Source organism: Streptomyces sp. NPDC005803, assembly GCF_040630435.1.
GTDB lineage: Bacteria > Actinomycetota > Actinomycetes > Streptomycetales > Streptomycetaceae > Streptomyces.
Genome location: NZ_JBEXXO010000011.1, coordinates 56,240 through 263,976, shown reverse-complemented (window position 1 = coordinate 263,976; position 207,737 = coordinate 56,240). Strand labels below are relative to the sequence as shown.

177 protein-coding genes and 1 pseudogene (1 of these 178 cut by a window edge) are annotated in these 207,737 nt (G+C 71.6%); 96 read left to right on the top strand and 82 right to left on the bottom strand.

Annotation, left to right across the window (positions count from 1 at the left end):
• Both ABZ454_RS18195 and ABZ454_RS18190 read right to left on the bottom strand, forming a co-directional pair.
• Positions 1–348 (bottom strand): maleylpyruvate isomerase N-terminal domain-containing protein (locus ABZ454_RS18195; protein ID WP_359539083.1); only part of this gene is annotated, 348 nt, incomplete at its 3' end.
• 11 nt (positions 349–359) lie between these two features.
• Positions 360–1,691 (bottom strand): HEAT repeat domain-containing protein, encoded by a 1,332-nt coding sequence (locus ABZ454_RS18190; protein ID WP_359539080.1) that lies wholly within the window; start codon positions 1,689–1,691, stop codon positions 360–362.
• 401 nt (positions 1,692–2,092) lie between these two features.
• On the opposite strand from ABZ454_RS18190, the gene ABZ454_RS18185 reads away from it, so the two are divergent.
• Both ABZ454_RS18185 and ABZ454_RS18180 read left to right on the top strand, forming a co-directional pair.
• Positions 2,093–4,792: a cellulose binding domain-containing protein gene (locus tag ABZ454_RS18185; protein ID WP_359539078.1), complete on the top strand. Its 2,700-nt coding sequence runs from the start codon at positions 2,093–2,095 to the stop codon at positions 4,790–4,792.
• A gap of 139 nt (positions 4,793–4,931) precedes the next feature.
• The gene (locus ABZ454_RS18180) at positions 4,932–5,492 is read left to right on the top strand and encodes a hypothetical protein (RefSeq protein WP_356320599.1); all 561 of its coding nucleotides are present in this window, start codon (positions 4,932–4,934) and stop codon (positions 5,490–5,492) included.
• Positions 5,493–5,610: 118 nt separating this feature from the next.
• On the opposite strand, the gene ABZ454_RS18175 is transcribed toward ABZ454_RS18180, so the two are convergent.
• Positions 5,611–6,525, bottom strand: coding sequence for an acyl-CoA thioester hydrolase/BAAT C-terminal domain-containing protein (locus ABZ454_RS18175; RefSeq protein WP_359539075.1), 915 nt, complete (start codon positions 6,523–6,525; stop codon positions 5,611–5,613).
• Positions 6,526–6,544: 19 nt separating this feature from the next.
• The gene (locus ABZ454_RS18170; protein ID WP_359539072.1) at positions 6,545–7,429 is read right to left on the bottom strand and encodes an SIS domain-containing protein; all 885 of its coding nucleotides are present in this window, start codon (positions 7,427–7,429) and stop codon (positions 6,545–6,547) included.
• Positions 7,430–7,613: 184 nt separating this feature from the next.
• Between ABZ454_RS18170 and ABZ454_RS18165 the strand changes: the two genes are divergently transcribed.
• A complete protein-coding gene (locus tag ABZ454_RS18165) occupies positions 7,614–8,414 on the top strand; it encodes a DeoR/GlpR family DNA-binding transcription regulator (RefSeq protein WP_356320605.1) in 801 nt (266 codons plus the stop codon).
• 141 nt (positions 8,415–8,555) lie between these two features.
• On the opposite strand, the gene ABZ454_RS18160 is transcribed toward ABZ454_RS18165, so the two are convergent.
• Entirely contained in the window at positions 8,556–9,785 is a 1,230-nt protein-coding gene (locus tag ABZ454_RS18160; RefSeq protein ID WP_359539068.1) for a ricin-type beta-trefoil lectin domain protein, read from the bottom strand.
• Positions 9,786–10,174: 389 nt separating this feature from the next.
• Here ABZ454_RS18160 and ABZ454_RS18155 point away from each other — a divergent pair, with 389 nt between their 5' ends.
• The 21 genes from ABZ454_RS18155 (at position 10,175) to ABZ454_RS18055 (ending at position 33,940) form a co-directional block, all read left to right on the top strand.
• A complete protein-coding gene (locus ABZ454_RS18155; protein WP_356320609.1) occupies positions 10,175–11,185 on the top strand; it encodes an ABC transporter permease subunit in 1,011 nt (336 codons plus the stop codon).
• A complete protein-coding gene (locus ABZ454_RS18150; RefSeq protein WP_356320611.1) occupies positions 11,182–12,141 on the top strand; it encodes a carbohydrate ABC transporter permease in 960 nt (319 codons plus the stop codon). Before ABZ454_RS18155 ends, ABZ454_RS18150 begins: the two co-directional genes overlap by 4 nt.
• A gap of 55 nt (positions 12,142–12,196) precedes the next feature.
• The gene (locus ABZ454_RS18145) at positions 12,197–13,837 is read left to right on the top strand and encodes a hypothetical protein (RefSeq protein WP_359539065.1); all 1,641 of its coding nucleotides are present in this window, start codon (positions 12,197–12,199) and stop codon (positions 13,835–13,837) included.
• A gap of 41 nt (positions 13,838–13,878) precedes the next feature.
• Positions 13,879–15,054: a Gfo/Idh/MocA family oxidoreductase gene (locus tag ABZ454_RS18140; protein ID WP_359539063.1), complete on the top strand. Its 1,176-nt coding sequence runs from the start codon at positions 13,879–13,881 to the stop codon at positions 15,052–15,054.
• A 129-nt stretch (positions 15,055–15,183) separates the two neighbouring features.
• Positions 15,184–16,359 (top strand): ricin-type beta-trefoil lectin domain protein, encoded by a 1,176-nt coding sequence (locus tag ABZ454_RS18135; RefSeq protein WP_359539061.1) that lies wholly within the window; start codon positions 15,184–15,186, stop codon positions 16,357–16,359.
• Positions 16,360–16,681: 322 nt separating this feature from the next.
• The gene (locus ABZ454_RS18130; protein ID WP_359539059.1) at positions 16,682–17,680 is read left to right on the top strand and encodes an MBL fold metallo-hydrolase; all 999 of its coding nucleotides are present in this window, start codon (positions 16,682–16,684) and stop codon (positions 17,678–17,680) included.
• Between the two features lie 62 nt (positions 17,681–17,742).
• Positions 17,743–19,104: an ATP-binding protein gene (locus ABZ454_RS18125; RefSeq protein WP_359539058.1), complete on the top strand. Its 1,362-nt coding sequence runs from the start codon at positions 17,743–17,745 to the stop codon at positions 19,102–19,104.
• Positions 19,101–19,526: a roadblock/LC7 domain-containing protein gene (locus tag ABZ454_RS18120; protein WP_356320623.1), complete on the top strand. Its 426-nt coding sequence runs from the start codon at positions 19,101–19,103 to the stop codon at positions 19,524–19,526. The genes ABZ454_RS18125 and ABZ454_RS18120 overlap by 4 nt, the downstream gene beginning before the upstream one ends.
• A complete protein-coding gene (locus tag ABZ454_RS18115; RefSeq protein WP_359539056.1) occupies positions 19,523–19,876 on the top strand; it encodes a DUF742 domain-containing protein in 354 nt (117 codons plus the stop codon). Before ABZ454_RS18120 ends, ABZ454_RS18115 begins: the two co-directional genes overlap by 4 nt.
• A complete protein-coding gene (locus ABZ454_RS18110) occupies positions 19,854–20,483 on the top strand; it encodes an ATP/GTP-binding protein (protein ID WP_359539054.1) in 630 nt (209 codons plus the stop codon). Before ABZ454_RS18115 ends, ABZ454_RS18110 begins: the two co-directional genes overlap by 23 nt.
• Positions 20,480–21,742, top strand: a complete 1,263-nt coding sequence (locus ABZ454_RS18105) for a cytochrome P450 (protein WP_356320628.1) — start codon at positions 20,480–20,482, stop codon at positions 21,740–21,742. Before ABZ454_RS18110 ends, ABZ454_RS18105 begins: the two co-directional genes overlap by 4 nt.
• Before the next feature lie 104 nt (positions 21,743–21,846).
• Positions 21,847–22,245 carry a cell division protein SepF gene (gene sepF, locus ABZ454_RS18100; RefSeq protein ID WP_359539053.1) on the top strand — a complete coding sequence of 133 codons (399 nt, stop codon included), beginning with the start codon at positions 21,847–21,849 and terminating at the stop codon, positions 22,243–22,245.
• A gap of 217 nt (positions 22,246–22,462) precedes the next feature.
• Positions 22,463–22,822 carry a nucleotide pyrophosphohydrolase gene (locus ABZ454_RS18095; protein WP_356320632.1) on the top strand — a complete coding sequence of 120 codons (360 nt, stop codon included), beginning with the start codon at positions 22,463–22,465 and terminating at the stop codon, positions 22,820–22,822.
• 125 nt (positions 22,823–22,947) lie between these two features.
• Positions 22,948–23,484 (top strand): DUF6099 family protein, encoded by a 537-nt coding sequence (locus ABZ454_RS18090; protein WP_356320634.1) that lies wholly within the window; start codon positions 22,948–22,950, stop codon positions 23,482–23,484.
• Between the two features lie 89 nt (positions 23,485–23,573).
• On the top strand, positions 23,574–24,497 hold the full coding sequence (locus tag ABZ454_RS18085) for an LLM class F420-dependent oxidoreductase (protein WP_356320635.1): 924 nt from the start codon (positions 23,574–23,576) through the stop codon (positions 24,495–24,497).
• 65 nt (positions 24,498–24,562) lie between these two features.
• On the top strand, positions 24,563–25,537 hold the full coding sequence (gene mmuM / locus ABZ454_RS18080) for a homocysteine S-methyltransferase (protein ID WP_359539050.1): 975 nt from the start codon (positions 24,563–24,565) through the stop codon (positions 25,535–25,537).
• Between the two features lie 43 nt (positions 25,538–25,580).
• Complete coding sequence (locus ABZ454_RS18075; protein ID WP_359539048.1) at positions 25,581–27,146, top strand: 3' terminal RNA ribose 2'-O-methyltransferase Hen1; 1,566 nt, start codon at positions 25,581–25,583, stop codon at positions 27,144–27,146.
• Positions 27,143–29,713, top strand: a complete 2,571-nt coding sequence (locus ABZ454_RS18070) for a polynucleotide kinase-phosphatase (RefSeq protein WP_359539046.1) — start codon at positions 27,143–27,145, stop codon at positions 29,711–29,713. Before ABZ454_RS18075 ends, ABZ454_RS18070 begins: the two co-directional genes overlap by 4 nt.
• Before the next feature lie 238 nt (positions 29,714–29,951).
• The gene (locus ABZ454_RS18065; RefSeq protein ID WP_359539044.1) at positions 29,952–31,184 is read left to right on the top strand and encodes an arginine deiminase; all 1,233 of its coding nucleotides are present in this window, start codon (positions 29,952–29,954) and stop codon (positions 31,182–31,184) included.
• Positions 31,185–31,324: 140 nt separating this feature from the next.
• Positions 31,325–32,329 (top strand): ornithine carbamoyltransferase, encoded by a 1,005-nt coding sequence (gene argF, locus ABZ454_RS18060; protein WP_356320644.1) that lies wholly within the window; start codon positions 31,325–31,327, stop codon positions 32,327–32,329.
• A gap of 183 nt (positions 32,330–32,512) precedes the next feature.
• Positions 32,513–33,940, top strand: a complete 1,428-nt coding sequence (locus ABZ454_RS18055; protein WP_359539043.1) for an amino acid permease — start codon at positions 32,513–32,515, stop codon at positions 33,938–33,940.
• 13 nt (positions 33,941–33,953) lie between these two features.
• Here ABZ454_RS18055 and ABZ454_RS18050 read toward each other — a convergent pair whose 3' ends face one another.
• Entirely contained in the window at positions 33,954–34,388 is a 435-nt protein-coding gene (locus ABZ454_RS18050) for an ATP-binding protein (RefSeq protein WP_356320648.1), read from the bottom strand.
• 318 nt (positions 34,389–34,706) lie between these two features.
• Between ABZ454_RS18050 and ABZ454_RS18045 the strand changes: the two genes are divergently transcribed.
• Together ABZ454_RS18045 and ABZ454_RS18040 are read left to right on the top strand one after the other, a co-directional pair.
• On the top strand, positions 34,707–35,534 hold the full coding sequence (locus tag ABZ454_RS18045; RefSeq protein WP_356320650.1) for an enoyl-CoA hydratase family protein: 828 nt from the start codon (positions 34,707–34,709) through the stop codon (positions 35,532–35,534).
• On the top strand, positions 35,519–37,894 hold the full coding sequence (locus ABZ454_RS18040) for a bifunctional salicylyl-CoA 5-hydroxylase/oxidoreductase (protein ID WP_359539042.1): 2,376 nt from the start codon (positions 35,519–35,521) through the stop codon (positions 37,892–37,894). Before ABZ454_RS18045 ends, ABZ454_RS18040 begins: the two co-directional genes overlap by 16 nt.
• On the opposite strand, the gene ABZ454_RS18035 is transcribed toward ABZ454_RS18040, so the two are convergent.
• From ABZ454_RS18035 to ABZ454_RS18020, 4 genes are read right to left on the bottom strand one after another with little or no spacing between them, the layout of a single operon-like run.
• Positions 37,881–38,312 carry a hypothetical protein gene (locus tag ABZ454_RS18035; RefSeq protein WP_359539039.1) on the bottom strand — a complete coding sequence of 144 codons (432 nt, stop codon included), beginning with the start codon at positions 38,310–38,312 and terminating at the stop codon, positions 37,881–37,883. The genes ABZ454_RS18040 and ABZ454_RS18035 overlap by 14 nt on opposite strands.
• Positions 38,305–39,141: a GNAT family N-acetyltransferase gene (locus ABZ454_RS18030; RefSeq protein ID WP_359539037.1), complete on the bottom strand. Its 837-nt coding sequence runs from the start codon at positions 39,139–39,141 to the stop codon at positions 38,305–38,307. The genes ABZ454_RS18035 and ABZ454_RS18030 overlap by 8 nt, the downstream gene beginning before the upstream one ends.
• Before the next feature lie 43 nt (positions 39,142–39,184).
• Positions 39,185–40,000 carry a PaaX family transcriptional regulator C-terminal domain-containing protein gene (locus ABZ454_RS18025; RefSeq protein WP_359539034.1) on the bottom strand — a complete coding sequence of 272 codons (816 nt, stop codon included), beginning with the start codon at positions 39,998–40,000 and terminating at the stop codon, positions 39,185–39,187.
• 4 nt (positions 40,001–40,004) lie between these two features.
• A complete protein-coding gene (locus tag ABZ454_RS18020) occupies positions 40,005–41,642 on the bottom strand; it encodes an AMP-binding protein (protein WP_359539032.1) in 1,638 nt (545 codons plus the stop codon).
• A gap of 145 nt (positions 41,643–41,787) precedes the next feature.
• On the opposite strand from ABZ454_RS18020, the gene ABZ454_RS18015 reads away from it, so the two are divergent.
• Positions 41,788–42,915 (top strand): acyl-CoA dehydrogenase family protein, encoded by a 1,128-nt coding sequence (locus ABZ454_RS18015; RefSeq protein ID WP_359539031.1) that lies wholly within the window; start codon positions 41,788–41,790, stop codon positions 42,913–42,915.
• On the top strand, positions 42,912–43,313 hold the full coding sequence (locus ABZ454_RS18010) for a RidA family protein (protein WP_359539029.1): 402 nt from the start codon (positions 42,912–42,914) through the stop codon (positions 43,311–43,313). Before ABZ454_RS18015 ends, ABZ454_RS18010 begins: the two co-directional genes overlap by 4 nt.
• A gap of 80 nt (positions 43,314–43,393) precedes the next feature.
• On the opposite strand, the gene ABZ454_RS18005 is transcribed toward ABZ454_RS18010, so the two are convergent.
• The 5 genes from ABZ454_RS18005 to ABZ454_RS17985 are packed head-to-tail and all read right to left on the bottom strand — an operon-like array spanning position 43,394 to position 48,865.
• Positions 43,394–44,527 (bottom strand): FAD-dependent monooxygenase, encoded by a 1,134-nt coding sequence (locus ABZ454_RS18005; RefSeq protein WP_359539026.1) that lies wholly within the window; start codon positions 44,525–44,527, stop codon positions 43,394–43,396.
• Between the two features lie 50 nt (positions 44,528–44,577).
• On the bottom strand, positions 44,578–45,147 hold the full coding sequence (locus tag ABZ454_RS18000) for an ATP/GTP-binding protein (protein ID WP_356320667.1): 570 nt from the start codon (positions 45,145–45,147) through the stop codon (positions 44,578–44,580).
• 6 nt (positions 45,148–45,153) lie between these two features.
• A complete protein-coding gene (locus tag ABZ454_RS17995; protein WP_359539105.1) occupies positions 45,154–45,510 on the bottom strand; it encodes a DUF742 domain-containing protein in 357 nt (118 codons plus the stop codon).
• A 56-nt stretch (positions 45,511–45,566) separates the two neighbouring features.
• Positions 45,567–46,004 carry a roadblock/LC7 domain-containing protein gene (locus ABZ454_RS17990; protein WP_359539024.1) on the bottom strand — a complete coding sequence of 146 codons (438 nt, stop codon included), beginning with the start codon at positions 46,002–46,004 and terminating at the stop codon, positions 45,567–45,569.
• A complete protein-coding gene (locus ABZ454_RS17985; protein WP_359539023.1) occupies positions 46,001–48,865 on the bottom strand; it encodes a nitrate- and nitrite sensing domain-containing protein in 2,865 nt (954 codons plus the stop codon). Before ABZ454_RS17985 ends, ABZ454_RS17990 begins: the two co-directional genes overlap by 4 nt.
• Positions 48,866–49,479: 614 nt before the next feature.
• Here ABZ454_RS17985 and ABZ454_RS17980 point away from each other — a divergent pair.
• The 6 genes from ABZ454_RS17980 to mnhG are packed head-to-tail and all read left to right on the top strand — an operon-like array spanning position 49,480 to position 56,077.
• Positions 49,480–52,407, top strand: coding sequence for a Na+/H+ antiporter subunit A (locus tag ABZ454_RS17980; RefSeq protein WP_359539021.1), 2,928 nt, complete (start codon positions 49,480–49,482; stop codon positions 52,405–52,407).
• Entirely contained in the window at positions 52,404–53,108 is a 705-nt protein-coding gene (locus tag ABZ454_RS17975; RefSeq protein ID WP_359539020.1) for a Na(+)/H(+) antiporter subunit C, read from the top strand. Before ABZ454_RS17980 ends, ABZ454_RS17975 begins: the two co-directional genes overlap by 4 nt.
• Positions 53,105–54,757 carry a Na+/H+ antiporter subunit D gene (locus ABZ454_RS17970; protein ID WP_359539017.1) on the top strand — a complete coding sequence of 551 codons (1,653 nt, stop codon included), beginning with the start codon at positions 53,105–53,107 and terminating at the stop codon, positions 54,755–54,757. Before ABZ454_RS17975 ends, ABZ454_RS17970 begins: the two co-directional genes overlap by 4 nt.
• Positions 54,754–55,395, top strand: coding sequence for a Na+/H+ antiporter subunit E (locus tag ABZ454_RS17965; RefSeq protein ID WP_359539016.1), 642 nt, complete (start codon positions 54,754–54,756; stop codon positions 55,393–55,395). Before ABZ454_RS17970 ends, ABZ454_RS17965 begins: the two co-directional genes overlap by 4 nt.
• Positions 55,392–55,727 carry a monovalent cation/H+ antiporter complex subunit F gene (locus ABZ454_RS17960; protein ID WP_359539014.1) on the top strand — a complete coding sequence of 112 codons (336 nt, stop codon included), beginning with the start codon at positions 55,392–55,394 and terminating at the stop codon, positions 55,725–55,727. Before ABZ454_RS17965 ends, ABZ454_RS17960 begins: the two co-directional genes overlap by 4 nt.
• The gene (gene mnhG, locus ABZ454_RS17955) at positions 55,724–56,077 is read left to right on the top strand and encodes a monovalent cation/H(+) antiporter subunit G (protein ID WP_359539012.1); all 354 of its coding nucleotides are present in this window, start codon (positions 55,724–55,726) and stop codon (positions 56,075–56,077) included. The genes ABZ454_RS17960 and mnhG overlap by 4 nt, the downstream gene beginning before the upstream one ends.
• Positions 56,078–56,239: 162 nt before the next feature.
• Here mnhG and ABZ454_RS17950 read toward each other — a convergent pair whose 3' ends face one another.
• From ABZ454_RS17950 to ABZ454_RS17925, 6 genes are all read right to left on the bottom strand, one after another.
• Positions 56,240–57,031 (bottom strand): ABC transporter permease, encoded by a 792-nt coding sequence (locus tag ABZ454_RS17950; RefSeq protein WP_359539011.1) that lies wholly within the window; start codon positions 57,029–57,031, stop codon positions 56,240–56,242.
• Entirely contained in the window at positions 57,028–58,020 is a 993-nt protein-coding gene (locus ABZ454_RS17945) for an ATP-binding cassette domain-containing protein (RefSeq protein ID WP_359539010.1), read from the bottom strand. The genes ABZ454_RS17950 and ABZ454_RS17945 overlap by 4 nt, the downstream gene beginning before the upstream one ends.
• A gap of 101 nt (positions 58,021–58,121) precedes the next feature.
• Positions 58,122–58,967 carry a DUF4097 family beta strand repeat-containing protein gene (locus tag ABZ454_RS17940; protein ID WP_359539009.1) on the bottom strand — a complete coding sequence of 282 codons (846 nt, stop codon included), beginning with the start codon at positions 58,965–58,967 and terminating at the stop codon, positions 58,122–58,124.
• 110 nt (positions 58,968–59,077) lie between these two features.
• Positions 59,078–59,599 (bottom strand): toxin-antitoxin system HicB family antitoxin, encoded by a 522-nt coding sequence (locus tag ABZ454_RS17935; protein WP_356320690.1) that lies wholly within the window; start codon positions 59,597–59,599, stop codon positions 59,078–59,080.
• 744 nt (positions 59,600–60,343) lie between these two features.
• Complete coding sequence (gene araA, locus ABZ454_RS17930) at positions 60,344–61,855, bottom strand: L-arabinose isomerase (RefSeq protein ID WP_359539008.1); 1,512 nt, start codon at positions 61,853–61,855, stop codon at positions 60,344–60,346.
• A gap of 72 nt (positions 61,856–61,927) precedes the next feature.
• A complete protein-coding gene (locus ABZ454_RS17925) occupies positions 61,928–63,586 on the bottom strand; it encodes a ribulokinase (RefSeq protein ID WP_359539006.1) in 1,659 nt (552 codons plus the stop codon).
• 672 nt (positions 63,587–64,258) lie between these two features.
• Here ABZ454_RS17925 and ABZ454_RS17920 point away from each other — a divergent pair.
• The 5 genes from ABZ454_RS17920 to ABZ454_RS17900 all read left to right on the top strand — a co-directional run bounded on the left by ABZ454_RS17920 (position 64,259) and on the right by ABZ454_RS17900 (position 70,232).
• Positions 64,259–65,257, top strand: a complete 999-nt coding sequence (locus tag ABZ454_RS17920; protein ID WP_359539004.1) for an ABC transporter substrate-binding protein — start codon at positions 64,259–64,261, stop codon at positions 65,255–65,257.
• 72 nt (positions 65,258–65,329) lie between these two features.
• Positions 65,330–66,889 (top strand): sugar ABC transporter ATP-binding protein, encoded by a 1,560-nt coding sequence (locus tag ABZ454_RS17915; RefSeq protein ID WP_359539002.1) that lies wholly within the window; start codon positions 65,330–65,332, stop codon positions 66,887–66,889.
• Entirely contained in the window at positions 66,886–67,986 is a 1,101-nt protein-coding gene (locus ABZ454_RS17910; RefSeq protein ID WP_359539000.1) for an ABC transporter permease, read from the top strand. Before ABZ454_RS17915 ends, ABZ454_RS17910 begins: the two co-directional genes overlap by 4 nt.
• A complete protein-coding gene (gene yjfF / locus ABZ454_RS17905; RefSeq protein ID WP_356320702.1) occupies positions 67,983–69,008 on the top strand; it encodes a galactofuranose ABC transporter, permease protein YjfF in 1,026 nt (341 codons plus the stop codon). Before ABZ454_RS17910 ends, yjfF begins: the two co-directional genes overlap by 4 nt.
• A 108-nt stretch (positions 69,009–69,116) precedes the next feature.
• On the top strand, positions 69,117–70,232 hold the full coding sequence (locus tag ABZ454_RS17900) for an aldose epimerase family protein (RefSeq protein ID WP_359538997.1): 1,116 nt from the start codon (positions 69,117–69,119) through the stop codon (positions 70,230–70,232).
• A 414-nt stretch (positions 70,233–70,646) separates the two neighbouring features.
• On the opposite strand, the gene ABZ454_RS17895 is transcribed toward ABZ454_RS17900, so the two are convergent.
• Positions 70,647–71,663: a LacI family DNA-binding transcriptional regulator gene (locus ABZ454_RS17895; protein WP_356320714.1), complete on the bottom strand. Its 1,017-nt coding sequence runs from the start codon at positions 71,661–71,663 to the stop codon at positions 70,647–70,649.
• 370 nt (positions 71,664–72,033) lie between these two features.
• Here ABZ454_RS17895 and araD point away from each other — a divergent pair, with 370 nt between their 5' ends.
• Positions 72,034–72,762 (top strand): L-ribulose-5-phosphate 4-epimerase AraD, encoded by a 729-nt coding sequence (gene araD, locus ABZ454_RS17890; RefSeq protein ID WP_359538995.1) that lies wholly within the window; start codon positions 72,034–72,036, stop codon positions 72,760–72,762.
• A gap of 102 nt (positions 72,763–72,864) precedes the next feature.
• On the opposite strand, the gene ABZ454_RS17885 is transcribed toward araD, so the two are convergent.
• Together ABZ454_RS17885 and ABZ454_RS17880 are read right to left on the bottom strand one after the other, a co-directional pair.
• Positions 72,865–74,394, bottom strand: a complete 1,530-nt coding sequence (locus tag ABZ454_RS17885) for a UDP-N-acetylglucosamine 1-carboxyvinyltransferase (RefSeq protein ID WP_356312074.1) — start codon at positions 74,392–74,394, stop codon at positions 72,865–72,867.
• Positions 74,395–74,848: 454 nt separating this feature from the next.
• Positions 74,849–75,283: a VOC family protein gene (locus ABZ454_RS17880; RefSeq protein ID WP_359538993.1), complete on the bottom strand. Its 435-nt coding sequence runs from the start codon at positions 75,281–75,283 to the stop codon at positions 74,849–74,851.
• 557 nt (positions 75,284–75,840) lie between these two features.
• Between ABZ454_RS17880 and acnA the strand changes: the two genes are divergently transcribed.
• Complete coding sequence (gene acnA, locus ABZ454_RS17875; RefSeq protein ID WP_359538991.1) at positions 75,841–78,573, top strand: aconitate hydratase AcnA; 2,733 nt, start codon at positions 75,841–75,843, stop codon at positions 78,571–78,573.
• Positions 78,574–78,657: 84 nt separating this feature from the next.
• Here the strand turns inward: acnA and ABZ454_RS17870 are convergent, their stop codons facing one another.
• The 5 genes from ABZ454_RS17870 to ABZ454_RS17850 form a co-directional block, all read right to left on the bottom strand.
• A complete protein-coding gene (locus tag ABZ454_RS17870) occupies positions 78,658–79,569 on the bottom strand; it encodes a VCBS repeat-containing protein (RefSeq protein ID WP_356312081.1) in 912 nt (303 codons plus the stop codon).
• Between the two features lie 114 nt (positions 79,570–79,683).
• Positions 79,684–80,535: a VCBS repeat-containing protein gene (locus ABZ454_RS17865; RefSeq protein WP_359538988.1), complete on the bottom strand. Its 852-nt coding sequence runs from the start codon at positions 80,533–80,535 to the stop codon at positions 79,684–79,686.
• Positions 80,536–80,708: 173 nt separating this feature from the next.
• The gene (locus ABZ454_RS17860; RefSeq protein WP_359538987.1) at positions 80,709–82,805 is read right to left on the bottom strand and encodes an FUSC family protein; all 2,097 of its coding nucleotides are present in this window, start codon (positions 82,803–82,805) and stop codon (positions 80,709–80,711) included.
• A gap of 273 nt (positions 82,806–83,078) precedes the next feature.
• Positions 83,079–83,465: a nuclear transport factor 2 family protein gene (locus ABZ454_RS17855; protein ID WP_359538986.1), complete on the bottom strand. Its 387-nt coding sequence runs from the start codon at positions 83,463–83,465 to the stop codon at positions 83,079–83,081.
• The gene (locus ABZ454_RS17850; protein WP_359538985.1) at positions 83,462–84,817 is read right to left on the bottom strand and encodes an MFS transporter; all 1,356 of its coding nucleotides are present in this window, start codon (positions 84,815–84,817) and stop codon (positions 83,462–83,464) included. The genes ABZ454_RS17855 and ABZ454_RS17850 overlap by 4 nt, the downstream gene beginning before the upstream one ends.
• Before the next feature lie 155 nt (positions 84,818–84,972).
• Here ABZ454_RS17850 and ABZ454_RS17845 point away from each other — a divergent pair, with 155 nt between their 5' ends.
• Positions 84,973–85,542: a TetR family transcriptional regulator gene (locus tag ABZ454_RS17845; protein WP_359538983.1), complete on the top strand. Its 570-nt coding sequence runs from the start codon at positions 84,973–84,975 to the stop codon at positions 85,540–85,542.
• Between the two features lie 108 nt (positions 85,543–85,650).
• A complete protein-coding gene (locus tag ABZ454_RS17840) occupies positions 85,651–86,883 on the top strand; it encodes an ROK family transcriptional regulator (RefSeq protein WP_359538982.1) in 1,233 nt (410 codons plus the stop codon).
• A 75-nt stretch (positions 86,884–86,958) separates the two neighbouring features.
• On the opposite strand, the gene ABZ454_RS17835 is transcribed toward ABZ454_RS17840, so the two are convergent.
• The 5 genes from ABZ454_RS17835 to xylA all read right to left on the bottom strand — a co-directional run bounded on the left by ABZ454_RS17835 (position 86,959) and on the right by xylA (position 92,776).
• Positions 86,959–88,338 carry a GH1 family beta-glucosidase gene (locus tag ABZ454_RS17835; RefSeq protein ID WP_359538979.1) on the bottom strand — a complete coding sequence of 460 codons (1,380 nt, stop codon included), beginning with the start codon at positions 88,336–88,338 and terminating at the stop codon, positions 86,959–86,961.
• A 13-nt stretch (positions 88,339–88,351) separates the two neighbouring features.
• On the bottom strand, positions 88,352–89,209 hold the full coding sequence (locus tag ABZ454_RS17830) for a carbohydrate ABC transporter permease (RefSeq protein ID WP_356312102.1): 858 nt from the start codon (positions 89,207–89,209) through the stop codon (positions 88,352–88,354).
• A gap of 5 nt (positions 89,210–89,214) precedes the next feature.
• Positions 89,215–90,186: a sugar ABC transporter permease gene (locus ABZ454_RS17825; RefSeq protein WP_359538977.1), complete on the bottom strand. Its 972-nt coding sequence runs from the start codon at positions 90,184–90,186 to the stop codon at positions 89,215–89,217.
• An 11-nt stretch (positions 90,187–90,197) separates the two neighbouring features.
• Positions 90,198–91,460: a sugar ABC transporter substrate-binding protein gene (locus ABZ454_RS17820; protein WP_359538975.1), complete on the bottom strand. Its 1,263-nt coding sequence runs from the start codon at positions 91,458–91,460 to the stop codon at positions 90,198–90,200.
• Between the two features lie 146 nt (positions 91,461–91,606).
• Positions 91,607–92,776 carry a xylose isomerase gene (gene xylA / locus ABZ454_RS17815; RefSeq protein WP_356312109.1) on the bottom strand — a complete coding sequence of 390 codons (1,170 nt, stop codon included), beginning with the start codon at positions 92,774–92,776 and terminating at the stop codon, positions 91,607–91,609.
• A 269-nt stretch (positions 92,777–93,045) separates the two neighbouring features.
• On the opposite strand from xylA, the gene xylB reads away from it, so the two are divergent.
• The 4 genes from xylB to ABZ454_RS17795 all read left to right on the top strand — a co-directional run bounded on the left by xylB (position 93,046) and on the right by ABZ454_RS17795 (position 98,791).
• Entirely contained in the window at positions 93,046–94,539 is a 1,494-nt protein-coding gene (gene xylB / locus ABZ454_RS17810; protein WP_359538971.1) for a xylulokinase, read from the top strand.
• Positions 94,540–94,596: 57 nt separating this feature from the next.
• On the top strand, positions 94,597–96,852 hold the full coding sequence (yicI, locus tag ABZ454_RS17805) for an alpha-xylosidase (protein ID WP_359538968.1): 2,256 nt from the start codon (positions 94,597–94,599) through the stop codon (positions 96,850–96,852).
• A gap of 268 nt (positions 96,853–97,120) precedes the next feature.
• Positions 97,121–98,011 carry an aminoglycoside phosphotransferase family protein gene (locus ABZ454_RS17800; protein ID WP_359538967.1) on the top strand — a complete coding sequence of 297 codons (891 nt, stop codon included), beginning with the start codon at positions 97,121–97,123 and terminating at the stop codon, positions 98,009–98,011.
• A gap of 135 nt (positions 98,012–98,146) precedes the next feature.
• Entirely contained in the window at positions 98,147–98,791 is a 645-nt protein-coding gene (locus ABZ454_RS17795) for a histidine phosphatase family protein (protein ID WP_356312124.1), read from the top strand.
• Positions 98,792–98,877: 86 nt separating this feature from the next.
• On the opposite strand, the gene ABZ454_RS17790 is transcribed toward ABZ454_RS17795, so the two are convergent.
• Positions 98,878–102,723, bottom strand: a complete 3,846-nt coding sequence (locus ABZ454_RS17790; RefSeq protein ID WP_356312126.1) for a GH92 family glycosyl hydrolase — start codon at positions 102,721–102,723, stop codon at positions 98,878–98,880.
• A gap of 499 nt (positions 102,724–103,222) precedes the next feature.
• Between ABZ454_RS17790 and ngcE the strand changes: the two genes are divergently transcribed.
• The 12 genes from ngcE (at position 103,223) to ABZ454_RS17730 (ending at position 118,710) form a co-directional block, all read left to right on the top strand.
• Positions 103,223–104,665 (top strand): N-acetylglucosamine/diacetylchitobiose ABC transporter substrate-binding protein, encoded by a 1,443-nt coding sequence (gene ngcE, locus ABZ454_RS17785; RefSeq protein WP_356312128.1) that lies wholly within the window; start codon positions 103,223–103,225, stop codon positions 104,663–104,665.
• A gap of 53 nt (positions 104,666–104,718) precedes the next feature.
• Positions 104,719–105,642: a sugar ABC transporter permease gene (locus ABZ454_RS17780; RefSeq protein ID WP_356312132.1), complete on the top strand. Its 924-nt coding sequence runs from the start codon at positions 104,719–104,721 to the stop codon at positions 105,640–105,642.
• Between the two features lie 142 nt (positions 105,643–105,784).
• Entirely contained in the window at positions 105,785–106,654 is an 870-nt protein-coding gene (locus ABZ454_RS17775; RefSeq protein ID WP_356312745.1) for a carbohydrate ABC transporter permease, read from the top strand.
• A 212-nt stretch (positions 106,655–106,866) separates the two neighbouring features.
• Positions 106,867–108,066 carry an ROK family transcriptional regulator gene (locus ABZ454_RS17770; RefSeq protein ID WP_356312134.1) on the top strand — a complete coding sequence of 400 codons (1,200 nt, stop codon included), beginning with the start codon at positions 106,867–106,869 and terminating at the stop codon, positions 108,064–108,066.
• Between the two features lie 132 nt (positions 108,067–108,198).
• Positions 108,199–109,257, top strand: a complete 1,059-nt coding sequence (locus ABZ454_RS17765; RefSeq protein WP_359539101.1) for a substrate-binding domain-containing protein — start codon at positions 108,199–108,201, stop codon at positions 109,255–109,257.
• Positions 109,258–109,487: 230 nt separating this feature from the next.
• A complete protein-coding gene (locus ABZ454_RS17760; RefSeq protein ID WP_030979331.1) occupies positions 109,488–110,276 on the top strand; it encodes an ATP-binding cassette domain-containing protein in 789 nt (262 codons plus the stop codon).
• The gene (locus tag ABZ454_RS17755) at positions 110,273–111,571 is read left to right on the top strand and encodes a sugar ABC transporter permease (protein ID WP_359538962.1); all 1,299 of its coding nucleotides are present in this window, start codon (positions 110,273–110,275) and stop codon (positions 111,569–111,571) included. Before ABZ454_RS17760 ends, ABZ454_RS17755 begins: the two co-directional genes overlap by 4 nt.
• Positions 111,572–111,850: 279 nt before the next feature.
• Positions 111,851–113,773, top strand: coding sequence for a 1-deoxy-D-xylulose-5-phosphate synthase (dxs, locus tag ABZ454_RS17750; RefSeq protein ID WP_356312751.1), 1,923 nt, complete (start codon positions 111,851–111,853; stop codon positions 113,771–113,773).
• Positions 113,774–113,934: 161 nt separating this feature from the next.
• Positions 113,935–115,440: an amino acid permease gene (locus ABZ454_RS17745; RefSeq protein ID WP_359538960.1), complete on the top strand. Its 1,506-nt coding sequence runs from the start codon at positions 113,935–113,937 to the stop codon at positions 115,438–115,440.
• A gap of 344 nt (positions 115,441–115,784) precedes the next feature.
• Complete coding sequence (locus ABZ454_RS17740; RefSeq protein ID WP_356312141.1) at positions 115,785–116,201, top strand: peptidase inhibitor family I36 protein; 417 nt, start codon at positions 115,785–115,787, stop codon at positions 116,199–116,201.
• A 150-nt stretch (positions 116,202–116,351) separates the two neighbouring features.
• On the top strand, positions 116,352–117,284 hold the full coding sequence (locus tag ABZ454_RS17735; protein ID WP_359538958.1) for a hypothetical protein: 933 nt from the start codon (positions 116,352–116,354) through the stop codon (positions 117,282–117,284).
• Between the two features lie 409 nt (positions 117,285–117,693).
• Positions 117,694–118,710: a hypothetical protein gene (locus tag ABZ454_RS17730; protein ID WP_359538955.1), complete on the top strand. Its 1,017-nt coding sequence runs from the start codon at positions 117,694–117,696 to the stop codon at positions 118,708–118,710.
• A gap of 156 nt (positions 118,711–118,866) precedes the next feature.
• Here ABZ454_RS17730 and ABZ454_RS17725 read toward each other — a convergent pair whose 3' ends face one another.
• The 6 genes from ABZ454_RS17725 to ABZ454_RS17700 form a co-directional block, all read right to left on the bottom strand.
• Positions 118,867–119,214 carry an NTP pyrophosphohydrolase gene (locus ABZ454_RS17725; RefSeq protein WP_359538953.1) on the bottom strand — a complete coding sequence of 116 codons (348 nt, stop codon included), beginning with the start codon at positions 119,212–119,214 and terminating at the stop codon, positions 118,867–118,869.
• Positions 119,215–119,374: 160 nt separating this feature from the next.
• Positions 119,375–121,504: a 3-hydroxyacyl-CoA dehydrogenase NAD-binding domain-containing protein gene (locus tag ABZ454_RS17720; protein ID WP_359538951.1), complete on the bottom strand. Its 2,130-nt coding sequence runs from the start codon at positions 121,502–121,504 to the stop codon at positions 119,375–119,377.
• Entirely contained in the window at positions 121,501–122,727 is a 1,227-nt protein-coding gene (locus tag ABZ454_RS17715) for an acetyl-CoA C-acyltransferase (protein WP_356312155.1), read from the bottom strand. The genes ABZ454_RS17720 and ABZ454_RS17715 overlap by 4 nt, the downstream gene beginning before the upstream one ends.
• Before the next feature lie 244 nt (positions 122,728–122,971).
• The gene (locus ABZ454_RS17710; protein WP_359538949.1) at positions 122,972–124,246 is read right to left on the bottom strand and encodes a ribonuclease D; all 1,275 of its coding nucleotides are present in this window, start codon (positions 124,244–124,246) and stop codon (positions 122,972–122,974) included.
• Between the two features lie 115 nt (positions 124,247–124,361).
• Positions 124,362–125,024 (bottom strand): response regulator transcription factor, encoded by a 663-nt coding sequence (locus tag ABZ454_RS17705; RefSeq protein ID WP_093899280.1) that lies wholly within the window; start codon positions 125,022–125,024, stop codon positions 124,362–124,364.
• 357 nt (positions 125,025–125,381) lie between these two features.
• On the bottom strand, positions 125,382–126,041 hold the full coding sequence (locus ABZ454_RS17700) for a DUF3000 domain-containing protein (RefSeq protein WP_356312161.1): 660 nt from the start codon (positions 126,039–126,041) through the stop codon (positions 125,382–125,384).
• Between the two features lie 92 nt (positions 126,042–126,133).
• Between ABZ454_RS17700 and hemE the strand changes: the two genes are divergently transcribed.
• Positions 126,134–127,207, top strand: coding sequence for a uroporphyrinogen decarboxylase (hemE, locus tag ABZ454_RS17695; RefSeq protein WP_356312163.1), 1,074 nt, complete (start codon positions 126,134–126,136; stop codon positions 127,205–127,207).
• Between the two features lie 24 nt (positions 127,208–127,231).
• On the opposite strand, the gene ABZ454_RS17690 is transcribed toward hemE, so the two are convergent.
• Positions 127,232–128,614, bottom strand: a complete 1,383-nt coding sequence (locus tag ABZ454_RS17690) for an FAD-dependent oxidoreductase (protein WP_356312166.1) — start codon at positions 128,612–128,614, stop codon at positions 127,232–127,234.
• A gap of 82 nt (positions 128,615–128,696) precedes the next feature.
• On the bottom strand, positions 128,697–129,644 hold the full coding sequence (locus ABZ454_RS17685) for a DUF4349 domain-containing protein (RefSeq protein ID WP_359538947.1): 948 nt from the start codon (positions 129,642–129,644) through the stop codon (positions 128,697–128,699).
• Between the two features lie 127 nt (positions 129,645–129,771).
• Here ABZ454_RS17685 and hemG point away from each other — a divergent pair, with 127 nt between their 5' ends.
• Positions 129,772–131,283 (top strand): protoporphyrinogen oxidase, encoded by a 1,512-nt coding sequence (gene hemG / locus ABZ454_RS17680; protein WP_359538945.1) that lies wholly within the window; start codon positions 129,772–129,774, stop codon positions 131,281–131,283.
• A 4-nt stretch (positions 131,284–131,287) separates the two neighbouring features.
• Complete coding sequence (hemQ, locus tag ABZ454_RS17675; protein ID WP_359538944.1) at positions 131,288–132,022, top strand: hydrogen peroxide-dependent heme synthase; 735 nt, start codon at positions 131,288–131,290, stop codon at positions 132,020–132,022.
• 134 nt (positions 132,023–132,156) lie between these two features.
• Here the strand turns inward: hemQ and ABZ454_RS17670 are convergent, their stop codons facing one another.
• From ABZ454_RS17670 to ABZ454_RS17645, 6 genes and pseudogenes are all read right to left on the bottom strand, one after another.
• Entirely contained in the window at positions 132,157–132,960 is an 804-nt protein-coding gene (locus ABZ454_RS17670; RefSeq protein WP_359538942.1) for a TIGR04222 domain-containing membrane protein, read from the bottom strand.
• Positions 132,961–133,024: 64 nt separating this feature from the next.
• Entirely contained in the window at positions 133,025–134,044 is a 1,020-nt protein-coding gene (locus ABZ454_RS17665) for a TIGR04222 domain-containing membrane protein (RefSeq protein ID WP_359538941.1), read from the bottom strand.
• Between the two features lie 5 nt (positions 134,045–134,049).
• On the bottom strand, positions 134,050–135,381 hold the full coding sequence (locus ABZ454_RS17660; protein WP_359538939.1) for a DUF692 domain-containing protein: 1,332 nt from the start codon (positions 135,379–135,381) through the stop codon (positions 134,050–134,052).
• A 119-nt stretch (positions 135,382–135,500) separates the two neighbouring features.
• Positions 135,501–136,238, bottom strand: a complete 738-nt coding sequence (locus tag ABZ454_RS17655; RefSeq protein ID WP_356312181.1) for a DUF4142 domain-containing protein — start codon at positions 136,236–136,238, stop codon at positions 135,501–135,503.
• A 206-nt stretch (positions 136,239–136,444) separates the two neighbouring features.
• A pseudogene (locus tag ABZ454_RS17650) lies at positions 136,445–136,715 on the bottom strand (alpha/beta fold hydrolase); the annotation flags it as partial.
• A 71-nt stretch (positions 136,716–136,786) separates the two neighbouring features.
• Positions 136,787–137,554: a peptidyl-tRNA hydrolase gene (locus ABZ454_RS17645; protein WP_359538938.1), complete on the bottom strand. Its 768-nt coding sequence runs from the start codon at positions 137,552–137,554 to the stop codon at positions 136,787–136,789.
• Between the two features lie 71 nt (positions 137,555–137,625).
• Between ABZ454_RS17645 and ABZ454_RS17640 the strand changes: the two genes are divergently transcribed.
• From ABZ454_RS17640 to ABZ454_RS17625, 4 genes are read left to right on the top strand one after another with little or no spacing between them, the layout of a single operon-like run.
• Positions 137,626–138,303, top strand: a complete 678-nt coding sequence (locus ABZ454_RS17640; protein WP_359538937.1) for an AIM24 family protein — start codon at positions 137,626–137,628, stop codon at positions 138,301–138,303.
• An 11-nt stretch (positions 138,304–138,314) separates the two neighbouring features.
• A complete protein-coding gene (locus ABZ454_RS17635; RefSeq protein ID WP_359539097.1) occupies positions 138,315–139,172 on the top strand; it encodes an ATP-binding cassette domain-containing protein in 858 nt (285 codons plus the stop codon).
• Positions 139,169–139,840, top strand: coding sequence for an ABC transporter (locus ABZ454_RS17630; RefSeq protein ID WP_359538935.1), 672 nt, complete (start codon positions 139,169–139,171; stop codon positions 139,838–139,840). The genes ABZ454_RS17635 and ABZ454_RS17630 overlap by 4 nt, the downstream gene beginning before the upstream one ends.
• Positions 139,841–139,854: 14 nt before the next feature.
• Entirely contained in the window at positions 139,855–140,058 is a 204-nt protein-coding gene (locus ABZ454_RS17625) for a hypothetical protein (protein WP_356312194.1), read from the top strand.
• Positions 140,059–140,070: 12 nt separating this feature from the next.
• Here the strand turns inward: ABZ454_RS17625 and ABZ454_RS17620 are convergent, their stop codons facing one another.
• The 4 genes from ABZ454_RS17620 to zapE form a co-directional block, all read right to left on the bottom strand.
• Entirely contained in the window at positions 140,071–140,925 is an 855-nt protein-coding gene (locus ABZ454_RS17620; protein ID WP_359538932.1) for a polysaccharide deacetylase family protein, read from the bottom strand.
• Positions 140,926–141,116: 191 nt separating this feature from the next.
• Positions 141,117–142,493, bottom strand: coding sequence for an alkaline phosphatase PhoX (locus tag ABZ454_RS17615; protein ID WP_359538930.1), 1,377 nt, complete (start codon positions 142,491–142,493; stop codon positions 141,117–141,119).
• Positions 142,494–142,768: 275 nt separating this feature from the next.
• Positions 142,769–143,194: an OsmC family protein gene (locus tag ABZ454_RS17610; protein ID WP_073734893.1), complete on the bottom strand. Its 426-nt coding sequence runs from the start codon at positions 143,192–143,194 to the stop codon at positions 142,769–142,771.
• A gap of 84 nt (positions 143,195–143,278) precedes the next feature.
• A complete protein-coding gene (gene zapE, locus ABZ454_RS17605; RefSeq protein ID WP_359538928.1) occupies positions 143,279–144,373 on the bottom strand; it encodes a cell division protein ZapE in 1,095 nt (364 codons plus the stop codon).
• A gap of 36 nt (positions 144,374–144,409) precedes the next feature.
• On the opposite strand from zapE, the gene ABZ454_RS17600 reads away from it, so the two are divergent.
• The 4 genes from ABZ454_RS17600 (at position 144,410) to msrB (ending at position 147,626) form a co-directional block, all read left to right on the top strand.
• On the top strand, positions 144,410–145,180 hold the full coding sequence (locus ABZ454_RS17600; protein ID WP_359538926.1) for a pyrimidine reductase family protein: 771 nt from the start codon (positions 144,410–144,412) through the stop codon (positions 145,178–145,180).
• Between the two features lie 143 nt (positions 145,181–145,323).
• A complete protein-coding gene (locus ABZ454_RS17595) occupies positions 145,324–145,776 on the top strand; it encodes an indole-3-glycerol phosphate synthase (RefSeq protein WP_356312757.1) in 453 nt (150 codons plus the stop codon).
• Between the two features lie 40 nt (positions 145,777–145,816).
• Positions 145,817–147,211 carry a UDP-N-acetylmuramate--L-alanine ligase gene (gene murC / locus ABZ454_RS17590; protein WP_359538923.1) on the top strand — a complete coding sequence of 465 codons (1,395 nt, stop codon included), beginning with the start codon at positions 145,817–145,819 and terminating at the stop codon, positions 147,209–147,211.
• A gap of 10 nt (positions 147,212–147,221) precedes the next feature.
• Positions 147,222–147,626: a peptide-methionine (R)-S-oxide reductase MsrB gene (gene msrB / locus ABZ454_RS17585; RefSeq protein ID WP_356312210.1), complete on the top strand. Its 405-nt coding sequence runs from the start codon at positions 147,222–147,224 to the stop codon at positions 147,624–147,626.
• 31 nt (positions 147,627–147,657) lie between these two features.
• On the opposite strand, the gene ABZ454_RS17580 is transcribed toward msrB, so the two are convergent.
• Together ABZ454_RS17580 and ABZ454_RS17575 are read right to left on the bottom strand one after the other, a co-directional pair.
• Positions 147,658–148,119 (bottom strand): hypothetical protein, encoded by a 462-nt coding sequence (locus ABZ454_RS17580; protein ID WP_359538921.1) that lies wholly within the window; start codon positions 148,117–148,119, stop codon positions 147,658–147,660.
• Between the two features lie 99 nt (positions 148,120–148,218).
• A complete protein-coding gene (locus tag ABZ454_RS17575) occupies positions 148,219–150,669 on the bottom strand; it encodes a GTPase-associated protein 1-related protein (RefSeq protein ID WP_359538917.1) in 2,451 nt (816 codons plus the stop codon).
• 371 nt (positions 150,670–151,040) lie between these two features.
• Here ABZ454_RS17575 and ABZ454_RS17570 point away from each other — a divergent pair, with 371 nt between their 5' ends.
• On the top strand, positions 151,041–152,960 hold the full coding sequence (locus ABZ454_RS17570) for a protein kinase (protein ID WP_359538915.1): 1,920 nt from the start codon (positions 151,041–151,043) through the stop codon (positions 152,958–152,960).
• 283 nt (positions 152,961–153,243) lie between these two features.
• Here ABZ454_RS17570 and ABZ454_RS17565 read toward each other — a convergent pair whose 3' ends face one another.
• Positions 153,244–153,864 carry an L-threonylcarbamoyladenylate synthase gene (locus ABZ454_RS17565; protein WP_356312220.1) on the bottom strand — a complete coding sequence of 207 codons (621 nt, stop codon included), beginning with the start codon at positions 153,862–153,864 and terminating at the stop codon, positions 153,244–153,246.
• Between the two features lie 119 nt (positions 153,865–153,983).
• The gene (locus tag ABZ454_RS17560; RefSeq protein WP_359538913.1) at positions 153,984–155,453 is read right to left on the bottom strand and encodes an MFS transporter; all 1,470 of its coding nucleotides are present in this window, start codon (positions 155,451–155,453) and stop codon (positions 153,984–153,986) included.
• 181 nt (positions 155,454–155,634) lie between these two features.
• On the opposite strand from ABZ454_RS17560, the gene ABZ454_RS17555 reads away from it, so the two are divergent.
• The 6 genes from ABZ454_RS17555 to ABZ454_RS17530 all read left to right on the top strand — a co-directional run bounded on the left by ABZ454_RS17555 (position 155,635) and on the right by ABZ454_RS17530 (position 161,300).
• A complete protein-coding gene (locus tag ABZ454_RS17555; protein WP_356312226.1) occupies positions 155,635–156,078 on the top strand; it encodes a MarR family winged helix-turn-helix transcriptional regulator in 444 nt (147 codons plus the stop codon).
• Positions 156,079–156,296: 218 nt separating this feature from the next.
• Positions 156,297–157,133: an alpha/beta hydrolase gene (locus tag ABZ454_RS17550; RefSeq protein ID WP_359538911.1), complete on the top strand. Its 837-nt coding sequence runs from the start codon at positions 156,297–156,299 to the stop codon at positions 157,131–157,133.
• Positions 157,134–157,407: 274 nt separating this feature from the next.
• On the top strand, positions 157,408–158,436 hold the full coding sequence (gene tdh, locus ABZ454_RS17545) for an L-threonine 3-dehydrogenase (RefSeq protein WP_359538909.1): 1,029 nt from the start codon (positions 157,408–157,410) through the stop codon (positions 158,434–158,436).
• Between the two features lie 52 nt (positions 158,437–158,488).
• Positions 158,489–159,682 carry a glycine C-acetyltransferase gene (locus tag ABZ454_RS17540; protein ID WP_356312231.1) on the top strand — a complete coding sequence of 398 codons (1,194 nt, stop codon included), beginning with the start codon at positions 158,489–158,491 and terminating at the stop codon, positions 159,680–159,682.
• A 40-nt stretch (positions 159,683–159,722) separates the two neighbouring features.
• Positions 159,723–160,643: a LysR family transcriptional regulator gene (locus tag ABZ454_RS17535; protein ID WP_359538907.1), complete on the top strand. Its 921-nt coding sequence runs from the start codon at positions 159,723–159,725 to the stop codon at positions 160,641–160,643.
• A 93-nt stretch (positions 160,644–160,736) separates the two neighbouring features.
• On the top strand, positions 160,737–161,300 hold the full coding sequence (locus ABZ454_RS17530; RefSeq protein ID WP_359538905.1) for a cysteine hydrolase: 564 nt from the start codon (positions 160,737–160,739) through the stop codon (positions 161,298–161,300).
• Between the two features lie 13 nt (positions 161,301–161,313).
• Here ABZ454_RS17530 and ABZ454_RS17525 read toward each other — a convergent pair whose 3' ends face one another.
• Together ABZ454_RS17525 and ABZ454_RS17520 are read right to left on the bottom strand one after the other, a co-directional pair.
• Positions 161,314–163,902 (bottom strand): ABC transporter permease, encoded by a 2,589-nt coding sequence (locus ABZ454_RS17525; protein WP_359538904.1) that lies wholly within the window; start codon positions 163,900–163,902, stop codon positions 161,314–161,316.
• The gene (locus tag ABZ454_RS17520) at positions 163,899–164,648 is read right to left on the bottom strand and encodes an ABC transporter ATP-binding protein (protein WP_359538902.1); all 750 of its coding nucleotides are present in this window, start codon (positions 164,646–164,648) and stop codon (positions 163,899–163,901) included. The genes ABZ454_RS17525 and ABZ454_RS17520 overlap by 4 nt, the downstream gene beginning before the upstream one ends.
• A gap of 129 nt (positions 164,649–164,777) precedes the next feature.
• Between ABZ454_RS17520 and ABZ454_RS17515 the strand changes: the two genes are divergently transcribed.
• Positions 164,778–166,007, top strand: a complete 1,230-nt coding sequence (locus ABZ454_RS17515) for a sensor histidine kinase (RefSeq protein WP_359538900.1) — start codon at positions 164,778–164,780, stop codon at positions 166,005–166,007.
• On the top strand, positions 165,995–166,654 hold the full coding sequence (locus tag ABZ454_RS17510; protein ID WP_356312246.1) for a response regulator transcription factor: 660 nt from the start codon (positions 165,995–165,997) through the stop codon (positions 166,652–166,654). The genes ABZ454_RS17515 and ABZ454_RS17510 overlap by 13 nt, the downstream gene beginning before the upstream one ends.
• Before the next feature lie 18 nt (positions 166,655–166,672).
• Here ABZ454_RS17510 and ABZ454_RS17505 read toward each other — a convergent pair whose 3' ends face one another.
• Positions 166,673–167,059, bottom strand: a complete 387-nt coding sequence (locus tag ABZ454_RS17505; RefSeq protein ID WP_359538898.1) for a VOC family protein — start codon at positions 167,057–167,059, stop codon at positions 166,673–166,675.
• 67 nt (positions 167,060–167,126) lie between these two features.
• On the opposite strand from ABZ454_RS17505, the gene ABZ454_RS17500 reads away from it, so the two are divergent.
• Entirely contained in the window at positions 167,127–167,768 is a 642-nt protein-coding gene (locus ABZ454_RS17500) for a nucleoside/nucleotide kinase family protein (RefSeq protein ID WP_356312252.1), read from the top strand.
• 68 nt (positions 167,769–167,836) lie between these two features.
• A complete protein-coding gene (locus ABZ454_RS17495; RefSeq protein WP_359538896.1) occupies positions 167,837–168,967 on the top strand; it encodes an aminopeptidase P family protein in 1,131 nt (376 codons plus the stop codon).
• A gap of 19 nt (positions 168,968–168,986) precedes the next feature.
• Here the strand turns inward: ABZ454_RS17495 and treZ are convergent, their stop codons facing one another.
• Positions 168,987–170,747, bottom strand: a complete 1,761-nt coding sequence (gene treZ, locus ABZ454_RS17490; RefSeq protein WP_359538895.1) for a malto-oligosyltrehalose trehalohydrolase — start codon at positions 170,745–170,747, stop codon at positions 168,987–168,989.
• Positions 170,748–170,913: 166 nt separating this feature from the next.
• Between treZ and ABZ454_RS17485 the strand changes: the two genes are divergently transcribed.
• The gene (locus tag ABZ454_RS17485) at positions 170,914–172,269 is read left to right on the top strand and encodes a GH1 family beta-glucosidase (RefSeq protein WP_359538894.1); all 1,356 of its coding nucleotides are present in this window, start codon (positions 170,914–170,916) and stop codon (positions 172,267–172,269) included.
• Between the two features lie 193 nt (positions 172,270–172,462).
• Here ABZ454_RS17485 and ABZ454_RS17480 read toward each other — a convergent pair whose 3' ends face one another.
• Together ABZ454_RS17480 and ABZ454_RS17475 are read right to left on the bottom strand one after the other, a co-directional pair.
• Positions 172,463–173,374 (bottom strand): GNAT family N-acetyltransferase, encoded by a 912-nt coding sequence (locus ABZ454_RS17480; protein ID WP_359538892.1) that lies wholly within the window; start codon positions 173,372–173,374, stop codon positions 172,463–172,465.
• 234 nt (positions 173,375–173,608) lie between these two features.
• A complete protein-coding gene (locus ABZ454_RS17475) occupies positions 173,609–174,565 on the bottom strand; it encodes a GNAT family N-acetyltransferase (RefSeq protein WP_359538890.1) in 957 nt (318 codons plus the stop codon).
• A gap of 167 nt (positions 174,566–174,732) precedes the next feature.
• Between ABZ454_RS17475 and ABZ454_RS17470 the strand changes: the two genes are divergently transcribed.
• Positions 174,733–175,299 carry a DUF1707 and FHA domain-containing protein gene (locus ABZ454_RS17470; protein WP_356312266.1) on the top strand — a complete coding sequence of 189 codons (567 nt, stop codon included), beginning with the start codon at positions 174,733–174,735 and terminating at the stop codon, positions 175,297–175,299.
• A 151-nt stretch (positions 175,300–175,450) separates the two neighbouring features.
• Here the strand turns inward: ABZ454_RS17470 and lpdA are convergent, their stop codons facing one another.
• Positions 175,451–176,941 carry a dihydrolipoyl dehydrogenase gene (lpdA, locus tag ABZ454_RS17465; RefSeq protein ID WP_359538889.1) on the bottom strand — a complete coding sequence of 497 codons (1,491 nt, stop codon included), beginning with the start codon at positions 176,939–176,941 and terminating at the stop codon, positions 175,451–175,453.
• Positions 176,942–177,038: 97 nt separating this feature from the next.
• Here lpdA and ABZ454_RS17460 point away from each other — a divergent pair, with 97 nt between their 5' ends.
• Positions 177,039–177,947, top strand: a complete 909-nt coding sequence (locus tag ABZ454_RS17460) for a LysR family transcriptional regulator (protein WP_359538887.1) — start codon at positions 177,039–177,041, stop codon at positions 177,945–177,947.
• Between the two features lie 185 nt (positions 177,948–178,132).
• Entirely contained in the window at positions 178,133–179,149 is a 1,017-nt protein-coding gene (locus ABZ454_RS17455) for a cytochrome P450 (RefSeq protein WP_359538884.1), read from the top strand.
• Here ABZ454_RS17455 and treY read toward each other — a convergent pair.
• Entirely contained in the window at positions 179,109–181,502 is a 2,394-nt protein-coding gene (treY, locus tag ABZ454_RS17450) for a malto-oligosyltrehalose synthase (RefSeq protein WP_359538882.1), read from the bottom strand. The genes ABZ454_RS17455 and treY overlap by 41 nt on opposite strands.
• A gap of 78 nt (positions 181,503–181,580) precedes the next feature.
• Positions 181,581–183,761 carry a glycogen debranching protein GlgX gene (gene glgX, locus ABZ454_RS17445; RefSeq protein ID WP_359538880.1) on the bottom strand — a complete coding sequence of 727 codons (2,181 nt, stop codon included), beginning with the start codon at positions 183,759–183,761 and terminating at the stop codon, positions 181,581–181,583.
• Between the two features lie 512 nt (positions 183,762–184,273).
• On the opposite strand from glgX, the gene ABZ454_RS17440 reads away from it, so the two are divergent.
• Together ABZ454_RS17440 and ABZ454_RS17435 are read left to right on the top strand one after the other, a co-directional pair.
• A complete protein-coding gene (locus tag ABZ454_RS17440) occupies positions 184,274–185,506 on the top strand; it encodes an SAV2148 family HEPN domain-containing protein (protein WP_359538878.1) in 1,233 nt (410 codons plus the stop codon).
• Positions 185,507–185,590: 84 nt separating this feature from the next.
• Complete coding sequence (locus tag ABZ454_RS17435) at positions 185,591–186,337, top strand: 3'-5' exonuclease (RefSeq protein WP_356312284.1); 747 nt, start codon at positions 185,591–185,593, stop codon at positions 186,335–186,337.
• A 35-nt stretch (positions 186,338–186,372) separates the two neighbouring features.
• Here the strand turns inward: ABZ454_RS17435 and ABZ454_RS17430 are convergent, their stop codons facing one another.
• Entirely contained in the window at positions 186,373–187,239 is an 867-nt protein-coding gene (locus tag ABZ454_RS17430) for an aminoglycoside phosphotransferase family protein (protein ID WP_359538875.1), read from the bottom strand.
• 125 nt (positions 187,240–187,364) lie between these two features.
• On the opposite strand from ABZ454_RS17430, the gene ABZ454_RS17425 reads away from it, so the two are divergent.
• The 7 genes from ABZ454_RS17425 to ABZ454_RS17395 all read left to right on the top strand — a co-directional run bounded on the left by ABZ454_RS17425 (position 187,365) and on the right by ABZ454_RS17395 (position 194,150).
• A complete protein-coding gene (locus ABZ454_RS17425; RefSeq protein WP_359538873.1) occupies positions 187,365–188,315 on the top strand; it encodes a sugar ABC transporter permease in 951 nt (316 codons plus the stop codon).
• Positions 188,312–189,151, top strand: coding sequence for a carbohydrate ABC transporter permease (locus ABZ454_RS17420; RefSeq protein ID WP_359538871.1), 840 nt, complete (start codon positions 188,312–188,314; stop codon positions 189,149–189,151). Before ABZ454_RS17425 ends, ABZ454_RS17420 begins: the two co-directional genes overlap by 4 nt.
• A complete protein-coding gene (locus ABZ454_RS17415) occupies positions 189,151–190,443 on the top strand; it encodes a sugar ABC transporter substrate-binding protein (RefSeq protein WP_359538869.1) in 1,293 nt (430 codons plus the stop codon). The genes ABZ454_RS17420 and ABZ454_RS17415 overlap by 1 nt, the downstream gene beginning before the upstream one ends.
• A gap of 374 nt (positions 190,444–190,817) precedes the next feature.
• Positions 190,818–190,943 (top strand): tryptorubin family RiPP precursor, encoded by a 126-nt coding sequence (locus ABZ454_RS17410; RefSeq protein WP_359538868.1) that lies wholly within the window; start codon positions 190,818–190,820, stop codon positions 190,941–190,943.
• 113 nt (positions 190,944–191,056) lie between these two features.
• A complete protein-coding gene (locus ABZ454_RS17405) occupies positions 191,057–192,103 on the top strand; it encodes a cytochrome P450 (protein ID WP_359538865.1) in 1,047 nt (348 codons plus the stop codon).
• A 284-nt stretch (positions 192,104–192,387) separates the two neighbouring features.
• Complete coding sequence (locus ABZ454_RS17400; protein ID WP_359538863.1) at positions 192,388–193,590, top strand: S8 family peptidase; 1,203 nt, start codon at positions 192,388–192,390, stop codon at positions 193,588–193,590.
• Between the two features lie 194 nt (positions 193,591–193,784).
• Entirely contained in the window at positions 193,785–194,150 is a 366-nt protein-coding gene (locus ABZ454_RS17395) for a nuclear transport factor 2 family protein (protein WP_359538861.1), read from the top strand.
• 24 nt (positions 194,151–194,174) lie between these two features.
• On the opposite strand, the gene ABZ454_RS17390 is transcribed toward ABZ454_RS17395, so the two are convergent.
• Together ABZ454_RS17390 and ABZ454_RS17385 are read right to left on the bottom strand one after the other, a co-directional pair.
• Entirely contained in the window at positions 194,175–195,008 is an 834-nt protein-coding gene (locus ABZ454_RS17390) for an ATP-binding cassette domain-containing protein (RefSeq protein ID WP_359538859.1), read from the bottom strand.
• The gene (locus tag ABZ454_RS17385; RefSeq protein ID WP_359538856.1) at positions 195,005–195,892 is read right to left on the bottom strand and encodes an aldo/keto reductase; all 888 of its coding nucleotides are present in this window, start codon (positions 195,890–195,892) and stop codon (positions 195,005–195,007) included. The genes ABZ454_RS17390 and ABZ454_RS17385 overlap by 4 nt, the downstream gene beginning before the upstream one ends.
• A 96-nt stretch (positions 195,893–195,988) precedes the next feature.
• Between ABZ454_RS17385 and ABZ454_RS17380 the strand changes: the two genes are divergently transcribed.
• Both ABZ454_RS17380 and ABZ454_RS17375 read left to right on the top strand, forming a co-directional pair.
• The gene (locus ABZ454_RS17380) at positions 195,989–196,573 is read left to right on the top strand and encodes a TIGR03086 family metal-binding protein (protein ID WP_359538854.1); all 585 of its coding nucleotides are present in this window, start codon (positions 195,989–195,991) and stop codon (positions 196,571–196,573) included.
• A 68-nt stretch (positions 196,574–196,641) separates the two neighbouring features.
• Positions 196,642–197,268, top strand: coding sequence for a DsbA family protein (locus ABZ454_RS17375; protein WP_359538852.1), 627 nt, complete (start codon positions 196,642–196,644; stop codon positions 197,266–197,268).
• Positions 197,269–197,299: 31 nt separating this feature from the next.
• Here ABZ454_RS17375 and ABZ454_RS17370 read toward each other — a convergent pair whose 3' ends face one another.
• From ABZ454_RS17370 to ABZ454_RS17310, 13 genes are all read right to left on the bottom strand, one after another.
• Positions 197,300–198,061 carry a sirohydrochlorin chelatase gene (locus ABZ454_RS17370; RefSeq protein WP_359538850.1) on the bottom strand — a complete coding sequence of 254 codons (762 nt, stop codon included), beginning with the start codon at positions 198,059–198,061 and terminating at the stop codon, positions 197,300–197,302.
• 8 nt (positions 198,062–198,069) lie between these two features.
• Complete coding sequence (locus ABZ454_RS17365; protein ID WP_359538848.1) at positions 198,070–198,993, bottom strand: ABC transporter permease; 924 nt, start codon at positions 198,991–198,993, stop codon at positions 198,070–198,072.
• Positions 198,980–199,768, bottom strand: coding sequence for an ABC transporter ATP-binding protein (locus ABZ454_RS17360; RefSeq protein WP_356312322.1), 789 nt, complete (start codon positions 199,766–199,768; stop codon positions 198,980–198,982). The genes ABZ454_RS17365 and ABZ454_RS17360 overlap by 14 nt, the downstream gene beginning before the upstream one ends.
• A 33-nt stretch (positions 199,769–199,801) precedes the next feature.
• A complete protein-coding gene (locus ABZ454_RS17355; protein WP_359538845.1) occupies positions 199,802–200,917 on the bottom strand; it encodes an aliphatic sulfonate ABC transporter substrate-binding protein in 1,116 nt (371 codons plus the stop codon).
• 243 nt (positions 200,918–201,160) lie between these two features.
• Complete coding sequence (locus ABZ454_RS17350; protein ID WP_359538843.1) at positions 201,161–202,504, bottom strand: GTP-binding protein; 1,344 nt, start codon at positions 202,502–202,504, stop codon at positions 201,161–201,163.
• A 1-nt stretch (position 202,505) separates the two neighbouring features.
• A complete protein-coding gene (cysD, locus tag ABZ454_RS17345) occupies positions 202,506–203,441 on the bottom strand; it encodes a sulfate adenylyltransferase subunit CysD (RefSeq protein WP_356312331.1) in 936 nt (311 codons plus the stop codon).
• Positions 203,438–204,007, bottom strand: coding sequence for an adenylyl-sulfate kinase (gene cysC / locus ABZ454_RS17340; RefSeq protein ID WP_356312334.1), 570 nt, complete (start codon positions 204,005–204,007; stop codon positions 203,438–203,440). Before cysC ends, cysD begins: the two co-directional genes overlap by 4 nt.
• On the bottom strand, positions 204,007–204,723 hold the full coding sequence (locus ABZ454_RS17335) for a phosphoadenylyl-sulfate reductase (RefSeq protein ID WP_359538839.1): 717 nt from the start codon (positions 204,721–204,723) through the stop codon (positions 204,007–204,009). Before ABZ454_RS17335 ends, cysC begins: the two co-directional genes overlap by 1 nt.
• Positions 204,720–204,899: a hypothetical protein gene (locus ABZ454_RS17330; protein WP_359538837.1), complete on the bottom strand. Its 180-nt coding sequence runs from the start codon at positions 204,897–204,899 to the stop codon at positions 204,720–204,722. The genes ABZ454_RS17335 and ABZ454_RS17330 overlap by 4 nt, the downstream gene beginning before the upstream one ends.
• Positions 204,896–206,593, bottom strand: a complete 1,698-nt coding sequence (locus ABZ454_RS17325; RefSeq protein ID WP_359538835.1) for a nitrite/sulfite reductase — start codon at positions 206,591–206,593, stop codon at positions 204,896–204,898. The genes ABZ454_RS17330 and ABZ454_RS17325 overlap by 4 nt, the downstream gene beginning before the upstream one ends.
• A 113-nt stretch (positions 206,594–206,706) precedes the next feature.
• Positions 206,707–206,790, bottom strand: coding sequence for a putative leader peptide (locus ABZ454_RS17320; protein WP_309486338.1), 84 nt, complete (start codon positions 206,788–206,790; stop codon positions 206,707–206,709).
• A 160-nt stretch (positions 206,791–206,950) separates the two neighbouring features.
• Positions 206,951–207,556: a GNAT family N-acetyltransferase gene (locus ABZ454_RS17315; RefSeq protein WP_356312346.1), complete on the bottom strand. Its 606-nt coding sequence runs from the start codon at positions 207,554–207,556 to the stop codon at positions 206,951–206,953.
• An 80-nt stretch (positions 207,557–207,636) separates the two neighbouring features.
• Positions 207,637–207,737, bottom strand: partial view of a GAF domain-containing protein gene (locus tag ABZ454_RS17310; protein WP_359539095.1) — the 3' portion only. The gene runs 1,159 nt beyond the window's last position; 101 of the gene's 1,260 nt are visible here — the last part of the coding sequence; its start codon lies beyond the right edge, outside the window; its stop codon occupies positions 207,637–207,639.

Here is a 207,737-nt window from a genome sequence, read left to right as displayed (position 1 = left end):
CTCCAGCGCACGGCGTCGCTGCCAGAAGCCCACCGTGTGCGGCGGATGAAACGTCCAGGCGCTCGTACTCGGGTCTGTGCGCAGGGCCGTGAGCAAGGTCGCTGAACTCTCCTCGAACCACCGCAGAAACACTTCGGGATCGCGCGGAGCCGGGGCGGCCTCGTGCTTGCCGTGTTGTTCGGTGACTGCGGCTGCCGCCCATAGATTCGAACTGCCCAGGTGCTCGGCCAGATCACGGAGCGTCCAGTCGCCACAGTGCTCGACGGGTACAGACAGATCACCGTCGAGGCATGCGCGGAAGGCGTCGAGTTCGTCACTCAGGTGCTGCAGCAGTGATTCCGGGTCCATGACCAGCGAACCTAACCCTGCCCACCGACATCGCGCCCCGGACCCGACCCGCCGGACAGACCCGAGGCGGTTCGGGGTCCGTCGGATCTCGCTCCGCTGCCCATCCGCCACCGATAGCGCCGGCCGGCCCCCACGATGTGGTTGTCGGGCCAGGACCGCCAGTCGACCGGCCCCTCGTGCTCGTTGCCCTCCAGGCATCGGGGGTCGTCGCGTTCGGCCAGCCCGTAGACGGCCCAGATGCGCACCATCTGGTCCTCGTCGCCGAGGCGTTCGGCCAGTACGTCCGCGATCTCCCGGGTGTGGCCCTGGTGGCCGGCAAGAAGTGAACACGCGTGTGCCCGTACGTCGTCGTCGGCATCGCGCGTGAGGACGGTCAGTGCCCGCAGCGCCGCGGGGGAGTACGAGCCCTCGGATCGGAGGAGGAGCGAGGTCGCCTCGCGCCGCACCTCCGCGTCCGGGTGGGTGACGTAGGAGAGTCCCACCGCCTCGACTCGGGGATCCGGGGAGTCCGACTCGGACAGGGCACGCAGTACGAGACGGAGGACGGCGGGATCCGTCTCCTCGACGGCCCAGGGGAGGAACATCTCCGGTGCCCGCGGTTCGAAGACGACCGGCCGCGTACCGGCCGACGCCTCCCGCAGAACGATGCCGCGCAGGACGTCCGCGGCGAACAGCCGGTGCAGGGGGTCGGGGTGGGACCGCAGACCCGCGGCGGCCGCCCAGGTCTCCTCGTCGTTCCGGCCGGCGAGAACGTCCACGGCCTCGGACCAGTCGGCGTGGTCCGGATCGGGATGCGCGAGGGCGCGTGCGAGCAGTTCGTCGACGGACTGACGCCGCCCGAACCACTGTTCGAGATTGCTGAGGACCGCGGCGTGCCCGTCGCGCACGGTCAGCCCGCCGAGCGTGACCTCGTCGTAGTCGGTCCACCAGCCGCTGTCCCGCACACGGACCCGGCAGGGCGGCCCCAGGTCGCCCGTTCTGCGCCGCAACTCGGCTACCACACCTGTCTCGTGCCAGTGCCGCGCGCGTGCCAGCAGTTCCGCCCGCACCGTCTCGGTGAGGTGCTCCCCGAGGCCGGGCAGCACCGCGAGAACGACCGAGACCGTGCCGCAGTCGACGGCCCGGAGGAGGGGGGTGGTTCCGTCGGGGAGCGGCCGTTGCGGATCGGCGCCTCCCTCGGTCAGGGCGGAGGCGACCGCTTCGTCGAACGCGGCGATGGCCAGGCAGAGCGCCGGGACGCCCTGCGCGTCGGCCGATTCCGGGTCGGCGCCCGCCTCCAGGAGCCTGCTCACGGCGCCCGCGTCCCCGCTCCGCACCGCATCGATCAATGTGACCTCAGCCATCCACACCCCCCCAGTCGCCCACATGCACGCGGAGGCACCCTAGCCGTCCCTGCCGTACACCCCCGGAGTGAGGACCGGCCGGGCCGGCGGCGACGCCGAAGCGGGGGCGGCCAGGCCGACTTCGCTCGGGGGTAGCCGACATCCTCAACACCGTTGGTCCGTACATCTGTTGGAGGGGGCGTGTCCTCGTCCGTGGCTTCGGGCACGGTGTGACGGGTGAATTGCCTGACGCTGCCGCAATGGTCTCTCGTGAGTCGCGAAGTCATCCGATGAACCCCCTCCCTCACCCTTCTCCCGGCGGGTTCGCGCCGCTACCATCGGGTCGCGAATGGGAGCGCTCCCACATCCATACCCGCCCCGTACCGCCGCTGTCGGCGGTCTCGTTCGGAGAGGACGTTTCCGTGCGCTCAAGCGCCAGACCCCTTGCCGCCCTCCTGGCAGCACTCACTCTCACCGCCGGGCTGTTCGCCGCCGGCGCTCCGGCGTCGGCACGAACCGGTGATGTCGCCCCCGCCACCCAGGCATCCGATGTGTCCCTGGCCGCAGACCCGTACGACTGGAAGAACGTCCGGATCGACGGCGGCGGATTCGTCCCCGGCATCGTCTTCAACCGGTCGGAGAAGAACCTCGCCTACGCCCGTACCGACATCGGCGGCGCCTACCGCTGGGACCAGGCGGGCAAGCGGTGGACTCCGCTGCTCGACTGGGTGGACTGGGACCACTGGGGCTGGTCCGGCGTGGTGAGTCTCGCCTCCGACTCGGCCGACCCGGACAATGTGTACGCCGCCGTGGGCACGTACACCAACGGCTGGGACCCGACCAACGGCGCGGTCCTGCGCTCCTCGGACCGGGGCGCCAGCTGGAAGGCCGCCACCCTGCCCTTCAAGCTCGGCGGGAACATGCCGGGCCGCGGCATGGGTGAGCGCCTCGCGGTCGACCCGAACAAGAACTCCGTGCTGTACCTGGGCGCGCCCAGCGGCAAGGGCCTGTGGCGCTCCACCGACTCCGGAGTGACCTGGTCGCAGGTGACGGCCTTTCCGAACCCGGGCAACTACGCCCAGGACCCGGCCGACTCCAGCGGCTACGGCAGCGACAACCAGGGCATCGTCTGGGTGACCTTCGACGAACGCACCGGGAGCGCGGGCAGCGCGACCAAGGACATCTACGTCGGCGTCGCCGACAAGGCGAACACCGTCTACCGCTCCACGGACGGCGGTGCCACCTGGTCGAGGATCGCCGGACAGCCGACCGGATACCTGGCCCACAAGGGCGTACTGGACTCCGCGAACGGCTACCTGTACCTGTCGCTGAGCGACACCGGCGGCCCGTACGACGGAGGCAAGGGACGGATCTGGCGCTACACCACCGCGACCGGTGCGTGGAAGGACGTCAGCCCGGTCGCCGAGGCGGACACCTACTACGGGTTCAGCGGACTGACCGTGGACCGGCAGCACCCCGGCACCCTGATGGCGACCGCGTACAGCTCCTGGTGGCCGGACACCCAGATCTTCCGCTCCACGGACAGCGGGGCGACCTGGACCCAGGCCTGGGACTACAGCAGCTACCCGAACCGCACCAACCGCTTCACCCAGGACGTCTCCTCCGTGCCCTGGCTGACCTGGGGCGCCAACCCGACGCCGCCGGAGACCTCGCCCAAGCTGGGCTGGATGACGGAGGCGCTGGAGATCGACCCGTTCGACTCGAACCGCATGATGTACGGCACCGGCGCCACGGTCTACGGCACCGAGAACCTCAAGAACTGGGACTCCGGCAGCCAGTTCAAGATCACCCCCATGGTGAAGGGACTTGAGGAGACGGCCGTCAACGACCTGGCGAGCCCGCCGTCCGGCGCCCCCCTGCTCAGCGCGCTCGGCGACATCGGGGGCTTCCGGCACACCGATCTCGACGCCGTGCCGGGCATGATGTTCACCTCGCCCAACCTCACCTCGACCACCAGCCTCGACTTCGCGGAGAGCAGCCCCAGCACGGTCGTACGGGTCGGAAGCGCCGACGCCGCCCCGCACATCGGGTTCTCCACGGACAACGGGTCCAACTGGTTCCAGGGCTCCGAGCCCTCCGGAGTCACGGGTGGCGGCACGGTCGCCGCGGCGGCCGACGGCAGCGGATTCGTGTGGAGCCCGGAGGGTGCGGGCGTGCACCGCACCACCGGGTACGGGAGTTCGTGGTCGGCCTCCACCGGCATTCCGGCCGGGGCGACCGTCGAGTCGGACCGTAAGAACCCGAAGAAGTTCTACGGGTACAAGGCGGGCACCTTCTACGTCTCGACGGACGGCGGCGCCACCTTCGCCGCGATGGCGTCGAGCGGTCTGCCCACCGAGGGCAACGTGCGGTTCAAGGCGGTGCCGGGCGCCGAGGGCGATGTGTGGCTCGCGGGCGGCAGCGCGACCGGCGCCTACGGGCTCTGGCACTCCGCCGACTCGGGCGCCACGTTCACCAAGCTGTCCGGGATCGAGCAGGCGGACTCGGTCGGCTTCGGCAAGGCGGCCGCGGGGGCCTCGTACCAGACGCTGTTCGTCACCGCGAAGATCGGCGGCGTGCGCGGGGTCTTCCGTTCCACGGACGCGGGTACGACCTGGACCCGGATCAACGACGACGCGCACCAGTGGGGCTGGATCGGCGCCTCGATCACCGGTGACCCGAGGGTCTACGGGCGGGTGTACCTCTCGACCAACGGGCGCGGCATCATGTACGGCGACGCCCCGGACGGCACCGACCCCGGCACGGACCCCGGCACCGACCCGGGGAACCCGCCCGGGGACGCGGCCTGTTCGGTGACGTACAAGGTCACCAACCAGTGGTCCGGCGGTTTCCAGGCCGATGTGACGCTGACCAACACCGGGACCGCCGCCCTGGACGGCTGGAAGGTGGGCTGGACCTTCGCGGACGGACAGAAGGTCAGTCAGATGTGGAACGCGACCCCCGCGCAGGACGGGGCGAAGGTGACGGCCGCCAGCATTTCCTGGAACGGCAAGGTGGCGCCGGGCGCCTCGGTGGGCTTCGGCTTCACCGGCACCCTGACGGGCGGTAACACCGTACCGGCGGCGTTCACGCTGGGCGACGAGGCCTGCTCCACCGGCTGACCGACGGGCGCAGGGGGGACGGGGGAGGGGCGGGCCGAGTGGGTCGGCCCGCCCCGTGCCGTGTTCCGGCCCGGCAGGCGGCGGTGGCCGACACGCGCCTCACTGGCCCCGTACAGGTTCGTCGGCCATACTGCCCGCCGTGGAGCAGCGCATAGATCCGAACACTCAGCCCGCGTACGCCGCAGGGACAGACCCGGCGTACATCCCTGGTCTCACGGCCCCCCGAACCGCCGCGAAGGCGGACGGGGGACCGGAGCGGACCGAGGAGCCCGCACCCGAGGGTGACGCGCCCGACGACGCCGCCGTGGAGGCCGCACCCGGGGATGCCGCGCCCGAAGGCGAGCCGGCCGCCCGGACGGTGGCGGACGACGAGGAGGACGAGAACGAGAACGAGGACGGGACCGGGGAAGGGGTCGCGGGTGGCCCGTCGTTCGAGGTGAGCGACCGACGCGGGTCGATCTCCGCGGACCGCACGGGCATCCGGTTCACCCTGGACGACCAGGAGGCCGACTTCCACTGGGACGAGATCGGCGCCGTCGAACTGAAGCCGGCCCGGTTCGGCCGCCGGTTCACGGTCACGGTCCACATGTCGAGCCGCCGCTGGTTCAACGCCGAGGTCGAGGCGCCCGCCAGGAGCAGCCTCAAGGAGTGGACGGAGGGCTTCGACGCGGTCCTGGACGCCTACTTCGAGGAGTCCTGAGGCAGCGGGGGCCGGCAGGCCGGACCGGGGCCCTGGAGCGGCCAGGAGGCCGGGGTCCGTACGCCGGGCCGGGGCCGTGGGCCCGGTGGCACGGCCGCCGTGCCCGGGACCTCGGCCCTCACGCGTGCGTGTCGTGACCGGGCGGCCGTCCGCAACCGCCGGTGCCGAGCAGCGCTTCGAGCAGGTGCGGCCACGCCTGCGCGCCGAGCGCGGCGTCGGCGGCGGGTGAACCTCCGTACCGGAAGCGGTCGGACGGGGCGGCAGGCCCCTCGCCGGGCAACCGGGGCCGGTGTCCCGCGTCGGCGCGCGTGATCAGACGTACGGGAAGGCCGGCCGCCCTGCGGCGGGCGGCCAGTTCCCCGGCGAACCGCAGGGACGGCCACATCAGGTCGTCGCCCCCCGCGACCAGCACGACCTCGGTGCCGGGCCCGCCCACCGGGACCGACGCGGCCGGGACGCGGTCGGCGGAGGTCCCCAGGCTCTGCTCGTACCAGCCGAGAACCGAGACGGGCGCGCCGTCCGGTTCGGCGGGCGTCCAGGCGTCGTCGTAGGGCACGAACGGCAGGGGCTCGCCCCGCCAGGTCCAGGAGGACCGGTGCGGTCGCGTTCGGCCGTCGCGGCCCGGTCCCACGTTCGCCCAGGTCACCGAGGTGGGCGAGAGGGCTACGACGGCGTCGACGCCGTCGTGGAGACCGGCCAGGTGCAGGGCCGCCTCGGCGCCCTTGGAGGCGCCCAGGACGCCGATGCGCCGCGCGCCCGCCGTGCGCAGCCACTCGATCGCGGACACGAGGGTCTCCAGGGGGACTTCGCAGATGCCCGGTGGCTGCCCCGGGCCGCCGAACCAGCGCACCGACAGGGCGGTCACGCCTTCCCGGGCCAGCAGCCGGCACCGCTCGTCCTCGATCCGGCCACTGGACCCGGCCAGGACGAGCACGCCTGCGCTGCCGCCGTCCACGGGAGCGGCGAGGAAGCCGGTCCAGGCGTCCGCGCCGGCACCCGGTCCGGCCCGCACGGTGCGTTCCGCGATATCCATGTGCGGGTCAGTATCCGGCTCAGGCTTCCGCCAGGACCACCGAACGGGTCAGGTGGCGCGGGCTGTCCGGGTCCAGGCCGCGGGCGGCGGCGCGGGCGATGGCCAGGCGCTGGACCCGGACCAGTTCGGCCAGCGGGTCCAGGCCGCTCTCGACCCACCGGGCGCCGGTGGCGAGGACCTGCTCGCGCAGGCCCTCGGGGGCGGCGCCGAACGTCCACGTCGCGGTGCCGGTGGTGGCGATGCTGATGGGGCCGTGGCGGTACTCCATCGCGGCGTACGCCTCCGTCCAGGACAGCGAGGCCTCCTTCATCTTCAGTGCGGCCTCGTTGGCGAGACCGGCCGTCCAGCCGCGGCCGAGGAAGGTGAACTGGGTGCAGTCCAGCAGTCCTTCGGGCAGCGGCTCGGCCAGCGCCGTCTCCGCGTCCCGGACCACGGCGTCGGTGTGCAGACCGAGATGGGCGCGGAGCAGTGTCAGCAGCGTGGTGGCGAACCGGGTCTGCACGACGGAGCGCTCGTCCGCGAAGTCGAGGACCACGACGGCGTCGGCGGACGTCATCACCGGGGTGTCCGGGTCGGCGGTGACGGCCACGGTGGGGGTGGTCCCGCGCAGCCGGTCGAGCAGTTCGAGCACCTCCGTGGTGGTGCCGGAGCGGGTGAGGGCGACGACGCGGTCGTAGCGGCGGCGGGAGGGGAACTCCGAGGCGGCGAAGGCGTCGGACTCGCCCTGCCCGGACTCCTCACGGAGCGATGCGTATGCCTGAGCCATGTAGAACGAGGTGCCGCAGCCGACCACGGCGATGCGCTCCCCGGGGGCCGGCAGTGCGGCGGCATGACTCGCGGCGAGGTCCGCGGCGCGACGCCAGCAGTCCGGCTGACTGGCTGTCTCGATCTCGACGAATGACATTCTGCACTCCGTACGGGTGAGGGGATGCTCGTTTACGCACGTTATACGGGAGGTGCAAGCATTATCAAGCATAAATCTTGCAGAAGGCTTGACTCGGTGGAGCCTTGTGCGACGCTTGCGCGAGTCCGGTGACCGTACCCAAGGGGATGGGTACACGCAGCCCGGACCTGTAAGGAGAGTTCTCTTGTCCAGGGATGCCAGGTGGAACGCACTGCTGGAACTCGTGGGTAAGCACGGCCGGGTGGACGTCGAGGACGCCGCCAGGACGCTGGACGTCTCGGCCGCCACCATCCGCCGGGATCTGGACCAGCTTGCCGAGCAGCACCTGCTCACCCGCACGCGTGGCGGCGCCGTCGCGCACGGTGTCAGCTACGAGCTGGCGCTGCGCTACAAGACGGGGCGCAACGCGCCGGAGAAGCAGGCCATCGGCCGCGCCGTCGCCGAACTGGTCGCGGTCGGCGAAGTGGTGGGGCTGACCGGCGGCACCACCATCACGGAGGTGGCCCGGTCGCTCGCCGTGCGCTCGGACCTCGTGGGGGACGGCGTGACGGGAGCGGGCGGCCAGCCGACGCTGACGGTGGTCACCAATGCCCTCAACATCGCCAACGAGCTGGTGATCCGGCCGCAGATCAAGATCGTGGTGACCGGCGGTGTGGCCAGGCCCCAGTCGTACGAGCTGACGGGCCCGCTGGCCAGTGGCGTACTCGGCGAGATAACGCTGGACGTCGCCGTCCTGGGCGTCAACGCCATCGACACCGAACGCGGCGCCTACGTCCACCACGAGGGGGAGGCCAGCATCAATCGGCTGCTCGCCCAGCAGGCGCAGCGCGTGGTGGTGGCGGCCGACTCCTCGAAGATCGGCAAGCGTGCCTTCGCCCGTGTCTGCGACCTCGGGGCGGTCGACTTCCTGGTCACGGACAAGGGGATCACGTCCGAGGCGGCCGCCCGGTTCGCGGAGGCCGGCGTCACCGTCATCACCGTCTGACCCGGCCCGGCCGGGCCGAGGCCGGGCAGGGCGAGCGCGGCAGAGCGGTGCGGGCGGCGGGCGAGCCGGGTGCCCGGATCCGCGCACGGTCCGCGAAGGGCGGGCCGCCGCAGCGTGGGCGGCCCGCCCTTCGTTCGCGTGTCAGCCGCGCGGTGCGGTCCACGCCTGGTCGGCCTTGCCGGTGCAGTCGCGGAGTTCGACGCGGTGTCCGGTCTCCTGCCCGCCCGGGGCGTACAGGCACTGGCCGGTCGCGTCGTTCACGAGCGAGCCGCCGCTCCCGTACGTCCAGGTCGTCAGCGGGCCCGGCGTACCCGCACAGGTGGTGATGGTGACCGGGACCTTCTTGCCGTCCCCGGCCTCGTCCGGTGCGGCGGTCAGGCAGAAGTTGTTCACCAGGCGCAGCGTCCGGTCCGCGCCGTGCACCCAGCCCTGGTCGGTGCGCCGGTGGCAGGACTCCACGACCGCGGGACGGTTCTCGTCGGCGGCCAGATCCGTGTCCTCGGCCCATTCGAGCTGGGCGAAGTCCACGCCCCGCACGTCCAGGCAGTTGCCCGCCCGGTTGGTCACCGCTTCCCGGGGGGAGTTGCCGATGCCCAGCACCTGCTCGCCGCCCCGGGGGCCGATCGTGCTGGTGACGTTGGCGCAGTCGCCGTTGTCCTCGGGGCGTGTGGCGGTGGCGGTGACCTGGGCGCCGTCCAGGGCCGTGGCCGTGGGGAGGCCGAACGTGGACGCGCTGTAGGGCTGCTGCAGGCAGGTGGAGCGGGTCATGCTCCACTCGTAGTACTCGACCCAGTCGACCATGCCGGCCGTCTTGACGCCGGTCGCCGGAGTCAGGATGCTGCCCAGCTTGAACGACGTGTGGGACGTGGTGTCCTCGACGGTGGCGCCGAACCAGCCCCCGCCCTCCGAGGCCACGGTGAACGCGTAGGTGTGGCCGGCCTTCCACGGCACGTTCATCCGGCAGCTGTAGCCGGTGCCCTCACCGCCGAAGTCCTGGCACCAGCTGCCCTCGGTGCCGGGTCTGGCCTGGTTCACGTCCCATACGGAGAAGAGGAACAACTGGTCCTCGCCCCCGTTGTCCTGCATGCCGATGTAGCCGCCGTTCCCCTGGTTGAAGCCGAACTGGTGCGACCAGAAGGTGTGCGAGGTGAAGCCGGGGTCGGCTGTGACCGTGGTGCTCCACGTCACGGACGACAGGTCCGGGGTACCGGCGGGGAAGGTGTAGTGCGTGTACGTGCCGGGGGTGTCTCCCCAGCCGTCCTCGTTGGCGACTGCCGTGTCCGCCGTGGACATGCCTAGGCCAACTGCCAGTGCCAGCGCCGTCACGGCGCTGCCGACGACGCGGCCGAGGGTGGTCGTACGAAAGCGCATCCGGGCTTACCCACCTCTGATTGCGAATGTTGATAGATGTGCTCGATCGTGCAAGGCCGAGCACGCGGATGCATCCTGGACCTGTCGTGAACCTGCTGGCAAGAGGTTCCGTGACCCCGGTTGGAGCGCTCCGGTGCCCCGAACACGCCTGGACGAGCCCGCCTTCGGGGCATCAATATGCTCAAAGCGGACTATTCTCATGGCTTTTCTATGTCTATAGATGTTCGTTACCTCTGCGAAATGAACAACTCTTGCCATCGCGGTGCACCGTCGTGAACTATGTGGCCTGTCGCCGCGAAGGAGCAGTGGCCGAGCCCACCGGGCTGCGCGCCACCTCCACGTATGCGGGACGCTCTCTCGCTCCACCAGCTCTGGAGGTGCCTGTGACGATGGCAGATGTGCCGGTCACAGCGGTGCGGTCGCCCGCGCCGCAGCCCCGCGACCCCGACGACGCGGACCGCTCCGCCGGGAGCAAGGGCAGGAAGAAGCGAATACGGCCTCCGCTCCGGTCCCGCCTGAGACGGGACCGGTCACTCCTGCTTCTCTGCCTGCCGGGCGTGCTGTACTTCGCGCTCTTCTTCTACCTGCCGCTCGCGGGCAACGTCATCGCCTTCCAGGACTACCAGCCGTTCCTGGGCTTCAAGCAGAGCCCGTTCGTCGGCCTCGCGAACTTCACCGCACTGCTCGCCGAACCGGAGTTCTGGAGCGCGGTCTCCAACACGCTCCAGATCACGGCGATCCAGCTGCTGCTCTACTTCCCGGCACCCATCGCCCTGGCGCTGCTGCTCAACTCGCTCATCAGCGAGAAGGTCAAGCGGTTCATCCAGACCGTCGTGTACCTCCCGCACTTCCTGTCCTGGGTCGTCGTCGTCGCGATGTTCAAGCAGGTGCTCGGCGGGGCGGGTTCGGTCACCACGCTGCTGATGGAGCACGGGGTGAGCATCGGCAACGTGATGACGGACCCCGGCACCTTCAAGCTGCTGATCACCGCCCAGTCCATCTGGAAGGACTGCGGCTGGGGCACGATCATCTTCCTGGCGGCCATCGCCTCGATCGACGTGGGCCAGTACGAGTCCGCCGCGATGGACGGCGCGGGCTGGCTCCGCCGGATCTGGCACGTCACCCTGCCGGGCATCCGGCCGGTGATCCTGATGCTGCTGATCCTCCGGCTCGGCGACATCCTCTCGGTCGGCTTCGAGCAGATCATCCTGCAGCGCGACGCCGTCGGTCCGGACGCCTCCGAAGTCATGGACACCTACGTCTACTTCCACGGCGTCGTCGACGGCGACTGGGGCATGAGCACCGCCGCCGGTCTGATGAAGGGCGTCATCGGATTCGCCCTCATCCTCGCCGCCAACAAGCTGGCCCACCGCTTCGGCGAGCAGGGAGTCTACCGATGAGTCAGCAGTCCGTCGCGACCCGGCTGCGCCGCGCGCGGTTCGGCCCCGGGGGCGGCACGCGCCCCCGCGCCTCCCACGGCAGACCGCCGTGGATGGAGCGGCCCCACTGGTACGGACAGGGTGCGAAGGCAGCGGCTCTGGTCGCCCTCACCGTGATCGTGCTCTACCCGTTCGTCCTCGCCATCGGCACCAGCCTGGCCGGCCGCGAGGAGCTCAACGCCAACGGCGGTTACGTGCTGCTGCCGCACCACCCGACGCTGGAGGCCTACCGGGTCATCCTCTCCGGCGGGATCGTCACCCAGGCGGCGCTGGTCTCCATCTTCATCACGCTGATCGGCACCGCGCTCAGCCTGGCGTGCACCGTGATGATCGCCTACGGCACCTCGCGGCCCGGCACGGTCCTCGGCAAGCCGATCCTGCTGCTGGTGCTGGGCACGTTCCTCTTCGCCCCCGGCATCATCCCGACGTATCTGGCGGTCCAGCAGTTCAAGATGCTGGACACGTATGCCTCACTGATCCTTCCGGTGCTGCTCAACGCGTTCAACATCGTGGTCGTCCGCTCCTTCTTCCAGAGCATCCCCGAGGAGCTGTACGACGCCGCGCGGATCGACGGCGCCGGTGAGGTCACGGTCCTCTTCCGGATCGTCCTCCCGCTGTCCAAGGCGGTCCTCGCGGTGGTCGGCCTGTTCTACGCGGTCGGGTACTGGAACAGCTTCTTCAACGCGGTGCTCTACCTCAACGACTCCAGCAAGTTCCCCATCCAGGTGATCCTGCGCAGTTACGTGCTGAACGGGCAGAGCATCAACGCCTCGGCCATGGGCGTCCACGCGGTGCCGCCCGCGACCTCCCTGCAGATGGCCGTGCTGATCATCGCCATCGTGCCCATCTTCTGCGTCTATCCCTTCCTGCAGAAGTTCTTCGTCAAGGGCGTCCTCACCGGGGCGATCAAGGGCTGATCCGCCCACCCCCGGCTCGCCACGCCCACGCACCTCACACACTTCAAGGAGCCCCATGTCCACCCACATGTCCCGGCGCGGTTTCATGGGCGCCGCGGGAATCGCCGGTCTGACCGTGGCGGGTCTCTCGACCCTGAGCGCCTGCGGCAGCGGTGCCACGGTCAGCAAGGGCGGCGCCAAGGCGTCGGCCAAGCTCAAGCTCCCGACGTACGTGGCCGCGCAGACCGCCCCCGCGGACCTGGCCGGCAACGCCGCGGGTCTGGACGCCACATACCTGCGCTACCCCAAGGCCCTCACCAGGTCGGTGGCCAAGGCGCCCGGTGACGGCAGCCGCATCACGGCCCTCACCGAGACCTTCACGACCCCCGCTCCGCCGCAGGCCAAGAACGCCTACTGGCAGGAGCTGAACAAGCGCCTCGGCGCGCAGTTCGACATGACGATCGTCGTGGACCAGGGCGTCGACGCCTACCTCACCAAGTTCAACGCGATGATGGCCGGCGGCGACATACCCGACCTGGTCTGGTTCCCGCCGAACCAGGGCATCCAGCGCGTGCCCGAGCTGCTGGACGCCAAGTTCCACGACCTCACTCCGTACCTCTCGGGCGACGCGGTGAAGGCGTACCCCAACCTGGCCAACCTGCCGACCACCGCCTGGAAGACCGCGGTGGTCAACGGCAAGATCCGCGGGGTCACCGTGGCCTACGGCTCCATGGGCCAGGTCTACGTCGTCAACCAGGACTTCTGGAAGCCGGTCGGCGGCGCCGAGTTCAGCAGCGCCGAGGACTTCCTCGCCAAGGGCAAGGAGCTCCTGGACGCCAAGCGCAACAAGTACGTCCTGGAGCCGGCGTACGTGAACCACATCGGCATGTTCGGCCAGTGGTTCGGCGCGCCCAGCGGCTGGCGGCTGGAGGGCGGCAAGCTGACGCACATGTACGAGACGGAGGAGTACCAGGAGGCACTGGCGTTCGGCGTCAAGGTGGCGAAGGCCGGTCTCTTCTGGCCCGACCCCAACCTCAGCACCACGATGGAGAAGATGGCGCAGGGCTCCCTCGGCGCCTATGTGCAGTCCTTCCCGAGCTTCCTGGTGGACGCCAAGACGTACGACTTCCCGTTCGGCGTCATCGTGCCCTTCGCCGCGAAGGCCGGCGCGCAGCCGAGGTACAACATGGGCTACGGCTCGGTCGGTTACACCGCCATCAACAAGAAGGCGGACGCGAAGCGCGTCAAGATGCTGCTGGGCGTCATGGACTACCTGGCCGCCCCGTTCGGCACCGAGGAGCGGCTCTTCCTCGACAACGGCATCGAGGGCAAGCACTTCACCCGCACGGCGAACGGCGACGTCAAGCTCACGGCCAAGGGGAACTCCGAGGCGGTGACCACGGCCATGCCGCTGGCCTTCCTCGCCGCGGGCCCCGAGTACGTCTACCTGCCGGGCAAGTCGGAGCTGGCCGGAAACATTCACGGCTGGCAGCAGGAGCTCCTCAAGATCAGCCAGACGAACCCGACGAGCGGCCACTTCTCCGACACGAACACCAGCAAGAGCCCTTCGCTCACCACCGCCATGAGCGACTGCCAGAAGGACATCATCGCGGGCCGCAAGCCGCTCTCCGCCTACAAGGAGGAGCTGCGGAAGTGGCGCTCCGGGGGCGGCGACAAGATCCGCGCCGAGTTCGAGGCCTCGCTCGCCGGTAAGTAGTCTCCGCCCGCACGACAGCACCCCCAGAGAAAGGGACTCCCGTGTCAGACCTGCGACTCGGTGTCATCGGACTCGGCCTGCGCCGTTCCATCGCGATGTCCGCCCACCACCCCGGACAGGGATCGGCGATCACCGCCGTCTGCGACCTCGACCCCGAGGTGCGCCGGCGCGAGGCCGAGCGCTTCGCCACCGATGTCGCGGTCGAGGACTACAAGCTGCTCCTCGACCGGGACGACCTCGACGCGATCATCATCGCCACCCCGGACGACACCCACGAGGCCATCGCGATCGACGCCCTCCGCGCCGGCAAGGCGGTCTTCGTGGAGAAGCCGCTGGGCATCACCGTGGAGAGCTGCGACAACGTCCTGCGCGCCGCCTACGAGACCGGGACCCGGCTCTACGTCGGCCACAACATGCGGCACATGGGCGTCGTGCGGCTGATGCGCGACATCATCGCCCGCGGCGACATCGGTGAGCCCAAGGCCGTCTGGGTGCGGCACTTCGTCGGCTACGGCGGCGACTACTACTTTAAGGACTGGCACGCCGACCGGACCCGGACCACCGGTCTGCTCCTCCAGAAGGCCGCGCACGACATCGACGTGCTGCACTGGCTGGCCGGCGGCTACACACGGCGCGTCAACGCGCTGGGCGACCTGCTCGTCTACGGCGGCCTGCCGCGCCGGGAGGCGGACACCCCGCGCCCGGACAACTGGCTGCGCGAGTTCGACTGGCCGCCGACCGCCCGCAAGGACCTGCACCACATCGTCGACGTCGAGGACGTCTCGGTGATGAACATGCAGCTCGACAACGGCGTCGTGGCCGCCTACCAGCAGTGCCACTTCACCCCCGACTACTGGCGCAACTACACCGTCATCGGCACCGAGGGGCGGCTGGAGAACTTCGGCGACGGCCCCGGTGACGAGGTCAAGGTCTGGAACACCGGACCCAGCGGGTACCGCGCCGACGCCGACATTACCTACCGGGTGCCGGAAGCCGGCGGTTCGCACGGCGGAGGCGACACCCGGATCATGGAGGAGTTCTGCCGGTTCGTGCGCGACGGGGGCGTCACCGACACCTCGCCGGTCGCCGCCCGGATGAGCGTCGCCGCCGGTGTCCTCGCGACCCGCTCCCTGCGCGAGGGCGGTGCGCCGTACGACGTGCCCGCGCTCGACCCCGAGCTGGTCGCGTACTTCGAGCGCGGGCAGGTCCGCTCCTAGAGGGATCTGACCGGGAAAGGCCGGACGGGGCCACGGCCCTGTCCGGCGGGTTTCACCGCAAGGAATGCACTGATCCCGGTGCATGCAAGGCAATGATCCCCATCCCCCCATCGGAATCAGGTGCAACGCATGACTCTGCGCCACTTGTTCGCAGCCATCACCGCCACCGCCGCGGCAGCCGCCCTGGCCCTGCTCGGCACGGCCGCCCCCACGCAGGCAGCGGGTATCGGGACGACTCCCGGCACCTACACCAACTACTCCTTCTCCGGTGCTCCGAAGCTGACCGACGTCACCTGGTCCACCACCGTCCTGCACGATCCCGGATACCAGGCGAACGTCTTCTGGAGCCATCAGTTCGGCTTCGACCAGGGCAACGGCGCGTACATAGGGATGCAGTCCAACGGAGGCAAGAGCCGCGTGCTCCTCTTCTCCGTCTGGGACGTCTCCGAGGCCAAGGCCGGCTCCACCGGCAGCTGGTGCGAGGGCTTCGGCGGCGAGGGCGAAGGCATGAGCTGCCGGATGAACCTCGCCTGGACTGCGGGCCACCGTTACACCTTCAAGGTCGCGGCCGAGGGCGACGGCTGGTTCGGCGCCACCGTCGCGGACACCACCACGGGCGCCTCGTACAAGCTCGGCACCATCAAGACCCCGGCCACCGCCATCTCGCCCACCGGGATGGTCGACTGGACCGAGTACTTCGAATGGAACGACTCCCGCGCCACCTGCTACGACCAGCCGTTCAGCGACGTCCGCTTCGGGACGCCCACCGGCAACGGCTCCTCCGTCACCGGCGCGGTCTCGGGCACGTCCAACAGCGGCAACGCGTGCGCGTCCATGACGCGGACCGATGTCGCCGCCGGCTCCACGGTGCAGAACCTCGCGATCGGCAACTCGGCGCGCGGCCCGGTGACGGGTCTGGGCGGGAAGTGCGCGGACGCCCTGGGAGGCGTCTCGAACGGTACGGTCGCCGACCTCTACACCTGTTCGGGCGGCGCCAACCAGGCATGGGTGAGAGCGGCCGACGGCACGCTGCGGCTGCCGTCCGACTACTGCCTCACCGCGGACGGCACGGCCAACGGCGCGGCCGTACGGGTACGTGACTGCGCGGGAACGGGCACGGGCGGAGCCGTCACCGACCCGGCCAGGCAGTGGACGTACAACAGCTCCACACACGCCCTCGTCAACAAGGCGTCGGGCCGGTGCCTGGACGTCCCGGGCAGCGCCACCACGGACGGGACCGCACTCGGCGTGTGGGACTGCCACGGCGGCGCGAACCAGCAGTGGAACGTGCCCGCGACCCCGTAGTACGTGAGCCACCAGCCCCCGGCGGCCGTCTCCAGCGGCCCCGCCGGGGGTTTTCGTCGTCTATTTTCAGCCATGCGCGGTGGGTAATCGACGTCCGCCGGTTTGACGAGGGGTCGCTCCGCATCGGTAAGGAGGGGAAGTGTTTCCGGATGATTTTCGCCGAGAAATCCCGATCATCACCCGCGACACCTGGCTCGATCGCTCTCGTACGGTCACCGGTCGGCCGCCGTCGGCGTGGGAGACAGTCGATTTCACGCCAACAGTGTGGCCCCTTGGCCGGGTTCGAACGCGCGGCCGGATCGCGGTCGGCATAATCGCGTCCATGTCGATCACGGGTGGAGACGTCGTTGACCTGGGCCGGGGCCTGTACGCGTGGCTCCCGCCGAAGCGGGGCTGGGGCCTGGCCAACTGCGGCCTGCTCGTCTCGCCCCGTGGCGCGCTCTGGATCGACACCCCGTACGACACGGCGCTGGCGGGACAGTTCCTGGCCGAGAGCACGAAGCTGCTGCCCGACGGCGTGTCCATCGACCGCGTGATCGTCACGCACGCCAACGGGGACCACTTCTGGGGCGCCGGCGTGCTCCCGGACGCGGAGATCATCGCGACCCGCGAGGCCCGGGAGCACATCCACTACGAGCCCACACCGCAGCAGCAGCACGCCCTGGTCAACGGCAGCGATCCGGCCACCGCGCTCGGCGACTACCTGGGGCGCCACTTCGGCGCCTTCGACTGGTCGCAGACCGACCCGGTCCGGCCGACGACCTACTTCACCGGGGAACTCGAACTGACCTTGGGGGACTACCCCGTCCGGATCACGTCCCTGCCGCCCGCCCACACCACGGGCGACCTCGTGGTGCACCTGGCCGCCCAGGGCGTCGTGTTCAGCGGCGACATCATCTTCTCCTCGTCCCCTCAGCAGCCGGGCGACCACCCGATCCACTGGGCCGGCCCGCTCAGCAATGTGATCGCGGCCTGCGAACAGGTCCTGGCCACCGGCGCCGACACCGTCGTCCCGGGCCACGGACCGGTACTGGACCGGGCCGGCGTACGCGACCACATCGGCTACCTGGAGTACGTACGGGAGCGGGCCCACGCCCTCCACGCCGCCGGCGTGCCCGCCCTGGAGGCGGCCCGCCGACTGATCGCGGAGGGGCGCCACCCCGAACTGGGCCTGCCCGAGCGCCTGGTGGTCACCATCGGCAGCGAGTACCGGGAGCTCGACGGCTCCGCACTCCCCAGCGTGCTCCAGGTCATGACCGACGTGGCCACGGTCGCGAGAGAAGTGGAGCGGGGCCGTGAGACGGCAGGCCCGGCGGACTGACCGCCCGGTCCTTCGCCACCCCGGCCGCAGGACCGACCCGACGACAGAAACGCGGTAACGGCATGGCATGGATCGTGGCGATGATCGCCGTCATAGCCGCCGTGGCGGCGACGGCGCGTTCCTACCGGGCCGCCCGCTCGGAACAGCTGGCCGTGGCCCGCGCCGAACTGGCCGAACGCCAGGCGAAGGCGGCCGAGGTCCGCACCGCGGCCCTCGTCGACGAGATCCGGCAGCTGGCGCGCAAGCGGATCCCGGCCGTCGCGCTGGCCCTCTCCCACCCCAGCGCCCGCGTGCCCGGGCTGCGGGAGGCGGCCGAGGTCGACGGCGGCGCCGCCCGCCTGCTCACCGAGGCCGTGCAGGCGGCCAGGACCGCGGTCATGGAGGAGCGACAGCGCGTCGACGCGGCCGCCCGCGCGGCGATGCGCGGCACCTCAGCCAAGATCCAGTCGCTGCTCAACCAGTCCCAGCAACTGCTGCACGAGCTGCAACACGAGTACGACGACCCGCGCATCCTGCAGCTGGACTTCCGCAACGAACTCGCGCTGCGCCGCACCCAGTCCACCGCCGTGCTCTGCGACGCGTGGCCGGGCCTGGCCCGGCAGAACTCCCCCCTCGTCGAGATCGTTCTCGGCGCACAGTCGCGGGTCGCCGGCTACGAGCGGATCAAGGTGGCCAACCACCTGCGCGACGAGCGGCTCGCGCTCGCCGCCCGTGCCGCCGAACCCCTCGCGATCGCCCTCGCCGAACTGCTCGCCAACGCCACCGCCTACTCGCACCCCGACACCGATGTCCAGGTGACGGTCCAGCAGAGCGGCGGCCGGGGCGCGTTCCTGGTGGTCGACGACGCGGGCATCGGCATGGACGACGACGCGCTGGACCGGGCCCGGGCCCTGCTGGCAGGACCCTCCGAGGTCCTCCTGACCGAGCTGGGCGACCCACCCCAGACCGGCTTCGCCGTCGTCGGCCGGCTGGTCGTGCAGTACGGCTTCCACTGCCACATCGAGGCCTCGCCGTTCGGCGGCATGCGCACGATCCTGCGGGTCCCCGCCCATCTGCTGACCGTGCTGGAGGACGACCACAGCCTGTCCGCGCTGGCCCCCGCGCCCGTGTCGGCGGCCCCCGCCCCGGACCGGTCCGCCGCCCCCTCGCACTCCCGGCCGCAGGAACCGCCGCCCGCCGCGGCGCCTTCCGGGCTCCCCAGCAGACGCCGGCGCGCGCCGCGCCCCGCTCCGGCCGCCACGGCCCCCGCCGCCCCGGCCGCCGGAACGGTGTCCCGTACACCCGAACAGGCCGGGTCTTCCTGGGCGGCCCTCCAGCAGGGCACCCTGATCGGCAGGAGCGTCGCCGGGCGGGCCCCCGCACCGGATTCCGACGGCCACGACCACCTGGGCGACCAGGACGAGCAAGGAGACGACGAGAAGTGAGCACCCCCCGCCCCACCACCGGTGACCTCGCGTGGGTGCTGACCCCGCTGCTGGAACTGCCCGGAGTCCAGCACGCCGTGGTCGCCACCGGCGACGGCCTCGTCGAGGGCGCCTCGCCCGGCCTGGACCGGGCCTCCGGCGAACGGGTCGCCGCGATGACGGCCACCCTGCACGCCGCCGCCCGTGCCTTCACGACCGCGTTCACCAACGCGGAGACCCCGCAACTGGCCCAGACGGTCGTCGAGTCGGACCTCGGCTTCGCCATCGTCGTACCGGCGGGCAAGAACACCACGCTCGCGCTGTTCGCCGAACCCGGTGCCAAACTCGGCGACATCGCCTACCAGATGCAGGTGCAGGTCACCGCGCTGACGCGGGCGATGCACGCGCCGGCCCGCCAACCGGACACCACCGCCCGGCCATGACCGCCGGCCCAGGACGCCGTCTGATCCCCGCCTACCTCGTGACCGCGGGCCGGTCCCGGCCCGCCGGTCCCGCACTCGACCGGCTCGCCGTGCTGGTGCGCACCGAGGAGGCCCTGCCGCAGGACACCGGCTCGGAGCAGCGCAGGCTGTGCGCCCTGCTGGAGCCGGGCGCCCTCACCGTGGTCGAGTGCGCGGCCCATCTGGACCTGCCGGTCAGCGCCACCGTATTCCTGGCCGCGGACCTCGCGGCCGCCGGACTTCTGCTCATGCGACCGCCGATACCCAGTGCCGGGGAGATCGACCGGTCGCTCGTCGAGAGGCTGCTCGTTGGACTCCGCTCCCTCCACTGACCGGACGGACGTCGGCTATCTGCCGGCTGCCGCCCGGACCCTGATGAAGCTCGTCGTCACGGGTCCCTTCGGCGTGGGCAAGACGACCCTGATCCGCACCCTCTCGGAGATCCCCACGCTCCACACCGAAGAGGCGATGACCCAGTCCAGCACCCTGCTCGACGACACGGCCGGACTCCCCGAAAAGACCACGACCACGGTCGCCATCGACTTCGGACGCCTCACCGTCCTGGACGACCTCGTGCTGTACATGTTCGGCACCCCCGGCCAGGAGCGGTTCCTGCCGCTGTGGGAGGACATCGCGCGGGGTGCGCTGGGCGCGCTCGTCCTGGTGGACACCCGCCGGCTCGCGGACTCCTTCGCCGTCATGGACATGGTCGAGGAACAGGGACTGCCGTACGCCGTCGCGGTCAACCGCTTCCCCGACGCGCCCGCCCACAGCGACGAGGTCCTGCGCACCCACCTCGACCTCGCCGCCGGGACGCCGCTGATCCAGTGCGACGCGAGGGAGCGACGCGGCAGCATCGACGCCTTGATCGCGCTGGCCGAGCACGTGCTGAACCGACTGCCGCAGCCCGAGGACCCGCAGCCCGAGGACCCGTCATGACACCGCACCCGCAGCCGCCGCAGCCCCTGGCGCTGTACGGCCCCGACTTCGCGGCCGACCCGCACGGCGCCTACCGCAGCCTGCGGGAACACGGTCCGATCGCGCCGGTCCGGATCGCCCCCGGTGTCGAGGCGATGCTCGTCACCGACTACCAGGCGGCCGTCGACCTGCTGCGCGACACCCACACGTTCAGCAAGGACCCCCGCGCCTGGCAGGCGACGATTCCCGCCGACTCCCCGGTGCTGCCCGTGCTCGGACACCGTCCCACCGCGCTGTTCAGCGACGGCGCGCAGCACGCGCGGTACCGCGAGGCCATCAACGACACCCTCGCCCTGATCGAACCGCACCTCCTGCGGGCCGAGGTGGCCAGGGTCGCGCAACAGCTCATCGGGGCGTTCGCCGCCACCGGCAGCGGCGACCTCATCGCCCAGTACGCCCGGCGGCTCCCCCTGCACGTCTTCGTCACCTGGTTCGGGGTCGATCCGGCCGACGGCGAACGGATCGTCGACGGCATCGGCGGCATGATGAACTCGGCCCAGGGCGCCGCCGCCGCTTATGCCGACCTCGTCGAGGTCGTCACCCGTCTCGTCGAGGACCGGCGCGCCCGTCCGCGCCGCGACCTCACCTCGTACTTCCTGGCGCATCCGGCCAACCTGGACAATGACGAGACTGTGCGGCAGATCACGTTGCTGATGAGCGCGGGCCACGACCCGACGACCAATCTGATCGGCAACGCGATCCTGCACATGCTGACCCACGAGCGGTACGCGGGTTCGCTGCACGGGGGTGCGATGACCGCCCACGAGGCGATCGACGAGGTCCTGTGGCAGGACCCGCCGCTCGCCAATCTGGCGGCGCACTACCCGCGCCACGACACCGAGTTCCACGGGGTCAGGCTGCGCGCCGGACAACTAGTCCTGGTCTCCTTCGGGGCGGCCAACACCCATGCGGAACCGTCCACTTCGGACCCGGGCGTGCGGTCCGGAGGAGGCGCCCATCTGGCCTGGTCGGCCGGTCCCCACCGGTGCCCCGCGAAGCAGCCGGCCCTGCTCATCGCGATGACCGCGATCGAGCAGTTCACCAGTCAGCTGTGCGATGCGGAACTTGCTGTTCCGGTGAACGAACTGCTGTGGCGGCCGGGGCCGTTCCACCGCGCGCTGGTGCATCTTCCGGTACGTTTCACCCCGCTGGACACCAGCGTGTCCGCAGGACCGGAGCGAGAGCCCACAGGGCAGCCGGCGGTTCCGGTCGGTTCCTGACCCGTGTCGCTGGTAGGCCGAACGGGTGAGGGGCGAGAGAATTGCCCGATGAACAGTGAGCGCAGCCGGCGCAACGCCAACCGATGCACAGACGGGGTGGTCCGGTGAGCAGGTACGACAGGTATGACGTCACGGACGAGCAGTGGGAGGGGCTGGCCCAGGTCGTACCTCTGCGCAGTCGCAACGAGTGGCCTTCCCGGGTGGACCACCGCACGGTCCCGGACGAGCGGGAGAGCGCCGAGCAGCGGCGCATGGTGGTGCTCCGGGTCCAGGTCTTCGCGGACGCCCGCGAGGTCGCCGAGTACCTCGTCGCGCAGATTCCGGTACTCCTCGACCTGACCAGCGCGGAGGCCGATGTGGCCAAGCGGATCCTGGACTTCACCAGCGGGGTCGTCTTCGGGCTGAACAGTGGGATGCACCGCGTCGACCGGAACGTCTTCCTGCTGTCGCCCATGGGCATGGAGGTCGAGGGCGTGACGGCGGCTGGCGTACCGGGGGCGTAGCAGGGGTCCCGGCGGGGCCGCCGCGCACCCGCTGCGCCGGGACCGGGTGCGGCCCCGGTACGCCGCCTGCCCGCCGGGCGCCTGACGGGTGGCGGGCCAGGTCCGCCGGCCCCGGGCCACCGGGCCACCGGCCTGCCGGCCCCCATTCGACCGGCCCCCCGGCCTACCGGCCCCCGGGCCCACCGGAGCGGCAGGGCGACGGTGGTAGACCTGAGCCGTGACAGAACTCGATGTACGCACACTCCAGCGACGGCTCACCGCGTTCGCGGCCGCACGCGACTGGGAGCAGTACCACACCCCGAAGAACCTCGCGTCGGCGCTGAGCGTCGAGGCCGCCGAACTGATGGAGATCTTCCAGTGGCTGACGCCGGAACAGTCGGCGCGGGTGATGGAGGACCCCGGCACGGCGCCCAGGGTGGCGGACGAGGTGGCGGACGTTCTCGCCTACCTGCTGCAGTTCTGCGAAGTGCTGGGCATCGATGTGCTGGCGGCGCTGGCGGCCAAGATCGAGCGGAACGAGAAGCGCTTTCCCGTTCCGGAGTCCACCGGACCCGCCGTCCGTCACTCTTCGGAGTGATCGACTTGTGCACAGTTGATTGAGTATCCACAGATTTCCGAAATCCCCTGGCCTTTCGGTACCGCTGCCCTCACTGTGGGTAATGGAAGAGATGAGCGGGTTTTCTCATCGAACGGGGGCAAGGGATGGAAGCGGAGCGGCTTGTAGCAGTCATCCGGAGGGCGCTGGCGCAGAGCCGGGGCACGCCGGACATCATCGCGGAGGCGTGGCAGGCCCAGGCGCTGGCACAGGCGATCGGCAGCCGGCTGGCTGCGGGTGGCCCCAAGGAGTTACGGGGCGAGGCGAGCGGGCTCAGCGAGATCGGCGGACGGAGCAACGGGGCACTGGACCACCCGGCCGCCCGGGCCGGTGTGGCCCGGGCGGCGCAGCTCTCCGAGGTCGCCGACCCGCGAGCAGCCCTGACCGGCCTCGGCGCACTGCTGGGGGAGGTGGGGATAGCCCTGGTCGGGGTGGCGTGCGAGACCGACGAGCAGGGCCTGTACTGGCAGTGCATGGAGGCGATCGACGCCGCCGACGAGTCGACGGACCGGGTGCACGGAATGCTCCGGCTGCTCGACGAGCGTGATCGGGAGCACCAGCAGGACCTGGAGCGCGGCCGGGAGCGGGACGGCCCGCACGGCGTGCTGCACGGACCGGTGGGCCCGGCCGCCGACATCGGCTGAGCGTCCGGCATCCGGGACGCACGGGTGCGGCGGCGTGGGGAGGACCACCTGAGAGGGGTGCGCGGCGTCAGGAGGTGCAGGATGGATGCATGGATCTTCGAATCTTCACCGAGCCCCAGCAAGGGGCCGACTACGACACACTGCTCACCGTCGCGAAGGCGGCCGAAGACCTCGGTTTCGATGCCTTCTACCGGTCCGACCACTATCTGCGCATGGGCCAGGGTGACGGCCTCCCCGGTCCGACGGACGCATGGATCACCCTGGCAGGCCTGGCGCGCGAGACCAAGCGGATCCGCCTCGGCACCCTGATGACGGCGGGGACGTTCCGGCTCCCCGGCGTGCTCGCCATCCAGGTGGCGCAGGTCGACCAGATGTCCGGCGGCCGTGTCGAGCTGGGCCTGGGGGCCGGGTGGTTCGAGCAGGAGCACAAGGCCTACGGCATCCCCTTCCCGAAGGAGAAGTTCGGCCGGCTGGAGGAGCAGCTGGCGATCGTGACCGGTCTGTGGGCCACCGAGGTCGGCAAGACGTTCAGTTACGACGGCACGTACTACCAGCTCACCGACTCGCCCGCGCTGCCCAAGCCCGCGCAGGCCAAGGTGCCCGTGCTCATCGGCGGCCACGGCGCGAAGCGGACGCCACGGCTGGCCGCGCAGTACGCCGACGAGTTCAACATCCCCTTCGCGTCCCTGGAGGACAGCGAGGCACAGTTCGGCCGGGTCAGGGCGGCGGCGGCGGAGGCGGGCCGCGGGCCCGACGAGCTGGTGTACTCCAACGCCCTGGTCGTCTGTGTCGGCAAGGACGACGCGGAGGTGGCGCGCCGCGCCGCCGTCATCGGTCGGGACGTGGCGGAACTGAAGGCGAACGGCCTGGCCGGCTCGCCCGCCGAGGTGGTCGACAAGATCGGCCGGTTCGGCGACATCGGGGCCTCGCGCATCTACCTCCAGGTGCTGGACCTCGACGACCTGGAACACCTGGAGCTGATCTCGTCGCAGGTCCAGTCCCAGCTCACCTGAGACCGGTCCCGCCCCGGCCCGCCCCGGGACGGGGCGGGACCCGCTCACCTGAGAGAGGAGTGTGCGTGTCGCCCGTCCATGATTCCCCCGGATCCGGCCGGCCCGCCGGCCCCCCGTCGCGTTCCCTGGCCGGGGCGCTCGATGCCGGGACCGTTCTGCTCGACGGCGGGCTCTCCAACCAACTGGAGGCGCAGGGCTGCGACCTGTCCGACGCCCTGTGGTCCGCACGGCTGCTGTCCGACGGGCCGGAGCAGATCGAGGCTGCGCACACGGCGTACGTGAGGGCGGGCGCGCAGGTGCTCATCACGGCGAGCTATCAGGCGAGTTTCGAAGGGTTCCGCCGGCACGGGTTCGGGCGGGCGGAGGCGGCCGGGCTCTTCGCCCGCAGCGTGGAACTGGCCCGGCGGGCGGCCGGGGCGGTGGAGCGGGACGTCTGGGTCGCCGCCTCGGTCGGCCCGTACGGGGCGGTGACGGCGGACGGGGCGGAGTACCGGGGCCGCTACGGGCTCACGGTCCGGGAACTGGAGCGCTTCCACCGCCCCCGGATCGAGGCGCTGGCCGCCGCCGGCCCCGATGTGCTGGCGCTGGAGACGGTGCCGGACCTGGATGAGGCGCAGGCGCTGCTGCGGGTAGCGGGGGAGTCCGGGCTGCCCGTCTGGCTCTCCTACACCGTGGCCGGTGACCGGACCAGGGCGGGGCAGCGGCTGGAGGAGGCGTTCTCCCTCGTGCGGGGAAACGAACAGGTGGTGGCGGCCGGGGCGAACTGCTTCGATCCGGACGACGTGGTCGGGGCGGTCCGGGTTTCGGCGGAGGTGACGGGGAAGCCGGTCGTGGTCTATCCGAACAGCGGGGAACGCTGGGATGCGAAGGGGAGGACGTGGGCCGGGGGTGCCACGTTCGATCCCGGACAGGTCCGGGCCTGGCAGGACACCGGCGCGCGGCTGGTCGGCGGCTGCTGCCGGGTCGGCCCGCCCGTCATCGCGGAACTGGCCGCACTGCTCGGCAAAGGAGGGAGGACAACCGAGCCGGTGGAGGGATGAAAATGCCTGGTGAGGGCGAGTGAACGGGACCATACTCGGACGCGTGTTCCTGACGATCAGTACCACCGGCTCCCCGGAGCGTCCCGCCACCGACCTCGGATTCCTGCTGCACAAGCATCCCGAGAAGGCGCAGACGTTCTCCACCTCGCACGGCACCGCGCACGTCTTCTATCCCGAGGCGTCAGCGGAGCGGTGCACGGCAGCGCTGCTGCTGGAGGTGGATCCCGTGGCGCTGGTGCGGCGCGGCAAGGGGAAGGGCCGGGGAGGCGCCCCGGACGCGGCGCTCGCGCAGTACGTCAACGACCGCCCCTACGCCGCGTCCTCGCTGCTCTCCGTCGCGATGAGCACCGTCTTCAAGTCCGCGCTGAGCGGCACGTGCAAGGCGATGCCCGAGCGGGCGGCGGAGCCGATGCCGTTGCGGATCGAGGTGCCCGCCCTGCCGGCCCGTGGTGGTGCCGAGCTGGTGAGCAAGCTCTTCGGCCCGCTCGGCTGGTCGAGTGTGGACGCGGTGGCCGTACCGCTGGACGAGCAGTTCCCCGAGTGGGGCGACTCGCGCTATGTACGGCTGGTGCTGGAGGGCGAGTTGAGGCTCGCCGACGCACTGCGTCAGCTGTACGTCCTGCTGCCGGTGCTCGACGACGCCAAGCACTACTGGGTGGCGCCGGACGAGGTGGACAAGCTGCTGCGGGCCGGTGAGGGCTGGCTGGCCGACCACCCCGAGCAGAAGCTGATCACCAGCCGGTACCTGTCCCGGCGCTGGGGGCTGACCCGGCAGGCGATGCAGCGGCTGGAGCTGGTGCGGCTCGCCGAGTCCGACGACCTGGACGTCGAGAGCATCGACAACGCCGTCGACGAGACGGCCGACACGGAGGAGCGGCCGGTACCGCTCGCCGAGCAGCGCAGGGCCGCGATCCTGGCGGCGCTGACCGGTGCCGGGGCGAGCCGGGTGCTCGACCTGGGCTGCGGGCAGGGGCAGTTGGTGCAGGCGCTGCTGAAGGACGTGCGTTTCACCGAGATCGTCGGCGTCGATGTCTCGATGCGCGCCCTGACCATCGCCTCGCGCCGGTTGAAGCTGGACCGGATGGGGGAGCGCCAGGCCGCCCGGGTGACGCTCCGGCAGGGATCGCTCACCTACACGGACAAGCAGCTCAAGGGGTACGACGCGGCGGTCCTGAGCGAGGTCGTCGAGCACCTCGACCTGCCACGGCTGCCGGCCCTGGAGTACGCGGTGTTCGGTGTGGCCCGCCCCCGCACCGTGCTCGTGACCACGCCGAACGTCGAGTACAACGTCCGCTGGGAGACCCTCCCGGCCGGCCACGTCCGGCACGGCGACCATCGCTTCGAATGGACCCGGGCGGAATTCCGGGACTGGGCGGGCGACGTGGCTCGCCGGCACGGGTACGGAGTGGAGTTCGTGCCGGTGGGCCCCGACGACCCCGAGGTGGGGCCGCCCACCCAGCTGGCCGTGTTCACGATGACCGCGGCCGACGGGGCCGAGAAGCCCGACGCGGCGGAAAAGCCTGACGCGGCAACGAAGCCCGACGCGGCGGAGAAGCCCGCCGCGACCGACAAGCCCGGCAGAACCGAGAAGGAGGCGAAAGCCGCATGAGCACTACCAGCGACGGCACCAGGCGCGTCCTGCCGGTGACCGACCTCTCCCTCGTCGTCCTCATCGGGGCGAGCGGCTCGGGCAAGTCCACCTTCGCCCGCAAGCACTTCAAGCCGACCGAGATCATCTCCTCCGACTTCTGCCGGGGCCTGGTCGCCGACGACGAGAACGACCAGAGCGCCAGCCGGGACGCCTTCGACGTCCTGCACTACATCGCGGGCAAGCGCCTGGCCGCGGGACGGCTGACCGTCGTCGACGCGACCAGCGTCCAGCCCGAGAGCCGCCGTCAGCTGGTGCGGCTGGCCCGGGAGCACGACGTGCTGCCCATCGCGATCGTCCTCGACCTGCCCGAAGAGGTCTGCCTCGCGCGCAACGCCGGCCGCCCCGACCGCGCCGGCATGCCCCGTCACGTCATCCAGCGCCACCGCCGCGAGCTGCGCCGCTCGCTGCGGGGCCTGGAGCGCGAGGGGTTCCGCAAGGTCCACATCCTGCGCTCGGAGGAGGAGGCCGAGCACGCCGAAGTGGTTCTGGAGCGCCGCTACAACGACCTCCGCCACCTCACCGGCCCCTTCGACATCATCGGTGACATCCACGGATGCAGTTCCGAGCTGGAGACCCTGCTCGGCAAGCTCGGCTACGTGAACGGCTCGCACCCCGACGGGCGTACGGCGGTGTTCGTCGGCGACCTGGTCGACCGCGGGCCCGACAGCCCCGGCGTGTTGCGCCGCGTCATGTCCATGGTCGCGGACGGCGACGCGCTCTGCGTCCCCGGCAACCACGAGAACAAGCTCGGCCGTTACCTCAAGGGCCGCAAGGTCCAGCAGACCCACGGGCTCGCCGAGACCATCGAGCAGCTGGAGCGGGAGGACGCCAGGGACCCGGAGTTCCGGGAGCGGGTCAGGGAGTTCATCGACGGGCTCGTCAGCCACTACGTGCTGGACGACGGCAAGCTCGTCGTCTGCCACGCCGGTCTGCCCGAGAAGTACCACGGGCGTACCTCCGGCCGGGTCCGCTCGCACGCGCTCTACGGCGAGACGACCGGGGAGACCGACGCGTTCGGACTGCCGGTGCGCTACCCGTGGGCGGAGGACTACCGGGGCCGTGCCGCCGTGGTCTACGGTCACACGCCCGTCCCCACGACCTCCTGGATCAACAACACCATCTGCCTGGACACCGGGGCCGTGTTCGGCGGCAGGATGACCGCGCTGCGCTGGCCGGAGCGTGAGCTCGTCGACGTGCCGGCGGAGCAGGTCTGGTACGAGCCCGTGCAGCCGCTGAGCACCGAGGCCCCGGGGGGCCGGGAGGGCCGGCCGCTGGACCTCGCCGACGTGCAGGGCCGGCGGGTCGTGGAGACCCGCCACATGGGCCGCATCGCGGTGCGCGAGGAGAACGCGGCGGCCGCGCTGGAGGTCATGAGCCGGTTCGCCGTCGACCCACGGCTGCTCGCCTACCTTCCGCCGACCATGGCGCCGACCGCCACCTCGCGGGAGGAGGGCTATCTGGAGCACCCGGCCGAGGCGTTCGCGCAGTACAGGGCGGACGGCGTGGCCGAGGTCGTGTGCGAGGAGAAGCACATGGGCTCCCGTGCGGTGGCCCTGGTCTGCCGGGACGCCGACGCGGCACGGGAGCGCTTCGGTACCGGCGACCTCGGCAAGGGCAGCCCGACGGGTGCGCTGCACACCCGCACCGGACGGCCGTTCCTGGACGATCCCGCGCTCACCGAGGCCGTGCTGGACCGGCTGCGCGCGGCCGTCACCGCCGCCGGGCTCTGGGAGGAGTGGGACACCGACTGGGTGCTGCTCGACGCCGAGCTGATGCCCTGGTCCCTGAAGGCGGCCGGACTTCTGCGCTCGCAGTACGCGGCGGTCGGCGCCGCGTCGGGGGCCGTCTTCCCCGCGGCCACCGGGGCGCTCGCGGCGGCGGCGGCACGCGGGATCGACGTCGGCGCGCTCGCGGACCGGCAGCGGGGGCGGGCCGAGGACGCGGCCGCGTTCACCGAGGCCTACCGCCGCTACTGCTGGAGCACGGAGGGGCTGGACGGGGTGCGCCTGGCGCCCTTCCAGATCCTCGCCGTGCAGGGCCGCTCGCTCGCCTCCGTACCCCACGACGAGCAACTGGCGTGGCTGGACCGGCTGGTGGAGCACGACCCCACCGGTCTGCTCCAGGTCACCCGGCGGCTCGTCGTCGACACCGCCGACGAGGCGTCGGTCCGCGCCGGCATCGACTGGTGGCTGGAGATGACCGGTCGCGGCGGCGAGGGCATGGTCGTCAAGCCGCTCGGCGCGCTCGTCAGGGACGGCAAGGACCGTCTCGTGCAGCCCGGGATCAAGGTGCGTGGCCGGGAGTACCTCCGGATCATCTACGGCCCCGAGTACACCCGCCCGGAGAATCTGGACCGCCTGCGCGGACGCTTCCTCGGCCACAAGCGGTCGCTCGCCCTGCGGGAGTACGCCCTGGGCCTGGAGGCCCTGGACCGGCTGGCCGACGGGGAGCCGCTGTGGCGGGTCCACGAGGCGGTGTTCGCGGTCCTGGCGCTGGAGTCGGAGCCGGTCGACCCGCGGTTGTGAAGCCGCACCGGCGGGCCGGGACCACGACCGTTCCTGGCCCGCCGGAGCGACAGGCCAGGCGGTTCGTTCCCGGCCCGCCGGAGAAGCGGCCGGCCGTCCGTTCCCGGCCCGCCGGAGAAGCGGCCGGCCATCCGTCCCGCCCGTCGGAGGAACCGTCCGGCCACCGCGTCCGGACGGCCGGAAGAACCGGCTGGCGATTCGCCGGGTGAACCGCGTCCCGCGCGGTGAGGATGAGGGCATGGGATTCCATGTCGACTCCGAGGCCGGGCGGCTGCGCCGCGTCATCCTGCACCGCCCCGATCTGGAACTGAAACGGCTCACACCCGGCAACAAGGACGCGCTCCTCTTCGACGACGTCCTCTGGGTGCGCCGGGCCCGCGAGGAGCACGACGGCTTCGCGGACGTGCTGCGCGAGCGCGGGGTCGAGGTGCACCTCTTCGGCGACCTGCTCCGGGAGTCGCTGGAGATCCCCGTGGCCCGACGGCTGGTGCTGGACCGGGTCTTCGAGGAGAAGGAGTACGGACCGCTGGCCACCGAGCACCTGCGCGCCGCCTTCGAGGAGTTGTCCACCGCGGACCTCTGCGAGGCGCTCGTCGGCGGGATGACCAAACGGGAGTTCCTGGAGCGTTACCGCGAGCCGACCTCCGTGCGCTTCCACGTCATGGACCTGGACGACTTCCTGCTCGAGCCGCTGCCCAACCACCTCTTCACCCGCGACACCTCGGCCTGGATCTACGACGGTGTCTCCATCAACGCCATGCGGTGGCCGGCCCGGCAGCGCGAAACCGTCCACTTCGAGGCGATCTACCGTCACCACCCGCTCTTCACGGGCTCCGAGGCCGGAGCCTTCCACCACTGGTCGGAGGGCCAGGACGACTATCCCTCCACCATCGAGGGCGGCGACGTCCTCGTCATCGGCCGGGGGGCCGTGCTCATCGGGATGAGCGAACGCACCACCCCGCAGGCGGTGGAGATGCTGGCCCGCGGCCTCTTCGACGCCGGTTCCGCCCGGACGATCGTGGCCCTCGACATGCCCAAGAGCCGTGCCTTCATGCACCTCGACACGGTGATGACGATGGTCGACGGGGACACCTTCACCAAGTACGCGGGCCTGGGCATGCTCCGCTCGTACACCATCGAGCCCGGGGACGGTCCGCGCGATCTCAAGGTCACCGACCATCCGCCCGAGCACATGCACCGCGCCATCGCCGAGGCGCTCGGACTGGACTCGATCCGGGTCCTGACCGCGACCCAGGACGTGCACGCGGCCGCGCGCGAGCAGTGGGACGACGGCTGCAACGTCCTGGCCGTCGAACCGGGCGTCGTCGTCGCCTACGAGCGCAACGTCACCACCAACACCCATCTGCGCAAGGAGGGCATCGAGGTCATCGAGATCCGGGGCAGCGAACTGGGCCGGGGCCGGGGCGGCCCCCGCTGCATGAGCTGCCCGGTCGTCCGGGACCCGGTGTAGGCGGGGCGCGTGCGAGGGCGCGAGGGGCCCGGGAGACGCTCAGAACGATCGCACTGTATACCGATGCAATGTTTCGTATAGACTTCCAGGGTTACGGTATGCGTCCCCTTCCGCCCTCGTCCGACCCAGGAGCAGTCATCATGGCCATAGACCTCGCAGGCCGCCACTTCCTCAAGGAGCTGGACTTCACGGCCGAGGAGTTCCGCGGCCTGATCGGCCTGGCCGCGGAACTCAAGGCGGCGAAGAAGTCGGGGACCGAGGTCCAGCAGCTGCGCGGCAGGAACATCGCGCTGATCTTCGAGAAGACCTCGACCCGCACGCGCTGCGCGTTCGAGGTGGCCGCCGCCGACCAGGGTGCCTCCACCACCTACCTCGACCCCTCCGGCTCGCAGATGGGACACAAGGAGTCGGTGAAGGACACCGCCCGTGTCCTCGGCCGGATGTTCGACGGGATCGAGTACCGCGGCGACAGTCAGGAGGCCGTGGAGGAGCTGGCGGCCCACGGCGGAGTGCCCGTCTACAACGGCCTCACCGACGACTGGCACCCCACCCAGATGCTCGCCGACGTCCTCACGATGACCGAGCACAGCGAGAAGCCGCTGGAGCGCATCGCCTTCGCCTACCTCGGCGACGCCCGGTTCAACATGGGCAACTCCTACCTCGTCACCGGCGCCCTGCTGGGCATGGACGTGCGGATCGTCGCGCCGAAGGCCTACTGGCCCGCCGACGCGGTCGTCGCGCAGGCCCACGAGCTCGCGGCGGCCAGCGGGGCGAGGGTCACGCTGACCGAGGACATCGCCGAAGGCGTACGCGGCGCCGACTTCGTCGCCACCGACGTCTGGGTCTCGATGGGCGAGCCCAAGGAGGTCTGGGACGAGCGCATCGCCGCCCTCGCGCCGTACGCCGTCACCATGGACGTCCTGCGGGCCAGCGCCAACCCCGACGTGAAGTTCCTGCACTGCCTCCCGGCCTTCCACGACCTCGGCACCAAGGTGGGGCGGGAGATCCACGCCCGGCACGGCCTGACGGAGCTGGAAGTGAGCGACGAGGTCTTCGAGTCCGCGCACTCCGTCGTCTTCGACGAGGCGGAGAACCGGATGCACACGATCAAGGCCGTGCTGGTGGCGACACTGGCCGCCCGCTGACCCGGTCGTCCCGCATGTTCATGCACCCGATGGGGTGAACATACGCGCGGGTGTCTATTATGGTCCGCGTTGGTGGGGTTCGAGCTCGCACGCTCGAACCCCATTTTTCGTGTGCGGCGCCCGGCCCCCACTGCCGTCGCCGCACCGCCCCCCACCTGCGCCACCAGAGATGAGACCACCGCCGTGAGCCCCCTGCGCCTGCCCGGCCCGCCGCACCGCGTCAAGGATCCGCACCAGCTGATCGCCGAGTCCGGCGCCGACCTGGAGGGTCACGGGCTCAAGCGCACCATGGGACTCTTCCAGCTGGTGTGCTTCGGGGTCGGCGCCGTCGTCGGCACCGGCATCTTCGTCGGCCTGTCCGACAGCGTGGCCGAGGCCGGCCCCGCGGTCGTGCTGTCGTTCGTCCTCGCGGCTGTCACCTGTATCTTCACCGCGTTCTCGTTCGCCGAGCTGGGCAGCGCGATCCCGGTCTCGGGCAGCTCGTACTCCTTCGCCTACGCCACCCTCGGTGAGCGCACGGCCTTCCTCGTCGGCTGGTGCCTGCTCCTGGAGTACGGCGTGTCGGTCTCGGCCGTGGCGGTGGGCTGGAGCCAGTACGTCAACGAACTGCTCGACAGTCTCTTCGGGTGGCAGCTTCCGGCCGCGCTCTCCGCCGGCCCCGGTGACGGCGGCGTGATCAACCTGCCCGCCGTGCTCGTGGTGATGATGGCCGCGACGCTGCTGGTGCGCGGCGTCCGGGAGAGCGCGGGGGCCACCGCCGCGATGGCCGTCCTCAAGATCACCATCCTGTTGATGTTCTGCGTCATCGCCTTCACCGCCTTCGAGCACGGCAACCTCACGCCGTTCCTGGCCCACGGCCCGGGCGGCGTCACCGCGGGTGCGTCGCTGGCGTTCTTCTCGTACATCGGGTTCGACGCCATCACCACCGCGGGCGAGGAGGTCAAGAACCCCCGGCGCAACATCCCGATCGCGATCATGATCTGCATCGGCCTGGTCACGTTGCTCTACTGCGCGGTCGCCCTCGCCGCGATCGGCGCCCTCGGCCCGGACGCCGTCTCCGACAAGCCGGCCGCCCTGTCCCTGATCGTCGACCAGGTCACCGGTTCGAGTGTCGGCGGCGGGATCATCGCGTTCGGCGCGATCGTCGCCATCGCCTCGGTCGTCCTCGCGGTGATGTACGGACAGACCCGCATCCTGATGTCCATGTCACGCGACGGGCTCGTCCCGCGGGTCTTCGAGCGGGTCTCGCCGCGCACCGCGACGCCCGTCGCCAACACCTGGATCGTCGCCGTCGTCTTCGCCGTTCCGGCGGCCTTCTCCTCGCTCGACGTGGTGGTGAACCTGACCACCATCGGGACGCTGGCCACCATGGTCGCCGTCAACGTCGCCGTGATCGTGCTGCGCCGCCGCAATCCGGAGGTGAGGGGCTCGTTCCGGGTCCCGCTCTACCCGCTCAGCCCGCTCCTCGGCGTCGCCTTCTGCGTGTATCTGATGTACGGGACCGGCTGGTCGACGTGGGTGCAGTTCGCGGTGTTCCTGGCCGTCGGTGCGGGGGTGTACGCCGCCTACGGACGCAGTCGCTCGCGGCTGGCGGGCCGGGCCGGGGCCTGAGCGGGCGGCCCGGTCAGGGCGTCGGCTCGGCGGGCGACGGCAGGGTGAACCACACCGCTTTGCCGCGCTCGGTCGTGCGGTGACCGCAGGACGAGCTGAGGGTGCGGATGAGCAGCAGCCCCCGGCCGTGCTCCTGCCAGGGGTCGGGCGTCCAGCCCGGCTCCGGTGTGGAGAGATCGCCCGGCAGGGCCGGGTAGCCGTCGTGCACCTCCACCTGGCAGCCGGTCGGCAGGAGCTGCACCACCAGCTCGACCGGTTCGTCGCCGGGGGTGTGCTCCACGGCGTTGGCGACGAGTTCCGCGGTCAGCAGTTCGGCGGTGTCACTGTCCGCGGGGGCGTCGAGGTCCGCCAGGACCGTACGGATCAGGGCGCGGGCGATCGGCACGGCGGCCGCGGAATGCGGCAGTGAGATACGCCAGGTGAGGGGTGCGGGAGCATCGGACGGCACGACGGACCTTCCGATCGGGGAGGGGTGGGAACAGCCCCGGCCTCAACAGTCCCGGAGCTCGAGAATTCTTCTCTTCAACCTTACGAAGCCAGACGACACGGGCAAGGGGCTGTCGACCGGTACGAACGGGACCTTCGTCACTCCGCTCTCACGCCCCGCTTATCGCGTACTCGTGACGGAAGTCACGTACGAGTGATAAATTCGGGCGGAGGCCGACCGGCACGTGCGGGGCGGCATCGCGTGCCGGCCCCGCGATGCCGCCCCGGACACGCCGGCCGGCCCCAGGCAGCAGCCCGCCGGCTGAAGGGGCCACCCTCGATGAGTCCGTTTCCCAGCTCCGCCTCCCGTACGCAGGACTGGCGCCATCTGCGGGTCACGACGCGGGACGGCGTCGCCACCGTCACCCTCGCCCGGCCCGAGAAACTCAACGCGCTGACCTTCGGGGCCTACGCGGATCTGCGCGACCTGCTGGCCGAGCTGTCGCGGGAGCGTGCGGTGCGGGCCCTGGTGCTGGCCGGCGAGGGGCGCGGCTTCTGCTCGGGCGGCGATGTGGACGAGATCATCGGCGCCACACTCGCGATGGACACCGCCCAGCTGCTGGACTTCAACCGGATGACCGGGCAGGTCGTCCGCGCCCTGCGGGAATGCCCGTTCCCCGTCGTGGCGGCCGTCCACGGGGTCGCCGCCGGAGCGGGCGCCGTCCTGGCGCTGGCCGCCGACTTCCGGGTCGCCGACCCGTCGGCCAGATTCGCCTTTCTCTTCACCCGTGTCGGGCTCTCCGGCGGGGACATGGGCGCGGCCTACCTGCTGCCCCGGGTCGTCGGTCTCGGCCACGCCACCCGGCTGCTGATGCTGGGCGACCCCGTCCGCGCCCCCGAGGCCGAACGGATCGGGCTGATCAGCGAACTGGCCGAGGAGGGCGCGGCCGACGAGCGGGCCGCGGCGCTCGCCCGCCGCCTCGCGGACGGACCCGCGCTCGCCCTCGCCCAGACCAAGGCGCTGCTCACCGCCGAACTCGACATGCCGCTGGCGGCCGCCGTGGAGATGGACGCCGCCACCCAGGCCCTGCTGATGCACGGCGAGGACTACGCCGAGTTCCACGCCTCCTTCACCGAGAAACGGCCGCCGGCGTGGCGGGGCCGGTGATCCAGGTGACGCCGCCCGGCGAAGTGCCGTGGCCGCTGCGCCGGATCGCCGTGATCGGCGGCGGACCCGGCGGGCTCTATGCCGCGGCGCTGCTCAAGCGGCTCGGCCCGGAGCGCGAGATCACCCTGTGGGAGCGCAACGCACCCGACGACACGTTCGGCTTCGGCGTCGTCCTCTCCGACGAGACCCTCGGCGGCATCGAGCACGCCGACCCCGTCGTCCACGCCGCCCTCCAGCGCGAGTTCGTCCGCTGGGACGACATCGACATCGTCCACCGGGGCCATACCCAGACCTCCGGCGGCCACGGCTTCGCCGCGCTCGGCCGCCGCCGGCTCCTGGAGATCCTGCACGAGCGCTGCGCCGATCTCGGGGTGCGCCTCCGCTTCCGCACCGAGGCCCCGCCCGCCGCCGAACTGGCCGCCTCCCATGATCTGGTGATCGCTGCCGACGGCGTGCACAGCCGGACCCGCGACGCGCACGCGGAGAGCTTCGGGCCCCGCGTCACCGGCCACCGCTGCCGCTACATCTGGCTCGCCGCCGACTTCGCCCTGGACGCCTTCCGCTTCGAGACGGCCGAGACCGCCTACGGCGTGATGCAGCTGCACGCCTACCCCTTCTCCCGCCCGGCGCCCGTCCGCCACCCGTCGACGAGGCCCTTCGGTCCGCCGGACGAGGCCGGCGCCTCGACCGTCATCGTGGAGATGCGGGAAGAGGTCTGGCGCGCTGCCGGGTTCGACACCTGCGACACCGCCGAGTCGACCCGGCACTGCGCCAAGATCTTCGCCGAAGCCCTCGGCCACCGGCCGCTGCGTTCCCACCACTCCTCCTGGCTCACGTTCCGCACCGTCGTCAACGAACGCTGGTCGCACGGGAACACGGTCCTCATCGGCGACGCGGCGCACACCGCGCACTTCTCCATCGGGTCCGGCACCAAACTCGCCATGGAGGACGCCCTCGCGCTCGCCGCCTGCATCGAGGAACAGCCACGGCTGCCCGCCGCCCTCGCCGCGTACGAGAGCGAGCGCCGGCCTGTCGTCGAATCCACCCAGCGCGCCGCCGCGGCCAGCCTGCGCTGGTTCGAGGAGCTGGGCGCGTACGTCGACCAGCCGCCCCGGCAGTTCGCCTTCAACCTCCTCACCCGCAGCCGCCGCGTCACCCACGACAACCTGCGGCTGCGCGACGCCTCGTTCACCGCTGCGGTCGAGGACGAGTTCGGCTGTGTACCGGGGACCCCGCCGATGTTCACCCCGCTGCGGCTGCGGGGCCTGGAACTGCGCAACCGCGTCGTCGTCTCGCCCATGGACATGTACTCGGCCACCGACGGAGTCCCCGGCGACTTCCACCTCGTCCACCTCGGGGCGCGGGCGCTCGGCGGCGCCGGGCTGGTCATGACGGAGATGGTCTGCGTGAGCGCCGAGGGCCGCATCACCCCGGGCTGCACCGGCCTCTACACCGACGAGCAGGCGGCCGCCTGGACCAGGATCACCGACTTCGTGCACGCCGGATCGCCCGGCACCGCGATCGGGATCCAGCTCGGCCACTCCGGCCGCAAGGGCTCCACCAAGCTCATGTGGGAGGGCATGGACCAGCCGCTCGACGAGGGCAACTGGCAGCTGACCGCCGCCTCCCCGATTCCGTACGCGCCGGGCGTCAACCAGACCCCGCACGCCCTGGACCGCGCAGGGCTGGAAGCCGTCCGCGAGCGGTTCGCCTCCGCGGCCGAGCGCGCCGACCGGTGCGGATTCGATCTCCTCGAACTCCACTGCGCGCACGGCTACCTGCTCTCGGGCTTCCTCTCCCCGCTCACCAACCACCGCACCGACGCCTACGGCGGCACGCTGACGAACCGGCTCCGCTTCCCGCTGGAGGTCTTCGACGCGGTCCGTGAACGCTGGCCGGACGACCGGCCGATGACCGTCCGGATCTCCGCGACGGACTGGGCCGAGGGCGGGACGACGGGCGAGGACGCGGTCGAGATCGCCCGCGCCTTCGTCGCGCACGGCGCCGACGCCATCGACGTCTCCACCGGCCAGGTCGTCCCCTTCGAACGGCCCGAGTACGGGCGCTCGTACCAGACCCCGTACGCCGACCGGATCCGCAACACCCTCTGCGTGCCCGTCATCGCCGTCGGCGCCCTCTCCTCCTGGGACGACGTCAACTCGCTGCTGCTCGCGGGCCGCGCCGACCTCTGCGCCCTGGCCCGCCCGCACCTGTACGACCCCCACTGGACACTCCACGCGGCAGCCGAGCAGGGCTACACGGGCCCGGGCGCGCCCTGGCCGCTCCCGTACCGCGCGGGCAGCCGCACCCCGCCGACCGGCCGCACGGACGCGCCGAAACCGCGGCTCACTCTGGACTGACCGGCAGGCACGCGTGACAGAGGCAGGGGTCGGGGTGCGGAGCCGCGTGATGCGTGTGCCGCCCCCGACGCGCGACGTCCTCCAGCCGCTTCGCCAGTTCCGTCGCCTCCTCCCGCGTCCGCGCGGGCACGCCGGCGCACCGCCGGAGGACGGCCGGGGAGTACACCGGCCGGGCCCGGAAGGTGTGCAGATGCCGGATCCCGGTGTCGACGGTGATCCAGCGTCCGGTGTGCCGGCCGTGGCCGACCGCGGTCAGCTGCTCGTTCCCCGTCCCCGGGTAGGTGTCCAGCACGTAGACCTTCGCCCCGCCCCGGAACGCCTTCGTGCCGGGCCGGAACTCCTGCCCCCGCTCCCCGTACCGCCGCCACCGCACGACGTTCGCCGCGACCAGCCAGAGCGGGCCGGGCACCTCACTCATCGCTCTCCCGCGCGCTGATCAGCAGCCGGTCCGAGACGGGCCGGTAGCCGATGCGCGTGTACACCCCGTTGCTCGTCGGGTTCGCCAGGTCCGTGAAGAGCAGCACCTCGTCCGCTCCCGCGTCCCGGGCCGCCCGGCTCACCTCGGCGGTCACCGCCGCCGCGTAACCCCGGCCGCGGTGCTCCGGCGGGGTGTAGACGGGAGCGACGCGTGCGGCGCCCGCGATCCGCGGCGAGACGCCCGCCATCGACACGGGGAGACCGCCGTCCTCCCAGAGCGTCAGCCGGCCCTCCGCGGTCCGCTCGTCCACCGCCCTCGCATGCCGGGCGGGCGACCCGCCCGGCCCGCCTGCCTCGGCGGAGAACGCGGCGAACCAGTCCAGCAGCAGCTCCCGGTCCGCGGGGGTCGCGGCCCTCGCCCGGCCGCCGGGAGCCGGCGACGGCGGGACCAGCTCGCCCAGCCGGTAGAGCCGCTGCTCCTCCTCCACGCGGTGCCCCGGCCAGTGGGCCGCCACCGCCCGAGCCGTGGCCGGGTCCGCGTTGACGTGAGTGAGGTGGAGGGCGGCCATCAGCGGACCCACCGCCTCCGGGACGAGCGCGTTCAGCGTGGCGGGGTGGGGCGGCGTCCGGAGCACGGTGCCCGCCACCTCGCCGTCGGCGCCGCGCCACCAGCCCAGCACCGGGGCGTGGTCGCCGAAGGCGTGCGGGCCGTGGCGCCGCAGGGTCGCGGTGACGGTCAGGACGACCGTGTTCTCGGCCGGACGGGCGGCCAGCGACGCGCCGGCCGCGTCGAGGAAGGTGTCGACGTCATCGGTGAAGGTCCAGGTCATGCCGACGCATTCTGCCGGGCGGACCGCCGTCGGGGGTACCGGATTACCGGCGCACGAACAGTGCCCCTGCGTCCCGCAGCCGCTCGTGCAGCCGCCCGAACACCTCGGCCGACCTGCCGCCCGGCCACGTCGGCGGAAGCAGCTCCTTCGGCAGCCCCGGATCCGCGTACGGCACCTGCCGCCAGGAGTCCAGCGCCATCAGGTAGTCCCGGTACGCGGCCTCCGGAGCCGGCGGCTCGTCCGGGCGGGCTTCCCAGGACCGCAGCACCGGCTCGTGCCGCGTCAGGAACCCTTCGTGCAGCCGGGCCACGGCGTCCAGGTCCCACCACCGGCCCACCGACTCCCCGGTGGCCGCGAAACCCAGATGGTCGCCGCGGAACAGCTCCACGTACGGGGCGAGCCCGAGGCGCTCCAGGGTGTGCCGGGTCTCGTCGTACAGCGCGGCCGGTGCGATCCACACGCCCGGTGCGGCCGTGCCGAAGCCGAGTCCCGACAGCCGGGAGCGCAGCAGATGCCGCTTGTGGCGTTCGGTCTCCGGTACGGAGAACACCGCGAGCACCCAGCCGTCCTCGAGGCGCGGGTCCGGATGCCGGTAGATCCGCCGGTCCCCGTCGTCGAGCAGCTGGCGGGCGTCGGCCGAGAGCGCGTAGCCGGCCGCCCCGCCCGGCGTCCGGGCCGCGACGAGCAGGCCGCGCCGCTTCAGCCGGGAGACGGAGGAACGCACGGCGGGGGCTTCCACACCGACGGCGCCGAGCAGCCGGACGAGTTCCGCCACCGGCATCGGGGCGTCGCCCGGGGTGCGGCCGTACGCACCGAAGAGGGTGACGATCAGCGAACGGGGGGTGTGCGGTTCGACCATGTGATCATTCTCGGCCCGGTGCGCCGGTGCCCGCAGCGGGGTCGTCCTCACGGAGTCGGAACCGTTGCAGTTTGCCGGTCGCGGTACGGGGGAGCGCGGGCAGGAACGTGATGAGGCGGGGGCATTTGTGCGGGGCCAGTTCGGCCCGCATGAAGGCGCGCAGCGCGTCGGCCGTGAGGGCGGAGTCCTCCCTGCGCACCACGTACGCCGCGACGATCCGGCCGCGCAGCTCGTCCGCGCGGCCCACCACCGCGGCCTCCGCCACCTCCGGGTGACGCAGCAGGGCGTCCTCGACCTCGGGGCCGGCGATGTTGTAGCCGGAGGAGATGATCATGTCGTCGGCGCGGGCCACGTAACGGAAGTAGCCGTCCGCGTCGCGCACATAGGTGTCTCCGGTGAGGTTCCAGCCGTGCCGCACGTACTCCCGCTGACGCTCGTCGGCGAGGTAGCGGCAGCCGACCGGTCCGCGTACGGCGAGCAGTCCCGGTTCGCCGTCCTCCACCGGTTCGCCGTCCCGGTCCACCACCCTGGCCTGCCAGCCGGGGACCGGGATGCCGGTGGTGCCGGGGCGGATCGCCTCGTCGGCGGCGGAGACGAAGATGTGCAGCAGCTCGGTGGCGCCGATGCCGTTGATGATCCGCAGACCGGTCCGCTCGTACCAGGCGTGCCAGGTGGCGACCGGCAGGTTCTCACCCGCGGACACACAGCGCCGCAGCGCGGAGAGGTCGTGCCCGTCCAGCTGGTCGAGCATCACCCGGTAGGCGGTCGGGGCGGTGAACAGCACCGAGACGCGGTGCGCGGCCAGGGCGGGCAGCAACTGCTTGGGGCCCGCCTGTTCCAGCAGCAGCGCCGACGCACCGGCCCGCAGCGGGAAGACGACCAGGCCGCCGAGCCCGAAGGTGAAGCCGAGCGGCGGACTGCCGGCGAAGACGTCGTCGGGGGCGGGCCGCAGGACGTGCCGGGAGAAGGTGTCCGCGATGGCGAGCACATCGCGGTGCAGATGCATGCAGCCCTTGGGGCGGCCGGTGGTTCCCGAGGTGAACGCGATCAGTGCCACGTCGTCCGCCGCGGTGTCCACGGCCCGGTAGGGGCCGGGCCGGCCGGCGGCCAGCCGCAGCAGGTCGTCGGGGGCGTCGCCGCCGTACGCCGTGATCCGCAGCCCCGGTACCTCCGCCCTGACCAGGTCGTCGACCGACCGGACGTCGCACAGCGCATGGCTGATCCGGGCGATCGAGCAGATCGTGGCGAGCTCGGCCGCCCGCTGCTGGGCCAGTACGGTGACGGCGATCGCGCCGGCCTTCAGCACCGCGAGCCAGCAGGCGGCGAGGCGGGGCGTGGTGGGGCCGCGCAACAGCACGCGGTTGCCGGGCACGACCCCCAGCTCCGAGGTGAGGACATGGGCGATCGAGTCGACCAGCTCCCCCAGCTCCCCGTAGCTCAGCACCCCGCCGTCGGGCGTACGGAACGCCGGCCGGCCGGGTCCGAAGCGCTCGGTCGTACGGTCCAGGAGCTCGGCGGCGCAGTTGAGGCGCTCCGGATAGTGCAGCTCGGGCAGGTCGAAGACCAGTTCCGGCCACTGGTCGGCGGGTGGCAGGTGCTCCCTGGCGAAGCTGTCGATGTGCGCTGAGGTGTTCGGGTCCATGAAGGATCGCCCCCTTGTCGCCCTTGGAGCGTATCGTTTGGGTGACGGTAGTCAACGGTCCGCGATAAAAGGGGCGGTCCCCGGGAGGGACGGCACCCGCACACGCACAGCTTCCGACGGGACTTTCGACAGGAGAGGCGCCGGTATGACGGCATTCTCGCTCGATCCGGCACAGACCGCCTGGTGCGAGGAGCTGCGCACCCTGGCGGAGGAGCGGCTGCGCCCCCTCGCGGAGAAGGGTGAGCCGGGACACGTCAACCGCCCCCTGGTCGCCGCGCTCGGCGAGCTGGGTCTGCTCGACCGGCTGCTCGGCTCCGGAGCCCTCGACCTGTGTCTGCTGCGCGAATCGCTCGCCCGTGGCTGCACGGAGGCCGAGACCGCCCTGGCGCTCCAGGGCCTCGGGACGTACCCCGTCGTGCAGGCGGGTAGCCCGGCCCACCGCGAGCGCTGGCTCCCCGAGGTCCGCGCGGGGCGCGCCGTCGCCGCGTTCGCACTCAGCGAGCCGGGGGCCGGCTCCGACGCGGCGGCCCTGGCACTCGACGCCGTACCCGCGCCCGGCGGCTGGCGGCTGACCGGCGAGAAGTGCTGGATCTCCAACGCCCCGGAGGCCGACTTCTACACCGTCTTCGCCCGGACGACGCGGGACGCCGGAGCGCGCGGCGTCACCGCGTTCCTGGTGCCCGCCGACCGCCCCGGCCTGACCGGCACCGCACTGGACATGCTCTCCCCGCACCCGATCGGCGCGCTCCACTTCGACGGTGTGCCGGTCGCCGCCGACGACGTGCTCGGCGAACCGGACCGTGGCTTCCGGGTCGCCATGAACACCCTCAACCTCTTCCGGCCCAGCGTCGGCGCCTTCGCCCTCGGCATGGCCCGCGCCGCGCTCGACGCCACCGTGGAACACACCGCGACCCGCACCGCGTTCGGCGGACCGCTGGGCGACCTCCAGGCCGTCTCCCACCAGGTCGCCGAGATGGCCACCCGCACCGAGGCCGCCCGGCTGCTGGTGTACGCGGCCGCCGCCGCGTACGACGCGGGGGAGCCCGGCGTCCCGCGACGGGCCGCCATGGCGAAGCTGTACGCCACCGAGACCGCGCAGTACGTCGTGGACACCGCCGTCCAGCTGCACGGCGCCCGCGCCCTGCGCCGCGGCCATCTGCTCGAACACCTCTACCGCGAGGTCCGCGCACCCCGCATCTACGAGGGCGCGAGCGAGGTCCAGCGCACCATCATCGCCAAGGAGCTGTACGCGAACCGGGAGCCGTCCGCATGAGCCCGAACCACCGGATCAACCCCGCCGAACTCTCACCGCCCACGGGCTTCTCGCACGCCGTCACCGCCACCGGGAGCCACCTGGTCTTCCTGGCCGGGCAGACGGCCCTGGACCACCGGGGCGACATCAGCGGGAGCACCCTGCCCGAGCAGTTCACCACCGCCCTCACCAACCTGCTCACCGCCCTGCGCGCGGCGGGGGGCTCCCCGGCGGATCTGGCCCGGGTCACGGTCTACGCCACGGACGTCGCCGACTACCGGGCGAACGCCGCCGAACTGGGCCGTATCTGGCGCCGGCTGGCGGGCCGCGACTACCCGGCGATGGCCGTCATCGGGGTGGCGCGGCTCTGGGACGAACAGGCACTGGTCGAGATCGACGGGACGGCGGTCCTGCCCTGACACCCGGCCCCGGACACCGCGAACGCCCCGTGCGAGCCCGCGGTCCGGGCCCGCACGGGGCGTTCAGGGCGATCAGCGCGTCAGTACGGCTGCACCAGCACGTGCGCCGCGCCCGGGATGCCCACCTTCAGCAGCTCGTCCTCCTCGGGCGTCGTCTCCCCGCCCGTCTCCTGCTTGAGCACGGCGCGCGACATCGCCTGCACCCACATGGCACGGGGGCGGCGGCGGGCCTCCCAGGTGTCGAGCGCGGCCGCGACGTCCGCCTCGGCGTCCAGCGACTGGGCGAGCACCAGCGCGTCCTCCACCGCCATCGCCGCACCCTGCGCGATGTGCGGGGTGCTCGCGTGCGCGGCGTCACCGGCCAGGACCACGCGGCCGACGTGCCACGGCTCCTCGACGGTCACCTGGGAGATCCGCGAGTACACCACCGCTTCCGGTCCGGTGACCGCGGCGAGCGCCTCGGCGACCGGGCCGGTGAACATCGGCAGCCGCTCCTTGAGCTGCTCGTGCGCCTTCTCCGCGTCGGGCCGGAAGTCCTCGTGCTCGGCGAACACCGTGCCCAGGTACATCAGCTCGTCCGTGATCGGGGTGAGCAGCGCCTTGGCGGCCTGGCCCGCGGTGCCCATCACGACGCCCCGGACGTGCTCCTGACGGGGCACGGTGACACGCCAGTTGGCGAAGCCGGTGTACTGGGGGGTGTAGCGGTCGCCGTACAGCAGGGTGCGCAGCGGCGAGCCGATGCCGTCGAAGCCGACGACGAGGTCCCAGCGCGCGGCCGAACCGTCGGACAGGGTGACGTCCACGCCCTCGCCGTCGTCGGTGAGCTCCGAGACGGTCGCGCCGAAACGGATCGTGGCCCCGGCCGCCGTGGCCGCGGCGCCGAGTATCCGGGCGAGCGCGGGGCGCGGGATGCCGTTGTTGGACGGGGCGTCGTCCATGCGGGGCTGCGGGATCTCGGCCAGCGTGTTGCCGGCCGGGTCGGCGATGGTCAGGACCTCCCACTCGAAGCCCGCCTTGAGGCAGTCGTCGAGGACGCCGATCTCCCGCATGACGTGCAGGGCGTTGGACGGCTGGATGATGCCGACGCCCAGGGCCTCCAGCTGGTCGCGGAGTTCGACGACCTCGACGGTGTGGCCGCGCCGGGCCAGGGCGGTGGCGAGCGTCAGGCCGCCGATGCCGCCACCGTGGATCAGGACGCGCAGAGGTGTTGCCATAGGGGAACTCTCCATTGCGGGAAGGTGCGAAGTGCCGGGGGAAGGGGTGATCAGCCGGCCGCGACGGGCAGGCTCATCAGGTGGTCCACGAGGGCCAGCAGCACGTCACGGCCGAAGGGCCTCTCCCGTACGTCGCCGAGCAGCAGGGGGACGTGCGGGTCGAGGTCGAGAGCGGCCCTGACCTCGTCCGGCGTCCGGGTGTTGTGGCCGTGGAAGCAGTTGATCGCCACGACGAACGGGATGTCCCGGCTCTCGAAGAAGTCGATCGACGCGAAGCTGGTCTCCAGCCGCCGGGTGTCGGCGATCACGACACCGCCGAGGGCACCGTTGACCAGGTCGTTCCACATGAACCAGAAGCGTTCCTGGCCCGGGGTGCCGAACAGGTAGACGACGAGCTCCTGGCTGACCGTGATCCGGCCGAAGTCCAGGGCCACGGTGGTCGTGTCCTTCTGCCCCACACCGGCCAGGTCGTCGACGCCGATGCTGGCCTTGGTCAGGAACTCCTCGGTGTGCAGGGGCGCGACCTCGCTGACGGCGCCCACGAGGGTGGTCTTACCGACGCCGAAGCCGCCGGCGACGAGGATTTTCACGGCGGCGGGAGCCGCCTGACTGATGGTCATCTTGGCTCAGAGTCTCCCGAGTCCGTCGCGAAGGGCTGCCAGCATTCCCCTGTCGGCGCCGCCGGCCGCCCGGGCCACCGACAGGGGCGCGCGGGCGAGCAGCAGGCCCTGGGCGACCAGGTCCGCCAGCAGGATCTTGGTCACCGAGACCGGGAGGTTGAGATCCGCTGCGACCTCGGCGACCGCGGCGGGACGCAGACAGCGCTCCAGGATCATCCGGTGCTCCGGCTGGAGCCTGCCCGGACGGACGGCCGCCCCGTGCTCGTCCCGCGGGTCGTGCGCGGTCGTCAGCACGGTGATGAGGCTGAAGTCGTCCCGCTCGGGGGCGGTCCGGCCACGGGTGATGGTGTACGGGCGCACCATGGTGCCCGCCCCGTCCTCCCCGTCGGCGTAGGGGTCCTCGTCCTCCCAGGGCGGGGTCACGCGCGCGGCCCGTCCCCGCCGCCGAAGGCGTCGAAGTCGCTCCGCACGGGAGTGCTGAGCTTCTGCCCGACCTGCTGGACGAGGTTGTGCATGGCGAGCGACATGATCTCGGCGTCCACCTCCTGGGAGGCGACGACGGCCAGGTGCGTCCCCTGGGCCGCCGAGATGATGAAGAGCCACAGATCCGACAGCTCGACGATCACCTGGTGCACGCCGCCGCCGTTGAAGAGCTGGCCCACCCCGCGGGCCAGGCTCTGCTGCCCGGTGCAGATGGCGGCCAGCCGCTCGGCGTCGGCCCGCTCGACGGTGCGCGAATGGCTCACCACGAGGCCGTCGTCGGAGAGCAGCACGGCGTTCCGGGTCTCGGCCACCGAGTCCACGAGACCGTCGAGCAGCCAGTCGAGATCCTGGTGAGTGGCGGTTGTACGTGTCATGACCGTTCTTCTCTCGAGGGGAGGGGTGCGGGAGGGGCGGGCCGCGCAGGCGGCTCGTCAGTCGCGCGGGCGGCGCGGGACCGCCGCTGGAAGGCTCCGATGGCGGCGCCGGCGCGGCGCGGGGCCGGACGGGGCAGCGGGTCGGCCGGACGGCTCGGCGGCGAGGAGGCGGCAGGCCCGGAGGCCGGGTCGATCCGCAGTTCGTCCGCGAGGCTGGCCTGTCGTACCCGGCGCGGCAACGGGGGTTCCGCGGCGGGCGCCCCCGGCAGCGCGGGCCGCCCCGGCCAGCCCTCCCGGCCGGTCGTGCCCGCCGCCGGGGGAGCCGGATGGTCGGGCTCCGCCACCGGCAGCTGCCCGGGGCGCCGGGCGGCCGGTTCCGGCTGCCGGGGCCCGGGGACCGGGAAGCCGCTCAGGTCGGGGACGCCCGCCGCGTACGGTCCCGGGTAGGACTGGGGCGCAGGCACGTACGGCTCCTCGGGCGCCGGGTAGGGCTGGTGCGGCACGGGGTACTGGCCCTCGGCCTTCATGTACGGCTGCTCGGCATCGGCGTACGTGTCCTGGGGGGAGCCGCCGTACGTCGTGTCGTTCCGCTCGCCGTACGCGTCGCGGTCCGCGTCGCCGTAAGGGGAGGCGGGTGCGGCGTGGCCGTACGCCCCGGCCGGGGTGTTGTCGGTGTACGGCGTGTACGGATGCTCCGCACCGGCGAACGGCGTGTCGGCGGGGTCCGGCCCCGGCTGCTCCTCCCGGTCGGGGAAGGGCTCGTCCGCCACCGTGTAGGGCGCGCCGCTGGTCTCGAACGGTGCGCCCGAGGCGTGCAGTGCCGTGACTCCGGCGAGGGCCTGGCCGCGGCCCCGGCTGGGCAGCGCGTCGGCGTCGGGGGTCGCGGCGGGGACCGGGGCCGGCATGGCGCCCGTCTCCTCGGGTGCGGGCACGGCCACCGGACCGGAGTGCGGGCCGGGGACGGTGAGCGCGTCGGGGACGAGCAGGACGACCCGGGTGCCGCCGAAGGCCGACTGGCGGAACTCCACCCGCAGGCCGTGCTGGTCGGCGAGGCGCGCGATCACGTACAGACCGAGCCGGATGTCGTCGGCGTGCGCCAGCACGTCCATCCGGGGCGGCCTGCTCATCAGCTCGTTGGCCTCGGCGAGCTGCTGCTCGTCCATGCCGAGCCCGCGGTCCTCGACCTCGATGGCCAGGCCCCGGCTGACCCGGGCCGCCCTGACCTCGACGGGGCTGGGCGGCTTGGAGAAGGTGAGGGCGTTCTCGATCAGTTCCGCCAGCACGTGGGAGACCGGCCCGACGGCCCGCTCCGAGAGCCACGGGGCACCGTCCAGATCCAGCACCACGCGCCGGTAGTCCTGCACCTCGCCCTGGGCGGAGCGCATGACGTCCAGCAGCGGTACGGGCTTGCGCCAGCGCCGGTGCGGGGAGCCGCCCGCCAGGATCACGAGGTTCTCCTCGTAGCGCCGGAGGCGGGCGGTGAGGTGGTCGAGGTCGAAGAGGCCGTCCAGCACCTCGGGGTCCTCGTGCTTGCGCTCCAGCTCGTCCAGCTTCTTCAGCTGCTGGCCGATCAACTGCTGGGTGCGGCGCGCGATGCGCTGCAGCAGCCGCTCGAAGCCGCGGTGCTGGTCGGCCTGTCTGACGGCCGCCTGCAGGGCACTCGTGCGGGCCAGGTCGAGCGCGTTGCCGAGCTGGGTCAGCTCGTCGGCCTTGCCGCCGTCCTTGCGGTCGTGTCCGATGGCGCGGGCCTCGGTCTCGACATCGATGCGTTCGCCCTTGCCGAGCCGCTCGACGACGTCGGGCAGCGCCTGCTCCAGCTCCTCGGCCCGCTCCTGGAGCCGGCCGATCCGGCGGCGCAGATTGCGGGTGAGGCGCCAGGTGATCCAGATGACCGCGACGACGGCGAGGAGGCCGACGACCGTGGTGAGGACGACCCTGACCAGCAGCGAGACGACGCTGTCCTTGCCGTTCGCCACGACGAGATCGGTGCGGTGTTCCATCAGCTTCACCAGCTGGGGCGTGACCTCGTCCATCGCGCCGCGCCAGGTCTTCTCCTCGGCGCCGAGGCTGACGAAGCCGGCACGGTCCGCATCGGCGGGCCGCAGCACCTGGTTCTCCACCTGGGTCTTGGTCTTCCAGGCCGAACTGGCGGAGATCTCCTCCCACATGGCCTTCTCGTCCGCCGGAAGGTAGGGGACGACCTTGGTGGCGTACTGGAAGGACTGGCCGGCGACGGCCTGCCGGACCTGCTGGAGGTCCTCCGTGCTCAGCTTGCCCTTGGACCAGCCACGCGCCAGCAGGGCATCGGAGCGCGAGATCATCTCCTTGGCCCAGAACAGGTCGACCAGCGGCTGTGAGAGCGTGGTGATCTCGCCGTTGTCCACGTGGCTGAGCGCGGTGAAGAGCCGCATGTCGACGGAGATCAGGTCCGTGTAGTAGCGGTACACGGCCTTCTGCTGGTCGTTGTCACCCTCGTCGACCAGGGTGCGCTGGGCCGGGAGTTGGGTGATCGCCGTGCGGGCCTGGACCACCGCGTCCCGCACCTCGCCCGGGGCGTCGTCGGTGGCGATGTCGGAGAGGGACTGGAAGTCGCTGATCGCTTCGTCGGTGAGCTTGCGCTGCTTGCGCAGCGCGTCCGTGGCACCTCCGGCGCGGGCCAGAGCTTCGGCGCTCAGCCGCCGCTCCTCCTGCAGGTTGTAGTACACGATGTTGGACGGCTGACCGGCCTTCTGGGCCAACTGCCCCTGGGCTGCCTGCCTTTGGAAGTCGAGCAGAGTCTGACCACTGGTGACGGCCCAGAGGGCGGCCAGTGCTACACCGGGGACGATGGCCAGTACGAGCAGGGCCGTCCGCAGCGACATTGTGGTCGAGTCGCTCCGCCGTGACGCGCGCGTGCGCAGGGCATGCTCCTTGACGATGATGCCAGCCTCGCGACTGGCCAAATCCGTTGAGAACTTCGACGGATAGATATTAGTCACACTGCAAAAATGGAATGGAAGCGGGCTCACATGTGCAACACCGATCATCCACGAAACCACCATCAACGCGCGGAGCTGTCCGAAGAGTCCCGTTGAGATCGGTCCCACGGAGCGGGCGCTGCGGTGCGGGGAGACGGCGGAGTCCGTGCGAAGCGGGGATGACGGCCCGTCACCGCCCGGACCGGGAGGCGCCGCCCTCCGCGCCTCCCCGGCCGTGCCGGTCACCACCGATCCCAGTGCGCCGCAGTGGGCGCGGCGCGCCGTACGAGTGAAGCGCCGCTGGGGATATATCTGTATTTAGTGCCCACTGTCTGTTCGGAAGCCCCTCGCCCCGCACCCCCCGGTGCCACGCCCCGTCGTACGGCGACAGCCGGTGCCGTGAACCGTCGCGCGGCCCTCGCGTCCGCCACCGCCTGCGGCGCGTCGGCCGGTGCGGCAGGGGCCGCCGCGTCCCGGACACCCTCCCGGGACGGGTGCGGGCCACTCCGCGGGGCCGTATGACCGCGCTCGTCATCTGCCACTTCATCCTCGCCGCGTGCGCACGACCGCTGGTGCGGCGGCTGGGCACACGCGCCTTCGTCGTCCTCGCGCTGCCCCCGGCCGCCACGACCTGCTGGGCGTTCGCCCAGTGGGACACGGCGGCCTCCGGAGCCTCGGTCACCTGGTCGTGGACCTGGATCCCGGCGTACGACGTCTCCATCGGCCTGCGCCTGGACGCCCTCGCCGAACTCATGGTGCTGCTCGCGGCCGGCATCGGCACGCTGGTCCTGCTCTACTGCGCCTCGTACTTCAAGGACGACACGCCGCAACTGGCGAACTTCGCCGGGATCCTGCTCGCCTTCGCCGGGGCCATGCTCGCCCTCGTCCTCAGCGACGACCTGATCACGCTCTACGTGTTCTGGGAGCTGACCACCGTCTTCTCCTACCTGCTGATCGGATACGACAGCGAGCAGCGGCACAGCCGCCGCTCCGCCCTCCAAGCGCTCACCGTCACCACCCTCGGCGGACTCGCCATGCTCATCGGCTTCCTGATCGTCGGTCAGGCCGCGGGCACCTACCGCATCTCCGCGATCCTCGCCGACCCGCCGCCCACGAGCCTCGCCGTCTCGGTGGCAGTGGTGCTGATCCTGTGCGGGGCCCTGTCCAAGTCGGCGATCTGGCCGTTCAGCCTCTGGCTCCCGAACGCCATGGCGGCGCCCACTCCCGTCAGCGCGTATCTGCACGCCGCGGCCATGGTCAAGGCCGGCGTCTACCTGGTCGCCCGGCTCGCCCCGGGCTTCGCCGACGTCCCCGTGTGGCGGCCCGTCGTGATGATCCTCGGCGCCGCGACGATGCTGCTGGGCGGCTGGCGGGCCCTGCGGCTCAACGACCTGAAGCTCGTCCTCGCCTACGGCACCGTCAGCCAGCTCGGCTTCCTCACCCTGCTCGCCGGCGTCGGCAACCGCGACGCGGCGCTGGCCGCCGCCGCCATGATCCTCGGGCACGCCCTGTTCAAGGCGCCGTTGTTCCTCGTCACCGGCATCGTCGACCATGCCGCCGGGACCCGGGACCTGCGGATGCTCTCCGGCGTCGGACGGTCGCTGCCCCACGTCTGCGCCGTCGCCGTGACCGCCGCCGCCTCCATGGCCGCGTTGCCCCCGCTGCTCGGCTTCGCCACGAAGGAGGCCGCCTTCGGCGCCCTGCTGCACGGTGACACCGCGGACCGCTGGGCGCTGGGCATCACGGTGGCGGGATCGATGCTCACCGTCGCGTACACGGTCCGGTTCGTCTGGGGCGCGTTCTGGCGCAAGCCCCGTGTCCATGACACCCCGGTCCACCGAGTCGGCTGGGCGTTCCTCGCCCCGCCCGCCCTGCTCGCGGCCTGCGGGCTGGTGCTGGGCCCCGGCGTCGGGTGGACCGACCGGCTGCTGAGCGCGTACGCGGACGTCTTCCCCGCCCCCGCCCACCCGTACCACCTCGCGCTCTGGCACGGCTGGAGCACCGTCCCGCTGCTGTCGGCCGTCGCCACGGCGGGCGGGGCACTGCTCTTCGCCGCACGCGGCCCGGTCACCCGGCTCTCCCGGCGGATCGCCTGGCCGACCGCGGACAGCGTCTTCGGCCACCTGCTGCTGGGACTCGAACGGCTCTCCCTGCAGATCACCGGTTTCGTCCAGCGCGGCTCGCTGTCGGTCTACCTCGCCACCACCCTGCTCGTGGTGCTCGCCGGCCAGCTCGCCGTGCTCGGCGTCGACCGGCCCTGGCACGGAGCGTCGGCGCCGCGACTGTGGGACGTACCGCTGCAGGGCGCCGTCGCCGTGCTGACCTGCGCTGCGGCGCTGAGCTGTCTGACCGTCAGCCGCCGCATGAAGGCCGTGGTGCTGGCCGGACTCACCGGATACGGGACCGCGCTGCTCTTCGTCGTGCAGGGCGGACCGGACCTGGCGCTCACGCAGTTCTGCGTGGAGACCGTGTCGATGATCGTGTTCGTGCTGGTGCTGCGGCGGATGCCGGTGCACTTCCAGGAGTCGGTGAGCACCTGGCGGCGGGCCGTGCGCATCCCGGTGGCGCTGGCCGCGGCGGCCACCCTGAGTGTGGTGGTGTGGGTCGCGGCGGCCGCCCGCACGGCGGAGCCGGCGGGCGCCGCCATGGTCGAGGAGACCGCGCACCACGGCCTCAAGGACGTGGTGGCCACGATCCTGGTGGACCTGCGGGCCTGGGACACCATGGGGGAGTCCGCCGTCCTGGCCGCCGCGGCGGTCGGCGTGACGAGCCTGATCTATCTGCACCGGCGCGCGGAAGGGGACGCGGCCCCTCCGGAGACTCGGCGGCACACCGCCTGGTCGGTGACCACGCCCCCGCTGACCGGTGTTCCGCAGGGCGACGAAGGAGCGCCGGAGCGCGGCTGGCTGGCGGCCGGGGCCACCCTCGCGCCCGAGCACCGCTCCCTCGTCTTCGAGGTGGTGGCCCGACTGCTGTTCCACCCGATCCTGGTGCTCTCGGTGTATCTGCTGTTCTGCGCGGAGAACATGCCGGGCGGCGGCTTCGTCGCCGGACTGGTCGCCGGACTCGCCTTCATCACCCGCTACCTGGCGGGCGGCCGCTTCGAACTCGCCGAAGCCGCCCCCCTGCAGCCCGGCCTGTTCACCGGACTCGGCCTGTTCCTCTCCACCGGAGTGGCCCTGCTCGGCCTCGCGGACGGCACGGTCCTGCACGCCTGGACCCACCACGGACACCTGCCGCTGATCGGCGACTACCACTTCGGCACACCGGTGATCTTCGACTGCGGGGTCTACCTGCTGGTCATGGGAGTGGTGCTGGACATCGTGCGGGCCCTCGGCGCGAAGGTCGACCGGCAGATCGAGCGGGCGGCGGCCGAGAAGGCGGCGGCCGCGCGGCCGGCCGGGCCGGCCTTCGGACCGGCCCCGGAGACGGGGGGCGCCCCGTGACCGTCAGCGCCTCGCTCCTCGCCACCGCCGCGGTCCTGTGCGCCGTCGGCGGCATCCTCATGCTCACCCGGCCCCTCACCCGGATCCTGCTGGGCGCGGTGATCGCGGGCAACGGCATCAATCTGCTCGTCCTGTCCGCCACCGGGGCGGCCGGCCGCGAACCCCTGCTCTACGGCGTCGAGCTGGGCCGGGTCACGGACCCGCTGCCCCAGGCCATCGCCCTCACCGCGATCGTCATCACGCTGGCCACCACCGCGTTCCTCCTCGCCATGGCCTACCGCGGTCACCAGCTGACCGGTACGGACGAGGTGCACGACGACCTGGAGGACCGGCGCATCGTGCTGCGCGCCGAGGTGCTGGGGGAGCGCGACGAACTGCGCGAGCAGTACCGGGCCGAGTCCGACCGCACGGCCGAGGCGCGCCGCCGCTACCGCGAGGAACGCCGCCGGCTACGGGCCCGCCTGCGCGCCGACCGCGCCCTCCAGGCCCGCGGCCGGGACGCCGGCGGGGACCTGTGGCACGACGTCCTGGGCGCGGACCCGGAGGACTACCCGCCGGCACGCTCCGCCGGACACCCCGCACCCACCGACGGCCCCGGGCGGACCAGGGGCACTGAACCCGCCGAGGGCCCGGAACGTCCCGAACGCACCGACGGCGCCCCCCACGCCCCCGACGACGTGAACCGAGGAGACGCCGGGTGAACGCGCTCGTCCCCCTGCCGGTGCTGCTGCCGCTCTGCGCCACCGGCCTGAGCCTCGCCTTCGGCACCCGGCTCAAAAGGTTCCAGCGCTTCATCAGCGTCGTCGTCCTCAGCGCCGTACTGGGGCTGTCCGTCGCCCTGATGATCGCCGCCGACACGCACGGCCCGCTCAGCGTCCACCTCGGCGACTTCGCACCGCCGCTCGGCATCACCCTCGTCGCCGACCGGCTCTCCGGCCTGATGCTGACCGTCTCCTCGGCGGTGACCCTCTGCGTCCTCGTCTACTCCCTGGGCCAGGGCATGGCCGACCGGGACGAGGAGACACCGGTCGCGGTCTTCCACCCCGCCTACCTGATCCTGGTCGCCGGGGTCTCCTGCACCTTCCTCGCCGGCGACCTCGTCAACCTGTACGTCGGCTTCGAGATCATGCTGGTCGCCAGCTTCGTCCTGCTCACGCTGGGCGGCACCGGCTCCCGGATCCGGGCGGGCTCCACGTACGTGATCATCTCCCTCTTCTCCTCGATGCTCTTCCTCACCGCCATCGCCATGACGTACGCGGCCACCGGTACCGCCAACTTCGCCCAGCTGGCCGGCCGCCTCACCGCACTCCCGCTGGGCGTCCAGACCCTGATCCAGGCGATGCTGCTCACCGTCTTCGCCATCAAGGCCGCCGTCTTCCCCCTCGCCGCCTGGCTGCCCGACTCCTACCCGACCGCTCCGGCACCCGTCACCGCGGTCTTCGCCGGCCTGCTCACCAAGGTCGGCGTCTACTCCATGCTGCGCACCGAGACCCTGCTCTTCCCCGGCAACCGGCTCGGCGACCTCCTGATGGCAGCGGCGCTCGCCTCGATGGTCGTCGGCATCCTGGGCGCCGTCGCCCAGACCGACCTGAAGAGGCTGCTCTCCTTCACCCTCATCAGCCACATCGGCTACATGATCTTCGGGATCGGCCTCGCCACCAGGCAGGCGTACAGCGGCGCGATCGTCTACGTCGTCCACCACATCACCGTCCAGACCACGCTGTTCCTGGTGGCCGGACTGATCGAACGCCGGGGCGGCACCACCGAGCTCACCCGCCTCGGCGGCATCGCCAGAGCCGCCCCGCTGCTGGCCGTCCTCTTCTTCGTGCCCGCGATGAACCTGGCCGGCATCCCCCCGCTCTCCGGCTTCATCGGCAAGCTCGGACTCATGCGCGCCGGTGTCGCCGACGGCGGCGTCTGGGCGTGGATCCTCGTCATCGGCGCCACGGTGACCAGCCTGCTCACGCTGTACGTGATGGCCAAGGTCTGGAACCTGGCGTTCTGGCGGGCCGCGCCCCCCGGCCAGGCCGCGGACGGCACGGTCCTGGAATCCGACGACGACAGCGACGACGACAGCGACGAGGGCCCCGACCGGATGGCCGGCACCGGCGACGAAGGGGTACGCCCCCGCCACGAGCCGGCCGGACGCGCGGTCGCGGCCACCCTCCACGGCCATGCCGTCACCACCACGCGCAGGCTGCCGCATCCGATGATCTGGGCCACGTCCGCGACGGTGGCGCTCGGACTCGCCTTCACCGTCTTCGCCGGACCGCTGACCTCGTACACCGACCGCTCGGCCGCCGAACTCATCGCGCGCGTCCCCTACATCGAGGCGGTGCTCGGCCGGTGAAACGCCTCAAGCTCTCCCGCCGCAACAAGGGCCTGCCCCCGCTCAGCTGGGTGTTCGGCACGCGCCGTCCTCGCGTGCTCGACCTCCCGCTGATCGCCTGGCTCACCGTCATCTGGGTGATGCTCTGGTCGAGCCTGAACTGGGCCAACGTGCTGACCGGTGCGGTGGTCGCGGTCGCCGTGTGTCTGGCGTTCCCCCTGCCGCAGGTCGATCTGGGGCTGCGGCTGCACCCCTGGGGCATCCTGCGGCTGGCCGGCTATCTGCTCTACGACATGTACACCTCCGGCGTGAAGGTCACCCGGCAGATCTTCGGGGACCATCCGCACCGGGCCGCCGTCATCGCCGTACCGCTGCGCTGCCGCTCGGACCTGATGCTCGCCGCGACCGCCGTCGCGGTGTCGAACGTGCCGGGCGGGTCGATCGTCGAGGTGCGCCGCGCCACCGCCACCGTCTTCGTGCACGTCCTCGACGCGGACCGGCCCGCCGAACTGGACGCGGCCAGGCGTTCCGTATGGCGCATGGAGGAGCTGACCGTCCGGGCCTTCGGCACCCGTGACGAGATCGAGCGGGTCGCCGGCCCGGTCCCGCCCGCACCGCACACCGGCGCGCGGCCGGGAGACCACGAGGAGGGCGCATGAGTGCGCCGGAGACCGTCGACCGGGTGCTGCTGACCGCATCCGTCGTCCTGATCGTCGTCGCCGGGGCGGGGTTGCTGTTCCGCATCTGGCGTGGCCCCTCGATGCTGGACCGGGCGATCTCGCTGGATGTCTGCGCCGCCCTCATCATCGCGGGGCTCGGCGCCAAGTCCGCCTTCGCGCGCGACGCGTTCTACTTCCCGATCATGCTGGTGCTGGCCTTCCTCGGCTTCACCGGGTCGGTCGGCATCGCGCGCTTCATCGCGGTGCGCGACCGGCCGCCGGGCCGGCGGCGCCCCGACGGCGGACCGCGGACCGAACAGGAGGCGCCATGAGCCTCTGGCTGCAGATCGTGGACACGGTGGGAGCGGTCCTGCTCCTGATCGGCGCGGCCATCTGCCTGCTCGGGGTGATCGGCATGCTGCGGCTGCCGGACGTCCTGTCCCGCAGCCACGCCGCGACCAAGCCGCAGTCACTCGGCCTGCTGCTGGTGCTGGCCGGGGTGGCGCTGCGACTGCGCAGCGGCATGGACCTCGCGACGCTGGCGCTGATCGGCTTCTTCCAGCTGATGACCGGCCCGGTCGCCGCGCACCTGGTCGCGCGCTCCGCGTACCGCACCGGCCAGATCGACCACGGGGAGCTGCTCTTCGACGAACTGGACGAGCAGCTCACCGAGGAGAGCTGAGAGGACGGGGCCCGGCCGCCGCCCGCACGAGTAGCCGCCGGCCGCTCACGGCGGTGACACGCCGGTGGGGCGGCGCACGCCGGCGTGGTGTCGGTGTGTGCCGCCCCGGGGTGGGTGGAGGTGGGTGCGGTGGCCTTGGGGGCCGGCATGGTGCTTGTTCGGTCAGGCGGGGTCGTTGTTGAACTTGGCGGTGGCCCAGAGGTAGCCGAGTGTGGTGAGGCCGAGGGTCCAGGCGAGGGTGAGCCAGCCGTTGTTGCCGATGGGGGTGTTCTGGAGGAGGCCGCGGAGGGTTTCGATGGCGGGGGTGAAGGGCTGGTACCGGGCGATGGGCTGGAACCAGCCGGGCATGGTGGTGAGGGGGATGAAGGCGCTGGACAGGAGGGGGAGCAGGATCATGGGGAGGGCGTTGTTGCTGGCGGCTTCGGCGTTGGGGCTGATGAGGCCCATGCCGACGGCGATCCAGGTGAAGGCGGTGGCGAAGAGGGTGAGCAGGGCGAGGGCGGCGAGCCATTCGAGGGGGGTGGCGTGGGTGGTGCGGAAGCCGATGGCGAGGGCGACGGCGCTGACGAGGATGACGCTGGCGAGGCATTGCAGGACGCTGCCGATGACGTGTCCGATGAGGACGGATCCGCGGTGGATGGCCATGGTGCGGAAGCGGGCGATGATGCCTTCGGTCATGTCGTTGGAGACGGAGACGGCGGTGCCGATGGTGGTGGAGCCGATGGTCATGAGGAGGAGGCCGGGGACGATGTAGGCGATGTAGTCGGCGCGGGTGGCGTTGCCGCCGCCGATGCCGGTGCTCATGACGTCGCCGAAGATGTAGACGAACAGGAGCAGCAGCATGATGGGGGTGAGGAGGAGGTTGAGGGTGAGGGAGGGGTAGCGGCGGGCGTGCAGGAGGTTGCGGCGGAGCATGGTGGTGGAGTCGCGGATGGCGGGGGCGAGGGTGTTCATCGGGTTGTCTCCTTGGGCTGGTGGGGGAGGTGGGCCGGGGTGGTGAGGGCGAAGAAGACGTCGTCGAGGTCGGGGGTGTGGACGGTGAGTTCGTCGGCTTCGATGTGGTTGGTGTCGAGGCGGTCGAGGATGGTGCGCAGGTCGTGTTGGCTGCCGTTGCTGGGGAGTTGGAGGGTGAGGGCGTCGTCGTCGCGGGTGGTGTCGGTGAGAGTGGTGGCGGCGTGGTGGTAGGTGGTGGGGTCGGTGAAGCGCAGGCGGATGTGTCCGCCGGGGATGAGGCGTTTGAGGGCGTCGGGGGTGCCTTGGGCGGCGATCTTTCCGTTGTTGAGGACGGCGATGTGGTCGGCGAGCTGGTCGGCTTCTTCGAGGTATTGGGTGGTGAGCAGGACGGTGGTGCCGTCGTTGACCAGGGTGCGGATGATCTGCCACATGGTGTGGCGGGAGCGGGGGTCGAGGCCGGTGGTGGGTTCGTCGAGGAAGATGATGCTGGGGTTGCCGACGAGGGTCATGGCGATGTCGAGCCGGCGTTTCATGCCGCCTGAGTAGGTGGAGGCGGGTTTGGTGGCGGCTTCGGTGAGGTCGAAGCGTTCCAGGAGTGTGGTGGTGGTGCGGCGGGCCTCGTGTTTGGGCAGGTGGTGGAGGTCGGCCATCAGGAGCATGTTCTCCTCGCCGGTGATGAGTCCGTCGACGGCGGAGAACTGGCCGGTGACGCCGATCGCGGCGCGTACGGCTTGGGGGTGGGTGGCGAGGCTGTGGCCGCCGACGTGGATCTCGCCGGAGCCGGCGTCCGCGGAGACGAGCGTCGAGAGGATCTTGACCGCGGTGGTCTTCCCGGCCCCGTTCGGACCCAGCAAGGCGAAGACCGTGCCCGCCGGGATACGCAGGTCGATGCCGTCGAGAACCACCTTGTCTCCGTAGGACTTGCGCAGCCCGACGGCTGAGACGGCGTCCGGCGACGGGTGACCGTCGACGTTTTTGGATGTGGGCATGACAGATGAAGGCACGAGGCCCTCCCGTTCGAAGGCTGAAGTGACGGGGTGCGGGACGAGTTGACGTAGGTGCGGTGGTGCGGGGTGCGCTGTTGCGGTGATCAGGCCTTGGCGCGGCGGACGTCGATGTTGCCGTACCGGGTGCGGGCGCGGACCTTGACGGTGTCCTCGGTCTCCGTCGGGGTCTCGGAGGCGGTGAGGGTGTTGCGCACCTGGCCGGAGCCGGAGTTGACGTCGAGCCAGGCGGCGGTGCCCTCGCGGATGCCGACCTCGATGGCTCCGTGATTCGTCTCCAACTGAACGGTCCCGCGAGCGACTTCGCCGACGCGCAGCGTGCCGTGCGCGGTGGTGGCGGTGACCGAGTCCTCGGCGCGGGCGATGTCGATGTCGCCGTTGGAGCCGCTCACCCGCAGCTCGCCGGTCGCGGCGCCCACGGTGGTGGTGCCGTGCGAGTTCTTCAGGACGGCGGGACCGTCGAGGAGGCCGACGCGCAGGCTGCCGGAACTGGTGGTGATCTCGGCCTTGCCTTCGACGTGGTCCACGGTGATGGAGCCGTGCGAGGCGGTCAGGTGCAGCGGGCCGGTCCTGTCGAGGCGGACGTCGCCGGACGAGGTCTTGACCCGCACCTCGCCGAGCCGGCCCTCGCCGAGCACCTGCGCCCAGGCGCCGGTCACGTCGACGCGTGAGCCCGTCGGCAGCTCGACCGTCACGTCGACGGTGCCGGTCCGGCCGATCAGATAGCGCTGCTTGGGCGTCCTGATGGTCAGCGCGCCGCCCGCGTAGGTGACCTCGGTCTGCTCGGCGGCCCGTACGTCCTGGTCCTTCTTCGGGTCACGGGGCCGGGCCTCGACGACGGTGTCGAGGCGGTCGCCCGCGGTGAACTGGAGGGAACCGGCCTCCACGTGCGCGGTGACCGAGATCGGTTCGGGAGTGTCGAAAGAAGGCATGGCTGTCCCGTCCTTTTGGCTCTTGTGGGTGTCCCCGCTGGTGGGGCGTGGTGTGGGTGAAGTGGTGTGAGTGAAGTGGTGGGGAAGTTCAGCGGTGGGGCGGAGAGCTTCTAGCGCACCCACCCCGTGTAGTTCTGTCCGAGCGTCCGGCTCTTCTCGGCCACGCGCGGCCCGGTGCCGCCGTCGACCGAGGCGGACACGGCGCGCACCAGCCACGCGTTGACCGACAGGCCCTCGCGAGCCGCGGCCTCCTCGGCGCGTGCCTTCAGGTGGGCCGGCAGGCGCAGGTTGACGCGGGCGGTGCCGCCCTCGTCGCTGTCGGCCAGGGACGCGGCCGGCGTCGTGAGCGGTTCGGCGGGCGCGGCCGGCTCCGCGGGGCCCGACCCGGCGGCCGGCAGCGTCACCACGAAGTCGGGGTCGAGCCCGCGCAGCCGTACGTCGACCGAGCCGGGGGCGAGGTCGCGGGTGATCTCGTCCATCGCCGCGGAGAGCACGTTGAGCATGGTGAGCCGGGTCGCCGACTCCAGGGGAGCGGTGAGCCTCTCCGCCAGCTCACGGGCTTCGTCGCCGCCGGCTTCGGCGGCCACCGCGAGTTCGCGGCGGAGGGTGTCGACATACGGGGTGAGGTCCATGACGCCATCATGGCACCATCGTGGTGCCATGTGCAAGCGGTCTGGCGCCACTTGGGGCGGTGTGCTCGTCCGTGAGTGCGCTGACCTGCGGCTATGTGATGGCATCAGTTGGTGTGTCAGTGGTGTCAGGCGGGTGCTAGGTGTCTCTGCCGGGCTGAAATGGCACCACCTGGCACCACCTGGCACCACCTGGCACTACGCGGCACCACGTGGTGCCAGGTGGCGGCGCGTAGTGCCACCGTGCGCCAGACGGGCGGGGCGCGGACGCGCCCCGCCCGCTGGGTGGCGGACAAGGCCGGCAGAACACCACGCCTTCGTCACGCCGTCGCAGGCAGCACCCCCGGCCCCCCGTCGCGCGGACCGGCAACCGTGTTGGCAACCGTGCCGGCAGCTACAGCCGCGGCAGCGGGCGGTGCGGGTCCATGGTGCGGGCGGACTTCGCGGCGGTCGCCTCGCAGATGAGGGTGCGACGGCCGCGCTCGGCCCGGACGACGAAGGGCCGGCCGCCGGCCCGGGGTGGGTCGGCGACCGGCGTGAGAGCGCGGCCCTCGGCGGCGACCGGTGTCAGATCGCGGCCTTCGCCGGCGGCCGGTGTGAGGCCGCGGCCTACGTCACCACCTTTCGCGGCCTTCTTCGAAGCCTGGCCGCCCTAGAAGCTCCCGGCCGTCTTGGTAGCTCCCGGCCGCCCTGGGCGCTGCTGGCCTTCCTGAGAGCCCCTGGTCGTTCTGAAAGCTCCCGGCCGCCCTAGAAGCCGAGCGCCAGCCGGTGGTAGGCCTGGTTCCACCGGAGCTCGCGGCGGAACTGCCTCGGGGTGGTGGTCTCGTCGATGAGAGCCAGTTCCATCTGCAGCATCTCGGCCAGGTCGTCCACGTGCTCCGCGGTGAGTGCCGTGCTCAGGACGGTGTGATGCGGCCCTCCCGCGGTGAGCCACGACTCCGTGGACGTGCGCAGGTCGGGGCGAGGACGCCAGACGGCGCGGGCGACCGGCAGCGCGGGCAGGGGGTGCGTCGGGGACACCACGTCGATCTCGTTGGCGACCAGGCGGAAGCGGTCGCCGAGGTCGGCCAGGCCGACCACGACCGCCGGGCCGGGGGCCGCGTCGAACACGAGGCGGACGGGGTCTTCGCGGTTGCCGATGCTGAGCGGGTGGATCTCGCAGCTCGGGGTTCCGCTCGCGATGGTCGGGCAGACCTCCAGCATGTGCGCCCCGAGGATCAGTTCACCGCCCGGCGTGAGGTCGTAGGTGTAGTCCTCCATGAAGGACGTCCCGCCGGGCAGGCCGTCGGCGGCGACCTTGAGGGCGCGCAGGAGCACGGCGGTCTTCCAGTCCCCCTCGCCGCCGAAGCCGTACCCCTGCGACATGAGGCGCTGGACGGCGAGGCCCGGCAGCTGGCGCAGACCGCCGAGGTCCTCGAAGTTGGTGGTGAAGGCGCCGAAGCCGCCCTCCCCGAGGAAGGTCCGCAGACCGGCCTCGATACGCGCCGCATAGCGCAGGGAGCCGTGCCGCTCGCCGCCGTCCCGGAGTTCCGGCGCGAGCCGGTAGATGTCCTGGTACTCCTTGACGAGAGCGTTCACCGTGGCTTCGTCGGCGGAATCGACGTACTCGACCAGGTCGTTGACGCCGTACGTGTTGACGGAGACCCCGAAGCGCAGTTGCGCCTCGACCTTGTCCCCCTCGGTGACGGCCACGTCGCGCATGTTGTCCCCGAAGCGGGCGACCTTGAGCGAGGCGAGTTCGGCCCGCGCCGACGCTGCGCGGGCCCAGGTCGCCACGCGCTCGATCGTCACCGGGTCGCTGACGTGGCCCGCGACCGTCTTGCGGGCCACGCCGAGACGCGACTGGATGTGTCCGAACTCGCGGTCACCGTGGGCGGCCTGGTTCAGGTTCATGAAGTCCATGTCGATGGTGGCCCAGGGCAGCGCCACGTTCGACTGGGTGTGCAGGTGCAGCAGGGGCTTGCGCAGCGCGTCCAGGCCGGCGATCCACATCTTGGCGGGGGAGAACGTGTGCATCCAGGCGACGAGTCCCACGCAGCGGTCGTCGCTGTTGGCCTCGAGACAGACGCGCCGGATGGCGGAGGCGTCGGTCAGCACCGGCTTCCAGACGACGCGTGCCGTGAGGCCGGGCGCCGCGGCGAGGGCGGTGGCGATCTGCCCCGACTGTTCCGCGACCTGCCGCAGGGTTTCCTCGCCGTACAGGCCCTGGCTCCCGGTGAGGAACCAGATTTCACGGTCGGAGGGATTCAGGCTGGGCACATGGACTCCTGGTGAGACGTGATGACTTGGGCGAGGGCGAGGGCGAGGGCGGCGGGGGAGGCGGCCGACGGGTCAGCCGGCGGCGGCGCTCCGGTTGCGGATGTTCCTCAGGCGGTGCAGCAGCTCTCCGGCGCCGAAGTGGTCGTGCAGCGCCCGGTACTCGGCGAAGAGTCCGTCGTAGGCGTCCGCCCGCGCCGGGTCCGGCGTGTAGACGTCGCGTTGTACGCGCCCCATGGCGGCCGTCGCCGTACGCACGTCCGGATGCGCTCCGGCCGCGACCGCTGCGTGGATGGCCGAACCCAGCGCGGGCCCCTGCTGCGAAGCCGCCAGCGATACCGGGCGGCGCAGCACGTCGCTGTAGATCTGCATGAGCAGTTCGTTCTTGGCCAGACCTCCGGCGACGATGAACTCACGCACCGGGACGCCCCCGCCTTCCAGGGCCTCGACGATGATCCGGGTGCCGAAGGCCGTCGCTTCCAGCATCGCCCGGTAGACGTCCTCCGGCCGGGTGGCGAGGGTGAGCCCGACGAGGACGCCGGAGAGGTGGTGGTCCACCAGCACGGACCGGTTGCCGTTCAGCCAGTCCAGGGCCACCAGCCCGTGACCGCCGACGGGCTGTCCGGCGGCCTTGCGGGTCAGCAGGGCGTGCAGGTCCTCCCCGCGCTCGGCCGCCTCGTCGAGGTACTCCTGCGGGACGCCCTGGCTCAGGACCCAGGCGAACACGTCCCCCACCGCGCTCTGTCCGGCCTCGTAGCCGTAGGTGCCCTCGACGATGCCGCCCTGGACGACGCCGCAGATGCCGGGGATGTCCGCGAGCACGGGAGCGTTGACGACGTGACAGGTCGAGGTGCCCATGATGGCGAGCAGGCGGCCGTCCTCCACGGCCTGTGCGGCCGCGGCGGTGACGTGGGCGTCGACGTTGCCGGCCGCGACGGCGATGCCCGCCGGCAGCCCCGTCCACCGGGCGGCCTCCGCGGTCAGGGAGCCCACCCGCGAACCGAGCTCGGCCAGCGGGAACTCGAGCCGGGTCCTGGCGAAGTCGGCGAAGTCCGGGTGCAGGGCCGCCAGGTACTCCTCGCCGGGGTAGGCGCCGTCCTGATGGATGCCCTTGTAACCGGCCGTGCAGGCGTTGCGGGACTCCGCGCCGGTGAGCTGCCACACGATCCAGTCGGCCGCCTCGATCCAGCGTGCGCAGCTGTCGTAGACCCCGGGGTCCTCCTCCAGGACCTGCAGAGCCTTGGCGAACTGCCATTCGGCCGAGATCCTGCCGCCGTACCGCGTGATCCACTTCTCGCCACGGGCGTGGGCCAGTGCGTTGATCCGGTCGGCCTGTCCCTGCGCCGCGTGGTGCTTCCACAACTTCGGCCAGGCGTGGGGCCGGCCGGCCAGCTGCGTCTCGGCGAGCGGGGTGCCGTCGGCCAGCGTCGGCAGCACCGTGCAGGCGGTGAAGTCGGTCGCGATGCCGATGACCGAGCCGGGGTCGACGCCCGCGGCGGCCAGGGCCTCCGGTACGGCGTGGCGCAGCACGTCCCGCCAGTCCTGGGGGTGCTGGAGCGCCCAGTCCGGAGGCAGCGGGGTGTCCGTGCCGGGAAGCCGCCGGTCGATCACCCCGTGTGCGTAGTCATGGACCGCCGAGGCCAGCTCCTCTCCGTCGCGGACCCGCACGACGACGGCACGGCCCGACAGCGTGCCGAAGTCCACGCCCACGGTGTACCGGTCGGAATCGTTCACGCGTCGAGGGGCTGGGGCTGTGTCGGGGTGGGGTGGTGTCACCAGGTCGGCCTTTCGGGGAGTCGTGGCGTGGTGGCGGACCGGGGAGGCGCGGGCGCGTAGCCGAGGGGCGGATCGGTCGACCAGATGCAGTGTGAGCGCTAACAATCTAGGAATCAAGAGCGGTGCGCAGGTGGGTGAGTTGTCCTTCCTGGGCCGCCGATCGAAGCGGTGGTCCTCTCCGGAGTGTTTCGCCCCTGCCTCTGCCCTTGCGCCCGCCCGCTTCCCTGGCGGTGATCCGTTGGGTGGCTGCTCACGGGCGGCCCGGCGGCCACGGAGGGGCGTCCCGTGGACCTCCCGCAGTCGCATGCGGACGGTAACGGAAAAGTAACGCACGCCGGGGGATTGAGAACCTGGACTGTTAGCGCTCACAATGCAGCGGCGCCCTTCCTTCGAGGGCCGCTCGCTCGTGCTTCGCGGCTGATCCCTGCCCCGGTCCACCGGAGGCCGCAGGGCCAGGTCGCTCGAAGTCGCTCCACTCGCTCGACGTTGCTCCACTCGCTCGAAATCGCTCCACTCGCATGAAGTCGCCCGCACTCGCTCGCACTCGCCCGAACAGAGCACCTCGCACCGGCCGGACGCTTCCGGACCGCGCCGGTGGCATTCCCTGAACTCCCGAAAGGACAACCCACCATGGCCCGTAGAGCTGCCGTCCTCGCAGGTATCGCCCTCATCGCGTCCACCGCGCTGACCGCCTGTTCCACCGAGAACCCCGACTCCGGTTCCACGGCAGGCTCCAAGGACAAGTCGAACGGCAAGATCGTGCTCGGCTTCGCCCAGGTCGGTGCGGAGAGCGGGTGGCGCACGGCCAACACCAAGTCCGTACGGGAAGCCGCCAAGGCGGCCGGGATCACCCTGAAGTTCTCCGACGCGCAGCAGAAGCAGGAGAACCAGATCAAGGCGATCCGCACCTTCATCCAGCAGCGCGTCGACGTCATCGCCTTCTCGCCGGTGGTGGAGTCGGGCTGGGACACGGTGCTCAAGGAGGCCAAGGACGCCGGCATCCCCGTGATCCTCACCGACCGAGCCGTCGACAGCCAGGACACCTCGCTCTACAAGAGCTTCCTCGGCTCGGACTTCGTCAAGGAGGGCAAGGCCGCCGGGGAGTGGCTGACCACCGAGTACGCGAAGGACAAGAACCCGGTCAACATCGTCGAACTGCAGGGCACGACCGGCTCCGCCCCCGCCAACGACCGTAAGGCCGGATTCGCCGAGGTCATCAAGGGCGACAGCAAGTTCAAGATCATCGCCTCGCAGACGGGCGACTTCACCCGGGCCAAGGGCAAGGAGGTCATGCAGGCCTTCCTGAAGTCGCACAAGGACATCGACGTCCTGTACGCCCACAACGACGACATGGCCCTCGGTGCGATCCAGGCCATCGAGGAGGCCGGGAAGCAGCCCGGCAAGGACATCAAGGTGATCTCCGTGGACGGGATCAAGGACGCCTTCGTGGCGATGACCCAGGGCAAGATCAACGTCGTGGTGGAGTGCAACCCGCTGCTCGGGGACCAGCTGATGGACCTGGCCAAGAAGGTCGCGGCCGGGGAGAGCGTCCCGGCGCGCGTCGAGACCGAGGAGGGCGTCTTCCCGCAGGACAAGGCGGAGGCCGCACTGCCCGGCCGCAAGTACTGACGCCGGCCGCTTCGACGCAGGAGGAGGCCCGTCGACGCGCCTCCTCCGCCACACCTCATGAGAGGAGGGCGGATGACAGCCCCATCCACCTCGAAGACCCCCACCGCCGGTGAGCCGCAGCCGGTGCTGGAAGCGCGGGGTATCCGCAAGCAGTTCCCGGGCGTGCTGGCCCTGGACGACGTCGCCCTTCGCCTCTTCCCCGGCGAAGTGCACGCCCTGATGGGCGAGAACGGCGCGGGCAAGTCCACCCTGATCAAGGTGCTCACCGGAGTCCACCCCGCCGACGGTGGCAGCATCCTGGTCGACGGCCGGCCGCACGAGTTCGGCGATCCCCTCCAGGCTCAGCGGGCGGGCATCAGCACCGTCTACCAGGAGGTCAACCTCTGCCAGAACATCTCCGTCGCCGAGAACATCCTCATCGGGCGCGAACCCCGGCGGTTCGGACTCATCCACTGGTCCGCGCTGCGCCGGCGCGCCGCCGATCTGCTGAAGGAGCTGGACCTCGGCCTGGACGTCACCAGTCCGCTCGGCGCGCACTCGCTGGCCGTACAGCAACTAATCGCCATCGTCCGGGCCGTGGACGTGTCGGCCAAGGTCCTCGTCCTGGACGAACCCACCTCCAGCCTGGACCGCGACGAGGTCGCCGAACTGTTCACCCTGATCCGGCGCCTGAGGGACCGCGGCGTCGCCATCCTGTTCGTCACCCACTTCCTGGACCAGGTCTTCGAGATCTGCGACCGCGTCACGATCCTCCGCAACGGCCGCCTGGAAGGTGAGTACGCGATCGGGGAACTCACCCCCGTGTCCCTGGTGCAGCGCATGATCGGCGGAGAGCTGGCCACCCTCGACCAGCTCTCGGACCGGGCTCACCGCGAGGCGACCGACCGCTCGGAGGGCGAACCCTTCCTCCGGGCCCGCCGGCTGACGCGGACGGGGTTCATCGAGCCGTACGACCTGGACATCCACCCGGGAGAGGTCATCGGCCTGGCCGGACTCCTCGGGTCGGGCCGCACCGAGGCCGCGCGTCTGCTGTTCGGCGCGGACAGCGCGGACGCCGGCGAGCTGACCGTGTCGGGCCAGCCGGCCTCCCTGCGCACGCCGCGCCACGCCATCGCCCACGGCATCGCCTTCTGCTCGGAGAACCGCAAGGCCGAAGGCCTCGTGGGAGAGCTGACCATCCGCGAGAACATCGTGCTCGCCCTGCAGGCCGCCCGCGGCTGGACGAGGCCGCTGGCGCGCACGAAACAGGAGGAGCTGACGCGGCACTGGATCGAGGCGCTGGACATCCGCCCCGCGAACCCCGAGGCCCAGGTACGTCACCTCAGCGGAGGGAACCAGCAGAAGGTCCTGCTGGCACGCTGGCTGCTGACCGAGCCCCGCCTCCTGATCCTCGACGAACCCACCCGGGGCATCGACATCGGAGCCAAGGCCGAAATCCAGAAGCTCGTCGCACGTCTCGCGGCGGAGGGCACCGCGGTGCTGTTCATCTCAGCGGAGCTCGACGAGGTCCTGCGGCTGAGCCACCGCATCGGCGTGCTCAGGGACCACCGGATGGTGGCCACCCTGACCAACGACGACAGCGTCACCCCCGAACGCATACTCGCCACCATCGCCACCGGAGCGAACTCATGAACTCCCAGCCTGCCCGGGCCACCCCGGGGGGCGGCCTGGGGAAGCGCCTGGCCGGTCACCGGCTGCTGTGGCCGTCGCTCATCCTGCTCGCCCTGCTGCTCGGCAACCTCGCCTTCACCCACGACTTCTTCTCCGTGCGGGTCCGCAACGGCCATCTGTACGGCAGCCTCATCGACATCCTGCAGTTCGGCGCCCCGCTCATCCTCGTGGCGCTCGGCATGACGCTCGTCATCGCCACCCGAGGCATCGACCTGTCGGTGGGTTCGACCGTCGCGATCGCGGGGGCCCTGGCCTGCCGGCACCTGGCGAACTCGTCGGACCCGGGCAGCGTGGGCACGATGTTCACGGCCGTCGCCATCGCCCTGGGCGTGGCCCTGGTACTCGGCCTCGCCAACGGACTGCTGGTCTCCCGGCTGGGTGTGCAGCCCATCGTGGCGACGCTGATCCTCATGGTCGCGGGCCGCGGCGTCGCGCAGCTGATCACCGACGGCCAGATCATCACCGTGAGCAGCGGCCCGTACAAGATGATCGGCGGCGGCTACTGGCTGATGTTCCCCTTCGCCGTGCTCCTCGCGGCCGTCGTCGTCGCGCTCACCGCTCTCCTCACCCGCCGCAGCGCGCTGGGCATGCTCATCGAGTCCGTCGGCGGCAACCCGACGGCCAGCCGCCTGGTCGGCATCCGCGCGGCCGGCCTGCTGACCCTGGTCTACGTGTTCAGCGCCGTGTGCGCGACCGTCGCCGGCCTGATGATCAGCTCCAACGTCTCCAGCGCCGACGGCAACAACGCCGGACTGTGGATCGAGCTCGACGCGATCCTCGCGGTCGTCATCGGGGGAACCGCCCTGACCGGCGGACGCTTCTCCCTGGGCGGCACCGTACTGGGCGCCCTCATCATCCAGACGCTTTCGACGACCGTCTACACCCTCGGTGTTCCTCCCGAGACCACGCTCGTGTTCAAGGCGGTGGTCGTCATCGTGGTGTGCCTCGTACAGTCCCCGGTCTTCCGGTCCAAGGTCCTCCAACGGCGCAGGACCTCGCCCCCACGTCCCACCACCACGGCGGGCGAGGCTCCGCTGCAACAGGAGGCCCGCGCATGAGCACCGGCATCGCGAACACCGCCGCGATCCTCACCCGGCCCTTCCGCGGAGCGGCGTCGGCGCGCAGCCGCACCCGTATCCCCCTGATGGTCACCGCCGTCCTGCTGGTGGCCATGTTCACCGTCGGCTCGGTGCGCTACGAGGGGTTCTTCTCCGCGCAGGTCCTGCTGAACCTGCTCATCGACAACGGCTTCCTCCTCGTCGTCGCCGTCGGCGTCACCTTCGTCATCCTCACGGGCGGGATCGACCTGTCGGTCGGCTCCGTGGTGGCGCTGTCCACCATGCTCACCGCGTGGCTGGTGGAACAGCACAACTGGCCGCTGGCCTCCGTCATCCCCCTGGTACTGCTCGTCGGGGGCGCCGGCGGGGCGTTGATGGGCTGGATCATCCACACCTTCGAGATCCAGCCCTTCATCGTCACCCTGGCCGGCATGTTCCTGGCCCGAGGGCTCTGCTACATGATCAGCACGGAGTCCATCTCGATCAACGACCCGTCCACCGTCCGGATCGCACAGATGCGCCTGTACGGCCCCGAGGGCCTCTTCGTCTCCCTCTCCGTGGTCATCGCGCTGGTCACCGTGGCGATCGCCTTCGTGATCCTCCATCACACCCGTTTCGGCCGGAACGTGTACGCCCTCGGCGGCAACGAGACGTCGGCGCGGCTGATGGGCCTGCCCGTGGGCGGCACCAAGATCACCGTCTACGCGATCAGCGGCCTGTGCTCGGCCCTGGGCGGGCTGCTGCTCACCTTCTACATGCTCTCCGGATACGCACTGCACGCCATGGGCATGGAGCTCGACGCGATCGCGGCCACCGTCATCGGCGGCACCCTGCTGACCGGCGGATCCGGCTTCGTCCTGGGCACCGCTCTCGGCGTACTGGTCCTGGGCCTGATCCAGACGGTCATCAACTTCCAGGGCACGCTCAGCTCGTGGTGGACCCGCATCGTCATCGGGGCGCTCCTGCTGGTCTTCATCGTGCTGCAGCGCCTGATGGGCGGTCGTCGGCCCGTCGGTGAATGACCGACGGGCCGCGTCCGGGTCCCGCTCCGGACGCCGGACGCCGGACTCGGCAGAGCCCTCTTCCGCCCGTGCGGCTTGCGGGCGGGCCAACCACCAAGGACACACAACATGGGACACGCACAGGAATCCGCCGACGAGGGCACCCGGCACACGACGCTGTCGGAGCGGCGGACCGGTCGCCCGGAGCGCCTGCCCGGTACGGGGACGGGGGACCGGTGGGTCTTCGGGTTCCCGGGACAGGCGCGCGCGGAGGTCCACACACTCGGCGCCCGCCTCCACTCCCTGCTCCTGCCCGACCGGTGGGGGAACTTCGCCGATGTCGTCCTCGGCGCCCGGGACGCGGAGCAAGTCCGGGGGCCCGCAGGCTACTTCGGGGCGACGGTCGGCCGTTACGCGAACCGCGTCGCCGACGGCAGGCTCCCGGTGGACGACGTCATCCACCAGCTGGACACGCAGCCGACCGGCCACACCCTGCACGGCGGGCCCGAAGGCTTCGACCAGCGACTCTGGCGGTGCGAACCGTTCCACTCCGCCGATCGCACCGGTGTGCGTCTGCATCTGCACAGTCCGCACGGCGACCAGGGCTTCCCGGGCGCGCTGAACGCGCGCGTCACCTACACGCTCGACCGGGACGGCGACCTGACCCTGGCCTACCAGGCCGTGGCCGACGCGCCCACCGTCGTCAATCTCACGAACCACGCGTACTGGAACCTGGAAGGTGAGGGGGCCGGCGACGTCCTCGCCCACGACCTGCAGCTGGACGCGTCGCTCTACACCCCCGTCGATGCCGACCTCATCCCCCGGGGCGCACACCGGTCCGTCATCGGCTCCCCGTTCGATCTGCGGCGTCCACGCCGTCTGTCGGACGTCCTGACCGGTGCGGACCCACAACTCGCCCTGGCGGGCGGGGGATTCGACCACAACTGGGTCCTGGACGGCGGCCGCCGCGCGGTCCCGCGCAAGGTGGCCGTCCTCTACGCCCCCGTCTCGGGGAGGCGCCTGGACGTGCACACCACCGAACCGGGCATCCAGGTCTACACGGCCAACGGCTTCGCCGGTGAGGTCACCGGTAAGCGCGGACATCCGTACCGCGCCTACGCCGGCGTCGCCCTGGAGACGCAGCACTTCCCCGACTCGCCGAACCGGCCGGACTTCCCGTCCGCCCTCCTGCGGCCGGGCGAGGTCTACGGATCCGTCACCGTCCTGCGCTTCAGCACCCGCTGAGGGCCCGGCCCCCGCCGTCCGGCCCGCTCCGCTGCCGGGGGGCGGGCCCTCGGCGTATGAGGAAGGCGACGCCCTCGGCCGGGGACCGGAGGCCCGGCCGGCGGCCTTTCGGGGCGCACCCGGACGCGACGCGCGTGGCGCCCGCCCACCGTCGTCGTCTCCCCGCGTTCGTGGCCGTCGCTCACATGCGCCGCGTGCCTCCGTGGACGTGCTTTCCGCGGCGACTCTCACACACGCCCCACATGCCGAACGATGCTCGGTATATCGAACATAGGTGGAGCGTGCGAACCGAGAAGCCCCGGTACGGCCGTGGCGCGTGCCGTTCCCCGGCCAGGAGGACCGGTCGGCCGGCCCTGGACTCGGACGACCCGACGGCGGGGAAGGTGCTGCTGCAGCCCGCGCGACAGGGCCCCTTCACTCCCCGCGTCGGCGGGCCGTGCTCGCGCGCACGATGAGTTCGGGGGCGATCGTCAGGTGCCGCGGCTGCTCGTCCCGGCCCTCGATGCGGTCCAGGAGCAGCGCGATGCTGCTCTGGCCGAGTGCGGCGAAGTCCTGCCGGATCGTGGTGAGCGGGGGCGGGAAGAACTCCGCCTCCGGGATGTCGTCGAAGCCGGCCACCGCGACGTCCTCCGGCGTTCGCACGCCGACCTCGCGGAAGGCCCGGAGCACCCCGAGCGCCATCTGGTCGTTGGCGACGAACACGGACGTCAGGCCGCCCTGCCCCCGTCCCGAGGGCGCCATGACACGCCCCGCCAACTGCTGGCCCGCCTGGTACCCCGACAAGGGGCTCCAGTCCCCCCGCAACGGCGGAGGCACCTCCGCCCCGGCCTCACGAAGAGCCGTCTCCCATCCGGCGGTGCGGGCTTCGCTCTCCAGCCAGTTCTCGGGGCCGGCGACATGCCACACCGTGGAGTGCCCGGCGGCGAGGAGGTGCTCCGTGATCATGCGGGCCCCGAGGTTCTGGTCCAGGGAGACGCCGGGGCGGTCGAGCGTGTGACCGCCTTCCACCGTGACGACGGGGCACGGGGCGTCGAGAGCGGCGAGCGCTTCGACCGCGTCACGCTGGGACGTGATGACGATGACGCCTTCGACGCCCCAGGCGCCGAGATGCTGCATCGCCTCGGTGAGCGCCGCCTCGGTGGCCGTCCGCAAGGTGACGGCCGACACCAGATAGCCCCGGTCCCGGGCCGCCTCCTGCACGCCGGTGAGCATGCTCGCCGGGCCGTGCAGGGTGGTGTTCGCCGCGATGACGCCCAGGGCGTGGGTGCGCCTGGTCGCGAGAGCGCGCGCCGCCGAGTTGCGCCGGTAGCCGAGCCGCTCGATGACGTCCGTCACGGCAGCCCGGGTCTTGGGGCTCACGTTGGGGTGGTGGCTGAGAACACGTGAGACGGTCTGGTGCGAGACGCCGGCCACGCGCGCCACGTCCGACATGGTGGGCGCCCTCACGGCGTCGGGGACCTGGGGCAATCCATTTCCTTCCTGGGGTGAGCGGCGGCTGTCCCCAAGGTACCGCCCTGCCTCGGACCGGTTTTCGGGTGATCCGGTGCGGCTTTTGGGGCCAACTGAGACTGTTTGCGCTCACATTTTCTCGCGGGATGCGCTCGACCAGGCCCACAAACATGGCGTCAGGGGCTTGAGTGAACGATATGTTAGCGCTCACAATTTGGGGAGCGTTAGCGCACGCCCTACCTGGCTTGCGCAGTGATGCGGGGCGCGGCGGTTCTCGCCTCGCGCCCTGGTTGCCCCTCGCGCCCAGTCATGGGAGCCCTGTGCGAAATGCGGTGAGAGCGTAGTGAGCGATATGAGCCTCAAGAGTCTGCGGCAAGAGGTGCTGGCGGCCAACCTGCGTATTCCGGAAGCCGGCCTGGCCACGCTTACCTGGGGAAACGTGAGCGGGGTGGACAGGGAGGCGGGCGTGTTCGTCATCAAGCCGTCCGGGGTCTCCTACGCCGACCTCACCGAGGAGGACCTGGTGGTGGTGGGACTGGAGGACGGGCGGGTGCTGGAGGGGAGGCTCCGGCCGTCCACCGACACCGAGACGCACCGCTGTCTGTATCGGGCCTTCCCCTCCGTGGGCGGCGTGACGCACACCCACTCGGTCCACGCGGTGGCCTTCGCCCAGGCCCGTTGCCCGATCCCCGTGCTGGGTACGACGCACGCGGACACCTTCAACGGCGCCATCCCGGTGACCGAGGACCTCACGGCCGAGCAGTGCGCGCGGGACTACGAGTACAACACGGGCCAGGTGATCGTGTCGCTGCTGGAAGGTGACGCGTCGCGGGCCGAAGCGGTGCCCGGGGCACTCGTCTCCCGGCACGGGCCGTTCACCTGGGGCGCCACGGCGACGGCCTCGCTGGAGAACGCCATCGTCTGCGAGGCGGTGGCGGAGATGGCCCTGCACACCATGGCCCTCCGGCCGGCGGGCCTGACTCCCTCAGCGCCTCCGCCGCACCTGCTCGACCGGCACTACACGCGTAAGCACGGACCGGACGCCTACTACGGCAACGACGCCGTCACCGGGGCTCATTGACCGGGGACCGCCGGGAGTCGGAGAGACGTTGACCCAGCTTTCGGGGCTGGGTCAACTCCCTCCGTCCGCGCAGTGCAGGCGGGAGGCCGGAGTGCAGGAGACCTAGATGTCGCGGAAGATCTCGATCTGCGCCCCCACCGAGTTCAGCCGCTCCGCCAGCTCCTCATAACCGCGGTTGATCACATACACGTTGCGCAGTACGGACGTTCCCTCGGCCGCCATCATCGCGAGCAGGACCACCACGGCCGGCCGCAGGGCCGGCGGGCACATCATCTCCGCCGCGCGCCACCGGGTCGGGCCCTCGACCAGCACCCGGTGCGGGTCCAGGAGCTGGAGGCGGCCGCCGAGGCGGTTGAGGTCGGTCAGGTAGATCGCGCGGTTGTCGTAGACCCAGTCGTGGATGAGGGTCTGGCCCTGGGCGGAGGCAGCGATGGCCGCGAAGAACGGCACGTTGTCGATGTTCAGACCCGGGAACGGCATCGGGTGGATCTTGTCGATCGGCGCCTCCAGTTTGGAGGGCCGGACCGTCAGGTCGACCAGGCGGGTGCGCCCGTTGTCGGCGGCGTACTCAGCCGTGCGGGCGCAGTCGACGCCCATCTCCTCCAGGACCGCGAGTTCGATCTCCAGGAACTCGATCGGCACCCGGCGGATCGTCAGCTCGGACTCCGTGACGACGGCGGCGGCGAGCAGGCTCATCGCCTCGACCGGGTCCTCGGAGGGGGAGTAGTCGACGTCCACGTCGATGTTCTTCACGCCGTGCACGGTCAGCGTCGTCGTGCCGACGCCGTCCACCCGTACGCCCAGCGCCTCCAGGAAGAAGCACAGGTCCTGGACCATGTAGTTGGAGGACGCGTTGCGGATGACGGTGGTGCCGTCGTGCCGGGCGGCGGCCAGCAGCGCGTTCTCGGTCACGGTGTCGCCGCGCTCGGTCAGCACGATGGGGCGGCCGGGGGTGACGGAGTGGTCGACCTGGGCGTGGTAGATGCCCTCGGTCGCGGCGATCTCCAGCCCGAAGCGGCGCAGCGCGATCATGTGCGGCTCGATGGTCCGCGTGCCGAGGTCGCAGCCTCCCGCGTACGGGAGCCTGAACTGGTCCATCCGGTGCAGCAGCGGCCCGAGGAACATGATGATCGACCGGGTCCGGCGGGCGGCGTCCGCGTCGATGGCGTCCATGTCGAGTCGGGCCGGCGGGACGATCTCCAGATCGGTGCCGTCATTGATCCACCGGGCGCGCACCCCGATGGAGTTCAGCACCTCGAGGAGACGGTAGACCTCTTCGATCCTGGCCACCCGGCGCAGCACCGTACGGCCCTTGTTGAGCAGCGTCGCGCAGAGCAGCGCCACGCACGCGTTCTTGCTGGTCTTGACGTCGATGGACCCGGACAGCCGGCGCCCGCCGACCACCCGCAGGTGCATGGGGCCCGCGTAGCCGAGCGAGACGATCTCGCTGTCGAGGGCTTCACCGATGCGCGCGATCATCTCAAGGCTGATGTTTTGATTGCCGCGCTCGATGCGGTTCACGGCGCTCTGGCTGGTGGCGAGCGCCTCGGCGAGCTGACTCTGCGTCCATCCCCGGTGCTGTCGGGCGTCGCGGATGAGCTTGCCGATACGTACGAGGTAGTCATCTGACATGACAAAAGGCTATCTCAGATATGAGATGAGACAGGAAGTGGGGTGCGGTGTTCGGGTGACCGGCGTGTGGAGAGGTGGAGGAGGGGCCGGTGGGGCGCGGATGCCCCGTTCGTCCTCGTCGTCCCGCGGGTACGGCCGCCGGGCCCGCCCTGTGTCTCCACGGCGGCACTGGACGGGGGACCGATCACCGCCTCGTCCGATGCCTCTGGCAGCCTTCCCGGTCGCCGGCGAGGCACGCCGCTTCCGCGCGTGCTCGTACGCCGGTGAGGGTGCGTCGGGTGTCGCATCAGGCTCCGGCTGCGGCTGCTTGTCGCCCAGGGCCGGATCAGCCGCCGGCGGGTGGCGCATCCGGGCCCGCGGAGCCCCGGGTGCCGGGCGGCCCTCCGATCCGGGGCGCGCGTCGCGGCGGACGCCCGGGCTCATCGCCTCACGAAGGCGCCGCGTCCGCCGCCGCTCAGTCGAGGCAGAACTCGTTGCCCTCGACGTCCTGCATGTTCAGGCACGACTCGTTCTCCTCGTCGGCGGTCAGCAGTTGCCCGCGTACCGCACCGAGCGGGAGCAGCCGTGCGCATTCGGCCTCCAGGGCGGCCAGGCGTTCCTCGCCCACGAGTCCGGTGCCGACCCGCACGTCGAGGTGCACCCGGTTCTTGACGACCTTCCCTTCGGGAACGCGCTGGAAGAACAGCCGCGGGCCCACGCCCGAGGGGTCGGCGCAGACCGCGTACGCAGGCCCCTGCTGCTCCGGGGGCCACGTGCGATCGAAATCGTCCCAGGTGGCGAAGCCCTCCGGAGGCGGCGCGACGTACCCCAGCACCTCGGCCCAGAAGCGAGCGACGCGCACGGGTTCCGCGCAGTCGAAGGTGATTTGAACCTGCTTGATCGACGCCATCGGGCCATCGTAAGGGCGGCGCGTCTCGTCGTCACCGCGAATCCGCTCCCGACTGGGCGGTGTGGGCCACGAGACCGACTCCTGGCGAGGGGTGGGGCGTTGGGCCGTAGGGTGACGAGGTCGGAAGCGTCCCCACGACGGCCCTGGTGGCACTCGGGGATGGTGTGCCGTGCGGTAGTGAGCACCGTCGACGTGCCCTGCGGCAGTGGACACCGCCGACGGCGCAGGCCGGCGGTGGAGACCATCGGCGCTCGCGCGTGCAGCATCCGGTACGACGACTCGGCCAGGTGCGCCGGTGAGGGGGGTGGAAGCGGCCGGATGCGCGGACGAACGCCTCGATCGGATGAGGGCGGTCAGGGGCGGCCGGACATGACCCTTCCACGGCGATGTACTAGAGTTATCTCGACATCGAGATATATGCCGAAGGCGCACAGTGGACCGCCGTGCAGTAAGGGTTACCTAACTAACCTTTACCTTAGCGGATGGCCGGGTCGCCGAAGGCGGCACCACGCGGCGCCCGCCGAAGTGAGGCGCGGCGCGGAGTTACGCGCACATTGATGAAGGAGACTGTCGTGTCGGCGAACAGCTTCGACGCCCGCAGCACGCTGCGCGTGGGCGACGAGTCGTACGAGATCTTCAAGCTGGACAAGGTCGAGGGCTCCGCGCGCCTCCCTTACAGCCTGAAGGTGCTGCTGGAGAACCTGCTCCGCACGGAGGACGGCGCGAACATCACCGCCGACCACATCCGGGCGCTCGGCGGCTGGGACTCCCAGGCCCAGCCCAGCCAGGAGATCCAGTTCACGCCGGCCCGCGTGATCATGCAGGACTTCACCGGCGTGCCCTGTGTCGTGGACCTCGCCACCATGCGTGAGGCCGTCAAGGAGCTCGGCGGTGACCCGGCGAAGATCAACCCGCTGGCCCCCGCCGAGCTGGTCATCGACCACTCCGTCATCGCCGACAAGTTCGGCACGGCGGACGCCTTCGGCCAGAACGTCGAGCTGGAGTACGGCCGCAACAAGGAGCGCTACCAGTTCCTGCGCTGGGGCCAGACCGCGTTCGACGAGTTCAAGGTCGTCCCCCCGGGCACCGGCATCGTCCACCAGGTCAACATCGAGCACCTGGCCCGCACGGTCATGGTCCGGGGCGGCCAGGCGTACCCCGACACGCTCGTCGGCACCGACTCGCACACCACGATGGTCAACGGCCTCGGCGTGCTGGGCTGGGGTGTCGGCGGCATCGAGGCCGAGGCCGCGATGCTCGGCCAGCCGGTCTCCATGCTCATCCCGCGCGTCGTCGGCTTCAAGCTGACCGGCGAGCTCCCGGCCGGCACCACCGCCACCGACCTCGTGCTGACCATCACCGAGATGCTCCGCAAGCACGGCGTCGTCGGCAAGTTCGTCGAGTTCTACGGTGAGGGCGTCGCAGCCACCTCCCTCGCGAACCGCGCCACCATCGGCAACATGTCGCCGGAGTTCGGCTCCACCGCCGCGATCTTCCCGATCGACGACGAGACGCTGAAGTACCTCCGTCTGACCGGCCGCGACGCCCAGCAGGTCGCGCTCGTCGAGGCGTACGCCAAGGAGCAGGGCCTCTGGCTCGACCCGGCCGCCGAGCCGGACTTCTCCGAGAAGCTGGAGCTCGACCTCTCCACGGTCGTCCCCTCCATCGCCGGTCCGAAGCGCCCGCAGGACCGCATCGTCCTCGCCAACGCCTCCCAGCAGTTCGCGCAGGACGTACGCAACTACGTCACCGACGACATGGAGGCGAGCAAGGAGTCCTTCCCGGCCTCCGACGCGCCGGCCGTGTCCCCCAACGGCACCCCGTCGAACCCGGTCACCGTGACCGCCCCCGACGGCACGACGTACGAGTTGGACCACGGCGCCGTCACCGTCGCCGCGATCACCTCCTGCACCAACACCTCGAACCCCTACGTCATGGTCGCCGCCGCGCTCGTGGCGAAGAAGGCGGTCGAGAAGGGCCTGACCCGCAAGCCGTGGGTCAAGACCACCCTCGCCCCGGGCTCGAAGGTCGTCACCGACTACTTCGACAAGGCGGGTCTGACCCCGTACCTCGACAAGGTCGGCTTCAACCTCGTCGGCTACGGCTGCACCACCTGCATCGGCAACTCCGGCCCGCTGCCGGAAGAGGTCTCCAAGGCGGTCAACGAGCACGACCTGGCCGTGACCTCGGTGCTCTCCGGCAACCGTAACTTCGAGGGCCGGATCAACCCCGACGTCAAGATGAACTACCTGGCGTCCCCGCCGCTGGTCGTCGCGTACGCCATCGCCGGTTCGATGAAGGTCGACATCACCAAGGACGCCCTCGGCGTCGACCAGGACGGCAAGCCCGTCCACCTGGCGGACATCTGGCCCACCGAGGCCGAGGTGAACGACGTCGTCGCCAACTCCATCGGCGAGGACATGTTCAACAAGTCCTACCAGGACGTCTTCGCGGGCGACGCCCAGTGGCAGGCGCTCTCGATCCCCACCGGCAACACCTTCGAGTGGGACTCCGAGTCCACCTACGTGCGCAAGCCCCCGTACTTCGAGGGCATGACGATGGAGACGACCCCGGTCGAGGACATCACCGGCGCCCGTGTCCTGGCCAAGCTCGGCGACTCGGTCACCACCGACCACATCTCCCCGGCCGGTGCGATCAAGGCCGACACCCCGGCCGGCAAGTACCTCACGGAGCACGGCATCGAGCGCCGTGACTTCAACTCCTACGGCTCGCGCCGTGGCAACCACGAGGTCATGATCCGCGGCACGTTCGCCAACATCCGCCTGCGCAACCAGATCGCGCCGGGCACCGAGGGCGGCTTCACCCGCGACTTCACGCAGGCCGACGGCCCGGTGTCGTTCATCTACGACGCCTCGCAGAACTACCAGGCGGCCGGCACCCCGCTGGTCATCCTGGCGGGCAAGGAGTACGGCTCCGGCTCGTCCCGTGACTGGGCGGCCAAGGGCACCGCGCTCCTGGGCGTCAAGGCCGTCATCGCCGAGTCCTACGAGCGCATCCACCGCTCGAACCTCATCGGCATGGGCGTCCTCCCGCTCCAGTTCCCGGAGGGCCAGACCGCCCAGTCCCTCGGTCTGACCGGCGAGGAGACCTTCTCCTTCACCGGCGTGACCGAGCTGAACGACGGCACCACCCCGCGCACGGTCAAGGTCACCACCGACACCGGTGTGGAGTTCGACGGCGTCGTCCGCATCGACACGCCCGGCGAGGCCGACTACTACCGCAACGGCGGCATCCTGCAGTACGTGCTCCGCAGCCTGATCCGCAAGTAGGCATCAGCGGCAGTACGGCGAGAGGGCCGCACCCCCGGCGACGGGGGTGCGGCCCTCTCTCATGGTGCGGAGGAAACTACCGGCTCAGAAGAGCAGGCGGTAGGTGTTCCAGCCGCCGCCGATCTGGACGCGGGCCTTGTACGGGGAGGCCGCGTTGCCGGTGCCGGAGTAGCGCCACAGGATGCCGGCCGAGTCACGGGCGAGCAGGTCGGCCCTGCCGTCGTAGTCGAGGTCACCCGTCGAGACGAGGAGGTTGTAGGCGTTCCAGCCCGAGCCGACCTTGGTGCGGGTGGCGAAGGGCGCCTTGTAGTTGCCGGTGCCCTTGTAGAGCCACAGGACGCCGGCCCCGTCGCGGGCGACGACGTCGTTCTTGCCGTCGCCGCTCAGGTCGCCGTTGCCCGCGATCTGGTTGTAGATGTTCCAGCCGCTGCCGACCTTGTAGCGGGACGTCAGCTTGCCCGTGCCGAGGCCCAGGTAGAGGTAGAGCGCACCCGAGCTGTCGCGGGCCAGCAGGTCGCCGGCTCCGGCGCCGCCGAGGTTGCCCGCGGAGACGAGCTTGTTGTAGATGTTCCAGCCGCCGCCGAGGCGCGTGCCGGTGAGCTCCCAGGGCATGTAGTAGAGCGAACCGGCGTAGTCCCGCGCCCACAGACCGTCGGTCGCGTTGTCCGTGCCGTTGTTGACCTGCGCCATGTCCTTGATGTCGGACCAGCTGCTGTCACTGTTCGACTCGCGCGGGAGGAAGCCGCCCTTGCCGTTCTGCGTGTAGCCGTAGGAGTTGCCGGCCTTGTCGATTCCGTACAGGGCGGAGGACACGGTGGCGGCGGCTGCCGTCGCGGCGGCGGGCTGCTGCGCGGCGGTCGCCGCGCTCGGCGCCGCCGGCTGCGGGGAGTCGGCGGCAACGGCGGACGTGCCGGTACCGACGAGTGCGGCGGTGAGCGCCGCGGCTGCCACACGGGCGGCTATGCGTCTGTTCTTACGGCCAGAGGTTTTGGCCACGAAGTACTCCATGGATCTAGATGAAGGGTGGCCCGCCCGTCCCCGGAGGGAGGGCAGGCCACGGGTTTCATCCGAATCGTGTCATGACTTCGGGAGGGAAACCTTCACTTTTGGTCAGAAGATGAGACGGTAGCTGTTCCAGCCACCCGTGCCGATCTTCACACGGCTCCCGAACGGGGCCGCGGCCGAGCCCGTGCCCTCGTAGAGGTACAGCGCACCGGCGGCGTCGCGGCCGACGAGGTCGGCCTTGCCGTCCAGGTCGATGTCACCGGCGGCGAAGACGGTGTTGTACGTGTTCCAGCCGGCGCCGACCTTGGTGCGGGCGGCGAACGGGGCCTTGTAGTCGCCGGTGCCCTTGTAGAGCCACAGGACGCCGGACGTGTCGCGGGCGACGAGGTCGCTCTTGCCGTCGCCGGTCAGGTCGCCGTTGCCCGCGATCTGGGTGTAGACGTTCCAGCCGCCGCCGACGGAGTACCGGTTGGTGACGGTGCCGTCGTCGTAGCCCAGGTACAGGAACAGGTTCCCGGACGCGTCACGGCCGAGCAGGTCGCCGCCCTCGGCGCCGCCGAGGTTGCCCGCGGAGACGAGCTTGTTGTAGATGCCCCAGCCGTGGCCGACGTTCTTGAGTGGGGAGTTGTCGTTGGCGGCGTAGGACAGGTCGCCCGACGTGCTGGTCTGCCAGCGGCCGTCGGCGATGCTGTCGGCGTTGTGGTCGACGAGGCCGAGGAAGTTGATGTCCTTCCAGCCGGTGTCGAGCGGGACGCGGGACTGCAGGCCGCCTTCACCGTTCGGTGCGTAGTAGTACGAGGCGCCCGTGCTGTCCACGCCGGTGATGCCGTACATGGGCGCGTCGCCCACCTCCGCGGCGAAGGCGGAGGCGCCGGTGCCGACGAGGGCCGCGGTTATCGCGGCGGCGGCGAGACGGGTGGCTGCCCGTCCGTGCGGACGGCCGGAGATCTTGGCCACGTGTGTTCTCCATGGGTGGTGGGGCGAGGCGTGACGCGCCGCGGGATACGGGGACACGCCACGGAATTGAGGGTGATCCTTTCACGAGTCCCTCACGGCTCCAAGGGTTTGACGAAAAGCCGTCAAGGCGGCATCTCCACCCCGGCGCACCGTCGTTACGCAAAGGCGCCAGGTCAGGGCCGGGTGACGGAACCGGCCGTTGCCCGTTCGGCGGGGCCGGCCGCGGTGAGCCGGTGGATGCCGTGCAACTGGGTCATCACGTCCCGGAGCGACCGGCAGTCCCGGGGGCCCGGGCCCGGCGCCGGCCGCGTGGTGCGGTGGCCGTCCTCCAGGGCGTCCGCCAGCACGGACAGCGCCGTCGTCACGCGCTCCACATCACCCGACGAAGGCCGCGGCACCCCGTTCCCCACCCGCAGCGCGCACGCGGTCGCCGCGTCGACGACCAGCTCGGCGGCCACCGCCACCGCCGGCCAGTCGTGGCGCCTCCCGCCGAACGGGCCCGGCAGCTCGGCCGCGACGGTCTCCGCCGCGGCCCGCGCCTCGGCGAGCGCCCGGTACGCGGCGCCGCGCAGCGCCAGCCCCCGCACGTCGTCCCGCTGCCGGCCTCCGGCCGGGCCCGGCGCGTCCAGGACGTGGCGCAGGTACCGCTCCGTGCAGCGCAGCGTGACGGCGAACCGGTGGCCGACGCGTACCCGGGGGTCGGCCACCAGCGGCAGATGGCCGACGAGCAGCACGATGACGCAGGCCAGGAACGTCTCCAGCAGCCGGGACGCGGCCGCCTCGGTGTCACCCGCGGTGTGGACGAACGACAGCACCAGCACGGTGATCACCGCGGTCTGGAACGCGAAGTGGCGGGTGGACAGCGGCACCAGGGCTCCGGCCACCACGACGAGCGGCGGGCCGAGGCCGCCGAGCGCGGCCGTGAGCGCGACGAAGGCCAGCGCTCCCGCCACGGTTCCGGCGAACCGGTTCACCACCCGTGAGAACAGTGGTCCCATGTCCGGTTTCACCAGGAACGCGGCGGTGGCCGGCAGCCAGTACCAGTGGTCCTCGTGCAGCACCAGCGCGACGGTCGCCGTGACCGAGACGCAGAGCGCCACCCGCAGCCCGTACTCACGTCCGGCGGGTGTGAACAGGCCAGGGCGGAAAGCGGAGTTCGCGCGGTCTGCTCCCTTCGTGCGGTATGCGCCCTTCATGCGGTCTGCGTCGTCCGCACTGTCAGCGCCGTTCGCGCCGTTCATGCCCTTTGTGCGGGAGTGCCCGGGGGGCTCCGGAGCGTGCGCGACGGCCGTCGTCCGGTCGAAGACCACCGCGGCCTCCAGCACCGCCCGGTCGAAGGCGAGGCGTTCGACGGTGTCCGGCGGAGGGCTCGGCAGCGTACCCGCCGGTCCACCGGAACGGACCGCCGCGGCCAGCCGCCGGGGCCCTTCGGCCACCGCGTCCGGGACGGGCCGGCCCTCCCACAGCAGCGCGATGCTCGCCTCGCAGAGCGCGGCCCCCGCGCCGAAGCGTGCGGCGAGGGCGTGGTCCGTCCCGGCGGCCCGGCGGGGCCACGGCAGCAACCGCATCAGCCGCAGCGCCTCGTCGGCCTGCTGCTGTGCGGCGACGAGTGCGCGTCGGGCCGACGGCGCACCCGGTCCGCCCAGGGCGCCCAGCGCGTTCGCGAGCGCGTCGAACACGGCGGCCACCGCCTCGCGTTCGCCGCTCCGCCGCGTCGCTCCCCGCGCTCGCGGAGCGCGCAGCAGCAGCCGCAGGACCACCAGCCAGCCCGCACCGGCCAGGAAGCACAGCGCCTTCACCCACGCGGGTCCGGCCAGCGGCATTCCCATGCCGATCGTCGTGGCGACCAGCATCTGGAGGGCGGCCGCCGACCACACGGCGCCCCGGGTGCTCAGCGCCCCCGACACCCACCCCACCAGGAAGAGCACGGGAACCGCCGCCCACCGCCCCGACACCTCCGCGACCAGGGCGCCGACGAGCAGCCCCAGCGAGCCGGCGGCGGCCGGCAGCCCGATGTGGACGAGGCCCTTGCGGCGCGTCCCCGGGCGGTCGTTGACCCCGGCCAGCATCGCCCCGAGCGCGGCGAGGACCCCCGGCCCCGGTTGTCCGGCGGCGATGCCGGCCCCGAGCAGCGGGCCCGCACCGAGCGCGCCGCGCACCATCGCCGTACGGGGCACGGGGGCTCGGCGCAGGCGCAGCACGTGGGTGAGCCACGCGGGCGCGCGACGCCGTGGTCGTGAGCTGTCGCCTCGGACGGCCGAAACGTGCACCGCGGGCCTCCTCGTACGGCCGGACCAGGGGCCCGGGGGCGGGTGGAGCGGGCAACGGCGGCCGCGTACGGCCACCGTAGCCGCGCGATGTGGCGGGCCGGCTGCGACGGTGTTTCAGGGATGTGATCACCGGCGATCGGGTGAGGGGAGGTGTCCGCCACCACCCGCCACCCGCCGGCCGCCACCCGCCGGCCGCCATCCGCCGACCGCCACCCGCCGGCCGCCGGGTCACCGGTAGCCCGGCGGCCGGCGGCCCGGCGGCAGGCGGCCCGGTCACCGGTCGATGAACTGGTGGTCGCCGGCGATGAGGCCGGCCGCGTCGAGTACGAGGAAGTCGAAGCCCACGGAAACGGCCGTCCCCGTCGCCACCTCCACCATCTCCCAGTGGAACCGGACGGTTCCGTGGTGCCCGTCGGCGTCGGGTACCGCCCGGAAGCGGTGGCTGCCGGGGGCCACCCACCGGTCGTGGGCGTCGGCCACCCGCGCCACCATGGCCGCGCGGCCGCGCACCTCGCGCGACGGGGTGAAGTGCGCGCAGTCGGGGGCGAACAACTCGTCGACGAGGGCGTGGCGCACGACCGGGTCGGGCTCGTTCCACAGGGCGATGTACCGGCGGGCGAGGGTGTTCAGGGCGTCGGTGGCGGTGTCGGTGGTGCTCATGCGGTGGCTCCTTCTCGGGTGGACGACGTGACGGCACCGCTCCTCCCGGCGCCGCGGGGGAGCAGCTGCGCGAGCGCGGTGAGGACGAGGGCGATGACGATCAGGTAGGTCAGTGCGTGCCGGAACGCGGCGGGGACCCCGTCGGCGACGCTGCCGTAGTAGACGACGCCGACCGCGCCCACCCCCAGCGCCCCGCCCACCTGCTGGGCGGTGGTGAGCGCACTCGCGGCCGCTCCGGCGTGGCGCTGGGCGACCCCGGCCAGCACGGTGGTCATGATCGGGCCTAGGGCCAGTCCCATGCCGATCCCGTCGACGAGGAGCGCCGGGACGAACCAGGCGACGCCGGCCCCCCGCGCCACCATGAACAGCAGCGCGGCGAGGCCGAGCGCCCGGGTGAGGCCACCGACCGCGATCACCTGCCGGCCGAGACGGGCCGTCAGCCGGGGGGCGAGCAGCGAGGCCGCCAGATACCCGGCGCCGATCGGGACGAAGACGAGCCCTGCCTCAAGCGCGTCGAGGCCGCGGCCCTGCTGAACGTACAGCGCGAAGACCAGGAAGTAGGCGGCCATGCCCATCGTGAACGCGAGGTACGTCAACAGACCCGCGGTGAAGCCGCGTTGGCGGAAGAGGGCCGGGTCGATCAGGGGTGAGGGCGGGAGCCGTCTCCGGGCGAAGGCGACGAAGAGCGCGGCGGAGGCGGCGAAGGACACCCAGGTCCACGCGGGCCAGCCCTGTTCGCGGCCCTCGATCAGGGGCAGCAGGGTGGCGGCGAGGGCGGAGGTGACCAGGGCGGCGCCGGGCAGGTCGAGGCGCGCGGCGCCGGCGACCCGGCTTTCCGGGATCACCCGCCGGGCGAGGGCCAGTACGGCGATGCCGATCGGCACGTTGAGCAGGAAGCAGGCCCGCCAGCCGAGCCCGAACAGGTCGGCGCGGATGAGCACCCCGCCGATGAGCTGTCCGAACACCGCCGCCAGCCCCATCGTCAGGGCGTACGCGTTGATGGCCCTGAGTCGCTCAGGACCCTCGTACGCCGTGCGGACGATGGCGAGAACCTGCGGGGCGAGCAGCGCGGCAGCGGCGCCCTGGGCCACGCGCGCCATGACCAGCGTGGTGGCGTCGGGCGCGCACCCGCACACGAGGGAGGTGAGCGTGAACAGGGCCGTCCCCAGCATGAACATCCGGCGGCGCCCGTGGATGTCTCCGAGCCGCCCGCCGAGGATCAGCCCGGATCCGTAGGCCAGGGCGTACCCGGCGACGATCCATTCGACGGCGGTCGGGCCGGCGCGCAGATCGTGCTGGGTGGAGGGGACGGCCACGTTGACGATGAAGAAGTCGAGGGTGGGGATGAACACGCCGGTTAACACGGTCGGCAGAGTTCCGGAACGGGGCATGGCTGCTCCTTGGAAGCGGAGAGGGACGCGTGGTGCTTCGAACGGTCGGTCTACCTTGCTGCCGTCAGTAGATAGACTGGTTGTTCTACCGTCAAGTCCGTGTCAGAATCGATGACGTGACGACGACGAGACCCGGCCCCCGCGAACGGCTGATCGAGGCCGCCCGCGACCTCACCTACACCCACGGTGTGCACGTCGGCGTGGACGCGATCCTCAGACAGGCCGACGTCGCGCGCCGCTCCCTCTACCAGCACTTCGGCGGCAAGGACGGTCTGGTCGCCGAGGTCCTGCGCAGCCACCCGGCCCGGGCCCGCTACGACGAGGTGATGGAGAAGGCCGGTGACGACGCGCGGGCGCGCGTCCTCGCGGTCTTCGACGAGCTGGAGGTGGTCACCACACGCCCGGCCTTCCACGGCTGCCGCTACACCACGGCCGATGTGGCCCTCACGGATCCGGCGCACCCCGCCCACGCGGAGGTCCGCGCCTTCAAGGACGGTCTGCACGAGCTGTTCACCGCGGAGCTCACCCGCCACGGGCACCCGGACCCGGAGTTCGGCGCCGACCAGCTCCTGGTGCTCATCGACGGCACGCTGGCGCACGCGGTCACCCGCCCCGACGCCCACCCGGCGCTCGCCGCCCGGGAGATGGCCGCCGTGCTGCTCGACCGGGCGGGCGCCCGGCGCTGACAGCGCCCGCACCGGCGGCCGGCAGCCGGTGCCCGGTCACGAAACCGCAGGTCGTCCGCGGGCGCATGCGCGCCGCCGGGTCCGCGAGGCCCTACGCTCGAAGGTCTGATGATGACCTTCCGTCCCCCCTCGCCCGGCGCCAAGGCCGGAGCCGAGTCCGTGCGCCGCACCAACCTCGGCCTCGTCCTGCGTGCCGTCCTGGAGGAGGGCGAGGTGACCCGCGCCCGGGTGGCCGCCCGCGTCGGGCTGACCCGGGCCGCGGTCTCCTCGCTCGTCGAGGAGCTGCTGGCGCTCGACCACCTGACCGAGTCCGGCAAGACGTTCAGCGGGAGCGCCGGACGCCCCGGCACCGTGCTGAAGGTGTCGGACACGGGTCCGGCCGGGCTCGGCGTCGAGATCAACATCGACTACGTCTCGGTGTGCGCGGTCGGGCTCACCGGCACCGACCGGGTCCGCGTCACCGAGCACATCGACAACCGGGGCACCCCGCCGGCCGAGGTCCTCGCCCACGCCGCCCGGCTGACCAACCGGGTCATCACCTCGACCGGCGAGCAGGGGATGCGGGCCGTCGGCGTGGAGCTGGCCCTGCCCGGACTCATCTCCGGCGGCATGGTCCGGCAGGCGCCCAACCTGGGCTGGTACCGCGTCGCGGCCGAGGGCATCTTCGGCCAGGCGCTCAGCACCCTGCGGCCGGCCGGGCGGGCGCTGGCGGTCAGTTCCGACAACGAGGCCAATCTGGCGGCGCTGGCCGAGCTGTGGTTCGGCGGCCTCGGCGACGCCGGCTGCTTCCTCTACCTCACCGGCGAGATCGGCGTCGGCGGTGCGCTGGTGCTCCAGGGCGAACTGCTGCGCGGCGCCCACGGTTTCGCGGGGGAGGTCGGGCATGTGGTCGTCGACCCGCAGGGGCCGCTGTGCGGGTGCGGCGCTCGCGGCTGTCTTGAGCAGTACGCCGGTCAGGCGGCCCTGCTGCGGGCCGCCGGCATCGACCCGGCCGCGGGCGTGCGCGGACTCGGCGAACTGGAGAAGCGGGCCCGGGCGGGCGACCCGAGGACGCTGGAGGTGCTGTGGGCGGCCGGTGACCGGATGGGAGTGGTGCTGGCCGGGGCCGTCAACCTCTTCGATCTGGGCACCGTCGTCCTGGGCGGCATCTACCGCGACCTGATGCCGTGGCTGGCCGGGCCGGCCGAGGCGCAGCTCGCGGACCGGGTGGTGTCGGGCCGGTGGCGGAGCGACGGCAACGGGCTGCGGGCCTCCTCGTCCTCCGGCGACGCGGCGCGGGGCGCGGCGGCGCGGGTGGTGCGTGGAGTACTGGCGGACCCGGCGGCGTACACGGTGCGATGAGGGCGCGGGGGCGCGGAAGGAAGCCGCCCCGCCCGCCGTGCGTACGGCGAACGGGGCGGCCGGAGGCGGACCGTCCTACTTCCGGTGCGCCGCGATCAGCTGCTGGTACCAGCGGTAGCTGTCCTTCGGGGTGCGCTCCTGGGTGTCGTAGTCGACCCGGATGATCCCGAACCGCTTCGCGTACCCGAGCGCCCACTCGAAGTTGTCCAGCAGCGACCAGACGTAGTAGCCGCGCACGTCGACGCCCGCGTCCATCGCCGCCCGCAGCGCCGTCAGGTGCGTACGGAGGTACTCGACGCGGTCGGCGTCGTGCACCGAGCCGTCCGCGTCCACGGTGTCGAACTCCGCCGAACCGTTCTCCGTGATGTGCACCGGCGGCAGCGCGTCCCCGTACGTCTGCTTCAGCGTGGTCAGCAGGTCGGTGAAGGACTCGGGCACCACCGGCCAGTTCATCGCCGTCTTGCGGACGCCCCGGTACTCGCCCTCGCTGTACCGGTTGTCGGTGGCGACCCGCAGCGACGGGTCGGCCTCGCGGTACGGGGCGGCGGCGACCACGATGGGGCGGTAGTAGTTGATGCCCAGGAAGTCCATCGGCTGGGAGATCAGCTCCAGGTCGCCCTCGCGCCGGAAGTCCTGCGCGGTGATGAGCTCACCCCAGGTCTCCTCCTCGGTGGCCGGGTAGCGGCCCGCGAGGATCGGCTCGGTCCACACCAGGTTGTGCTGGGTGTCCGCGCGGACGACCGCGGCGAGGTCGGCGTCCGACTCGGTGGCCGGGACGTTGCGGTCCAGGTTGAGCGTGACGCCCGCCTCGCGGACACCCGCCGCCCGCAGCGCCTTCATCGCCAGGCCGTGGCCCACCAGCAGGTGGTGCGCGGCGGCCAGGGCCCCGCGTCCCTCCTTCGCGCCGGGGGCGTGCCGGCCGACCGAGTAGCCGAGGAACGCGCTGCACCACGGTTCGTTGAGCGTGATCCAGCGCGGCACCCGGTCGCCCAGGTGCTCCGCCATGATCGCCGCGTACTCCCCGAAGCGCTCCGCGGTCTCGCGTACCCGCCAGCCGCCGCGGTCCTCCAGCGCCTGGGGCAGGTCCCAGTGGTAGAGCGTGGCGGCCGGCTCGATGCCCGCCTCGAGGAGCTCGTCGACCAGCCGGGAGTAGAAGTCCAGGCCCTTCGGGTTTATCGCCCCGCCGCCCGTGGGCTGGATGCGCGACCAGGCGATCGAGAAGCGGTACGAGTCCACGCCGAGGTCGCGCAGCAGGGCCACGTCCTCGGGATAGCGGTGGTAGTGGTCGCAGGCCACGTCACCCGTGTCACCGCCGTCGGTCTTCCCCGGCGTGTGGCTGTAGGTGTCCCAGATCGACGGACCGCGGTCGTCCTCCCGCACGGCGCCCTCGATCTGGTACGAGGCCGTGGCGGCGCCGAAGACGAAGCCGGGCGGGAACACGGGGAACTCACTCATGGAAACGCAACCCTCACTTGACCGAGCCACCGGTGATCCCGGCGGCGATGTACTTCTGGGACAGCACGAGCAGGACCGCCGCCGGGATCGCGGAGAGCACGGACGCGGCCATGACCGAACCCCAGTCACCGACGTGGGCGCCGATGTACTGGTAGATGCCCAGTGTGATCGGCTTGACGTCGTCCGTGGTGTTCAGCGTCAGCGCGAACATGAAGTCGCTCCACGCGTACAGGAACGAGAACAGCCCCGCCGTGATCAGGGAGTTGCGGCTCATCGGCAGGACGACCTGGATGAACGTACGGACGCGGCCGGCGCCGTCGACCTCGGCGGCCTCGATGACCTCGCGCGGGATGGACACCATGAACGAGCGCATCAGCACGATGGCGAAGGGGATGCCCAGTGAGGCGTCCGCCAGCATGAGGCCGAAGTAGGAGTTGACCAGGCCGAGGTCCACGTACGCGCTGTACAGGGCGTTCGCGATGACGATGCCCGGCACCATCTGGGTGATGAGCGTGCCGAAGACGATCGTCCTGCTGCCGCGCAGCTTGAACTGCGCGAGGCCGTACGCCGCCGGAGCGGAGATCGCCAGGCAGATGGCCACGGCGCCGAGCGCCACGGCCAGCGAGGTCAGCAGGTTGCCGCCCTGCTCGGTGAGGGCGGAGGTGAAGCCGGAGAAGTCCACGCCCGTCGGGACGGGGCCGACGTCGACCAGGCTCGCGTCCGGCTGCAGCGCGGTGTTGATCATCCAGTACAGCGGGAACAGCATCACCGCGAGGATGACGACGCCGAGGACGGTCGCACCCCAGCGGCGCTTCGGCCGGTGGACGGTGGCGGGAGCCGGGGCGGCGGGGGTCTGGGTGGTGGTCGCCATGCCGGTCACTTCCCCTCGTTGCGGTTGACCCGCAGGTAGAACACCGCGAAGACGGCGGAGATCAGGATCAGGATGTTGCCGACCACGGCACCGGCCCCGAAGTCCATCTGGACGAACGAGTTCTGGTACGTGAGCGTGCCGAGCGTCTGGGTGGAGTCGGCGGGCCCGCCGTCGGTGAGGGCGAGGACCAGGTCGAGGATCTTCACCGTCGACATGAAGCCGAGCACCAGCACCACGGTGATGACGGGCTTGAGCATCGGCAGGGTGACCGAGCGGAACGTGCGCCAGGCGGACGCGCCGTCGAGCGCGGCGGCCTCGTTCAGCTCCTTGGGGACCTCTTGGAGGCCGCCGTAGAGGATCACCATGTTGAACGGGATGCCGATCCAGATGTTCACGAGGATCACCGAGATGAGCGCCATGCTCGTGCTCGTCAGCCACGGCGTGTCACCGGGGAGGCCGACGGTGTCCAGGAAGGAGTTGAGGACACCGGTGTCCTGGTCGAAGATGCGCCGCCACACGATGCCGGAGACGACCATCGGGACCAGCCACGGCAGCAGGATCAGCGAGCGCAGGATCCCGTTCAGCGGGAAGCGGCGGGTGAAGAAGACGGCGAGGGCCAGGCCGATGCAGAACTGGCCGAGGAGCGATCCCACCGTGAAGAGGATCGTCTGCCACAGGGCCTTGCCGAACAGCCCGTCGTTGAAGACGTTGCTCCAGTTGTCGAAGCCGTTGAACGGCGCCTTGCCGGTGAAGAAGGTGGAAGGCGAGTAGTCCTGGAAGCTCATCACGATGTTGCGGACGAGCGGGTAGCCGAAGAACAGCGCCATGAAGATCACCGCGGGGGCGATGAAGCCCCACTGGGCGAGTGTCCTGCGCCGCTTGGCGCTTCGCGGGTTCCCGGGCTTCTTGGCCGCGCCGGCCGCGGAGGCCTTCGGGTCGGCCGGGACCGCGGCGGCCGAGGCTGTGGTGGATGACATGGTTCGTTACCTCAGTTCCCGCTCGTGACCTGCTGCTGGGCACGCTTCAGAGCGGCCTCGCTGGACTCACCGGTGAGCGCGGACTGGAAGGCGCTCTGCAGGGCCAGCGACACGGACGACCACCGCGCGCCGAGCTTGGCGGTACGCGAACGGGCCGTGGCGACCTGGTCGGCGAGGGCCGCCAGCTCCGGGGCCTTCGTGCGCCACTGGGCCGCGGCCTTCTCGTTGGCCGGGACCATCCAGCTGTTGATCGCGTAGGTGATCTGCTCCTGCTCGCCCGACATGCAGCCGATGATCCTGGCGGACATCTTCTCCCGCTCGCTGTCACCGGTGTTCGGCACGGTCAGCACCCCGCCGCCCAGCGGACCCACCGAGTCGTCGCCGGCCTCCGGGACCGGGATCTGGGCGATGCCCCAGTTCAGCCCCTTCTTGGAGTTGAGGGTCTCCACCTGCCACGGGCCATTGATCATCATAGCGGCGTTGCCGGCCATGAACTGGTCGTTCACATCGGCCTGGGTCCAGTTGACCGTGGACTTGGACAGCGAGCCGTCCCCCAGGAGGCTCTTCCAGTAGTCCAGCGCCCCGGCCACCTGCGGGCTGTCGAGCTTCGTCTCGTCGCCGCCGTTGGACCACATGAACGGGGTGAACTGGAAGACGCCGTCCTCCGCGCCGCCCGCGCTCAGGGCGAGGCCGTACCGCTTGCCCTGGGTGAGCTTCTTGGCGGTCTCCCGCATCTCGCCCCAGGTGGTGGGCACCTTCAGGCCGGCCTTGTCGAGGGTGTCCTTGTTGTAGAACAGCGCCAGGGTGTTCACCGTGCGCGCCGCGCCGTAGTACTTCCCGTCGTACGAACCGAAGTTGACGATCCCGTCGGGGATGTCCTTCGTCGTCAGACCGAGGTCCTTCAGCGGGATCAGCCCGCCCGCCTCGGCAAACGTCGGCATCTCCGAGGCGTCCAGCTGGAGCACGTCGGGCAGTGACTTCGAGGACGCCATGCGCAGGGCCTTCGTCATCACCTGGGCGGCCGGGACGCTCTGCTGCTCGATCTTCACCCCGAGCTGCTTGCTGCACCGGGCCAGCGTCTGGGCGTCCCAGCGGTGGTAGGACTCGTCGGTCGACGAGTTCATGACGGTGTACACATCCGCATCCCGCTGCTGCCCGCAGCCGGACAGGACGACGCCGCCCAGCAACGCGGAGACGACGGTGAGCGGGACGATGACCCGCCGGTGATGACGGTGGCGCGGGAGGCGCGGGCCGTCCGGAGAAGGTGCTGTCACGATGGTGCCCTTGCGTGAGAGGGGTGCCGGCCCGAGGGGACCCCTGTGTCCCGACGAGGTGGATCCGTTCGTCCGGGCACGGGTCCGGCAGACCCGCGCCCGGGGAGAAGGGGTGTCCGGCGGCTGCCCGCCGGACACCCCGGGTGTCAGCGGACGCCGAGCAGGTGCTCCATGGCGAGCTGGTCGAGCGCCTCGAAGGCCATCGAGCGCTGGGCGGCGCCGTCCACGTCGAAGTCCTCGTACGCGGAACGGTCCGCGAGCAGGGCCTTGACCCCGTCGGCCGCGGTGGGCTGCGCCAGCTCGTCCAGGCGGGAGGCGGCCAGCGCCTCCTTCACGGCCGGGTCGGCGCGGAACGCCAGCGCGCGCTCCTTGAGGATCAGGTAGTTGCGCATGCAGTTCTTCGCGGACTCCCAGACCCCGTCGATGCCGTCGGTGCGCACCGGCTTGAAGTCGAAGTGCAGCGGGCCCGCGTAGTCCGAGTCCTCCAGGAGGTCGACGAGCCAGAAGGCCTGGCGCAGGTCGCCGGCGCCGAAGCGGAGGTCCTGGTCGTACTTGATGCCGGACTGGCCGTTGAGGTCGATGTGGAAGAGCTTGCCCGCCCACAGCGCCTGCGCGATGCCGTGCGCGAAGTTCAGCCCGGCCATCTGCTCGTGGCCGACCTCGGGGTTCACGCCGTACATCTCCGGGCGCTCCAGGCGCTCGATGAAGGACAGGGCGTGGCCGACGGTGGGCAGCAGGATGTCGCCGCGCGGCTCGTTCGGCTTGGGCTCGATCGCGAAGCGGAGGTCGTAGCCCTGGTCCACGACGTACTCGCCGAGGAGGTCGAACGCTTCCTTCATCCGGTCCAGCGCGACCCGCACGTCCTTGGCCCCGCCCGACTCGGCGCCCTCGCGGCCGCCCCAGGCGACGTACGTCTCGGCGCCCAGTTCCACGGCGAGGTCGATGTTGCGGATGACCTTGCGCAGCGCGAAGCGGCGGACGTCGCGGTCGTTGGAGGTGAAGCCGCCGTCCTTGAAGACGGGGTGCGTGAAGAGGTTGGTGGTGGCCATGGGGACCTTGAGACCGGTGCGGTCCAGGGCGGCCTTGAAACGCGTGACGATCGCGGCGCGCTCGCTGTCGGAGGCGCCGAACGGGATCAGGTCGTCGTCGTGGAACGTCACGCCGTGCGCGCCGAGCTCCGCGAGGCGCTCGACGGACTCGACCGGGTCCAGGGCGGGGCGGGTGGCGTCACCGAAGGGGTCGTTGCCTCGCCAGCCGACGGTCCAGAGCCCGAAGGTGAACCTGTCGGCGGGGGTGGGGGTGAAGCGATTCGACATTCTGCTGCCTCTTGTCGACATGGCCCGGACGGCTGCTCTGCCGTCCGACCGATTTGTTTGCTCGCAGTACTAATACGGCATCTTGGCGTTTGTTTCTAGACCATCCTGGTGACACACCCGTCACATAGGGACAACGTGACAGCTGAGCCGGGGGTCTTGACGCTCGGTCCGGGCAGGCTATGGGCGGCTTTCCGGGTTGTCGAAGCGCTTCGAAGAATTATTTGTTTTGTGTACGATCAAAACCGGGACCCACAGGAACGAGGTACGACATGCCGTCGCGACCAGCCAGGAAACCGGACACCGCGCCGGCATCGGCCGTCATCGGCGTGGACAGCTCCACCCAGTCCACCAAGGCCGCCGTCGTCGACACCGCCACCGGCCGGCTGCTCGCCGTGGGCCGCGCCCCGCACACCGTGACCGGCCAGGGCGGCGCCCGCGAGAGCGATCCCGAGCAGTGGTGGCAGGCCCTGTGCGCGGCCGTCGCCGCCGCCCTCGCCGAATCGGGTGTGGACCCGGCCGCCGTCACCGGAATCGCCGTGGCCGGCCAGCAGCACGGGCTGGTCACGCTGGACGCCGAAGGCCGCCCGCTGCGCCCCGCCCTCCTGTGGAACGACACCCGCTCCGCCCCGCAGGCCGCCGCCCTCACCGCCGCACTCGGGCGGGAGGGCTGGCTGGACCGCACCGGATCGGTGCCCGTCGCCTCGATGACCGCCGCCAAGTGGATGTGGCTGCGCGAGAACGAACCGGCGACCGCCGCGGCGACCGCCGCCGTCCGCCTCCCGCACGACTTCCTCACCGAGCGGCTGAGCGGCGCCGCCGTCACCGACCCGGGCGACGCGTCCGGCACCTTGTGGTACGACCCCGCCACCCAGCGTTACGACCCCGAGCTGCTCGCCCTCACCGGCATGCGCGCGGACATGCTGTCCACCGTCGCCGCCACCGGGGCCACCCGCGCCGGACACCTCACCACCGAGGCCGCCCGCGCCCTCGGCCTGCCCGCCGGCATCCCCGTCGCCGCCGGCACCGGCGACAACATGGCCGCCGCGGTGGGCCTGGGCCTGGGAGCCGAAGGGCTCCTCGACCACCCGGTGGTCAGCCTCGGCACCTCCGGCACGGTCTTCGCCGCCACCCGCAACCGTCCGCACTCCGCGCTGCTCGCCGGTTTCGCCGCGACCGACGGCACCCGCCTCCCGCTGGGCTGCACCCTGAACTGCACCCTCGCCGTGGACAAGGTCGCCGAGTTGTTCGGCCTGGACCGCGAGGAGGCCGTACCCGGCGGCGAGGCCGTACTGCTGCCCTTCCTGGACGGCGAGCGCACCCCGGACCTCCCGGCAGCCTCCGGCCTCCTGCACGGCCTGCGGCACGACACGACCCGGCAGCAGATCCTCGGCGCCGCCTACGAGGGCGCGGTCGTCGCCGTGCTGCGCGCCCTGGACGAGCTGCCGCTCGACGCGCCGGACGCGCCGCTGCGGCTGATCGGCGGGGGAGCGCGCGGCACGATGTGGGTGGAGACCGTGCGCCGGCTGTCCGGCCGTGCGGTGATCCTCCCGGACTCCGCCGAGCTCGTCGCCCTGGGCGCGGCCGCCCTCGCCGCGGGCGCCGCCACCGGCCGCGACCCGGTGGCCCTGGCGACGGAGTGGGGCACCGGCGAGGGCCGCGAACTGCCGGCCGTACCCCGGGACACGGCCACCTGGGACCGGGTCGCCTCCGTCCTCGACCGGGCCGCGCCGGCCCTCCTGAACGGGCTTCCCCCGCATTCCTGACGACTGACGACCGACGACGCACCCCGAACACCCCGTACCGGTTAAGGAAGACCCCCCATGAAGTTCACCGACGGCTTCTGGCAGATGCGAGACGGTGTGAACGCCTCGTACGCCACCGAGCTCCGCGACCTCCGCCTCGACACCGACCGCCTCACCGCCTACGCCGCCGTCAAGCGCGTGACGCGGCGCGGGGACACGCTCAACGCCCCCCTGATCACGGTGGAGGCGTACGCCGCCGCCGAAGGCGTCATCGGCGTCCGCGTCACCCACCTCGCGGGCAAGCGCCGGCCCGGCCCGGACTTCGCCCTCCCCGGCGCCACCGGGGACGCCACGGCCACCACCCGCGACGACGGCACCGCCGCCGAACTCACCAGCGGTCCGCTCACCCTCCGGCTCCCCGCCGAGGGCGGCTTCGGCCTGGAGTTCCTCGACGCGGACGGCCGGCTCCTGACCGCCGCCGGCCCCAAGGGCACCGCCTTCGCCACGGTCCAGGACGGCGGCCACCACATGTTCGCCCAGCTCGCCCTCGGCGTCGGCGAGACGATCCACGGCCTCGGCGAGCGGTTCACCCCGTACGTGAAGAACGGCCAGACCGTCGACATCTGGCAGGCGGACGGCGGCACCAGCAGCGAGCAGGCGTACAAGAACATCCCGTTCTACCTCTCCTCGCGCGGCTACGGCGTCTTCGTCAACCACCCCGGCAAGGTCTCCTTCGAGGTCGGCTCCGAGGCCGTCGGCCAGGTGCAGTTCAGCGTCGAGGACCAGACGCTGGAGTACTTCGTCGTCGCCGGCCCCACGCCCAAGGACGTCCTCACCCGCTACACCGCCCTGACCGGCCGCCCGGCGCTGCCGCCGGCCTGGTCGTTCGGCCTCTGGCTGACCACCTCGTTCACGACCGACTACGACGAGGCGACCGTCACCTCGTTCGTCGACGGCATGTCCGAGCGCGGCATCCCGCTCTCCGTCTTCCACTTCGACTGCTTCTGGATGCGCGAGTACCAGTGGTGCGACTTCGAATGGGATCCGAAGACCTTCCCCGACCCGGTCGGCATGCTCGCCCGGCTCAAGGAGAAGGGCCTGAAGATCTGCGTCTGGATCAACCCGTACATCGCGCAGAAGAGCGCCCTGTACGCCGAGGGCGCGGAGAAGGGGTACTTCGTCCTGACCCCTGAAGGCGACATCTGGCAGTGGGACAAGTGGCAGGCCGGCATGGCGCTGGTCGACTTCACCAACCCCGAGGCCACCGCCTGGTTCCAGGCCAAGCTGAAGACCCTCCTCGACCAGGGCGTCGACGGCTTCAAGACGGACTTCGGCGAGCGCATCCCCACCGACGTCGTCTGGCACGACGGCTCCGACCCGGAGCGCATGCACAACTACTACACGCACCTGTACAACAAGGCCGTCTTCGAGCTCCTGGAGAAGGAGCGCGGAGCCGGCGAGGCCGTCCTCTTCGCCCGCTCCGCCACCGCCGGCGGCCAGCAGTTCCCGGTCCACTGGGGCGGCGACTGCTGGTCCTCGTTCGGCGCGATGGCCGAGTCCCTGCGCGGCGGCCTCTCCCTCTCCCTGTCCGGCTTCGGCTTCTGGAGCCATGACATCGGCGGCTTCGAGGGCACGCCCGACGCGGCGGTCTTCAAGCGCTGGCTCGCCTTCGGCCTGCTCTCCTCGCACAGCCGGCTGCACGGCTCCTCGTCCTACCGGGTGCCGTGGGAGTTCGGTGACGAGGCGGTCGCGGTCGCCAAGCAGTTCACCGAGCTGAAGCACCGCCTGATGCCGTACCTGTACGGCGCCGCCGTCGAGGCCCACCGCACCGGCGTCCCCACCATGCGCCCGATGCTGCTGGAGTTCCCCGACGACCCGGCCACCCGCACGGTGGACCGGCAGTACCTGCTGGGCCCCGACCTCCTCGTGGCACCGGTCTTCAGCGAGGACGGCCAGGTCGAGTACTACGTCCCCGAGGGCGTCTGGACCCACTTCCTGACCGGCGAGACCGTCACAGGACCCGCCTGGCACCACGGCATCCACGGCTTCGACAGCCTCCCGCTGCTGGTCCGCCCCGGCGCGGTCCTGCCGCTCGGCGCGGACGCCTCCCGCCCGGACGGCGACTGGACGCAGGACCTTCAGCTGCGGGTGTACGCCCCCGAGGGCCTGGGCGACTTCACCCGTACGGTGACGGTCCCCGACCTCACGGGCGCCCCGGCCGCCACGTACGAACTGGTCCGCGAAGGCGGCACGCTCCGCGTCACAGCCGACACGGACCGGCCGTACGAGGTCGTGGTCGTCGGCGACGAGGCGCTGGACGTGGTCAAGGGCTGAGGAAGCGGCCGGCCCCCTCGGCCACGGCGTCAGGTACGCGGAGCAGAGGGGGCCGGCGGCCGTCCCGTGCGGTGACGGAACGGCGCGACCCGCCGCGGAGGAACGGCGAGGCGGATCGGGCGGAACCGGCCGTGTGCCCCGCCGCGCGGACCGTCGGCCCCTTCGGCGACCGCTGGACTTGCGGAGCCCTCCCCTGCGGTTGACGGGTGCGGCGGCGCCGGGGTCGGATGTCCGGAGACCGGACTTCGACCTCTCCAGGACGGCAGGAATGAGCACAGGCAGGATGCACGCCGACGAACCCGAAACCGGCCCTCCGCTCGTGCGCCGGCTGATCGCCGCGCAGTTCCCGCACTGGGCCGGCCGGCCCGTCGAACGCGTCGGCGCCGCCGGGACGGCCAACGCGATGTACCGGCTCGGCGAGGACCTCGTCGTGCGGCTCCCCCGTACCGCGGGCTCGGCCGGCGACACCGCCAAGGAACACCGCTGGCTGCCGCGCCTGGCCCCGGCGCTCCCGGTCGCCATCCCCGTACCGCTGGGCGCGGGCGTGCCCGGCGAGGGCTACCCCTGGCCCTGGTCCGTCTACGGCTGGCTCGACGGGACCTGCCCGACGGTCGGCGACACCGCCGAAGCCGCCCCGCTCGCCCGGGACCTGGCCGGCTTCGTCACCGCCCTCCACCTCGTCGACCCCGCCGACGGGCCCCCGTCCTACCGCAGTGAATCCCTGGCCGCCCGGGACACCGCGGTCCGCGAGGCCCTCGCGGATCTGCGCACCGAGACCGACGCCGTGACGGCCGCCGAGGTCTGGGAGACGGCCCTGCGCGCACCGGCGCCGGCCGGCCCGCCCGGCTGGATCCACGCGGACCTGCAACCGGGGAACATGCTGACGGCCGGCGGGCGCCTCACCGCCGTCATCGACTTCGGCTGCCTCGGCCTCGGCGACCCCGCCGTCGACCTGATCTCCGCCTGGTACGTGCTGCCCGCCGGCGCGCGCGGCACCTTCCGCGACGCGGCCCGGGCGGACGACGCCGCGTGGGCGCGGGGCACCGGCTGGGCGCTCTCCATCGCGCTGATGGAGCTTCAGTACTACCGGGGGACCAACACGTTCATGGCGGAGACCGCACGGCACGTCATCGCGGAGATCCTCGCCGATCAGCGGTAGCGCGCGTAGCCGCATCAGGTCACCCCCGGGCGCGCCCGCCCGCCTCGCCACGGCCGGAATGCAATCGTGGACCAGCGGGTTCGCACCATCGACAGCACATGAGCGGAAACAGCACTGAGAGCGGATGGCCTTCACATGGGCGAGTTGATCCTGATCCGGCACGGCGAGACGGAGTGGTCCCGCAACGGACAGCACACGAGCCACACCGACCTGCCCCTGACGCCCCTGGGCGAACGCCAGGCCCGCGCCCTCGGGCCCCTGCTCGCCGACCGCGACATCGCCCTCACCCTGGTCAGCCCCTCGGTCCGGGCCCGGCGCACCGCCGAACTCGCGGGGCTCGTCGCGCCCCGCATCACCCCCGAACTGCGCGAGTGGGACTACGGCGCCTACGAGGGCATCACCACCCGCGAGATCCGGCTCACCCGCCCCGACTGGAACCTCTGGACCGACGGCGTCGCCGCAGGCCCCGCGGCGCACCCCGGCGAGTCCCCCGCCGAGGTCGGCGCGCGGGCCGACCGGGTGCTGGCCGAGGTCGCGGAGGCCGCCGGACGCGCCGGTGACGGGGACATCGCGCTCGTCGCGCACTCCCACTTCCTGCGCGTGCTGACGGCTCGCTACCTCGGTCTGACCCCGGCCGAGGGCACGCTGTTCCAGCTCGCCACGGGCGCCGTGTCCCGGCTCGGCACGGAGCACGGCAAGCCGGTGATCACGGCCTGGAACGTGACCCTGCCCGAGAGCCTGTTCCCCGCGGCCGTCCCGGAGACGCCGGAACACGTCTGAGCGCGCCGCGAGGCTCCGCACCCGTCCGAAAGCGACCGGCCGGCGCCCCCCGAAGGGGCGCCGGCCGGTCGTGGACGGGCGCGGGATCAGGAGATCAGCTCCACCTCCGCGAGCGTCGACTCACCGTCGAGCACCAGCCGGTAGTGCGCGTACGAGGCGGGGGCGTTCACCGTGAAGGCCCTCGTCTGCTTGTTCCAGGCGAACGACTGGCCGGACCGCTTGTCGAGGTCCTTCCAGGTCGTGCCGTCCGAGGACCCCTGCACCACCCAGCCGCTCGGGGCCTTGGCCGCCTCGCCCGACGTCAGCGTGTACTGGACCGCGTTCGTCGCCGAGGGGACCGGGAGGTCCACCGTGGTGGCGGTGGCCGTGGTGGCCGAGGTGTTGTCGAACAGGGCCCCCTCGCCCTTCAGCACGTCCTTCTTCGGCGACGGGACCTGGTCGTCCTTGGTGAGGGAGACGGGAGCGGCGTCCTTGCCGGTGCCCCAGGCGGACGGCTTGGAGCCCATGTCGAACTCCAGCACCCCGCCCTTGGCCAGCAGGTCGTGCGGCAGCGAGGTGGAGGTCCACTTCTTGCCGTTGACCTTCAGGCCCTGGATGTAGATGTTCTTCGCGCTGTTCTTCGGCGCCTTGACGACCAGGTCGTGGCCGTTCTCCAGGTGCACGGTCGTCTTGGTGAACAGCGGGGAGCCGATCGCGTACTCGCCACTGCCCATCACCAGCGGGTAGAAGCCGAGCGAGGAGAACAGGAACCAGGCCGACTGCTCGCCGTTGTCCTCGTCGCCGTGGTACCCCTGGCCGATCTCGCTGCCCGTGTACAGGCGGCCGAGGACCTCGCGCACCTTCTCCTGCGTCTTGTACGGCTGCGAGGCCGCGTCGTACATGTACGTGACGTGGTGCGCGACCTGGTTGCTGTGACCGTACTGGCCCATCCGCACGTCACGCGCCTCCGTCATCTCGTGGATGACGCCGCCGTACGAGCCGACGAACTCCGGGCCCGCCGTCTCGGGGGTGGAGAAGTACGTGTCCAGCTTCTTGGCCAGACCGTCCCGGCCGCCGTACAGGTTGGCGAGGCCCTTGCTGTCCTGCGGGGCGGTGAACGCGTAGCCCCAGCCGTCGGTCTCCGTGTAGTCGTAGCCCCAGACCCGCGGGTCGTACTGGTCGGAGGGGAGCCGCCAGTCGCCCTTGGCGTCCTTGCCCTGGAAGAAGCCCGCCTTGTCGTCGAACAGCTCGACGTAGTTGCGGGCCCGGTTCAGGAAGTACTCGGACTCGTCCTTGTAGTGCTGCTTGTGCGTCTTCGCGTAGAGCGCCTTGCCCATCTGCGCGATGCCGTAGTCGTTGAGGTAGCCCTCCAGCGACCAGGACAGGCCCTCGTGGGTCGAGGTGTTCGCGTACCCGACGAACGGCGAGGTCACCATGCCCTTGCGGCCGACGCCCGAGGTCGGCGGGACGACCGTGGCGTTCTTCAGGGCCGCGTCGTACGCCGCCTCGGCGTCGAACTTCACGCCCTTGACGTAGGCGTCGGCGAACGCGACGTCCGAGGAGGTGCCGGTCATCAGGTCGGAGTAGCCGGGGGAGGACCAGCGGGAGATCCAGCCGCCGTCCTTGTACTGCTGGACGAAGCCGTCGACCATCTCGCCGGCCTTCTTCGGCGTGAGGAAGGAGTACGCCGGCCAGGTGGTCCGGTAGGTGTCCCAGAAGCCGTTGTTGACGTACACCTTGCCCTGGACGATCTTCGCGCCGGTGTGCGTCGGGGTGTCCGAGCCGACCTGCGGGGAGAACGGGGAGGCGTACGTGTCCTTGCCGTCGACCTTCTCGAAGCCCGAGTTCGGGTAGAGGTAGAGCCGGTACATGCTGGAGTACAGCGTGGTCAGCTGGTCGGCGGACGCGCCCTCGACCTCGACCTTGCCGAGCAGGTCGTCCCAGGCGTCCTGCGCCTTGTCCTCGACCCGGTCGAAGGAGCGCGAGGCGGGGATCTCGGCGGCCAGGTTGTGCTTCGCCTGGTCGACGCTGATCAGCGAGGTGGCGAGCCGCAGGTTGACGGTGCGGTCCTTGCCCGCGTCGAAGCGCAGATAGCCGGTGACGTCGTCACCGCCGCCGCCGGAGAGCTTGCCGCTGCCGGTGACGGGGGCGTCGAAGACGCCGTACACGAAGAGCCGGGTGGCGCCGGTGGAGCCGCCGCTCTTCACGTCGGAGTAGCCGGTGAAGGAGCTGGTCGCCGGGTCGAGGGTGAGCCCGCCGTCGTTGGAGACGTTGTCGAAGACGATGCTCGCGTCCTTGCCCGGATACGTGAACCGCATCCGCGCCGCGTGGTCGGTCGGCGTCATCTCGGCCTTGAGGCCGTTCTCGAACGTCACCCCGTAGTAGTGGGGCCGCGCCGTCTCGTTCTCGTGCTTGAACGGCAGGGCGCGCGCCGTGCGTGACGCGTCCGGGGTGCCGGAGGCGGCCGACGGCATCAGCTGGAAGGTCTGCCGGTCGCCCATCCAGGGGCTCGGCTCATGGCTGGCGCTGAAGGCCTGCAGGGTGGGCAGGTTGTCGTCGTTGTTGCCGCGCGCGTAGTCGTACAGCCAGCTGGTCGATCCGGCGTTGGTGACCGGCGTCCAGAAGTTGAAGCCGTTGGGGACGGCGGTGGCGGGGAAGTTGTTGCCCCGGGAGAAGGAGCCGCTGGAGTTGGTGCCGCGGACGGTCGAGGCGTAGTCCGAGAGGTGCTTCTTGCGCTTCTCGGGCGCCTGGGGCGCGATCGCGATGTCGTCGATCCAGCCCTGGAACTTCGACGGCCCCTTGGGGGAGTCGTACGCGACGAGGATGCGGTCGACGGTCTTGCCCGCCGCGACCGTGCCGATCCGCGCGTCGACCTTGTTCCACTGGTTGACGTACAGCCGCTTGGCGTCGGCCTGCCCCGCGGGGGTCAGCAGACCGCCGTTGGAGTCGGTGGCGCGCAGATCGCTGAGGTAGGTGCCGTCCGTGAACGCCAGGTCCACCGCGACGTGCGTGGCCGGGTAGGACAGGTCCGTCTCGCCCATCTGGGGGTACACCAGGTAGGAAAGTTCGGTGTCCCGGGTGACGGCCGTGTTGACGTCGAAGATCTTGTTGTACGAGTAGGCCCGGCCGTCCGCCTTGTGCGTACCCGCGTACCGCAGTGCCTTCTTGCCGGTGAAGCCGGCGCCGGCCTTGGCGGTGGGGGAGCCGGACGGACCGCGGTCGACCTGGCTGCGCATGTCGTCGGGCGCGGGGGCGGAGGTGTTCCCGTCGGAGAACTGGACGTCGGCGAGCTGGGTCGCGTCCGAGGCGCCGTTGTTCTTCGTGATGTCCAGGCGGAAGTGCTGGTAGGCCTTGTCCGCCGTGAAGTCGTACGACTTGGTCTGGAAGCGCTCGCTGAAGGTCTGGCCGGTCCGGGAATCCAGGTCCGTCCAGGTCTTGCCGTCCTCGGAGCCCTGCAGGGTCCAGTCCTTCGGGTCCCGCTCGTCGTGGTCGTCGGCCGAAGTCAGCGCGTACGTCACGACCTTGACCGGCTCGACGAGATCGAACTCGACCCAGGCCGTGGGCTCGAACGAGAGCCACTTCGTACCGGACTGGCCGTCGACGAGGTTCTCCTTCACCTCGCCGCCGCCGGTGTTCTCGTCACTGGCCCGGAGATCGGTGACCTTGTCGGTGACATTGCCCGGTATTCCGGCGGAGAAGCCGCCATCGATACCTGATGCCCGCTTCGTGCCGTCAGGGCCTTCTTCGACGGTATTGCGCCAGTCCGGCTGCTTCTCGTCCGCCTCGAAGGACGAGCTGAACGTCCGGTCGCCGGCGGCCTTCTGGCCCTTCGCGCCCGCGCCGGCCGAGGTGGCCGCGGCCGCGGTGGGGGCTGTCACGAGCAGGACGAGTGAGGCCGCGATCAGAGCGGCGGTGCTGCTTTGTCTCTTGCGAGAACCGTGTCGGGGCTGCATGCCGAGCCATTCCTCCCGAGGAAGTGCGCTTGGACAACGTTGTCAGAGGGGGGCGCAGGAACCAGTAGGGAGTGAAGTGGCGCTTGGTGTCAAGGGTGTTGGATCAGAGACGGCGTGCGAATCGACCGTAATGCGGAAATCGTTACATCCGAAGGAGGCCGTGCGGTGCCGAGGTATCCGCGAGGTCTCAACTCGGGAAAGACTGCCGTCCAAACCTGCATTCGATCTTGCTCAGTTGGCGACAAGTGGACTATACCTGTCGGCGTCCGCACAGCTTTTTTCCACGTGTGCGGTCAGGGGAGACACGGGGGCAGGACAACAGGACGCCGCAGGTGCGTCCCTTGTTCGGTCTCCTCGCGCCCCCACTGCAATGACCAGCCTGAAATCTGCACCACCCAAGCGCAACTGACCGCGGTGGCGGGGCCCTTCGCCTGAGGCGAATATCGACGGGGCGACCGGTACACACCGCCTGAGTCCTGGAGAAGGCGAGGACTTGAGCATGGGATCCACCTCCGCCCACAAGAATGAGGGCCTTGGCCGTCGCGATCTGATCAAGCGGTCTGCCGCACTCGGTCTGATCACCGTCCCGACGATGAGCTTCCTGTCGGCCTGCGCGAGCAGCGACAGCGGCAGCGACGACCCGGTCGAGAAGGGCAAGACCAGCGCCAAGAACCCGCTGGGCGTCAACGAGACGGCCGCTCTCGACGTGGTCATCTTCGACGGCGGCTTCGGCCAGCAGTACGCGATCGACGCGGAGAAGAAGTACACCGCGGCCTTCCCGAAGGCCAAGGTCAAGCACTCCGCGACGCAGAAGATCCAGTCGCAGCTGCAGCCGCGCTTCAACGGCGGCACCCCGCCGGACCTGATCGACAACTCCGGTGCCGAGCAGATGGACATGGGCGTCCTCGTCGACAAGAAGCAGCTGTTCGACCTGACGGCACTGATGGACGCCCCGTCCATCGACGACCCGAGCAAGAAGGTCCGCGACACCCTGCGCCCCGGTGTCCTGGAGATGGGTCAGTTCGACGGTGACCCGGTCTGGATCATGTACTACGCCTACACCGTGTACGGCGTCTGGTACTCGCAGACCAATCTGGAGAAGCTGGACGCCGAGTATCCCGAGGACTGGGATGCCATGCTCGCCCTGTGCGCAAAGGCGAAGAAGCAGGGCATCGCCGGCTGGACGTACCCGGGCAAGTACCCGTACTACCTGCCGTTCTCGCTCTACCCCTTCATCGGCAAGATCGGTGGCCGGGAGGTTCTCGACAAGATCGACAACCTGGAGCCGAACGCCTGGAAGGACCCCGCGGTCAAGGCGGCGTTCGAGGCGTACTACGAGCTGTACAAGAAGGGGTACATCCTCAAGGGCACCCCGGGCCTGACCCACATCCAGTCGCAGACCGAGTGGACCAAGGGCAAGGCACTCTTCATCCCGAACGGTTCGTGGGTGGAGAACGAGGCGGCGCCGACCACGCCCAAGGACTTCAAGATGATGGTCTCGGCCCCCTCCAGCCTCGACTCGTCGGACAAGCTGCCCTTCGGCACCATCTGGGCGTCCGGCGGCGAGCCCTTCGTCGTCCCGGCCAAGGCGAAGAACCCCGCGGGCGGCATGGAGCAGCTGCGCATCATGCTCTCCGAGGAGTCCTCGAAGAACTTCACCAAGCAGGTCAAGTCGCTGAGCGCCTTCAACGGCGGCACCGACGGTCTGACCCTCTCCACGGCCATGCAGGCCGGTGTCGACGCGCTGAAGAAGGCCGGCGACAACGTGGTGAACCCGCGTATGCAGGACTGGTACGTGAAGCTCCAGAAGGAGCAGATCGGCACCGCCGGCATCGGCGAGATGATGGCCGGGCGTCTGACGCCCGCCGAGGCCATCAAGAAGATCCAGGGCTACGCGGACGCCGCGGCCAAGGACTCGTCCGTCAAGAAGTACAAGCACTAGTGAGCAACCGTCACCAGCGGCGGCACCCGCGGAAAGATCGGGGTCGGTAAACGATGCAGCACGGCAAGTACCGGTTCATTGTGGGGTTTCTGGTAGCCCCACTGGCGTTGTACGCGGTCTTCGTCATCTGGCCGTTCATCCAGTCCATCTACTACTCCTTCACGGACTGGACCGGCCTGAGCCCGGACTTCAAGATGGTCGGCCTCGACAACTACACGAGGATGTTCAAGGACGACATTTTCTGGAAGTCGCTGCAGCACAGCGTGCTGCTCGTGCTGCTGCTGCCGCTGGTGACGCTGGGCCTCGCGCTCTTCTTCGCCTTCATGCTCAATGTCGGAGGCCGGCGGCGGAAGAACGCCGCGGTCTCCGGCGTGCGGGGCTCGGGGTTCTACAAGATCGCCTATTTCTTCCCGCAGGTGCTCTCGATCGTCATCGTCGCCCTGCTGTTCCAGTTCGCGTACAACCCGCGCAGTGGAATGCTGAATTCGGCGCTCAAGGGAATCGGGCTCGACTCCGTCCAGCCGGACTGGCTGGGCGACCCGAACCTGGCGCTCATCTGCGTCATGGTGGTGCTGGTCTGGTCGACGGTCGGGTTCTTCGTCGTCCTCTTCTCCGCCGGAATGGCGTCGATCCCGAAGGACTTCTACGAGGCGGCGCTCCTGGACGGGGCCAGCCGCGTCACGACGTTCTTCAAGATCACCCTGCCGCTGCTCTGGGACACGGTGCAGTCCGGGTGGGTCTACATGGGCATCCTGGCGCTCGGGGTCGAGGCCTTCACGACCGTGCAGGTCATGACCGTGGGCCCCGGCGGCCCCGACTACGCGACCTCGGTCCTGCCGCTGTACGTCTACCAGACGGCCTTCCGTGACGGTCAGGCCGGATACGCGACCACGATCGGTGTGGGGCTGCTCATCGTCACCATGGTGTTCGCCGCCATCGTGATGCGTCTGGGCCGGCGCGAGCGGCTGGAGTTCTGATGCTGTGCCTCCCGGGACGCGTCGCCCGGATCCCCAGCAGGCAAGACAGCCCGGTCCCGGCGGCCGGCTCGACAGTACGAGGTGAGCACACGTGAAGGCCACTGAAACCCCTCCCGTGGTCACGGTGACGGAACCGGCCCCCGTGTCCAAGGGCCCCGCGCAGGGCGGCAAGAAGAAGAAGAGCGGTGAGGGCAAGGTCCTCAACGTCTTCTCGCACGGAGTGCTGATCATCTGGGCGATCCTGGTGGTCCTGCCGCTGCTCTGGGCGGTCATGACCTCGTTCAAGACCGATGACTCGATCCTGTCGACGCCGTGGGCTCTGCCGGACAAGCTTCACTTCGAGAACTGGTCCCGCGCCTGGGGCCAGGCGCACATGAGCGAATACTTCTTGAACACCATTGTGGTGGTGGGCGGTTCACTCATCGGCACCCTGCTGCTCGGTTCGATGGCGGCCTACGTGCTGGCCCGGTTCGACTTCCCGGGCAACCGCTTCGTGTACTACCTGTTCATCGGCGGGATGAGCTTCCCGATCATCCTGGCGCTGGTCCCGCTGTTCTTCGTGATGAACAACATGGGGCTGCTGAACACGACGCACGGCCTGATCCTGGTCTACATCGCCTACTCGCTGCCGTTCACCGTCTTCTTCCTCACCTCCTTCTTCCGGACGCTGCCGACGTCCGTGGCGGAGGCGGCGATGCTCGACGGGGCCTCGCACACCCGGACGTTCTTCCAGGTGATGCTGCCGATGGCGAAGCCGGGCCTGATCAGCGTCGGCATCTTCAACTTCCTGGGGCAGTGGAACCAGTACATGCTGCCGACGGTGCTGAACAGCGACCCCGACCACCGGGTGCTCTCCCAGGGGCTGGTCGAACTGGCCAACAGCCAGGGCTACAAGGGCGACTGGTCCGGCCTTTTCGCCGGTCTGGTGATGGCGATGCTCCCGGTCCTCGCGGCCTACATCGTCTTCCAGCGCCAGGTCGTGGCCGGCCTCACCGCAGGCGCGGTGAAGTAACGGCTCAAGCGCTTTCCGCGACCACCGAACCGCCCGCCGGCAGTCCTGCCGACGGGCGGTTCGTCTGTGTACGGGGGAGTTCGCGGAGCGTGCCGAGCGAGGGTTCGGTGCTCATCCGAGGCTTCGACTGCTCAAGGTCTTGACGGGGCGTACCCCAAAACGCTCAGCTTAGAGTTCACATGTTGGAGAATATGGCAGGAGTGAGAGAGTCGATGGAGACTCCGGGGTCGCAGACATCTCTGCATCGCGCCAACCTTGAGCGGGTGGTGCGGGCCGTACGTATGGCGGGTTCGCTCACCCAGGCGGAGATCGCCAGGAGCACGGGCCTCTCCGCGGCCACCGTCTCCAATATCGTTCGTGAACTGAAAGAGGGCGGCACCGTCGAGGTGACCCCCACCTCGGCCGGCGGCCGCCGGGCCCGCAGCGTCTCGCTCAGCGGGGACGCGGGCATCGTCATCGGCGTCGACTTCGGGCACACGCACCTGCGGGTGGCGGTCGGCAACCTGGCTCACCAGGTGCTCGCGGAGGAGTCCGAGCCGCTGGACGTGGACGCCTCGTCCGCCGAGGGCTTCGGGCGGGCGGAGCAGCTGGTCAACCGGCTGATCGAGACCACCGGGATCAGTCCCGGCAAGGTCATCGGGGTGGGTCTCGGTGTTCCCGGCCCGATCGACGTCGAGTCCGGCACGCTGGGCTCCACGTCGATCCTGCCGGGCTGGACGGGCATCAACCCCAGCGAGGAGCTCGCCGGACGCCTCGGTGTGCCGGTGTACGTCGACAACGACGCCAACCTCGGGGCGCTGGGCGAGCTGGTGTGGGGAAGTGGGCGAGGGGTCCGCGACCTCGCGTACATCAAGGTCGCGAGCGGTGTCGGCGCCGGTCTCGTGATCGACGGGCACATCTACCGGGGGCCCGGCGGCACGGCCGGCGAGATCGGCCACATCACCCTCGACGAATCGGGCCCTGTCTGCCGCTGCGGCAACCGCGGATGCCTGGAGACCTTCACGGCCGCCCGGTACGTCCTGCCCCTGCTCCAGCCCAGCCACGGGGCCGACCTCACCATGGAGCGGGTGGTCCAGCTGGCCCGCGAGGGCGACCCGGGCTGCCGCCGGGTGATCGGCGACGTCGGACGGCACATCGGCAGCGGGGTCGCCAACCTCTGCAATCTGCTCAACCCGAGCCGCGTGGTGCTCGGCGGCTCGCTCGCGGAGGCGGGGGAACTGGTCCTCGGGCCCATCCGCGACTCGGTGTCGCGCTATGCCATCCCCAGCGCCGCGCGCCAGCTCTCGGTGCTGCCCGGCGCCCTCGGGGGACGGGCGGAGGTGCTCGGCGCCCTGGCGCTCGTCCTGAACGAAATGGGCGATTCGACCCTTTTGGAGAGTACTCTCCCGGCAGCGACGCCTGTCTTCACTTAGATAACGAATGGCACCGTTGTCATCTCGTTAAGGATTTACTCCTTGACGCCGCCCCTGCGGCCGAGTTGACTTCCAGCCACCTCGGCCGCAACGCTGCGGCCTCGTCAGGGAGGCACACCCGCAATGAACGCAATGACGCGACGCATCGTCATAGGCACGGCCGCCGTTTCGATGGCCGTCTCCCTCGCCGCTTGTGGCAAGGCCGGCGACGACAAGAAGGACTCGGCGGACTCGGGCAGCAAGACCAAGATCGGTCTCCTGCTCCCGGAGAACAAGACCGCTCGCTACGAGACGCTGGACAAGCCGCTGTTCATCGAAGCGGTCAAGAAGGACTGCGCGGACTGCGAGGTTGTCTACAACAACGCGGCCGGTGACGTCGGCCAGCAGAAGCAGCAGTTCGAGCAGCAGATAGCCGATGGCATCAAGGTCATCGCGATCTCCTCGGTCGACGCCGAGAAGTCCGCCTCGTGGATCGCCGCCGCGCACAAGAAGGGCGTCAAGGTCGTCGCGTACGACCGCGCCATCGTCGGTGCCGACGCCTACGTGAGCCACGACAACGAGAAGATCGGCAAGCTCCAGGGCCAGGCCGTCCTCGACGCTCTCGGCTCCAAGGCGGCCGGCGCCAACCTCGTCATGATCAACGGTGACGAGAAGGACCCGAACGCCGGCCTGTTCAAGAAGGGCGCTCACGCCTCCCTCGACGGCAAGATCAAGATTGCCTACGAGGCGTCCGGCGAGTGGGACCCGAAGATCGCCGGCGAGAAGATGACCGCCGCCATCTCCTCGGTCGGCAAGGGCAAGATCAACGCCGTCTACTCCGCCAACGACGGCATGGCGGGCGGCATCATCACGTCCCTGAACAACGCCGGCATCAAGGACATCCCGGTGGGTGGCCAGGACGCCGAGCTCCCCGGTATCCAGCGGATCATCGCCGGCACGCAGACCTTCACGATCTACAAGTCGCCGAAGCAGCTCGCCCCGACGGCCGCCCAGTTCGCCGTCAACCTGCTCCAGGGCAAGGACATCGGCGCCGCGGGCAAGACGGACGGCGTTCCCTCCACGCTGCTCGAGCCGACCGTGGTGAACAAGGACAACATCCAGGCCACCGTGATCAAGGACGGCATCTACAAGGTCGCCGATGTCTGCGTCAAGGACATCGCCGCCAAGTGCACCGCACTGGGCATCAAGTAGTCCCTCCTCGCGCCAGGGCCGACAGACCCTGGCGCGTACGGGTTCGACCCGCCCCGCACGGCGGAGTCCACCCGCCCCATGACTGTCCGGCCCCGGCCGGCCCACACCCCGCTGCCGGCCGGGTGCCGGACATTCTTCCCCCAGTACTTCCAGTACGTCGACGCTGCCCTCATGGCGCGGCGTCGCCGCCGGTCAGGCGGCACATCCCCGCCGGTCAGGCGGCGAAGGAGATGGTTCACGTGTCACAGACGCCCGTGCTGGCGTTGCGTGGAGTCTTCAAGCGATTCGGAGCGGTCCAGGTCCTCTCCGGTGTCGATCTCGAAGTCCACGCCGGAGAAGTGGTCGCCCTCGTCGGCGACAACGGTGCAGGAAAGTCCACGCTGGTCAAGACGATCGCCGGCGTGCACCCCATCGATGAGGGCGTCATCGAGTGGGAGGGCGCGAAGGTGGACATCAACCGTCCGCACGACGCCCAGAACCTCGGCGTCGCCACCGTCTACCAGGACCTCGCGCTCTGCGACAACCTGGACGTCGTCGCCAACCTCTTCCTCGGTCGCGAGATCAAGAAGGGCGGCGTCCTCGACGAGGTCGCCATGGAGAAGCGGGCACAGGACCTCCTGTCCACGCTCTCCATCCGCATCCCCAGCGTCCGTATCCCGGTCGCAGCGCTCTCCGGCGGCCAGCGCCAGGTCGTGGCCATCGCCCGTGCCCTGGTCGGCAACCCCAAGATCGTGATCCTGGACGAGCCCACCGCGGCCCTCGGCGTCGAGCAGACCGCACAGGTCCTCGACCTGGTGGAGCGGCTGCGCGAGCAGAACCTCGGCGTCATCCTCATCAGCCACAACATGGCCGATGTGAAGGCTGTCGCCGACAAGGTCGCCGTGCTGCGACTCGGCCACAACAACGGCATCTTCCCCGTGGCGACGACCAGCCACGAAGAAATCATCGCCGCGATCACGGGCGCCACGGACAACGCCGTGACCCGCCGCAAGTCCCGCAGCGCGGAGGCATCCAAGTGAGTGAGACCAGCAAGACTTCGGCCGAGGTCCCGGCCCAGGCAAAGGCCACCGAGGCTCCCGTAGCGGCGGCCGGCGCGGTCAAGGTCGTCGACCCCCGCCTGCTCGTCCGCGAACAGGGCTTCAAGGGCTACTGGACCGAGTTCAAGCGCAAGGTGCGCTCGGGCGAGATCGGCTCGCTGCCCGTCGTGGTGGGCCTGATCATCATCGGGATCGTCTTCCAGCTCGAGACCGGCAACTTCCTCACCTCGTACAACCTCGACCAGATCACGCTGTACGCGGCGGGCCCCGGCATCATGGCCGTCGGCATCGTCTTCGTCCTGCTGCTCGGCGAGATCGACCTCGCGGTCGGTTCCGTCGCGGGTCTCGCGGGTGCGGTGTGGGCCGTGCTCGGCACGGACATGCCCGACGCCCTCGCCATCGTGCTCGGCATTCTGTCCGGCACGGTCATCGGCGCCTTCCACGGCATCGTCTTCGCCAAGATCGGCGTGCCCGCGTTCGTCGTGACGCTGGCAGGCTTCCTGGGCTGGGCCGGTCTGCAGACCTGGGTGATGGGCGACAAGTCCACCATCACCACCCCGCTCGGCAGCTTCGTCCGCGACCTGACCAGCTACTACTTCGCCGACATCGCCGCAGCCTACGGTCTCGCCGTGGTCGTGATCATCGCCTTCTACCTGGCGCAGCTGCGGGACACGCGCCGCCGCAAGGCCGCGGAACTGCCGCACCGCCCGCAGAGCGAGATCATTCTGCGCACCGCTCTGCTCGCCGTCCTGTGCCTCCTCGCCGCGTACGCGTTCAACCAGGAGCAGGGCCTCCCGCTCTCCCTGGTGATCTTCCTCGCAATCCTGGTCATCACCGACTTCGTTCTGCGCCGCACCACCTACGGCCGTCAGATCTTCGCGGTCGGCGGTGGCATCGAGGCAGCGCGTCGTGCCGGTATCAACGTGTCCTGGATCCGTATCTCGGTGTTCATGATCTCCGGCACGCTCGGTGCGGTCGGCGGTCTCTTCCTGGCCTCCGCGACCGGCGGCGCCGACCGTTCGCTCGGTGGCGGCAACCAGCTCATGATGTGCATCGCCGCAGCCGTCATCGGCGGTACGTCCCTGTTCGGCGGACGCGGCAAGGTCTGGTCCGCGCTGTTGGGCATCCTGGTCATCCAGTCGATCGTCCAGGGCCTCAACCAGATGAACCTGTCGTCGAACGCGATCCAGTACATGATCACCGGTGGAGTACTCCTCATCGCCGTGATCATCGACTCGGTCTCGCGCAAGACCCAGAAGACCGCGGGCCGCGCCTAGGTCCGGTCGTCGAACCGGCGTCGGACGGCGGCTCGACGACAGGACCTGGCACCACCCTCCTCCGGAGCGGCCACGACCGTGCCCGGCGCCCCTTCCCGGGGTGCCGGGCACCGTCACGTACCGGCGCAAGGTGGGACAGCACACTGCCGCCCGATGTCCGGGGCGGCGGGCGGAAGATTAGACTCACCGGATCGGCATGCTCGACCAGCACAATCGCAAGGAGGCACGGTGACACAGCCGCGCGAAGCGCGTCAGGCGGTGACGGGCGACGGATGGGATCTGCTGGCCCGCATCGGCGGACCGCGTGACCTGGACCGGCTCACCCCCGAGCAGCTGGAGCAGCTCGCCGAAGAGATCCGGACCTTCCTCGTCGACGCCGTCTCCAAGACCGGCGGACACCTCGGACCCAACCTGGGCGTGGTCGAGCTGACCATCGCCCTGCACCGGGTCTTCGACTCGCCGAAGGACAAGGTCCTCTTCGACACCGGCCACCAGAGCTATGTGCACAAGCTCCTCACCGGCCGCCAGGACTTCTCGAAGCTCAAGAGCAAGGGCGGCCTCTCCGGCTACCCCTCGCGCGCCGAGTCCGAGCACGACGTCATCGAGAACTCGCACGCCTCCACCGTGCTGGGCTGGGCCGACGGCCTCGCCAAGGCCAACGAGGTGCTGAAGAAGGACGACCACGTCGTCGCGGTCATCGGTGACGGCGCTCTCACGGGCGGTATGGCCTGGGAGGCGCTGAACAACATCGCCGCCGCCAAGGACCGCCCGCTCGTCATCGTCGTCAACGACAACGAGCGCTCCTACGCCCCGACCATCGGCGGCCTCGCGAACCACCTCGCCACCCTGCGCACCACGGACGGCTACGAGCGCTTCCTGGCCCGCGGCAAGGACATCCTGGAGCGCACCCCCGTCGTCGGCAAGCCGCTCTACGAGACGCTGCACGGCGCCAAGAAGGGCCTGAAGGACTTCATCGCCCCGCAGGGCATGTTCGAGGACCTCGGTCTGAAGTACGTCGGCCCGATCGACGGCCACGACCTGGAGGCCCTGGAGTCCGCGCTCCAGCGCGCCAAGCGCTTCGGCGGCCCCGTCATCGTGCACTGCCTCACCGAGAAGGGCCGCGGCTACACCCCGGCGCTGCTGGACGACGCCGACCGCTTCCACGCCGTCGGCAAGATCCACCCCGACACCGGCCTGCCCGTCGCCACCTCCGGCCTCGACTGGACCTCCGTCTTCGGCGAGGAGATGGTCAAGCTCGGCAAGGAACGCGAGGACATCGTCGCGATCACCGCGGCCATGCTCCAGCCGGTCGGCCTGACCAAGTTCGAGAAGGCCTTCCCGGACCGGATCTACGACGTCGGCATCGCCGAGCAGCACGGCGCGGTCTCCGCGGCGGGCCTCGCCACCGGCGGGCTGCACCCCGTCTTCGCGGTGTACGCCACCTTCCTCAACCGCGCCTTCGACCAGGTCCTGATGGACGTCGCCCTGCACAAGTGCGGTGTGACGTTCGTCCTGGACCGGGCCGGGGTCACCGGCACGGACGGCGCCTCGCACAACGGCATGTGGGACATGTCGATCCTGCAGTGCGTGCCCTCGCTGCGGATCGCCGCCCCGCGCGACGCCGACCAGGTCCGCGCCCAGCTGCGTGAGGCCGTCGAGGTCGACGACGCCCCGACGGTCGTCCGCTTCTCCAAGGGCGCGGTCGGGCCGTCGGTCAAGGCCGTCGGCACGGTCGGCGGCATGGACGTGCTCCGTCAGCCGGCCGCCGCCCGGCCGGACGTCCTGCTCGTCTCCATCGGGGCGCTCGCCCCGATGTGCCTGGAGATCGCGGACCTGCTCGACGCCCAGGGCATCTCGGCCACCGTCGTCGACCCGCGCTGGGTCAAGCCCGTCGACGAGGCCATGGCCCCGCTCGCCGCGAAGCACCGGGTCGTCGTCACCGTCGAGGACAACAGCAGGGCCGGCGGTGTCGGCTCCGCGGTCGCCCAGGCGCTGCGCGACGCCGACGTCGACGTACCGCTGCGGGACTTCGGCATTCCGCCGGTCTTCCTCGACCACGCCTCCCGCAAGGAGGTCATGGCCGAGATCGGGCTGACCGCGCCGGACATCGCCCGTCAGGTCACCGGTCTGGTCGCCAGGCTTGACGGCCGCTACGAGACGGACGCGGAGAGCCGCTCCGTGGCGGAGCCGGTCCGGGACTGACGCCTGCCGCCGCACTCCGATTGGGCCGGTCGCCCACCCTGTACGGGTGGTCCGACCGGCCCATTCGTGTGAATTCCCGCCGTATGCGGCGTGCTGCGGACGGCCGGGGGGTGCACGGGTCCGAATCATGGCGTACACGACGAGTGCGTGGAGGTACGCCGGTGAGCACCCAGCAGGACCTGCCCCCCAGCGGAGACGGACTGTTCCGGACCAAGACGGTCGAACAGTCGATCCGCGACACCGAGGAGCCGGAGCACGCCCTCAAGAAGTCCCTCTCCGCCCTGGACCTCACGGTCTTCGGAGTGGGCGTCATCATCGGCACCGGCATCTTCGTGCTCACCGGGAAGGTGGCCAAGGAGACGGCGGGCCCCGCCACCGCCATCGCCTTCGTGGTCGCGGGCGTCGTCTGCGCCCTGGCCGCGCTCTGCTACGCCGAGTTCGCCTCCACCGTCCCGGTGGCCGGCTCGGCCTACACCTTCTCGTACGCCTCGCTCGGGGAACTGGTCGCCTGGATCATCGGCTGGGACCTGGTGCTGGAGTTCGCGCTGGGCACGGCGGTGGTGGCGGTCGGCTGGTCCGGCTACGTCCGCTCACTGATGGACAACGCCGACTGGCATCTGCCGGACGCGCTCGCCGGCCCCGACGTGGCGGCGGGCTTCGGCTTCGACGTCCTCGCCTTCGCGCTGGTGCTGGTGCTGACCGTCATCCTGGTGCTCGGCATGAAGCTCTCCGCCCGGGTCACGACGGTGGTGGTCGCCATCAAGGTGACCGTGGTCCTCATCGTGATCATCGCGGGGCTCTTCTTCATCGACACCGCGAACTACTCGCCCTTCATCCCCAAGGCCGAGGCCCAGCCCTCCGGATCGGGCCTGGACGCCCCGCTGATCCAGCTGATCTTCGGATACGCCCCCACGAACTTCGGCGTCATGGGCATCTTCACCGCCGCCTCCGTCGTCTTCTTCGCCTTCATCGGCTTCGACGTCGTGGCCACGGCCGCCGAGGAGACCAAGCTCCCGCAGCGGGACATGCCCCGCGGCATCATGGCCTCGCTCTTCATCTGCACCACGCTCTACGTCGCCGTGTCGATCGTCGTGACGGGTATGCAGCACTACACCGAGCTCTCCGTGAGCGCCCCGCTCGCCGATGCCTTCAAGGCCGTCGGGCACCCCTTCTACGCCGGCGTCATCAGCTTCGGCGCCGCCGTCGGCCTCACCACGGTCTGCATGATCCTGCTCCTGGGGCAGACCCGGGTGTTCTTCGCGATGAGCCGCGACGGCCTGCTCCCGCGGTTCTTCTCGAAGACGCACCCGCGGTTCCGCACCCCGTACCGCCCGACGATCCTGCTCGGCGTGCTCATCGCGATCATCGCGGGCTTCACCAGCATCAACGAGCTCGCGACGCTGGTGAACATCGGCACCCTCTTCGCCTTCGTGGTCGTCGCCCTCGGCGTCATCGTCCTGCGCCGCACCCGGCCCGACCTGCACCGTGCCTTCCGCACGCCGTGGGTCCCGCTGATCCCGGTCCTCTCGGTCGCCGCGTCGGTCTGGCTGATGCTCAACCTCCCGGCGGAGACGTGGCTGCGGTTCGGGATCTGGATGGTCATCGGCGTGGTCATCTACTTCGCGTACGGGCGCGGGCACAGCCGGGTGAACCGGACGAGGGTGTGACGCCTACGGGCCCTCCGCGCCTGAGGTGATGGAGCGTCAAGGCCCGTGCGTCAGGCAGATGATGGGGCGTCGTACGCATAGTGGATCATGCTTGACGGCATGGCTGCATACGTAAATAATCTTTCTCGACGATCAAAATCGTTCAACTCGTGGATACGTCTACTTGTTATAGGTGACCCGTTGGGGGGAGGGTTCGCCGCTCTTCCGTGCGCGGTTCTTCCGGGGCTTCGACTCCGGCCGTAGATCTATTTTCCGGTGCGGCCTTCGGGGCGGTGCGCGCTGACTTCGGCGTGCGCGAAGACGGATTCCATGAGTGCTGTCGCTCATCAGATGGAGGAGCAGGAATGAACATCCAGCGTAAGTTCACCGCCGGGGCGATATCCGTAGCAGCGATTGCCTGCGCAGTCATCGGCGCCTCACCGGCGTCGGCCACGGGGCAGAGCTCCTGTGATGACACGATCGACGCCTGCCTTTACTACAACTCCAACTACGCCGGGCCCAAGTTCGGCGACAGCAGAGGCAGCACCAGTTCCATCCACAACTACAGCGGAACCTTCAGCAACGGATACGCGGTGAAGAACAACGCCGCCTCGGTGAAGAACCTCAACTTCAACTACAACGTGCGCATCTACTACAACTCGAACTTCGGCGGCCCGAGCCAGCTCATCAAGCGGGGCACCGGCGCGAACCTGAACGCGACACTGAAGAACAACAACGCCTCTCAGTGCTTCGACACGTTCAACGTCTGCCCGGTCAACTAGCCGACCGGCTTCACCTCTTCACCGGGGTGTGCTCGCTTCCCGTGAGGACGCCCCGTGCCCGTGTTCGCTGAGATGTCCCCTGGCAGCGATGTTTCCGCGCGAAGCGTGTGGAGGCATCGCTGCCTTCGCGTATCGAGAAGGGAGACGACCATGGTCTCGGTCGGATCGGCCCGGGTGTCCGCTGCTCTTCTGTGCATGCTGGCGCTGGGGGCCGGCGGCTGTACGGGAGCGGCGCACGAGGCGCCGGCGAGCGGTGCGGAGCCGGCCCAGCCGTCGAAGGCTTCCCCCAGCCCCGACACCGCTCACCGCAGGCTTCCCGTCGAGGACTACTTGATGAGCCCCACCGAGAACGACCGGGTGGAACGCGCCAGATCGAGCTTGATCAGCGCGTGCATGAAGCGCTTCACGCTCGACTTCACCCCCTACACCCCTGACTACACGAAAATGGCGGGTCAGGTGAGCAACCGGTACGGGCCCACCGACACGAAGGTCGCCGCGACCCACGGATACCACCCGGCGCGGGAGCAGATCGCGGAAGGGGAAGCACCCGGTCAGAAGGCGCTGTCGGCGGACATGAGAAGAGTGCTGGGCAGCAGCATCGCCCCAGCGGGCGCGACGCCGCCCGAGTCCCCGGGAAGCTACCGGGGGATTCGCATACCGGCGGGCGGCTGTGCGGGCGAAGCGGACCGTACGCTCACGTCGGGTGGAGGCATCATCCAGGACGCCGAGGCGGCCATCGCGATCAACTTCTCGAGCTTCGAGAAATCCGCTGCCGATCCCCGGGTCAAGAAGGTCTTCGCCGCCTGGTCGACGTGTATGCGGGAGAAGAACTTCTCCTACGCGACACCTCTCGAAGCGATCAACGACCCGCGCTGGAAGACGGACGGCCCGTCAGCTCCCGAGATCGCCACCGCGGTCGCGGAGGTCGAGTGCAAGCAGCGGTACGGCGTGGTGGATGTCTGGTTCTCCGTCGAGTCCACGTACCAGCGGGCCGACATCACAGCGGAGGCGAAGCGGATGGCGCAGGTCCGGAAGGGGATCGACGTGGCCTTCGAGAACGCGGCCGCGGTGGTCGGCGAGTGAGACGGGAGCACACGGCAGCGGGCCGTGGTCCCCGTGAACTGCTGGAGTCGCTCCGTCCGCGCGTGCACGACTGCGCGTGCACCGCAGAACGGAGGAGTGACGCACGGGTGTTCCCACCCCGGTGATCATGCCCTCGCCGGCCGGACTAGGATGCGGTCACCACCTGGCTGATCGCGGGTGTGGTGGGCATCACCGGGCGCATGTCGTCCGCGCTCGGCGCGACGCCGGTGAGGGCCGATGCTGAGCATATGATGTGGTCGGCCCCGTGCGGGCCGGACGAAGAACTGGTGAAGCGGAGAGGGCGTTGCGGGTCATGCGGAGAAAAGGATCGGGCTCCGCGAACAGTGGCCCCGCTCTCGCCTCGTCATCCGGGCGCCACGAGGTCAGCGCGACGCCGCGTGGCCGCTGGATGCCGCTCGGCAAGGACGGCAGGCTCACGCTCTACGCCCGCACGGACGGTGGTCTGCTCCGCTGGACGCAGCGGAACCCGGGCGGGGAGAAGTGGGACGGTCCGGACTTCGTGTCCGTCGCGGGCCTGACGGACCTCACCGTCGTGCAGGGCGCCAACACCTATGTGCACTTCCTCGGGCGGCGCGAGCGGCACGGCTCCGACGGGCCGAGCGTGGACTTCGTGCACGCCATCCAGTACCAGACCGGTCGCCCGGTGACCGAATGGCGCTCCCTCGGCAACTTCTACCGCGACCACGCGACGGGCCGGAAGGTCGGTGCGCCCGCCGGGGCCGTCGACCCGCAGGGGGCACTCTTCGTCTTCGTGCGCAACGCGGGCCGGGGCCTGCAGATGCGCCGGGAGGGGAAGGGCGGCAAATGGGAAGCCTGGCAGGACCTCAAGGGGGCCGGTCTCGCCGCCGAACTCGTGCCGACGGTGACGTCGAGCGGGCTCGTGGAGGTCTTCGCCCCCACCGACCGCGGAGTGCAGCAGTGGCGTCAGGAGGAACCGGACGGCTCGCTGCAGATCGCTCCGCCCTTGCAGTTCTCCGCTCTCGCGGGTTCCGCGACAGCGCTGGAGACAGCGCCTGACCGCCTCACCTACTACTGGACCGACGCGGACAGGACCGGGGTCGTCTCCTACCGGGAGGGCGGCGGGCCCGTGCCGGTGGGCGGACAGCCCGGGGACGGCGCCGTCGTGGCCCTGCGCACCCCGCTCGACGGTTACGACTGCACGGTCCTCGCCCAGCGCGGCGCGGGCGGCACCCTGCTGATCGGGGTCTGCAACACCGAGGGCGAGCAGGACGGCGTCTGGTGGTCGGACACCACCGAGGAGTGCGTGGGCGATCCCGCGCTCGCCCTCGACGGACACGGTCGCGTCGTCGTGGCGCTTCGCCGGCGGGACGGCGCCCTGTCCGTCGCCCGGCAGGAGGAAGGACCCGGGCTCACGCTCTCCTCGCACTGGCACCGGCTGCCCTGACGGAGCCGCCCCGCACCCCGCACGACCACCAGTGCGCCGCCTCCCGCGTACAGGCGGACGACCGGCCGCACCCGTCGATGTCCCGCGCGCCCGCCCTGCGGGCAGGGCGACGAGAGCACCATCCGGCACGGCCCGCCTGGTGACGTGGCGCGGGGCTCACGGATAGACGGTCCGCGGCCGCACACACCTGGCGCCCGCGTCCTCCACCCTGCTCCGTAGCCCGCGGTCGGCGGTGACCACGGTGCACGGACGCCCGAGCCGCTCCACGAGCTCCACGATGTGGTCGTCCCCGCTGCCGGCCGCCGACTCCACCCGTACCCCGGGCACGGAGGCGACTCCCCGCGCCGCACCCTCGACCACCAGGATCACGTCGACGCCCTGCCGCTCCCCGTACGCGACGAGCCGCCCCCGCAGGCGCTCGGCGGCGCCTCTCCGGTCGCGCCACCAGCCGTCCGGCACGGACCCGACGACGTTGGCCCCGTCGACCACCAGCACGTCCTCCATGCGCCCAGGATCGCACGCGCCGACGGGGCGGACCTGAGGCTCCTTCCCGTGGCACGACCCGTCGCGCGGAGCACGCGAAAGGGGCGTGGGGAACCGCACGACCGGCCTCGGCCGGTCGGCGGTTCCCCACGCCCCGGTGCTGCGGGAGGGAGCCGATCCGCTACGCGGGCACGCTCGCCACGCCCTGCGCCAGGAACTTCTTCCCGTTCACCCGCTCCGAGACGCCCGCCCGGTCCAGGTACGGCGTGATGCCGCCCAGGTGGAAGGGCCAGCCCGCGCCGGTGATCAGGCAGAGGTCGATGTCCTGGGCCTCGGCGACGACGCCCTCGTCCAGCATCAGGCCGATCTCCTGCGCCACCGCGTCCAGGACGCGGTCACGGGCCTGCTCCTCGGACAGGACGACATCGCCCTGCTTCAGGAGTGCGGCGACCTCGGGGTCCAGCTCCGGCTTCCCGGAGTCGTAGACGTAGAAACCGCGCTTGCCGGCCTTGACGACCGCGGCCAGGTTCTCGGAGACGGTGAAGCGCTCCGGGAAGGCGCGGTTCAGGGTCTCGGAGACGTGCAGGCCGATGGCCGGGCCCACCAGCTCCAGGAGGACCAGCGGGGACATCGGCAGACCGAGCGGCTCGACGGCCTTCTCGGCGACGGCGACCGGGGTGCCCTCGTCGATGACGTTCTGGATCTCGCCCATGAAGCGGGTCAGGATGCGGTTGACGACGAACGCCGGGGCGTCCTTCACCAGCACCGCGGTCTTCTTCAGCTTCCGCGCGACACCGAAGGCCGTGGCCAGCGAGGCGTCGTCGGTCTGCTCGCCGCGGACGATCTCCAGGAGCGGGAGGATCGCGACCGGGTTGAAGAAGTGGAAGCCGACGACCCGCTCGGGGTTCTTCAGCTTCGACGCCATCTCGGTGACCGAGAGGGAGGAGGTGTTGGTGGCCAGGATGGCGTGCGCCGGGGCGACCGCCTCGACCTCCGCGAACACCTGCTGCTTGACGCCGATCTCCTCGAAGACGGCCTCGATGATGAAGTCGGCGTCGGAGAAGCCCTCCGCCTTGTCCAGCACACCGGAGACCAGGGCCTTCAGGCGGTTGGCCTTGTCCTGGTTGATGCGGCCCTTGCCGAGCAGCTTCTCGATCTCGGCGTGGACGTAGCCCACACCCTTGTCGACCCGTGCCTGGTCGATGTCGGTCAGGACGACCGGCACCTCCAGCCGGCGCAGGAAGAGCAGGGCGAGCTGCGAGGCCATCAGGCCCGCGCCCACCACGCCGACCTTGGTGACCGGACGGGCCAGGGCCTTGTCCGGGGCGCCGGCCGGGCGCTTGGCGCGCTTTTGGACCAGGTTGAACGCGTAGATGCCCGAGCGCAGCTCGCCGCCCATGATCAGGTCCGCGAGGGCCTGGTCCTCGCGGTCGAAGCCGGCGCCCAGGTCGCCGTCCTTGGCCGCGGCGATGATCTCCAGCGCGCGGTAGGCGGCCGGGGCGGCGCCGTGCACCTTGGAGTCGGCGACGGCCTTGCCACGGGCGACGGCCAGGTCCCAGGCGTCACCGCGGTCGACCTCGGGGCGCTCCACCGTGACCGTGCCGTTCAGCACGTTCGCGGTCCAGAGCAGCGACTGCTCCAGGAAGTCCGCGCCCTCGAAGAGCGCGTCGGCGATCCCGAGCTCGAAGACCTGCTTGCCCTTGAGCTGGCGGTTCTGGTTCAGCGAGTTCTCGATGATCACCGAGACCGCGCGGTCGGCGCCGATCAGGTTGGGAAGCAGCGCGCAGCCGCCCCAGCCGGGGACCAGACCGAGGAAGACCTCGGGGAGCGAGAACGCGGGCAGCGCCTTGGAGACGGTGCGGTACGAGCAGTGCAGACCGACCTCGACACCGCCGCCCATCGCCGCGCCGTTGTAGTAGGCGAACGTCGGGACCGCGAGGGAGGACAGACGGCGGAAGACGTCGTGGCCGCCCTTGCCGATGGCCAGCGCGTCCTTGTGCTCCTTGAGCAGCTCGACGCCCTTGAGGTCGGCGCCGACCGCGAAGATGAACGGCTTGCCGGTGATGCCGACGCCGGTGACCGCACCGTCGGCGGCCTCCTTCTCGACCTGGTCGATCGCGGCGTTCAGGTTCGCCAGCGACTGCGGTCCGAAGGTGGTCGGCTTGGTGTGGTCCAGGCCGTTGTCCAGCGTGATGAGGGCGAAACGGCCCGCACCGGCCGGGAGGTCCAGGTGGCGTACGTGCGCCTGCGTGACGACCTCACCGGGGAACAGCTCGGCCGCCCCCTTCAGAAGCTCAGTGGTGGAGCTCACTTGTCGCCTCCGGCGGTGTTGAAGTGCGGGTTCTCCCAGACGACCGTCGCGCCCATGCCGAAGCCGACGCACATGGTCGTCAGGCCGTAGCGGACCTCGGGCTGCTCCTCGAACTGGCGGGCCAGCTGGGTCATCAGCCGGACACCGGAGGAGGCCAGCGGGTGACCGTAGGCGATCGCGCCGCCGTACTGGTTGACGCGGGCGTCGTCGTCGGCGATGCCGTAGTGCTCCAGGAAGGCGAGCACCTGCACCGCGAACGCCTCGTTGATCTCGAAGAGACCGATGTCCGAGATGGACAGGCCCGCCTTGGCGAGTGCCTTCTCCGTGGCCGGGATCGGGCCGTAACCCATGACCTCCGGCTCGACGCCCGCGAAGGCGTAGGAGACGAGGCGCATCTTCACCGGGAGGCCCAGCTCGCGGGCGACGTCCTCCGCGGCGAGCAGCGAGGCGGTGGCGCCGTCGTTGAGACCCGCGGCGTTGCCGGCGGTCACGCGGCCGTGGGCGCGGAACGGGGTCTTCAGACCGGCCAGGGACTCCATCGTGGTGCCCGGGCGCATCGGCTCGTCGGCGGTGACCAGGCCCCAGCCCGTCTCACCGGCCTCCGGGTTGGTGCGGCGCACGGAGACGGGCACCAGGTCCTGCTGGATCTTGCCGTTGGCGTACGCCTTGGCGGCCTTCTCCTGCGAACGCACCGCGTACTCGTCGGCGCGCTGCTTGGTGATCGTGGGGTACCGGTCGTGCAGGTTCTCCGCCGTCATGCCCATGAACAGGGCGGACTCGTCGACCAGCTTCTCCGACACGAAGCGCGGGTTCGGGTCCACGCCCTCGCCCATCGGGTGGCGGCCCATGTGCTCGACGCCACCGGCGACGACGACGTCGTACGCGCCGAAGGCGATGGAACCGGCCGTCGAGGTGACGGCGGTCAGGGCGCCCGCACACATGCGGTCGATGGAGTAGCCGGGGACGGACTGCGGGAGCCCGGCCAGGATTCCGGCGGTGCGGCCGAGCGTGAGGCCCTGGTCACCGATCTGGGTGGTCGCGGCGATGGCGACCTCGTCGATCTTGGCGGGGTCCAGGTCCGGGTTGCGGCGCAGCAGCTCCCGGATGGCCTTCACGACGAGATCGTCGGCGCGGGTCTCGTGGTAGATGCCCTTCGGGCCCGCTTTGCCGAACGGGGTGCGGACGCCGTCGACGAAGACGACGTCCCGGATGGTACGAGGCACGGTGGCTCTCCTCCAGGGTGCGGGATGGCACTGCTGCGGGGCACGCCCGTGGGCGCGCCGCCACCGTCATGCTACTTGTGGGTAACCAGACTGCCCAGTCCTTGTGGCGGGAGCGGTGAAGGTCACATCCGCGAAATGGCCCGGACGGCCCCGTGAGGGGGCCGTCCGGGCCATGAGGTGAACGGGCGGTGCGGTCGTGGACCGCGCCAACCTGGCGTGAATACGCCCCCTGTCCGATGCCTTCTCAGGCCTGCGACGCGAGCGCGCGGAGCAGGATCGGGGCCACCTGTCCGATCTGCCAGGGCCGCGCCCCGTATCCGGCGAGCGCGCTCTCGACCGTTTCCGGCGTCAGGTTCTTCGGCGGCTCCCAGCACACCCGGCGCACCGTGTCGGGGGTGATGAGGTTCTCCTGCGGCATGTTCAGCCGCTCCGCGAGCTCGGAGACGGCCGTGCGGGCCGCCGACAGACGGGCCGCGGCGGCCGGGTCCTTGTCCGCCCAGGCGCGGGGCGGCGGCGGGCCGGCGAGGGACTGGCCGGGCTGCGGGAGCTCCGAGTCGGGCAGCTCCTTCGCCCGGTCCACGGCGCCCTGCCACTGTTCCAGCTGGCGCCGGCCCATGCGGTGGCCGAAGCCGGTCAGCGCGGTCAGCGCGTGGGTGTTCGGCGGGAGCGCGAGGGCGGCCTCCACGATCGCGGCGTCGCCGAGCACCTTGCCGGGCGAGATGTCGCGGCGCCGGGCGACCTGGTCGCGCAGGGTCCACAGCTCCCGGACCACCGCCAGCTGCCGCCGCCGGCGCACCTTGTGCATGCCGGACGTGCGGCGCCACGGGTCCTGGCGCGGGGGAGCGGGCGGGGCCGAGGCGATGGCGGCGAACTCCTCCTGCGCCCACTCCAGCTTGCCCTGCCGGTCGAGCTCCTCCTCCAGGGCGTTGCGCAGGTCGATCAGCAGCTCGACGTCGAGTGCCGCGTAGCGCAGCCAGGGTTCGGGCAGCGGGCGGGTCGACCAGTCGACGGCCGAGTGACCCTTCTCCAGCGAGTAGCCGAGCACGCTCTCGACCATCGCGCCCAGGCCGACGCGCGGGAATCCGGCCAGCCGCCCGGCCAGCTCGGTGTCGAAGAGCCCGGTCGGCGTCATCCCTATTTCGCGCAGACACGGCAGGTCCTGGGTCGCCGCGTGCAGGATCCATTCGGAGCCGTTCAGCGCCTCGCCCAGCCCGGAGAGGTCGGGGCAGCCCACCGGGTCGACGAGCGCGCTGCCCGCGCCGTCACGGCGCAGCTGTACGAGATAGGCGCGCTGCCCGTACCGATATCCGGAGGCGCGCTCGGCGTCCACGGCCACCGGGCCGGAGCCCGCGGCGAAGGCGGCGATCACCCCGGCCAGGGCGTCGTCGGACGCCACCACCGGCGGAATGCCCTCGCGAGGTTCGAGCAAGGGGATCGGCGCCGGGGCGACGTCGTCCGGGGGGGCGCCCCCGGTGGTTCGCAGTGAAGTGTCTGCTGCGGTCTCTTGGGCGTCGGTCACGTGTCAAGGGTATCTGTGTATGTACGGCGCCCGTCGACGGAATGATCCGTCGACGGGCGCCGATGCGTGTAATCCAGCCGGTTCCGCATCTGCGCACACCGGCGGGGGTGCGGATTCAGTGGATGATGCCCGTCCGCAGGGCGACGGCGACCATGCCTGCGCGGTCTCCGGTGCCGAGCTTGCGGGCGATTCGGGCGAGGTGGCTCTTGACGGTGAGGGCGGACAGCCCCATGGAGACGCCGATGGCCTTGTTGGACTGGCCTTCGGCGACGAGCCGCAGGACCTCCACCTCGCGGCCGGACAGTTCGCGGTAGCCGCCCGGGTGGCTCGGGGTGCCGGGGGGCCGGCGGTGCATACGGGCGGCGGTGGCGCCGATGGGGGCGACACCGGGACGGGTGGGGTGGCCGATGTTGGTACGGGTGCCGGTGACGACGTAGCCCTTGACGCCGCCCGCGAGGGCGTTGCGCACGGCGCCGATGTCGTCGGCGGCGGAGAGGGCGAGGCCGTTCGGCCAGCCGGCGGCTCGGGTTTCGGACAGCAGGGTCAGCCCGGAACCGTCGGGCAGGTGGACGTCGGCTACGCAGATGTCGCGCGGGTTGCCGACGCGGGGGCGGGCCTCCGCGATGGACGACGCCTCGATGACGTCACGTACTCCGAGTGCCCACAGATGGCGGGTGACGGTGGAACGGACGCGCGGGTCGGCCACGACGACCATGGCCGTCGGCTTGTTCGGGCGGTAGGCGACCAGGCTTGCGGGCTGCTCGAGGAGAACGGACACCAGGCCTCCTGGGGAGTGGCGGGACGGGCCGGCTCGGGGATGAAGCCGGGGCGAACCGTGCTTGAAGGGTCATTGACTCCTTCGGCAGCAGAGCCCTGCTCCTTTAGAGGAAGATCACTATTTGGTGAGTAACAATTCGGGCAAATAGGATGCGCGATCGATTGTACGAAGAGAGAGCCGGTCACTGTACGAGGTTCCATGACCCGGCGTCACGGCCCCCGGGACGCCGGGCAGGCAGGCGGACAGACGTGCGGGAAGGCAGGCGAAAAGGCAGGCGAAAAGGCAGGCAGGGGGGGTGGGCAGGACAAGGCGGCTGGAAGGCGCGGGGGGAACGGGGAGGGGGGCGGGGGAGCCGCCTTACGAGACCTGCGGCCCGCGCCGCTGCGGCAGCGTCACCACGGCCGCGTCCACCGGCTCCGAGGGCGGCAGGCCGGCGATCTGGCACAGCAGGTCGCCCCAGGCCATCAGATGCGCGCCCGTGTCCGGCACCCCGCTCAGGCCCTCGCGCGGCGTCCACGACGCCCGGATCTCGATCTGCGTCGCCGGACGCCGTGTCGCCAGAGCGCCGAAGTAGTGCGAACCGGCCCGCGTGACCGTGCCCCCCGCCTCCCCGTACGACAGACCGCGCGCCTCCAGCGCGCCGGTCAGCCAGGACCAGCACACCTCCGGCAGCAGCGGATCCGAGGCCATCTCCGGTTCCAGTTCCGCGCGCACCAGCGTCACCAGCCGGAAATTGCCCTGCCACGCCTCGTGCCCGGCAGGGTCGTGGAGAAGGACGAGCCGCCCGTCGGCGAGATCGTCCTCACCGTCGACGACCGCCGCCTCCAGCGCGTACGCGTAGGGAGCCAGGCGCTGCGGGGGCCGCGTCGGCTCCACCTCCAGCTCGGAGCGGAGCCGCGCCGAGCGCAGTGCGTCGACCGCCGAACGGAACGCGGGCGGGACAGAACCACCCTCCGCGCTGTCCTTGCCGTCAGCGCCATCGGATTGATCGGAGAAGTGTCCCTGAGCCGGAGCCATGCGGGGAAGAGTAGGCGGAACCGGAGCCTCGCGCGCGGAAGGACACCCGTGCGGGGCAGGGCTCATTCCGCACGCATGCGAAGATTCGGTGCGTGAGTGCCATTGACCGCCCCTCGGGCCACCAGACGAAGACCTCCGCCACCCACGAGTCGGCGTTCCTGAAGGCGTGCCGGCGTGAGCCCGTGCCGCACACGCCGGTCTGGTTCATGCGCCAGGCGGGGCGGTCGCTGCCCGAGTACCTGAAGGTGCGCGAAGGCATCCCGATGCTCGACTCCTGCACGATGCCGGAGCTCGTCGCCGAGATCACGATGCAGCCCGTCCGCCGTCACAAGGTCGACGCGGCGGTCTACTACAGCGACATCGTCGTCCCCCTCAAGGCCATCGGCATCGACCTCGACATCAAGCCCGGCGTCGGACCCGTGATCGCCGAGCCGATCCGCACCCGCGCCGACCTCGCCCGGCTGCGCGACCTCACGCCCGAGGACGTCTCCTACGTCACCGAGGCGGTCGGGCTGCTCACGGCCGAGCTGGGCGACACCCCGCTCATCGGTTTCGCGGGCGCGCCGTTCACTCTCGCGAGTTACCTCGTGGAGGGCGGCCCGTCCCGCAACCACGAGCACACCAAGGCCCTGATGTACGGCGACCCCGAGCTCTGGGCCGACCTGCTCGACCGCCTCGCCGAGATCACCGGCGCCTTCCTCAAGGTGCAGATCGAGGCCGGCGCCTCCGCGGTGCAGCTCTTCGACTCCTGGGTGGGCGCGCTGGCCCCCGCCGACTACCGCCGCTCCGTGCTGCCCGCCTCGGCGAAGGTCTTCGAGGCCGTCGCCGCGTACGGGGTCCCGCGTATCCACTTCGGTGTCGGCACCGGTGAACTGCTCGGCCTCATGGGCGAGGCCGGCGCGGACGTCGTCGGCGTCGACTGGCGCGTCCCGATGGACGAGGCCGCGCGCCGCGTCGGCCCCGGCAAGGCGCTCCAGGGCAACCTCGACCCCGCCGTGCTGTTCGCCCCGACCTCCGTGGTGGAGGCCAAGACCCAGGAGGTGCTGGACGCCGCCGCCGGGCTGGAGGGCCACATCTTCAACCTGGGTCACGGCGTGATGCCGTCGATGGACCCGGACGCGCTCACCCGTCTCGTCGAGTACGTGCACACCAGCACCGCCCGCTGACCCCGGCCGGCAGGCGGGTCCCGCTCAGGCGGTGCCCGCCTGCCGCAGCGCCGTCACCGTCTTGCGGGCCGCCACCAGCACCGGGTCCCAGACCGGGGAGAACGGCGGCGCGTAACCCAGGTCCAGGGCCGTCATCTGCTCGACGGTCATCCCGGCGGTGAGCGCCACGGCCGCGACGTCCACCCGCTTCGCCGCCCCCTCACGGCCCACGATCTGCACGCCCAGCAGCCGCCCCGTGCGGTACTCCGCGAGCATCTTCACCGTCATGGGCCGCGCCCCCGGGTAGTAGCCGGCCCGGCCCGTCGACTCGATCGTGGCCGTGACGAAGCGCAGGCCCACCGAGCGGGCGTCCTTCTCGCGCAGACCCGTGCGGGCGATCTCCAGGTCGCAGACCTTGCTCACCGCGGTGCCCACCACGCCGGGGAACGTCCCGTAGCCGCCGCCGACGTTGGACCCGATGATCTGGCCGTGCTTGTTGGCGTGCGTGCCCAGCGCGATGTGGCGGGTGCGCCCCGCCACCAGGTCGAGGACCTCGACGCAGTCGCCGCCCGCCCAGATGTTGTCGTGCCCCACGACCCGCATCGACAGATCGGTGAGCAGTCCGCCGTGCGGACCGAGCGGCAGTCCGACGGCGCGGGCCAGCGTCGTCTCCGGCTCGACGCCGATGCCGAGCACCACCACGTCGGCCGGGTAGGACGCGTCGGCCGTCTCGACGGCGGCGACCCGCCCGTCCGCCCCGGTGCGGATCCCGGTGACCGCGGCCCGGTTCACCGTGGTGATCCCGAGCCCGTCCATCGCGTCGTGGACGAGGCGCCCCATGTCCGGGTCGAGCGTCGCCATCGGCTGCTCGCCGCGGTTGAGCACGGTCACCTCGAAGCCGTGCTTCAGCATCGCCTCGGCCATCTCGACCCCGATGTAGCCCGCGCCGACGACGACGGCCCGGCGCCCCTCCACCCGGTCCAGGGTGTCGAGCAGGGCCTGTCCGTCGTCCAGGGTCTGCACGCCGTGCACCCCCGCCGCGTCCATGCCGGGCAGCGCGGGCCGCACCGGACGGGCTCCCGTCGCGATCACCAGTTTGTCGAAGCCGGTCCAGGTGGTCTCCCCCGAGTCCCGGTCCAGCGCGCGTACCCGCTGCCCCGCGACATCGATCTCGGTCACCTCGGTGCGCGTCCGCAGGTCGATGGCGCGGGCCCGGTGCTCCTCGGGGGTCCGCGCGATCAGCTCGTCCCGCTCCGCGACGTCACCGCCGACCCAGTACGGGATGCCGCAGGCGGAGTACGAGGTGAAGTGGCCCCGCTCGAAGGCGGTGATGCTCAGCTCGTCCGCGCCCTTGAGCCGGCGCGCCTGGGACGCGGCGGACATGCCCGCCGCGTCACCACCGATGACCACCAGTCGTTCCGTCGCCATGCCAGGTCCCTTCGCCGCCGCTTGAAGGGGTCCACGCTACGGCGCGGCGGGGGCCCGGGGTGTGGCGGCACCCCCGGCCCGCCTACGAGCCGGCCGGCGGCTCCTGCGGCCCCGCCTTCCCGCCCCGGCGGCGCAGCAGCCGCCACAGGACCAGCAGGACGGCGCCCACGGCCAGGAAGGGGGCCGTGGCGCCCACCGCCATCGCGAGCCACCGCAGCATCGTCAGGAACGCGTGCCAGCCGCCTGCCACGGCGTCCAGGAAGCCGGGGTCCTCGTCCTTCTCCGGCTCCGCCTCCGGTTCCGTCAGGTCGAGCGTGATCGTGGCCAGCGTCGTGCGGTCCTTGAGCGAGGCCTGCTGGGCGAGCAGGGACTCCAGCGATGCCTGACGACTGCTCAGTTCGCCCTCCAGCGACACCACGTCGGCGAGCTTGTCGGCCCGGTCCATCAGGGTGCGCACCCGCGCCACACTGGCGCGCTGGGTCGCGATCCGGCTGTCGATGTCGACGACCTGGTCGGTGACGTCCTTCGCTGCCGACGTGCGGGAGAGCAGCTTCCCGGCCCCCGAGAGCTTCCGCAGGACGTCGTCGTACTCGTCCTGCGGCACGCGCAGGACGAGATGCGAGGAGTCATGCGTCTCGTCCACCTGTTCGGTGGTCTCGTCGGCGACCAGGCCACCGGCGTTCTGCGCCACCTCACGGGCGGCGGCGGCCGCCTTGGACGCGCTCCTCACCTCCACCGACAGGGAGGCGGTACGGATGACGTGCGTGGCGGCCGGCGGATTCCGTTTCGCCGGCGCCCCCGGCTTCGCCGCCCCCTCCTCGGCGCCCGCCGCGGAGGCGTCCGCCTTCTTCTGGCCGGCGGGAGCGGCGGCGCGTTCGTCGGACGCCGCGTCGGAGCTGTCGGATGCCGCGCCGCAGCCGCTCAGCGCCAGGACGGCGGTGAGCAGTCCGGCGGCGAGGGCGGTGCGGGTGCGACGGGCTCCGGGGCCCGCCGTTCGTCTGCCGGTACGGGCGATGGGTGAAGCCTGCATAACTGTCCCCCCAGGACGGGTGCTTGATGGCTTCGGTTCGACGTACGAGGGGGCGGTCCGGGTTGCGCGCAGCCGGTTTCGAAGCGGTCACGGTCAGGACTCGGAAGAGGTTTGAGAGAGTGGGGGCATGCAGCGTTCAACACATCGCGCGGACAGGGCCGCCGGCCACGTCGTCGTCATCGGCGGCGGCATCGCCGGACTCGCGGCCGCCCACCGGCTCCTCGGCACCGGTCTGAAGGTCACGCTCCTGGAGGCGACCGAGCGGCTCGGCGGCAAGCTGATGACCGGTGAGGTCGCGGGCGTGCGGGTCGACCTCGGCGCCGAGTCCATGCTGGCCCGCCGGCCGGAGGCGGTCGGCCTGGCCCGTGCCGTAGGCCTCGGCGACCGGCTCCAGCCGCCCGCCACCGCCACCGCCGCGCTGTGGACGCGCGACGCGCTGCGCCCCATGCCCAAGGGCCATGTGATGGGCGTGCCGGGCGACCCGGCGGTCCTCGGTGACGTGCTCTCGCCCGAGGGCCTCGCCCGCGTCGCCCAGGAACGCGACCTCACCCCGACCGCCGTCGGCGACGACGTGGCCGTCGGAGCCTACGTGGCCGACCGGCTCGGCCGCGAGGTCGTCGACCGGCTGGTCGAGCCCCTCCTGGGCGGGGTGTACGCGGGCGACGCCTACCGGATCTCGATGCGCGCCGCCGTACCGCAGCTCTTCGAGGTCGCCCAGCAGGCGGAGTCGCTGCTCGACGGGGTCACCCGCATCCAGGAGCAGGCCGCCGCCCGGCAGCAGGCCGGACCGGTCTTCCAGGGCATCGACGGAGGCCTCGGCACACTGCCGGGCGCCGTCGCCGGCGCCGTACGCGCCGGGGGCGGCGAGATCCTCACCGAGACCCCCGTGCTGGGCCTGACCCGTACCGCCGACGGCTGGGACGTGCGCACCGACACCCGGGTGATCGCGGCCGACGGCATCGTCCTCGCCGCCCCCGCCTGGTCCGCCTCCACCCTCCTCGCCGCCGAGTCCCCGGCCGCCTCCGCCGAACTGGCGGGCGTCGAGTACGCGTCGATGGCCCTGGTCACCCTGGCCTTCCGGCGCTCCGACGTGACGGCCTCCCCGGCCTTCGACGGCCGCTCCGGCTTCCTGGTGCCCCCCGTCGACGGCCACACCATCAAGGCCGCCACCTTCTCCACCCACAAGTGGCAGTGGGTCGCCGACGCGGCGCCGGACCTGTTCGTCCTGCGGACCTCCGTTGGCCGCTACGGCGAGGAGGACCATCTGCACCGCGAGGACGGCGAACTCGTCGACGTGTCGCTGAGCGACCTCGCCGCGGCGACCGGACTGGCCGCGAAGCCCGTCGCCACCGAGGTCACCCGGTGGATCGGCGGCCTGCCCCAGTACCCCGTGGGCCATCTCGGCCGGGTCGCCCGCATTCGCGAGGAGGTCGCCAAACTGCCCGCGCTGCGCGTCTGCGGCGCGGTCTACGACGGCGTCGGCATCCCCGCCTGCATCGCGAGCGCCCACCGCGCGGCGGACGAGATCCTCGGGGAGATCGCGGGGGAGAGCGGCGGGGAGGCCGCGGAGGGAACCGGCGGAGAGATCATCGCCACCCCCACCCTGGTTCAGGGCACACGGAGCGAGGCGGGACAATAGCCGTATGAGTGCTCCCGAGACTGTGACATCAAGCAAGGGCCCCAACGCCGGCAAGAAGGCGAAGGACCTCAACGACGTCGTCCGCTACACCCTGTGGTCCGTCTTCAAGCTGCGCGACGTGCTGCCCGCGGACACGGACCGCGCGGCGTACTCCGGTGAGGTCCAGGAGCTGTTCGACCAGCTCGCGGCCAAGGACATCACCGTCCGCGGCACCTACGACGTCTCGGGCCTGCGCGCCGACGCCGACGTGATGATCTGGTGGCACGCCGAGACCTCGGACGCGCTGCAGGAGGCGTACAACCTCTTCCGGCGCACCCGGCTGGGCAAGAGCCTCGACCCGGTCTGGTCGAACATGGCGCTGCACCGCCCCGCGGAGTTCAACAAGTCGCACGTCCCGGCGTTCCTCGCCGACGAGACGCCGCGTGACTACGTCAGCGTGTACCCCTTCGTGCGCTCCTACGACTGGTACCTGCTGCCGGACGAGGACCGCCGCCGCATGCTCGCCGACCACGGCAAGATGGCACGCGGCTACCCGGACGTCCGCGCCAACACCGTCGCCTCCTTCTCCCTCGGCGACTACGAGTGGGTGCTGGCCTTCGAGGCCGACGAACTGCACCGCATCGTCGACCTCATGCGTCACCTGCGGGCCTCCGAGGCGCGGATGCACGTCCGCGAAGAGGTCCCCTTCTTCACCGGCCGGCGCAAGTCGGTCGCGGACCTGGTGGCCGGGCTCGCGTAGCGAGCGGGTTCCGATCACCCCAACCCGGAAGATCAGACGGCGGAACCCGCGGCACACCGTGCCGCCCGCCGTTCCAGCGACACCGGGTTCGGCTCCCGGTGCGGCGCGCTCCCAGCGCGCCGCACCGGTGTCATTCACGGGACGTGCCGTGCGGCGCCGAGCGCGGCCCGCAGCGCCGGGTCGGCCACCGCGCGCACGCCACTGACGGCGACCGCCACCAGCACGTCGCCCTCGGGGCCGCCCGCGGCCGCCGTGCGCGCGGCCAGCAGCCGCTGCCCGGCGGGGGAGGCCCAGGAGCTGTACGGATGTACTTCCATCCGGGCGATGGCCAGACAGCCCAGGGTCAGCAGCAGCGGCAGCCCGAACCAGACGAGCACCGGCACCCCGGCGCCGCCCGGCCGCTGTTCCCGGCCGGGGGTGAGCAGCGCGGCGGCGCCCAGCGCGGCCACCAGCAGCGAGGCCCCGCGCACCGCCCGCACCGCCGCCACGACGTCCCTCCCCGCTCCGCCCGGCAGGGCCAGCCCCGCGGCGACGAGCCGGTCGGCGAGGGCGCGTACGGCGTCTGCCGCGGCGGCCGCCGAGCGGACCGGCGGTATCGGCGCCTGGCCCTGCGGACCGATGGCCCTGATCACCGTGCGCTCCACCTCGTCCCGGCCGTCCGGGTCGACCACCGTCGCCCAGCCGGTGTGCGCGAGCAGCAGCCGACGGCGCAGATGCATGGTGACGAGCGCCAGATCGGCGACCCGGTGCGGACCGCCGGCCAGGAAGGCGGTCTCGTAGAGGGTGAGCGCGGGACCGTCCGCCGCGCGCGCCACCCCTCGCGCCTCCCGGGACGGGGCGCCCGACGACGGGGCCGGACGGGCGGCCGCGAGGCAGAGCCGGACACAGGAGAGGGCCGCCGCACCCCACGCGACCAGCAGGAACACAACCCAGAGCATGCCGGATTTCTATGCGAGACCGGCACGGAGCGCCAGGGGATTTCAGGATGCGGACGCACCGCGCTCAGGAACTGCTGCCGCAACTGGAACCGGAACTGCTGCCGCAGCTGGAGCCTGAGCTGCTGCCGCAGCTCGATCCGGAACCGCAACCGGACCCGGAACCGCAGCCGGAGCCGGAGCCCGAGCCGCACCCGCTGCCTCCCGCGCCCCCGCCGCCGTGCCCGGCGGAACCGCCGCAGCCACCGTCGCCGGGGCTGGACCCGGCGCACCACACCGCCGGTGCGAGCAGGAGCCCCGAGGAGTCGGAGGAGTGGTGCGAGGGCGCGGGTGCTCCCACGGGCCTCATCCGTGCCGCCGTCGTCAGATGCGCCCGCAGGCCCGGGTCGGTGAGGGCCCGCGGTCCCGCCGTCGCCACCTGATGGGCCGCGCCCGTCCCGTACGCGTGGGCGGCAGCGAACTCCGCGGTGGCCCTGCGGCCCGCCTTGGTGATCCGGGCGCGGGCGGCGCCCGCCTGGACCAGCCCGATCACGGTGCCCGCGAGCAGCGCCGGGAACACCTTGATGATGAAGGGCACCGGAGTCTGCTCGTAGCTGTCGGCCGAGACGAACTGGGCGATGGTCAGCGCGAAGGAGGCCGGCAGGCCGAGCAGGCAGACGAGCCCCTGCGTCAGGCCCCAGCGGCGCCACTTCCGGTTCGCCCCCGGCACGTGCAGCAGACCACGCCCGGCCAGGCCGTCACCGAGCTCCTGCACGGCGGGATGGCGCATCACCGCGTTCCGCAGCGTGTGCAGGGCTCCGCTCGGCGCCGCGGCCTGCTCCTGGAGGACGGCCCGCTCCACCGGGTCGTGCGCGACCGCTCGTCGGACCGCGACGATCCCGGGGCCGCCGACGACCAGCCGGCCGTCCTCCAGCATCGCGGCAAGCGCGGTGTCCACCACCCGGCCGGGTCCGCCGTTCAGGAACGCCACCTCGGACAGGTCGTGGACGATGCCGTCGGATCCGCGGCGTGCGCGGCCCGACCCCACGATCAGCAGCGTCGAGGAGACCGCCACGGCGATGGTCAGGACCAGGGCGAGCACGTTCATCCCGGTCACCTCCCCACGCGTACGGAACGGGCCGCCCGGACCGGCCAGGTGGTGCGGCGGGGCGGCCGGGGAGCCGCCCGGTCCTGCCACCAGCGGGTCAGCCGGCGGCGGGCCGCCTCGTCCTCGGGGCGGTCGGCGATGAGCAGCTGCTCGGCGAAGTCCAGGGCATCACGCCGGTATCCGGCGGACATCGGACGGCTCCTGGCGTACGCGAGAAACGCCTCCCGGTAGCCACGCCCCAGGATCTCGGGGAGTTCGGGGGCCACCTTGGCGACGACGTCGGCGCGCTTGGCCGCCAGCGCACGGCTCTGGACGGCGAGCCGGCGGTGGTCGAAGCCCCCGGGGACGGGGGTGCCCGCGACGAGGGCGGAGAGCAGCGAGGCCTGGGCGACCGCGACCCGGTCCCGCAGCGCCTCCGGCTCCACGGTCCCGGCTGTCGGGGCGTGGCCGCCGGGTGCCGCGTCGACCGGGCATCCGGCCTTCGGCGTGCGGGCGGCGGGCCGTCGTACGCCGCCCCGGTCCGCGTCGAGTGTGGCGCGGATCGCGTCCAGTTCGGCCGCCAGCCCGGCCGCGGGCGGGAAGTCGTCGTCGCGCTCCAGCAGGACGCCGGGCGGGGCCACGCGGGAGCGGAGCTCGGCGAGGACGTCGAGCACCGGAGCGGTGACCGGGTGGGCGTGCGTGTCGTGCCAGACGCCGTCCTTCTCCACGCCGCCCGCCACGTGGACGTACGCGATGGCCTCCACCGGCAGTTCGTCGAGGGCCGTGGCCGGGTCCTCGCCCCGGTTCACGTGGTTCGTGTGCAGGTTGGCCACGTCGATCAGCAGCCGCACGCCCGTGCGGTCGACCAGCTCCGCCAGGAACTGCCCCTCCGTCAGCTCCTCGTCCGGCCACGAGATCAGCGCCGCGATGTTCTCCAGTGCCAGCGGCACCGGCAGCGAGTCCTGCGCCACGCGCACGTTCTCGCACAGCACCTCCAGCGCCGCCCACGTACGCGGCACGGGCAGCAGGTGCCCCGCCTCCAGCGCGGGTGTGGCGGTGCGCGCGCCGCCCGCCCGGACGAACGCGATGTGCTCGGTCACCAGGGGCGCGCCCAGCAGGCCGGCCCGGGCCGCCAGGGCGGCGAGCCGGCCCGGGTCGGGGCGGTCGGCCCCGCCGAGGCCGAGCGAGACCCCGTGCGGCACCACCGTGACGCCGCGCTCCCGCAGCCGCACCAGGGAGGCGGGCAGATGGTCGGCGCAGAGGTTCTCCGCCACCGCCTCCACCCAGTCGATCCCCGGCAGCGCCTCCACCGCTTCGGCGATCTCCGGCCGCCAGCCGATCCCGATCCCCAGCTTCATGGTGTCCCCCTCCTCCGCTCCGTGCAGGGGTCATCGCCCCGCCGGACGGCGGTCAACCCGGAGAGGGGGACGTTCAGAGCTCGATTTGAGGTTCCGAGTCCTCCGCCGGCCCGGTGCGCTCAGGGCATCGGCACGGTGGAGGGCCGCGAGGTGAACGACTGGTTCCCGGTCGGCGCCGCCGGGACCGGCTGCGGGAGGACCGAGCCCCTCGGCGCCACCGGCGGTCCGGTCGGGCTGGCCGTGGCCGCCCCCGCCGCCTCGCGGGCCAGGGCGTCGAAGTCGACGAAGCCGGTGCCCTCCAGCATGGTGATGTGGTCGAGCACGGTGACGTTGGCGTCGGACGCCAGCTGCCGGATCAGCGAGTTGCGGGTGGTGTGCCGGACCTGGGCGATCAGCGCGAAGACCTTCCCGTGCGAGTCCCGCAGCAGATTGGCGAACTTGCGCTCGTACTCCGGGCCGCTCGCCGCGGTCATCTCCCGCAGCCAGCCCTGCTGCTGCTCGGTCGGCTGGTTCGGCAGCTCCACGCCCAGCTTGGCGGCCACCTCCCGCGACCTGCGGTCCAGATCCGTGTGTCCGACGACCAGATGGTCCCCGGCCGCCTTGATCGCCTCGGTCGGCGCCCGCTCGATCGCCTGCTGCCCGGCGGGCAGTTCCCAGAGCCCGGCCAGGCGCACCTTCACCAGGAAGTCCCGGTCGGTCGCGGAGAGCGGACCCCACTGGGTCGCGACGGTCGACGCGTCGAGATTGGCCTGACCGGTGCCGGAGCGGTCGGCGTACGACCAGACCGGGTAGGCGAGGGCGCCTAGCGTGGCGACGAGCGCCGCGATGATGAGGGCCGTTCCGTTGATGCGTCGCACAGAGGTCTCTCCCGGGCCGAGGCGTGACGGCGTCCAATCAACCGCCGGTCGCACCGGCCGGGAACGACCGGCCGTTCGACCTACTGGGCAGTATTGCCAGTGCGACGGTGTCAGGAGGTACGTATCGGCGGACCGGACCGTTCAACGTCCCGGGCGGAAAGCCGTGACCGGCGTGGCCACGCGACGTGGTCGATCGCGAGCCACGGGGCGACCGCCACGGCGGTGGGGGTGAGCTCGAGCAGCGCCGCCACCCGGCCCGCCCGCGAGGGCACGTCGTACGACGCCGGGGGCGGGGACTGGCCGCAGCCGGGTGGATCGACCCGGATGACGTGGTGGTGGGCGCTGAGCGCCGGGACCACAGGGCCCCAGGAGGCGCCCGACCCCCGATCCGTGGATCAGTAACAGGGGCGGCGCCTGCTGGGGGCCGTCGTGGACCAGGTGCATCCCGTGCGCGAACTCGACGCTGTGCTCACTCATGCGAAGGATGATGCGGGGGCCGCCGGCCCGCCGTCCTGTACGAATGTCGTCGTCGGGTCGACGGCCTGCGCCTACGGCAGGCGGGTGCGGGGCAGGGGGCAGAAGCGACTGCCTCCTTCGACCGCGACGGTCTCCCCGGGGGCGATCTCGGTGAACCCGGCGTCCTTCACCACCGGCAGTCCGCTCACCATGAGTTCCTTCCAGAGGTCCGTCGGCGCGGTGGCGACCGAGAGCGGGAAGCCGGCCTCGCGCCACGCCTCACGTTCCGTCTCCGGCAGTTCCCACCAGGCGAGCTGGGCGCCGTGTCCGACCTGCGCCATCTCCTTGCCCGCCGACATGGCGAGATCCGGGTTCAGCCAGATGACCGGCCCGGTGGGGTCGGGCGCGGCCGGCGGTTCGAGGTCGTCCAGATGGGTTCCCGAGACCTGGAGCTTGGCGAGCTCCTTCGGCCAGCCGTCGAGCGGCACCGGCGGGTGGACCCGCACCTCGGCCGCCTCGCCGGTGACGGTGATCCCGGGCAGTGCGCAGGCCTTGCGCCACTCCGCGCCGCGCGCCCGCCGCACCACCTTCCGGATCCGGGCGTCCTGCCAGTCGCGCATCACCCCGGCCCACTCGCCCTCGCCCGTCGACCGCTCGTCGGAGAGCATGACCAGCACCGCCCGGGCGGCCGTGCGCAGCGCGTCATTACGGGCCGGGGGCGCCGTCTTCTCGATGTGCACCACCAACGGGAGGACGTACTGAGGTGCTTCGTCCCGGTCCGTCCGCTCGGAACGGAAGGGACTGTCCGTCGGCAGGCCGGCGGGTACGGACGGGGATGCGGGGATGTCGTCGCTGCTCACCCGTCCAGTCTGCCAGCCGCCCCGAAACCCGTTCTTGGCGGAATGAAACCCTCCGGGTGAGGATGCACCGCATGAAGAGCGATCTCTTTTCCAGCGAGCACATGGCACAGCAGGCGACCGTGCCCGGAATGACCTTGCAGAACGCCAAATCCATCAAGTACGCGGTCAACGGCGAGATGCACGCACGCCAGGGGTCGATGATCGCCTTCCGCGGCGATCTGCAGTTCGAGCGCAAGGGCCAGGGCCTCGGGGGGATGCTCAAGCGCGCCGTGACGGGCGAGGGCCTGCCGCTGATGGCGGTGCGCGGCCAGGGCGAGGCGTGGTTCGCGCACGAGGCCGCCAACTGCTTCATCGTGGAGATGGAGCAGGGCGACGTCCTCACCGTCAACGGCCGCAACGTCCTGTGCTTCGACGCCACGCTCGCGTACGAGATCAAGACAGTGAAGGGCGCCGGGATGACCGGCGGCGGCCTCTTCAACAGCGTCTTCACCGGACACGGGAAGCTCGGCCTGATGTGCGAGGGGCACCCCATAGTGATCCCGGTCACGCCGCACCAGCCGGTGTGCGTCGACACGGACGCGGTCGTCGGCTGGAGCGCCCACCTGAACACCTCGCTGCACCGCTCGCAGAGCGTCGGCTCGATGCTGCGCGGTGGCTCGGGGGAGGCCGTCCAGCTGCGCCTGGACGGCGAGGGGTTCGTGATCGTGCGTCCCAGCGAGCTCAAGACCGAGAAAGCGTCGTCCAACTGAGTTCCGACCTCCTGCGACTGCACGGCGTGGGCCGGCGGTACGGCCTCGCCGGGCCATGGGTGCTGCGCGGGGTCGACCTCGGTCTGCCCGCGCGCGCCCTGGTCCGCGTCGAGGGGGCCAACGGCACCGGCAAGTCCACCCTGTTGCGGCTCCTCGCCGGGATCGACGCCCCCACCGAGGGCCGGATCACCGGAGGCCGGCCGCGCACGGCGTACGTCCCCGAGCGGTTTCCGGCGGCGCTCCCGTTCACAGCCACCGGCTACCTCGTCCACCTGGGCCGGATCCACGGACTGCGCCCGGCCGAGGCCGCCGGGCGTGCGCGGGAGTGGCTGGCCCGCTTCGGGGCCGCCGGACACGCCCGCACACCGCTGGCGGAGCTCTCCAAGGGCACCAGTCAGAAGGTCGCCGTCGCCCAGGCGTTCCTGGCCGCACCGCGGCTGCTGGTCCTGGACGAGGCGTGGACCGGCCTGGACACCGCGGCCCGGGGCGAACTGGACCGGGCCGTCGCCGAGCGCGTCGCCGCGGGCGCCACCGTCGTCTTCGTCGACCACGACCCGGGCCGGCTCGCCGGCGCGGTCGACGCCGCGTTCCGGATCGAGGGACTCGGCACGACCGTCACGCCCCTCACGCCTGCCGGGACGGCCGCGGGCCCCCGGGTGCGGATCGAGGTGACCGGCCCACCCGGCGCCCCGCTCCCTGCCGCCCTGCCCGGCGCCCCCGTACGAACCGCCGCCGAGGACGGAGCGCTGCGGCTGACCGTCGCGGCCGCCCACTCCGACGCCCTGCTGTCCGCCCTGCTCACGGCCCGCCCGCCCTGGCACATCAGGCACCTCTCGGCCGTGCCCGGCGACCCCGGTGAGGCGGCATGACCGCGCTGATCCGCTATCAGACCGCACTCCTGCTGCGCTCCCAGCGCTGGCTCGCGCCCCTGCTGCTGTACGCGGCCTTCCTGGGCGTCGGCGTCCGCTCGGGGCAGCCCGTGCTGGATTCGCTCGGCTTCACCGCGGCCGGGCTGCTCCCCGTCACCGCGTGGCTCGTGCGGATCTGCGTCACCCAGGAACCCCCGGCCGCCCGGACCGTCGTCGCCGCGGCCGTGGGCGGGCAGCCGCGGGCCCACCTGGCCTCACTGCTCGCCGCGCTGGGCTGCGCCGGACTGCTGGGCACGGCCGCCACCGCAGTCGTGCTGCTGATCAGCGAGCCGGCCAGTACGGACCACACGGTCCAGGTCCCCCTGTTGTCCGCCGGGCTCGCCGGGCTGCTCGCCACCGCCTGCTGCGCGCTGCTGGGGGCGGCGGTCGGCGCGCTGTGCGCCCGCCCGCTGCTGCACCGGCGGGGGTGGTCCCTCGCCGCGACCGTGCTCGCCGCGCTGCTGGCGCTGGTGACCGGCGGATCGCCCGCGAAGTACGCGGTGGCGGGGCTGGTCACCGGTTCGCACACCGGCACGGTGCACGTGCCGCTCCTTCCGTTCCTCGGGGCGGTGGCCGTGGCGGCCGCCGCCGCCGCGCTCGCCTGCCGGCTCACGTCCGTACGCGGCTGAGTAGGCTCCTGTCCATGAACGAGCCCGCGAACGAACGCGCCGAGGAGTCGTCCTGCGAGACGCCGGCCGCTGCCGCACCCGAGCCCGCCGCCGGACCGCCGTACGCCGCGTGCGTGCTGTGCCGGAAGCCGACCGAGTATCCCGAGTCCGTCAAGGGCGTCACGCTCTGCCCGGTCTGCGCGTGGCAGGAGGCTGAGCGCACGGCCTGTTCGGGCTGAACGGCCGCCGCGTCAGCCGGCCATCAGCTCCGACACCTTCACGAAGCGGTAGCCACGCGCGCGCAGTTCCGGAACGACCTGACGCACCGCCTCGTCCGTGACCGGCGCCGCGCTGCGCGTGCAGTGCATGACGACCAGCGAACCGGGCCGCACCCCGTCCAGCACCTGCTCCGCCACCGCGTCCGCGTCCGTCGCGAAGGCGTCACCGCTGACCACGTCCCACTGGACGGCGGTCACGTTCTCCGGCGCGAGTGTGCGCAGCGAAATGTCGTCGTAGCAGCCGCCGGGGAAGCGGAAGTACGGCACCACATTGCGGGCGCCGGTCTCGCGGATCGCGCCGAAGGCCCGCTCCACCTCGCCGCGCATGGCGTCCTTGTCCACGGTCGGCAGCCCGTAGCAGGGCGAGGTGAAGGCGTAGTGGCTGTAGGAGTGGTTGCCGATCTCGAAGAGCGGGTCCGTGCCGATGGAACGGGCCTGGGCCGGGTACTCCTCGGCCCACCGCCCGGTCATGAACACGGTCGCCGGGACCTTCAGCCGGCGCAGCAGGGCGATCAGCCCGGGGTTGTCGAAGCGCTCGCCGGCCGCCGCCCGCGCACCCTCGTCGGCGGTCATGTCGGCGTCGAAGGTCAGCGCCACGACCTTCCGCGCGTGCTGCCGTCCGCGCTCGAAGACGGACGTGAGCCCGGCGGGGCCGGGCGCCACGGTGGGGGGCTTCTTCGCGGCCGGGGGAGTCGCGGGGGCCGAGGCGCCGGTGGCGGCCGCCGTGCGGTCCGCGGAGGCGGGCCGGTCGCCGCGGGGGTGGCCCGAGGTTCCGCAGCCGACGAGCCCGCCTCCGAGTACCGCCCCCAGAACGGCCATAGTCGTCATTTTGCGTACAAAATTGGTCACTGGCGGAAAGTAACCGATCATCTGACCGGGACCGGCCCGCATCGTGGAGCGCCCCCCGGATTCACTCCTCCGTCGGGGGGCGCGGGCGGCGCTCCACATGAGGCGGGCGCGCCTCGCGGAGCCCGGCCACCCCGGCGGCCGGGAGAGCGTGCGCCGCCGCCCTCAGCGGGTCAGCGCCACGGACCCGTCACCGCGAACGTCGTCCCCGGCGTGTAGCAGTTCACGAACATCGTGCCGAAGTCGGGGGAGAAGGTGACCCCGGCGAACTCGCCCCACTCCGGCTCCTCGGCCGTGCCGATGTTCTGCCGGCCGCGTGCCATCGGATACACCTCGCCGCGCCGGGTCAGACCGAACACGTGCTGGGCGCCGCCGCCGTCCTCGCACACCATCAGTCCGCCGTCGGAGGCCAGGGTGATGTTGTCGGGCGACTCGCCCGGCAGTTGGATGTCCGTGTCCGGGCCGAAGGCGATGACCAGCGTCAGCCGCCGCCGCTGCGGCTCGTACCGCCAGACCTGCCCGTAGTGGTCCGCCGCGGATCCCTCCGCGCTGTGCGCGAAGCTGGAGACGAAGTAGACGGACGAGCCGCCCCAGTAGCAGCCCTCCAGCTTCTGGCCGTGGGTGATGCCCTGCGGCCCGAAGTCCTGGAACCGGATGGGCGTCCCGGCGGCCAGCGGGTCCGGTACGCGGACCCACTCGATCCCCTCGAAGCTCGTCCCGGTCTCCTGGACCGCGGAGAGGTCGGGGACGCCCGGCACCCGCATCGCCTCCAGCCTGCCGCCGGCCCGGAGCGATCCCGTGCCGCCGAGCGGCTTCTCGGGCAGGAAGCGGTAGAAGAGGCCGAACGGCTTCTCGAACGCGTCCTCCGTCTCGTACACGACGCCGTTGCGCGGATCGATCGCGATCGCCTCGTGCTGGAACCGGCCCATCGCGGTCAGCGGCACGGCGCCGGTCCGGTGCGGGTTCGCGCCGTCCACCTCGAAGATGAAGCCGTGGTCCTTGGTGTAGCCGTTGGTCCCGGCCTTGTCCTCGGTCTCCTCGCAGGTGAGCCAGGTGTCCCAAGGGGTGCGCCCACCGGCGCAGTTCACCGCGGTACCGGCGATGGCGACGCGCTCGCCGAGGACGCTGCCCCGGCCGTCGAGCTCCAGGGCCGTACAGCCGCCCTTGCCCATCGGGTCGTACGTGAGGCCCTCGACGGTCGGCACGGCGATCTTCGCGGTGACGCGGTTCTCGTGGTTGCGCACGAGCCGTACGTGTCCGCGGCGGCCGGCGAACGCCGCCATGCCGTCGCAGTTGCTGGGGACCGGCCCCTCGCCGGAGCGGAGCGGGTCGCCCTCCCGGGACAGCACCCGGTAGCGGAATCCCTTCGGCAGATCGAGGAGTCCGTCGGGGTCGGGAACCAGCGGGCCGTAGCCCGCGTGGCCGCGGGCGGCGGAGGTCCCCGCGAAGAGTTCGGTGAAGGCCCCGGTGAAGGCGATCGTGGCGGCGGCGGCGCCGCTCGTGGCCAGGATCTGACGTCGGGTCGCGAGGCGGCGGGGTGCGGTTGACATGGGCAACTCCCTGTTGGCGGACAGGTGACATGGCATTGTCAAAAGCAGGCCTGCCCGTTCGAGGCCCTCCATGAACGTGGGCACGGCCAAGTGGCCGGTCCTGGCCCGACGCTCCGGGGGCGGAGCGGACGGAAAGCCGATCCGGAGCCGGGCCGGGTGTCGCGTCCGGGACGCCGTCGGTGCGTCTCGGCGAGCGCGGAGCGGCACCGCGCCGCCCGGGAACAGCACTGTCCCCGGGCGGCGGGGGCCGGCCCGGGGACAGTGGGGGAGACGGATCAGGCGAGCGAGGCGCTGAGCGTGATCGTCGTGCCCGTCAGCGCCTGGCTGACCGGGCAGTTGGCCTTCGCGTCCTCGGCCGCCTTGACGAAGCCCGCCTCGTCGAGACCCGGCACCTCGCCCTCGACGGTGAGGTGGATGCCCGTGATGCCGGTGCCGGGCTGGAAGGTGACCTCGGCCTGGGTGTTGAGCCGGGTCGGCGGGGTGCCGGCCGTGGCGAGACCGTTGGAGAGGGCCATCGAGAAGCAGCTGGAGTGGGCCGCGGCGATGAGCTCCTCCGGGCTGGTCTTGCCGTTCGCCTTCTCCGCGCGGGACGGCCAGGAGACCGGGTACTCCCCGATTCCGGAGGAATCGAGGGTGACGACGCCCTTGCCCTCGATCAGGTTGCCTTCCCAGACCGTGTGCGCCTGACGCGTGGTAGCCATGCTGGTTCCCTTCAAACGGAATGCGCGGTTGTACGGGGGTGGCGAGGCACTCCGTCGTGCCTCGCCGTTGTCACGCCCCCGAACCTACTGCGCCACCAGCCCCTTTGCGTCGCGTGCCAGCGCCGTCAGCCGGGAGATTGCCCGGAAGTACTTCTTCCGGTACCCGCCGTTCAGCATCTCCTCGCTGAACAGCCGGTCGAACGGCAGCCCGGACGCGAGCACCGGTACCTCCCGGTCGTACAGCCGGTCCGCGAGCACCACGAGCCGCAGCGCGGTCGACTGGTCGGGCACCGGCTGCACCTCGGTGAGGCACACCGCCCGGATGCCGTCCGTCAGCGCGCCGTACCGGCTCGGATGGACGCGGGCCAGATGATCGAGCAGCGCGGGGAAGTCGTCCAGGCTCGCGCCCTCGGTCGCGTACGCCGCCTTGGTGACCTGCTCCTCGGAGTACGGCGGCGGCGCGTCGGGCAGACCGCGGTGGCGGTAGTCCTCGCCGTCGATGCGCAGCGGACGGAAGTGCGCGGAGAGCCCCTGGATCTCCCGCAGGAAGTCGGCCGCGGCGAAGCGGCCCTCGCCGAGCTTGCCCGGCAGCGTGTTGGAGGTCGCGGCGAGCGCCACTCCCGCCTCGACCAGCCGGCTCAGCAGGGAGGAGACCAGCACGGTGTCGCCCGGGTCGTCGAGCTCGAACTCGTCGATGCACAGCAGTCGGTGCCCGCTCAGCGTCCGGACGGTCTGCTGGAAGCCCAGCGCCCCGACCAGGTTCGTCAGCTCGACGAAGGTGCCGAAGGCCTTCAGCGAGGGCGCGGCGGGCGTGGCGTGCCAGAGGGAGGCGAGCAGATGCGTCTTGCCGACGCCGTAGCCGCCGTCGAGATAGACGCCGCGCGGCCCGCTGGGTGCGGCGGCCGCCTTCTTCCCGAACCACTTGCGCTTCCCGGCCCCGCTGGCGTGGGCCCCGCCGAGCCCGGCCGCGAAGTCGGCGAGGACCTTGACGGCCTCGATCTGGCTCGGCTGGCGGGGGTCGGGGACGTACGTGTCGAAACGCACCGAGTCGAAGCGCGGCGGTGGCACCATCTCGGCGACCAGGCGGTCGGCGGGGACGTGCGGCTCGAGGGCGCACAGGGACAGCGGGGCCGTTTCGGCTATGGGGCTGGACCCCGGCACGGCGGTGGAGGAGGACACAACTCTCTAGCTTACGGCCGTGTCAGACTGCCGGACATGCGACGCCTGTTCCCTGTGACCGACCTGACAGCGGCCGACGACCGGGGCGAGTGGAGTCTGGACGCCCTCGCCGACGCCTACGCCTACCCCGCCGACGACCGCCCCTGGCTGCGCGCCAACATGGTGTCCACCCTCGACGGCGCCGCCCAGCACGACGGCCGCTCGCAGCCGATCTCCTGCGAGAGCGACATGCGCATCTTCGGCACCCTGCGGGGTCTGGCCGACGTGGTGATCGCGGGCGCGGAGACCGTACGGCTGGAGGGGTACCGCCCGGCCCGGGCCCGGGAGGACTTCGCCGCCCGGCGGGAGGCGGCCGGGCAGGGGCCGGCGCCGGCCGTCGCCGTGGTGAGCGGCAGTCTGGACCTGGACTTCTCGCTGCCCCTCTTCACCGCGCCGCTGGTTCCGACGCTCGTGCTCACCGGCGCGGGCGCGCCGCCGGACCGGATCGCGGCGGCCCGGAAGGCGGGCGCCGAGGTGGTGATCGCGGGGGAGGGGTCCCGGGTGGACCCCGCGCGCGCCGTGCGGGAACTGGCCGCCCTCGGGCACCGGCGGCTGCTGACGGAGGGCGGGCCCCGGCTGCTCGGCCAGTTCGTCGCGGAGGGTGTGCTGGACGAGCTGTGCCTGACCCTGGCGCCCCTGCTCACGGCCGGTGACGCGCAGCGCATCGCGGGCGGTGCGTCGGTGGCCGTGCCGGAACGATTCGCCCTGGCATCGTTGCTGGAGGAGGCCGGGTTCCTCTTCTCCCGGTACCGCCGGATCCCGGAATGAGCGGAATATTTCGTTCCGGTTAGTGTTCGACGGGCAGAATGGATCAAGCAGACCCCGTGCGAGCACGGGGAAGGATGGTTTCAGCAGTGACCGGCCACGGCCACTGAAGCAGAAGGGCCCCTGTGGTGTTCACCAGCGTTTTGATGATCGAGAAGCCCCTCACTTCCGAGGACGTCGAGTTCGTCACCACCCTGCACGGGGAGGAGCCGACCTCCTTCGTCGTGCTCATGCAGCCGCGTGGAGACCAGGCTGATGTGCTGTTGCGGGCCATCGACGACCTGGCGATGGGCGAGCTGAAGGAAGCGGCGAAGGAGAGCGAGGAGCCGGAGGGGAAGAACGCGAGACAGTCCGCCGAGCTCGCACTGGAGGTGTCCTTGGAGGCCCTGCGCCAGGCGGGCTGCGAAGCCGTCGGACAGGTGATCGAGGACCACCCCCTGGACAAGCTCACGTCCGTCGTCGACGAGGCGGAGGCCGACGAGGTCATCGTCCTGACCGCCCCGCACTACGTGGAGGAGTTCTTCCACCGCGACTGGGCCTCCCGCGCCCGGCACAAGGTCGGCGTACCGGTGCTCAAGCTCTTCGCGCACAGCGAATAGGCTGGGAGCCCCTACCCGCACCACCCTGGGAGACAGACGCATGGCACCCGGTATTCCTGCCGCCATGGAACGGCCGCACTTCATCGGCATCGGCGGCGCCGGGATGTCGGGCATCGCGAAGATCCTCAGCCGGCGGGGTGCGAAGGTCGCGGGCAGCGACTCCAAGGAGTCCGCCACGGCCGAGGCGCTCCGCGCGCTGGGGGCGACCGTCCACATCGGGCACGCCGCCGGCCACCTGGCCGACGACGCCACGTGCGTGGTCGTCTCCAGCGCCATCCGCGACGACAACCCGGAGCTGGTGCGCGCCGGGGAGCTCTCGATCCCCGTCGTGCACCGCTCCGACGCCCTCGCGTCCCTCATGCGGGGCCTGCGGTCCATCGCCGTCGCGGGCACCCACGGCAAGACGACCACCACGTCCATGCTGGCCGTCGCCCTCACCGAGCTGGGCCTCGACCCCTCGTACGCCATCGGCGGCGACCTGGCCGGACCCGGCACCAACGCCACGCACGGCGAAGGCGCGATCTTCGTCGCCGAGGCCGACGAGAGCGACCGGAGCTTCCAGAAGTACGACCCCGAGGTCGCGATCGTCCTCAACGTCGAGCTCGACCACCACGCGAACTACGCCTCGATGGACGAGATCTACGACTCCTTCGAGACCTTCACCGGCAAGATCGCGCCCGACGGCACCCTGGTCGTCTCAGCCGACCAGGCGGGCGCCGTCGAGCTGACCCGCCGGGTGCGCGACCTCTCCGGGCTCAACGTCGTCACGTACGGCGAGTCCGAGACCGCGGACGTCCGCGTCCACAAGATCACCCCACGCGGTCTGACCAGCGAGGTCACCGTCGTCCTGAACGGGAAGTACCTCACCTTCACCGTCTCGGTGCCCGGCCGTCACTACGCCCTGAACGCCGTGGCCGCCCTCGCGGCGGGCGTCGCCCTCGGCATCCCCGCCCACAACCTCGCCTCGGCCCTCGGCACGTACACCGGGGTCAAGCGCCGCCTCCAGCTCAAGGGCGAGGCGGCCGGCGTCCAGGTCATCGACAGCTACGCCCACCACCCCACCGAGATGACGGCCGACCTCGAAGCGATGCGCGGCGCCGCCACCGACGCCCGCATCCTGGTCGTCTTCCAGCCGCACCTGTTCTCCCGCACCCAGGAACTCGGCACCGAGATGGGGCAGGCCCTGGCGCTGGCCGACGCCTCCGTGGTCCTCGACATCTACCCGGCCCGTGAGGACCCGGTCCCCGGCGTCACCAGCGCCCTGATCATCGACGCCGCGAAGGCCGCCGGCGCCGACGTCACCGCCGTGCACGACAAGGCGAAGGTCCCCGAGGTCATCGCGGGAATGGCGAAGCCCGGCGACCTCGTTCTCACCATGGGAGCGGGCGACGTCACGGACCTCGGCCCGCAGATCCTGGAACACCTGTCGAGCTGAGGGAGCCATCGTGGCGTACGACATCGAGAAGCCGGACGAGCAGTGGCGGGAGGAACTCTCCCCCGCCGAGTACGCCGTCCTGCGCAAGGCGGGCACCGAGCCGGCCTTCGTCGGCGAATACACCGACACCAAGACCACGGGCGTCTACTCCTGCCGCGCCTGTGACGCGGAGCTGTTCCGCTCCGACACCAAGTTCGAGTCGCACTGCGGCTGGCCGTCCTTCTACGACCCGAAGGACACGGACGCGGTCGAACTGATCCAGGACCGCAGCCACGGCATGGTCCGCACCGAGGTCCGCTGCGCCCGCTGCGGCTCACACCTGGGCCACGTGTTCGAGGGCGAGGGCTACCCGACCCCGACGGACCAGCGGTACTGCATCAACTCGATCTCCCTGCGGCTGACCCCCGACGCCTGAGCCCGCTCCGGGAGGAGGACTGACGGACCCGTCAGTCCTCCTCCGGCGTCTCCGGCTTCAGCAGCGGGTGCACCACGCCGGGGAAGACCCGGGCCCGCACGACCGGCTCGGCCGAGCCCCCCTGGATCACCGTCTCCGCGACCCCCCAGGGCCGGCCCGGCAGCTGGACGATCAGCGTGTACGAGGCGGAGCAGCCGGTGCACTCGTACCGGTCCACCCACGTCTCCACCTCCGTGGCGCTGCCCGGGTACCGGGCCACGTGCCGGTGCCGGGCGTGGCACCGCTCGCACGTCTCGCCCGGTTCGCACGTGCCGCCGCACGGACACGGAAGGCCGAAGGATTCGGCCGGACGCCAGCGCTGTGTGAGGACGGCGTCACGCGTGGCGCCCATGTCCTTCATCGCCTTGAGATTGCGGGCGGCCACGTTGTACGACTCACCGGTCGCCGCCATCCGGTCGCGGATCACGTCCTTGCGCCCACGGTTCGTCGTCATCGCTGTTCCTCCTGGGGTTCACGCAGCCCGCCAGGAGGCCCACGAGATCGGTAAGTACCCAAGGTACCCGGCACGTGGCGCCCCCGACGACTCGCGCGCTCACCCCCGCCGCACCCGGCCCGCGATCCGGCGGCCCAGCCGCCCCAGAGTGCCCTGACCCCGGCGGTTCCAGTCATGGAAGGCCTCCGCCCGGCCGCTGCTCCCCGAGCGCCCCACGGCCTCCTGCACCTCCGCGACCTGATCGGCGGAGAGCTTGCGCACGGCGGGGCGCAACACCTCCTCCAGCAGGGCGGTGGCGGTCCGGCTCCACTCCGCCCCGGCGTGCGGATGAGCGGTCCAGACGGCGAAGCAGTCGGCGGCGTAGGCCGGTTCGGCCCGCAGACGGGAGCGGATGCCGGCCCCGCGCGCGGCCCGTCCGTACGCGGCGACGAGATCCGGGTCACCGCTGTGCACGAGGGCGTACAGCTCGGCCTCGGGCCGGTCCGGCGCGAGCAGCCGCGTGGCGAGCGCCCCGAACGCATGACCGAGCACGTCGGCCTCCACCGGCTCGGCGTCCTTGCGCAGCGCGCGGGCCCGCTCCGCCCACCCCGGCGCCGCCGCGTCGGAACGGATCTCACGGGCGAACTCCAGGAGCAGCAGCGCGCCGCGCTCCCGGCCCGTGATCTCCTGCGGGAAAGCGCGCAGCAGGTCGTGGGCGAGCTCGGACGCCTCCTCGTCGGCGGCGGGGGCGCCGAGCGCCGCGGCGACCAGGTGGGACCAGGTGCCGGCCGTCCGGTGGGCGTCCGACGTGGCGGCCTCCAGTAGCAGCCGGGCCTCACCGGCCGTCGGCGTGTCCTCCCCCCACACCAGTCCCACGGCCGTCCGCAGCACCAGTGGCTCCGCGAACGGCGAGACCCCGGCGGCCCGCAGCACCCGGTGCGCCGCGCCTACCCGGTCCGCTCCGCAGCTCGCCTTGGCCGCCGGGGCCTCGGCGCACATCCGCAGGTGCGGCAGCGACTGGGTGCCGGTGAACGGCAGCGGGACCCGCCGCAGCAGCCGCTCGGCACCCGACGGGTCCTGCGGCGCGATCCCGTCCAGCGCCCCGAGCAGGGCCGTACGCACGTCGAACTGCTCGTCCATCAGCTCCAGCAGCGCCGGCGCCCAGCCCGGCTCCCCGTCCCCGGGCTCCAGCAGGGCGGGCGCGAGCCGGCGGACGACCGGGGGCAGCAGCTCCGCGCAGTCCACGCCGAGCAGCCGGGCCACCCGCAGCAGCTGCACCGTCCTGGCCACGTCGAGACCCGTGCCCGCGCCGCTCAGCTCGGTCAGGATCTCCGGACCGAGCACCGAGGCGACGGCCGCGCCCTCGGGACCGCTGAAGGCGGTGCGGCCCGGCAGCTCCACGGAGCCGTTGCCCCCGCGGACCGCCTCTGTGACCAGCATCGCGGCCAGCGGGGCGGTGGTCGTCGCGGGGGAGCGGCCGTCGAGCGCGGCGAAGAGCCGCCCCGCGGCGTCGAATTCGGGGCCGGTGCGGTCGTCGACCCCCGGCGAGGTCAGGGCGCCGACCAGTTGCCGGGTCCGTTCGGCGTCCAGCGCGTAGGGCCGTTCGGCGGCCCAGCCGGCGGCGGCGGCCCGTCCCCCGGTGCCCAACGCGATGCCCGCGCACAGGGCCGTCACGGCCACCGGCCCCGCGGCGAACGGCTCCCCGGGCAGCTCGGCCGCCTCCCGGAAGAGCTCCGGCGCGCGGCTCCGCCAGATCCGGGCGGCCGTCTCCGCCCAGGCGTCGGCCACGGGCCCTTCCGGCCGCGGACCGGTGCAGGTGTGCACGCGCAGACCCGGGCCCGTCAGGTCGTGCGCGTCCTGCGGCAGCGTTCCGACGATCTGCTGCGGGGCCCGCCGCGGGTGACGGGTGTAGGTGGTGAACGTCAGCCGCTCGGCGAGCCCGTCGGGCAGCGCCACACAGGCCAGCGCGATCCACCGGGCCACGTCCGCGCTCTGCCGCTCGACGAGGACGACCCGCTCGGACGTGTCCGGCCCGCACAGCCGGCGCAGATCGGCCAGGACACCGGCGAGCCAGGGGCCCCGGGAGACGGCGAAGTCGTTCAGCCCCTCGCGTTCGCGGGCGGGGTGACCGGTGGCGGGCAGCGTGGTGAGCGGGTCGGACAGCGTACGGTCCGGCGTCGTCGAGGCCCAGCGGGCGGAGCGGCAGGCGGTGATCGGGAGCGTGCCGCCCGGCAGCCGGGCACCCGCAGGGAGATGGACCGCGTGCGCGTGGAAGCCCACGTCGGCACCCGGCGCGGGCCGGACCGCCACCGTCCTGGCCAGCAGATGACCGCCGTCGGAGAGCACGCTGAAGCTGAACGTCTCGGGCAGCTCCCGCAGCGCGGCGTCCGTGAGCCGGGGCGCGGTACCGGTGGGTGTCTCGTACGCCAGGAGCGGCCCCGCCTCGGTGAGCACGGACGCGGGTATCGCGGCGTCAACTGCGGTGAAGCGGGCCCGTATCGCTTCGGCCTCGCCGGTTGCGGGCCCGTCCCCGCCGGTCGCGGAGGTGTAGTGCAACTGCGCGAGGCTCATGCGTCGGCTCTCTTCGTCCCTGCCGTGAAGGTCCCCCTGCCACCCGCACCCGCCGTCCCGTGGTGGCAGCGCCGTCCCGGCAGAGCGACGACCCCGGCGGGGAGTGTTCCGCAGTCGCTGGGGCGACGCTATCAAGGACCCGCGTGCCCTTGCGGCGAGAAGGCCGGGCGGGGACGGCGGGGGCCGGCGCGGAGGGAACGCGCTCCCGGCCGGCACCTCCGCGACCCCCGCCGCGGCCGCGGAGGAGGCCGGGGACACGCGTCCCCGGTCCCGGATGCGGAAGGTGCGGTCAGCGCCGATGTCAAGGCCCGCGTGGCGGGCTGACGATCCATCTAGTGTTGCTCACTACGCCGACGCACACAGGGGGCCGGATGCACAGCGGGGGTTCGACCGGAAGCGGGTCGGGTGACGGCGCCGGCTCGGTCATCGCAGGCCGCTACCACCTGCGACGCCAACTCGGACGCGGGGGCATGGGGGTGGTCTGGGAGGCGTTCGACGCGAGCCTGGACCGGAAGGTGGCCGTGAAGGGGCTGCTCCACCCCGGGGCCGTCTCCTCCGACGCCCAGGCGGAGTGGGTCGGCCGAGCCCGCCGTGAGGCGCGGGCCATTGCCCGGATCGGCCACCGGAACGTGGTGGCCGTGCACGATGTGATCGAGGACGGCCACCAGGTCTGGATCGTCATGGAACTGCTCGATCCGCGTTCCCTGGCGGACCTGTTGCGCGAGCAGCGGCAGCTCTCCGTGCCGCACGCGGCACGCATCGGCCTCCAGGTGCTGCGCGGGCTGGCCGCCGCGCACGAGGCCGGGGTGCTGCACCGCGACGTGAAGCCCCACAACATCCTGTTCCGTTCCGACGGGCGCGCCCTGCTCATGGACTTCGGGATCGCCACCTTCGAGGGCGCCGTGCAGGTGACCCGGACCCACGAGGTCATCGGCACGGCCCAGTACCTCGCGCCCGAACTGCTGACCCGTACCCCCGAACAGCCGCATCCCGCCTCCACGGCCTCGGACCTGTGGGCGCTCGGCGTCACGCTGTACGAGATGGTGGAGGGCCGACGCCCGTTCGACGGGCGGAGCAGCTACGAGATCTGGATCGCCGTACGCGACTCCCCGGTGCCGCCCATGAGGTACGCGGGACCGCTCACCGGGCTGATCGAGGCACTGCTGCGGAAGGACCCCGGGCAGCGCCCGGTCGCGGCCGGGGCCGAGCGCATGCTGCGGGACGTCACCCAGGACTTCGCGGGCGCCGGCACCCCGTCCGCCGCCCGCCCGCCCACAGAACCGGCCCCCGGGCCCGGGGCGTCCGCTCCAGCGGAGCCGGTGGCCCGTCCGGGGTCCCCCGAGCGGGGCGGGCAGGGCCGGTGGAAGGTGCCGGTCGCCGTGCTCTGTACGGCCTTGCTCGCCGGAACGGGATGGTTCGTATGGGGGCGGCCCGACGATTCCCCGGCGAAGAGCGGCGCCGCAGCGGACAAGAACACGGCGGAGCCGCGGTACAAGGACACCCACTCCGCGCTGTGGTTCGGCGTCAAGGCCGATCAGCCCGGCCTGAGCGAGAAGGTCGGGAACGCGTTCGAGGGCTTCGAGATCGACATGGCCAGGGAGATCGGCCGCCGGATGGGATACAGCACCGATCCGGAGAAGAAGGAGATCCGCTTCTATCCCGTGACGTCCAGCACGCGGGCGCCCATGGTGACGACCAAGGACCGCGTGGACCTCGTGATGGCGACCTACAGCGTCGGCGAGGAGCGGAAGAAGAAGGACGGGGTGGAGTTCGCCGGCACCTACTACAACCCCCTCGGCGCGCTTCTGGTCAAGAAGGACAACTACAAGGACATCGACAGCCGGCACGACCTGAAGAACGACAAGAGCGCCGAGGTCTGCACGGCGGCAGGATCGACGTACGAACAGTGGATCAAGGACGAGGGGGTGACGGCCGAGAAGAACTTCCCGTCCGGTTACGAGGAGTGCGCCCACGAGGTCACCACCAAGGGCAACAACGTGTACGCGATGGCGACGGACGACGTCATCGTCGCGGGATACGCCAGCAGGTTCGGCAACACGAAGATGGTCGACACCTTCGACGGCGGGGCCGAGGGATACGGCGTGGCGATGGACCCCAGCGAGAAGGGACTCAAGAAGGAGGTGTGCCGAGCCCTGTCGAAGATCATGGAAAAGCGGGACGGCGGGACCTCGACGTGGATGGAGCTGTACAACAAGCACCTGAAGCCCCTGATGCCCGATGAGCACAAGGTGGAGGAGCCCGAGCTCACGGAGTGCGAGGGACAGTTGTAACGGAACGCGGCGCGTCGGCGGGCACCGGGACAGGCCGTCCTGCACCCAGCCCCGCTCCCGCGCCTTCGACCCGGCCTGAAAGCGCGTCCCCGCACCCGGCCTCCGCATCAACGGCGCCACACGCTCAACCGACAGCAGCCGCACCGCGGCGGTGGCGGCGTCCTCGGCGCCGCCACCGCTTCCGTGTGCCTCCTTCCGCCCGGCTGTCACGCATCGTCAGGCGTACCGAGCGGGCCGGGCGGGGAAAGCGAGCCAGGCTCGGTGGACTCGCCCATGCCTCCGGTCACTCGAAGCGGGAGGGGTCGCCCGCTCCGCGTCGTACGATCTCCAGCTCGCCGCTGGAGAAGTCGATGACGGTGGTCGGCTCCGTACCGCAGTCGCCCGAGTCGACGACGACGTCCACCTCGTGGTCGAGGCGCTCCTTGATCTCCCAGCCCTGCGTCATCGGCTCCTCCTCGTCGGGCAGGAGCAGGGTGCTGGAGAGCAGCGGCTCGCCGAGCTCCTCCAACAGCGCCTGGACGACGGCGTGGTCGGGGATGCGGACGCCGACGGTCTTCTTCTTCGGGTGCAGCAGCTGACGCGGCACCTCCTTCGTCGCCGGAAGGATGAAGGTGTACTGGCCGGGCGTCGCGGCCTTGATCGCGCGGAACACGTCGTTGTCGATCTGCACGAACTGCCCGAGCTGGGCGAAGTTCTGGCACATGAGCGTGAAGTGGTGACGGTCGTCGAGATCGCGGATCGTGCGGATGCGGGAGATGCCGTCGCGGCTGCCGAGCTGGCACCCGAGCGCGTAGCAGGAGTCCGTCGGATACGCGACGAGTGAGCCGGAGCGGATGCTTTCGGCCACGGTGGTGATGGTGCGCCGCTGGGGATTTTCGGGATGTACGTCGAAATACTTCGCCATCCGGCGAGTCTACGGCCGGGGCGGGGAGCGGTTCGAGGCGAAAGCGGGTTGTCCTGCCCCTCGCTAGGACAGGACAACCTGTTCGGGTGGTGGGCGCGGCTCAAACCCTTTCGGCCATGTCAGGCCGTGTTCGCGGCGGCCTCGGGCGTCGTGGGCCCGGTGGGATCCGCGACGGGCGCGTCGGCTTTCGCCGGCCGTCGTACGGGGATGAGGACGGCGATGACCGCCGCGGCGAGGGCGACGCCGCAGCCGATCAGCATGGCGACGCGGAAGCCGCCTGCCGACGTCAGGGCGTGACCGCCGAAGTCGGTGGTCATCTGGGCCATCACGACACCGATGACGGCGGCGGACAGGGAGCTGCCGATCGAGCGCATCAGCGTGTTGAAGCTGTTGGCGGAGGCGGTCTCGGACTGCGGCACGGCGCCCATGATGAGTGCGGGCATGGCGCCGTAGGCGAAGCCGACACCGGTGTTGCAGACGAGGGTCACCACGAGCAGGCTCCCCGTGGAGCCGCCGTCGATCATCGGTACGGCGAGGCCGTAGCCGAGCGAGATGATCAGCGCGCCGATGGCGAGGGTGACCTTGGGGCCCTTGGCCGCGGAGATCTTGGCGCCGACCGGCGACATGATCATCATCATCAGGCCGGACGGGGCCATCCACAGCCCCATGGCGAGCATCGACTGGCCCAGGCCGTAGCCCGTCGCCTCGGGCAGTTGGAACAGCTGGGGTACGACCAGGGACTGGGCGTACATGGCGAATCCGATCAGGATCGAGGCCGCGTTGGTCAGGAGGACCTGGGGGCGGGCGGTCACCCGCAGGTCGACCAGCGGATCGGTGATGCGCAGCTCCCACCGGCCCCAGACGAGCAGGACGACGACCGAGACGGCGAGCAGGCCGAGGGTGGTGCCGCTGCCCCAGCCCCAGTCGGCGCCCTTGGAGACGCCGAGCAGCAGGCAGACGAGCGCGATGCCGAGACCGATGGCGCCGAGCACGTCGAAGCCCTGCGAGGTCCTGCCCTGCGCGTCCCCGGGGACGAGGAACCAGATCAGCGCACCGATGGCCAGGGACAGCGCGGCCACGACCCAGAACAGGACCCGCCAGCTGGAGTTCTCGGCGATGGCCGCGGCGAAGGGGAGTCCGAGGGCGCCGCCCACGCCCATGGAGGCGCTCATGACCGCGATCGACGAGCCGAGCTTCTCGGCCGGCACCACGTCGCGCAGCAGGCTGATGCCCAGCGGCACCACGCCCATGCCGAAACCTTGCAGTCCGCGGCCGACGATCATCGGGACGACGGAGGAGGACAGGGCGCAGACCACCGAGCCGGCGACGAGCGGGACCAGGGAGGCGAGCAGCATGCGCCGCTTGCCGAACATGTCGCCGAGGCGTCCGGCGACGGGCGTGGCCACGGCCGCGGCGAGGAGCGTCGCGGTGATGACCCAGGACGCGTTCGACGAGGAAGTGCCCAGGATCTCCGGGAGCTCCGCGATCAGTGGCACCACCAGGGTCTGCGTGATCGCGGCCACGATGCCCGCGAGGGCGAGGATGCCGACAACGCCGCCGGAGCGGGCTGTGGGCCGGGGTGTGTTCACGGGCTCTCCTGTAGCTGTGCCTGCCGGGCCATGGTGAAGTGCACCATGCATTCATCATGCACGATACACGACAGATGCATGATGCACATCGCATGCATGGTGCATATCTGTGGTATATATGTACAAAAGAGGTCGCCCGCCCCGCGGGGAGGCGAGCCCGGCAGTCGAAGGGAACCCTCGCGTGGACATGCCTGTGGACCGGATCGAGTTCGAGACGATGCTGCTGGGGCGGCACATGAGTCTGATGACCTCGAGAGGCGGCGGACGGCTCGACCGGAGCGCCTACATCCTCCTCAGCCGCATCCGGGCCCAGGGCCCGATGTCCATCGGCCAGCTCCGTGATGCCTTCGGCCTCGACACCTCCACGCTGAACCGGCAGACCGCCGCCATGCTCCGGATCGGCGTCGTCGAGCGCATCGCCGACCCGGACGGCGGGATCGCCCGGAAGTTCGCCATCACGCCCGAGGGTGAGCACCGGCTGGACAAGGACCGGGCCGAGAACCGGGACGGTCTGCAACGCGTACTGGCCGAGTGGACTCCGCAGGAGGCGGCCCAGCTCGCGGACAACCTCGCTCGCCTCAATCGCGACATCGAACGCCTCGACGGGCGGCCCTGGCCGCGCTGACGCGCAACAGGGCCGGCCGCCGGCCCCGGCACCCGGCCCCGTCCGAGGTACCGGTCCGTTCAGGGCCCTGGTGAAGGCCCAGGTCTGCACCGCGGTGGAGGGCGCCTGCTGGATGAGCAGCGCCCCGTTCGTGGCCGGCCACGGCCCTCCCGCCGTCGCTCCGTGGGTACGGTGGGGCGACGGGTCCGTGGGCGCCTGCCACCGAAGAGGGGGACGAGATGGCCGAGTTGGAGCTTTCCGCAGGCGTCGTGGAGTACGAGGACACCGGTGGCGAGGGGCCGGTCGTGGTTCTGCTCCACGGCGTGGCGATGGACGGCTCGCTGTGGCGGCACGTCGTCGCGGATCTGCGGGACGGCCACCGGTGCGTCGTGCCGACGCTGCCGCTCGGCGGCCACCGGCGGCCGATGCGGCCCGACGCCGATCTGTCGGTCCTCGGCGTCGCACGGCTGGTCGCGGAGTTCCTCGACGCGCTCGGCCTCACCGACGTCACCCTGGTCATGAACGACTGGGGCGGTGCCCAGGCCCTGGTCGCGGACGGCCGGGACCAGCGGATCGGCAAGCTGGTCATCACCTCCTGCGAGGCCTTCGACAACTTCCCGCCCGGCCTGCCCGGCAAGAACCTGTACGCCTCCGCCAGGATGCCCGGCGGCCTGAGAGCGGCCTTCACCCTCCTGAAGGTCAAGCCGATGCGGCGGTTGCCGATGACGTGGGGCCGGATGAGCAGGCGGCCGGTGCCGGACGCGGTGATGGACGCCTGGTTCAGGCCGCTGTGGACGTCGAAGGAGATCCGCCGGGACCTGCGGAAGTACGTCCTGGGCGTGCCGCCGAAGGCCGAGCTGCTGCGCTGGGCGGAGGCCCTGCGTACCTTCGACCGGCCCGCGCTCGTCGCCTGGGCCTCGCAGGACCGGGTCATGCCGCCGGAACACGGCCGCCGGCTGGCCGCGATGCTGCCCCGGGGCGAGCTGGTCGAGATCGCGGACAGCTACACCCTGATCCCCGAGGACCGGCCGGAGGAGCTCGCCCGGCACCTGCGGGAGTTCCTGCGGAAGGGATGACGGAAACGGGCCGCCTCCGCCGAACGGAGCAAGGGCCGCTCCCGCCCGTACGGCGCGGCGTGAAGCGGAGCTGCGGGCGCGCTTAAGAAAACCTCGATGGACCTGGGGCGCGGGGTACGGCAGATTTCTCCCTGACGGCGGAGGATGGTGCGCGGCAGCCGGTCGAGCGCGCTGCCACACCGTCCCTCTCACACTTCCCCGGGCCGCAGGCTTCCTCAGGCATGCCCCCGGCCCGGGGACATCAACGCCTTACCAGGTACAGGGAGCCGCAGCCGTGAAGGCACTCGTGAAGCAGAAGGCCGAGCCGGGACTCTGGCTGATGGACGTGCCCGAGCCGGAGACCGGCCCCTCGGACGTCCTGATCAAGGTGCTCCGTACCGGCATCTGCGGCACCGACCTGCACATCCGCAACTACGACGGCTGGGCCCAGCAGGCAATCAGGACCCCGCTCGTCCTCGGTCACGAGTTCGTCGGCGAGGTCGCCGCGATCGGCTCCGACGTCGTCGACATCGCCGTCGGTGACCTGGTCAGCGGCGAAGGGCACCTGGTGTGCGGCAAGTGCCGCAACTGCCTGGCCGGACGCCGTCACCTCTGCCGCTCGACGCTGGGACTGGGCGTCGGACGCGACGGGGCCTTCGCCGAGTACGTCGCGCTGCCCGCGTCCAACGTGTGGGTGCACCGGGTCCCCGTCGACCTGGACATCGCCGCGATCTTCGACCCGTTCGGCAACGCCGTGCACACCGCACTGTCCTTCCCGCTGGTCGGTGAGGACGTCCTCATCACCGGCGCCGGCCCGATCGGCATCATGGCCGCCGCCGTCGCCAAGCACGCCGGCGCACGCAACGTCGTGATCACCGACGTCAGCGAGGCCCGCCTCGAACTGGCCCGCAAGGTCGGCGTCAGCCTGGCCCTGAACGTCGGTGAGCAGACCATCGCCGACGGACAGCGGGAGCTCGGACTGCGCGAGGGCTTCGACATCGGCCTGGAGATGTCCGGCCGCCCCGAGGCGATGCGCGACATGATCGCGAACATGACGCACGGCGGCCGGATCGCGATGCTCGGACTGCCGTCCGAGGAGTTCGCCGTCGACTGGTCCCGGATCGTCACCTCCATGATCACGATCAAGGGCATCTACGGCCGGGAGATGTACGAGACCTGGTACGCCATGTCCGTCCTGCTGGAGGGCGGCCTCGACCTCGCCCCCGTGATCACCGGCCGGTACGGCTACCGCGACTTCGAGGCGGCCTTCGACGACGCGGCGAGCGGGCGCGGCGGCAAGGTCATCCTCGACTGGACCGCCTGACCTCCTGCCGCATCCGTCCGGCCGCTTCCGTACCCAGCTGGGAGACACCTTCATGTTCGACTCCGTACGTGACGACATGCGCACCACCCTCGAAGAGATCGAGGCCGCCGGGCTGCACAAGCCCGAGCGCGTCATCGGCACCCCGCAGTCCGCGACCGTGGCCGTCACCGCGGGCGGCCGTCCCGGTGAGGTGCTCAACTTCTGCGCCAACAACTACCTCGGCCTCGCCGACCACCCCGACGTGATCGCCGCCGCGCACGAGGCGCTGGACCGCTGGGGCTACGGCATGGCCTCCGTCCGCTTCATCTGCGGCACCCAGGAGGTCCACAAGGAGCTGGAGCAGCGGCTCTCCTCCTTCCTGGGCCAGGAGGACACGATCCTCTACTCCTCCTGCTTCGACGCCAACGGCGGTGTCTTCGAGACCGTCCTCGGCCCGGAGGACGCGGTCATCTCCGACGCCCTCAACCACGCCTCGATCATCGACGGCATCCGCCTGTGCAAGGCCAAGCGCCACCGCTACGCCAACCGCGACATGGCCGACCTGGAGAAGCAGCTCAAGGAGGCCTCCGGAGCCCGGCGCCGCCTCGTCGTCACCGACGGCGTCTTCTCCATGGACGGGTACGTCGCCCCGCTGCGCGAGATCTGCGACCTGGCCGAGCGCTACGACGCCATGGTCATGGTCGACGACTCGCACGCCGTCGGCTTCGTCGGCCCCGGCGGCCGGGGCACGCCCGAGCTGCACGACGTGATGGACCGCGTCGACATCATCACCGGCACCCTCGGCAAGGCGCTCGGCGGCGCGTCCGGCGGCTACGTGGCCGCCCGCGCCGAGATCGTCGCGCTGCTCCGCCAGCGCTCGCGCCCGTACCTCTTCTCCAACTCGCTCGCCCCGGTCATCGCGGCGGCCTCCCTGAAGGTCATCGACCTGCTGGAGTCCGCAGGCGACCTGCGCGAGCAGCTCAACGCCAACACCGCGCTCTTCCGTACCCGGATGACCGAGGAAGGCTTCGACGTCCTGCCCGGCGACCACGCCATCGCCCCCGTCATGATCGGGGACGCGGCGAAGGCAGGCAGGATGGCGGAGCTGCTCCTGGAGCGCGGTGTGTACGTGATCGGGTTCTCGTACCCGGTCGTCCCGCAGGGCGCGGCCCGCATCCGCGTCCAGCTCTCCGCGGCGCACTCCACGGCCGACGTGAACCGCGCGGTGGACGCCTTCGTCGACGCGCGGGCGGCCCTGGGCGCGTAGGGGAGTCGGCACACCCCCGCGACCTGGGACAATAGGTCACATGATCGATGCACGGCGGCTGCGCATCCTGCGGGCGGTGGCGGATCACCGCACGGTGACCGCCGCGGCCGCCGCGCTGTACCTGACCCCCTCCGCCGTCTCCCAGCAGCTTGCCGCGCTGGAGCAGGAGACCGGTCACCGGCTGGTCGAGCGGGGCGCCCGAGGCGCCCGCCTCACCCCCGCCGGGGACATCCTGCTGACCCATGCCAACGCCGTGCTGGCCCAGCTGGAGCGGGCCGAGGCGGAGCTGGCCGCGTACGGCGCGGGCGACGCCGGTACGGTCACCGTGGCCGCGTTCGCCACCGGCATCGGCCTGGTGCTGGCCCCCGCGATCGCCGCCCTCGGCAGGACCGCGCCCGGCATCAAGGTCCGCGTCCAGGACGCCGAGGGTGACGCGAGCGTCCCCATGGTGCTGGACCGGCAGGTCGATGTCGCGGTCGCCGTCGAGTACCGGGGCGCGCCCGGTGAGGACGACCGCAGGCTGACCCGCGTACCCCTGTACTCGGAGCCGTTCGACGCCGTGCTCCCGGTCGCCCACCGGCTGGCCGGCCAGGAGCAGGTGGCCGTCGCCGACCTGGAGAAGGACGCGTGGATAGGGCCCTACCCGGGCAACCCCTGCCACGACGTGGTCGTCCTTGCCTGCGAGTACGCCGGTTTCGCACCGAACCTCGAACACTCCTCGGACGACTTCCACGCGGTGGTCGCGCTCGCGGGCGCCGGCGCCGGGGTGGCCCTCGTCCCGCGTTCCGCGCTGCGCGGCATGGCACTGGCGGACGTGGTGGTCCGCCCGGTGCGGGGCAGCGCCCCGACCCGCCGGGTCTTCGCGGCGGTACGCCGGGGGGCGGAAGCCCATCCGCTGATCGCCCCGGTGCTGGAGGCACTGGCGGGGGCGGCGGACGACGACGTCCTCGGGGCGGGCTGAGATCCCGGAACCCTGCGGATCTCCGAAACACCCGCCGTGTTCCCCGCGACCGGTCAGACTCGCCGTACCACCCGGCGACGAGAGGACACGGACATGGCGAAGAGCGCGCTCCTCGTGATGGACGTCCAGCGCGACATCGTGGACATCACCGGCGCCGACGCCGGATACCTCGCACGTCTGAACGCGGCGATCGAGGGCGCCCGGGCGGCGGGCATCCCCGTGATCTACGTGGCCATCGCGCTGCCGCCGGGCGATCCGGAGGTCAGCCCGCGCAACAGGGTGATCACGAACGTGGTGCGGGCCGGCTGGTTCACCGCGGGCGAGCCCGGCACCGCGGTCCATCCCGCCGTCGCGCCCCGGCCGGGCGACGCCGTGGTCACCAAGCGGCGGGGGAGCGCGTTCTCGGGCAGCGACTTCGACCTGGTGCTCAGGGCTCGCGACATCGACAGTCTGGTCGTCACCGGCATCGCCACGAGCGGGGTGGTGCTGTCCACCCTGTGCCACGCCGTCGACCTGGACCTCGGCCTCACCGTCCTGGTGGACGCCTGCCACGACACCGAGACCGAGCTGCACCAGGCGCTCACCGAGCGGCTGTTCCCGCGGTGGGGTGACGTCGTCACGGTCGAGGACTGGCTGAAGGCCGTCGCGGCGCGGTAGGCGGGCGGACGCCTCAGCCCGCCCCGGATCCCCGCCGGCCGCCCCGCGCCCCCGGGAACAGGGTGCCCGCGGCCGCCGCGGCGGTCACCGCCAGCGCCAGAAGCCCGTACTGCGCCGGCGGGAGGTACGGCAGCCCGCCCGTCGCCGGGAGGGCGAACGCGAGCAGGGGGATCGCCGCGACCACGGTCCCGACGACCAGGCCGGCCACCGTCACCAGGCCCGTCTCCAGCACCCGCATCCGCAGCAGCTGACCGCGCCCGGTGCCGACCAGTCGCAGCAGGCGGAACTCCGGGCGGCGGCCGGCCGAGATCAGGGCCAGCGTGCTGACCACGGCGAGCAGCGCGAAGCCGCCGATCACCCCGACGCCGATGACGATCAGGGCGTCGTCCTGGTCGGAGGACGACGGGCTGATCCGCACGTCGTCCGCCGTCGCCGGCCGGACGTCGAGCCCCTTGTACGGTGCGAGCGCACGCCGTACGGCCGAAGTCGCGTCGCCGTCCGCCGAGCGCACCAGGATCTGCTGGTCGCGCGGAGCCGAGACATGGCCGGCCAGCGCCTCACGGGGCAGCAGGAAGTCGCCGAGGCCCAGGGACCGCGCGTAGAGCGCCACCACCGTGAGCCGTACCCGCGTACCGTCGCCGAGGCGCAGCCGCACCGTGTCCCCGACACCGACGCCCAGGTCGCCGGCCCGGTCCTCGCCGACGGCGACCGTGCCCCGGCCGGTGAGGCGTGCCGGATCGCCCGCGGTCACCCGGGGATCGAGCGTGCCTGGCAGCCGGCCCGCCGTGACCCCCAGCACGGGCAAGCGCTCCAGTACCGGGTCGCCGGCCTCGCGGTGGGCGAGGACGACGGCCGACCGCAGCACCCCCGTCGCGGCCGACACCCCGGGGGCCTCGCGCACGGCCTGGACCGCGTCCTCGGGAACGCCCCCGGCGGGGCCCGTCACCACCAGGTCCGCCCGCAGCGCGTCCGCCGCCTGCCGGCCCGCGGCCCTCTCCAGCGTCGTCCCGGCGGCCAGCTGGACGCAGACGAACGCGACGACCAGCACGATCGGGGTCAGCGCCGCACCCAGCCGGCGGTTGTGCGCGGCGGCGGACCGGGCGGCCAGGAATCCGGAGACCCCGCCCGCACGCCGGGCCGGAGCGCCGAGCACCCGCATCGACACCCGGGCGATCCACGGACCGAGCAGCGCCACCGCGATGATCAGCGAGGTCGCCGCACCCGACGCGGCGAGCGCGGCGGCCTGACCGCTCTGCGCGGTCGCCGTCCCGGCCGCACCGAGTCCCGCGACCGCCAGCAGCACCCCGGCGCCCGTGCGCAGCCGCCCCGGCTCGCCCGGCTCCGGCGCCCGCGCCGCGCTCAGGGCCGCCGCCGGCCGCATCCGGGTGACCGCCCTCGCCGCCAGCATCGCCACCGGCCGGGCGGCCAGGGCGACGAGGAGCGCGCCCGCGGCGCCCGCCGCGAAGGGCAGCCACACCGGCACGGGCAGCGGCAGCGGGTCCGTCGTCAGCAGGGAGCGCATCAGCAGTCCGAGCGGCACGGCCCCGACCGCGCCCAGCACCGCGGCGGCCCCCGCGACCCGCCCCGCCTCACGGCCGACCGCCGACCTGAGCTGCCGGGGAGTCGCCCCGACCGCCCGCAGCAGGGCCAGTTCGCCGGAGCGCTGGTGGACCGCCTGGGAGACCGTGGTGGCGATGACGAGCAGCGCCACCATGAGGACGGTCCCGGCGACCGACGCCAGCATCGCCAGCAGATCGCCACGTCCGCCGAGCGCGTCGACGTGCTCCGCCTCGCCGCGTTCCGCTCCGGTCAGCACGCGCGGCCCGCGCTCACCTCCGCGCTGTCCCGCCACGGCCTCGCCCAGCGACCTCCGCAGTGCGTCGGCGGACACGCCCCGCTCGGCCACGACGCCGATCGCGTCCACCGTGTCCGGGTGCCCGGCCAGTTCGGTGAGCCGCGTCCCGGTGAAGAACACGGCGGGTGCGCCGCCCCGGTGGCCGCCGGCGGCCACCCCGCTGACGGTGTACTGCCGGGCCGCGCCGCCCACGTGCAGCGTGACGCGCGGGCCCGCGTCCGCCAGGGCCGCGTCCACGACCACCTCGGACCCGGACCTCGGGGCGCGTCCCCCGGACAGCTCGTACCCGGTGAGCGCGGCGGACGGCCAGGAGCGGCCCACCGCCGAGGCCCCGCCGCCCACCGTCACCGGGACGGAGTCGTCCGCCACCGCCCGCGCCACGCCGTTCGCCGCTGCCACCCGCGCCACCACGGAGCGGTCCAGCCGCACCCGCTCCGGCAGGTGGGCGCTGACCGTCTGCGGCTCGCTGCCCCACGGCTTCGCCGTGTACGTGACCCGCTGATCGGCCACCACCACGGCGTCGGCTCCGGCATAACGCTCCACCGGCGGCTTCGCCAGCAGCAGCGAGCCGAGCACCAGGGCGAAGGCGCCGAGCAGAGCGGCCGCGGCCGCCGCCGCCGCGAACACCGCGGTCCAGGCCCGGCGATGGGCCCTCAGCGAACGACGGGCCAGGAACGCGGATGCCCGTCGGCTCCCCGTCCGTACGCTCTCGCGCGCCAGCGTTTTCCGTGTGTCCAGGACCGTCATCGCAGGCGACCGCCGTCCATCGTCAGTACGGTGTCGGCCCAGCTCGCCGCCACCGGGTCATGGGTGACCATCACGACCGTCCGGCCGTCGGTCCGTACCGCGTCGCGCAGCAGACCGAGCACCAGGGCCGCGGACTCCGGGTCCAGGGAGGCCGTCGGCTCGTCCGCGAAGAGCACATCGGGTTCGGTCACCAACGCCCGTGCCACCGCGACCCGTTGCTGCTGACCGCCGGAGAGCGTCCCCGGTCCGTCGCCGCCCCGGCCGGTCAGCCCGACCCGCTCCAGCAGCCGCCGCCCGCGGTCCAGCACCCGTTCGTCCGCGGGATCGGCGCCGGCCAGGACCAGCGGCAGCACGACGTTCTCCTCGATGCTCAGCGACGACACCAGGTTCAGCGCGTGCGACTGGAACACGAAGCCGATCCGGTCCCGGCGCAGCCGGGTCAGCGCGGCCTCGGAGAGCTTGCCGAGATCGGTCCCGGCGATCCGCACCGTCCCCGACGACGGACGGTCCAGCCCGGCCGCGCACTGGAGCAACGTGCTCTTGCCCGATCCGGAGGGGCCGACCACCGCGGTGAAGCTCCCCACGGGGACCACACAGCTCACCGCGTCGAGGGCGACCGCCTCCCGGCCGCTGCCACGCCGCCCGTGGCGCCGGCTCACCGCCTCCAGCTCCAGCGCCGCCGTGCGTACTGCCGTGAATGTCCCCACCGGGTGCCCCTCATTTCTTCCGTGCTGCCTGACCTGCATAAACGGTAGAAGCGGCAGGGCGTCCGGGCGAGGGTGCCCGCTCCCGGACCGGGGGTTCAGCCAGCACCACCATCGCCCGGGGGACCGCTCCACTCCGGTGGCGGCCAGGCCCCCGTAACGTGAGGGGGCATGAGCACCACCCCCGCCCCGCTGACGGTCGCGGTCCGGCGTTCCTGGCACGCCTCGCGCTACGTCCTCATCGGCATCCCGATCGCGCTGTCCGCGTACGTCGCCACGTTCCTGGTGATCGCGGCGCTGCTGTTCGCCGTCGTGGTCATCGGGCTGCCGGCGCTGCCCGAGGCGGCCAAGGCGCTCCACCGGTTCGCGGAGTTCGAGCGGCGCCGGGCGGCGGCGTACCTCGGCGTCCCGTTCCGGCCGACGACGTATCCGCCGCTCGACGGCGGTGAACTCACCGAGCGGGTCAGGCAGGTGCTCACCGACCCGGTCGCGCGGCGCGAGGCGCTCTGGCTGCCGTTCCAGGCGGTGGCCGGCAATGTCGTCGGCTACCTCGCGATGGTGCTGTGGCCGGTCGGACTGCTGGTGGACGGGATCGTGCTGTCGGTCGCGCACCTGCTGGACCGGCGGGCCGCCGACGAGTACGGCACCACTGCGCCCGAGCGCCTCGGCCTGGCCCTGCGCTGGCATCCCGTGCTCGCCGGGCTGTCGGCGAGTTGGACCAGGTCCCTGCTGACGACTCCGCACTCCGCCGCACTCGCCGAACGGGTCGTCCAGCTGACGGAGAGCCGGGCCGGCGCCGTCGAGGCGCACGGCGCCGAACTGCGCCGCATCGAACGGGATCTGCACGACGGGGCGCAGGCCCGCATCGTCGCCCTGTCGATGCGCATCGGTCTCGCCAAGCAGCTGCTGGACCGGGACCCGGCCGCCGCCCGGCAGCGCCTGGACGAGGCCCAGGACGGCGTCGACGCGGCGCTCGCCGAACTGCGCCACGTGGTCCGCGGCATCCATCCGCCGATCCTGACGGACCGCGGACTCGCGGGCGCCGTCAGGGCGTTGGCGGCCGATTCCGCCGTACCCGTCACGGTGGGGCTCGACGGCGTCGAGGACGGGAGCCGGCTGCCGGCCGCGATCGAGGCCGCCGCCTACTTCGTCATCGCCGAGGCGCTCACCAATATCGGCAAGCACAGCGGCGCGACGGTCGCGCACGTACGGATCGACCGGCCCCCGGGCGTCCTCCTCGTGGCCATCGGCGACGATGGGCGCGGCGGCGCGGACGAACGCGGCGGCAGCGGGCTGGTCGGGATCAGGCGGCGGATCGCCGCCCTGGACGGCACCACCCGCATCAGCAGCCCCACCGGGGGGCCGACGACCATCGAAGTGGAGCTGCCGTGCGGATCGTGATCGCCGAGGACAACGCCCTCCTGCGGGAGGGCCTGATCCTGCTGCTCACCAGCTCCGGCCACGAGGTGGTGGCGGACGCGGCGGCCGGACCCGAGGTGCTGCCCGCCCTGCTGGAGCACCGCCCGGACGCCGCCGTCCTCGACGTGCGGCTGCCGCCCACGTTCCGCGACGAGGGGCTGCGCGCCGCCATCGCCGCCCGCGAGGAGATGCCCGACCTGCCGATCCTCGTCCTCTCCCAGTACGTCGAGGAGACCTACGCCGCCGAGCTGCTCGCCCAGGGCGCCCAGGGGATCGGCTACCTGCTCAAGGACCGGGTGGGCCGCGTCGACCAGTTCCTCCAGGCCCTGGACCGGGTGGCGTCCGGGGGCACCGCACTCGACCCCGAGGTGGTCAGCCAGCTGCTGACCCGCAAGTCGTCCGCACAGCCGCTGCTGAGCCTGACCCCCCGCGAGCGGGAGGTCCTGGAGCTGATGGCCCAGGGCAAGGCGAACGGCACCATCGCCGCCGAACTCGTCGTCACCGAACGGGCGGTGAGCAAGCACATCGGCTCGATCTTCGCCAAGCTCGGCCTCGAACCGGACGACGGCTCGGTCCACCGCCGGGTCCTCGCCGTGCTGGCGTACCTGGAGGGCAACGGGCCGCGCTGAGCACGGCCGCCGCCGCGATCACGCCGGCTGGAGCAGATCCCAGCGGTTGCCGTACAGGTCCTCGAAGACCGCGACCGAGCCGTAGACCTCGTGCCGCGGCTCCTCCAGGAACCGGACACCGGCCGCCAGCATGCGCGCGTGGTCGCCCGCGAAATCCTCGGTGTGCAGGAAGAAGCCGACCCGCCCGCCGGTCTGCGCACCGACGCTGGCCCCCTGCGCCTCGTCCTTCGCCCGGGCCAGCAGCAGCCCCGTTCCCTCCGCGCCCCGAGGCCGCACCACCACCCACCGGGAGCCGTCACCCCGGTCGGTGTCCTCCACCAGCTCGAAGCCGAGGGCGCCGGTGTAGAAGGAGAGGGCCTCGTCGTAGTCGCGGACGACCAGGGTGACCAGGGCGATGTGGGACATGGGATTCCTCGCGGGACGGAAGGGAGGGGGCGACGGGGCCGCAGGCCCGTGACGGACACTATCCGCCATGGACACCAGTGACCTCACCGGCCTCACGGCCCGCGCCCGCCGGCTGGCCCGGGCGGGCGACCGCCGCATCCTCGGCATCGCCGGCCCGCCCGGCGCCGGGAAGTCCACCCTGGCGGGCCGGATCACCGACGCGCTCGGCCCGCTCGCCGTCCTCGTGCCGATGGACGGCTTCCACCTCGCCCAGGCCGAACTGGAACGGCTGGGCCGGGCCGGGCGCAAGGGCGCCCCCGACACCTTCGACGCCGCCGGGTACGCGGCCCTGCTCCGGCGGCTGCGGGCCCCGGAGGAAGGCACCGTCGTGTACGCCCCCGCCTTCGACCGCTCCCTGGAGCAGCCGGTCGCGGGCGCCGTGCCCGTGCCGCCGGACGTCCCCCTGGTCGTCACCGAGGGCAACTACCTCCTGTACGGGGAGGGGCCCTGGGCGGCGGTGCGCGGTCTGCTCGACGAGGCCTGGTTCCTGGAGCTCGACGACGACGTACGCGTCCGCAGGCTCGTCGACCGGCATGTGCGGTACGGGAAGCCGCGGTCCCACGCGGAGCGCTGGGTGGCCGGCTCGGACGGGGACAACGCGCGGCTCGTCGCCCCGGGCCGTGAGCGCGCCGACCTCGTCGTACGGCTGGGTTCCGGAGCGCGGCCCTGACCGCTCGCGTCCGGCCGTCCGCGCGGGCAGGATGCAGGGAGCCGTTCCGCGCCGCCAGGAGGCCCCGCATGTCCAGCCCGTACCAGCCCGAGCCGTTCACCGCCGACGACTACCGGGCCCGGATGACGCGGGCCGCCGAGAGCGCCGCCGCCGCCGGACTCGCGGGCCTGCTGGTGGCGCCCGGACCCGACCTCGTCCACCTCACCGGCTACCGGCCCACCGCGGTCACCGAGCGCCTCACCGTCCTCGTCCTGACCGCGGGCCAGGACCCGGTGCTGGTCGTGCCGGCCCTGGAGGCCCCCGACGCCGAGAAGGCCGTCGGCGCGCCCGCGCTGACCCTGCGGGACTGGACCGACGGCAAGGACCCGTACGCCGTCACCGCGCCCCTGCTCGACGCGCGCGGCAGGTTCGGGGTCAGCGACAACGCCTGGGCGATGCACCTGCTCGGCCTCCAGGACCTGCTGCCGGAGACGTCGTACGCCTCCCTGACCAAGGTGCTGCCGATGCTCCGCGCCGTGAAGGACGCCCCCGAGCTGGAGCGGCTCGCCGCTGCCGGGGCCGCCGCCGACGCCACGTACGAGGAGATCCTCAAGGTCCGGTTCTCGGGCCGCAGGGAGACGGACGTCGCGGCCGATCTGGCCCGGCTGCTCACCGCGTCCGGCCACTCCCAGGTCGACTTCACCGTGGTCGGCTCCGGGCCCAACGGCGCCGACCCGCACCACGAGGCGGGTGACCGCACCATCGAGCACGGCGACATGGTCGTGCTCGACTTCGGCGGCCTCAAGCACGGCTACGGCTCCGACACCTCCCGCACGGTGCACGTCGGCGAGCCCACCGCCGAGGAGCAGCGGGTCCACGACATCGTGCGCGAGGCGCAGAAGGCGGGCTGCGAGGCGGTCCGGGCGGGTGTCGCCTGCCAGGAGATCGACCGGGCCGCCCGCGCCGTCATCACCGAGTCCGGCTACGGCGAACGCTTCATCCACCGCACCGGCCACGGCATCGGCGTCACCACCCACGAGCCTCCGTACATGATCGAGGGCGAGGAGCAGCCGCTGGTCGCCGGCATGTGCTTCTCCGTGGAGCCCGGCATCTATCTGCCGGGCCGGTTCGGCGTCCGGATCGAGGACATCGTGACCGTCACCGAGGACGGCGGCCGGCGCCTCAACGCCACCGCCCGCGAGCTGGCGATCGTCGAGTAGCGGCGACGCGCCATCCGGGTCAGTCGTCCGCCAGCACCACGCACGACTCCGGCGGCAGACGCAGCGCCCCGTCAGCGCCGGGCGCCTCGACGGGCAGCCAGGCGGCCAGCACCCTGCCCCCACCACTGCGGTGCCGGCCACCGCCCAGCGGGATCGTGGCCGGTTTCTCGGCGAGGTTGACGGCGATCCGCAGGTCGCCCCGGCGCAGCGCCAGCCAGCGGGCCGCGTCGTCGTACGCCGTCCGCACCGTCGCCAGATCCGGGTCGCAGAGGTCGGGCTGGGCGCGGCGCAGCGCGATCAGTTCGCGGTACCAGGCGTGCAGGCGGGCGTGCGGTTCGCGCTGTGGTTCGCTCCAGTCAAGACAGGAACGGGCGCGGGTGGCCGGGTCCTGCGGATCCGGGATGTCCTCCTCGGCCCAGCCGTGCGCCCCGAACTCCCGACGCCTGCCGGTGCGTACGGCCTCGGCGAGTTCCGGATCGGTGTGGTCGGTGAAGAACTGCCAGGGCGTACGGGCGCCCCACTCCTCGCCCATGAAGAGCATCGGGGTGAACGGCCCGGTCAGCACGAGGGCCGCCGCGCAGGCCAGCAGGCCGGGGGAGAGGGAGGCGGCGAGCCGGTCGCCGAGCGCCCGGTTGCCGATCTGGTCGTGGGTCTGGGCGTAGCCGACGAAGCGGTGGGCGGCGCCGCGGGTCACGTCGACGGGGCGGCCGTGCGTACGGCCCCGGAAGCTGGAGTACGTACCGTCGTGGAAGAAGGCGCTCGTCACGGTCTTGGCGAGCCCGGCCAGCGGGGCGGCCGCGAAGTCCGCGTAGTAGCCCTGGGACTCGCCCGTCAGCGCGGTGTGCAGACAGTGGTGGAAGTCGTCGTTCCACTGGGCGTGCAGGCCGATGCCGCCCGACGCGCGGGGAGTCGTCGTCCGGGGGTCGCAGAGGTCGGACTCGGCGATCAGCGTGAGCGGGCGGCCCAGTTCGGCGGAGAGCGCGTCGGTGGCGGCGGACAGCTCCTCCAGGAAGGTCAGCGCCCGGGTGTCGGCCAGTGCGTGGACCGCGTCGAGCCGCAGGCCGTCCAGCCGGTAGTCGCGCAGCCAGGCGAGCGCGCTGCCCAGCAGGAAGGCCCGCACCTCGTCGGAGCCGGGCGCGTCCAGATTGACCGCCGCGCCCCACGGGGTGTGGTGCGTCTCGGTGAAGTACGGGCCGAAGACGGGGAGGTAGTTGCCCGACGGGCCCAGGTGGTTGTGGACCACGTCCAGGACGACCGCGAGCCCCAGCCCGTGTGCCGTGTCGACGAAGCGCTTCAGTCCCCCGGGGCCGCCGTACGGTTCGTGCACGGCCCACAGCGACACCCCCTCGTACCCCCACCCGTGGACGCCGGGGAACGGGCAGACCGGCATCAGCGACACATGGGTGATGCCCAGCTCGACCAGATGCCCCAGCCGGTCCGCCGCCGCGTCGAAGGTGCCCTCCTCGGTGTACGTACCGATGTGCAACTCGTACAGGACGGCTCCCGGCAGCCCGCGTCCCGCCCACTCGCTGCGCCAGGTGTGGGCGTCGTGGTCGACGACGGCGCTCTCGCCGTCCGGCCCGTCCGGCTGGCGGCGCGAGCGGGGGTCGGGGCGCACCGGGCCGCCGTCGAGGGCGAAACCGTAGCGGTCGCCGTCCACCGCGTCCGCCTCGGCCGTCCACCAGCCCGCCCGCACCGGATCACGCTCCATGGTCCGCAGCTCGCCGGCCAGCCGCAGAGCGGCCGATTCCGCTTCCGGTGCCCATACCTCGAACAACATGCGGCGCTCCCTCGTCTCCGTGTACCGGCCCATCGTCGGCAGAGGACGCGAACTTCGACCCGCGACACTGGATCGAGCCCATTACTGGCGATTAAGGTCTGGTTCTGATCATTGCCCTGACTACTTCTGCCATACGCACTCCCTCTTACGGCTGTGGAGGCCCGAGATGACTGTGCCGATGTTCCCGCCCGGGTTCCTCTGGGGCGCCTCCGCCTCCGCCTTCCAGACCGAGGGCGCCGCCGACACCGACGGCAAGGGGCCCTCCGGCTGGGACGCCTTCGCCGCGCAGCCCGGACGGATCAAGGACGGCACCGACACCACCCGGGGCACCGGCTTCCACCGGCACTACCGCGAGGACGTCGCCCTCCTGGCCGGGCTCGGCGCCGACGCCTTCCGGTTCTCGGTGAGCTGGCCGCGCGTCGTCCCCGGCGGCAGCGGACCGGTCAACCCCCAGGGGCTCGACTTCTACGACCGCCTCGTCGACGAACTCTGCGCCCACGGCATCACCCCGGCCCCCACCCTCTACCACTGGGACACCCCGCTCCCGCTGGACGAGGCCGGCGGCTGGCTCAACCGGGACACGGCCTACCGCTTCGCCGAGTACGCGGGCATCGTCGCCGAACGGCTCGCCGACCGCGTCCCCATGTGGATCACGATCAACGAACCCGCCGAAGTGACCATGCTCGGCTACGCACTCGGCGAGCACGCCCCCGGCCGCGCCCTCCTCTTCGACGCACTGCCCGCCGCCCACCACCAGCTCCTCGCCCACGGCCTGGCCGTGCGCGCCCTGCGGGGCGCCGGCGCGGACAACATCGGCATAGCCCTCTCCCACACCCCCGTCTGGACGGCAGGGGATTCCCAGGAGGACCGCTTCGGCGCCGAGCTGTACGACACCCTCACCAACTGGCTGTTCGCCGACCCGCTCCTCACCGGCCGCTACCCCGACGAGAACGTCGCCGCCCTGATGCCGGGCCCGGTCGAGGACGACCTGCGGACCATCTCGACCCCGCTCGACTGGTACGGCGTCAACTACTACAACCCGACGCTGGTCGGCGCGCCCGCCGCCGACGCCCTCGACACCTTCGCCGGCTTCGGCATGCCCGCCGAACTCCCCTTCGGCGTCCGGGAGATCGAGGGGTACGAGAAGACGGACTTTGGCTGGCCCGTCGTCCCCGACGGGCTGCGCGAGACCCTCGTCCAGCTGCGGGACCGCTACGGCGACCGCCTTCCGCCGCTCTACATCACCGAGAACGGCTGCGCCGTCGACGAACCCACCGCGGACACCCGCCGGATCGCCTTCCTCGACGGACACCTGCGGGCCCTGCGGGAGGCCATGGACGCGGGCGTCGACGTGCGCGGCTACTTCACCTGGTCGCTCACCGACAACGTCGAGTGGACCGAGGGGGTCAGCAAGCGCTTCGGCCTGGTCCACATCGACTACGAGACGCTGCGCCGCACGCCCAAGGACTCGTACGCCTGGTACCGGGACGTCATCAGCCGACAGCGCGGGAACGGGGGCTGACGCGCATCGGCGCCCCGGCCCCCGTCCGCCTAAGGGCTGTCCCGTAATTCCTGGCGGGCGCGCGGCGTCAGCTACGGCACCTCGCCGCGTTGTCGGAACGCCCGAATACATCCAGTATGCGGACGCTCCTCCGCCTTGCGATGCACCGCATCTGACGCCGCGCGCTGATCCACCAGGGATTACAGGACAGCCCTTAGACCAGGTGGACGCGCTCCTGCGTCACCGGGTGCCCGGCCCTCGCGAACGCGGCCGCCATCGGCACGTTCCCCCGGTCGGTGGCGCCCGCGACGAACTCGGCGCCCCGGGCGGCCAGGAAGTGCGTGCACTCCACGAGGAGGTCGTAGCCGTAGCCATGACCACGGGCCTCCGGTACGACCCCGATGAAGCCGACGCACGGCCCCGAGGGGTTGTGCGCCGGCACATGGAGGCCGGCCGGCTGACCGTCCGGCGTGTACGCCACCTGCCACCACTCACGTGGCGAGGGGCACCAGTGGAAGAAGTCGAGCTCCTCCTGGGCCGCCGCCTCCAGTCCGCCGGGGCCCTCGATCGCCCGCCGGGCGTGCGCGTCGAGCGTGACGGAGTGGATCCGGCGCAGCAGCCCGAGGATCACCGCGTCGTCGGGCTCCGGCCGGAAGGCCAGCCTGCCGGGCCGCTCGGGCAGGCCGCACTCCGGCGTCCACAGGTACCGGTACCTCTCGACGAGCGGCTTCATACCGGCTGCTGTGGCGGCGGCGATCCGGGCCTCGGCGGCTGCCCGGACCTCGGGGACCTCGCGCCAGCCGGCGGGGAGGATCAGTTCGTACTCGGCGTGCAGCGGGGAACGGCGCAGCAGTTCCGCGCCCGCCTCGTCCTCGCCGTCGGCGAAGTCGAACCAGTTGAGCAGCACGGGCTCGGTGTCGTCAGGACCGGCCCACCAGGCGGCCCTGGCGACGACGTTGTCGTCGCGCACGGCGATCCAGGTCCACTCGGGGCGGTACTCCCCGCCGTCGGCCACCGTCGTGTAGCGGTGACCGAAGGCGGCCCGGCCGACGAGGGGGGTGTCCTGCAGGGAGTCGAAGAGGGAAGCGTCGCTCTGCGAGAGCGCGCGAATGACCAGATCGGTCATGGAGAGGTCCTCCGGGAAGAAAGCGTCGCGCTCCCGGTCAGACCGAGTCGGACACCGCCCGGCGGGCGGGGCGGGAGCGCGGGGACGAAGTGGTACGCGAAGTGGCGCCGTTGCCCGTACCCATGTGCCTCGCCTCCTTTCTCGACCGGGGCCGGATGCCCTCGGCGGTCACCGTAACCCCTTCCGGGCCGGCGGTCCAAGGGTTTTGGCCCGCCTGCCCGTCGACGGACTCCGTCAGTCGTCCCACACCATGTCGAAGGCGCGCTCGAAGTTGACGTACCCCAGACGCGCGAAGGACTTCGCCATCGGGACGTTGCCGAGGTCCGTCGCCGCCCGGATGCGCTCCACGCCGTCCTGCCCGGCGAGCACCCGGGTGCCCTCCGCGAGGATGTCGTCGATGTAGCCGTGCCCGCGCCGCGCCGGCAGGACCCCGATGTAGGCGATGACCGGGTGGTAGTTGTTGCGGGCCGGGATGACGAAGCCGACCGGTTCGCCGTCCGGGAGCTCGGCGACGCGCCACCACTCCCGGGGGGTCGAGTAGTGGGCGAGTTCCTCGTCGTAGTGCTTCTCCGCGGCCTCACGCGCCGACAGACCGGACGCCAGGTCCTGCTGTCCGTGGGCGTCGAGCGTGCCCTCCATCACCGGCGTCATCAAGGCGAGGAGATCCTCGCGCCCGGCGACCGGACGGAACCGCAGCCGGCCGCTGTCGGCCGGCAGGGGGGTGCCCGCACGCCACTCCAGGCGCAGCCGCTCCACGAGCATCCGGGCGCCGCTGCGTTCCATGACCCTGACGCGGCTCTCGACGAGGTCACGGACCGCAGGGTCCGCACGCCAGTCGGGCGGTACGAAGCGCCCGTACTCGGGGCGCGGGGCGCCGGCGGGCACGACGGCCGCGGTCGCCTCCTTCAGCAGCCGCAGACCCGCCTCCTCGCGCTCGGGCCGGGGCAGCGTGTCGTCCAGGTCGAAGAAGTCGAGGAGGAGCGGCACCGTGCCGTCCTTGCTCCACCAGGCGATCCGCGCCACCACCCGGTCACCGAGCAGGGCCACCCACATCCACTCCGGGCGGCGACGGCCCGTCGCGAGGTCGTCCGCGAGTTCGTGGTCCAGGACGTAGGACAGCCGGCAGAAGAGGCCGAGCTCCTCGGGGCCGCTGATCGGACGGACGGTCGGTTCGAGTGGTGCGTCGAGCACACGTGCCTCACAGACGGACGGGACCGTCCCGGCGGTCGCCGGCACGGCATGGCGGCAGACCCTAACAAGGTTCGCGGCGTGGCGCCCTGGCATTTCCGGGGCCGGACACCGCTTGAGGAACAGGTTGTTCTGGACACTCCGGGGCGGTCGGCCCGACAATTGCCCCTGTGACGTCCTCCTTCGAGTCCCACACGTACCCCGCGCGGCTGTCCGACGCCCAGCGCGACCGTGTTCTCGGTGTGCTCAGAGAGGGCGCGGCGCAGGGCAAGCTCTCCCACGACACCTTCATGCGGCGCATGGAACTGGCCCTGGCCGCAAGCCGTTCCGAGGAACTGGCGGCGCTCACCGCGGACCTGGAGAGCGACGGCCGCTGGTCGCGGCAGCTGTTCCGGGTCGTGAGCGGTGTCTCCGGCTTCCCCGAGCGGGTGCGCAGGGCGTGGCGGGCCGAGCGGCTGCCCAAGCTGCTGCTCCCGGCGCCGAGTCCGCACCCCCTGCTCATCGGTCGCGATCCGGGCAACGGGCTGCGTCTGAGTCACGAGACGGTGTCCCGGATGCACGCCGAACTCACCGCTCACGGCGGCCGGTGGCTGCTACGCGATCTCGGCTCGACCAACGGCACCTGCGTCAACGGGCAACGCGTCACGGGGGCGGTGGCGGTGCGCGAGGGCGACCAGGTGAGCTTCGGCAGAATGACTTTCCGGCTCTCCGCCCCCGCGCTCCGGCCGCCCGCGTAAGCCGTCGCCGCGACGGGCCCGCCCGCCCGCGTGCACGCCCGGGCGGGGCCGCCCCTCAGCCACCCCACGCGCCCCGGCCGGCCGCGTCGCGGCGCACGAGCGGGGCGGGGCGTGCTCCGGGCCCCTCGACGCCCCGCGTCGCCGCCCGCGTTCAGGCCTGTTGGTGCAGCCCGCGGCCCGCCAGGGTGAGGAAGGCCTCGCCGACCGCCTCCGAGAGCGTCGGGTGCGGGTGGACGTGGTGGGCCACGTCGGACGGTTCGGCGTCCCAGCCGACGATCAGCTGGCTTTCGGCGATCATCTCCGAGACGTGCGGCCCGACCAGGTGCACCCCGAGGACCCGGCCGCCGCGCTCGGCCACCACCTTCACCATGCCGCCCTGCCCGTGCACCATGCCCTTGGCGACGGCCGTCAGCGGCATCGTGTTGACCGCGACGTCGTGCCCGGCGTCACGGGCCTGTGCCTCGGAGAGCCCCACCGACGCGGTCTGCGGAGCGGAGTACGTGACCCGGGGCACCGCCGCGTAGTCCACCGGCGCCGGCCGCAGGCCCGCGAGCGTCTCGGCCACCAGCAGCCCCTCCGCGAAGGACGCGTGGGCCAGGCCGAGGGACGGCGGCGGCAGCAGATCGCCCACCACGTGGATGCCCGGCACGGCGGTCTCCAGCCGCGACCAGTCGGCCGGCGCCACATGCCCGCGCCCGTCGGTGGCGAGGCCCGCCGCCGCGAGCCCCAGACCGTCCGTCACCGGGACGCGGCCTACCGCGACGAGCAGCTGCTCCGCCTCCACCGTCCGGCTCTCGCCGCGCGGAGTGCGGACCGTGGCCCGGACCCCGTCGTCGAGCACGGTCGCGTCCAGCAGCCGCGCCCCCGCCAGCACGTCGATGCCGCGCTTCTTCAGCCCGCGCGTCAGATGGCGCGACACCTCGGCGTCCTCCAGCGGCACGAGCCGGTCGGCGGCCTCCACCAGCGTGACGCGCGCCCCCATCGATCGGTGCAGCGAGGCGTACTCGACCCCGATCGCCCCGCCGCCCAGCACCAGGACCGACTCCGGCAGACCGGGTGCGAACAGCGCGTCGTCGCTGGTGACCACCCGCCTGCCGTCCGCCGCCAGGCCGGGCAGCATCCGGGGCCGAGAACCGGTCGCCAGCACGATGCCGCGACGGGCGGTGACCTCTCCGTACCCCTCGATCCGGACGCTGCGCGGTCCGGTCAACTCCGCGCTGCCGCGCGCCACTTCCACTGACGCGTGCGCCAGATGGCCTTCCACCCCACGGTGGTTGCGGGCCACGATGTCGTCGCGGGTGGCGACGAGCGCCGGCCAGTCCACCGAATCCAGCGTCGCCTTCACACCCCAGCGTTCCCGGGCCTCCACGATGCCGTCGACCAGTTCGGCGGCGTGCAGCATCGCCTTGCTGGGGATGCACCCCCGGTGCAGGCAGGTGCCGCCCACCTTGTCGCGTTCGGCGAGGACGACCTCCAGGCCCAGCGCCGCCGCCCGCAGCGCGGTCGAGTAGCCGCCCGTCCCCCCGCCGATCACCACGACATCGGTCTGTCTGTTCACGTCCCGGGGCCGGGCCTGCGCCCGCGTCGCGTCCTGCTTCCGCGTCGCGTTCCGGGTCTGCGTCGCGTCCTGAGTCTGTGTCATGTCCCCAGCCTCCGCCCGGTCCTTGTCATGAGTCCAAGGCAATGTTTGTGTGGCTTCGATACACGACGTTTATGGCTGAGGCCGGGAGGCGGGCACGATGAGTCTGCGGCAGATGGAGTACTTCCTCACGGTCGTCGAGGAGGCGTCCTTCACCCGGGCCGCCGAAACCCTCCGGGTCACCCAGCCGGCGCTGTCCCACCAGATCAAGGCCCTGGAGAGGTCCGTCGGCGGGGCCCTGCTCGAACGGCTGCCGCGCGGTGTCCGGCTGACCCCCATGGGCCGGGCGTTCCTGCCGCACGCCGAGCGGTCCGTGCGCAGCGCCGCCCAGGCCCGGCGCGCGGCCCGCGCCGCGGCGGGAGCGGAGGGCGGCGAACTGCACATCGCCACGGTGCACGCGATCGCCGTCGGCATCCTCCCCGACGTCTTCGCCCGCTGGCGCGCCGCGCACCCCGGAGTCGGTCTCGTCCTGCACGAGTACGCCACCACCGACGCCCTGGAGGAACAGATCGAGCGCGGCACGGCCGACCTCGCCGTCGGCCCGCCGCCCGCGCGCTGGTCCGGACCGGTCGCCCCGGTCGGGGCGGAGGACATCGTCCTCGTCGTCCCCTTCGACGACCCCCTCGCCGGACGGGCCTCCGTCCGCCTCCACGAACTCGCCGACCGGCCGTGGGTGCGGTGCGCGATGGAAGCGGTCGTCGAGGGCCGGCCCTTCCTCGACTGGGCCTGTGCCCGCGCCGGCTTCGAACCCCGTACGGCGGTGCGCACCGAGCACACGTCGACCGCGGTACGGATGGCGGCGGCCGGGGTCGGCGTCGCGACGGCCCCCGCGCACGTCGTGCGGGGCGCGGTCGGCGAGGACTGCGCGGTGCTCACCGTGGACCCGCCCTGGAGGCGGGAGCTCGCCGTCTTCTCCCGTGTCGCGCTCACGGGCGCCGCCGCGGCGTTCACCGAACTGCTGACCGCCTGCCGGCCGCCCGGCGGCGCGTCCGGGCCATCCGAACGCTGAGCGCCCCACACCGCCGCCGCTCCGGGCCGGGCGGTGACGGCCCCGGCGCCACGGTCCGTCCGGTGCGGGAGACGACCGCCGCGTCACCCGGACGGCCGCACACCGACTGCGACGGGCCCGTTCAGGTGATCCCCTGAGGTGGACCGCGCCGCACACCGGCGCACCGGACACCCCGGGGGCACGCCATGCCGGCAGACACGCCCGGAGACATACCGGCCCCGACACCGTCGCCCGAACGCCGCACCGCCCCCCGCCCGTCCGCCCGGCCCCGCTGTGCGGCCCGGGCCGGCGGCGGCCCCAGTCTGCTCGCGCCGGGCGCGGCCAACGACCCGTACCGGCTCTACCGGGTCCTCCGCGAGGAGTATCCGCTCTGCTACGACGCGCCGTTGGGCGCCTGGCTGGTCAGCCGGTACGACGACGTGGCCACCGCCCTCACCGACCCGAGGTTCGCGGGCTTCCCGCACGACGGAGCGCCCCGGGGCGGCCCGGCCCCGCTCGGGCTCTGCCACGGCGGTGCCCGCTGCCTGCCCCGCGACCGGTACGCGGTGGGGACCGGCGACGTGCCCGGGCACCTGGCCGAGCGCGTCGAGCGGACCGCTCATGTGCTGGCCCGGCGCATCGCCGGACGCCCGCAGGCCGATCTCGTGGCGGACTTCTGCCGCTGGCTCCCCGTCCGGGTGCGCGCCGGCACCGGTCCCGCCGCCGACGCCGTGCCCTGCACCCGGCACACCGGACTGCGCGAGACCGCGCTCGCCTCGTTCCTCGCCAATCTGCTGGACGACCCGGACCTGACGGCCGTCATGCGCATCGAGCCCGCGCTCGCCGGCCGGGCCTGGACCGAGTCGCTGCGCCGCGACCCGCCCGTCCAGGTCGTGCTGCGCCGCACCGTCGCCGAGGCCACCCTCAGCGGCGGCACCCTGCCCGCGGGTGCGCCCGTCGCCTGTCTGATCGGCTCGGCGGGCCGTGACCCGGAACGGTTCGCCGCACCGGACGTCTTCGACCCCTTCCGCCGCGACCAGGACCGCTCCACACCCGGCCCGGCGGGCTGCCCCGCTGTGCCGCTGGGCCGGCTGGAGGCCGAACAGGGCCTGCGCGCCCTGCTCGACGCGATGCCCGCCCTGCGCTGGGCGGACGGGTTCCGGCCGGCCGCCACCGGCCTGCTCACACGGGGCCCGCGGTCCCTTCTCGTCCGGTCCGGCTGAGCAGCGCCACCGGCCGCTCGGCGAACAGCTCCGCCATGGGGACCGTGCCGCCGGAGAACTTCCGGCCCGGCGTCAGCAGATCGCGCCACACCCCGTCGTCCGGCAGCGCCAGCTCCGTCCCGCGCCAGCCGCCCGCTTCCGCCAGCCGCAGCGACAGCCGGGTCACCGCGGTGACCACCTCGCCCGAACGGCAGAAGGCCAGGCAGTGCGCCGCCGCCGGCCCGGAGGCGGCCAGCGGCGCGTACGTACCCGACTCGCCGAACACGTCGGGCCGCTGCCGGCGCAGCCGCAGCGTCGTCTCGGTGAGCGCGCCCTTCTCGTCGGCGGGCGCTCCGTCGGACGGCTGACGGAACGGCCGCCGGTTGTCCGGGTCGACCAGCGCCAGGTACTCCCGTTCCGTGCCCTGGTAGAGATCCGGCACCCCCGGCATCGTCAGATGCACCAGTGCCGCGCCCAGCACCTGCGCGCGTACGTGCGGGGCGAGCGCCCCCGCGAACCGTTCCAGGAGCGCCCGCGCCGGGCCGGTGGCGGCGGCCGGACCGGCGACGACGAAGTCCGTCGCCGCCCGCTCGTACACGGGGTCGGGCTCGGTCCAGCTCGTGAACAGCCCCGACTCGCGCACCGCCTTCAGCAGCGCCGGCTCCAGCCGTCCGGACCGCTCCCCGGGCGGGAACCCCACACATCCGAGCGCCGTCTGCCACGCCTGCCAGGCGAGCTGGGGATCGGGGGCGGCGGGGGCCGTCCGCGTCAGCTCGGCGACCAGCTCCGTCCACCGCTCGGGGCACTGCGACAGCACCGCGACGGCCGCCCGGACGTCGGCGCTGCGCTTGGTGTCATGCGTCGTCAGCGCCGTGCCGGTGGCGGGCCAGTCGCGGGCGAGGCGCGCGCAGAAGGCGTGGAACGCCTCGGGCGACACCGCCGGCTGCCCCGGATCGCCGCCCACCTCGTTGGCCGAGGTCAGCGGCACGTACCGGTAGTACGCCGTGTCCTCGACCGCCTTGGCCCGCAGCGCGGACGCGGTCTGGGCGAACCGGGCGCAGAACGCCGCCCGGTCCCCGCCCCCGCCGAGGCGCCCCAGGGCCAGTTCCCGCACCACGTCGACGGCCGAGGCCTCCTCCCGGACCACGAACGCCGCCTTGGCGTCGCTCACCGCGACCGCGTCGAGCGTCGCCTCGGCCGCCTCCGTGCAGGGGCCGCCCGCCGTCACGTACGGACGGTAGACCGGGACCCGGACCAGCAGTTCGCGCACGGCGGTGTGCAGCGCCCAGGGGGCGTGGTCGCGCAGCGCGGGGTCCTCGGCGCAGACGCGGGAGGCGAGCCGGGTCAGCAGCTCCGTCTCGGCGGCCAGCTCATGGGTGACCACCCGGTACGCGGCCCGGCGCACGGTCGCCGACCAGTAGCCGCCCCGGTCACCGGCCGGGGTGGCGTACTCGCGGTAGCCGGCGAGCAGCGCGGCCGCGCCCGCCGGGTCGACGAAGAGCCCGTCGATCCGGTGCAGCGCGTCGTACCCCGTCGTCCCGGCGACCGCCCAGCCCGCCGGCAGCGGCTCGGGGCCGGTGAGGATCTTCTCCACCACCGTCCACACCCCGCCGCTCGCCACGGACAGCTGTTCCAGATAACCGGCCGGGTCGGCGAGCCCGTCCGGGTGGTCGATCCGCAACCCGTCCACGACCCCGTCCCGTACCAGCTCCAGGATCTTGGCGTGGGAGGCGGCGAAGACGTCCGGGTCCTCCACTCGCACCCCGATCAGGTCCGAGATGGTGAAGAAGCGCCGGTAGTTCAGCTCGGTGCGGGCCAGCCGCCACCAGCCGAGCCGGTAGTGCTGGGCGTCCAGCAGCTCGGGCAGATCGAGGTGGGCGGTGCCGGCCCGCAGCGGGAACTCCTGCTCGCCGTAGCGCAGCACGTCCCCGTCCACCCGCAGCCGGCCGATCTCCTCACCGAGCCGTCCGGCGAGCACGGGCAGCAGGACCCGCCCGTCGCCCGCCGCCCAGTCGATGTCGAACCAGCGGGCGTACGGGGAGCCGGGCCCCTCGCGCAGGACCTCGCGCAGCGCGTGGTTGTGCCGGGGGTCGGCGGCCATGTGGTTCGGCACGATGTCCAGGACGAGCCCGAGTCCGTGCTCCCGTGCGGTGCCCGCCAGCCGGCGCAGTCCCTCCTCGCCGCCCAGCTCGGCCCGCACCCGGCCGTGGTCGACGACGTCGTAGCCGTGCCGTGAACCGGGCACGGCTTCGAGCACCGGGGACAGGTGCAGGTGGGAGACGCCGAGGGAGGCGAGGTACGGCACGGCTTCCTCGGCGGCCGAGAACGGGAACTCCGGCTGGAGCTGGAGCCGGTACGTGGCGGAAGGCGTCATGGGAACGTTCGTACCCAGATCCGGGCCGCCTCTGTCATCCCCGCGCGGACAAAGGCCCGGGTGGCTGCCTTACCGCCCTCAGGCCGGCCGCTGCAGCACCACCATGCTCCGTCCCACCAGCGTCACCCGATCGCCCGCCGTGACCTTGGGCCCCGCACCGGGCAGCACCCCGTCGGGACGGGCCGTGTCGACGACCGCCAGCCACTGCCGCCCGTGATTGACCGGAACGGCGAATTCCAGGGTGTCGGCGCTCGCGTTGAACATCAGCAGGAACGAGTCGTCGGAGATCCGCTCCCCGCGCGGCCCGGGCTCCGAGATGGCGTGCCCGTTCAGGAAGACCGTCAGCGCCTTGGCGTGCGCCGCCTGCCAGTCCCGCTGGGTCATCTCCTTGCCCTCGGGCGTGAACCAGGCGATGTCCGAGAGCTCGTCGTGCGTCCCTTCCACGGGCCGCCCGTGGAAGAACCGCCGGCGCCGGAAGACGGGGTGGTCGCGGCGCAGCCACACCATCGCCCGGGTGAACTCCAGCAGACTGCTGCCGAGCCCGTCGCCGTCCTGCCCGCCGTCCTGCCCGCCTTCCTCCCCGTCGTCGTCCTCGGCCGCCTTGCCGGCCGGGAGCGGCCAGTGCACCCACGACAGTTCGCTGTCCTGGCAGTAGCCGTTGTTGTTTCCGCGCTGCGTCCGGCCGAACTCGTCGCCGTGACTCAGCATCGGCACGCCCTGGGACAGCATCAGCGTGGCGATGAAGTTGCGCATCTGCCGCTCGCGCAGCTCCAGCACCTCGGGCCGGTCCGTCTCGCCCTCCACACCGCAGTTCCAGGACCGGTTGTGACTCTCGCCGTCCCGGTTGCCCTCGCCGTTGGCCTCGTTGTGCTTGTCGTTGTACGAGACGAGGTCGTGCAGGGTGAATCCGTCGTGGCAGGTGGTGAAGTTGATCGACGCGAGCGGCCGCCGCCCGTCGTCCTGGTACAGGTCGGAGGAGCCCGTCAGCCGGCCGGCGAACTCGGCCAGGGTCCGGGGCTCGCCGCGCCACAGGTCCCGCACCGTGTCCCGGTACTTCCCGTTCCACTCGGTCCACAGCGGCGGGAAGTTCCCCACCTGATAGCCGCCCTCGCCCACGTCCCACGGTTCGGCGATCAGCTTCACCTGGCTGACCACCGGGTCCTGCTGCACGAGGTCGAAGAACGACGACAACCGGTCCACCTCGTGGAACTGCCGGGCCAGCGTGGCCGCCAGGTCGAAGCGGAAGCCGTCCACGTGCATCTCGGTCACCCAGTAGCGCAGCGAGTCCATGATCAGCTGGAGCACGTGCGGGGAGCGCATCAGGAGGGAGTTTCCGGTCCCCGTGGTGTCCATGTAGTAGCGCTGGTCGTCGGCGAGCCGGTAGTACGAGGCGTTGTCCAGCCCCCGGAAGGAGAGCGTCGGCCCCAGGTGGTTGCCCTCCGCCGTGTGGTTGTAGACCACGTCGAGGATCACTTCGATGCCCGCCTGGTGCAGGGCGCGCACGGCCTGCTTGAACTCCAGGACCTGCTCGCCCCGGTCGCCCCAGGAGGCGTAGGCGTTGTGCGGGGCGAAGAATCCGATCGTGTTGTAACCCCAGTAGTTGGCCAGCCCCGCGTCCGCCAGCCGGTGGTCCTGCACGAACTGGTGCACCGGCATCAGCTCGATGGCCGTGACGCCGAGCTCCGTCAGATGGGCGATGACCTCCGGATGGGCCAGCCCGGCGTACGTACCGCGCAGCTCCTTCGGCAGCCCCGGATGGAGCATCGTCAGGCCCTTCACATGGGCCTCGTAGATCACCGTGCGGTGGTAGTCCGTACGGGGCCGCCGGTCGTCGCCCCAGTCGAAGTACGGGTTGACCACGACCGAGGTCATGGTGTGCGGCGCCGAGTCGAGGTCGTTGCGCGCGTCGGGCCGGCCGAACGGATACCCGTACACCGCCTCGCCCCACTGGATCTGCCCGGCCACCGCCCGTGCGTACGGATCGAGGAGCAGCTTGGCGGAGTTGCAGCGGGCGCCGCGCTGGGGTTCGTACGGCCCGTGCACCCTGAACCCGTACCGCTGACCGGGCATCACCCCGGGCAGATAGGCGTGGCGGACGAAGGCGTCGGTCTCTCTCAGTTCCACCGCCGTCTCGGAACCGTCGTCGTGCAGCAGGCACAACTCGATTCGGTGGGCGGCCTCCGAGAAGACCGCGAAGTTGGTCCCGGCGCCGTCGTACGTGGCACCGAGGGGGTACGCCTGTCCCGGCCAGACCTGCATAGACTCGACTCTTCCACTTCTGATGCGGTTGTCTGGGGAATGTGGCTCCCTGGGGCAGATCTTCCCCGAAAGAGCGGCCCTTACCTAGGACCGGCCGACAATTGGGGGGCGGCGTCGCGGGGCTGGGCTCCCGGACTCCCGGCTTCGCTCGCGCGGGGAAGGCCCCGTGCGCCACGCCCCGATCCTTCCCGCGGCCGCACGCACCGGCCCGCTCCTTCTCCCACCCCCACGATCCGGCCGGTCCGGGGCGCCGCCCGGGCCGGTCAACATCGGGCCCGCCGTGTCGCCCGGAACCGGAATCCGATGACCGACCCGGCCGGTTGCCCGGATCGGGGCGCGGGACGGGGTGCCCAATCACTATGAATCCGCTCACTCCGGCAGATCTCGCCGACCGGAAGGGGCTTGTGGCGGTGAGGAGTTGGGAAAGGAGCCTGCGCATCCGGCTGCACCGGCTCCCGCTCGCGGAGTACCCTTCCTTGATCGTTGGTGGGGGAGTGGAAGGCGGTGCGCGGGTGAGCTCGGGAGGGTTCGAGCTGCCCCCAGGTGACACGGGTCACGAGGGGGACGTGGCCGATGTCCCGCCCGGGGCGGTCTCGCTGGCGCAGCCCCTGGAGATCGGTGCGGAACTGGACTGGGGCGCGGACGCCTGGAGCGAGGTGCGCACGCGCGCCCAGCGGGCCGGGCGCGCCTACATCTGGCTGAATCTCGTCGAGCAGCGGCTGCGCGCCGTCGTCGCCGCGGTGCTCCGGCCCATCTACGAACCGGTCCACGGCGAGGACTGGGTGGTGGCCGCGGCGGGACCCGCCGGGCAGGAGTGGGTGCAGCGCGCCGTAGCCGTGCGCGAGGTCTCCCGGCGCAAGGGCTATCTGCTCGATCCGGCCGACGACAACGTCCTGAGTTTCCTGACGCTGCCGCAGCTGCGTGAGCTGATGGTCCAGCACTGGCCCTGCTTCGAGCCCTACTTCGACGACCGCCGCGACGTCGAGCTGGCGCTGGACGAGCTGGAGGTCGCCCGCAACGTGGTCTCCCGCAACCGCGCCCTCAACGAGGCGGTGCTCGCCCAGGCCGAGCGGGCCTCCGCCCGGCTGCTGGAGATCCTGGGGAGCGGCGCCGCCGTCCCGTCCGCCGACCGGCTTCCGGTCGACGCCGTGGAGGAGCTCGTCGGCGACCGGTACGCGGACGTGGTCTCGGTCCATCCCGACCGGGTGCGGCTCCAGCGCCAGCTGCCCGCCGAGGACCTCTTCGGCGGTGCGCGCCGGCTGGACGCGATCGGGATAGGGCTCAACCTGCTGGTGCAGAACTTCTCCGGCCGCCGGCTGATCCGGCTCGCCGAGTCGGGCTGCCGGGTCCGGCTGCTCTTCATCAACCCGGCCAGCAGCGCGGTCAAGCGCAGGGAACGGGAGCTCGGCCTGAAGAAGGGTGAGCTGAGCCGGTCGGTGGAGATGAACATCCTGCACATGCGCCGGGTCCGCTCCAAGCTGCGCGACCCGGGCGCCTTCGAGATCCATGTCTTCGACGAGACACCGCGCTTCACCGCCTACCTGGTGGACGGCGACGGCGCCGACGCCGTGGGGGTCGTGCAGACGTACCTGCGCCGGGCGCGGGGCATGGAGGCGCCGGTGCTGGTGCTGCGGGGCGGCGGGCGGGCGGTCGTCCGGGCCGGCCAGGACAGCGAGCACGGGCTGTTCGAGACGTACCGCGAGGAGTTCGAATCCGTGTGGACGGACTCCCGGCCGGTCTCCTGAGGGAACGTCCCCCCGACGGGGCGTTGTCAGTGCCCCGTGCGAGGGTGGTCGTCATCTGGGGGAGCACCACGAAGGAGGTACGGGATGAGCTGGCACCGGCACGCGCTGGTCGGCTTCGACCTGGAGACGACGGGTACGGAACCGCTGGAGGCCCGGATCGTGACGGCCGCGGTCGTCCGAGCCGACGGCCAGGACGGTGATCCGGTCAGCCGGCACACCTGGCTGGCCGATCCGGGGATCCGTATCCCGGCACAGGCCTCGGCGATCCACGGGATCAGCAGCGAGCGGGCGGCGGCGGAGGGCCGGCCGGTGCGCGAGGTGGCCGACGAGATCGCCGACACCCTGACCGGGTACTGGCGCCAGGGCGTTCCGGTGGTCGCGTACAACGCCGCCTTCGACCTGACGCTGCTGACGGCCGAGTTGCACCGCCACGGGCTGCCCTCGCTCAGCGACCGGCTCGACGGAGCGGGGATCGGGCCGGTGATCGACCCGTACACGATCGACCGGTCCGTCGACCGCTATCGCAAGGGCAAGCGCAACCTCGAAGCGGTCTGCGTCGAGTACGGCGTGGTCCACGGAGGAGCGCACGACGCGGCGGCGGACGCGCTGGCGGCGGTGCGCGTGGCCTACGCGATAGCGGCGCGGCACGCCTCGGTTGCCGCACTGTCGGCGCCGGAGCTGCACGAGCGGCAGATCGCCTGGTACGCGGAGTGGGCCGCCGACTTCCAGCAGTTCCTGCGCCGCAAGGGCACGGCGGACGCGGTCATCGACGGCCGCTGGCCGGTGCGGGAGCCGGCCCGGGTCGCACCGTCAGGCCCGTCCGGCGCTTGAGGACACGCCGTTCCGCGGCGCCTGGTGAGCACCGCTCAGAACGGGTACCACCGCACCTTCGCGTCCCCGTCCCGCAGCGACGCCACCCGGCGGCGGAACTCGGCGAGTGCCTTCGGGTTGTCCGGGGCGTGCTGCGCCACCCACGCGCAGCTGGCCGTCTCCCGTGCCCCGCGCAGCACCGCGCAGCCGTCCCATTCCCGTACGTCCCACCCGTACGCGGCGGTGAACGCGTCGTAGGCCTCGGCCCCCAGACCGTACCGGTCGCGGGACAGGGCCAGCACCACCAGGTCGTGCTCGCGCAGATCCGTGGAGAAGGTCTCCAGGTCCACCAGGACCGGCCCGTGGGGCCCGACATGGACGTTGCGTGTGAGCGCGTCGCCGTGGATCGGGCCCGGCGGCAGGTGGGGGACCAGGCCGGCGGCCGCCACCGCGAAGCCGTCGCGGCGCTCACGCAGATACGCGGCGTCGGCCGGGTCGATCGCCTCGCCGGCCAGCCGCAGCCACCGCTCGACGCCGCCCAGCAGCTCCCGCCGGGGCAGCGTGAGGCCCTCCGGGGCCGGCAGCGCGTGCACTGCGGTGAGCAGCGGGCCCAGATCCCGCGGCTCGGCGGGCCGCACCGCGTCCGGCAGCCGGTGCCACAGCGTCACCGGGTGGCCCTCGACCAGTCGCGCCCCGGGCTCGGCGGCCCGGACGGCCCGGACGCCGGACGCGGCGAGCCACCGCGCCACGGCCACCTCGCGCTCCGCCCGCTCCCGCAGTTCCGGGTGCCTCACGGCGTCCCGGCCGATCTTGACGACCAGGTCGCCCACGGCGAACACCGCGTTCTCGCCCAGCGCGATCAGCTCCGCGCCGCCGGGCAGTCCGGCGGCGGTCAGCACCTCGCGCGCTCGCATCTCGTTCATCATCCGATTTTCGCACCCGTGCAGGTTGCCTTGACGAACCGACGGGCCGTCAGCACGATGGCGGAGGCCACCTGAGCGGCCAGAACGGTCCAAAGCCGATCGAATGACGCAAGGGGGTCGCATCCATGACATTGGCGAGTGCAACCGTGCGGTCCGGACGCCACGGTCCGCCGGGCGAGCCGCGCGGCGAGCGGTCCGGGCGGACCGGCCGGAGCGCCGGAACCTGGTTCCTGGTGCTGCCCGCCCTGATCCCGATCCTGGTCCTGAGCGTGGGACCGCTGCTCTACGGCATCACGCTGGCCTTCACCGACGCCCAGTCGGGCCGCACCCGGTCCACCCAGTGGGTCGGGGTGCTGAACTTCCAGGACCTGCTCCACGACGGCCTGTTCTGGGAGTCGTTCCGGATCGGTCTGGTCTGGGCGCTCGGCGTCACCGTCCCGCAGTTCGTGCTGGCCCTGGGCCTCGCCCTGCTGCTCAACGAGCGCCTGCGGATGCGCTGGCTGGCCCGCGCCCTGGCCATCGTCCCGTGGGCGATGCCCGAGGTCGTCGTCGGCATCATGTGGCGCCTCGTCTACAGCCCGGACGCCGGAATCCTCAACGAGACCATCCGCGACCTGGGGCTCGGCGACGGCCGCGACTGGCTGACCGGCCTCGCCACCGCACTGCCCGCGGTGATCGTCGTCGGCGTCTGGGCCGGCATGCCGCAGACCACGGTGGCCCTGCTGGCTGGTCTGCAGAACACCCCGCACGAACTCCACGAGGCCGCCGCCCTGGACGGGGCGGGCGCCTGGCGCCGGTTCCGCACCGTCACGTGGCCCGCGCTCAGGCCCGTCGCCCTCTCGATCACCGCGCTCAACTTCATCTGGAACTTCAACTCCTTCGCCCTGGTCTACGTGCTGACCAACGGCGGTCCCGGCGGCCGCACCCGGCTGCCGATGCTCTTCGCCTACGAAGAGGCCTTCCGGTACGGACAGTTCGGCTACGCCGCGGCGATGGGCTGTGTGATGGTCGCGGTGATCTCCGTGATCCTCGCCGTGTACCTCGCCGGACGGCTCAGGGGAGGCGAGGACCGATGAGTACGCGTACCAGCAAACCCGTGCGCGCCGGACAGTACGCCGCGCTGCTCTGCTACCTGGTCTTCCTGGCCTTCCCGTTCCTGTGGCTGATCTCCACCGCCTTCAAACCCGCGCCCGAGCTCGGCTCCCTGCACCCGACGTGGATCCCCGAGCACCCCACGCTGGACAACTTCCGGCAGGCCTTCGACGAGCAGCCGTTGCTCCGGGCCGCCGCCAACTCGCTGATCGCCGCGCTCAGTGCCGGTGTCATCGCCGTCCTCATCGCGACCCCGATGGCCTACGTCATGGCCCGCCGGCGCTCACGGCTCACCACGGCCGCCACCGGCTGGGTCGTGGTCAGCCAGGCCTTCCCCTTCGTCCTGCTGATCATCCCGCTCTTCCTGGTCCTCAAGCACCTGCACCTGATCAACACGCTGTGGGGGCTGATCATGGTGTACGTGGTGTGGGCACTGCCCTTCGCGCTGTGGATGCTGGTCGGCTACGTACGGGCCGTGCCGCCCGAACTGGAGGAGGCGGCGGCGGTCGACGGGGCGGGCCGGCTGCGGACGCTGGTCTCCGTCACCGCCCCGCTGCTGGCCCCGGGGATCGTCGCCACCGCGCTCTTCGCCTTCATCACCGCCTGGAACGAGTTCTTCTTCGCGCTCGTCCTGCTCAAGACCCCGGAGAAGCAGACCTTGCCGGTCGTACTGACGCACTTCCTCGGTGCGGAGGGCGCGAGCGACCTCGGACCGCTCGCCGCCGCCGCGTTCCTCGCCACCCTCCCCTCGCTCGTGCTCTTCGCCGTCATCCAGCGGCGGATCACGGGCGGCATGCTCGCCGGGGCGGTGAAGAGCTGATGCGCGCGCTCATGCGCACGGCAGCCGCGGCGGCCACCGCACTCGCCCTCCTGCTCACGGGGTGCTCAGGGCAGGGCGGCGGGGACGGCGACGGGAAGATCCGGATCCGCTTCCAGTCGCTGGCCTGGCAGAAGGAGTCCGTCGACATCAACAAACAGCTGGTGAAGGAGTGGAACGCGAGCCACCCCGACGTCGAGGTCCAGTACGTCCAGGGCAGTTGGGACAGCGTCCACGACCAGCTCCTCACCTCCTTCGAGGGGGGCGAGGCACCGGACGTCATCCATGACGCCTCCGACGACCTGGCGGACTTCGCGTACGGCGGCTATCTCGCCGATCTGCGCACGCTCCTCCCCGACCGGCTGACCGACGACATCCCCGCACGGAGCTGGGAGACCGCCACCTTCGGCGGCGGTGTCTACGGGGTGCCCTTCCTCCAGGAACCGCGGGTCCTGATCGCCAACACCAAGATCCTCAAAGCCTCCGGGGTCCGCGTTCCGACGCCGGAAAAACCCTGGAGCTGGCCGGAGTTCCGGCAGGTCACCAAGGCGCTGACGGGCAAGGGCCGCTACGGGATCGCCTGGCCGCTCAAGGAGCCGGTCTCCGTCACCCTCAACCTCGGGCTCTCGGCAGGTGGTCAGCTCTTCCACCGCGGCGCCGACGGCAAGGTGACCATCCGGATGGGGGAGGGCGACCGCGTGGTCGCGGGCACCGTCCACGATCAGGTCAACACCGACCACAGCGCGGCCCGCACCGCGCTCGGCATGGGCGGCGGCGACACGCTGCCCGGTCTCTTCGGCGGGAAGTACGCCATGGTGCCGCTCGGGTTCTCCTACCGCCAGCAGGTGGTCGAACAGGCCCCCAAGGGCTTCGAGTGGACGGTGCTGCCCGCCCCGGCCGGCAGCGAGGGCCTGGCCCAGGGGGTGAGCCCGCAGACGCTGTCCGTCGCCGAGGACAGCCCGCACAAGAAGGAGGCCGTGGAGTTCATCGACTTCCTGCTGCGGCCCGCGAACATGGTGCGCCTGGCCAAGGGCGACTGGATGCTGCCGACCGGTACGGCCGCCCTGGCCGACCCCTCGCTGCACACCGCCGACCGGGGCTGGGCGACCGGTGCCGCCCTCGCGACCGCTCTGCGCCCGGCACCGGCCCAGTCCGTGCGCGGCTACCCGGAATGGAAGGACAAGGTCGCCACGCCCGCGCTCCAGGAGTACTACAGCGGTGCGATCGGCGCGGAAGAACTGAGGAAGCGTCTGGTGGAGGACGGCAACCGGGTCCTGGCCCGTTATCAGCGATGACTTCGCACCGTACGCCCACGCCTTACCGACCGGTACGTATTTTTCCGGCGGTGAGGTGCCGGCGGTCCGGCCGTCGGACGCCCTCCAGGGCTGGGGCAACGCATTCCTGAACAACGGCGATTCAGACAGTCATCGGCTTGAATGTGCTTCTTCATGATCTTGTCGGGACGTGCGTGTACGGGTATGGCCGGGGGAAACGGCCCGTTTCTCTTCGGTGCGTCGGGCGCCGACTGAAACGGAACGCGCAGGCGCTTTTGGCCGAAAAGGAGATCATTGACAATGCCAATGGCCCTGGGCTCTACTCCTGTCGGCGGTCAGTAGCGGCGCGGAATTCCCGTCGAAGGGGAATTCCGTATCGCGAGAACGGCCGAGTCATGCCCCTTGAAAGTAAATTCAGAGTCAAAGATGGAGGTGCTGTTATGAAGTTCCTTTTTCTGCTCAAGGACAAGATGACGCCGGAGAAGAGCCTGAAGGCGTACGCCTGGTACCTCTGGTACTGAACAGGCCTTTCGAGTCCAGCTGACCGGCGGCCGCGGTCCGTCCGTCAGGTCCGTGCCCGGCGTGGCCCCTCGGCCCGCCGGGCACGGGCGCCTCTCGCTTCTTGGAGACCACGATGCAGATATCCGGTACCGGCAGCCGTGCCCGGGACGTCGTCTTCGCGCCGAGACTCCAGGCGCTCCTGACGGGCCACCGGGGTGAGGAGTCCTTCCGGCTGGACCCCGGCACCGTCGGTGTCGCCGGGGCCGCTCTGACCGACCGCATCCTCGCCGCCAGGCCGGCCACCGAGGATGAGCGGCCCACCTTCAAACCCCTCCACGGGCGGTCCATTCCCCGTGCCGAGGCCGCCACCGTCATGCAGGCCATCGGCCGCGACGTACGGACGGCCCTGAAGAAGCCCGTTCCCGAGGACGCCGACCTCCGCGGGGAATGGCCGCACGTGGGCCACGTGTACCTGCGCGATCTGATCCTCGGGGAAGACCCCTACCGGCTGCGCATCCTCATGGACCGCGCCCTGGAACTGACGCCCCGACTCACCTGGTCGGTCATCGCCGCCGGAGCGGCCCTGCCCGGGCGGCTGCGCCCCGGCGCCCCCGTCTCCGCCGTCGCGGGCCTGACCGCCGAGGCCAAGGGGTACCAGGACCGCCGCTACGCCATGGGCCTGTACCGCAGAGCGGCGGCCCCGGTCTGTTTCACCGTTTCGACGCTGGTCGCCAACGCGCTCTGGCTCGGATCGCCGTTCGACGACGCGACCTCGAACCGGAACATCCTCTACGAGGCCATGCGGCTGCTGCCGCCCTCCTGGAACATCCTGCGCAGGGCGTCCCCGGAATACCCCGCGCTCGATCCCCGGATCGGCGCCGGCGACGACATCCTGCTCCTGCCGCTGCTGAGCCACCGGGACCCCGCGCTCTGGGAGGACCCCGATGTGTTCCGGCCCGAGCGCTGGGACACCCTGGACCCGGACGGTCAGCCCGGTTACCTGCCCTTCGGCCATGAGTCCGAGCGCTGCTGGGGACGGCACATGGTGATGCCGCTCGCCGAGATGCTGCTCGGCATGGTGCGGGACGGTGGTCTGACGGTGGACCCCGCGCAGACGGCCTCCGACGTGCCCCTCGCCGGGCTGATGGGGGTGACGGGGGTGCGGGTCACCCGGCGCTGAACCGTTCCGCCCCGCCCTGCTCGTGAGGGAGTGCCACGAGCAGGGCGGAGTCGTGTGTCCGGCGGGCGGCCGGTGGGGCGAGCGCCACTACGGGGGGCGGAAGATGTGGCGGACCTGCGGACCACTGAGCGGTTTCCTGTGACGAAACCCTGCCGGGGAGACCGCGGGCGCACAGGAGGTCTTGATCTGCGCGCGTCAATCGGCGAGGGTTTCGAGCCAGCCCCCGGAGATCTTCCGGCCGAGGGCCAATCCCCCCACAAAGAATGACGAGGAGACCCCTCTTCATGGCCATGCACAAGCACGCGCGCCGGTTCAGGCTGACCGCCGCCCTCACCACGGTGGCCGCCACCGCCGGAGTCACCCTGATGGCCGGTCCGTTCGCCGGAGCGGCGCCCGGCCCCGCGACGGGCCGGATCTACGGCGCCGACGCGGCGACCGCCGTCTCCGGCAGCTACATCGTGATGCTGGACCGGAAGGCCGACAAGGCGAAGCTCGCCGAGGAGTACGGCGGCGAGCTGAAGCGCACCTACTCCTCCGCCCTCAACGGCTTCTCCGCCGACGGACTTTCCCGGGCCGAGGCCGAGCGCCTCGCCGCGGACCCGGCCGTCTCCAAGGTCGTCCAGAACAAGAAGTTCCACCTCAGCACCACCCAGGACGACCCGCCGTCCTGGGGTCTGGACCGCATCGACCAGGCGGAGACCGCCGGGGACCACGCGTACAGCTACCCGGACAGCGCGGGCGAGGGCGTCACCGCGTACGTCATCGACACCGGCGTGCGCACCACCCACCAGGAGTTCGGGGGCCGGGCCGGCTCCGGCTTCGACGCCGTGGACGACGATGACAGCGCCGACGACGGCAACGGCCACGGCACCCACGTCGCCGGCACCATAGCCGGTGCGACGTACGGCGTCGCCAAGAAGGCCAAGATCGTCGCCGTCCGCGTCCTCGACGACTCCGGCTCGGGCACCACCGAGCAGGTCGTCGCCGGCATCGACTGGGTCACCGAGAACCACCAGGGCCCGTCCGTCGCCAACATGAGCCTCGGCGGCGGCGCGGACGAGGCGCTCGACGCGGCCGTCAAGAAGGCCATCGCCTCCGGAGTCACCTTCGCCGTGGCCGCGGGCAACGAGTCGAGCGACGCGGGCGAGGGTTCCCCCTCCCGCGTCCCCGAGGCGATCACGGTCGCCTCGTCCACGGTGGACGACGAACAGTCGTCCTTCTCCAACTACGGCCCGGTCGTGGACATCTACGCCCCGGGCTCCGACATCACCTCGTCGTGGAACGACAGCGACGACGCCTCCCACACCATCTCGGGCACGTCGATGGCCACCCCGCACGTCGTCGGAGCCGCCGCCGTCTATCTGGCAGGGCACCCGGACGCCACCCCGGCGCAGGTCGCCACGGCGCTGACCGGGGGAGCCACCCCGGACGCCATCACCAACGCCACCGAGGGAACGGTGAACAAGCTGCTGAAGGTGGTGGAGTAGGACCCGGCCGGCCACCGCGCCCACCCCCACGGGGCGCGGCGGCCGCACGGCTCGGGAAGACCGTCCTATGGTGTGCCCATGATGATGTACGCGGTGCCGTCGCCCCATGCGGGCGGGAGCGGTCACCGGAGGCCCGCCGCGGCCGGGCCCCGCGCGCCGCACTCCAGATCCGCGTGGACGGCCGGAGGCCGCGCATGAGCGCACCGACCCCGGGCGTGGCCGCCGCCGTCGAGGGCGAACTGCGCCTCCTGGACCCGCTGGTCCGGGCCTCCACCGAGCTCCTCGTCCAGGTCCTGCACCCCGACTTCCACGAGGTCGACACCACCGGCCGACGCTGGGACCGCCAGATGGTCATCACGTCGCTGGTCTCCGACGAGGCTCCACGGGCCGGGCAGCTCACGGCCTCACGGATGCGCGCGGTCCAGCTCGCCGACGAGCTCGTCCACGTCACCTTCGACACCGAGGCCAAGGGGCAGCGCGCCCACCGCAGTTCACTGTGGCGGCTCACCGAGGCGGGGTGGCTGCTCTACTACCACCAGGCCACCCCCTTCGTCACCTGATGCGGACGAAGGACCCGGGCGCCGTCAGCGACGGGCGGCCCGCTGGGCCCGCGCCGTCCACCGTCCGTCCGTGCGCTCGATCCGTACCGGATGGCCGAAGCAGTCACTGACCTGAGCGGTGGTCAGCACCTCGTCGGCCGGACCCGAGGCCGTGCACCGCCCGCCGCGCAGCAGCATCGCATGCGTGGTGGAGGCCGGAAGCTCCTCCAGATGGTGCGTGACCAGGACCGTCGCCAGCTCCGGATGCTCCTCGCGCAACGCGTCGAGACTGTCCAGCAACTGCTCCCGCGCGGCCAGGTCCAGCCCGGTGGCCGGTTCGTCGAGCAGCAGCAGCCGCGGCTGCGGCATCAGCGCGCGGGCGATGAGCGTACGACCGCGCTCACCCTGCGAGAGGGCCGGCCAGCGCGACCGCGTCCTGCCGCCCATGCCCAGCATCGTCAGCAGCCGCTCGGCCCGCTCCCGCTGCTCGGCCCCGGGCGACCAGCGCGGCAACGGCTCGACCGAGTTGGTCAGACCGGTCAGCACCACCTCGCTCACGGTCAGCGGGGAACGCAACGGGTGACGCGGATTGACGTGCCCCAGCAGAGACCGCAGCTCCCGCAGATCGACCCGGCCGAGGGCGCGCCCCAGCACCTCCACCGACCCCCGGGTGGGATGGCTGACCGCTCCGAGCAGCCCGAGCAGGGTGCTCTTGCCCGCACCGTTGGCACCGAGCAGGGCCCAGTGCTCCCCGCCGCGCACGGTCAGCGAGACGGAGTCGAGCAGGACGTCGCCGTCCCGTACGAAGCAGACGCCGTCGGCCCGGATCACCGGCATCCGGGCGAGCGGGACGGCCTTGACGGGGGCGGTCGTGGTCACGTGCGGGGACTCCTTCGTGCGGGTGCGAGCGCCTCCAGGCGGCTCATGTCCTCGGTGGTCAGCCGGATCTCCCGCGCCCCCAGGTTCTCCGAAAGGTGGGCGGCCGAACCGGTGCCCGGGGTCGGGCAGAGCACGGGGGAGCGGTGCAGCAGCCAGGCGAGGGCGGTCTGCCCGCGGGTGGCGCCGTGGCGTTCCGCGACCGCGTCGAGTGCCGCGGCCGCGTCGCCGGTCAGTGCGCCGTTGGCCAGCGGGAACCAGGGGAGGAACGCCAGGCCGTGGGTTTCGCACACCTTCAGCACCGCGTCCGAGCCGCGGTCGAGGAGGTTGAAGCGGTTCTGCACCGAGGCGATCTCGGTCAGGGAGAGCGCCTGCTCCAGCTGGTCGGCGGTGAGGGTGTCCAGACCGATGTACCGGATCTTGCCTTCCTGCCGCAGCGCGTCCAGGGCGCCCAGCTGGTCGGCCATCGGCACCCCCGGGTCCAGCCGGTGCAACTGGTAGAGGTCGATCCGGTCGGTGCGCAGCCTGCGCAGACTGGCCTCGCACATCGCGCGCAGTCCCTCGGGCCGCCCCGCGATGTGCCAGGCGCTGTCACTGGTGCGGACGACTCCGCCCTTGGTCGCGATCACGAGGTCGTCGCGATACGGATGCAGGGCGCCGGCCACCAGCTCCTCGGCCACCCCCGGGCCGTAGTTGTCGGCGGTGTCGATCAGGGTGACGCCCTGATCGACCGCCGACCGGAGCACGGCCAGCGCCTCCTGCCGGTCCCCGCGCGGACCCCAGTACCCGGGGCCGGTCAGCTGGGCGGTGCCGTAGCCGAGCCGGCGGACGGGCAGCTCGCCGCCGATGAGGAAGGAGACGTCGGGGGAGGAGAGTGAAGCGGACACGGATGAACACTAGCCGGGCGTCCGCAGCTCCCTCCGGCCCGTGCCTGTCGCCTTTGTTCAAGACCGGGGGGCGTGGCCGTTCATAGAGTGCTGCCCATGAAGACCGAGCACGCCCATATGACCGAATGCGCTGCCGAGGCGGCCCGTGTGGCCCGCGCCGTCCGCGCCGAACAGCTCGACATCCCCGTCACTCCCTGCGCGGGCTGGGACGTCCGGGGGCTCGTCAACCACTGGGTGCTCTACACCTCGCACGGCATGGAGCACCGCGCCCTGCGGACGGAGATCCCGCAGGAGCTCACCACCCGCGACTTCACCGCGGACGCCGACTGGGCCGAGCAGTACGCGGCCCAGCTGGACCGTGCCGTCGCCGCCTGGTCCGACCCGGCGGTCTGGGAGGGCACGATCGGCGACGGGGCGTCGGCCTCCCCGGCCGCGGACACCGCGGCGATGCTCATCGAGGAGACGGCCCTGCACGGCTGGGACGTGGCCCGGGCCACCGGCCAGGAGTTCCGCCTCTCCGACGGGGCCGCCGCCCATGTCCTGGGGATCGTCGAGAAGACCGCCGCGCTCTACCGGCAGTACGAAGGCTTCGCCGAGGAGGTCGCCGTCGGCGCGGAGGCCGACGCCTTCACCCGGGCCGTGGCCCTGAGCGGCCGCGATCCGCAGTGGACCGCCGCCTGAGAATGGCCCACTCCCACGGGTGCTGAATGGCCCGTGGGAGTGCGCCACCGGCTGGCTAGGCTCCGGTCATGACCACTCACCGCAGCCCCGGCACGGCCGTTGTCGACTTCTACTTCGACCCCGCCTGCCCGTTCGCCTGGATCACCTCCCGCTGGATGCTGGAGGTGGAGCAGCGGCGCGACATCGAACTCCGCTTCCATGTGATGAGCCTCTACCTGCACAACACCGGCAACGAACTGCCCGACTGGTACCGCACGCTGGTCGACAAGTCGCTCGGTCCGGTGCGCGTCGCCGCCGCCGCGGCCGGACTGCGCGGCGAGGGCGTGCTGCGCGACCTGTACACGGCCTACGGCACCCGGATCCACCAGCAGAAGAACGACGACTTCGACGAGGTGATCGTCCAGTCCCTCGCCGAGCTCGGCCTGCCCGCCGACCTGGCCGCGGCCGCGCACGACCCGGCGTACGACGAGGCGGTGCGGCGCAGCCACGACGCAGGCAAGGACCCGGAGGCGGACGGATACGTGGGCACACCCACCCTGCACGTGGACGGAACCGTGTGGTTCGGCCCCGTGCTGCGTGCGGTGCCGCGCGGCGAGGAGGCGGCGCGGCTGTTCGACAGCTTCCGGGTGCTCGCGGGCCATGAGGACTTCTTCGAACTCAAGCGGACCCGCACGGGCGGCCTGGACATGGGCTGAGCGGAGCCCGGCGCGATGCGGGCGGGAGGCCCTACGCGCTGACCGCGCCGGCGGTCCTGGCCGCCGGGGCGCAGGCCTCGTCGTACCGGTCCAGCAGCAGCCGCGCCAGCTCCGGCGACGGGCCCAGCACACCGGCGAGCACATCCGCGCCGGCCTCGGCCGCCCCCGCCGCGATGCGGTCCGGGAGGCGGCCGGGCGCGATCACGTACGGGGCGACCGCCACCCGCCGCACACCGTCGGCCCGCAGGGCCCGTACCGCGTCCTCGGTACGGGGATGGGATGCGGAGGCGAACGCAGGCCGCACGGAACACCAACCGGTGTGCCGCAGCTCCCGCGCGATTTCAGCGATCACTGCGATCGCCTCCGGGTCTGTGGAGCCCGCCGAGGCCAGGACGAGCCCGGTCGAGCGTCGGTCGCCGGGGCGGACCCCGGCCTCGTGCAGCCGCCGCTCCAGGGCGGAGTTCAGCAGGGGCGAGGGGCCGAGCACCTCGGCCTGCCGCACCCGCAGCCGCGGCAGCCGGGCGCGCGCCTCGCGCAGGACCGCCGGGATGTCCGACTTGGCGTGGAACGCCCGGGTGAGCAGCAGCGGAAGCGCCACCACCTCACCCGCGCCCTCGGCGTCCAGCCGTTCCAGGACCCGCGGCACCGACGGTGCGTTGAAGTCCAGGAACCCCGTCTCCACCCGCAGTCCCGGCCGCAGCGCACCCGCCCGCGCGGTGAGCGCGTGCACGGTCGCCGCGTGCCGCGGATCGCGGCTGCCGTGGGCGATGACGAGGAGGACCGGAGCTGTCATGACGTGGCTCAGTTCTTGACGAGGAGACCGCGGCTGCGCAGCACCCACCGCTCCAGCGGACTGAAGATGAGCAGATCGATGGCGATGCCGACGAACAGGATCAGGATGATGGCGAGGAAGATCCCCGGCATGTCCGCGTTGTTACGCCCGTTCTCCAGCAACTGGCCCAGCCCCAGGCCGAGTTCAGGAGACGAGGCGATGATTTCGGCGGCCATCAACGAGCGCCAGGAGAACGCCCAGCCCTGCTTCAGACCGGCCAGGTAGCCCGGCAGGGCGGCCGGCATGACGATGAACCAGGTGCCCCGCAGGCCGGTCGCTCCCAGGGTCCGGCCCGCCCGGAGGAAGAGTGGCGGCACCTGGTCCACGCCGGACACCAGACCGTTGGCGATCGACGGCACCGCGCCCAGCAGGATGACCGCGTACATCATCGAGTCGTTCAGGCCGAGCCAGATCACGGCCGGTGCCACCCAGGCCACCGACGGCAGGGACTGCAGCCCGGACAGGATCGGGCCGATCGCGGCACGGATGAACTTCACCCGGGCCACCAGCAGACCCAGCGGGGTACCGATGGCGACCGAGAGCAGGAAGCCGAGCAGACCGCGCGAGACGCTGGTCCACACCACCTCCAGCAGGGTTCCCTGCCGCCACATGTCGCCGAGGCTGTCCCCGACCGCGGAGGGTGAGGGCAGCTTGTAGTCCTCGGTCACCTGCGCCCAGACGAGCAGTTGCCAGACGGCGATGACCAGGGCCACCGCCAGCAGCGGCGGCAGGACCTTGCGCAGCAGCACCTCGCGCACCGGGGTGCGGTGCACGTGCACGGCGTCCAGCGCGTCCAGCCCGGCCTCCAGACCGGCCAGGTCGTCCGGCTTCACCGCGTCCGGCCCGCTCCCGCCGGACCCCGGTGTGCCCGACGTGATTTCAGTGCTGGCCATGACGGCGGATCTCCCCACGCAGTTGTTCGGTGATCTCGACGGACAGTTCCGCCACGGCGGTGTCCTCGATGCGGCGCGGCTGCTCGATGCCGACCGTCCACTCCCGGGCGATCCGGCCCGGGCGGGACGACAGCAGCACTACGCGCTCGGCGAGCCGGACCGCCTCGCGCACGTTGTGCGTGACGAAGAGGACCGAGACGTTCGTCTCACGCCAGATCCGGGTCAGCTCGTCGTGCAGTACGTCCCGGGTGATGGCGTCGAGCGCGGCGAACGGCTCGTCCATCAGCAGCAGTTGACTGTCCTGGGCGAGCGCGCGAGCCATCGCGACCCGCTGCCGCATGCCGCCCGACAGCTCGTGCACCCGCTTGCCGTACGCCCCGCCCAGGCGCACCAGCTCCAGCAGCCGCTCCGCCTCGGTGCGGCGCTCCGACTTCGGCACGCCGCGCAGACGCAGCGCCAGTTCGATGTTCTTGCCCGCGGACAGCCACGGGAACAGGGCGTGCTCCTGGAACATCAGGGCCGGCCGCCCGCCGGGGGTCTCGATGGAGCCCCCGGTCGGGCGGTCGAGACCGGCCACCAGATTGAGCAGCGTCGACTTTCCGCACCCGGAGGCTCCCAGGAGGGTGACGAACTCGCCCGGGGCGACATCGAGCGTGATGTCGTCCAGGACCAGCTGCGCTCCCGTGGGTCCGGCGAAGGACTTCGAGACATGCGCGATACGGGCGGCGTGCCCGACCGAAACACGGTCCTCGGCCTTGGTGAGGGTGTTCGCCATGGTCGTCACCTCCTGGGGTCTTCGAGCGGCTGGTTACTTGACGCCGAGACCGGCGTCGGCGACCTCGGGCTTGCCCGCGGCCTTCAGGACCTTGTTCAGCGGCTTCAGGTCGTAGATGCCCTCGAGGTCGGGCTGCTCCAGCAGCCCGGCCTTCACCGCGTGCTCGGCCTGCGCGTCGAGCGTGGCGGCCAGCGGGTCGTCGGTGATCTGGATCGACTTCCAGGCCGGGTCGATGATCTCGGCCGGCAGCGCCTTGCCGGTGAGCTTCTTCAGCGCGGCGTTCGCCGATGCCTTCGCCTCGTCCGGGTTGGCGTTGATCCACGCGTTCGTGGTCACCGTGCCGCGCAGCACCGCCTCGACGACGTCGGGGTGCTCCTCGAGGAACTTCTGCGACACGATGATGTTCGTGATCACGAACTTGTCGTCGGGCCACAGCGTGGACTCGTTCAGCAGCTCCTTCGCCCCCTCGGCGACCAGCTTGGAGGCGGTCGGTTCGGGGACCCAGGCGCCGTCGATGGAACCCGACTTGTAGGCGTCCGGGGTCACCTTGTTGTCCGTGCGGACGACGGAGACGTCACCCTTGCCGCTCTGGGCGTCGACCTTCCAGCCCTTCTCGGAGATCCAGTTCAGGAAGGCCACGTCCTGGGTGTTGCCGAGCTGCGGGGTGGCGATCTTCTTGCCCTTGAGGTCGTCCAGGGTCTTGATCTTCTTCGGGTTGACGACCAGCTTCACCCCGCCGGAGGCGGAACCACCGATGATCCGCAGGTTCTTGCCCTTGGACTTGGTGTAACCGTTGATCGACGGCGAGGGGCCGATGAAACCGATGTCGATCGAGTCGGCGTTCAGCGCCTCGATCTCGGAAGGACCCGCGTTGAACGTCGAGGTCTTGAGCTGGGTTCCGCCGAGCTCCTTCTGGAACAGGCCCTTCTGGTCGCCCACGAGCGCCGTGGCATGCGTGAGGTTCGGGAAGTAACCGATCCGCACCGTGTCGGCGGAGAGCTTCTTTCCGTCGGCGGCGACGTTCGCCTTCTTCGCGTCGTCGTCCTTCGCCTCGGAGCCGTAGCCGCAGGCGGTGAGGACCACGGCGAGCAGCGGCAGGGCGGCGGCAGCGGCGATGCTGCGGCGAAGAGTGATACGGGGGGCAGACACGGGAGGTCTTCCTCTCGGAGGCCCGGAGCTCACGTCCCCCGGAAGTCCGGGGACGCGGCCGGGAGGTCGGCAGGTCTTCGTCTGAACTGGCGTAGCGGGCCGTGCGGGTGGTGTTGCCGGGCGCGCAGGCAGTGCGCGTACGTCAACGCGCACATCGCGCGACCCCGCCCTGGCCGCTGCCGAGGGCGCCGCTGCCGACACGGCCGCCCTCCTTCGCGAAGGTCGAGAAGACGTCGGGGTTCATCAGAAGTCCCACTCCGCGTCGTCGTCCGCCTCGGCGACGTCCTGCGTGACGGCGGCGAAGGAGGCGCCTGCCATGCCCGCGGTGAGGGTGGTTCCGTCGGCCGGGTCGATCAGCAGGAAGGAGCCGGTGCGGCGCGAGTCGGCGTACGCGTCGAGCGCGAGCGGCTCGGCGGTGCGGACGACGACGCGGCCGATGTCGTTGGCGACGAGCCGGCCGGGGGCCGGGTGCTGCGAGAGGTCGTCCAGGGTCAGCCGGGACGGGATGTCCTTGACGATCGCCTTGACCGTGCGGGTCGTGTGCTTGAGCAGCACCCGCTGGCCCACGGTGAGCGGCTGGTCAGCGACGTGGCAGACGGTCGCCTCGACGTCCTGGGTGACGGCGGGTGCGTCGTCGGCCGGCGCGATCAGGTCGCCGCGCGAGACGTCGATGTCGTCGGCCAGGCGGAGCGTGACCGACTGGGGGGCCCAGGCGATGTCCACGCTGTCGCCGAGCAGATCGATCCCGGCGATCGTCGACGTACGGCCGGAGGGCAGGACGGTGACGGGCTCGCCGACGCGGAACACGCCGGCGGCGATCTGACCTGCGTAGCCCCGGTAGTCGGGGTGCTCGGCCGTCTGCGGCCGGATCACGTACTGGACGGGGAAACGGGCGTGGCAGGCGGTGAGGTCGTGGCTGACCGGGACCGTCTCCAGGTGCTCCAGGACGGTCGGGCCGCCGTACCAGTCCATGTGCGCGGAGGGCTCCACGACGTTGTCGCCGGCCAGGGCGGAGATCGGGATCGCGGTGATCTCCGGCACGCCGAGGGAGGCCGCGTAGGCCGTGAACTCCTCGGCGATGGCGGCGAACACCGGCTCCGCGTAGTCGACCAGGTCCATCTTGTTGACGGCCAGGACGACGTGCGGGACGCGCAGCAGTGCGGCGACGGCGGCGTGCCGGCGGGTCTGCTCGACGACCCCGTTGCGCGCGTCGACCAGCACGACGGCCAGCTCGGCGGTGGAGGCGCCCGTGACCATGTTGCGGGTGTACTGCACGTGGCCCGGGGTGTCGGCGAGGATGAACCGGCGCCGGGGGGTGGCGAAGTAGCGGTAGGCGACATCGATGGTGATGCCCTGCTCGCGCTCGGCCCGCAGCCCGTCGGTCAGCAGCGCCAGGTCCGGCGTCTCCTGGCCACGGTTGCGTGAGGCGTGCTCGACGGCCTCCAGCTGGTCGGTGAGGACCGACTTGGAGTCGTGCAGGAGCCGGCCCACGAGGGTGGACTTGCCGTCGTCCACCGACCCCGCGGTGGCGAACCGCAGCAGGGTGGTGGTCGACAGCTGCTCGGCCAGCTGGGTGGGTGTGGTCATGTTAGAAGTACCCCTCGCGCTTGCGGTCTTCCATCGCGGCCTCGGACATCTTGTCGTCGGCGCGGGTCGCGCCCCGCTCGGTGAGCCGGGAGGCGGCGATCTCGGTGATCACGGCGTCCAGGGTGGTGGCGTCGGAGTCGACGGCACCGGTGCAGGACATGTCACCGACGGTGCGGTAACGCACCTGCCGGGTCTCGACCTTCTCGTGCTCCTTGGGGCCGCCCCAGTCGCCCGCGGTCAGCCACATGCCGGAACGGTTGAAGACCTCGCGCTCATGGGCGAAGTAGATCTGCGGGAGTTCGATGCCCTCGCGGGCGATGTACTGCCACACGTCCAGCTCGGTCCAGTTGGAGATCGGGAAGACCCGGACGTGCTCACCCGCGGCGTGCCGGCCGTTGTAGAGCTGCCACAGTTCGGGGCGCTGGCGGCGCGGGTCCCACTGGGAGAACTCGTCGCGCAGCGAGAAGACCCGCTCCTTGGCGCGCGCCTTCTCCTCGTCCCGTCGGCCGCCGCCGAACACCGCGTCGAAGCGAAGCCGCTGGATCGCCTCGGTCAGCGGCACGGTCTGCAGCGGGTTGCGGGTGCCGTCGGGGCGCTCGCGGAGCTTCCCGGCGTCGATGTACTCCTGGACGGAGGCGACGTGCAGCCGCAGTCCGTGCTCGGCGACCGTGCGGTCGCGGTACTCCAGCACCTCGGGGAAGTTGTGCCCGGTGTCCACGTGCAGCAGGGTGAACGGCACCGGTGCGGGCGCGAACGCCTTGAGCGCCAGGTGCAGCATCAGGATCGAGTCCTTGCCGCCGGAGAACAGGATGACCGGCCGCTCGAACTCGCCCGCCACCTCGCGGAAGATGTGCACCGCCTCGGACTCCAGGGAGTCCAGGTGGCTGAGTGCGTACGGATTGGCGGTGCCTTCCGACACAGTCGCGACGGTCGTCACGCTGCACCCCTCTCGCTCAGCAGCGCGTACAGCTCCGCCGCGGACTCCTGCACGGTCTGCTGGTGCGACTCGATCCGCAGATCGGGCGACTCGGGCGCCTCGTAGGGGTCGTCCACCCCGGTGAGCCCGCTGATCTCGCCCGCCGCCTGCTTGGCGTAGAGCCCCTTCACATCGCGTTCCGAGCACACCTCGACCGGAGTGGCGACGTGCACCTCCAGGTAGGCGGTGCCTTCGGCCTGGTGCCGCTTGCGGACCGCGTCCCGGCTGTCCGCGTACGGGGCGATGACCGGGACGAGCACCTTCACGCCGTTGGCCGCCAGGAGTTCGGCGACGAAGCCGATCCGCTGGACGTTGGTGTGCCGGTCCTCGCGGGAGAAGCCGAGGCCGGCGGAGAGGAACTCGCGGATCTCGTCGCCGTCGAGCACCTCCACCCGGTGGCCCTCGCCGCGCAGCCGGCCGGCGAGTTCGTAGGCGAGGGTGGTCTTGCCCGCGCTCGGCAGACCGGTCAGCCAGACGGTGGCTCCCGTCTCCGTCACGCTCATCGAAGTCTCCTGATCAGTCGTCATCAGTCGTGCAGCCCGCATTCGGTCTTGCCGCGCCCGGCCCAGCGGCCGGCCCGTGCGTCCTCGCCCTCCAGCACCCGCCGGGTGCAGGGGGCGCAGCCCACGGAGGCGTAACCGTCCATCAGCAGCGGGTTGGTGAGCACCCCGTGCTCGGCGACGTACGCGTCGACGTCGTCCTGGGTCCAGCGGGCGATCGGCGAGACCTTGACCTTCTGCCGCTTCTCGTCCCAGCCGACCACCGGGGTGTTCGCCCGGGTGGGGGACTCGTCGCGGCGCAGCCCGGTGGCCCAGGCCGTGTAGGCGGTCAGGCCCTCTTCCAGGGGCTTGACCTTGCGCAGCTTGCAGCAGAGGTCCGGGTCGCGGTCGTGCAGCTTCGCCCCGTACTCGGCGTCCTGCTCGGCCACGGTCCGGCGCGGGGTCAGCGTGATGACGTTGACGTCCATCACCGCCTCCACCGCGTCACGCGTGCCGATCGTCTCGGGGAAGTGGTAGCCCGTGTCGAGGAAGACGACGTCCACCCCGGGCAGCGCCCGGGAGGCGAGGTGGGCGACGACCGCGTCCTCCATCGACGACGTCACGCAGAACCGCGCGCCGAAGGTCCGGGTCGCCCACTGCAGGATCTCCAGCGCGGAGGCGTCCTCCAGCTCCGCGCCCGCGCGCTCGGCCAGGTCCTTGAGCTCGGCCGCGGAAAGCTCTCCGGCTTGCAGAGTGTCCGTCATATCCCGTCCTCTTCACCGTTGTTGCGCTCCAGTCCCCGGGCCAGCAGGCCCAGGAACTTCAGCTGGAACGCCCGGTTGCAGGAGCCGCATTCCCAGGCCCCGTGCCCCGTCTCGTGCGGACGCAGGTCCTCGTCGCCGCAGTAGGGGCAGTGGAACGGTGCCGCGCGCTCGCTCATGACAGCGACTCCGCACTGGCCCGGGCCGCCCAGGTCGCGAAGCGCTCGTCGGCCTCGCGCTCCTTCTGGAAGTTCCCGAGCACCCGCTCGACATAGTCGGGCAGTTCGGCCGAAGTGACCTTCAGGCCGCGGACCTTGCGGCCGAAGCCGGCCTCCAGGCCGAGCGCGCCGCCCAGGTGCACCTGGTAGCCCTCCACCTGGTTGCCCTCGTCGTCCAGCATGAGCTGGCCCTTGAGGCCGATGTCCGCGGTTTGGATGCGGGCGCAGGCGTTGGGGCAGCCGTTGATGTTGATGGTGAGCGGCTCGTCGAACTCCGGGAGGCGGCGCTCCAGTTCGTCGATGAGGGCGGCGCCGCGCGCCTTGGTCTCGACGATCGCCAGCTTGCAGTACTCGATGCCGGTGCAGGCCATCGTGCCCCGCCGGAACGTGGACGGCTTCACCTGGAAGCCGAGCGCCTCCAGGCCGGCGGACAGGGACTCGACCCGGTCCTGTTCCACGTCGAGGATGATCATCTTCTGTTCGACGGTGGTCCGCACCCGGCCGGAGCCGTGCTCCTGCGCGAGGTCGGCGATCTTGGCGAGGGTGGAACCGTCGACCCGTCCGACCCGGGGTGCGAACCCCACGTAGAACCGGCCGTCCTGCTGCGCGTGGACGCCGATGTGGTCGCGCCAGCGGCTGCTGGGCTCCGCGGGCGCGGGTCCGTCCAGCAGCGGGCGCTTGAGGTACTCGTCCTCCAGCACCTGACGGAACTTCGCGACGCCCCAGTCGGCCACCAGGAACTTCAGCCGGGCGCGGTTGCGGAGGCGGCGGTAGCCGTAGTCGCGGAAGATCCCCACGACACCGGCCCACACGTCGGCGACCTCGTCCAACGGCACCCAGGCGCCCAGGCGTTCGGCCAGCCGCGGGTTGGTGGAGAGGCCGCCGCCGACCCAGAGGTCGAAGCCGGGGCCGTGCTCGGGGTGCTCGACACCGACGAACGCGATGTCGTTGATCTCGTGCACCACGTCCTGCACGGGGGAGCCGGAGATGGCGGTCTTGAACTTCCGCGGCAGGTTGGAGAACTCCGGGCTGCCGATGTAGCGCTCGTGGATCTCGTCCAGCGCCGGGGTGCCGTCGATGATCTCGTCGGCGGCGATGCCCGCCACCGGGGAGCCGATCATCGTACGGGGGCAGTCGCCGCACGCCTCGGTCGTGGAGAGCCCCACGGCCTCCAGCTTCTCCCAGATCGCCGGGACGTCCTCGATGCGGATCCAGTGCATCTGGACGTTCTGCCGGTCGGTGATGTCCGCACTGCCGCGGGCGTACTCCTCGGAGATCTCGCCGATGACGCGCAGCTGCGTGGTGGTCAGCCTGCCGCCGTCGATGCGGACCCGCATCATGAAGTACTTGTCCTCGAGCTCCTCGGGCTCCAGGACCGCCGTCTTGCCGCCGTCGATACCGGCCCGCCGCTGTGTGTACAGGCCCCACCAGCGCATGCGTCCGCGAAGGTCGTTGGGGTCGATCGAGTCGAACCCGCGCTTGGAGTAGATCGTCTCAATGCGTGTCCGCACGTTGAGACTGTCGTCGTCCTTCTTGAACTGCTCATTGCCGTTCAGCGGGGTGTAGTGCCCCAGGGCCCACTGGCCTTCGCCGCGGTGGCGCCCGGCCTTGCGGCGGGGCGCGGCGGGCGCGGGCTGTTCCGGGGTAGCGGCCATGACGGTACGTCCTTCGGGACTGCAGGAGGGCGGCTCTGAACTGCACACTCGCGTGAGGCGCGGCGGTGCGCAGGGCTTGCGGAGAAAGGTGGATCGCGGCGGCGCTGGGGCTCTCAGCTCGCCGGACAGATGGCGCTGGACATGCGGCCGAGGTCGACGTGGCGTCGACTCACCAAGGCAATTCCAGTTCCAGACATGACGGAAGCGTGTCACGCGGGTCTCGGAGCAGTCCACCACTATCCATGATGTGGACGGGACTGTCCCGGCAGGTGAGACTGTGTGGCGCCCGTCACGCAGGTGACGGGCACCTGGCAACCGGAAAACCGGACAACCATGTGCATTTCTTACGGGTGTTCCCTACGGGAGCGTCCGGCCGGACTCCGGCCACGGACCCGGGCTCGCGACCTCGGGCTCCAGCTCCGTCCTGGTGTCGAACAGCCGGAAGCCGCGGCGCAGGTAATTGCCCATGGCGTGCGGCCCGTCCTTGGAGCAGGTGTGCACCCACACCCGCTTCGTCGCCGGCCGCTCCGGCCACCGCTGGGCGAGGTCCCAGGCGCGCGCGACCCCGTACGAGAGCAGATGCCCGCCGATCCGGCGGCCCCGGAAGGCCGGGAGAAGGCCGAAGTACATGATCTCGACCACGCCGTCGTCCTGCGGGTCCAGCTCCACGTAACCGGCCGGTGTCCCGTTCACGTACGCCACCCAGGTCTCCGCGCCGGGACGGTCCAGCACGTCCTGCCATTGCGCGTACGTCATCGACAGCCGGTCCGTCCACTGGATGTCGCCGCCCACCGCCGTGTAGAGGAACCGGCTGAACTCGGGCAGCGGCACCTCGGACCGGACGATCCTCACGTCCGGCCCCGGCACGGCCGAGGGCTGGAGGTCGTCGGGGGAGGTCTGCTCCAGGGACCAGACGGTCACCTCGGCGAGGGCGGGGCCGGCGGGACGTTCGGGGTTGCTCATGACTGCAGACAACCATGCCGCGCCGCCCCGGCCCAAGGCGGTACCCGCGCGGGAGCACCACGGACCTGCGAGAACCGTGTTCACGAGGCGTCGCGCGCCGCCACCACGACCGGCGCCTTCGACCGCGGCAGCAGATCGGCCGGGTGCTCCGGATGGATCACCTCCACCTCGACCCCCTCCC

Excerpts from the sequence above, each read along its gene's own strand:
- ABZ454_RS17365 (WP_359538848.1), bottom strand. The coding sequence starts at position 198,993 with ATGGCCAGCACTGAAATCACGTCGGGCACACCGGGGTCCGGCGGGAGC.
- ABZ454_RS17480 (WP_359538892.1), bottom strand. The coding sequence starts at position 173,374 with ATGACCGATCTGGTCATTCGCGCGCTCTCGCAGAGCGACGCTTCCCTC.
- ABZ454_RS17435 (WP_356312284.1), top strand. The coding sequence starts at position 185,591 with ATGAGCTGGCACCGGCACGCGCTGGTCGGCTTCGACCTGGAGACGACG.
- ABZ454_RS17325 (WP_359538835.1), bottom strand. The coding sequence starts at position 206,593 with ATGGCCGCTACCCCGGAACAGCCCGCGCCCGCCGCGCCCCGCCGCAAG.
- ABZ454_RS18090 (WP_356320634.1), top strand. The coding sequence starts at position 22,948 with ATGGAAGCGGAGCGGCTTGTAGCAGTCATCCGGAGGGCGCTGGCGCAG.
- ABZ454_RS17660 (WP_359538939.1), bottom strand. The coding sequence starts at position 135,381 with ATGAAGCTGGGGATCGGGATCGGCTGGCGGCCGGAGATCGCCGAAGCG.
- ABZ454_RS17760 (WP_030979331.1), top strand. The coding sequence starts at position 109,488 with ATGGTTCACGTGTCACAGACGCCCGTGCTGGCGTTGCGTGGAGTCTTC.
- ABZ454_RS17550 (WP_359538911.1), top strand. The coding sequence starts at position 156,297 with ATGGCCGAGTTGGAGCTTTCCGCAGGCGTCGTGGAGTACGAGGACACC.
- ABZ454_RS17500 (WP_356312252.1), top strand. The coding sequence starts at position 167,127 with ATGGACACCAGTGACCTCACCGGCCTCACGGCCCGCGCCCGCCGGCTG.
- murC (WP_359538923.1), top strand. The coding sequence starts at position 145,817 with ATGGCACCCGGTATTCCTGCCGCCATGGAACGGCCGCACTTCATCGGC.
- ABZ454_RS17335 (WP_359538839.1), bottom strand. The coding sequence starts at position 204,723 with ATGACGGACACTCTGCAAGCCGGAGAGCTTTCCGCGGCCGAGCTCAAG.
- ABZ454_RS17540 (WP_356312231.1), top strand. The coding sequence starts at position 158,489 with ATGTTCGACTCCGTACGTGACGACATGCGCACCACCCTCGAAGAGATC.
- ABZ454_RS17485 (WP_359538894.1), top strand. The coding sequence starts at position 170,914 with ATGACTGTGCCGATGTTCCCGCCCGGGTTCCTCTGGGGCGCCTCCGCC.
- hemQ (WP_359538944.1), top strand. The coding sequence starts at position 131,288 with ATGAGTGCTCCCGAGACTGTGACATCAAGCAAGGGCCCCAACGCCGGC.
- ABZ454_RS17505 (WP_359538898.1), bottom strand. The coding sequence starts at position 167,059 with ATGTCCCACATCGCCCTGGTCACCCTGGTCGTCCGCGACTACGACGAG.
- ABZ454_RS17400 (WP_359538863.1), top strand. The coding sequence starts at position 192,388 with ATGGCCATGCACAAGCACGCGCGCCGGTTCAGGCTGACCGCCGCCCTC.
- ABZ454_RS17575 (WP_359538917.1), bottom strand. The coding sequence starts at position 150,669 with ATGAGCCTCGCGCAGTTGCACTACACCTCCGCGACCGGCGGGGACGGG.
- ABZ454_RS17825 (WP_359538977.1), bottom strand. The coding sequence starts at position 90,186 with ATGTCATCCACCACAGCCTCGGCCGCCGCGGTCCCGGCCGACCCGAAG.
- ABZ454_RS18130 (WP_359539059.1), top strand. The coding sequence starts at position 16,682 with ATGTCGATCACGGGTGGAGACGTCGTTGACCTGGGCCGGGGCCTGTAC.
- ABZ454_RS17460 (WP_359538887.1), top strand. The coding sequence starts at position 177,039 with ATGAGTCTGCGGCAGATGGAGTACTTCCTCACGGTCGTCGAGGAGGCG.
- cysC (WP_356312334.1), bottom strand. The coding sequence starts at position 204,007 with ATGACGACTGATCAGGAGACTTCGATGAGCGTGACGGAGACGGGAGCC.
- ABZ454_RS17565 (WP_356312220.1), bottom strand. The coding sequence starts at position 153,864 with ATGGCGAAGTATTTCGACGTACATCCCGAAAATCCCCAGCGGCGCACC.
- ABZ454_RS17730 (WP_359538955.1), top strand. The coding sequence starts at position 117,694 with ATGCCGCTCGGCAAGGACGGCAGGCTCACGCTCTACGCCCGCACGGAC.
- ABZ454_RS17375 (WP_359538852.1), top strand. The coding sequence starts at position 196,642 with ATGACCACTCACCGCAGCCCCGGCACGGCCGTTGTCGACTTCTACTTC.
- xylB (WP_359538971.1), top strand. The coding sequence starts at position 93,046 with ATGCCGTCGCGACCAGCCAGGAAACCGGACACCGCGCCGGCATCGGCC.
- ABZ454_RS17430 (WP_359538875.1), bottom strand. The coding sequence starts at position 187,239 with ATGAACGAGATGCGAGCGCGCGAGGTGCTGACCGCCGCCGGACTGCCC.
- ABZ454_RS18155 (WP_356320609.1), top strand. The coding sequence starts at position 10,175 with ATGGCAGATGTGCCGGTCACAGCGGTGCGGTCGCCCGCGCCGCAGCCC.
- ABZ454_RS17570 (WP_359538915.1), top strand. The coding sequence starts at position 151,041 with ATGCACAGCGGGGGTTCGACCGGAAGCGGGTCGGGTGACGGCGCCGGC.
- ABZ454_RS17990 (WP_359539024.1), bottom strand. The coding sequence starts at position 46,004 with ATGACACGTACAACCGCCACTCACCAGGATCTCGACTGGCTGCTCGAC.
- ABZ454_RS17725 (WP_359538953.1), bottom strand. The coding sequence starts at position 119,214 with ATGGAGGACGTGCTGGTGGTCGACGGGGCCAACGTCGTCGGGTCCGTG.
- araD (WP_359538995.1), top strand. The coding sequence starts at position 72,034 with ATGAGCCTCAAGAGTCTGCGGCAAGAGGTGCTGGCGGCCAACCTGCGT.
- ABZ454_RS18125 (WP_359539058.1), top strand. The coding sequence starts at position 17,743 with ATGGCATGGATCGTGGCGATGATCGCCGTCATAGCCGCCGTGGCGGCG.
- ABZ454_RS17995 (WP_359539105.1), bottom strand. The coding sequence starts at position 45,510 with ATGGTGCGCCCGTACACCATCACCCGTGGCCGGACCGCCCCCGAGCGG.
- ABZ454_RS18115 (WP_359539056.1), top strand. The coding sequence starts at position 19,523 with ATGACCGCCGGCCCAGGACGCCGTCTGATCCCCGCCTACCTCGTGACC.
- ABZ454_RS17980 (WP_359539021.1), top strand. The coding sequence starts at position 49,480 with ATGACCGCGCTCGTCATCTGCCACTTCATCCTCGCCGCGTGCGCACGA.
- mnhG (WP_359539012.1), top strand. The coding sequence starts at position 55,724 with ATGAGCCTCTGGCTGCAGATCGTGGACACGGTGGGAGCGGTCCTGCTC.
- ABZ454_RS17530 (WP_359538905.1), top strand. The coding sequence starts at position 160,737 with ATGGCGAAGAGCGCGCTCCTCGTGATGGACGTCCAGCGCGACATCGTG.
- ABZ454_RS18025 (WP_359539034.1), bottom strand. The coding sequence starts at position 40,000 with ATGGTCGAACCGCACACCCCCCGTTCGCTGATCGTCACCCTCTTCGGT.
- ABZ454_RS17625 (WP_356312194.1), top strand. The coding sequence starts at position 139,855 with ATGAACGAGCCCGCGAACGAACGCGCCGAGGAGTCGTCCTGCGAGACG.
- ABZ454_RS17410 (WP_359538868.1), top strand. The coding sequence starts at position 190,818 with ATGCCCCTTGAAAGTAAATTCAGAGTCAAAGATGGAGGTGCTGTTATG.
- ABZ454_RS17700 (WP_356312161.1), bottom strand. The coding sequence starts at position 126,041 with ATGGCTCCGGCTCAGGGACACTTCTCCGATCAATCCGATGGCGCTGAC.
- ABZ454_RS18020 (WP_359539032.1), bottom strand. The coding sequence starts at position 41,642 with ATGGACCCGAACACCTCAGCGCACATCGACAGCTTCGCCAGGGAGCAC.
- ABZ454_RS17985 (WP_359539023.1), bottom strand. The coding sequence starts at position 48,865 with ATGTCGCTGCGGACGGCCCTGCTCGTACTGGCCATCGTCCCCGGTGTA.
- ABZ454_RS17495 (WP_359538896.1), top strand. The coding sequence starts at position 167,837 with ATGTCCAGCCCGTACCAGCCCGAGCCGTTCACCGCCGACGACTACCGG.
- ABZ454_RS17885 (WP_356312074.1), bottom strand. The coding sequence starts at position 74,394 with ATGTCAGATGACTACCTCGTACGTATCGGCAAGCTCATCCGCGACGCC.
- ABZ454_RS17595 (WP_356312757.1), top strand. The coding sequence starts at position 145,324 with ATGATCGAGAAGCCCCTCACTTCCGAGGACGTCGAGTTCGTCACCACC.
- ABZ454_RS17840 (WP_359538982.1), top strand. The coding sequence starts at position 85,651 with ATGATGACCTTCCGTCCCCCCTCGCCCGGCGCCAAGGCCGGAGCCGAG.
- ABZ454_RS17915 (WP_359539002.1), top strand. The coding sequence starts at position 65,330 with ATGACAGCCCCATCCACCTCGAAGACCCCCACCGCCGGTGAGCCGCAG.
- ABZ454_RS17615 (WP_359538930.1), bottom strand. The coding sequence starts at position 142,493 with ATGTCAACCGCACCCCGCCGCCTCGCGACCCGACGTCAGATCCTGGCC.
- ABZ454_RS17765 (WP_359539101.1), top strand. The coding sequence starts at position 108,199 with ATGACGCGACGCATCGTCATAGGCACGGCCGCCGTTTCGATGGCCGTC.
- acnA (WP_359538991.1), top strand. The coding sequence starts at position 75,841 with ATGAAGGAGACTGTCGTGTCGGCGAACAGCTTCGACGCCCGCAGCACG.
- ABZ454_RS17610 (WP_073734893.1), bottom strand. The coding sequence starts at position 143,194 with ATGGCTACCACGCGTCAGGCGCACACGGTCTGGGAAGGCAACCTGATC.
- treY (WP_359538882.1), bottom strand. The coding sequence starts at position 181,502 with ATGACGCCTTCCGCCACGTACCGGCTCCAGCTCCAGCCGGAGTTCCCG.
- ABZ454_RS17665 (WP_359538941.1), bottom strand. The coding sequence starts at position 134,044 with ATGAACGTGCTCGCCCTGGTCCTGACCATCGCCGTGGCGGTCTCCTCG.
- ABZ454_RS17425 (WP_359538873.1), top strand. The coding sequence starts at position 187,365 with ATGACATTGGCGAGTGCAACCGTGCGGTCCGGACGCCACGGTCCGCCG.
- ABZ454_RS18015 (WP_359539031.1), top strand. The coding sequence starts at position 41,788 with ATGACGGCATTCTCGCTCGATCCGGCACAGACCGCCTGGTGCGAGGAG.
- ABZ454_RS18065 (WP_359539044.1), top strand. The coding sequence starts at position 29,952 with ATGGGATTCCATGTCGACTCCGAGGCCGGGCGGCTGCGCCGCGTCATC.
- ABZ454_RS17685 (WP_359538947.1), bottom strand. The coding sequence starts at position 129,644 with ATGCAGGCTTCACCCATCGCCCGTACCGGCAGACGAACGGCGGGCCCC.
- ABZ454_RS17830 (WP_356312102.1), bottom strand. The coding sequence starts at position 89,209 with ATGGCGACCACCACCCAGACCCCCGCCGCCCCGGCTCCCGCCACCGTC.
- ABZ454_RS17395 (WP_359538861.1), top strand. The coding sequence starts at position 193,785 with ATGAGCGCACCGACCCCGGGCGTGGCCGCCGCCGTCGAGGGCGAACTG.
- ABZ454_RS17380 (WP_359538854.1), top strand. The coding sequence starts at position 195,989 with ATGAAGACCGAGCACGCCCATATGACCGAATGCGCTGCCGAGGCGGCC.
- ABZ454_RS17880 (WP_359538993.1), bottom strand. The coding sequence starts at position 75,283 with ATGGCGTCGATCAAGCAGGTTCAAATCACCTTCGACTGCGCGGAACCC.
- ABZ454_RS17920 (WP_359539004.1), top strand. The coding sequence starts at position 64,259 with ATGGCCCGTAGAGCTGCCGTCCTCGCAGGTATCGCCCTCATCGCGTCC.
- ABZ454_RS18070 (WP_359539046.1), top strand. The coding sequence starts at position 27,143 with ATGAGCACTACCAGCGACGGCACCAGGCGCGTCCTGCCGGTGACCGAC.
- ABZ454_RS17405 (WP_359538865.1), top strand. The coding sequence starts at position 191,057 with ATGCAGATATCCGGTACCGGCAGCCGTGCCCGGGACGTCGTCTTCGCG.
- ABZ454_RS17315 (WP_356312346.1), bottom strand. The coding sequence starts at position 207,556 with ATGAGCAACCCCGAACGTCCCGCCGGCCCCGCCCTCGCCGAGGTGACC.
- ABZ454_RS18030 (WP_359539037.1), bottom strand. The coding sequence starts at position 39,141 with ATGACCTGGACCTTCACCGATGACGTCGACACCTTCCTCGACGCGGCC.
- ABZ454_RS18135 (WP_359539061.1), top strand. The coding sequence starts at position 15,184 with ATGACTCTGCGCCACTTGTTCGCAGCCATCACCGCCACCGCCGCGGCA.
- ABZ454_RS17910 (WP_359539000.1), top strand. The coding sequence starts at position 66,886 with ATGAACTCCCAGCCTGCCCGGGCCACCCCGGGGGGCGGCCTGGGGAAG.
- ABZ454_RS18160 (WP_359539068.1), bottom strand. The coding sequence starts at position 9,785 with ATGCGCTTTCGTACGACCACCCTCGGCCGCGTCGTCGGCAGCGCCGTG.
- ABZ454_RS17670 (WP_359538942.1), bottom strand. The coding sequence starts at position 132,960 with ATGCTCTGGGTTGTGTTCCTGCTGGTCGCGTGGGGTGCGGCGGCCCTC.
- ABZ454_RS18005 (WP_359539026.1), bottom strand. The coding sequence starts at position 44,527 with ATGGCAACACCTCTGCGCGTCCTGATCCACGGTGGCGGCATCGGCGGC.
- ABZ454_RS17320 (WP_309486338.1), bottom strand. The coding sequence starts at position 206,790 with ATGTCTGGAACTGGAATTGCCTTGGTGAGTCGACGCCACGTCGACCTC.
- ABZ454_RS17900 (WP_359538997.1), top strand. The coding sequence starts at position 69,117 with ATGGGACACGCACAGGAATCCGCCGACGAGGGCACCCGGCACACGACG.
- ABZ454_RS17620 (WP_359538932.1), bottom strand. The coding sequence starts at position 140,925 with ATGACGACTATGGCCGTTCTGGGGGCGGTACTCGGAGGCGGGCTCGTC.
- ABZ454_RS17360 (WP_356312322.1), bottom strand. The coding sequence starts at position 199,768 with ATGGCGAACACCCTCACCAAGGCCGAGGACCGTGTTTCGGTCGGGCAC.
- ngcE (WP_356312128.1), top strand. The coding sequence starts at position 103,223 with ATGGGATCCACCTCCGCCCACAAGAATGAGGGCCTTGGCCGTCGCGAT.
- ABZ454_RS17735 (WP_359538958.1), top strand. The coding sequence starts at position 116,352 with ATGGTCTCGGTCGGATCGGCCCGGGTGTCCGCTGCTCTTCTGTGCATG.
- ABZ454_RS17350 (WP_359538843.1), bottom strand. The coding sequence starts at position 202,504 with ATGACCACACCCACCCAGCTGGCCGAGCAGCTGTCGACCACCACCCTG.
- yjfF (WP_356320702.1), top strand. The coding sequence starts at position 67,983 with ATGAGCACCGGCATCGCGAACACCGCCGCGATCCTCACCCGGCCCTTC.
- ABZ454_RS17330 (WP_359538837.1), bottom strand. The coding sequence starts at position 204,899 with ATGAGCGAGCGCGCGGCACCGTTCCACTGCCCCTACTGCGGCGACGAG.
- ABZ454_RS18035 (WP_359539039.1), bottom strand. The coding sequence starts at position 38,312 with ATGAGTGAGGTGCCCGGCCCGCTCTGGCTGGTCGCGGCGAACGTCGTG.
- ABZ454_RS17835 (WP_359538979.1), bottom strand. The coding sequence starts at position 88,338 with ATGAGTGAGTTCCCCGTGTTCCCGCCCGGCTTCGTCTTCGGCGCCGCC.
- ABZ454_RS17740 (WP_356312141.1), top strand. The coding sequence starts at position 115,785 with ATGAACATCCAGCGTAAGTTCACCGCCGGGGCGATATCCGTAGCAGCG.
- ABZ454_RS18170 (WP_359539072.1), bottom strand. The coding sequence starts at position 7,429 with ATGTCATTCGTCGAGATCGAGACAGCCAGTCAGCCGGACTGCTGGCGT.
- ABZ454_RS17935 (WP_356320690.1), bottom strand. The coding sequence starts at position 59,599 with ATGGACCTCACCCCGTATGTCGACACCCTCCGCCGCGAACTCGCGGTG.
- ABZ454_RS18085 (WP_356320635.1), top strand. The coding sequence starts at position 23,574 with ATGGATCTTCGAATCTTCACCGAGCCCCAGCAAGGGGCCGACTACGAC.
- ABZ454_RS17420 (WP_359538871.1), top strand. The coding sequence starts at position 188,312 with ATGAGTACGCGTACCAGCAAACCCGTGCGCGCCGGACAGTACGCCGCG.
- lpdA (WP_359538889.1), bottom strand. The coding sequence starts at position 176,941 with ATGACACAGACTCAGGACGCGACGCAGACCCGGAACGCGACGCGGAAG.
- ABZ454_RS17600 (WP_359538926.1), top strand. The coding sequence starts at position 144,410 with ATGCGACGCCTGTTCCCTGTGACCGACCTGACAGCGGCCGACGACCGG.
- ABZ454_RS17515 (WP_359538900.1), top strand. The coding sequence starts at position 164,778 with ATGAGCACCACCCCCGCCCCGCTGACGGTCGCGGTCCGGCGTTCCTGG.
- ABZ454_RS17525 (WP_359538904.1), bottom strand. The coding sequence starts at position 163,902 with ATGACGGTCCTGGACACACGGAAAACGCTGGCGCGCGAGAGCGTACGG.
- ABZ454_RS18105 (WP_356320628.1), top strand. The coding sequence starts at position 20,480 with ATGACACCGCACCCGCAGCCGCCGCAGCCCCTGGCGCTGTACGGCCCC.
- hemG (WP_359538945.1), top strand. The coding sequence starts at position 129,772 with ATGCAGCGTTCAACACATCGCGCGGACAGGGCCGCCGGCCACGTCGTC.
- ABZ454_RS17690 (WP_356312166.1), bottom strand. The coding sequence starts at position 128,614 with ATGGCGACGGAACGACTGGTGGTCATCGGTGGTGACGCGGCGGGCATG.
- ABZ454_RS17960 (WP_359539014.1), top strand. The coding sequence starts at position 55,392 with ATGAGTGCGCCGGAGACCGTCGACCGGGTGCTGCTGACCGCATCCGTC.
- ABZ454_RS17780 (WP_356312132.1), top strand. The coding sequence starts at position 104,719 with ATGCAGCACGGCAAGTACCGGTTCATTGTGGGGTTTCTGGTAGCCCCA.
- ABZ454_RS17415 (WP_359538869.1), top strand. The coding sequence starts at position 189,151 with ATGCGCGCGCTCATGCGCACGGCAGCCGCGGCGGCCACCGCACTCGCC.
- treZ (WP_359538895.1), bottom strand. The coding sequence starts at position 170,747 with ATGTTGTTCGAGGTATGGGCACCGGAAGCGGAATCGGCCGCTCTGCGG.
- xylA (WP_356312109.1), bottom strand. The coding sequence starts at position 92,776 with ATGTCGAATCGCTTCACCCCCACCCCCGCCGACAGGTTCACCTTCGGG.
- ABZ454_RS18190 (WP_359539080.1), bottom strand. The coding sequence starts at position 1,691 with ATGGCTGAGGTCACATTGATCGATGCGGTGCGGAGCGGGGACGCGGGC.
- ABZ454_RS17640 (WP_359538937.1), top strand. The coding sequence starts at position 137,626 with ATGAAGAGCGATCTCTTTTCCAGCGAGCACATGGCACAGCAGGCGACC.
- ABZ454_RS17520 (WP_359538902.1), bottom strand. The coding sequence starts at position 164,648 with ATGCAGGTCAGGCAGCACGGAAGAAATGAGGGGCACCCGGTGGGGACA.
- ABZ454_RS17580 (WP_359538921.1), bottom strand. The coding sequence starts at position 148,119 with ATGACGACGAACCGTGGGCGCAAGGACGTGATCCGCGACCGGATGGCG.
- ABZ454_RS17455 (WP_359538884.1), top strand. The coding sequence starts at position 178,133 with ATGCCGGCAGACACGCCCGGAGACATACCGGCCCCGACACCGTCGCCC.
- ABZ454_RS17790 (WP_356312126.1), bottom strand. The coding sequence starts at position 102,723 with ATGCAGCCCCGACACGGTTCTCGCAAGAGACAAAGCAGCACCGCCGCT.
- ABZ454_RS17770 (WP_356312134.1), top strand. The coding sequence starts at position 106,867 with ATGGAGACTCCGGGGTCGCAGACATCTCTGCATCGCGCCAACCTTGAG.
- ABZ454_RS17630 (WP_359538935.1), top strand. The coding sequence starts at position 139,169 with ATGACCGCGCTGATCCGCTATCAGACCGCACTCCTGCTGCGCTCCCAG.
- ABZ454_RS18045 (WP_356320650.1), top strand. The coding sequence starts at position 34,707 with ATGAGTCCGTTTCCCAGCTCCGCCTCCCGTACGCAGGACTGGCGCCAT.
- ABZ454_RS17940 (WP_359539009.1), bottom strand. The coding sequence starts at position 58,967 with ATGCCTTCTTTCGACACTCCCGAACCGATCTCGGTCACCGCGCACGTG.
- ABZ454_RS18150 (WP_356320611.1), top strand. The coding sequence starts at position 11,182 with ATGAGTCAGCAGTCCGTCGCGACCCGGCTGCGCCGCGCGCGGTTCGGC.
- ABZ454_RS18175 (WP_359539075.1), bottom strand. The coding sequence starts at position 6,525 with ATGGATATCGCGGAACGCACCGTGCGGGCCGGACCGGGTGCCGGCGCG.
- argF (WP_356320644.1), top strand. The coding sequence starts at position 31,325 with ATGGCCATAGACCTCGCAGGCCGCCACTTCCTCAAGGAGCTGGACTTC.
- ABZ454_RS17800 (WP_359538967.1), top strand. The coding sequence starts at position 97,121 with ATGAGCACAGGCAGGATGCACGCCGACGAACCCGAAACCGGCCCTCCG.
- ABZ454_RS17370 (WP_359538850.1), bottom strand. The coding sequence starts at position 198,061 with ATGACAGCTCCGGTCCTCCTCGTCATCGCCCACGGCAGCCGCGATCCG.
- ABZ454_RS17795 (WP_356312124.1), top strand. The coding sequence starts at position 98,147 with ATGGGCGAGTTGATCCTGATCCGGCACGGCGAGACGGAGTGGTCCCGC.
- ABZ454_RS18145 (WP_359539065.1), top strand. The coding sequence starts at position 12,197 with ATGTCCACCCACATGTCCCGGCGCGGTTTCATGGGCGCCGCGGGAATC.
- ABZ454_RS17945 (WP_359539010.1), bottom strand. The coding sequence starts at position 58,020 with ATGCCCACATCCAAAAACGTCGACGGTCACCCGTCGCCGGACGCCGTC.
- glgX (WP_359538880.1), bottom strand. The coding sequence starts at position 183,761 with ATGCAGGTCTGGCCGGGACAGGCGTACCCCCTCGGTGCCACGTACGAC.
- ABZ454_RS17895 (WP_356320714.1), bottom strand. The coding sequence starts at position 71,663 with ATGTCGGACGTGGCGCGCGTGGCCGGCGTCTCGCACCAGACCGTCTCA.
- yicI (WP_359538968.1), top strand. The coding sequence starts at position 94,597 with ATGAAGTTCACCGACGGCTTCTGGCAGATGCGAGACGGTGTGAACGCC.
- ABZ454_RS17950 (WP_359539011.1), bottom strand. The coding sequence starts at position 57,031 with ATGAACACCCTCGCCCCCGCCATCCGCGACTCCACCACCATGCTCCGC.
- ABZ454_RS17855 (WP_359538986.1), bottom strand. The coding sequence starts at position 83,465 with ATGAGCACCACCGACACCGCCACCGACGCCCTGAACACCCTCGCCCGC.
- ABZ454_RS17535 (WP_359538907.1), top strand. The coding sequence starts at position 159,723 with ATGATCGATGCACGGCGGCTGCGCATCCTGCGGGCGGTGGCGGATCAC.
- ABZ454_RS18010 (WP_359539029.1), top strand. The coding sequence starts at position 42,912 with ATGAGCCCGAACCACCGGATCAACCCCGCCGAACTCTCACCGCCCACG.
- ABZ454_RS18000 (WP_356320667.1), bottom strand. The coding sequence starts at position 45,147 with ATGACCATCAGTCAGGCGGCTCCCGCCGCCGTGAAAATCCTCGTCGCC.